Source organism: Conexibacter sp. W3-3-2, assembly GCF_009707605.1.
Taxonomy (GTDB): Bacteria; Actinomycetota; Thermoleophilia; order Solirubrobacterales; family Solirubrobacteraceae; genus Paraconexibacter; species Paraconexibacter algicola.
In genome coordinates, this window is the sequence record NZ_WLYW01000001.1 from 2469487 (window position 1) to 2694071 (window position 224585).

At 74.7% G+C, this 224585-nt stretch carries 215 protein-coding genes, 7 pseudogenes and 1 riboswitch (2 of these 223 only partly in view); of the genes and pseudogenes, 100 read left to right on the forward strand and 122 right to left on the reverse strand.

Annotation, left to right across the window (positions count from 1 at the left end):
- Nucleotides 1–172, reverse strand: the beginning of a protein-coding gene (locus GKE82_RS11965) for a hypothetical protein (RefSeq protein ID WP_154733441.1). Its footprint begins 542 nt before the window's first position; the window shows 172 of its 714 coding nt (coding positions 1–172); its start codon is at nucleotides 170–172; its stop codon lies beyond the left edge, outside the window.
- 65 nt (nucleotides 173–237) lie between these two features.
- On the opposite strand from GKE82_RS11965, the gene GKE82_RS11970 reads away from it, so the two are divergent.
- Genes GKE82_RS11970 through GKE82_RS11980 form a run of 3 tightly spaced genes read left to right on the forward strand, consistent with a single transcriptional unit; the run spans nucleotide 238 to nucleotide 3883 of the window.
- Nucleotides 238–2679 (forward strand): ATP-binding protein, encoded by a 2442-nt coding sequence (locus tag GKE82_RS11970; RefSeq protein WP_154733442.1) that lies wholly within the window; start codon nucleotides 238–240, stop codon nucleotides 2677–2679.
- A 12-nt stretch (nucleotides 2680–2691) separates the two neighbouring features.
- Nucleotides 2692–3429 carry an HD-GYP domain-containing protein gene (locus GKE82_RS11975; protein WP_107567127.1) on the forward strand — a complete coding sequence of 246 codons (738 nt, stop codon included), beginning with the start codon at nucleotides 2692–2694 and terminating at the stop codon, nucleotides 3427–3429.
- A gap of 7 nt (nucleotides 3430–3436) precedes the next feature.
- Nucleotides 3437–3883: a response regulator gene (locus GKE82_RS11980; protein ID WP_154733443.1), complete on the forward strand. Its 447-nt coding sequence runs from the start codon at nucleotides 3437–3439 to the stop codon at nucleotides 3881–3883.
- A gap of 145 nt (nucleotides 3884–4028) precedes the next feature.
- On the opposite strand, the gene GKE82_RS11985 is transcribed toward GKE82_RS11980, so the two are convergent.
- From GKE82_RS11985 to GKE82_RS12015, 7 genes and pseudogenes are all read right to left on the reverse strand, one after another.
- Complete coding sequence (locus tag GKE82_RS11985) at nucleotides 4029–5570, reverse strand: aldehyde dehydrogenase family protein (RefSeq protein ID WP_154733444.1); 1542 nt, start codon at nucleotides 5568–5570, stop codon at nucleotides 4029–4031.
- Between the two features lie 81 nt (nucleotides 5571–5651).
- On the reverse strand, nucleotides 5652–6032 hold the full coding sequence (locus GKE82_RS11990) for a YchJ family metal-binding protein (RefSeq protein ID WP_309233564.1): 381 nt from the start codon (nucleotides 6030–6032) through the stop codon (nucleotides 5652–5654).
- A gap of 1 nt (nucleotide 6033) precedes the next feature.
- A complete protein-coding gene (gene pdxY, locus GKE82_RS11995; RefSeq protein ID WP_154733445.1) occupies nucleotides 6034–6885 on the reverse strand; it encodes a pyridoxal kinase PdxY in 852 nt (283 codons plus the stop codon).
- Between the two features lie 78 nt (nucleotides 6886–6963).
- Nucleotides 6964–7407, reverse strand: a complete 444-nt coding sequence (locus GKE82_RS12000) for a peptidylprolyl isomerase (RefSeq protein ID WP_107567131.1) — start codon at nucleotides 7405–7407, stop codon at nucleotides 6964–6966.
- Nucleotides 7408–8628: 1221 nt separating this feature from the next.
- Nucleotides 8629–8859, reverse strand: coding sequence for a DbpA RNA binding domain-containing protein (locus tag GKE82_RS31415; protein WP_375337043.1), 231 nt, complete (start codon nucleotides 8857–8859; stop codon nucleotides 8629–8631).
- A 502-nt stretch (nucleotides 8860–9361) separates the two neighbouring features.
- Nucleotides 9362–10351, reverse strand: a pseudogene (locus GKE82_RS31420) (DEAD/DEAH box helicase); the annotation flags it as partial.
- Nucleotides 10352–10402: 51 nt separating this feature from the next.
- Nucleotides 10403–11356 carry a zinc-binding dehydrogenase gene (locus GKE82_RS12015; protein ID WP_154733446.1) on the reverse strand — a complete coding sequence of 318 codons (954 nt, stop codon included), beginning with the start codon at nucleotides 11354–11356 and terminating at the stop codon, nucleotides 10403–10405.
- Nucleotides 11357–11384: 28 nt separating this feature from the next.
- Here GKE82_RS12015 and GKE82_RS12020 point away from each other — a divergent pair, with 28 nt between their 5' ends.
- The 3 genes from GKE82_RS12020 to GKE82_RS12030 all read left to right on the forward strand — a co-directional run bounded on the left by GKE82_RS12020 (nucleotide 11385) and on the right by GKE82_RS12030 (nucleotide 13668).
- A complete protein-coding gene (locus tag GKE82_RS12020) occupies nucleotides 11385–12317 on the forward strand; it encodes a PfkB family carbohydrate kinase (RefSeq protein ID WP_154733447.1) in 933 nt (310 codons plus the stop codon).
- Nucleotides 12318–12431: 114 nt separating this feature from the next.
- Complete coding sequence (locus GKE82_RS12025) at nucleotides 12432–13130, forward strand: ferritin-like domain-containing protein (RefSeq protein WP_154733448.1); 699 nt, start codon at nucleotides 12432–12434, stop codon at nucleotides 13128–13130.
- Nucleotides 13131–13236: 106 nt separating this feature from the next.
- Nucleotides 13237–13668 carry a plastocyanin/azurin family copper-binding protein gene (locus GKE82_RS12030; RefSeq protein ID WP_196189189.1) on the forward strand — a complete coding sequence of 144 codons (432 nt, stop codon included), beginning with the start codon at nucleotides 13237–13239 and terminating at the stop codon, nucleotides 13666–13668.
- Here GKE82_RS12030 and GKE82_RS12035 read toward each other — a convergent pair.
- Nucleotides 13661–15172 (reverse strand): hypothetical protein, encoded by a 1512-nt coding sequence (locus tag GKE82_RS12035; protein WP_154733450.1) that lies wholly within the window; start codon nucleotides 15170–15172, stop codon nucleotides 13661–13663. The two genes, GKE82_RS12030 and GKE82_RS12035, sit on opposite strands and share 8 nt — an antisense overlap.
- Nucleotides 15173–15370: 198 nt before the next feature.
- Nucleotides 15371–15949, reverse strand: a complete 579-nt coding sequence (locus GKE82_RS12040; protein ID WP_107567139.1) for a TetR/AcrR family transcriptional regulator — start codon at nucleotides 15947–15949, stop codon at nucleotides 15371–15373.
- 224 nt (nucleotides 15950–16173) lie between these two features.
- On the opposite strand from GKE82_RS12040, the gene GKE82_RS12045 reads away from it, so the two are divergent.
- The 6 genes from GKE82_RS12045 to GKE82_RS12070 all read left to right on the forward strand — a co-directional run bounded on the left by GKE82_RS12045 (nucleotide 16174) and on the right by GKE82_RS12070 (nucleotide 19919).
- Nucleotides 16174–17472, forward strand: coding sequence for a S8 family peptidase (locus GKE82_RS12045; protein ID WP_107567140.1), 1299 nt, complete (start codon nucleotides 16174–16176; stop codon nucleotides 17470–17472).
- 77 nt (nucleotides 17473–17549) lie between these two features.
- Nucleotides 17550–17819, forward strand: coding sequence for a hypothetical protein (locus GKE82_RS12050; protein WP_107567141.1), 270 nt, complete (start codon nucleotides 17550–17552; stop codon nucleotides 17817–17819).
- 63 nt (nucleotides 17820–17882) lie between these two features.
- The gene (gene dcd / locus GKE82_RS12055) at nucleotides 17883–18470 is read left to right on the forward strand and encodes a dCTP deaminase (protein ID WP_107567142.1); all 588 of its coding nucleotides are present in this window, start codon (nucleotides 17883–17885) and stop codon (nucleotides 18468–18470) included.
- Nucleotides 18471–18481: 11 nt separating this feature from the next.
- Entirely contained in the window at nucleotides 18482–18706 is a 225-nt protein-coding gene (locus GKE82_RS12060) for a hypothetical protein (protein ID WP_107567143.1), read from the forward strand.
- The gene (locus tag GKE82_RS12065) at nucleotides 18703–19056 is read left to right on the forward strand and encodes a hypothetical protein (RefSeq protein ID WP_107567144.1); all 354 of its coding nucleotides are present in this window, start codon (nucleotides 18703–18705) and stop codon (nucleotides 19054–19056) included. Before GKE82_RS12060 ends, GKE82_RS12065 begins: the two co-directional genes overlap by 4 nt.
- A complete protein-coding gene (locus GKE82_RS12070) occupies nucleotides 19053–19919 on the forward strand; it encodes a bifunctional 2-polyprenyl-6-hydroxyphenol methylase/3-demethylubiquinol 3-O-methyltransferase UbiG (RefSeq protein WP_158276605.1) in 867 nt (288 codons plus the stop codon). The genes GKE82_RS12065 and GKE82_RS12070 overlap by 4 nt, the downstream gene beginning before the upstream one ends.
- 75 nt (nucleotides 19920–19994) lie before the next feature.
- Here GKE82_RS12070 and GKE82_RS12075 read toward each other — a convergent pair whose 3' ends face one another.
- Together GKE82_RS12075 and GKE82_RS30755 are read right to left on the reverse strand one after the other, a co-directional pair.
- Complete coding sequence (locus GKE82_RS12075) at nucleotides 19995–21266, reverse strand: hypothetical protein (RefSeq protein ID WP_154733451.1); 1272 nt, start codon at nucleotides 21264–21266, stop codon at nucleotides 19995–19997.
- 95 nt (nucleotides 21267–21361) lie between these two features.
- Nucleotides 21362–21949, reverse strand: coding sequence for an acyltransferase (locus tag GKE82_RS30755; protein ID WP_309233565.1), 588 nt, complete (start codon nucleotides 21947–21949; stop codon nucleotides 21362–21364).
- A 109-nt stretch (nucleotides 21950–22058) separates the two neighbouring features.
- Between GKE82_RS30755 and GKE82_RS12085 the strand changes: the two genes are divergently transcribed.
- The 5 genes from GKE82_RS12085 (at nucleotide 22059) to GKE82_RS12105 (ending at nucleotide 25189) form a co-directional block, all read left to right on the forward strand.
- Nucleotides 22059–23384 (forward strand): citrate synthase, encoded by a 1326-nt coding sequence (locus tag GKE82_RS12085; RefSeq protein ID WP_107567147.1) that lies wholly within the window; start codon nucleotides 22059–22061, stop codon nucleotides 23382–23384.
- A 4-nt stretch (nucleotides 23385–23388) separates the two neighbouring features.
- A complete protein-coding gene (locus GKE82_RS12090; protein ID WP_107567148.1) occupies nucleotides 23389–23841 on the forward strand; it encodes a DUF4334 domain-containing protein in 453 nt (150 codons plus the stop codon).
- A gap of 99 nt (nucleotides 23842–23940) precedes the next feature.
- Entirely contained in the window at nucleotides 23941–24486 is a 546-nt protein-coding gene (locus GKE82_RS12095; protein WP_154733452.1) for a GNAT family N-acetyltransferase, read from the forward strand.
- A gap of 24 nt (nucleotides 24487–24510) precedes the next feature.
- Nucleotides 24511–24852 (forward strand): hypothetical protein, encoded by a 342-nt coding sequence (locus GKE82_RS12100; protein WP_107567150.1) that lies wholly within the window; start codon nucleotides 24511–24513, stop codon nucleotides 24850–24852.
- Nucleotide 24853: 1 nt separating this feature from the next.
- On the forward strand, nucleotides 24854–25189 hold the full coding sequence (locus GKE82_RS12105; RefSeq protein ID WP_154733453.1) for a hypothetical protein: 336 nt from the start codon (nucleotides 24854–24856) through the stop codon (nucleotides 25187–25189).
- Between the two features lie 29 nt (nucleotides 25190–25218).
- Here GKE82_RS12105 and GKE82_RS12110 read toward each other — a convergent pair whose 3' ends face one another.
- The 6 genes from GKE82_RS12110 to GKE82_RS12135 all read right to left on the reverse strand — a co-directional run bounded on the left by GKE82_RS12110 (nucleotide 25219) and on the right by GKE82_RS12135 (nucleotide 31429).
- On the reverse strand, nucleotides 25219–26385 hold the full coding sequence (locus tag GKE82_RS12110) for an ABC transporter ATP-binding protein (protein WP_154733454.1): 1167 nt from the start codon (nucleotides 26383–26385) through the stop codon (nucleotides 25219–25221).
- A gap of 12 nt (nucleotides 26386–26397) precedes the next feature.
- Nucleotides 26398–27237 carry a carbohydrate ABC transporter permease gene (locus GKE82_RS12115; RefSeq protein ID WP_233243701.1) on the reverse strand — a complete coding sequence of 280 codons (840 nt, stop codon included), beginning with the start codon at nucleotides 27235–27237 and terminating at the stop codon, nucleotides 26398–26400.
- A gap of 2 nt (nucleotides 27238–27239) precedes the next feature.
- Complete coding sequence (locus GKE82_RS12120; RefSeq protein WP_107567153.1) at nucleotides 27240–28148, reverse strand: carbohydrate ABC transporter permease; 909 nt, start codon at nucleotides 28146–28148, stop codon at nucleotides 27240–27242.
- Nucleotides 28149–29393 (reverse strand): extracellular solute-binding protein, encoded by a 1245-nt coding sequence (locus GKE82_RS12125; protein ID WP_154733455.1) that lies wholly within the window; start codon nucleotides 29391–29393, stop codon nucleotides 28149–28151. It lies immediately after the preceding gene.
- A gap of 64 nt (nucleotides 29394–29457) precedes the next feature.
- On the reverse strand, nucleotides 29458–30132 hold the full coding sequence (locus tag GKE82_RS12130; RefSeq protein WP_107567155.1) for a M48 family metallopeptidase: 675 nt from the start codon (nucleotides 30130–30132) through the stop codon (nucleotides 29458–29460).
- 55 nt (nucleotides 30133–30187) lie between these two features.
- Nucleotides 30188–31429: a DUF445 domain-containing protein gene (locus GKE82_RS12135; RefSeq protein WP_199223841.1), complete on the reverse strand. Its 1242-nt coding sequence runs from the start codon at nucleotides 31427–31429 to the stop codon at nucleotides 30188–30190.
- 28 nt (nucleotides 31430–31457) lie between these two features.
- Between GKE82_RS12135 and GKE82_RS12140 the strand changes: the two genes are divergently transcribed.
- Nucleotides 31458–31745, forward strand: a complete 288-nt coding sequence (locus tag GKE82_RS12140) for a hypothetical protein (protein WP_107567156.1) — start codon at nucleotides 31458–31460, stop codon at nucleotides 31743–31745.
- A gap of 10 nt (nucleotides 31746–31755) precedes the next feature.
- Here GKE82_RS12140 and metF read toward each other — a convergent pair whose 3' ends face one another.
- Both metF and GKE82_RS12150 read right to left on the reverse strand, forming a co-directional pair.
- The gene (metF, locus tag GKE82_RS12145) at nucleotides 31756–32682 is read right to left on the reverse strand and encodes a methylenetetrahydrofolate reductase [NAD(P)H] (RefSeq protein ID WP_107567157.1); all 927 of its coding nucleotides are present in this window, start codon (nucleotides 32680–32682) and stop codon (nucleotides 31756–31758) included.
- Between the two features lie 27 nt (nucleotides 32683–32709).
- Entirely contained in the window at nucleotides 32710–33636 is a 927-nt protein-coding gene (locus GKE82_RS12150; RefSeq protein WP_309233566.1) for an MBL fold metallo-hydrolase, read from the reverse strand.
- Nucleotides 33637–33753: 117 nt separating this feature from the next.
- Between GKE82_RS12150 and GKE82_RS12155 the strand changes: the two genes are divergently transcribed.
- Together GKE82_RS12155 and GKE82_RS12160 are read left to right on the forward strand one after the other, a co-directional pair.
- On the forward strand, nucleotides 33754–34944 hold the full coding sequence (locus GKE82_RS12155) for an ester cyclase (protein ID WP_154733457.1): 1191 nt from the start codon (nucleotides 33754–33756) through the stop codon (nucleotides 34942–34944).
- Nucleotides 34944–35366: a hypothetical protein gene (locus tag GKE82_RS12160; protein WP_154733458.1), complete on the forward strand. Its 423-nt coding sequence runs from the start codon at nucleotides 34944–34946 to the stop codon at nucleotides 35364–35366. Before GKE82_RS12155 ends, GKE82_RS12160 begins: the two co-directional genes overlap by 1 nt.
- A 12-nt stretch (nucleotides 35367–35378) precedes the next feature.
- Here the strand turns inward: GKE82_RS12160 and GKE82_RS12165 are convergent, their stop codons facing one another.
- Together GKE82_RS12165 and GKE82_RS12170 are read right to left on the reverse strand one after the other, a co-directional pair.
- Nucleotides 35379–36569: a helix-turn-helix domain-containing protein gene (locus tag GKE82_RS12165; protein WP_154733459.1), complete on the reverse strand. Its 1191-nt coding sequence runs from the start codon at nucleotides 36567–36569 to the stop codon at nucleotides 35379–35381.
- A 9-nt stretch (nucleotides 36570–36578) separates the two neighbouring features.
- Nucleotides 36579–38297: an NAD(P)/FAD-dependent oxidoreductase gene (locus GKE82_RS12170; RefSeq protein ID WP_154733460.1), complete on the reverse strand. Its 1719-nt coding sequence runs from the start codon at nucleotides 38295–38297 to the stop codon at nucleotides 36579–36581.
- 219 nt (nucleotides 38298–38516) lie between these two features.
- Here GKE82_RS12170 and GKE82_RS31425 point away from each other — a divergent pair.
- From GKE82_RS31425 to GKE82_RS12200, 8 genes and pseudogenes are all read left to right on the forward strand, one after another.
- Nucleotides 38517–38930: pseudogene (locus GKE82_RS31425) on the forward strand (aminotransferase class V-fold PLP-dependent enzyme); the annotation flags it as partial.
- A 97-nt stretch (nucleotides 38931–39027) separates the two neighbouring features.
- Complete coding sequence (locus tag GKE82_RS28415) at nucleotides 39028–39555, forward strand: hypothetical protein (RefSeq protein ID WP_230316156.1); 528 nt, start codon at nucleotides 39028–39030, stop codon at nucleotides 39553–39555.
- Nucleotides 39552–40670, forward strand: a complete 1119-nt coding sequence (locus tag GKE82_RS28420) for an aminopeptidase (protein WP_309233567.1) — start codon at nucleotides 39552–39554, stop codon at nucleotides 40668–40670. Before GKE82_RS28415 ends, GKE82_RS28420 begins: the two co-directional genes overlap by 4 nt.
- On the forward strand, nucleotides 40667–41548 hold the full coding sequence (locus GKE82_RS12180) for an alpha/beta fold hydrolase (protein ID WP_309233568.1): 882 nt from the start codon (nucleotides 40667–40669) through the stop codon (nucleotides 41546–41548). Before GKE82_RS28420 ends, GKE82_RS12180 begins: the two co-directional genes overlap by 4 nt.
- Before the next feature lie 27 nt (nucleotides 41549–41575).
- Nucleotides 41576–42196, forward strand: coding sequence for a hypothetical protein (locus GKE82_RS12185; RefSeq protein ID WP_154733462.1), 621 nt, complete (start codon nucleotides 41576–41578; stop codon nucleotides 42194–42196).
- 117 nt (nucleotides 42197–42313) lie between these two features.
- Entirely contained in the window at nucleotides 42314–43951 is a 1638-nt protein-coding gene (locus GKE82_RS12190) for a hypothetical protein (RefSeq protein WP_154733463.1), read from the forward strand.
- Nucleotides 43952–44044: 93 nt separating this feature from the next.
- The gene (gene pyk / locus GKE82_RS12195; protein WP_154733464.1) at nucleotides 44045–45478 is read left to right on the forward strand and encodes a pyruvate kinase; all 1434 of its coding nucleotides are present in this window, start codon (nucleotides 44045–44047) and stop codon (nucleotides 45476–45478) included.
- Nucleotides 45475–46572: a L,D-transpeptidase family protein gene (locus GKE82_RS12200; RefSeq protein WP_196189190.1), complete on the forward strand. Its 1098-nt coding sequence runs from the start codon at nucleotides 45475–45477 to the stop codon at nucleotides 46570–46572. The genes pyk and GKE82_RS12200 overlap by 4 nt, the downstream gene beginning before the upstream one ends.
- Before the next feature lie 513 nt (nucleotides 46573–47085).
- Here GKE82_RS12200 and GKE82_RS28425 read toward each other — a convergent pair.
- The gene (locus tag GKE82_RS28425; protein WP_154733466.1) at nucleotides 47086–47748 is read right to left on the reverse strand and encodes a TVP38/TMEM64 family protein; all 663 of its coding nucleotides are present in this window, start codon (nucleotides 47746–47748) and stop codon (nucleotides 47086–47088) included.
- Nucleotides 47724–49118: an AarF/ABC1/UbiB kinase family protein gene (locus GKE82_RS12210; protein WP_154733467.1), complete on the reverse strand. Its 1395-nt coding sequence runs from the start codon at nucleotides 49116–49118 to the stop codon at nucleotides 47724–47726. The genes GKE82_RS28425 and GKE82_RS12210 overlap by 25 nt, the downstream gene beginning before the upstream one ends.
- 56 nt (nucleotides 49119–49174) lie before the next feature.
- Between GKE82_RS12210 and GKE82_RS12215 the strand changes: the two genes are divergently transcribed.
- Entirely contained in the window at nucleotides 49175–49315 is a 141-nt protein-coding gene (locus GKE82_RS12215; RefSeq protein ID WP_154733468.1) for a hypothetical protein, read from the forward strand.
- Nucleotides 49316–49433: 118 nt separating this feature from the next.
- On the opposite strand, the gene GKE82_RS12220 is transcribed toward GKE82_RS12215, so the two are convergent.
- Nucleotides 49434–50189: an MBL fold metallo-hydrolase gene (locus GKE82_RS12220; RefSeq protein ID WP_154733469.1), complete on the reverse strand. Its 756-nt coding sequence runs from the start codon at nucleotides 50187–50189 to the stop codon at nucleotides 49434–49436.
- 10 nt (nucleotides 50190–50199) lie between these two features.
- Nucleotides 50200–51093, reverse strand: a complete 894-nt coding sequence (locus GKE82_RS12225) for an MBL fold metallo-hydrolase (RefSeq protein ID WP_196189191.1) — start codon at nucleotides 51091–51093, stop codon at nucleotides 50200–50202.
- A gap of 22 nt (nucleotides 51094–51115) precedes the next feature.
- Here GKE82_RS12225 and GKE82_RS12230 point away from each other — a divergent pair, with 22 nt between their 5' ends.
- Both GKE82_RS12230 and GKE82_RS12235 read left to right on the forward strand, forming a co-directional pair.
- Nucleotides 51116–51493, forward strand: a complete 378-nt coding sequence (locus GKE82_RS12230) for a VOC family protein (protein ID WP_154733471.1) — start codon at nucleotides 51116–51118, stop codon at nucleotides 51491–51493.
- A gap of 41 nt (nucleotides 51494–51534) precedes the next feature.
- The gene (locus tag GKE82_RS12235; RefSeq protein ID WP_196189192.1) at nucleotides 51535–53079 is read left to right on the forward strand and encodes a Ppx/GppA phosphatase family protein; all 1545 of its coding nucleotides are present in this window, start codon (nucleotides 51535–51537) and stop codon (nucleotides 53077–53079) included.
- A 22-nt stretch (nucleotides 53080–53101) separates the two neighbouring features.
- Here GKE82_RS12235 and GKE82_RS12240 read toward each other — a convergent pair whose 3' ends face one another.
- On the reverse strand, nucleotides 53102–53509 hold the full coding sequence (locus tag GKE82_RS12240; RefSeq protein WP_199223844.1) for a hypothetical protein: 408 nt from the start codon (nucleotides 53507–53509) through the stop codon (nucleotides 53102–53104).
- 9 nt (nucleotides 53510–53518) lie between these two features.
- On the reverse strand, nucleotides 53519–54151 hold the full coding sequence (locus GKE82_RS12245; protein ID WP_154733473.1) for an alpha/beta family hydrolase: 633 nt from the start codon (nucleotides 54149–54151) through the stop codon (nucleotides 53519–53521).
- An 81-nt stretch (nucleotides 54152–54232) separates the two neighbouring features.
- On the opposite strand from GKE82_RS12245, the gene GKE82_RS12250 reads away from it, so the two are divergent.
- The 6 genes and pseudogenes from GKE82_RS12250 to GKE82_RS12275 all read left to right on the forward strand — a co-directional run bounded on the left by GKE82_RS12250 (nucleotide 54233) and on the right by GKE82_RS12275 (nucleotide 60129).
- Nucleotides 54233–56650, forward strand: a complete 2418-nt coding sequence (locus GKE82_RS12250; RefSeq protein WP_154733474.1) for a DUF4394 domain-containing protein — start codon at nucleotides 54233–54235, stop codon at nucleotides 56648–56650.
- Between the two features lie 164 nt (nucleotides 56651–56814).
- A pseudogene (locus GKE82_RS31430) lies at nucleotides 56815–56967 on the forward strand (PspC domain-containing protein); the annotation flags it as partial.
- A 437-nt stretch (nucleotides 56968–57404) separates the two neighbouring features.
- A complete protein-coding gene (locus GKE82_RS30760; protein ID WP_154733475.1) occupies nucleotides 57405–58016 on the forward strand; it encodes a LiaF domain-containing protein in 612 nt (203 codons plus the stop codon).
- Complete coding sequence (locus GKE82_RS12265; protein ID WP_154733476.1) at nucleotides 58013–58189, forward strand: hypothetical protein; 177 nt, start codon at nucleotides 58013–58015, stop codon at nucleotides 58187–58189. Before GKE82_RS30760 ends, GKE82_RS12265 begins: the two co-directional genes overlap by 4 nt.
- Before the next feature lie 9 nt (nucleotides 58190–58198).
- Nucleotides 58199–59500, forward strand: a complete 1302-nt coding sequence (locus GKE82_RS12270) for an ATP-binding protein (RefSeq protein WP_154733477.1) — start codon at nucleotides 58199–58201, stop codon at nucleotides 59498–59500.
- Nucleotides 59500–60129 (forward strand): response regulator transcription factor, encoded by a 630-nt coding sequence (locus GKE82_RS12275; protein ID WP_154733478.1) that lies wholly within the window; start codon nucleotides 59500–59502, stop codon nucleotides 60127–60129. Before GKE82_RS12270 ends, GKE82_RS12275 begins: the two co-directional genes overlap by 1 nt.
- Before the next feature lie 85 nt (nucleotides 60130–60214).
- Here the strand turns inward: GKE82_RS12275 and GKE82_RS12280 are convergent, their stop codons facing one another.
- From GKE82_RS12280 to GKE82_RS12290, 4 genes are read right to left on the reverse strand one after another with little or no spacing between them, the layout of a single operon-like run.
- Nucleotides 60215–61099: a ketopantoate reductase family protein gene (locus tag GKE82_RS12280; RefSeq protein ID WP_196189195.1), complete on the reverse strand. Its 885-nt coding sequence runs from the start codon at nucleotides 61097–61099 to the stop codon at nucleotides 60215–60217.
- On the reverse strand, nucleotides 61096–61419 hold the full coding sequence (locus GKE82_RS27080; protein ID WP_158276611.1) for a hypothetical protein: 324 nt from the start codon (nucleotides 61417–61419) through the stop codon (nucleotides 61096–61098). Before GKE82_RS27080 ends, GKE82_RS12280 begins: the two co-directional genes overlap by 4 nt.
- The gene (locus tag GKE82_RS12285; protein WP_154733481.1) at nucleotides 61416–62117 is read right to left on the reverse strand and encodes a hypothetical protein; all 702 of its coding nucleotides are present in this window, start codon (nucleotides 62115–62117) and stop codon (nucleotides 61416–61418) included. The genes GKE82_RS27080 and GKE82_RS12285 overlap by 4 nt, the downstream gene beginning before the upstream one ends.
- Before the next feature lie 10 nt (nucleotides 62118–62127).
- Entirely contained in the window at nucleotides 62128–63711 is a 1584-nt protein-coding gene (locus GKE82_RS12290) for an FAD-binding oxidoreductase (protein WP_154733483.1), read from the reverse strand.
- A gap of 42 nt (nucleotides 63712–63753) precedes the next feature.
- Here GKE82_RS12290 and GKE82_RS12295 point away from each other — a divergent pair, with 42 nt between their 5' ends.
- A complete protein-coding gene (locus GKE82_RS12295) occupies nucleotides 63754–64101 on the forward strand; it encodes a hypothetical protein (RefSeq protein WP_107567184.1) in 348 nt (115 codons plus the stop codon).
- Here GKE82_RS12295 and GKE82_RS12300 read toward each other — a convergent pair whose 3' ends face one another.
- The 5 genes from GKE82_RS12300 to GKE82_RS12320 are packed head-to-tail and all read right to left on the reverse strand — an operon-like array spanning nucleotide 64102 to nucleotide 66802.
- On the reverse strand, nucleotides 64102–64602 hold the full coding sequence (locus GKE82_RS12300) for a nuclear transport factor 2 family protein (RefSeq protein WP_154733484.1): 501 nt from the start codon (nucleotides 64600–64602) through the stop codon (nucleotides 64102–64104).
- 9 nt (nucleotides 64603–64611) lie between these two features.
- Nucleotides 64612–65115 carry a hypothetical protein gene (locus GKE82_RS12305; protein WP_107567186.1) on the reverse strand — a complete coding sequence of 168 codons (504 nt, stop codon included), beginning with the start codon at nucleotides 65113–65115 and terminating at the stop codon, nucleotides 64612–64614.
- Nucleotides 65112–65255 (reverse strand): hypothetical protein, encoded by a 144-nt coding sequence (locus tag GKE82_RS12310; protein ID WP_154733486.1) that lies wholly within the window; start codon nucleotides 65253–65255, stop codon nucleotides 65112–65114. Before GKE82_RS12310 ends, GKE82_RS12305 begins: the two co-directional genes overlap by 4 nt.
- Nucleotides 65256–65300: 45 nt before the next feature.
- On the reverse strand, nucleotides 65301–66446 hold the full coding sequence (locus GKE82_RS12315) for an acetyl-CoA acetyltransferase (RefSeq protein WP_309233569.1): 1146 nt from the start codon (nucleotides 66444–66446) through the stop codon (nucleotides 65301–65303).
- Complete coding sequence (locus GKE82_RS12320) at nucleotides 66443–66802, reverse strand: Zn-ribbon domain-containing OB-fold protein (RefSeq protein ID WP_154733487.1); 360 nt, start codon at nucleotides 66800–66802, stop codon at nucleotides 66443–66445. Before GKE82_RS12320 ends, GKE82_RS12315 begins: the two co-directional genes overlap by 4 nt.
- A 41-nt stretch (nucleotides 66803–66843) precedes the next feature.
- Here GKE82_RS12320 and GKE82_RS12325 point away from each other — a divergent pair, with 41 nt between their 5' ends.
- The 4 genes and pseudogenes from GKE82_RS12325 (at nucleotide 66844) to GKE82_RS12335 (ending at nucleotide 72220) form a co-directional block, all read left to right on the forward strand.
- A complete protein-coding gene (locus tag GKE82_RS12325; protein WP_107567188.1) occupies nucleotides 66844–67512 on the forward strand; it encodes an NUDIX hydrolase in 669 nt (222 codons plus the stop codon).
- 1 nt (nucleotide 67513) lies between these two features.
- Entirely contained in the window at nucleotides 67514–67801 is a 288-nt protein-coding gene (locus GKE82_RS12330; RefSeq protein ID WP_107567189.1) for a hypothetical protein, read from the forward strand.
- Nucleotides 67802–67875: 74 nt separating this feature from the next.
- Nucleotides 67876–67980, forward strand: a pseudogene (locus GKE82_RS28430) (biotin/lipoyl-containing protein); the annotation flags it as partial.
- 76 nt (nucleotides 67981–68056) lie between these two features.
- Entirely contained in the window at nucleotides 68057–72220 is a 4164-nt protein-coding gene (locus GKE82_RS12335) for a multifunctional oxoglutarate decarboxylase/oxoglutarate dehydrogenase thiamine pyrophosphate-binding subunit/dihydrolipoyllysine-residue succinyltransferase subunit (protein WP_309233570.1), read from the forward strand.
- Nucleotides 72221–72262: 42 nt separating this feature from the next.
- On the opposite strand, the gene GKE82_RS12340 is transcribed toward GKE82_RS12335, so the two are convergent.
- Together GKE82_RS12340 and GKE82_RS12345 are read right to left on the reverse strand one after the other, a co-directional pair.
- Nucleotides 72263–72442: a hypothetical protein gene (locus tag GKE82_RS12340; protein WP_107567191.1), complete on the reverse strand. Its 180-nt coding sequence runs from the start codon at nucleotides 72440–72442 to the stop codon at nucleotides 72263–72265.
- Complete coding sequence (locus GKE82_RS12345) at nucleotides 72439–73344, reverse strand: DUF1028 domain-containing protein (RefSeq protein ID WP_154733489.1); 906 nt, start codon at nucleotides 73342–73344, stop codon at nucleotides 72439–72441. Before GKE82_RS12345 ends, GKE82_RS12340 begins: the two co-directional genes overlap by 4 nt.
- Nucleotides 73345–73523: 179 nt before the next feature.
- Between GKE82_RS12345 and GKE82_RS28435 the strand changes: the two genes are divergently transcribed.
- Together GKE82_RS28435 and GKE82_RS12355 are read left to right on the forward strand one after the other, a co-directional pair.
- Nucleotides 73524–73655 carry a hypothetical protein gene (locus GKE82_RS28435; protein WP_309233571.1) on the forward strand — a complete coding sequence of 44 codons (132 nt, stop codon included), beginning with the start codon at nucleotides 73524–73526 and terminating at the stop codon, nucleotides 73653–73655.
- Nucleotides 73656–73676: 21 nt separating this feature from the next.
- The gene (locus GKE82_RS12355) at nucleotides 73677–74093 is read left to right on the forward strand and encodes a secondary thiamine-phosphate synthase enzyme YjbQ (protein WP_107567193.1); all 417 of its coding nucleotides are present in this window, start codon (nucleotides 73677–73679) and stop codon (nucleotides 74091–74093) included.
- Nucleotides 74094–74100: 7 nt separating this feature from the next.
- On the opposite strand, the gene GKE82_RS12360 is transcribed toward GKE82_RS12355, so the two are convergent.
- From GKE82_RS12360 to GKE82_RS12370, 3 genes are all read right to left on the reverse strand, one after another.
- Nucleotides 74101–74889, reverse strand: coding sequence for a peptidase E (locus tag GKE82_RS12360; RefSeq protein WP_154733491.1), 789 nt, complete (start codon nucleotides 74887–74889; stop codon nucleotides 74101–74103).
- A 45-nt stretch (nucleotides 74890–74934) separates the two neighbouring features.
- On the reverse strand, nucleotides 74935–75678 hold the full coding sequence (locus tag GKE82_RS12365; protein WP_309233572.1) for a peptidase E: 744 nt from the start codon (nucleotides 75676–75678) through the stop codon (nucleotides 74935–74937).
- A gap of 84 nt (nucleotides 75679–75762) precedes the next feature.
- Nucleotides 75763–76542, reverse strand: a complete 780-nt coding sequence (locus tag GKE82_RS12370; protein WP_154733492.1) for a crotonase/enoyl-CoA hydratase family protein — start codon at nucleotides 76540–76542, stop codon at nucleotides 75763–75765.
- 70 nt (nucleotides 76543–76612) lie between these two features.
- Between GKE82_RS12370 and GKE82_RS12375 the strand changes: the two genes are divergently transcribed.
- On the forward strand, nucleotides 76613–77290 hold the full coding sequence (locus GKE82_RS12375; protein WP_154733494.1) for an MBL fold metallo-hydrolase: 678 nt from the start codon (nucleotides 76613–76615) through the stop codon (nucleotides 77288–77290).
- A 10-nt stretch (nucleotides 77291–77300) separates the two neighbouring features.
- Here GKE82_RS12375 and GKE82_RS12380 read toward each other — a convergent pair whose 3' ends face one another.
- From GKE82_RS12380 to GKE82_RS12420, 9 genes are all read right to left on the reverse strand, one after another.
- Nucleotides 77301–78854 (reverse strand): M20/M25/M40 family metallo-hydrolase, encoded by a 1554-nt coding sequence (locus GKE82_RS12380; protein WP_154733495.1) that lies wholly within the window; start codon nucleotides 78852–78854, stop codon nucleotides 77301–77303.
- 109 nt (nucleotides 78855–78963) lie between these two features.
- Nucleotides 78964–79815 carry a hypothetical protein gene (locus GKE82_RS12385; RefSeq protein ID WP_154733496.1) on the reverse strand — a complete coding sequence of 284 codons (852 nt, stop codon included), beginning with the start codon at nucleotides 79813–79815 and terminating at the stop codon, nucleotides 78964–78966.
- A 59-nt stretch (nucleotides 79816–79874) separates the two neighbouring features.
- Complete coding sequence (nucS, locus tag GKE82_RS12390; RefSeq protein ID WP_107567200.1) at nucleotides 79875–80558, reverse strand: endonuclease NucS; 684 nt, start codon at nucleotides 80556–80558, stop codon at nucleotides 79875–79877.
- A gap of 27 nt (nucleotides 80559–80585) precedes the next feature.
- Nucleotides 80586–81977, reverse strand: coding sequence for a hypothetical protein (locus GKE82_RS12395; protein ID WP_154733497.1), 1392 nt, complete (start codon nucleotides 81975–81977; stop codon nucleotides 80586–80588).
- Nucleotides 81978–82283: 306 nt separating this feature from the next.
- Complete coding sequence (locus tag GKE82_RS12400; protein WP_154733498.1) at nucleotides 82284–84227, reverse strand: ATP-binding protein; 1944 nt, start codon at nucleotides 84225–84227, stop codon at nucleotides 82284–82286.
- Nucleotides 84228–84306: 79 nt separating this feature from the next.
- Nucleotides 84307–86058, reverse strand: coding sequence for an Ig-like domain-containing protein (locus GKE82_RS12405; protein WP_154733499.1), 1752 nt, complete (start codon nucleotides 86056–86058; stop codon nucleotides 84307–84309).
- Between the two features lie 58 nt (nucleotides 86059–86116).
- Nucleotides 86117–87889, reverse strand: a complete 1773-nt coding sequence (locus GKE82_RS12410; RefSeq protein WP_154733500.1) for an Ig-like domain-containing protein — start codon at nucleotides 87887–87889, stop codon at nucleotides 86117–86119.
- Between the two features lie 152 nt (nucleotides 87890–88041).
- A complete protein-coding gene (locus tag GKE82_RS30765; protein WP_309233573.1) occupies nucleotides 88042–89739 on the reverse strand; it encodes a thiamine pyrophosphate-binding protein in 1698 nt (565 codons plus the stop codon).
- A gap of 192 nt (nucleotides 89740–89931) precedes the next feature.
- The gene (locus GKE82_RS12420; RefSeq protein WP_107567205.1) at nucleotides 89932–91179 is read right to left on the reverse strand and encodes a tetratricopeptide repeat protein; all 1248 of its coding nucleotides are present in this window, start codon (nucleotides 91177–91179) and stop codon (nucleotides 89932–89934) included.
- Nucleotides 91180–91315: 136 nt separating this feature from the next.
- Between GKE82_RS12420 and GKE82_RS29910 the strand changes: the two genes are divergently transcribed.
- The 6 genes from GKE82_RS29910 (at nucleotide 91316) to GKE82_RS12445 (ending at nucleotide 96244) form a co-directional block, all read left to right on the forward strand.
- Entirely contained in the window at nucleotides 91316–91438 is a 123-nt protein-coding gene (locus GKE82_RS29910) for a hypothetical protein (protein WP_255450688.1), read from the forward strand.
- Nucleotides 91439–91448: 10 nt separating this feature from the next.
- Entirely contained in the window at nucleotides 91449–92357 is a 909-nt protein-coding gene (locus GKE82_RS12425; protein ID WP_154733501.1) for a hypothetical protein, read from the forward strand.
- A 116-nt stretch (nucleotides 92358–92473) separates the two neighbouring features.
- Nucleotides 92474–94129, forward strand: a complete 1656-nt coding sequence (gene ettA, locus GKE82_RS12430) for an energy-dependent translational throttle protein EttA (protein WP_107567207.1) — start codon at nucleotides 92474–92476, stop codon at nucleotides 94127–94129.
- A gap of 10 nt (nucleotides 94130–94139) precedes the next feature.
- Entirely contained in the window at nucleotides 94140–94970 is an 831-nt protein-coding gene (locus tag GKE82_RS12435) for an AraC family transcriptional regulator (RefSeq protein ID WP_154733502.1), read from the forward strand.
- Complete coding sequence (locus GKE82_RS12440; protein WP_107567209.1) at nucleotides 94967–95341, forward strand: glyoxalase/bleomycin resistance/extradiol dioxygenase family protein; 375 nt, start codon at nucleotides 94967–94969, stop codon at nucleotides 95339–95341. The genes GKE82_RS12435 and GKE82_RS12440 overlap by 4 nt, the downstream gene beginning before the upstream one ends.
- A gap of 36 nt (nucleotides 95342–95377) precedes the next feature.
- Nucleotides 95378–96244: a hypothetical protein gene (locus tag GKE82_RS12445; protein ID WP_154733503.1), complete on the forward strand. Its 867-nt coding sequence runs from the start codon at nucleotides 95378–95380 to the stop codon at nucleotides 96242–96244.
- A gap of 13 nt (nucleotides 96245–96257) precedes the next feature.
- Here the strand turns inward: GKE82_RS12445 and GKE82_RS12450 are convergent, their stop codons facing one another.
- From GKE82_RS12450 to GKE82_RS12460, 3 genes are all read right to left on the reverse strand, one after another.
- The gene (locus tag GKE82_RS12450; RefSeq protein WP_154733504.1) at nucleotides 96258–98783 is read right to left on the reverse strand and encodes a triacylglycerol lipase; all 2526 of its coding nucleotides are present in this window, start codon (nucleotides 98781–98783) and stop codon (nucleotides 96258–96260) included.
- A 47-nt stretch (nucleotides 98784–98830) separates the two neighbouring features.
- Entirely contained in the window at nucleotides 98831–103894 is a 5064-nt protein-coding gene (locus GKE82_RS12455) for an Ig-like domain-containing protein (protein ID WP_154733505.1), read from the reverse strand.
- Nucleotides 103895–103978: 84 nt separating this feature from the next.
- Nucleotides 103979–104458, reverse strand: coding sequence for a cupin domain-containing protein (locus GKE82_RS12460; protein WP_154733506.1), 480 nt, complete (start codon nucleotides 104456–104458; stop codon nucleotides 103979–103981).
- A gap of 129 nt (nucleotides 104459–104587) precedes the next feature.
- Between GKE82_RS12460 and GKE82_RS12465 the strand changes: the two genes are divergently transcribed.
- The gene (locus GKE82_RS12465) at nucleotides 104588–105121 is read left to right on the forward strand and encodes a PadR family transcriptional regulator (protein WP_154733507.1); all 534 of its coding nucleotides are present in this window, start codon (nucleotides 104588–104590) and stop codon (nucleotides 105119–105121) included.
- A 14-nt stretch (nucleotides 105122–105135) separates the two neighbouring features.
- Here GKE82_RS12465 and GKE82_RS12470 read toward each other — a convergent pair whose 3' ends face one another.
- The 4 genes from GKE82_RS12470 to GKE82_RS12485 all read right to left on the reverse strand — a co-directional run bounded on the left by GKE82_RS12470 (nucleotide 105136) and on the right by GKE82_RS12485 (nucleotide 109056).
- On the reverse strand, nucleotides 105136–105351 hold the full coding sequence (locus tag GKE82_RS12470; RefSeq protein WP_154733508.1) for a hypothetical protein: 216 nt from the start codon (nucleotides 105349–105351) through the stop codon (nucleotides 105136–105138).
- Nucleotides 105352–105450: 99 nt separating this feature from the next.
- Nucleotides 105451–107820, reverse strand: coding sequence for a LuxR family transcriptional regulator (locus tag GKE82_RS30770; protein ID WP_154733509.1), 2370 nt, complete (start codon nucleotides 107818–107820; stop codon nucleotides 105451–105453).
- 76 nt (nucleotides 107821–107896) lie between these two features.
- Nucleotides 107897–108274, reverse strand: coding sequence for an AAA family ATPase (locus tag GKE82_RS27090; protein ID WP_196189196.1), 378 nt, complete (start codon nucleotides 108272–108274; stop codon nucleotides 107897–107899).
- An 86-nt stretch (nucleotides 108275–108360) separates the two neighbouring features.
- Nucleotides 108361–109056 carry a haloacid dehalogenase-like hydrolase gene (locus tag GKE82_RS12485; RefSeq protein ID WP_154733511.1) on the reverse strand — a complete coding sequence of 232 codons (696 nt, stop codon included), beginning with the start codon at nucleotides 109054–109056 and terminating at the stop codon, nucleotides 108361–108363.
- An 82-nt stretch (nucleotides 109057–109138) separates the two neighbouring features.
- On the opposite strand from GKE82_RS12485, the gene GKE82_RS12490 reads away from it, so the two are divergent.
- Both GKE82_RS12490 and GKE82_RS12495 read left to right on the forward strand, forming a co-directional pair.
- Nucleotides 109139–110059: a hypothetical protein gene (locus tag GKE82_RS12490; protein WP_154733512.1), complete on the forward strand. Its 921-nt coding sequence runs from the start codon at nucleotides 109139–109141 to the stop codon at nucleotides 110057–110059.
- On the forward strand, nucleotides 110056–110727 hold the full coding sequence (locus GKE82_RS12495) for an SHOCT domain-containing protein (protein WP_154733513.1): 672 nt from the start codon (nucleotides 110056–110058) through the stop codon (nucleotides 110725–110727). The genes GKE82_RS12490 and GKE82_RS12495 overlap by 4 nt, the downstream gene beginning before the upstream one ends.
- 3 nt (nucleotides 110728–110730) lie before the next feature.
- On the opposite strand, the gene GKE82_RS12500 is transcribed toward GKE82_RS12495, so the two are convergent.
- From GKE82_RS12500 to GKE82_RS12530, 7 genes are all read right to left on the reverse strand, one after another.
- Complete coding sequence (locus tag GKE82_RS12500; RefSeq protein ID WP_107567218.1) at nucleotides 110731–111786, reverse strand: M20/M25/M40 family metallo-hydrolase; 1056 nt, start codon at nucleotides 111784–111786, stop codon at nucleotides 110731–110733.
- Nucleotides 111787–111819: 33 nt separating this feature from the next.
- Nucleotides 111820–112473 (reverse strand): transglutaminase family protein, encoded by a 654-nt coding sequence (locus tag GKE82_RS12505; protein WP_154733514.1) that lies wholly within the window; start codon nucleotides 112471–112473, stop codon nucleotides 111820–111822.
- Nucleotides 112474–112540: 67 nt separating this feature from the next.
- Nucleotides 112541–113509, reverse strand: a complete 969-nt coding sequence (locus tag GKE82_RS12510) for a ThuA domain-containing protein (RefSeq protein ID WP_154733515.1) — start codon at nucleotides 113507–113509, stop codon at nucleotides 112541–112543.
- Nucleotides 113509–115227 carry a GMC family oxidoreductase gene (locus GKE82_RS12515; RefSeq protein WP_154733516.1) on the reverse strand — a complete coding sequence of 573 codons (1719 nt, stop codon included), beginning with the start codon at nucleotides 115225–115227 and terminating at the stop codon, nucleotides 113509–113511. Before GKE82_RS12515 ends, GKE82_RS12510 begins: the two co-directional genes overlap by 1 nt.
- Complete coding sequence (locus GKE82_RS12520) at nucleotides 115217–116182, reverse strand: gluconate 2-dehydrogenase subunit 3 family protein (protein ID WP_154733517.1); 966 nt, start codon at nucleotides 116180–116182, stop codon at nucleotides 115217–115219. The genes GKE82_RS12515 and GKE82_RS12520 overlap by 11 nt, the downstream gene beginning before the upstream one ends.
- Nucleotides 116183–116253: 71 nt before the next feature.
- Complete coding sequence (locus tag GKE82_RS12525; protein WP_154733518.1) at nucleotides 116254–116964, reverse strand: anti-sigma factor; 711 nt, start codon at nucleotides 116962–116964, stop codon at nucleotides 116254–116256.
- Nucleotides 116961–117620 carry an RNA polymerase sigma factor gene (locus GKE82_RS12530; RefSeq protein ID WP_196189197.1) on the reverse strand — a complete coding sequence of 220 codons (660 nt, stop codon included), beginning with the start codon at nucleotides 117618–117620 and terminating at the stop codon, nucleotides 116961–116963. The genes GKE82_RS12525 and GKE82_RS12530 overlap by 4 nt, the downstream gene beginning before the upstream one ends.
- Before the next feature lie 140 nt (nucleotides 117621–117760).
- On the opposite strand from GKE82_RS12530, the gene GKE82_RS12535 reads away from it, so the two are divergent.
- Nucleotides 117761–118816, forward strand: a complete 1056-nt coding sequence (locus GKE82_RS12535; protein WP_154733520.1) for a hypothetical protein — start codon at nucleotides 117761–117763, stop codon at nucleotides 118814–118816.
- Nucleotides 118817–118886: 70 nt separating this feature from the next.
- Here the strand turns inward: GKE82_RS12535 and GKE82_RS12540 are convergent, their stop codons facing one another.
- From GKE82_RS12540 to GKE82_RS12575, 8 genes are all read right to left on the reverse strand, one after another.
- Nucleotides 118887–119270: a PepSY domain-containing protein gene (locus GKE82_RS12540; RefSeq protein WP_154733521.1), complete on the reverse strand. Its 384-nt coding sequence runs from the start codon at nucleotides 119268–119270 to the stop codon at nucleotides 118887–118889.
- A complete protein-coding gene (locus tag GKE82_RS12545) occupies nucleotides 119258–119644 on the reverse strand; it encodes a hypothetical protein (RefSeq protein ID WP_107567227.1) in 387 nt (128 codons plus the stop codon). Before GKE82_RS12545 ends, GKE82_RS12540 begins: the two co-directional genes overlap by 13 nt.
- A 46-nt stretch (nucleotides 119645–119690) precedes the next feature.
- Entirely contained in the window at nucleotides 119691–121121 is a 1431-nt protein-coding gene (locus tag GKE82_RS12550) for a HAMP domain-containing sensor histidine kinase (protein WP_154733522.1), read from the reverse strand.
- Nucleotides 121112–121780, reverse strand: a complete 669-nt coding sequence (locus tag GKE82_RS12555) for a response regulator transcription factor (protein WP_107567229.1) — start codon at nucleotides 121778–121780, stop codon at nucleotides 121112–121114. Before GKE82_RS12555 ends, GKE82_RS12550 begins: the two co-directional genes overlap by 10 nt.
- Nucleotides 121781–121858: 78 nt before the next feature.
- Nucleotides 121859–124603, reverse strand: coding sequence for an aconitate hydratase AcnA (gene acnA / locus GKE82_RS12560; protein ID WP_154733523.1), 2745 nt, complete (start codon nucleotides 124601–124603; stop codon nucleotides 121859–121861).
- A 42-nt stretch (nucleotides 124604–124645) separates the two neighbouring features.
- The gene (locus GKE82_RS12565; protein WP_154733524.1) at nucleotides 124646–125056 is read right to left on the reverse strand and encodes a PIN domain-containing protein; all 411 of its coding nucleotides are present in this window, start codon (nucleotides 125054–125056) and stop codon (nucleotides 124646–124648) included.
- Nucleotides 125053–125247 (reverse strand): CopG family transcriptional regulator, encoded by a 195-nt coding sequence (locus tag GKE82_RS12570; protein WP_107567232.1) that lies wholly within the window; start codon nucleotides 125245–125247, stop codon nucleotides 125053–125055. The genes GKE82_RS12565 and GKE82_RS12570 overlap by 4 nt, the downstream gene beginning before the upstream one ends.
- Before the next feature lie 75 nt (nucleotides 125248–125322).
- Nucleotides 125323–126357, reverse strand: a complete 1035-nt coding sequence (locus tag GKE82_RS12575; RefSeq protein WP_154733525.1) for a metal ABC transporter substrate-binding protein — start codon at nucleotides 126355–126357, stop codon at nucleotides 125323–125325.
- Nucleotides 126358–126414: 57 nt separating this feature from the next.
- Between GKE82_RS12575 and rpsR the strand changes: the two genes are divergently transcribed.
- From rpsR to GKE82_RS12595, 4 genes are all read left to right on the forward strand, one after another.
- Nucleotides 126415–126684, forward strand: coding sequence for a 30S ribosomal protein S18 (gene rpsR, locus GKE82_RS12580; protein ID WP_107567234.1), 270 nt, complete (start codon nucleotides 126415–126417; stop codon nucleotides 126682–126684).
- The gene (locus tag GKE82_RS12585; protein ID WP_154733526.1) at nucleotides 126681–127367 is read left to right on the forward strand and encodes a DUF1826 domain-containing protein; all 687 of its coding nucleotides are present in this window, start codon (nucleotides 126681–126683) and stop codon (nucleotides 127365–127367) included. The genes rpsR and GKE82_RS12585 overlap by 4 nt, the downstream gene beginning before the upstream one ends.
- Nucleotides 127364–127831 carry a Fur family transcriptional regulator gene (locus GKE82_RS12590; RefSeq protein WP_154733527.1) on the forward strand — a complete coding sequence of 156 codons (468 nt, stop codon included), beginning with the start codon at nucleotides 127364–127366 and terminating at the stop codon, nucleotides 127829–127831. Before GKE82_RS12585 ends, GKE82_RS12590 begins: the two co-directional genes overlap by 4 nt.
- A gap of 85 nt (nucleotides 127832–127916) precedes the next feature.
- Nucleotides 127917–128105, forward strand: coding sequence for a hypothetical protein (locus GKE82_RS12595; RefSeq protein ID WP_154733528.1), 189 nt, complete (start codon nucleotides 127917–127919; stop codon nucleotides 128103–128105).
- A 1-nt stretch (nucleotide 128106) separates the two neighbouring features.
- On the opposite strand, the pseudogene GKE82_RS31435 reads toward GKE82_RS12595, so the two are convergent.
- Nucleotides 128107–129494: pseudogene (locus tag GKE82_RS31435) on the reverse strand (flavin monoamine oxidase family protein).
- A gap of 107 nt (nucleotides 129495–129601) precedes the next feature.
- Between GKE82_RS31435 and GKE82_RS30775 the strand changes: the two are divergent.
- Complete coding sequence (locus tag GKE82_RS30775) at nucleotides 129602–130783, forward strand: helix-turn-helix domain-containing protein (RefSeq protein WP_154733529.1); 1182 nt, start codon at nucleotides 129602–129604, stop codon at nucleotides 130781–130783.
- Nucleotides 130784–130798: 15 nt separating this feature from the next.
- Here GKE82_RS30775 and GKE82_RS12610 read toward each other — a convergent pair whose 3' ends face one another.
- Both GKE82_RS12610 and zigA read right to left on the reverse strand, forming a co-directional pair.
- The gene (locus GKE82_RS12610; protein WP_154733530.1) at nucleotides 130799–132001 is read right to left on the reverse strand and encodes a GTP-binding protein; all 1203 of its coding nucleotides are present in this window, start codon (nucleotides 131999–132001) and stop codon (nucleotides 130799–130801) included.
- Nucleotides 131998–133233 carry a zinc metallochaperone GTPase ZigA gene (gene zigA / locus GKE82_RS12615; RefSeq protein WP_107567241.1) on the reverse strand — a complete coding sequence of 412 codons (1236 nt, stop codon included), beginning with the start codon at nucleotides 133231–133233 and terminating at the stop codon, nucleotides 131998–132000. Before zigA ends, GKE82_RS12610 begins: the two co-directional genes overlap by 4 nt.
- A gap of 61 nt (nucleotides 133234–133294) precedes the next feature.
- Here zigA and rpmG point away from each other — a divergent pair, with 61 nt between their 5' ends.
- The 4 genes from rpmG (at nucleotide 133295) to GKE82_RS12635 (ending at nucleotide 135506) form a co-directional block, all read left to right on the forward strand.
- Nucleotides 133295–133462, forward strand: coding sequence for a 50S ribosomal protein L33 (rpmG, locus tag GKE82_RS12620; RefSeq protein WP_107567242.1), 168 nt, complete (start codon nucleotides 133295–133297; stop codon nucleotides 133460–133462).
- Nucleotides 133463–133526: 64 nt separating this feature from the next.
- Nucleotides 133527–133850, forward strand: a complete 324-nt coding sequence (locus GKE82_RS12625) for a hypothetical protein (protein WP_154733531.1) — start codon at nucleotides 133527–133529, stop codon at nucleotides 133848–133850.
- A gap of 248 nt (nucleotides 133851–134098) precedes the next feature.
- Entirely contained in the window at nucleotides 134099–134857 is a 759-nt protein-coding gene (locus tag GKE82_RS12630) for a ferritin-like domain-containing protein (RefSeq protein WP_196189198.1), read from the forward strand.
- Nucleotides 134858–134870: 13 nt separating this feature from the next.
- On the forward strand, nucleotides 134871–135506 hold the full coding sequence (locus tag GKE82_RS12635) for a ferritin-like domain-containing protein (protein WP_154733533.1): 636 nt from the start codon (nucleotides 134871–134873) through the stop codon (nucleotides 135504–135506).
- A gap of 30 nt (nucleotides 135507–135536) precedes the next feature.
- Here GKE82_RS12635 and GKE82_RS30780 read toward each other — a convergent pair whose 3' ends face one another.
- From GKE82_RS30780 to GKE82_RS12660, 5 genes are read right to left on the reverse strand one after another with little or no spacing between them, the layout of a single operon-like run.
- Complete coding sequence (locus GKE82_RS30780; protein WP_309233574.1) at nucleotides 135537–136118, reverse strand: response regulator; 582 nt, start codon at nucleotides 136116–136118, stop codon at nucleotides 135537–135539.
- Between the two features lies 1 nt (nucleotide 136119).
- Nucleotides 136120–136383 carry a hypothetical protein gene (locus GKE82_RS12645; protein ID WP_154733534.1) on the reverse strand — a complete coding sequence of 88 codons (264 nt, stop codon included), beginning with the start codon at nucleotides 136381–136383 and terminating at the stop codon, nucleotides 136120–136122.
- Nucleotides 136384–136423: 40 nt separating this feature from the next.
- Nucleotides 136424–139864 (reverse strand): thiol reductant ABC exporter subunit CydD, encoded by a 3441-nt coding sequence (gene cydD, locus GKE82_RS12650; protein WP_154733535.1) that lies wholly within the window; start codon nucleotides 139862–139864, stop codon nucleotides 136424–136426.
- Complete coding sequence (locus GKE82_RS12655; protein ID WP_154733536.1) at nucleotides 139861–140862, reverse strand: cytochrome d ubiquinol oxidase subunit II; 1002 nt, start codon at nucleotides 140860–140862, stop codon at nucleotides 139861–139863. Before GKE82_RS12655 ends, cydD begins: the two co-directional genes overlap by 4 nt.
- 13 nt (nucleotides 140863–140875) lie before the next feature.
- Entirely contained in the window at nucleotides 140876–142294 is a 1419-nt protein-coding gene (locus tag GKE82_RS12660; RefSeq protein WP_196189199.1) for a cytochrome ubiquinol oxidase subunit I, read from the reverse strand.
- 98 nt (nucleotides 142295–142392) lie between these two features.
- Here GKE82_RS12660 and GKE82_RS30785 point away from each other — a divergent pair, with 98 nt between their 5' ends.
- Nucleotides 142393–143538 carry a sensor histidine kinase gene (locus GKE82_RS30785; RefSeq protein WP_154733538.1) on the forward strand — a complete coding sequence of 382 codons (1146 nt, stop codon included), beginning with the start codon at nucleotides 142393–142395 and terminating at the stop codon, nucleotides 143536–143538.
- Nucleotides 143539–144048: 510 nt separating this feature from the next.
- Here GKE82_RS30785 and GKE82_RS12670 read toward each other — a convergent pair.
- The 13 genes from GKE82_RS12670 to GKE82_RS12730 form a co-directional block, all read right to left on the reverse strand.
- Nucleotides 144049–144543, reverse strand: a complete 495-nt coding sequence (locus GKE82_RS12670; RefSeq protein WP_154733539.1) for a hypothetical protein — start codon at nucleotides 144541–144543, stop codon at nucleotides 144049–144051.
- 207 nt (nucleotides 144544–144750) lie between these two features.
- Entirely contained in the window at nucleotides 144751–145992 is a 1242-nt protein-coding gene (locus GKE82_RS12675) for a hypothetical protein (RefSeq protein ID WP_154733540.1), read from the reverse strand.
- A complete protein-coding gene (locus tag GKE82_RS12680) occupies nucleotides 145989–147284 on the reverse strand; it encodes a hypothetical protein (protein WP_154733541.1) in 1296 nt (431 codons plus the stop codon). The genes GKE82_RS12675 and GKE82_RS12680 overlap by 4 nt, the downstream gene beginning before the upstream one ends.
- Before the next feature lie 70 nt (nucleotides 147285–147354).
- Complete coding sequence (locus GKE82_RS12685) at nucleotides 147355–147696, reverse strand: hypothetical protein (protein WP_154733542.1); 342 nt, start codon at nucleotides 147694–147696, stop codon at nucleotides 147355–147357.
- 4 nt (nucleotides 147697–147700) lie between these two features.
- Nucleotides 147701–148387 (reverse strand): DUF1775 domain-containing protein, encoded by a 687-nt coding sequence (locus GKE82_RS12690; RefSeq protein WP_154733543.1) that lies wholly within the window; start codon nucleotides 148385–148387, stop codon nucleotides 147701–147703.
- The gene (locus GKE82_RS12695; RefSeq protein ID WP_154733544.1) at nucleotides 148387–148749 is read right to left on the reverse strand and encodes a copper resistance protein CopC; all 363 of its coding nucleotides are present in this window, start codon (nucleotides 148747–148749) and stop codon (nucleotides 148387–148389) included. Before GKE82_RS12695 ends, GKE82_RS12690 begins: the two co-directional genes overlap by 1 nt.
- Nucleotides 148746–149171: a vitamin K epoxide reductase family protein gene (locus GKE82_RS12700; protein ID WP_154733545.1), complete on the reverse strand. Its 426-nt coding sequence runs from the start codon at nucleotides 149169–149171 to the stop codon at nucleotides 148746–148748. Before GKE82_RS12700 ends, GKE82_RS12695 begins: the two co-directional genes overlap by 4 nt.
- The gene (locus GKE82_RS12705) at nucleotides 149168–149971 is read right to left on the reverse strand and encodes a thioredoxin domain-containing protein (protein ID WP_154733546.1); all 804 of its coding nucleotides are present in this window, start codon (nucleotides 149969–149971) and stop codon (nucleotides 149168–149170) included. Before GKE82_RS12705 ends, GKE82_RS12700 begins: the two co-directional genes overlap by 4 nt.
- Complete coding sequence (locus tag GKE82_RS12710) at nucleotides 149968–150651, reverse strand: YcnI family protein (RefSeq protein WP_154733547.1); 684 nt, start codon at nucleotides 150649–150651, stop codon at nucleotides 149968–149970. Before GKE82_RS12710 ends, GKE82_RS12705 begins: the two co-directional genes overlap by 4 nt.
- Entirely contained in the window at nucleotides 150648–151037 is a 390-nt protein-coding gene (locus tag GKE82_RS12715; RefSeq protein ID WP_154733548.1) for a hypothetical protein, read from the reverse strand. Before GKE82_RS12715 ends, GKE82_RS12710 begins: the two co-directional genes overlap by 4 nt.
- A 38-nt stretch (nucleotides 151038–151075) precedes the next feature.
- Nucleotides 151076–152446 carry a CopD family protein gene (locus tag GKE82_RS12720; RefSeq protein ID WP_154733549.1) on the reverse strand — a complete coding sequence of 457 codons (1371 nt, stop codon included), beginning with the start codon at nucleotides 152444–152446 and terminating at the stop codon, nucleotides 151076–151078.
- Complete coding sequence (locus GKE82_RS12725; protein WP_154733550.1) at nucleotides 152443–153123, reverse strand: hypothetical protein; 681 nt, start codon at nucleotides 153121–153123, stop codon at nucleotides 152443–152445. Before GKE82_RS12725 ends, GKE82_RS12720 begins: the two co-directional genes overlap by 4 nt.
- Nucleotides 153124–153208: 85 nt before the next feature.
- Entirely contained in the window at nucleotides 153209–153538 is a 330-nt protein-coding gene (locus GKE82_RS12730) for a hypothetical protein (RefSeq protein ID WP_230316161.1), read from the reverse strand.
- 115 nt (nucleotides 153539–153653) lie between these two features.
- Here GKE82_RS12730 and GKE82_RS12735 point away from each other — a divergent pair, with 115 nt between their 5' ends.
- The 4 genes from GKE82_RS12735 to GKE82_RS12750 all read left to right on the forward strand — a co-directional run bounded on the left by GKE82_RS12735 (nucleotide 153654) and on the right by GKE82_RS12750 (nucleotide 158716).
- The gene (locus tag GKE82_RS12735; RefSeq protein WP_107567261.1) at nucleotides 153654–154124 is read left to right on the forward strand and encodes a DUF427 domain-containing protein; all 471 of its coding nucleotides are present in this window, start codon (nucleotides 153654–153656) and stop codon (nucleotides 154122–154124) included.
- A gap of 25 nt (nucleotides 154125–154149) precedes the next feature.
- On the forward strand, nucleotides 154150–155634 hold the full coding sequence (locus GKE82_RS12740; protein ID WP_154733551.1) for a flavin monoamine oxidase family protein: 1485 nt from the start codon (nucleotides 154150–154152) through the stop codon (nucleotides 155632–155634).
- A 59-nt stretch (nucleotides 155635–155693) separates the two neighbouring features.
- Entirely contained in the window at nucleotides 155694–157589 is a 1896-nt protein-coding gene (ilvD, locus tag GKE82_RS12745) for a dihydroxy-acid dehydratase (protein WP_154733552.1), read from the forward strand.
- Nucleotides 157590–157843: 254 nt separating this feature from the next.
- Complete coding sequence (locus GKE82_RS12750; RefSeq protein WP_196189200.1) at nucleotides 157844–158716, forward strand: TerC/Alx family metal homeostasis membrane protein; 873 nt, start codon at nucleotides 157844–157846, stop codon at nucleotides 158714–158716.
- A gap of 382 nt (nucleotides 158717–159098) precedes the next feature.
- Here GKE82_RS12750 and GKE82_RS12755 read toward each other — a convergent pair whose 3' ends face one another.
- The gene (locus GKE82_RS12755) at nucleotides 159099–159968 is read right to left on the reverse strand and encodes a GNAT family N-acetyltransferase (RefSeq protein ID WP_154733554.1); all 870 of its coding nucleotides are present in this window, start codon (nucleotides 159966–159968) and stop codon (nucleotides 159099–159101) included.
- A gap of 24 nt (nucleotides 159969–159992) precedes the next feature.
- Between GKE82_RS12755 and GKE82_RS12760 the strand changes: the two genes are divergently transcribed.
- The 9 genes and pseudogenes from GKE82_RS12760 to GKE82_RS12800 all read left to right on the forward strand — a co-directional run.
- On the forward strand, nucleotides 159993–160292 hold the full coding sequence (locus tag GKE82_RS12760) for a DUF3817 domain-containing protein (protein ID WP_107567266.1): 300 nt from the start codon (nucleotides 159993–159995) through the stop codon (nucleotides 160290–160292).
- A 127-nt stretch (nucleotides 160293–160419) separates the two neighbouring features.
- On the forward strand, nucleotides 160420–161157 hold the full coding sequence (locus tag GKE82_RS12765) for a ferritin-like domain-containing protein (RefSeq protein ID WP_154733555.1): 738 nt from the start codon (nucleotides 160420–160422) through the stop codon (nucleotides 161155–161157).
- 17 nt (nucleotides 161158–161174) lie between these two features.
- Nucleotides 161175–161810 carry a ferritin-like domain-containing protein gene (locus GKE82_RS12770; protein ID WP_107567268.1) on the forward strand — a complete coding sequence of 212 codons (636 nt, stop codon included), beginning with the start codon at nucleotides 161175–161177 and terminating at the stop codon, nucleotides 161808–161810.
- A gap of 94 nt (nucleotides 161811–161904) precedes the next feature.
- On the forward strand, nucleotides 161905–162225 hold the full coding sequence (locus tag GKE82_RS12775; protein ID WP_107567269.1) for a hypothetical protein: 321 nt from the start codon (nucleotides 161905–161907) through the stop codon (nucleotides 162223–162225).
- 294 nt (nucleotides 162226–162519) lie between these two features.
- Complete coding sequence (locus GKE82_RS12780; protein WP_154733556.1) at nucleotides 162520–162894, forward strand: cytochrome c; 375 nt, start codon at nucleotides 162520–162522, stop codon at nucleotides 162892–162894.
- Between the two features lie 53 nt (nucleotides 162895–162947).
- Nucleotides 162948–163876: pseudogene (locus tag GKE82_RS12785) on the forward strand (metal ABC transporter solute-binding protein, Zn/Mn family).
- Nucleotides 163873–164643, forward strand: coding sequence for a metal ABC transporter ATP-binding protein (locus tag GKE82_RS12790; RefSeq protein WP_154733557.1), 771 nt, complete (start codon nucleotides 163873–163875; stop codon nucleotides 164641–164643). Before GKE82_RS12785 ends, GKE82_RS12790 begins: the two are co-directional and overlap by 4 nt.
- Nucleotides 164631–165881 carry an iron chelate uptake ABC transporter family permease subunit gene (locus GKE82_RS12795; protein WP_309233575.1) on the forward strand — a complete coding sequence of 417 codons (1251 nt, stop codon included), beginning with the start codon at nucleotides 164631–164633 and terminating at the stop codon, nucleotides 165879–165881. Before GKE82_RS12790 ends, GKE82_RS12795 begins: the two co-directional genes overlap by 13 nt.
- Nucleotides 165882–165952: 71 nt before the next feature.
- Nucleotides 165953–166633 (forward strand): annotated as a pseudogene (locus GKE82_RS12800) (metal ABC transporter permease); the annotation flags it as partial.
- 153 nt (nucleotides 166634–166786) lie between these two features.
- On the opposite strand, the gene GKE82_RS12805 reads toward GKE82_RS12800, so the two are convergent.
- Nucleotides 166787–168124: a hypothetical protein gene (locus tag GKE82_RS12805; protein ID WP_154733558.1), complete on the reverse strand. Its 1338-nt coding sequence runs from the start codon at nucleotides 168122–168124 to the stop codon at nucleotides 166787–166789.
- Nucleotides 168125–168187: 63 nt separating this feature from the next.
- Between GKE82_RS12805 and GKE82_RS27095 the strand changes: the two genes are divergently transcribed.
- A complete protein-coding gene (locus GKE82_RS27095; protein ID WP_196189428.1) occupies nucleotides 168188–168604 on the forward strand; it encodes a hypothetical protein in 417 nt (138 codons plus the stop codon).
- Here GKE82_RS27095 and GKE82_RS12810 read toward each other — a convergent pair.
- From GKE82_RS12810 to GKE82_RS12850, 9 genes are all read right to left on the reverse strand, one after another.
- Nucleotides 168601–169608, reverse strand: a complete 1008-nt coding sequence (locus GKE82_RS12810; protein ID WP_196189201.1) for an acyl-CoA dehydrogenase family protein — start codon at nucleotides 169606–169608, stop codon at nucleotides 168601–168603. The genes GKE82_RS27095 and GKE82_RS12810 overlap by 4 nt on opposite strands.
- Nucleotides 169609–169619: 11 nt before the next feature.
- Nucleotides 169620–170759 (reverse strand): acyl-CoA dehydrogenase family protein, encoded by a 1140-nt coding sequence (locus GKE82_RS12815; RefSeq protein ID WP_154733560.1) that lies wholly within the window; start codon nucleotides 170757–170759, stop codon nucleotides 169620–169622.
- 3 nt (nucleotides 170760–170762) lie between these two features.
- Nucleotides 170763–171446 carry a TetR/AcrR family transcriptional regulator gene (locus tag GKE82_RS12820; protein WP_196189202.1) on the reverse strand — a complete coding sequence of 228 codons (684 nt, stop codon included), beginning with the start codon at nucleotides 171444–171446 and terminating at the stop codon, nucleotides 170763–170765.
- A gap of 46 nt (nucleotides 171447–171492) precedes the next feature.
- Nucleotides 171493–174597 carry a hypothetical protein gene (locus GKE82_RS12825; protein WP_154733562.1) on the reverse strand — a complete coding sequence of 1035 codons (3105 nt, stop codon included), beginning with the start codon at nucleotides 174595–174597 and terminating at the stop codon, nucleotides 171493–171495.
- An 83-nt stretch (nucleotides 174598–174680) separates the two neighbouring features.
- Entirely contained in the window at nucleotides 174681–175415 is a 735-nt protein-coding gene (locus tag GKE82_RS12830) for a plastocyanin/azurin family copper-binding protein (RefSeq protein WP_154733563.1), read from the reverse strand.
- Nucleotides 175412–176455: a multicopper oxidase domain-containing protein gene (locus tag GKE82_RS30790; protein ID WP_107567280.1), complete on the reverse strand. Its 1044-nt coding sequence runs from the start codon at nucleotides 176453–176455 to the stop codon at nucleotides 175412–175414. Before GKE82_RS30790 ends, GKE82_RS12830 begins: the two co-directional genes overlap by 4 nt.
- Nucleotides 176456–176464: 9 nt before the next feature.
- A complete protein-coding gene (locus GKE82_RS12840) occupies nucleotides 176465–176929 on the reverse strand; it encodes a plastocyanin/azurin family copper-binding protein (RefSeq protein ID WP_154733564.1) in 465 nt (154 codons plus the stop codon).
- A gap of 6 nt (nucleotides 176930–176935) precedes the next feature.
- Nucleotides 176936–177568, reverse strand: coding sequence for a hypothetical protein (locus GKE82_RS12845; RefSeq protein WP_154733565.1), 633 nt, complete (start codon nucleotides 177566–177568; stop codon nucleotides 176936–176938).
- 59 nt (nucleotides 177569–177627) lie between these two features.
- Complete coding sequence (locus GKE82_RS12850) at nucleotides 177628–178275, reverse strand: pectinesterase family protein (RefSeq protein WP_154733566.1); 648 nt, start codon at nucleotides 178273–178275, stop codon at nucleotides 177628–177630.
- Nucleotides 178276–178372: 97 nt separating this feature from the next.
- Here GKE82_RS12850 and GKE82_RS12855 point away from each other — a divergent pair, with 97 nt between their 5' ends.
- The 4 genes from GKE82_RS12855 to GKE82_RS12870 all read left to right on the forward strand — a co-directional run bounded on the left by GKE82_RS12855 (nucleotide 178373) and on the right by GKE82_RS12870 (nucleotide 182199).
- Complete coding sequence (locus GKE82_RS12855) at nucleotides 178373–178729, forward strand: cupredoxin domain-containing protein (protein WP_196189203.1); 357 nt, start codon at nucleotides 178373–178375, stop codon at nucleotides 178727–178729.
- A gap of 104 nt (nucleotides 178730–178833) precedes the next feature.
- A complete protein-coding gene (locus GKE82_RS12860) occupies nucleotides 178834–179601 on the forward strand; it encodes a hypothetical protein (RefSeq protein ID WP_154733568.1) in 768 nt (255 codons plus the stop codon).
- Nucleotides 179602–179679: 78 nt separating this feature from the next.
- A complete protein-coding gene (locus tag GKE82_RS12865; protein ID WP_154733569.1) occupies nucleotides 179680–181002 on the forward strand; it encodes an RNA polymerase sigma factor in 1323 nt (440 codons plus the stop codon).
- Between the two features lie 79 nt (nucleotides 181003–181081).
- Nucleotides 181082–181159: riboswitch (cyclic di-GMP riboswitch) on the forward strand.
- A 14-nt stretch (nucleotides 181160–181173) separates the two neighbouring features.
- A complete protein-coding gene (locus tag GKE82_RS12870) occupies nucleotides 181174–182199 on the forward strand; it encodes a hypothetical protein (RefSeq protein WP_154733570.1) in 1026 nt (341 codons plus the stop codon).
- A 68-nt stretch (nucleotides 182200–182267) separates the two neighbouring features.
- On the opposite strand, the gene GKE82_RS12875 is transcribed toward GKE82_RS12870, so the two are convergent.
- Both GKE82_RS12875 and GKE82_RS12880 read right to left on the reverse strand, forming a co-directional pair.
- Nucleotides 182268–182693 (reverse strand): hypothetical protein, encoded by a 426-nt coding sequence (locus GKE82_RS12875; RefSeq protein ID WP_107567287.1) that lies wholly within the window; start codon nucleotides 182691–182693, stop codon nucleotides 182268–182270.
- Between the two features lie 17 nt (nucleotides 182694–182710).
- Nucleotides 182711–183958, reverse strand: a complete 1248-nt coding sequence (locus GKE82_RS12880; protein ID WP_154733571.1) for a DNA glycosylase AlkZ-like family protein — start codon at nucleotides 183956–183958, stop codon at nucleotides 182711–182713.
- Between the two features lie 12 nt (nucleotides 183959–183970).
- Between GKE82_RS12880 and GKE82_RS12885 the strand changes: the two genes are divergently transcribed.
- The 6 genes from GKE82_RS12885 to GKE82_RS12910 all read left to right on the forward strand — a co-directional run bounded on the left by GKE82_RS12885 (nucleotide 183971) and on the right by GKE82_RS12910 (nucleotide 190042).
- On the forward strand, nucleotides 183971–184699 hold the full coding sequence (locus tag GKE82_RS12885) for a DUF3159 domain-containing protein (protein ID WP_309233576.1): 729 nt from the start codon (nucleotides 183971–183973) through the stop codon (nucleotides 184697–184699).
- Nucleotides 184700–184701: 2 nt separating this feature from the next.
- Complete coding sequence (locus GKE82_RS12890; RefSeq protein WP_154733572.1) at nucleotides 184702–185034, forward strand: DUF952 domain-containing protein; 333 nt, start codon at nucleotides 184702–184704, stop codon at nucleotides 185032–185034.
- Nucleotides 185035–185067: 33 nt separating this feature from the next.
- A complete protein-coding gene (locus tag GKE82_RS12895) occupies nucleotides 185068–185598 on the forward strand; it encodes a glutathione peroxidase (protein ID WP_230316162.1) in 531 nt (176 codons plus the stop codon).
- A 111-nt stretch (nucleotides 185599–185709) separates the two neighbouring features.
- Nucleotides 185710–187941, forward strand: coding sequence for a CHASE domain-containing protein (locus GKE82_RS12900; RefSeq protein ID WP_154733573.1), 2232 nt, complete (start codon nucleotides 185710–185712; stop codon nucleotides 187939–187941).
- A gap of 51 nt (nucleotides 187942–187992) precedes the next feature.
- Nucleotides 187993–189312 carry a hypothetical protein gene (locus GKE82_RS12905; protein WP_154733574.1) on the forward strand — a complete coding sequence of 440 codons (1320 nt, stop codon included), beginning with the start codon at nucleotides 187993–187995 and terminating at the stop codon, nucleotides 189310–189312.
- 31 nt (nucleotides 189313–189343) lie between these two features.
- Entirely contained in the window at nucleotides 189344–190042 is a 699-nt protein-coding gene (locus tag GKE82_RS12910; protein ID WP_154733575.1) for a hypothetical protein, read from the forward strand.
- A gap of 18 nt (nucleotides 190043–190060) precedes the next feature.
- Here the strand turns inward: GKE82_RS12910 and GKE82_RS12915 are convergent, their stop codons facing one another.
- Genes GKE82_RS12915 through GKE82_RS12925 form a run of 3 tightly spaced genes read right to left on the reverse strand, consistent with a single transcriptional unit; the run spans nucleotide 190061 to nucleotide 191514 of the window.
- Complete coding sequence (locus GKE82_RS12915) at nucleotides 190061–190762, reverse strand: hypothetical protein (protein ID WP_154733576.1); 702 nt, start codon at nucleotides 190760–190762, stop codon at nucleotides 190061–190063.
- A gap of 15 nt (nucleotides 190763–190777) precedes the next feature.
- Nucleotides 190778–191278, reverse strand: coding sequence for an acyl-CoA thioesterase (locus GKE82_RS12920; protein WP_154733577.1), 501 nt, complete (start codon nucleotides 191276–191278; stop codon nucleotides 190778–190780).
- A 38-nt stretch (nucleotides 191279–191316) separates the two neighbouring features.
- Complete coding sequence (locus GKE82_RS12925; RefSeq protein ID WP_107567297.1) at nucleotides 191317–191514, reverse strand: hypothetical protein; 198 nt, start codon at nucleotides 191512–191514, stop codon at nucleotides 191317–191319.
- Nucleotides 191515–191617: 103 nt separating this feature from the next.
- Here GKE82_RS12925 and GKE82_RS12930 point away from each other — a divergent pair, with 103 nt between their 5' ends.
- From GKE82_RS12930 to GKE82_RS12955, 6 genes are all read left to right on the forward strand, one after another.
- Complete coding sequence (locus GKE82_RS12930) at nucleotides 191618–192007, forward strand: hypothetical protein (protein WP_154733578.1); 390 nt, start codon at nucleotides 191618–191620, stop codon at nucleotides 192005–192007.
- Nucleotides 192004–192888: a TIGR03620 family F420-dependent LLM class oxidoreductase gene (locus GKE82_RS12935; protein WP_309233577.1), complete on the forward strand. Its 885-nt coding sequence runs from the start codon at nucleotides 192004–192006 to the stop codon at nucleotides 192886–192888. Before GKE82_RS12930 ends, GKE82_RS12935 begins: the two co-directional genes overlap by 4 nt.
- Nucleotides 192889–193003: 115 nt before the next feature.
- Entirely contained in the window at nucleotides 193004–194344 is a 1341-nt protein-coding gene (locus GKE82_RS12940; protein ID WP_107567299.1) for a GDSL-type esterase/lipase family protein, read from the forward strand.
- Between the two features lie 5 nt (nucleotides 194345–194349).
- On the forward strand, nucleotides 194350–194730 hold the full coding sequence (locus tag GKE82_RS12945; RefSeq protein WP_154733579.1) for a hypothetical protein: 381 nt from the start codon (nucleotides 194350–194352) through the stop codon (nucleotides 194728–194730).
- A 29-nt stretch (nucleotides 194731–194759) separates the two neighbouring features.
- Nucleotides 194760–196157 carry an MBOAT family protein gene (locus GKE82_RS12950; RefSeq protein WP_154733580.1) on the forward strand — a complete coding sequence of 466 codons (1398 nt, stop codon included), beginning with the start codon at nucleotides 194760–194762 and terminating at the stop codon, nucleotides 196155–196157.
- Entirely contained in the window at nucleotides 196158–197216 is a 1059-nt protein-coding gene (locus GKE82_RS12955) for a DUF459 domain-containing protein (RefSeq protein ID WP_154733581.1), read from the forward strand. It begins immediately after the preceding gene.
- 69 nt (nucleotides 197217–197285) lie between these two features.
- Here GKE82_RS12955 and katG read toward each other — a convergent pair whose 3' ends face one another.
- Nucleotides 197286–199436 carry a catalase/peroxidase HPI gene (gene katG, locus GKE82_RS12960; protein WP_154735151.1) on the reverse strand — a complete coding sequence of 717 codons (2151 nt, stop codon included), beginning with the start codon at nucleotides 199434–199436 and terminating at the stop codon, nucleotides 197286–197288.
- A 51-nt stretch (nucleotides 199437–199487) separates the two neighbouring features.
- Nucleotides 199488–199919: a Fur family transcriptional regulator gene (locus GKE82_RS12965; RefSeq protein WP_309233579.1), complete on the reverse strand. Its 432-nt coding sequence runs from the start codon at nucleotides 199917–199919 to the stop codon at nucleotides 199488–199490.
- A 156-nt stretch (nucleotides 199920–200075) separates the two neighbouring features.
- On the opposite strand from GKE82_RS12965, the gene GKE82_RS12970 reads away from it, so the two are divergent.
- Entirely contained in the window at nucleotides 200076–201482 is a 1407-nt protein-coding gene (locus GKE82_RS12970) for an alkaline phosphatase PhoX (RefSeq protein WP_196189205.1), read from the forward strand.
- A gap of 46 nt (nucleotides 201483–201528) precedes the next feature.
- Here the strand turns inward: GKE82_RS12970 and GKE82_RS12975 are convergent, their stop codons facing one another.
- The 7 genes from GKE82_RS12975 to GKE82_RS13000 form a co-directional block, all read right to left on the reverse strand.
- On the reverse strand, nucleotides 201529–202683 hold the full coding sequence (locus GKE82_RS12975; RefSeq protein ID WP_154733583.1) for a hypothetical protein: 1155 nt from the start codon (nucleotides 202681–202683) through the stop codon (nucleotides 201529–201531).
- A gap of 33 nt (nucleotides 202684–202716) precedes the next feature.
- Nucleotides 202717–202905, reverse strand: a complete 189-nt coding sequence (locus GKE82_RS12980; protein WP_154733584.1) for a hypothetical protein — start codon at nucleotides 202903–202905, stop codon at nucleotides 202717–202719.
- A complete protein-coding gene (locus GKE82_RS12985) occupies nucleotides 202902–204272 on the reverse strand; it encodes a CotH kinase family protein (RefSeq protein ID WP_196189206.1) in 1371 nt (456 codons plus the stop codon). The genes GKE82_RS12980 and GKE82_RS12985 overlap by 4 nt, the downstream gene beginning before the upstream one ends.
- Nucleotides 204273–204304: 32 nt before the next feature.
- Nucleotides 204305–206563, reverse strand: coding sequence for a hypothetical protein (locus tag GKE82_RS27100; RefSeq protein WP_196189207.1), 2259 nt, complete (start codon nucleotides 206561–206563; stop codon nucleotides 204305–204307).
- Between the two features lie 155 nt (nucleotides 206564–206718).
- A complete protein-coding gene (locus GKE82_RS12990) occupies nucleotides 206719–208713 on the reverse strand; it encodes a hypothetical protein (protein WP_154733586.1) in 1995 nt (664 codons plus the stop codon).
- Between the two features lie 135 nt (nucleotides 208714–208848).
- Nucleotides 208849–216237, reverse strand: a complete 7389-nt coding sequence (locus GKE82_RS12995; RefSeq protein WP_154733587.1) for a hypothetical protein — start codon at nucleotides 216235–216237, stop codon at nucleotides 208849–208851.
- A 314-nt stretch (nucleotides 216238–216551) separates the two neighbouring features.
- Complete coding sequence (locus GKE82_RS13000; RefSeq protein ID WP_309233580.1) at nucleotides 216552–217010, reverse strand: VOC family protein; 459 nt, start codon at nucleotides 217008–217010, stop codon at nucleotides 216552–216554.
- A gap of 99 nt (nucleotides 217011–217109) precedes the next feature.
- Here GKE82_RS13000 and GKE82_RS13005 point away from each other — a divergent pair, with 99 nt between their 5' ends.
- A complete protein-coding gene (locus tag GKE82_RS13005; RefSeq protein WP_107567310.1) occupies nucleotides 217110–217643 on the forward strand; it encodes a CAP domain-containing protein in 534 nt (177 codons plus the stop codon).
- 30 nt (nucleotides 217644–217673) lie between these two features.
- Here the strand turns inward: GKE82_RS13005 and GKE82_RS13010 are convergent, their stop codons facing one another.
- On the reverse strand, nucleotides 217674–219503 hold the full coding sequence (locus GKE82_RS13010; protein ID WP_154733588.1) for a hypothetical protein: 1830 nt from the start codon (nucleotides 219501–219503) through the stop codon (nucleotides 217674–217676).
- A gap of 112 nt (nucleotides 219504–219615) precedes the next feature.
- On the reverse strand, nucleotides 219616–220041 hold the full coding sequence (locus GKE82_RS13015; RefSeq protein ID WP_154733589.1) for a hypothetical protein: 426 nt from the start codon (nucleotides 220039–220041) through the stop codon (nucleotides 219616–219618).
- Between the two features lie 123 nt (nucleotides 220042–220164).
- Between GKE82_RS13015 and GKE82_RS13020 the strand changes: the two genes are divergently transcribed.
- Together GKE82_RS13020 and GKE82_RS13025 are read left to right on the forward strand one after the other, a co-directional pair.
- Nucleotides 220165–220770 (forward strand): TetR/AcrR family transcriptional regulator, encoded by a 606-nt coding sequence (locus GKE82_RS13020; protein ID WP_154733590.1) that lies wholly within the window; start codon nucleotides 220165–220167, stop codon nucleotides 220768–220770.
- Nucleotides 220771–220857: 87 nt separating this feature from the next.
- Entirely contained in the window at nucleotides 220858–222504 is a 1647-nt protein-coding gene (locus tag GKE82_RS13025; protein WP_154733591.1) for a hypothetical protein, read from the forward strand.
- Nucleotides 222505–222578: 74 nt separating this feature from the next.
- Here GKE82_RS13025 and GKE82_RS13030 read toward each other — a convergent pair whose 3' ends face one another.
- Nucleotides 222579–223922, reverse strand: a complete 1344-nt coding sequence (locus GKE82_RS13030; protein WP_107567315.1) for an inositol-3-phosphate synthase — start codon at nucleotides 223920–223922, stop codon at nucleotides 222579–222581.
- A 71-nt stretch (nucleotides 223923–223993) separates the two neighbouring features.
- On the opposite strand from GKE82_RS13030, the gene GKE82_RS13035 reads away from it, so the two are divergent.
- On the forward strand, nucleotides 223994–224585 hold the 5' portion of the coding sequence (locus GKE82_RS13035; protein WP_196189208.1) for a LysR family transcriptional regulator. The gene runs 281 nt beyond the window's last position; the window shows 592 of its 873 coding nt (coding positions 1–592); the start codon lies at nucleotides 223994–223996; its stop codon lies off the right edge, out of view.

Here is a 224585-nt window from a genome sequence, read left to right on the forward strand (position 1 = left end):
CCGGGTCCTCGCCAGGGAGGGTCGGTCCGCCGACGAGCTGGCCGAGGCCGCCGAGGCCGCCGCCGCCGACGCCGGCGGCGACCGCGACCGCGACGAGCAGGCCCACGGGAACGAGCGCCGCCGCACCGGCGGTGCGCAGGATGGTGCGCAGCAGTGTCCCTCGACGACCCATCGCTCCCCACCGTAGTCGGTCGACGCCCGGCGGGCGAGCGCGTTCCGGCGTACGATCGCTCGCGCATGCGGCGTCTGTCGATCGCGCGGTCCCTCCAGCTGGCCCTCCTCGGGCTCACCGTCGCGCTGACCGCGATCGCCGCGCTCGGGGTCGGCGCCCTCTACCAGTCGCGCCAGGACTACGAGGACCGGCTCGCCGAGGGCCTGCAGCTGCAGGCCAGCGCGGGCCGGCTGCTGGCCGCCGGGGTCGTCGAGGAGGCGACGCTGCGGCTGCGCCGCGGTCCGGACGGGCTCACCGAGCGCCGCCGCGCCCGCGCCGCGTACCGCGCGGCGAACCGCGAGGCGCTCGCGCTCGCGCAGGGCGACGCGGCGAGCACCGAGGCGATCACCGCCGCGGCCGCCGGACAGCAGCTCCTGCGCCTGCGCCCGACCTCGGCGACCGCGCCGCTGGCCGCCCGCGAGCCGCTGGCCCGGCTCAGCCGCCGTCAGACGCAGCGGATCGCGGACGCCCGCGACGAGGCGCAGAGCGAGACACGCCGGGCCGTGATCGCGATCGTCAGCGGCGGCGGTCTGGCGTTCCTCGTGGCGCTCGTGCTGATCGCCGCGCTGGTCGCCGCCGTGCGCCGCCCGCTGGACGACCTCGTCGGCGCGAGCGCCCGGCTGGCCGGCGGCGAGGACGACGCGCGCGTGCGCGAGGACGGCCCGGACGAGCTGCGGCTGCTGGCCCGCTCGTTCAACCAGATGGCCGGGGACGTGCAGGACGCGGCGACGCGGCTGCGGCGCGAGCGCGACCGCCTCGACGTCACCGTCCGCAGCCTCGGTGACGCGCTCGTGCAGACCGACGCCGACGGCGTCGTGGTGAGCGCCAACCCGCGCGCGGGCGAGCTCGTCCCCGAGCTGGCGGTCGGCACCGTCCTCGACGCGGCGAGCGCGCCCGCCGAGCTCGCGCAGGCGCTCGAGGGCGAGGTCGTCGTCGAGCAGGACGAGACCCGCACGCTCGCGATCACCGCGGCGCGCCTGCCCGAGCAGGGCGGGGTCGTCTGGACGATCCGGGACGTGTCCGAGCGCGCCCGGCTGGAGCGGCTGAAGAGCGAGTTCGTCGCGACCGCGTCGCACGAGCTGCGCAGCCCGCTCACGTCGATCAAGGGCTTCGTCGAGCTGCTCGCCTCCGGCGAGGACCTGCAGCCGCGCCAGCGGGAGTTCCTCGACATCGTCCTCGTGTCGACGAACCGACTCGTCGACCTCGTCAACGACCTGCTCGACGTCGCTCGGGTCGAGGCCGGCCGGCTGGAGATCCACCGGCGTCCGACCGCGCTGCACGAGGTCGTGCAGGAGGTGACGACGCTGTTCGGTCCGCGGCTGGCGACGAAGCGCCAGCGCTTGTCGGTCGACGTCCCCGAGGACCTGCCGCGCGCGCACGCCGACCCGGCCCGCGTCCGGCAGATCCTCACGAACCTCCTCACCAACGCGCACCTGTACACGCAGGAGGGCGGCGCGATCTCGATCACGGGGCGGGCCGACGGGCGCTCCGCGGTGCGGTTCGACGTGGCCGACGACGGGCGCGGCATGAGCCGCGAGGAGATCGCCACCGTGTTCGACCGCTTCGTGCGCGTCGGCGGCGAGGGCGACCGCACGACCGGCTCCGGGCTCGGCCTGTCGATCGTCAAGTCGCTCGTCGACCTGCACGAGGGCCGGGTCGACGTCGAGAGCGCTCCCGGCGTCGGGACGACGTTCTCGGTGCGGCTGCCGGTGAGCAGCGCGGTCGGCACGACGGCCGCGGCGCGCGACGCGCTGCGCGGCAAGCGGGTGCTCGTCGTCGACGACGAGGAGGACGTGGCGCGCCTGGTCGCCGAGCGGCTCGTGGACTTCGGCGTCCAGACCGAGATCGCCCGTGACGGCGCCGGCGCGCTGGAGCGCCTGCGCGCGGAGCGGTTCGACGCGGTGACGCTCGACATCCTGATGCCGGGAATGAGCGGGTTCGAGGTGATGCGCGCGCTGCGCGCCGACCCGGACCTCGCGCGTCTTCCGGTGGTCGTGGTGTCGGTCTTCTCCGGTCGCGAGGCGCTCTCGGGCGAGTGGGTGGTCAGCAAGCCGATCGACCCGGGCGAGCTCGCCGACGCGCTCGGGGCCGCGGTGCTCGCCGACCGGGTGCGCGTGCTCGCCGTCGGGCGCCCGGAGATCCGCGACGAGCTCGACCGCGGCCTCACCGCGCTGGGGATCGAGCACGAGTGGGCGACCTCGCCGCAGGAGGCGACCGCGCGGTGCGCCCAGCGCTACTACGAGGTGGCGCTGGTGGACGCCGGGTTGCCCGACGCCGCGCAGGTGATCGCCGGCCTGGACCTGCGCGGGCGGCGGCTGCGCCGCTCGGTCGTGGTGTTCGGCAGCGCCGACGACGAGATCTCCGGGTACGCGCGCCTGGACGCAGAGCCGGTGCCGATCAGCGACGCGGGCGCGGTGGTGCTCGGGCTGCTCGATGCACCGGTCGGCAGCCGCGCGCAGGACGGATAGGCTCACAGCGGGATGGACGACACCCTCGACGAGCTCGCGACGCTGCGCCACCAGCTCCAGACGCACGAGCGGCTGGCGGCGGACAAGGAGCGCCAGCTGGAGCGCTACGCCGCCGACCTGCGCGAGACGTTCAAGCAGGAGCGTGCCCGCACCGAGCAGCTGCGCGCCTCCTACATGGCGACCGTGCGGGCGCTCGCCAACGCGGTCGAGCGCCGTGACGCGTACACGGGCAAGCACGCGGAGCGCGTCGCCGCCTACGGGCTGGAGTTCGCGCGCGCGGCGGGGCTGAAGCTCGCGGAGGACCCGGAGATCGAGTTCGGCTTCCTCCTGCACGACGTCGGGAAGGTCGGGGTGCCGGACGCGATCCTGTTCAAGCCCGCGCCGCTGGACGACGCCGAGCGGCGGCTGATGGAGCGCCACCCGGTGATCGGCGACGAGATCCTGCGGGAGATCGACTTCCTCGGCGTGGCGAAGGAGGTCGTGCGCTCCCACCACGAGCGCTGGGACGGCACCGGCTACCCGGACGGGCTGGCCGGGGAGGCGATCCCGCCCGCCGCACGCATCTTCGCGGTCGCGGACACGCTCGACGCGCTGACGACGGCGCGTCCGTATCGGCCGGGGCGCAGCTTCGCGGTCGCGCGCGAGATCATCGTGGCGGGCTCGGGCACGCAGTTCGACCCGGCCGCGGTCGAGGCGTACGGCCAGGTGTCCGACGAGCGGCTGCGCGAGATCCACGACGAGCTGAGCTGAGCGCCCCGTGCCGAAGACCGTCCTGATCGTCGACGACGACCCGTTCATCCGCAAGCTCATCGCGACGACGCTCGAGGACGTGGCGGGCTTCGAGCTGCACGAGGCCGCCGACGGCGAGGAGGCACTCGAGGTCGCGGACGCCACCACCCCGTCGATCGTGTTCCTCGACATCGACATGCCGCGACGCGACGGCATCAGCACGTGCGCGGAGCTGCGCCGCCGTCCGGCGGGCGCCGACGCGACGATCGTCATGCTGACCGCCGCCGCAGGCTCCGAGTACGAGGCGGGCTCGCGTGCGGCAGGCGCCGACCTCTTCCTCACCAAGCCGTTCAGCCCGCTCGACCTGTTGCGCCTCGTCGACGAGCTCGGCGCCTCCCTAGCCACCGGCGCCGGCCGACTGCCGCGCGCCACGAGCAGATCCTCTGCACGTCAGCTCATCGGACTGGTGAGCTGACGCGCACTCGGCGTCGACGACGCGCCCGCGGCGCGAAGGCTCCGGTGAGACGGCGCGGCCGTTTGCGCGCGCGGTCAGCTGCACCACGCCCGCACCCCGCGCAGCGGGAGGGGGCTTGCGCGCAAGCCCCCTCCACGCCGGACGCCTAGTCGCGCTTGCCGCGCCCGTAGAGGAGGTTGAACGTCTTGCCCAGGAGCCTCGTGACGCGGGAGTTGTACGGGTACATGTACAGCTCCTTCTTCATCGCGAAGCGGGTGACGACGATCGCCTGCTGCTGGCAGTACTTGCGGATGCCGCCGGCGCCGTGCCGGGTGCCGAGGCCCGACGCCTTCGCGCCGCCCATCGGCAGCTCCAGCGCCGTGTAGTTGACGAGTGAGTCGTTGATGCAGACGGCACCGGACTCGAGGCGGCGACCGACGGCCTCCGCGCGGTGCACGTCCTTGCCGTAGACCGAGGCGCCGAGGCCGTACGGGGAGTCGTTGGCCAGGCGGATGGCCTCCTCCGCGTCGGAGACCTTCATGATCGGCAGCGTCGGGCCGAACGTCTCCTCGGTCATGCACTCCATCGTGTGGTCGACGTCGACCAGGACGGTCGGCTCGAACCAGTAGCCGGCACCGGAGCCGCGCTTGCCGCCGACGAGCACCTTCGCGCCCTTGGCCTTCGCGTCCTCGACGTGCCGCTCGACGATGTCGACCTGCGGCGGGAAGGTCATCGAGCCGACGTCGGCCGTGCCCATCTCCCCGGAGCCCTGGCGCAGTGCGCGGGCCTTCTCGGTCACCTTCGCGACGAACGCGTCGTAGACGGGCTCCTCGACGTACACGCGCTCGACCGAGATGCAGGTCTGGCCGCCGTTGAACATGCCCCAGTAGATCGCGCTGTTGGCGGCCCGCTCGAGGTCGGCGTCGGCGAGGACGATCAGCGGGTCCTTGCCGCCGAGCTCCAGCGAGACCGGCGTCAGCGTCTCGGCCGCGCGCTGCATGACCTTCTTGCCGGTGGCGGTCGAGCCGGTGAACATGATCATGTCGACCTCGTCGGTCAGCGCAGCACCGGTGCCGCCACGGCCGGTGGCGACCTGGAAGACGTGCTCGGGGACGCCGCACTCGCGCAGCCCCTCGAGGAGCTTCAGCGACGTCAGCGGCGTGACCTCGGACGGCTTGAGGATGACCGCGTTGCCCGCGGCCAGCGCCGGGATGCAGTCGCCGAAGGAGTTCGTCAGCGGGTAGTTCCACGGGCCGATCACGCCGACGAGGCCGAGCGGCTTGTAGCGCGTGATGAGCTTCTTGCCCTTCACGAGGACGTTCGCGGACTTGACCTTCTCGTCGGCCAGGTAGACCGGGGCGTTGTCGGCCCAGAAGCCGAACGCGGCGGCGCCGTAGGAGATCTCGGCGAGCTGCGCGTCCTCGTAGGTCTTGCCGGTCTCCGAGCGGATGACCGCGATGATCTCGTCGCGGTTGTCCAGGACCCACTTCTGCATCCGCTTGAGGATGCGCCCGCGGCCCTCGAAGCCGAGCGCCTCCCACGCGGGCTGGACGGCGCGGGCCTTGCGCGCCATCTCCTTGACCTCGTCCGCCCCCATGTCGGGGACGTGCGCGATGACCTGGCCGGTCGCCGGGTTCTCGACCGGGATCTGCGACCCCTCGGGCGCGCTCCCGTTCGTCTCGACGACCTGCTCCTCGACGCTCGCCATCAGCCTCTCCCTCTCCAACGTGTTCGACAACGTGTCACGGACACCGTACCGCGTCCTGGCCACCCGGCCAGGGAGATCGCGTCAGGAGCGCGCGGAGAGGTAGTACCAGTGCCCGTCCTCGCGCACGAACGTGCTGTGCTCGTGGAGCGCCCCGTCGCGGTGGCGGGCGACGAACCGGACGGTGTCCTCGGTGGCGGCGAGGACCTCGAGCCCCAGCCAGGCGTCGCCGTCGTCGAGGACGAGCCGGACCGGTCGCGTCGACGGGTGCCAGGTGGCGAGCAGGTAGTCGACGTCCTCGACGACGTAGGCGCTGTAGCGGGAGCGCATCAGCCGCTCCGCGGTCGGCGCGGTCGGGCTGCCGGCGCGGCGGCCGCGGTGCAGCGGCCCGCAGCAGTCCGCGTACGGAGCGCCGCTGCCGCACGGGCAGCCGACCGGCGGTCGCGGGGCGCCGAGCAGCGGCACGTCAGGTCAGCGGCTCGGCCGCGAAGACGCGGTCGGGCGCGACGAGCTGGTCCTGCGCGGCGACGAGCAGGATCTCCCGCGAGCCGGCGTCCGCGGTCGCCTTCAGCACCCCGTAGGTGGCCGACGCGGCGTGCGCGAGCGCCTCCTGCGGGCTGCCGGTGCGGGCGAGCTGCACCGAGAAGAGCGCGGCGATCATGTCGCCCGCCCCGTTGACCGAGACGTCGAGCTTCGGGGTGCGCACCCGCCAGGTGGCGCCGTCCTGCGAGACGACGAGGTCGATCGCGTCCGGCGGCGTGTCCTCGAGGTGCACGGAGGTCGCGAGGATCGTCGACGGCCCGAGCGCGTGCACGGCGGCGAGCGCGTCGGCGAGCGCCGGCCGCGTGCGGCTCTCGATGCCGGAGAGGTAGTCGAGCTCGAAGTGGTTGGGGGTGACGACGTCGGCGCGCGGGACCGCCTGGTCGCGCATCAGCTCGGGGATCCCGGGACGGACGAAGACGCCACGCCCGACGTCCCCGATCACCGGGTCGCAGCAGTAGCGCGCCTGCGGGTTGGCGGCGCGGACGCGGTCGACCGCGGCGAGGATCGCGCTGCCCACGTCGGCGGAGCCCATGTAGCCCGACAGGACGCCGTCGCAGCTCGGCAGGACGCCGCGGGCGGTGATGCCGTCGAGCAGCTCGTCGACGAACGGGCCGTCGAAGACCCGGCCGGTCCAGTCCCCGTAGCCGGTGTGGTTGGAGAACTGGACCGTGTGGACCGGCCACACCTCGACGCCGAGGCGCTGCATGGCGAAGGTGGCGGAGGCGTTGCCGACGTGCCCGTAGGCGACGTGCGACTGGATCGACAGGACGTTCATCGGGGTCGATGCTACGCCGCGCGCGGTCCGGGGTCCGGCGCCCCGGGACGGACCCGGGGAGCCGGAGGTGGTCCGGCGTCAGTCGGTGATCGTGACCGTCTGGATGCCCATCGGCTCGACCGGGCGGTCGCGCGCGTCGGTCTGCGTGCCCTCGATCTTGTCGACGACGTCCATCCCGGACGTGACCTGGCCGAAGACCGTGTGCTTGCCGTCGAGCCACTCGGCGGCGCCGATGGTGACGATGAAGAACTGCGAGCCGTTGGTGTTCGGGCCGGCGTTCGCCATCGCGAGCGCACCGCGGACGACCTTGTGGTCGTTGAACTCGTCCTCGAACGTGTAGCCCGGGCCACCGGTGCCGGTGCCCTGCGGGCAGCCGCCCTGGATCATGAAGTCCTTGATCACCCGATGGAAGATCAGGCCGTCGTAGAAGCCCTTCCCGGCGAGGTCCTTGAAGTTCTGGACGGTCTTCGGCGCGTCCGCGTCGAAGAGCTCGAAGACGATCTCGCCCTCGGTGGTGCTCATGGTGGCAGTAGACATGCCACCGACCCTACTTGAGCAGGCTCAGCTCCTGGATGCGGACCGTCGGGGACTTCGTCGGCGGGGTCGTGATCCAGACGAGCACGTACCGGGCGTCGCGCACGCCGCGCAGCGAGATGCGCTCCTTGGCGTCGTCGGCGACGTTGCCGTCCTTCGTGCTCTCGTCGACCTTCGAGCGGTCGGCGTAGTGCTCCCAGCGGGTGTCGATGACGTCCTTGGGGATCTCGCTGCTCTTCGTGCCGTAGAGCTCGACGCGGTATCCGGGCGTGTCGGTGAGCAGCTCGATCGCGCGGACCTTCGTGGCCTTCTCGAGGTCGATGACGAGGCCGACGCCCATCGGCTTGGCCGGGTCGGCGGTCGAGACGCGGAAGGCGGTGTCGCGGTCGTTGTCGTAGGCGTCGACGGGATCGCCCTTGGCGGTGACGCGACCGTACGGGTCGTAGATCGAGACGGTGTCGGCGCCGAGCTCGATCGCCGTGAGGGACGGCGTCGTCTCCTTCGTGTCGTCCTCCTCCGTCGTCGTGTCCGTGCCGGAGTCGCTGCCACCGCCGGTGGAGTCGGAGCCGCCGGAGCTGCCGGTGTCCGTGTCGGTGTCGGTGTCCGTCGAGCCGCCGCCGCTGGGGGTGACGGGCGTGATCGGGGTCGACGGGACGATCGGGGTCACGGGCGTGGACGGGGCGGGCTTCGTCGCCTCGGGCAGCGTGACGGTCGGCAGGCCCGACGCCCCGGTCGGGGCGGCGGGCGCGCCCGCGGCGCCGGTCGGGGCCGGCGGCACGGAGGCGGGCGGGAGGTCGGGGACGGCCTGGGCGATCGGGCCGGCCGCGGCGGGGGCCGGGCCGCCCGCGTCGATCTTGGCGTCCTCGCTCAGCGCCGCGTAGCTGGCGGTGATCGCGCCGCCCGCGAGCAGCAGCGTCGCGCCGGCGACGCTGAGCATCGCGCGCAGCCCGGGACGGGTGCCGAGACGGCCCGGGGCGGCGGTCCCGCACTCCAGGCACCAGTCCTGCTCGGCGGCCATCGTCGAGCCACAGGTGTCGCACACGCGGGGCGCGACCTGCGGCGCCTCGCTCCCGGGCGGGAGCTGGCCGTCGGCCGCCGTGCCGGTGGCGTTCTCGTGCTCTCCGAGGACGGGCTGCATCGCACCCAGGGTCGCACATCGCGGCGCCGCGGGGCAACGAGCACCCCGCGCCGCCGGGCCGGTGCGGGCGCTCAGCCGCGGGCGCGCTGGAGGCGCAGCGGCGCCCCCGCGAGCTCGGTCCCGTCGATCTCGGCGAGCACGCGCTCCACCTCGGCGCCGGGGACCTTCAGCAGCGTGAAGCGCGTCAGGACGCGCACGTCCTGGACGACCTCGCCGTCGAGGCCGGTGACCTTCACGACGTGCTTGACGACCGCGGGCACGTCGACGCCGTCGGCGGTACCGAGCGCGGCGAGCAGCGTCACGGGGGGCTCGTCGCCGTGGGGCGTGAGCTTCGGCTTGGTGTGGCGACGCGGGCGCTTCTTCGGCGCGGGCTCGGGCTCCGGCTCCCGCGTCGGCCGCGGGCTCGTCGGCCGCGGGCGCCTCCTCGACGGCGACCTCCGCGGCCGCGACGGGCTCCCCGGCCGCCGCCGGCTCCTCGGCGGGCGCCTCCTCGGCGACGGGCTCCTCGGCGGGCGTCTCCTCCGCGGGCGTCTCGTCCTTCGTGGCCTTCGCGCGGCGCGTGCGGCGGCGCTTGGGCGCGGCGGGCGCCTCGTCGGCGGCCACCTCGACCGCCGGGGCCTCGCCCTCCGCCTCGGCGACGGGCGTGGCGTCGACCACCTCGGGCTCCGGCTCGTCGCCGTCGCGCACGACCCCGGGCGACCACTGGCCGATCTGGTGGTTGATGTGCGCCTCGATCTTCGCCATGTCCTCGGCCTGCTTGGGCTCGACGAACGTGACCGCCCGGCCGGTGCGCCCGGCGCGGCCGGTGCGGCCGATGCGGTGCACGTACACGTCGGGCTTCGGCACGTCGTAGTTGACGACGTGCGTGACGGTCGAGATGTCGAGGCCGCGGGCGGCGACGTCGGTGGCGACGAGGATCGGCACGCGGCCGCCCTTGAAGCCGAGCATGACGCCGTCGCGGCTGCCCTGGCTCATGTCGCCGTGCAGCGCCTTGACGTTCAGCCCCTTGTCGCGGAGCGTCTTGTAGAGCTGGTCGGCGCGGATCTTCGTGCGGACGAAGACGATCGCCTGGTCGGGCTTCTCGGACTTCAGGACCTCGACGAGCTTCGCCGGCTTGTCCTTCTGCCCGACGGTCGCCTGGAACTGCGCGACGGTGTCGACGGTCAGCGTGGCGGCCTGGACCTTCACGTGGACCGGGTCGTAGAGGTAGTTGTCCGCGAGCTTGCGGATCGGCGGCGCCATCGTCGCGCTGAACAGCGCGGTCTGGCGGCTGTTCGGGGTCAGCGACAGGATCTTCGCGACGTCGTCGAGGAAGCCGAGGTCGAGCATCTCGTCCGCCTCGTCCAGCACGACGAAGCGGCAGTCGTGCAGCACGAGCGAGTGCCGGCTGATGAGGTCGAGCACCCGGCCGACCGTGCCGACGACGACGTGGCCGCCGCCCTTCAGCTGCGCCTGCTGGGTCTTGATCGGCGCGCCGCCGAACACCGCGACGACGTCGACGCCGTGCGGGGCGCCGTAGCCGCGGATCGCCTGCGTGACCTGGATGCAGAGCTCGCGCGTGGGCGTCAGGACGAGCGCCTGCACCTCCTGCACGTCGGTGTCGATGTACTCGACGATGGGCAGGCCGAACGCCGCGGTCTTGCCGGAGCCGGTCTGCGCCTGGCCGATCACGTCCCGGCCCTGCAGCATCGCGGGGATGGCCTGCTCCTGGATCGGAGACGGCTTCTCGTAGCCGACGTCCTTGAGCGCCTTGAGGGTTGCCTCTTTGAGCCCGAGGTCGGCGAAGGTCGTCATCTCGCCTCCCAGCTTAGGGGCCGGGCGGCATTCCCGCCTGCGGGGTGGGCCTCAGCGTCGCGGGTCGAGCAGCAGCTTGCCCTGGGTGCGACGGCCCACGAGGTCCTCCTGGGCGCGCCGCGCGTCGCTCAGCGCGTACGTCTCGCCGACCACGACGCGCAGCCGTCCGGCGGCCGCGTGGGCGTACAGGTCGTCGAGGGCGCGCGCGACGAGACCGGGCTTGTCGTGGCAGTGCCCGAACCAGAAGCCGGTGACCGTGAGCGAGCGCCGCAGCAGCTTGCCGGTGCGGACCTCGTTCTGGTCCTTGGAGGCGATCCCGTAGGCGATCATCCGGCCGAACGGGGCGAGCGCGTCGAGGCACCGGTCGAACACCGCGCCGCCCGACATCTCGAACACGACGTCGACCGGCTCGCCGCCGTTGGCCTCCAGGATCCGCTCGGTCAGGCCCTCCGCGTCGGTGTCGGTCGCGGCGTCGGCACCGAGCTCCAGGCAGAGCCGGCGCTTGTCCTCGCTGGAGGCGGTGGCGATGACGCGCCCGGCGCCGAGCGGCCGGCCGAGCTGCACGGCGAGCGAGCCGACACCGCCGGCGCCGGAGATGACGACGACGCTCTCGCCCTCGCGCACGTGGCCCTGGTCGTACAGCAGCCAGGCGGTCAGGCCCTGGAGCAGCAGCGCGAGCGCGGTGCCGTCGTCGACGCCGTCGGGGATCGGGTAGCAGCGGTCCTTGCGCACCGCCGCGTACTGCGCGTAGCCGCCGGCGCCGCCGGTCATCGCGACGACCCGCTCACCGGTGTCCTGGCGGATGCCCGCGACCTCCGCCCCGGGGATCAGCGGCAGCGACGCCTCCTGCACGTAGGAGTTCTCGCGCGTGTGCGTGTCGGCGAAGTTCATGCCGATCGTCGTGACCTCGACGAGCACCTCGTCGGGGCCGGGCTCCGGGATCGGGAGGTCGACGACGTGGAGGACCTCGGGTCCTCCGAACTCGGTCTGCTGGACGGCGCGCATAGGGCGTGAACGGTAGCCTCGCCCGCCTATGAGCGTGACCGTGGTCGGATCCATCGCCTTCGACGGCGTCAAGACGCCGTTCGGGGAGCGCGAGCGCATGCTGGGCGGCGCCGCGACCCACTTCGCCCTCGCGGCGTCGTTCTTCGACGAGATCCGCGTGGTCGGGCCCGTCGGCGACGACTTCGACGACGCCGCGTGGAAGACCCTGCGCACGCGCGGGATCAACACCGACGACGTCGAGCACGTCGCGGGCGGCAAGACGTTCTTCTGGAAGGGCGTCTACGGGGACAACCTCAACTCGCGCGAGACGCTGGAGACCGACCTCAACGTCTTCGAGACGTTCGAGCCGAAGCTCTCCCCGGCCGCTCAGGAGGCCGACGTCCTGTTCCTCGCGAACATCCAGCCCGACCTCCAGTACGGCGTGCTGCAGCAGTGCACGAAGGCGCGCTTCACCGCGCTGGACTCGATGGACCTGTGGATCAACATCGCGCGCGAGTCGCTGGAGAAGACGATCAGGGCGGTCGACTGCCTGATCCTCAACGACGAGGAGCTCGAGCAGCTGACGGGCAGGCCGACCACCTACGGCGCCGCGCAGGAGATCCTCGGCTGGGGCCTGAAGGCGGTCGTCGGCAAGCAGGGCAAGTACGGCGCGGCGCTCTACACGGCCGACGGCGTGTTCGCGCTGCCCGCCTACCCGATGACCGACGTCGTCGACCCGACCGGTGCGGGCGACACGTTCGCCGGCGGCTTCGTCGGCTCGCTCGCGGCGACCGAGGGCGAGATCACCCACGACGTGCTCAAGCGCGCGATGGCGTACGGCACGGCGATCGCCTCGTTCAACGTCCAGGAGTTCGGGACCGAGCGTGTCGAGCGGCTCACCGGCGACGAGATCGCGGCGCGCGTCGCGGATCTCCAGGGCATGACGGCGTTCGACGCCACGCCCGTCGCCCTCCGCGGCTAAACCTCGATCGCGAGTTCGTTCGCGCCAGCTTGGGATCGTCGCTGAACCGGCGGCGGTCCCTCGTCGCACGCCCCTCCGCAGGTTCCACACACCATCAGACCTTCGGAGGGTCCGTTGACCGATCACCTCAAGGCCGTCGACCATCTGGTCGAGGACGCGCCCAACCTCGATCTCCGCAACTGGGACGGCACCAACCGCGCGCAGTTCCTCCGCCGTGCGGGTGGCGGCTTCGCCCTCGTCGCCGGCGGCTCGGTCCTGGCCTCGGCCACGCCGACCTACGCGCAGTCGTCCGGCCCGACCGCCAAGGAGATCCTCGACACGGCGTTCATCGCCGAGAACCTCGCGGTCTTCGTCTACACCGCGGGCGCCGGCCTGAAGTTCGCCAAGAGCAACTCGCGGACCGGCGTGAAGAAGGGCCAGAAGTTCTTCACGGGCCGCAACGCCGTGTACCTGAAGGCCGCGCTCAAGAACGAGCAGGACCACCGCGACTTCCTGGGCAACGCGCTCGGCTCGGCCAAGCCGACCGTCCCGCAGTTCCAGGTGCCCAAGTCGGCCGTCGCCTCGCCGCTGGCCGTCCTGAAGTTCGCGCTCGCGCTCGAGACCGCGTTCGTGTCGACCTACCTCGGCGCGATCAAGTCGGGCGCCCTCGACGCGGCCACCACCCTCGTCGCGGCGCAGGTCGCGGCCAACGAGGCCTCGCACCAGGGCTTCTTCTCCTTCGCCACCGGTGGCAAGGGCGTCACGAAGTCGCTGCCGGACACGGTCACGCTGGCGCAGGCCACCACGGCGCTCTCGCCGTACTTCAAGTCGTAGCACCGCAGTACCGGAACGGAACGGAACGGCGAGGCCGTCGCGCCCTGGGCGCGACGGCCTCCGTCGTTCCGTGATCCGGTGCGCCGTCGCGCACGCAGGGATGGACATGACCCGTCACGCACGTCACGCCCTCATCGCCGGCGCCGCGGCCGCCGCGCTCGTCCCGGCCGCCCTCGCGTCCGCGCAGGACGGACCGCCCACCCCGACCGCGTCGGCCGCCGCGACGAAGACGGTGACCATGCAGGGCGTCGCCTTCTCCCCGAAGACCGTGCGCATCTCCAAGGGCGGCAAGGTCCGCTTCCGCTGGGCGGACAACGGGATCGTCCACAACGTCACCCCGGTCGGCAGCAAGCGCTTCAAGCTCGTCGTCAACGGCAGGTCGCGCGCGACCGCGTCCAACCGCACCAAGGGCACCGCGACGACCGCGGCCATCACGAAGGCCGGCACCTACACCTACATCTGCACGATCCACGCCCAGTCCGAGCCCGACGGCTCGTTCGCGCCGGGCAGCATGGTCGGGCGGATCATCGTCAAGTAGCGACCCGCAGGCGCAGCCGCAGCGTCCGCTTGCTGCGCTGCCCGTCGGGCGCGGAGACCGCGACGGTGACCGACATCGTCGCGGTGCGCGCCCGCCGGATCCCCTGCCGCTGCGCCTTCGTCAGGCGGACCGCGACGACGCGCTGGCGTCCCGCCTGCAGCGAGAAGGTCGCCCGGCGCAGCGCGTAGGAGGTCAGGCGGCGCCCGGTGCGGCCCGTCCGCAGCACGCGCGCGCTGATCCCGGCGTCGCAGGCGACCTCGGGGCAGGCGAGCACCATCAGCGAGACGACGTCCCGGTTCGGGACCGTGATCGTGCCGGCGCCGCTGCGCGCGGCCCGGTCGACGTAGCCGACCCCGGGCGTGAGCGTCGGGGTGAGGCGGAAGACCTTGCGCCCGATCGCCTTGCGCGCGGCGGCCAGCAGCTCCGCGCCGGTCGGGACGGCCGTGGGCGTCGCGGCCGGGGTCGGGGTCGCGGCCGGGGTCGGCGTCGCGGCCGGCGGGGCGGGCTGGACGGCGGACGGCGCGGTGACGGTCACCGGCGCGGCGACCGCCTGCCCGTCGAGCGTCGCGGTGACCGTCGCGGTCCCCGGCTGCTCGCCGGAGACGAGCGCCGCGGCGGCCGCCCCCGCGCTGGTCGCCGCGGACGAGGGGGTGACCGTCCCGAGATCGGTCGTGAAGGCGATCGGGGTGCCGTCGGGGAACGCGGCCCCGAGGGCCGTGCCGCCCGCGTCGCGGACGACGTCGGCGGTGAGCGCCGCGCGGGCGCCGCCGGTGGCGATCGCTCCCGGGCCGGCGGCGAGCCGCAGGACCAGCGGCGAGGCCGCGTCGACCGACGGGTCGACCGTGCTGCAACCCGGGCTGCCCGGGCCGCCGTTGCAGCCCCACCAGACGCCGCGCGCGTCGACCGGCACGTCGGCGACCACCGCGGTGCCCGCGGTGCCGACGATGCGGTCGGCGCGCAGGGTCACGGTCGGTCGCGGGGCGCCGGTCGCGGTGTCGCGCACCTCGATCGCGCGTCCGCCGCCGGTGATCGCGGTGCCGGAGACCACGGCCTGGGTCGCCGCCGGACCGACGCCGGCCTCGGCGTCGAGCACCTGGATCCCGGCCCCGTTGTCGGCGAGACGGCCGTCGAGGACGTCGAGGCGGTCGGCTCCGGCCGCGCGGACGCCCACGGCGTGCCCGCTGACGGCGACGCCGACGAGCGCCGCGGAGGCGCCGACCACGCGCACACCGGCGTCCGTGACCGCCAGCGGATCGGCGGGCGGCGGGCACGCGGGTCCGCAGCTGCCGGTGACCGACACGCCGCGCAGCGTGGCGACCGCTCCGCCGTCGACGCGCACGCCGGTGGCGGCGCCGCTCGCGACCGCGACGCGGTCGAGCGTGACGTCGGCGCCGCTCACCCGCACCACCGGGGAGCCACCGGAGAGGGTGGCACCCGCCCCGGTGAGCGTGAGGTCCTTGCTGACGAGCACCGGGCCGGCGTGCTGGCCGGGGAGCAGCGTCACGGTGTCGCCCGGCGCGGAGGCGTCGACGGCCGCCTGGACGCTGTCGCCGGGGGGTGACGTCGCGGTTGGCCGCAGCCGCCGTCGCGGGGACGGCGGCACAGGTCAGCAGGGCGAGGAGGGCGGGAAGCGCACGCATCGCCGCGGATGATGGCGGAGCACGGTGCCCGGGGGCGCCGTGTCCCGCGGGACGGCGTCGGGCTAGACGCCCCGCATGATCGACATGACGATCCGCGCGGCCTTCTTCTGGCCGACGGTGCCGGCCGCGATCTCGGGCAGCATGCCGAAGACGAGGCCGCCGAACGCGGCGACGTGCATCGCGCCGGTGATGTCCTTGCGGAGCTCGCCGGCCTTCTGCGCGCGCTTGATCACGACCGCGATCGGGGCGTGGACGTCGGCGCGCTCGTCGTCGATGCCCGGGCCGAGCATCGTCGTGAAGCGGTAGATCCGGTACCGGTCGCCGACGTCGAAGAGCGCGAGCGCGATCTTCTCGAGCGCCGCCATCGGGGCGAGCGACTCGTCGGCGGCGAGCCGCTCGACCTCGACCTGGGTCTCGCGGAAGGCCTGGATGCGGACGGCGTGGATCAGCTCGTCGCGCGAGGCGAAGTGGCGGTGGACGGTCGCGCGGTGCAGGCCGCAGGCGACGGCGACGTCCTGCACCGAGGCCGACGGGTTCTCCGCGAGGACGCGGCTGGCGGCGTCGACGATGGCGCTGGCGTTGCGCACGGCGTCGGCACGGCGACCACGGCTGACGGCGGTGGCGCTGGCGATCTCGGACATCTGGTTGCTGACCTCGTTGCTCGAAGAAGTTGGGGAACGGTTGGAACCGCGACAAGGATACGCGTTCCAGGGGGTCGCGGACCACCCCGAAGAAGTGGGGATCTGCGTCCTACGTCACATGTCCATCCCACGGACGGGACGCTGGAGGGCCCGCGGCGCCCCCGCCGATCCCCGGAGCACGGCGACCACGGACGGTCGCCCATCGAACGCCAAGGAGGCACCCGATGCTCCGCCGCTCCCGCGTCGGTGCGCCGCTGCGCACCGTCCTGCACGTCCTCGTCACGCTCGTCGTCTGCGCGCTCGCCGCGACCCCGGCCCTCGCGGTCCGGCCCGACGACCCGCGCCTGGCCGACGTCTGGGCCTTCGACGGCGACGCGCCGATGGGCATCGACAGCGCCTGGGACCAGACCGTCGGCGGCGACGTGGTGGTGGCGATCCTCGACACCGGCATCGACCTCACGCACCCCGATCTGCGCGACAACCTCTGGACGAACCCCGGCGAGATCCCCGGCAACGGCCGCGACGACGACGGCAACGGCTACGTCGACGACGTCCACGGCGCCGACGTCGTGAGCGGGGACGGCGTCCCGCAGGACGACAACGGGCACGGGACACATGTCGCGGGCATCATCGCCGCGCGCGGCGGCAACGGGATCGGCACCGCCGGGGTCGCGTGGCGGGCGCGGATCATGCCCGTGAAGGTCCTCGACGGCGGTGCGGGCGGCGACACCGGCGGGGTCGCACGCGGCGTCGACTACGCGATCTCCAAGGGCGCGCGCATCATCAACCTCAGCCTCGCGGGCAACCAGCGCAGCCCGGTGCTCGACGACGCGCTGCAGCGCGCGCAGGACGCCGGGATCCTCGTGGTCGCGGCGGCCGGCAACCAGCACCGCGACCTGGCGATCCTGCCCTCCTGGCCCGCGGCCTCGCCGCTGGACAACGTCGTGTCGGTCGCGGCGACGACGGTCGAGGGACTGCTCGCGTCGATCTCGAGCTTCGGCTCGCCGGTCGACCTCGCCGCCCCCGGCGACCTCATCCTCTCCACGGCGCTGGGCGGCGACTACGAGTGGCGCACCGGCACCTCGATGGCCTCGCCGATGGTCGCGGGCGTCGCGACGCTCGTCGCCAGCGTCGCCCCGACGGCCGACTGGCGCACCCTGCGCGACGCGGTCGTCGGCGGCGCGCGGCGCACCGTCCTGCCGATCGGGGGCGGCACGCTCGACGCCGCCGGCGCGCTGCGGCGCGTGATCCCGGCCGACCGCTGGCGGGCCCCCGGGGCCGCGGCGCCGGCGCCGACCACGACCGGCGCGCGGACGACGCCGACCGCGACCGCCTCCGCGACGCAGGAGCGCGACCGGCAGGCCAAGGCGCTCGCCGCCGCGACCGCCGACGCGAAGGCCGAGGCGACCCACGAGCTGCGCCGCTCGCGGCTGCAGGCGCGCAGCGCGCGCCTGGCCCGCTCCTCGCGCGGCGCGCGGTCGCGGGCGCTGCTGCCCGGGGTCGTGCCGGTGCGCGCCGCCTGACCGGCGCGCGCCGTCGCCCCGCCCCCGGCGCGCCCGGTTTCCCCATCGATCGAGGGCACCCGGGTACCCTCGGACACGTGGGCTGGACGTTCTTCTTCCTCATGGTCGTGCTGAAGCTCCCGATCGCCGCGCTCTTCTGGATCGTCTGGCGGGCGATCAAGGACGTCGACGAGCCGGCCCCGGCGGACGGCGAGGACGGCGGCACGAAGACGCCCCCGCTGCCCGAGGGCCCCTCCTCCCGCCCGCGCCCGCCGCGCCGCGGTCCGCACGGCGACCCGCCGCTGCCCTCGCCCCCGCGCACCCGGACGCCCGCGGTCGCGCGGCGCCGTGTCGGCGGCCGCGGCTGAGCCCCGCAAACTGCGGACGTTTCGACGCCGCCCCGGTCCGCCCGGGGTGCGACACTTCAGCCGATGACCGCCTCCGTGCTCTCCGACGGGACGATCCGGCGCCTCGTGGACGAGGGCCACGTGCGCATCGACCCCTGGGACCCGACGATGGTGCAGCCCGCCAGCGTCGACCTGAAGCTCGGGAACACCTTCCGCGTCTTCCACAACTTCCGGGTCGCGGCGATCGACCTCGCGGAGCCGCCGACGAACCTCACCGAGCTCGTCACCTGCGAGGAGGGCGAGTCGTTCGTCATCCACCCGGGCGAGTTCGTCCTCGGCCGCACCGAGGAGTGGGTCGAGCTGCCCGCCGACCTCGTCGCCCGGATCGAGGGCAAGAGCTCGCTCGGCCGCCTCGGCCTTATCGTGCACGCGACCGCCGGGTTCGTCGATCCGGGCTGGAAGGGCACGCTGACGCTCGAGATCACGAACCTCACGCGGGTGCCGATCGTCCTGTGGCCGGGCAAGCCGATCGCGCAGCTGTCGTTCATGACGCTCGACCGGCCCGCCGAGCGCCCGTACGGCCACCCCGAGCTCGGCAGCCACTACCACGGCCAGGTCGACGCGACGGAGTCCCGCTACGAAGGCGGCCCCGCGCAGTCCTCGGTGGGTTAGGCTCGCCGCCCATGCACGCACTGCTCACCATCGCCACCACCGAGGGAGCAGAGGAGACGTCCAAGACGCTCTTCTACGTCCTGGGATCCGCCCTCGCCGTCTTCGCGGTGCTCCTCTCCGGTCTCGGCATGTCCCGTCCCGACTTCCCGGGCACCGACGGCGCCGCCCGCGCCACGATCGGCACGGCCGTCGTGCTCGTGGTCGCCGCGATGGCGGCCGTGATCATCACCGCGTGACCGGGCGCGACGACGGCCCGGCGATCAGCTTCAAGGTGCTCCGCCGGGGCACCGTCGTCCGCACGTCCGACGGCGTCGAGATCGGCAAGGTCCGCCGCGTCCTGGAGCTCGACCGCGAGAACCTGTTCGACGGGATCGAGGTCGACACCGCGGACCGCCGGATCTTCGTCGACGCGCCCGAGGTCGACCACATCGCCGAGCGCGCGGTGACGCTGTCGATCGACGCGGCGGAGGTCGCGGCGCTCCCGGACGCGCAGTCGCGCCTCAAGGCGCGCGTGGAGATGGCACCATCGGTCCGCCGCGCAAAGCGGTTCGGCCGCAAGATGAAGGATCGATGGGAGAAGCGATGAGCACCACCAACGGCACCACCGCGGCAGCGGCCCAGGCGACGCTCGCCGAGCGGGCCGCCGCCCTCAGCTGGTACCACACGCTGGATCTCCCGGGTGGGATCGAGACCGCCGGGCACTTCGACACGCGGCCGACGGTCGCGAAGGTCCCCCTCCCCGCCCGCCTGGACGGCAAGCGCTGTCTGGACGTCGGCACCTGGGACGGGTTCTGGGCGTTCGAGATGGAGCGCCGCGGCGCGGCGTCGGTGACGGCGATCGACCTCGACGACCCGTCGCGCTGGGACTGGCCGCCGGAGGCGCGCCTGCGCCTGGACCGGGACGCCGACCGGCTCGCCTACCTCGAGCAGTACAAGAAGGACGCGGCCGGGTTCCGGCTGGCGAAGGAGGCGCTGGACTCGAAGGTCGAGCGGATCGACTGCTCGGTCTACGACCTCGACCCCGCCGTCCACGGCACCTTCGACGTCGTCTTCCTCGGCTCGCTGCTGCTGCACCTGCGCGACCCGGTCAGCGCGCTCAGCGCCCTGCGCAGCGTCTGCTCCGGCGAGGCGATCATCGCGGACACGATCGAGCTGCTCCCGTCGCTGCTGCGCCCGCGCACGCCCAGCGCCCGGCTCGAGGGCCTGGACCAGTCGTGGTGGTGGCAGCCCAACGCGGCCGCGTTCCGCCGCATGGTGCGCTCGGCCGGGTTCGACATCGTCGAGCAGACCGGCATCTACTTCCTGCCGATCGGCGCCTCGCACCCCAAGCCGCCCGTCCTGTCGCGCGCGACCTGGCGCGAGCTGCTCACGGCCGGCGGCCGCGAGAAGGTGGTCATCCGCCTGAAGGGCATCCCGCACACCGCGGTGCGGGCGACGCCGCAGCGGTAGCGCCCGGGCCCGCCCGGTGACGGGCGGGGCCGCTCGTGGCCGCCCGGCGCCGGAGCGCCGGGCGACGCGCACCGGCTAGTAGCCGCGCCGCTGGATGCGCTCCTCGCGCTCCTTCTTGCGGCGCTCCTCGCGCTCCTTCTTCTCGGCCTCCTTGGCGGCGGCCGCGTCGACGATCTGCAGGCCGGCGAACGGGGAGTTCGACGGCTTCTCGTCGGCGAACGTGTAGGTCTCGGGCTCGGCGTTGTCGTCGCGGCGCGGACGGCGCGGACGGTCGAAGCCGTCGCCACGACCGCCGCGGTCGCCACCGGGACGGCCGCCGCCGCGGCCACCGCGGTCGCCGCCGGGCCCGCCGCGGCGCGGACCGCCGCGACCGCCGCGCCCCTGAGGCGCGGGCTGCAGGGCGGCGACCTCCGCGGCCTCCTCCTTGGAGAGGAGCGCGAAGCAGACGTCGAGGTTCTCGGCCGTGGCGAGCACCTGATAGGCGAGCGCCCGATCCAGGGCGCGGTGCGCGAGCGCACCGCCGCCGCGACGGCGCAGCTCCTTGCGCCAGTCCTCGGCCTCGCGGAGCATCTTCGCGAACGTGTCGCGCTCCTTCTGGTGCAGCGCGGTGACCGCGTCGCGGCAGGCGCGGCGGCCGCCGAACTGCTCGAGCAGCGTGCGGCCGGCGTCGCGCAGGTCGTCGAACGGCAGCGGGCCCTCGATCGGCTTCATGGGCGGGCGCTTCGGGCGCGGCCGCTTGCCACCGCCGGGCTGGCCGGGCTGCCCGGGCTGGCCCGGCTTGCGGGCGGCCTTGGCGGCCTTCTTGCCGGCGCCGCGCAGGCGCGGCTGCTCGCCGGGCCGCGCGACGGCGATCGGCCGCGTCGGGATCGACGGGTCGACCGACGAGGAGATCGCCTGGATCTCGGCGACGGACTGCCCGCGCTGCTCGCCGGCTGCGGGGGCGTCACCGGCGGGGGCGTCGCCCTCCGCCGCCGGGGCGGCCTGCTCGGGCGCGGGCGCCGGCTCCGGGGTCGGCTCGGGAGCCGGGGTGGGCTCGGGAGCGGGGGCGGGCTCGGGGGCCGGGGTGGGCTCCGGCACCGGGGCGGGGTCGGGCGTCGGCACCTCGGCCGGGGCGGGCTCCGGCACGCTCGGCACCGGCTCCGCGGGCGTCGCGGGCTCCGCGGGCGTGGCCGGGACGGGCGTCTCGGGGACCACCGGGGTCGGCGCCTCCGCGGGCGGCGCCGGCTCGGCCGGCTGCGGCACCTCGGCGGCGGGCGGCTGCGGCGCGGCGGCCGCGTCCGCCGACGGCGTCTCGCCGGCCGGCTCGTCGGGGGCGGGCGGGGTGGTCTGGGGATCCTCGACGCTCATGACGGCTCCGATGATCGCGGGTTCGCGCGCGCGGCGTCGAGCGACCGCCGATGCGCGACGTCCGCGCGCGCCCGCGCGACGTGGCGCGGGCGTCCTCAGACGGGCCGCGCCGGGCTGCCGCCGACGTGCGCGCCCGGCGGCACGTCCTTCGTCACCACCGAGCCCGGACGCACCACCGCGCCCGCCCCGATCGTCACGCCCGGGTTGACGATCACGCCGGTGCCGAGCGTCGCGCCGTCCTCGATCCGCACGGGCCGCGGCGCGGCCATCGGCTGCTGCGCGACCGGCGTGTCCGGGTCCCGGTAGTCGTGGTAGGTGTCGCCGATGAGGATCCGGTCGCCGCCGAGCACGTCGGCGCCGATCGTCACCTCCCCCAGGCAGGCGATCGTGAGGTCGCGCCCGAAGCGCGTGCGGTCCCCGATCGTCAGCCGCGGGTCGAACGCCTGCCGGGGCACCGCATCGCCCTGGGTGACCTGGACCGAGCGGTCCTGCGTCAGCGCGAACCACGTGTAGTCGCCCAGGTGCACGTCGGTCCCGATGAACACGCACTCCGGCTGCGTGACCGTGCGCGGCCAGCCGATCGTCGACCCGGCGCCGAACGCGCCGAACGGCGGGATCCGCCGGCGCCGCCGCCAGCGCTGCCGCCACGACAGGCCGCGGTCGCGCGCCGCGTGGTCGATCACCCCGCGCCGATCCGTAGAAGAGGGAGATTGAGCCGCCATCGCGCGGGAAGGCTATCCACGCCGACTAGTATGCGGCTGACCCCGAGAGAGACCCCGAAGGAGCACGTCAGTGAGCACCGAGACCCAGCAGGACGGCGCCGGCGTAGGCACCGGCCAGAACACGCTGAGCATCACGGACAACCGGACCGGCAAGACGTACGAGATCGAGATCACCGACGACACGGTCCGCGCGATCGACCTTCGGCAGATCAAGGTCAACGACGACGACTTCGGCATGATGACCTACGACCCGGCGTTCATGAACACCGCGTCGTGCCGGTCGTCGATCACCTACATCGACGGCGACAAGGGCATCCTCGAGTACCGCGGGTACCCGATCGAGCAGCTGGCGGAGAAGTCGACCTACCTCGAGGTCGCCTACCTGCTCATCCACGGCGAGCTGCCGAACCAGAAGCAGCTCGACGAGTGGACCTACCAGATCACGACGCACACGTTCGTCCACGAGAACCTCAAGCAGTTCTGCGAGGGCTTCCGCTACGACGCGCACCCGATGGGGATGCTGCTGGCGACGACCGGCGCGCTGTCGACGTTCTACCCGGACGCCAACAAGATCGACGACCCGGAGATCCGCTACAGCCACGTCGTCCGGCTGATCGCGAAGATGCCGACGCTCGCCGCGTTCGCCTACCGCCACGCGCGCGGCATGCCGTACGTCTACCCCGACAACGACCTGAACTACCCGGGCAACTTCCTCGGGATGCTGTTCAAGATGACCGAGCTGAAGTACCAGCCCGATCCGCGGATCGAGCGCGCGCTCGACATCCTCTTCATCCTGCACGCCGACCACGAGCAGAACTGCTCGACCAGCGCCGTCCGCGCGGTCGGCTCCTCGCAGGTCGACCCGTACTCGGCCGTCGCGGCCGGCGTCGCGGCGCTGTACGGCCCGCTGCACGGCGGCGCCAACGAGGCGGTGCTGCGGATGCTGCGCCGCATCGGCACGCTCGAGAACGTCCCGGCGTTCGTCGAGGGCGTCAAGAACGGCAACGAGCGCCTGATGGGCTTCGGCCACCGCGTCTACAAGAACTACGACCCGCGCGCCAAGATCATCAAGAAGGCGTGCGAGGACGTGTTCGAGGTCACGGGCACGAGCCCGCTCCTGGACATCGCGGTCGAGCTCGAGAAGATCGCGCTGGAGGACGAGTACTTCGTCTCCCGCAAGCTCTACCCGAACGTCGACTTCTACTCGGGCCTCATCTACGAGGCGCTCGGGATGCCGGTCGACATGTTCCCCGTGCTGTTCGCCATCCCGCGGACCAGCGGCTGGATCGCCCAGTGGCTGGAGATGACGCAGGACAAGGAGCAGAAGATCGCCCGCCCGCGGCAGATCTACACCGGCGGCCGCACGCTCGACTACGTGCCGATCGGCGACCGCTAGGCCGATGGCCCCCTCCGCCGCCCACGCCGACCGGTTCCGGGAGCTCGCCGCCGGCGGGACCCCCGTGCCGGTCGCGGACGCCCACGCCCTCTTCGACGCGCTCGACGCCGTCGACTGCGAGGAGATGCTGGGCGAGTGGGACGGCGGCGTGATCGTGACCGGCCACCCGGGCGAGCAGCAGCTCGGCGCGCTCGGGTGGGCCGGCAAGTCGTTCCGGGGTCGCGACGACGTCGACCCGATCGTCTGCCGGACCGCCGACGGCGGCCGGGAGGCGAACCCGATCCTCGGCGCGGCGACCTTGCGCGCGGTCGAGCACCGCGGCGTCGTCACCGCGACGATGGTCTACGACAAGCACCCGGTGTTCGACCACTTCCGCCGGGTGGACGAGCGGACCGTCCTCGGGCTGATGGACCGCAAGGGCGACGCGCCGCTCTTCTTCTGGCTCACGCGCGCCTGAAGCTGACGCCGGCGTCAGTCGGTGACCGCACGCACACACGTTCGCTCCGATCGGCGTACCGTTGAGTACGTGTTCGCGCAACTTCTTGGATATCGCTTCATGTCGCTCCGCGACGGTCGGCGCGTCCTCGTGCGGCCGGTCAGCCCCGACGACAAGGCCCTGATCGCCTGGGGCGTCTCGCAGCTGTCCCGCGAGTCGTCGTACCTGCGGTTCTTCTCCACCCGCAACAAGCTCTCCGCCGGGGAGCTGCGCTACCTCACCGAGGTCGACCACGTCGACCACGAGGCGCTCGTGGCCGTCCTCGCCGACGACCCGTCGAAGCTCGTCGGGGTCGCGCGGTTCGTCCGCCAGACCGACGACCCGGAGGCGGCCGAGGTCGCCATGACGATCGGCGACCCGTTCCAGGGCCAGGGCGTCGGCCGCGAGCTGCTCGAGCTCCTGATGGAGGCCGGGCGCGAGCGCGGCATCCGCCGCTTCGTGGCGATCATGCTCGCCGAGAACACCGGGGCGCAGCGCCTCTTCGGCAACGCCGGGCCGGTGCTCGAGATCCGCCGCGACGGCGGCGAGGTCCGCCTCGTGTTCGACCTCGGCACCGAGCGCACCCGCCCGCGCGCCGAGATCCCCGAGCTGCTCGCCGCCGCCTGAGCGGCCGCTAGGGTCGGCGTCCCCATGGATGCCCACCTGAAGCTGCTGGCCGAGGCCGGCCTGAAGATCGGCGAGGCGGAGGAGGCCCTCGACGAGGGCGTCTTCACCCACGCGCGCGACCTGCTCGACGAGGCCGAGGCGGCGCTCGCCGCCCTGCGCGCGGCGTGGCCGGACATGAGCGCGGCCGAGCGCCGGATCATCGGCGCGTCGGCCAAGCCCGTCGCCGACCGGGCCGCGGCAGCCGCCGCCCGGATCCCCCGGCGCCGGGCCCTGTCGGAGGGTGCGCCCGAGGTCGACCCCGACGAGGACGTCGAGCCCGGCGCGGCGCCCGTCGTCACCGACCAGCGGACCGACGGCGCCGGCTGACATGGCGCTGACCGTCGTCGTCCGCGTGCGCGGGAAGGTGCACAAGCACCCCTGCCCAGACCTCGACGAGGCGCTCGCGGTCCTCGAACGCGAGCTGCGCGCCACCGCCACCGCCGTCGGGCGCACTGGCGACACGACCGTGCTCGGCCGCGACTACGGGCCCGAGGCCCAGGTCGTCGTGCGCGGCGAGCTGCGCGGCGGTCCGCGCCACGCCGGCATCGACGTGCGCGGGGACGGCTCGGCGCAGGCCTGGACCGGCCGGGTGCGCAAGCAGCCCGTCGCGCCGCAGGGCCGCGAGGACGCCTACCGGGCGCTGCGTCGCGCGCTCGGCGCCTAGACGGCCGGGACGCCCGCCGTCCGGGACGATCAGCCCGTGATGCGCCGCCCCGTGTCCGGGTCGAACAGGTGCAGGCGCTCGACGTCCAGCCACAGCTCCAGCGGCCGTCCTTCGCGCGCCTCGGACTCGGGCGCCAGGCGCGCCGTGACCCGGCCCGTGTCGGCGGCCGACGGGATCTCGCCGAGGCCCGCGTCCGCCGCGACGTCGGCGAGCTCCTCGTTCTCCGCCCGGCCGCTCTCGTGGGTGAAGTACGCGTAGAGCTCCGAGCCCATCGACTCGACGAGCTCGATCGTCTCGGTGAACGTGAACGCGGCGCCCTCGTGATGCTCGCCGACGAGCGCCGCGTCCTCGAACGACTCCGGCCGGATCCCGACCAGGACGTGCCGGTCGCCGACGCCGCGCAGACGGTCCGGGAGCGGCACCTCCCCGAACGGCAGCGCCACGCGACCGTCCGTCACGTCCGCGGCGAAGAAGTTCATCGCCGGTGAGCCGATGAAGCCCGCCACGAACAGGTTCGCGGGCTCGTTGTAGAGCACCCGCGGCGCGTCCACCTGCTGGATCACGCCGGCGCGCATCACCGCGACGCGATCGCCCAGCGTCATCGCCTCGACCTGGTCGTGCGTGACGTACACCGTCGTGGTGCCCAGGCGCGCCTGGATCCGCGAGACCTCCGTGCGCATCTGCACCCGCAGCTTCGCGTCCAGGTTCGAGAGCGGCTCGTCCATCAGGAACGCCTTCGGCTCCCGGACGATCGCGCGACCCATCGCGACGCGCTGGCGCTGACCGCCGCTGAGCTGGGACGGCTTGCGGTCCAGGTGCGCGTCGAGGTCGAGGACCTTCGCGGCCTCGGTGACCTTCGCGTCGATCTCCTCCTTCGCCACCCCGGCGAGCTTCAGCGCGAACCCCATGTTGTCCCGCACCGTCATGTGCGGGTACAGCGCGTAGTTCTGGAAGACCATCGCGATGTCGCGGTCCTTCGGCGCCCGGCCGTTGACGACCTCGTCGCCGATCCGCAGCTCGCCGCTGGTGATGTCCTCGAGTCCCGCGATCATCCGCAGCGCCGTGGACTTGCCGCAGCCCGAGGGCCCGACGAGGATCACGAACTCCCCGTCGGCGATCTCCAGCGAGACCTCCTTGACGGCCTCGTAGCCGTCGTCGTAGACCTTGCTGACGCGGTCGAGCGTGATGCCGGCCATGTGTGCTGCCACCTACCCCTTGACGGCGCCGGACGTGAGCCCCGCCACGATCCGGCGCTGGAAGATCAGGACGAAGACGATGATCGGGATCGTCACCAGGATCGCGGCGGCGGCGATGTTGCCGGTCGGCGCGGTGAACTGGGACTCCCCGGTGAAGAACGCGATCGCCGCCGGGACCGTGCGTGACGCGTCCGACGAGGTCAGCGAGATCGAGAAGACGAAGTCGTTCCAGCAGAAGATGAAGACGAGGATCGCCGCCGTGAACATGCCGGGGGCGGCGAGCGGCACGATCACCTTGCGGAACGCCTGGAACGGCGTGGCACCGTCGACCTGGGCGGCCTCCTCGAGGTCGAACGGGATCTCGCGGAAGAACGCGACGAGGATGTAGATCGCCAGCGGCAGGGCGAACGTCAGGTACGGGATGATCAACCCGAGGTACGTGTCGTAGATGTGCAGCGCCCGCCACATGTCGAACAGCGGGCCGACCGTGGAGATCGGCGGGAACATCGCGATCGCCAGCGCGCCGGCGAGGATCGCGCGACGGCCCGGGAACTCCAGGCGCGCGATCGCGTAGGCGGTGAAGGACGCGAGCACGATCGCGATCGACGTGGCGATCAGCGCGATGAGGATCGAGTTGATCAGCGGCCGCAGCAGCGGCGAGTCGAGCCCGCCCTCGAACAGGGTCGTGTAGTTGTCCAGCGTCCACTGCGCCGGGACGAGCCGCCCGTCCCCGACCGTCGCGGGCGTCTTGAACGACAGCATCAGCAGCCACAGGACCGGGGTCAGCGCGCTGATCAGCACGGCCGCGAGGCCGACGGTCCAGAAGAGCTTCTCGCGACCGGTGGACCGCACGGCTAGACCTCCCGGCCCGGGGCCTGGGTGCCGAGGCCGCGCGTGAAGACGACCGCGATCGCCACGACGAGGACGAACAGCAGCACCGACACGGTCGAGCCCAGCCCGAGGTTCAACCGCGAGATGAGCTGGTTGTAGCCGAGGATCGACACGGACTCGGTGTCCTGCGCGCCGCGGGTCATCACGAAGATCGAGTCGAAGACCCGGAAGGCCTCCAGCGTGCGGAACAGCAGCGCGACGAGGATCGCCGGCCGCATCAGCGGCAGCGTGATCCGCGTGAACCGCTGCCACGCGTTCGCGCCGTCGACCTTCGCCGCCTCGTAGAGGCTCTCGTCGATCGTGGTGAGACCGGCGAGCAGCAGGAGCGCCATGAACGGCGTGGTCTTCCAGACCTCCGCCATGACGATCACGACCATCGAGGAGAACCGCTCCCCGAACCAGGCCTTGTCGTCGTCGACGAACGGCAGCCCGTTCACGAACCCCGCCGACGGGTCGAAGGCGTAGAACCACGCGAACGCGGCGACGACCGTGACGATGCCGTACGGGATCAGGACCGCGGTGCGCGCGACGCCGCGGCCGAAGATCGCCCGGTGCATGACCATCGCGAGCGCGAGGCCGAGCACGAGCTCGATCGCCACCGACACGACCGCGATCACGACCGTGTTGAACAGCGCGGTCCACCAGAGCTCCGAGGTGAGGACCGTGACGTAGTTGGCCAGGCCGACGAAGCCGCCCTCGCCCGGGAAGCGCAGGTCCTTCTCCTGGAGCGAGAGGACGACCGCGTAGCCGATCGGGTACGCGGTGACGAGCAGCATCACCGCCACCGCGGGGGCGCACAGCAGCAGGCCCAGCCGCCGCTCGGCGCGGGCGCGCTCGGACAGGACCGGCTTCGGGCCCGACGCGCGGGCCATCTACAGCAGCCCCTCGCGGTCGATCGCCTGCTGGACCTTCTCGCGCAGGTCGTCGTAGGCCTTGGCCGGGTCGAGCTTCGTCAGCGGGTGCAGCGCCCGCTGGATCGCCAGCGACACGTCCTGGTAGGCGGGCGACTCCGACGGGCGCGGCTCCGCGTCCTCGATCGACTCCCGGATCGTGCGGGCGAAGCCCGGGTAGGCGTCCTTCACCGTGCGACGGTCGAACAGGTCGGGGCGCACGGGCGGCAGGCCCTCGCGCTTGGTGACCTCGAGCTGGTTGCGCGACGAGACGAGGCATTCGATCGCGTCCCAGGCGCGGTCCGGGTCCTTCGCGTAGGACGACACGCCGAGGTTGAAGCCGCCCAGCGGCGGGTTGCTCGGCCGCGAGGGGTCGACGCGCGGGTACTTCGCCGCGGCCATCTGCTCGTACACGGCCGGGGCGTTGGCCTTCGCGGCCGGGTAGACGAACGGGTAGTTCAGCTCGAACGTCGCGGTGCCCGCCTCGAAGCTCTTGCTCGCCGAGTCCTCGTCGGAGGTGTCGATGTCGGCGGTGCCGTGGGTGCGGGCGAGGCGCGCGAGGATCTCCAGGGCGCGCACGGTCGGGGCGCGCCGCAGGCCGAGGCGGTCCGGACCGTCGAGGACGCGCGTGCCGGCGGAGTTGATCAGCGCGCTCGCCAGCACGACGAGGCCCTCGTAGCGGGAGCCCTGGATCGCGACGACCCCGTCGTCGCCGAGCCGGTCGGCCTCGTCGAGCAGCTCGTCCCAGGTGCGCGGCGCCCGGTCGACCCGGTCCTTGCGGTACCAGAGCAGCTGCGTGTTGGACCACAGCGGCGCCGCGTACAGGCGGTTCTCGAAGGTCGCCGTCCGGCGGACGCTGTCGAAGACGCCGCGGGTGAGCGTCGCGCGCCGGGCGGCGGGAACGGGGCGCAGCCAGCCGGCGTTCGCGAACTCGCCGGTCCAGACGACGTCGGCGCCGATGATGTCGATCGTGTCGTCCTCGGCGCCGAGGCGGCGGACGAGCTGCTCGCGCTGCTGGTCGGCCTGGCTGGGGAGGTACTCGAGTTGGATCCGGTAGCGGCCGTCGGACTGCCGGCTGCAGCGGTCGGCGAGCACGTCGAGCGCACCGCCGGGCTGCTTGGCGATGAACCAGGTCAGGGTGCGGGAGCCGGAGTCCTCGCCCGACCCGCACGCGGACAGCGCGACGGTGGCGAGCAGGACGAGGGTGAGTGCGGTGACCCGGCGCATGCCTGCGGGTCGGTACCCGGCGCATCGCGGCGGCGAACGCGGATCGCGCGCCGAGGCGCCCTGCCTACAGGTGCAGCCCGGCGCCGTTGGCCTTCAGCCAGCGCTGCGGCTCGCGGTAGCCCGGGCAGTGCCGGGCCACGAGCGCCCAGAACCGCGGGCCGTGGTTCATCTCGACCAGGTGGCACGCCTCGTGCCAGATCACGTAGTCGAGGACCGGTTCGGGCGCCAGCAGCAGCCGCCAGTTGAAGCTCAGCGCCCCGTCGGAGGTGCACGAGCCCCAGCGGGTCTTCTGGTCGCGGATCGTCAGCCGCGTGACGGTCCGCCCCAGGCGCGTGGCGGCCGCGTCGACGCGCGGCCCGATCTCGCCGCGGGCGGCGCGCCGGTACCAGCGCTCGAGCGCGTCGCGCTGCCCGGCCGCGGCGGGCGGGACGAGCAGCACGTCGCCGCGACGGTGCACGCGGGTGCGGCCCGGCTCCTCGCGCAGCCACAGGTCGAAGCCGAGGTAGGGGACGACGCCCGGCGGCCGCTCGAACCGCGCGAGCAGCGCGGCCTGCTCGGCCAGGCGCCGCTCGATCCACGGGCGCAGCTCGACGATCGCGCGCTCCGCCTCGGCCTCCCGCGCCCGGGCCGGGAGCACGACCTCGACGCCCTCCCGCGGGTCGACGGTCACCCGCACGCGCCGCGCCCGCGGCGAGCGACGGATCGTGTACGGGATGTCGTGCGAGGGCCGGGACGCCACGGGCCCGCAAGGGTACGACCCGGTGCCGACGGGCCCGCGCCGGTCGCGCGGGGGCTCAGAGCAGCTCGGACAGCGCGTGGATCAGCAGGCCGGCGAGGCCGCCGACGACGGTGCCGTTGATGCGGATGAACTGCAGGTCGCGGCCGACCATCAGCTCCAGGCGTCGCGCCGCCTCGTCGCCGTCCCACTGGTCGATCGTGTGCGTGATGACGGTGGTCAGCTCGGCCCCGTAGGTGTCGACGAGGGACGTGACGGCCTCTGCCGTGCGCTCGTCGACGCGGGCGCGCAGCGCATCGTCGGCCAGGAGCCGGGCGCCGAGGTCGGCGAGCAGGACGCTCGCGCGCTCCTGCAGGGCGCCGCGCTCGTCGCGCAGCGCGGCGGTCAGCGCCTCCCGCACGGAGAGCGTCAGCGACGTCGCCGCGTCGGCCGCGGCGCGGCCGGCGAGGATCCGGCGCTTGAGCTCGTCGGCCCGGGCGCGGGTGCGCGGATCGTGCTGCAGGTCGCGGGCGAGGCGGCGCAGCAGCTCGTCGGCGGCGGCACGCGCCCGGTGGTGCGGGTCGTCGCGGATCTCGGCGACGAACCGCACGAACTCGCGGTAGACGCGACGGGACACGCCGCGCTCGACGAACCGCGGCGACCACTCCGGCAGCCGGTCGGTGACGAGCTCGGTGACCGTGTCGGCGTTGTCGACGAGCCAGTCGTGCGTCTCGACGATCACGAGGTCGACGACGACCGTGTGGGCGCGGTCGTCCAGGACCCGCTCGAGCACGTGCCCGACGACCGGGGCCAGCGACTCGTTGGCCAGGCGCGGTAGCACCGCCTGCTCGACGATCGCGCGGACCTCGTCCTCCTGCAGGCCGTCGAGGCCCCGGGCGAGCGTCGGCGCGGCGCGGCGCACGACGCGCGCCGCGTTCTCCGGGCGGCCGATCCAGGTACCGGCGCGACGGGCGGGCTCCGCGTCGAGCACGCGGTCGCGGACGATCTCGGCGGTGAGGAAGTTCTCGGTCACGAACGACTCGAGGCTGCGGCCGAGCTGCTGCTTGCGCCGCGGGATCAGCGCCGTGTGCGGGATCGGCAGCCCGAGCGGGTGACGGAACAGCGCGGTCACCGCGAACCAGTCCGCGACGGCGCCGACCATCGACGCCTCGGCGGCGGCGTTGACGTAGCCGAGCGCGCCGTCCTGCCCGAAGGTCAGCGCGTAGACGGCGGCGGCGAGCAGCAGCAGGCCGAGCGCCACCGCCTGCATCCGTCGCAGGCCGCGCAGGCGGGATTCGTCGGTCTCGTGGAGGTCGTTCATGGGGGGCTCTGGAAGGTACGGTTCGGGGATGCCGGGCCCGCGCTCGATCGTCCGCCTCCCGCCGCAGGTGCGACCGCCGTTCCGGGTGTTCGTCAGCGGCGTGCCGCAGCGGGAGGGCGAGGACTATCTCGTCGAGGACGGGTTCCTGGTCTTCCCGGGGCGCGAGCTGCGCAAGGACCGGGTGAGCGGCTGGCGCTGGTTCCTCGGCGCGTGGGGCGTCGGGACCTACCGGCAGGACGACTCGGTGGACGTGCAGTACGAGCTCGACGGCCGACCGCTGGTCGCGGAGGGTCTGGAGATCGAGCTCGGGCCGTGAGCCGGCCGCCTCAGGCGGTCGCCTTCTCCGGCGGCACGGCGAGGCCGGTCGCGCGCTCCCACGGGCGCCAGAGCTTCAGGGCGCTGAGGATCGCGCGCGTCGCGGGCGAGCGGTTGAGCGTGTAGAAGTGGATGCCGGGGCAGCCGCCGGCGAGCAGGTCGGCGCACTGCAGCGTCGCGTAGGAGACGCCGAGCTCGGCGACCGCCTCCGGGTTCTCGCGGCGGGCGTCCAGCGCCTGCTCGAGGCCCGCGGGGAGCGCGCAGCCCGACAGCGTCGTCATCCGCTTGATGCCCTCGACGTTCGTGATCGGCATGATCCCGGCGATGATCGGGACGGTGATCCCGGCCGCGCGGGCGCGCTCGACGAAGTCGAAGTAGAAGCGGTTCTCGAAGAACAGCTGGGTGACGAGGAACGTCGCGCCCGCGTCGACCTTCTGCTTGAGGTACTCGAGGTCGGCCTCGGGCGAGACGGCGTCGATGTGCGTCTCCGGGAAGGCCGCACCGGCGATCGCGAACTCCGGGTACTCCGCGGCGAGCAGCTCGACGAGCTCGCGCGAGTACTCGAGGCCGCCGTCGGTCTTCGTCCAGCGCGTCTCGCCCGCGGGCGGGTCGCCGCGCAGGGCGAGGACGTTCTCGACGCCCGCGTCGCGCAGCTGGTCCAGCGCGCCGCGCAGGTCGTCGGTCGTGGCGTTGACGCAGGTGAAGTGCGCCATCGCCTCGAGGCCGAACTTCTCCTTGATCGTGGAGACGATCTCGATCGTCTTCTCGCGGGTGCTGCCGCCGGCGCCGTAGGTGACGCTGACGTACGCGGGCTCCAGCGGCTGCAGCTCGCGCAGCGCCGCGTAGAGGTTCTCCTCCCCCGCCTCGGTCTTCGGCGGGAAGAACTCGAAGGAGAACGTGGGGTCGCCGTTGCGGGCGAGAAGCTCGTCGATCCTCATCTCGCGGCGAACCTTAACACGGTCGTGTCAAGGTTGGGTAGGGGCGACCTCCCACCGCTCCGGAGCCCCCTGCTCGCCCGCGACCCGCGCCGCCCGGCCGAGCGCCTCGAGGTGCGTCAGGTACGACAGCGTCTCCGTCATCCGCCACGCCGCGTTGAGCGCGCTCGTCGCGTCCCCGTACACGCGCGGCAGCGCGTCGAACGCCGTGATCGGCCCGTGCTCCGAGAGCACGAGCTGCACCCGGTCCAGCCGCTCGTGCACGAGCTCGCGGTTGGCGTCGATGTGCGCCTGCACGTCGGTGAACGTCCGGCCGTGCCCCGGCAGGCACAGGCGCGCGTCGAGCCGCTCGACGACGTCCAGCGAGGACAGGAACTCCCCGACCGGGTCCGGCGAGTAGCCGTAGTCGTAGTAGAGCGACACCCGGCCGAGCAGGTGGTCGCCGCTGATCAGCAGCCGCCGGTCGCGCTGGTGCAGGCACACGTGCGAGGGCGCGTGCCCGGGCGTCTCGTGGACGGTCCAGGGCCCCAGGTCGGTCTCCACCACCACGCCCGGGACCAGGTCGCGGTCCGCCACCACGACCTCCTCGATCCCGTAGCCGCGCGTCTTCGCCTCCGCCGCGTACGTGCGCAGCGGCGCCTCCGGCACCCCGGACTGCAACGCCACCTCGATCCGGCGCTCGATCGCCGCGTCCGGATCCGACGCGTTGGCGGTCATGTGCTCCACCGCCGGGTGCATCCACAGCTCGCAGCCGCTGCGCGCCATGATCGCGGCGGCCTGCCCGTAGTGGTCGGAGTGCGCGTGCGTGCAGACCAGCAGGCGCACGTGCTCCAGCCGCAGGTTCACCTGCGCGAGCGCGCGCTCCAGGTGCGCCAGCGACCCCGGCTCGTGCATGCCGCAGTCGAACAGCACGATCCCGTCACCGCGGGCGACCGCCCAGGCGTTGACGTGCGGCACACCGGGCCACGGCAGGGGCAGACGCAGACGCCAGACGCCGGGCATGACGCGCTCGCCACGCCCCACCTCGCGCTTGTGGGAGGGGGGAGGACACCGCCGGGAGTCTAGGATTTCGCGATGGCCGCCACCCCGACGAAGGTCGCCGACGCGTACTTCGACGCGATCGCCCGACACGATCTCGAGGCCGCCGTCGCGCTCTGGGCGCCGGGCGGACGCGAGCACGTCCGCGGACAGGTCGACACCGTCGCGCCCGAGGGCGTCCGCGCCTTCCTCGGCGGGCTGCTCGCCGCCGTGCCCGACCTGCGGTTCGAGGTCGTCGCCAAGACCGTGCAGCGCGAGCGCGTCGCCGTGCGCTGGGTCGCGACCGGCACGTTCACCGGTCAGGCCTACCAGGGGATCGCCGCCACCGGCGCGCGCATCCGGCTCGAGGGGATCGACGAGCTGCAGGTCCGCGACGGGCTGATCGTCGAGAACAACGCGTACACCGACGGCATGACGTTCGCCCGGCAGATCGGCCTGCTGCCCGAGCCCGGCACCCCCGCCTACGGACGGCTCGCCGCCGCGGCCAACGCGCGGACCCGCGCGACCCGCCGCCTGGCCGGCAGCCGCCCGGAGGAGATCGCCGACGGCGTGTGGCTCGTGCGCGGCGGCATCCCGCGGTCGATGAACGTCTACCTCGTGCGCGACCCCGCCGACGGCCGGATCGTCGTCTTCGACGCCGGCATCCGCGCGATGACCGCCGCGGTCGCGCGGGCCGGCGCCGCGCTCGGCGGCATCAAGCAGGTCGTCCTCGGGCACGGCCATCAGGACCACCGCGGCGCCGCGCCCGGCCTGCGCGTCCCCGTGCTCTGCCACCCCGACGACGTCGCCATCGCGCAGGGCGACGGCGGCTTCTCGGGGTTCGACCTCTCGCTGCTGAAGCCGCCGGCGCGATGGCTGTACCCGCACCTGCTGAAGACGTGGGACGGCGGCCCCGTCGAGATCGCCGGGACCGTCCAGGAGGGCGACGCGGTCGCGGGCTTCGAGGTCGTCCACTGCCCCGGGCACGCCGACGGGCTCATCGCCCTCTGGCGGTCCTCCGACCGGCTCGCGCTCAGCAGCGACGTCTTCTACACCGCCAATCCCGAGACCGGGCAGCACGGCGCGCCGCGCGTGCCCCTGCGCGCGTTCAACCTCGACCACGAGCAGGCGCGCGCGTCGATCCGCAAGCTTGCCGCGCTCCGGCCCGCGGCCGCGTGGCCGGGCCACGCCGAGGGCATCAGCGGCGACGTGGAGTCCCAGCTCCTGCGAGCGGCGGAGACGACCTGATGGGCAAGCGCTCGCGCCGCCGCGGCGGCCCCGCCGACGACGGACCGTCCTCGTTCGCCGACCTCGGGATCGACCTCGACCTCGACCTCGACGCCGAGCCCGAGGTCACCCGGACGATCGGCGAGCACGGCGTCCTGACGCTGCGGCTCGGCATGTCCCCCGGCACCCGCAGCGAGTACGAGCAGCTGCTCAAGGGCTTCCGCTCCACCGCCGCCGCCACCCAGGAGGACCGCTGGGCGCGCGCCGTCGAGTTCCTGTTCGAGCGGCTCGTCGTCCGCTGGGAGGTCGCCGGCGTCGCCACGAGCGGGCAGAAGGACCTGCTGCGACGCCTGCGCGTCGCCACCCGCGACGAGCGCCACGCGATCCGCGACGGCCTGCGCCAGCACCTCGCCGAGCACCTGCCGGACGTCGCGGCGCCCTGAGCGGCGGCCGTCCTACGAGGCCGCGAGCGCGCGGTCGATCAGCAGCGCGGTCACCAGGTCGGTCCGGCGCTGCGCCAGCGGTGCGCCGAGCGCCTCCTGCGCCTGCGCGAGCCGGTGGCTGACGGTCTTCTCGTGCACCCCGAGCAGCGCCGCCGCGCCCGTCTTGCGCTCCCCCGCGTCGAAGTACGCCCGCAGCGTCTCGCGCAGCCGCACGGCCCGCGGCGTCGCGGCGCCCAGCTCCTCCCCGAGGACCGTGGCGACCAGGCGGCGCGCCGCGTCCTCGTCGGCCAGGAGCGCGGCGAGCACCGCCACGTCCGGGTAGGCGACCGCGGCGCCGCCCGGATGGATCCGCTCCAGGGCGCGCAGCGCGACCAGCGCGTCACGGGCACCGCCCACCAGCTCCCCGACGCCGGGACGGACGGTCGCGACCACGCACCAGGTCCCGGCCGGCACGGCGGCGAGCGCGGTCGCCGCCGCCCGGCGCGCGTCCGCGACGACGGCGAACCAGCTGACGTGCGCGCCGTCGACGAGGTCGAGCCCCATCCGCGGCGGGTCCGCGAGCGCCGCGGCGACCCGTCCGACCGCCGCCGCCGGGCCGCCCGTCGGCGCGCGGACCGCGACGACGACCTGCGCGCGGTCGAGCGGGTGGTCGAGCAGCGCGGGGTCCGCGGGCTCCCCGGCGAGCAGGGCGCGCAGCAGCGCCTCGCGCCGCCGTCCCGACACCGCCGCCTCCGCGGCGATCGCCGACCAGCGCCGCACGATCAGCTCGCTGATCCGGTCGACGTACCGGGCCAGGTGGTCCGCCGAGGCGCGGGCCAGCCGGTGATGGGCCGCCGCGTCGGCCCCGCTCGCGGCGATCCGGTCGAGCCACAGCAGCAGCAGCGCGGCGGCCCCGAGCCGGTAGGCGCGCAGCATCACCGGCAGCGCGTCCTCCTGCGCGGCGAGCCGGTCCAGCAGCTCCAGCGCGCCCTCGGGCACGTCGAGCCCGTCGGCCGGCATGCCGCCCGCCAGGGTCGTGACGATCGCCTGCACGTTCGCCCGCGAGGTGGAGCGCACCAGCTCCCGCAGCGCGCCGTCCGGGCCCGCCAGCTCGGGCTGGCGGTCGAGGATCGCGGCGGACACCGCGTCGGTGAGCGCCTCGAGGTCGGGCAGCGCGGCGAGCGCGAAGGCGCGCAGCGCCGCGTCGTCGAGGTCCTCGCCCATCGGCCGATGCTATGCGGCGGACACGACCTCCCCGTCACGGCGGGCGCGGCCCCGCTTGACGGCGTGCCGGCGGCAGACGAAGAACGGGTCCCAGTCGGGGCCGTGGTCGGGCAGCGCCGCGCGGTCCGCGATCACCTCGCCGCCGTGGAACGCCGCCATCAGGTCGCGGCCGACGATCGCCGACGCCGTGCCGACGCCGCCGCGCATCGTGAACGCGATCCCGTACAGGAACACGGTCGACGCACCCGCCAGGTACAGCCCGTCGATCTCGGTGCGGACCGGCAGCCGCCGCCCCGGCCCGATCTGCTCCTTGCTGTTGAGCGGCCCGTACGGCATCCGCGAGAGCGTGTACCGCTCGTGCGTCTGCGGCGTCGCGGACTCCTGCCAGACCACGTGCCCGCGCAGCTCCGGCAGGGCCTCCAGCGTGCGCTCGAGCATGACCGCCTCGACCTCGGCCTTGCGCTCCTGGTAGGCGGGCCGGTCCTCGTAGTCCTCGCCCGCGTACGGATCGCCGCCGCCCCAGAACGCCGGATCGTCCGGGACCGTCGTGAACGCCTCGATCGACGAGTGGCCCGGCGTGCCGAAGTGCCGCACGCCGCCGGTCTTGAGCGTCGGGGAGCTGATCGCCAGCCAGCCGTCCGGGTCCCACCGGCCACGGTCCATGAGGTCGAAGGTCGTCTGCTGGTCGTAGCGGCGGTGCAGGACGTAGTTCGTCGCCGGCCGCGTCGCCGACAGGTCGATGTCGGCCGCGAGGTACAGCGAGAAGATCGAGTGCGGCCGCTCGAACCGCCGGATCCGCCGCACCGTCCGGGCCTTCAGGTGCTCCGGGCCCACGAGGTCCAGGAACGTGCGGTGCGCGTCGGCGTTGCTGACGACGACGTCCGCGGCGATCCGCTCGCCCTCGTCGAGCGTCACCCCCGTCACGCGACCGGCGACGACGTCGATCGACCGCACGCGCGCCTTCGTCCGGACCGCGCCGCCGTGGCTGCGGATCACCTCCGTGAGGTTCGCGGCGAGCACCTGACCGCCCTGCGTCGGGAAGAACGCCCCCGCCTTGAAGTAGTGGCGCAGCAGCGCGGCGACGAGCAGGGCGGGCGTGCGGTCCGGCGGCGTGTTGTGCAGGTGCACCAGCGACACCAGCGCCGCCGACGCCTGCGGGCTCAGCCCGTTGCGGGCGAACAGCGCGGTGATCGGCTGCTCGAGTCCGCGCACGATCTGCGCGAGCTCGAGCGGGCGGCGCGCGAGCGGCAACATCGCGCCGACCGCGTGCGGCACGTCGTTGATGCGGTCGAACCCCTCCCCGATCAGGCGCAGGTGGGCGACGCAGCGGCGCAGCCCGTCGGCGTCCGCCGGGAACGCGGCGGCGAGGTTGTCGGCCAGGCCCTCCCACGAGGTCGGCACCCGGAACGCGTGCTCGGGCAGCTGGACCGTGTCCATCCCCGCGTCGTCCATCCGCGACCAGGCGATCCGGTCCTCCACCCCGAGACCGCGCAGGACCGTCGGGATGAGGCCGTCGGACCCCGGGACGCAGCCACCGACGTAGTGCACGCCGACGTCGAACTCCCAGGCCTTGCGGCGGCGGAACACCTGCGAGCAGCCGCCGAGCATCTCGTGCTGCTCGAGGACGAGGACCGAGCGGCCGCACGCGGCGAGGCACGCCGCCGTCGTCAGGCCACCGAGACCGGAGCCGACGACGATCACGTCGTGGCGGGGGACGGAGGAGCTCATGCCCGCATGCTCCCCGCGGCGCCGCGGCGACCGCAAGGGCGGGTTGGGAGCGCCGCAGGCTCCGCCCCGGACAACGCGGCCCCGTAGGGTTGCGCCATGCCCGTCACCGTCCCTGATCGCCTGCTGCTCGGCTCCGGCCCGTCGCCCGTCCCGCAGCAGATCCTCGACGCCCTCGCCCGGCCGACGATCGGGCACCTCGACCCGGCGTTCGGCGCCCTCATGGACGAGGTCGCCGACGGCCTGCGCACCGCGTTCCGGACCGCGAACCGCGTCGCGTTCCCGGTCAGCGCGACCGGCAGCGGCGGCATGGACCTCATGGTCGCCAACCTCGTGCAGCCCGGGGACCGCGTCGTCTGCGGCATCCACGGCCTGTTCGGGCAGCGGATGGCCGAGGCGCTCGGCCGGCAGGGCGCGCACGTCGTGCGGGTGGACGCCGAGTGGGGCCGGGCGATCGACCCGCAGGAGCTCGTCACCGCGATCCACGCGGGCGACACCGCCGCGGCGTTCGTCGTCCACGGCGAGACGTCCACGGGCGTCGCGCAGCCCCTCGACGGCATCGCCGACGCCTGCCGCGAGCATGACGCCCTGTTCCTCCTGGACTGCGTGACCTCGTTCACCGGGCACCCGCTCGACCTCGAGGCGAGCGGCGTCGACGCGGCGTTCAGCGGCAGCCAGAAGTGCCTCAACGCGCCCCCCCGGCCTCGCGCCGTTCACGCTCGGCGACCGGGCGATGCAGCGCGTCGACGGCGGCTCGCGCTCCTGGTACTTCGACCTCTCGCTGGTGCTCGGCTACTGGCGCGACGGCGGCGCCGCGGGCGGCGCGCGCGCCTACCACCACACCGCCCCGATCAACAGCGTCTACGCGCTGCACGAGGCGCTCGAGCTCGTCCACGACGAGGGCCTGCAGGCGCGCTGGGACCGGCACGCCACCGCGCACGCCGCGCTGCGCGACGCGCTCGCGGTGCTCGGGCTGCCGCGCCTGGCGCCCGAGGGCGAGCAGCTCCACCCGCTGCTCGCGGTCACGCCCCCGCCGGACGTCGACGAGGCAGCCGTCCGCGGCGCGCTGCTGCAGGACCACGGCATCGAGATCTCCGGTGGCCTCGGCCCGCTCGCCGGCCGGCTCTGGCGCGTCGGGGTCATGGGCGTCGGCGCGAACCCCGAGCCGCAGGAGCGGCTCGTCACCGCGCTCGCGACGCTGCTCGGGCGCGAGGCCGCCCCCGCGCTCGACACGCTCGCGGCGGGCTGGGCGGCCGCGTGAGCCACGAGGAGGACACCGCGACGGTCGCGGGCATCGTCGACCCGGCCGCGTTCGCCGACCTCATCGCGGGCTACTGCCTGGAGGTCGAGCCCCACCAGCAGGTCACCGTCCGCTCGACGACGCTCGCCGCCCCGCTGCTGCTGGAGCTGCAGCGCGCGATCCTGCAGCGCGAGGGCTGGCCGCTGCTGCGCGTCGAGCTCCCGGGACAGACCCGCGGGTACTACGAGCACGCCGCCGACTGGCAGCTCGACGACTTCCCGCAGCTCACCCTCACCGAGGCGAAGAAGCTCGACGCGACCGTGGCGATCCAGGCCCCCGACGACGTGCACGCCCTCCAGGGCCTCGACCCGCAGAAGCTCATGCGCGCCCGCCGCGCCCGCGGGCCCGTCTCCGAGGCGACGATGAAGAAGCGCTGGTGCACGAGCCTGTGGCCGACCGCGTCGCTGGCCGCGGGCGCCGGCATGAGCCTCACCGAGTTCGCGACGTTCGTGCGCGGCGCGCTGTTCCTCGACCGGCCCGCCGGACCGGTGGCGGCCTGGAACGAGCTCGGGCACTTCCAGGACCAACTCATCAGGCGCGTCGCGCCGGCGAGCGAGATCCGGATCGAGGCACCGGGCACCGACCTGCGGCTCAAGGTCAAGGGACGCGGCTGGGTGAACTCCGACGGCAAGCGCAACATGCCCTCCGGCGAGGTCTTCACCGGCCCGCACGAGCGCAGCGCCACCGGGCACATCCGCTTCGACGTGCCGTCGTCCCCCGCCGGGGTCGAGGTGTCCGGCGTCGAGCTCGAGTTCCGCGACGGCGAGGTCGTCAAGGCCCGCGCCGACGTCGGCGACGCGTACCTCCAGCAGGCGCTCGCGACCGACGACGGCGCCCGCCGCCTGGGCGAGCTCGGCATCGGCACGAACTTCGGGATCGACCGCCCCGTCGGCGTCATCCTCTTCGACGAGAAGATCGGCGGCACCGTGCACTGCGCGCTCGGACGCAGCTACGACGAGACCGGCGGCAAGAACCGCAGCGCGCTGCACTGGGACCTCATCTGCGACCTGCGCGGAGGCGGCCGCCTCACCGCCGACGGCGAGGTCTTCCAGGAGAACGGGAAGTTCGTGCTGTGAGTCGCCAGGACGTCTGGTTCACCAGCGGCGGCGAGCGGATCGCCGCCTGGTGGTACCCCGCCGCCGGCCGCGCCGACGGGGAGCGCGGTACCTGCGTCGTGATGGCCAACGGCTTCAGCATGACCCGCCACGACGGGCTGCCCGCCTACGCGCAGGCGCTCAGCGACGCGGGCGCCGGCGTGCTCGTCTTCGACCACCGCTTCCTCGGCGACAGCGGCGGCACGCCCCGCCAGCGGTTCCGGGCCGGCGAGCAGCTCGAGGACTGGCGCAACGCGCTCGCCTACGTGCGCGGCCGTGACGACGTCGACCCCGCGCGCGTCGTCGCCTGGGGCTTCAGCTTCTCCGGCGGGCACGTCACGAAGCTCCTGCAGCGCGACCACGGCCTCGCGGCCGGGCTCCTCGTCTGCCCGTTCGTCGACGGCCCCCGCCGGGTGCTGAGCGCCGGCCCGGGCGACATCGCCTGGCTGCTGCCGCGCGCGCTCGCCGACCTCGCCGGCCGCCACACGACGATCCCGGTGACCGCCCAGCCGGGCTCCCGCGCCGCGATGACGCTCCCCGGCGAGGCCGACGGCTTCGCCCGCGCCGTCCCGGCGGACTCGCCGTGGCGCAACGAGATCTCGCCCGGGCTGTTCGCCACGGTCGCGCTGCACGCCCCGTGGATCACCGCGGCGCGGATCCGCGTGCCGGTGTGGATCGCGCTCGGCGAGCGCGACGTCAGCGCCCCCGCGGCCGGGATCGAGGCGCTCGCCCGGCGCGCGCCGCACGCCGAGCTGCACCGCTACGACCACGACCACTTCGATCCGTTCGTCGGCGAGGAGCCCGCGCGGCTCGCCGCCGCCCAGATCGCGTTCCTGCGACAGCGGTCACTGTTGCACTAGAATCCCGTGGCGGATGGGACGCCACGGATGAGCGAGACCATGTACGGCCCCGGCGGGCGCATGTACGGCTTCCCGCCGGGCATGCGCGCCGTCCGCCACGACGACGACGTGCACGCGCTCGCCGGCGCACGGATCGACGACGTCGAGGGACGCCGGATCGGCACGATCGCCGCGATCCTCGTCTCCCGCCACGACGGGCACAACCGCTTCTTCCTCGTCCGTCGGCGCGGGCGCAGCGGCGGGCTGTGCGCCGTGCCCGTGCAGGGCGCGGTCGCCGGTGGCGGCCGGGTGTGGTGCCCCTACCCCGGCCGGCAGATCGACCGTGGGCCGCGGCTGCCCGAGCACGGCGTGCTCAGCCCCCGCGTCGACCGCGAGCTGCGCGGCCTCTTCGGCCTCCCCGCCCCCGCGACCGAGGCGCCCGCCTGGGAGCGCCGCGCGTCGGTCAGCCGCGCGCAGCGCGACCCCGCCCGTCCCGAGGCGATCCTCTGGATCCCCGGACCGCGCGCCGCGAACGACCGGCGCTCCGGGCTGGACCGGCGCACCGGCGAGCCCGCCCCGGGCGCGGCACCGACCGGCGACGGCGCGCTGCCCGTCGCGCTCGAGCGCCGACGCCAGGGCCGCCGGATCACCGACCTGCTGGACGGATAGCCCTTCAGACCGGGGACCCGCCTGCCGATATCCGTCCAGGGCCGTCCACCGCGCCGGAACCTCCCGCCCGTCGCGCGGTTGGCAGCTCCGAAACCCGGCAGTCATGGAGGCACTGCAATGGCCCGTCCCACGGCCCACCGACACCACCCCAGCCGTCGTCTCGCCCTCGCGCTCGTCGCGAGCGCCGGACTCGCCGCCGCCGCCCCGGCCGGCGCGCAGACCGCCACGAACCCGTTCAACTGCGACGCCAGCGCGCTGCGCGGCGTCGTCCTGGGCACCGCGTCGCTGGAGCCCGCCTCCGCCAACCGCGGCCAGGCGTCCTGCCAGAACGCCACCGGCGGCCTCACCGGGGTGCTGCCCGCGCCGCTCGCCGCGTCCGCGGTCGTCGCCCGCACGATCTCCGGCGGTCCCGCCGACCGCCCCGACCTGCGCACCGCCCTCGCCATCGGCGGCCTCGCCGACGTGAAGATCGGGGCGCTCGGCCTGCCGCTGCAGCTGCCGGTCGACACCGTCCTGGACTCCGTGCAGCCGCTGCTCGTGCCGCTGAACGGCCTGCTCGCGCCCGTCGCGTCGCTGCTCGGCGTCCCGAACCTCTCGCTGGACCTGCGGCCCGCGCTGGCCCAGCTGCTCCCCAACGGCGGGCTGCCCGACAGCATCGTCTCCGCCGACGCCGTGCTCGCCTACGCGGGCGCCCGCTGCACCGACGGGAAGGCCGTCCCGTTCTCGACCTCCTCGGTCACCGGGCTGAAGGTCCTCGGACAGCCGGTCGTCGTCGACTCCGCGCTGCAGGACACGCTGAACCTCATCGACACCGCCTCGATCGACCCGTCGCGGCTCGACCCGCTGGCGCTCCTGCCCACCGCCACGCTCGACACGCTCACCGGGACCCCGCTCGTCAGCGGGCTCGTGAACACCGCGCTGCGGCCGCTGATCCAGTCGCTGCTCGACGCGCTCCCGAACATCGAGGTGCCCGCCACCGTCGCCAACGTGAAGATCACCGCCGGCGGCCGCAGCGCGGAGGACGGCGTCCTCACCCAGCAGGCGCTGCGCGTCCAGATCAGCGTGCTGAACCAGGCGATCGCCGACGTGACGATCGGCGAAGCGCGCGTGAACACCGCGGGCGCCGACTGCACCCCGCCCGCCCCGGCGGTCACCCCGCCGACCACCACCGACCTCGCGCTGCAGTGCACCACGCGGCGGCTCGTGCTCGAGGACGTCATCGCGCGCGGCGACCGCGTCTCGCTCATCGGCGCGGCCGACCGGGCGCTCGCCGGGAAGACCGTGTCGATCCGCTTCCTCGCCACCGGCCGGATCGTGGCGCGGGTGCGGATCGCCCCCGACGGCAGCTTCCGCGCGACCGCGCCGCTGCCCTCCCGGAGCGTGCGCTCCGGCAACCGCGCGCGCTACCAGGCGGTCGTCGGACGCGAGAAGTCCCTCGACCTCAAGCTCGAGCGGCGGATGGTCGTCAGCGGGGTCTCCGTCCGCGACGGCAAGGTCACGATCGCCGGCCGCGTCACCCGCCCGCTCGCACGTCCGGCCGCGACGATCACCGTCACGCGCCGGGTGTCCTGCAAGAAGATGGCGGTCGTCGCGCGCGTGAAGCCCCGCTCCGACGGCAGCTTCCGCGTGACCGTGCCCGCCCCCGAGGGGCAGCTGGCCGCCGTGTACCGGCTCGGGACGCGCGTGCGCAAGACCGCGGGGAACGCCAAGACGTTCCCGACGTTCACGCTGCCGCGCGCCGTCGACCTCTCCTAGAGGGAAGCGCGACGGTCCCCCGGGCCGACCCGGGGGACCGTCGCGCGAGGTTCACGATCTGCGCCGTGCGCGCGAGTAGGGTGCGGTGCAGTCATGCGCAGAACGAAGATCGTCGCGACCATCGGCCCCGCCTCCCGGGATCCGGAGACCCTCGCCCGCATGGTCGACGCGGGGATGGACGTGGTGCGGCTGAACTTCAGCCACGGCTCCCACGACCAGCACCGCGAGACCGCGCAGATGGTCCGGGAGGCCGCCAACCGCGCCGGGCGCCCCGTCGCGATCCTCCAGGACCTCCCCGGCCCGAAGCTGCGGATCGGCCCGCTGGCCGACGACCGCGTCGACCTGAACCTCGGGGACGTCGTCACCTTCACCTGCGGGGAGGACGACCCGCCCCCCGGGACCGCGACGCGGATGAGCATCACCTGGGACGGCCTCGCCGACGCGATGGAGCCCGGGGACGTCCTCTACCTCGCCGACGGCACGGTGCGGCTGCGGACGCTCGCCTCCCGCCCCGGCGAGGTCGACGCCGAGGTCGAGATCGCCGGCAGCGTCGCCAGCCGGCAGGGGCTGAACATCCCCGGTCCGGTCGACCAGCTTCCCGCCGTCCCGGCGGAGGACCTCGAGCACCTCAAGGCCGGTCTGGCGATCGGCGTCGACCTCGTCGCGCTGTCGTTCGTGCGGCGCCCGGAGGACATCACGTCCGTGCGCGAGCACACGCGCGTGCCGCTGATCGCGAAGATCGAGAAGCCGCAGGCCGTCGCGCGCGCCGAGGAGATCCTGCGCGCCGCCGACTGCGTCATGGTCGCCCGCGGCGACCTCGGGATCGAGCTGCCGATCGAGGAGGTGCCGATGGTCCAGAAGCGCCTCCTGCGGCTCGCCGGGTCGCTGGCGCGCCCGGCGATCACCGCCACCCAGATGCTCGACTCGATGGTCCACTCCTCGCGCCCGACGCGCGCGGAGGTCACCGACGTCGCCAACGCGATCCTCGACGGCACCGACGCCGTGATGCTGTCGCAGGAGACCGCGGTCGGCGCGTACCCCGTCGGGGCGGTCGCGATGCTCGACGCGATCGCGCGGCAGACGGAGAAGGAGGCGCCCTACCGGCGCTGGAACGAGTCGCGCGTCGCCCGCGACGCCCGCGATCCCTCCTACACCGTGGCGCACTCCGCGTGCGAGGCGGCGCGGGACCTCGAGCTCGACGCGCTGGTCGTGCCGACGCTGTCGGGCCGCTCGGTGCGGCTCGTGAGCGCGCACCGCCCCAACGTGCCGATCTACGCGCTCTCCCCGGGCAAGGAGACCGTGCGCCGCTGCGGCCTCATGTGGGGCGTGCGGGCCGCGTCGCTGCGCCGCCACGAGGTCACCGAGGAGCTCATCGCCGACGCCGCCCGGCGGGTCGTGGAGCTCGGCTGGCTGCAGCCCGGCCAGCGCGTCGGGATCACCGCCGGGCTGCCGAGCGGCCGGCCGGGGTCGACCTCCCTGTTCCAGGTGCAGGTCCTGCCCCAGCCGGGCGAGACCTGGCCGTCGTGAACCGGGGACCGCGCACCGTCGCGACGGCGCTCGTGGCGCTCGCGACGCTCGGCGCGCTGCCCGCGGGTGCGGGGGCGTCGGAGCGCGCCCGGCTCTACTTCACCACCGGGGAGCAGTTCCGCACGGTCACCCGCACGCTGCCCGCCGGCGGCTCCACCGTGCTGCCGACGCTGCGTGCGCTGCTGCGCGGGCCGACGGCCGCCGAGCGCGCCCGCGGCATCGACACGCAGCTGCCCAAGGGCCTGCGGGTCTCGTCGCTGACGATCACCGGCAGCGGCCGGGTGCGGCTGTCGATGTCGCGCGAGCTGCTGCAAGGCGTGCCGGTCGCGGCCGCGGAGCGCACGCCCGACCAGACGTCCCTGCTGCGGGCCAGGCTCGGCCAGCTGCTGTACACCGTCACGCAGTTCGGGGACGTGACCGGGGCGCGCGTGCTCGTCGGCGACACCGTCGTCGAGGACGACCTCGACCGCCAGGACTACCAGCCGCCCCGGCCCACGTTCGGCACCACGCCCGGCCCGACGACCGCGCCCGCGCCGGCGGCCGGCCCGGTCGTCCCCGGCGTCCGCGAGATCCAGCAGCGACTCGCGGAGCTGCGCTTCCTCCCCGCCGACGCGGTCGACGGGATCGACGGCTACCGCACGCGGCAGGCGGTCACCGCGTTCCAGGCGTGGCACGGGCTGCAGCGCGACGGCGTCGTCGGCCCGATGACGCAGGCGAAGCTCGCCCAGGCGGGCGTGCCCCGTCCGCGGCTCGGCGGCCCGGCGCGGCGGATCGAGGTGTTCCGTGATCGCGGCGTGATCCTGCTGATCGAGGGCGGCCGGACCGTCCGCGCGATCCACGTGTCGACCGGCGCGGGCGCCAACGCCACCCCGACCGGGCGCTACACGGTGACCCGCAAGGAGCTGCGGTCGTGGTCGGTCCCCTACCGCGTGTACCTCCCGTACGCGTCGTACTTCAACCAGGGCATCGCCTTCCACGAGTGGTCCGACGTGCCGGCCTTCCCCGCCTCGCACGGCTGCGTGCGCGTCCCGGCCCCCGAGGCACCCGTCGTCTACGCGTTCGCGCGCACGGGCACCGCGGTCGTCGTCGCCTGACGCGCGGGCGCGGGCGGGGCGGGCGGGCGCGCGGGCCCGCAAGCGGGTTCTGGGTGATCCGGGACCCATATATGGCCTGCAGATCACCCAGAATCGCGCCCGGGGCGCCACGGGCGGCGGGAGCGCGGGCGCTCGCCCGGACGGGGCGCTTGGCACACGCACGCCGCGGGCGCCGCGCACGCGGCGCTGCGGGCAGAGACCGCCGCCCCCGCGACCAGGCCGTTCTGGGTGATCCGAGACCCATATGTGGCACCCAGACCACCCAGAACGCGCGGTGTGGGGTGGGACGGCTCGCCGGACTGCCAGCGCCTGGGCACGCGCGAACGCACCGGCCGACCGAGCCCCGCCGCGCCCGACCAGTCCGTACTGGGTGATCCGGGACCCAGATATGGCACCCAGATCACCCAAAACCCGTCCTGGGCGCCTCGGGCGCAGCGGGCGCGTGGGCGCCTCGGGCGCGTGGGCGCAGCGGGCGCGTGGGCGCCTCGGGCGCAGCGCCCGCGCCGGGCGCCGCTACGCGGCCTCGCGGCGGGCGAGCAGGAGACCGCCGACCGCCATGGCGACCAGGACCGCCACGGCGACGATCGCCTCGGGCGAGCCGAGGTCGTCGAGCGACCCGCCGAGCGCGGTGTAGGCGAACGCGCGCGGCGCGCAGCCCAGGGCGGTCGCGGCGACGAACGCGCGCAGCGTCACCGGCGCAAGGCCGGCCGCGTAGTTGACGAGGCTGTACGGCACGCCCGGCGCGATCCGCGCGTACAGCACCGACAGGAAGCCGCGGCGGCCGATCCACGCGCGCACGGCACCCAGGCGCGCCCAGCGCGCGGCGAGCTCGACGACCGCGTCGTGCGCCCACCAGCGCGCCAGCGAGAACGCGAGCGCGCCGCCGAGCACGAACGCGGTGATCGTGATCGGGGTGCCCAGCGCGGTGCCGAACAGCAGGCCGCTCGCGCCCGCCAGCAGCGGGCCGGGAAACAGGCAGACCGTGAGCAGCCCGCCCGCCACGACGAACGCGACCGGCGCCCACGCGCCCGTGCGGTCGACCTCGTCGCGCAGCCCGTCCGCCGAGGGGTCGAGCCCCAGCCCGACCGCGACGAGCAGTGCCGCGAGGACGGCCCCGAGCAGACCGACCCGCAGCAGCGGACGGGCGTCGCTCAGCCGTGCCGCTCGGCCAGCCACGCGGCCTCGAGCCGACCGAGCTCGGTGACCGGCTCGTCCCCGTACACCCACTCGCGCGCGATCCGGTGGAAGTTCGCCTTCGCCTCGAGCTGGCCGAGGACCGCGAGCGTCAGGTGCTCCAGGCGCCGCCCGAACAGGTACTCGGCCGGCATCGACTCGTGCCGGAAGCGCGCGAAGTGCTCGCCCATCGGCGTGGACACCCCGAGCACGACGTCGGAGGCCAGCTCGGGCGTCAGCTGCACCTCCTCGTCCTCCGTGTACCAGCCCGACGCCATGCTGACGAAGTCGAGCAGCCGCTCGACCTCCATCTCGCGCTCGCTGGAGAGGAACCCCTCGCGCACCCACAGCTCGCGCAGCTCCTCCCCGCGCCCCTCGTGCGCGAGCCGCTGCGACGCGGTCTCCACGTCGGCGACCGACCGGTCGATCGTCTTGAACAGCCCGAAGTCCAGGAAGCAGACGCGCCCGTCGGGCATCACGAGGAAGTTGCCCGGGTGCGGGTCGCCGCTGAACTGCAGGAACCGGTACATCGACCCGAAGTAGAAGCGGAAGACGATCTCGCCGAGCCGGTCGCGCTCCTCGTCGGTGCAGCGGGCCTTGAACGCCTCGAAGCCCTCCCCGTCGACGAACTCGGTGACGATCACGCGCTCGCGGCACAGGTCGGAGACCACGCCGGGGATGACGATGAACGGGTGGTCGCGGTAGATCCGCGCGAGCCGCTTCTGGTTGGACGCCTCGAGCTCGTAGTCGAGCTCCTCGACGACCCGCTCCCGGATCTCCTGCGTGAGCGCCTGCGTGTCGAGGCCGGGCATCAGCCGGCTGATCAGACGCATGATCATCCCGAGGTTCTGGAGGTCCGCCCGCACCGCGGCGTTCACGCCCGGGTACTGGACCTTCACCGCGACCTCGCGACCGTCCTCGCGCAGCCGCGCGCGGTACACCTGGCCGATCGACGCGGCGGCGATCGCCTCCTCGTCGAAGTCGCTGAAGACCGCGGAGAGCGATTCGCCGAGATCGGCCTCGATGACCTTGCGCATGTCCTTGAAGGCGACCTTCGGGGCCGCGTCGCGCAGGGCGGCGAGCTTCGCCTGGAACTCCTCGCGGTGCTCCTCGGGCACGATCCCGACGTCGAGGAACGAGAGCACCTGGCCGAGCTTCATCGCGGCGCCCTTCATGGTCCCCAGGACGGTGACGAGCTGCTCGGCGGCCTCGAACTGCCGGCGCTCCATCGCGCGCCGGGCGGCGTCGTCGGAGCGCACCGTGTTGGCCGCGCGCGTGCCCATCTGCTTCACCGACTGGGAGGCGGCCATCCGCCCGACCCGCGCGGCGCGCGCGTAGCGGTTGGTCGGGACCTTCTGCTCCTTCTCCGCCATGACCGGGAATCTACGCGACGGGTACGCCGGGCCCCCGGCCGGGAAGGACCTGCGACATGCTCCGCAGGTCGCGCCGTCTCGTCCCCGCGCTCCTCGTGCTCGTCGCCGCGCCCGCCCCGGCGCTCGCCGCGCGCCCGAACGCGTCGGGGCGCAGCGCGCGCGAACGGCGCGGACAGCAGGCCGGTGCCGCGCGCTGATCGGGGAGACGGCGGCGACCGCCCCGGTGCTGTTGCCCGACGGGCGCGTGCAGGCGGTCGCGGAGCCGGCGCGTCGCGGGGGCGGCAGCGCGATGGTGGAGCGCCGCCGCCCGCGCCGCTAGAGCTGCTCGATCTTCGAGCCCGGCACGATGTCGTCGCTGCCGTCGGGCCAGCGCACCCAGGCCTTGTGGCCGCCGTCGTAGTCGTCGCCGAGGTGGATCAGCGTGGCGTCCTCGTCGAGCGCCTTGCAGGGCGCGGAGCCCTCGGGGTCCAGGCCGCGCCAGATCCGCACGAAGCTGTTGTGCTCCCACTCGTCGGCGACCGTGGTCGGGTCGGTGTGCCCGGGGCGGATCACGGTCTCCGGCGGCAGCGCGAGCAGCACCTCCATGATCGAGTGCTTGATGTCCGCGAACGTGGTGTGCCCCGGGGCGCGGACGCCGCCGACGGAGTTCTTGAACAGGGTGTCACCGGTGAACACCTCGCCGCCGACGTGCAGCGACAGCATCCCGAGCGTGTGGCCGGGCGTGTGCAGCACGTCGATCTCGAGCTCGCCGATCGTGAGTCGCTGACCGGGCAGCACCTCGCCGGTGACGAGGGCCGCGTACTGGTCCTCCAGCAGCGCGGTCTCCGACGGGTTGGAGAGCACCTCGACGTCCGGGTAGGCGTCGACGACCGCCTGCAGGTCGCAGACGTGGTCGTAGTGGTGGTGGGTCAGCAGGACGTGGGTGACGGTGACGTCGAGCTCCTTGGCGCGCTCGATCAGCGGCGCGACGGGGCCTCCCGCGTCGACGAAGAAGGCGGTCCCGCCCTCCTTGTCGGCCACGAGGTACGTGTTGGTCACGAAGTCGGGGAGCAGGCTGCGTTCGGTGATCACGCCCCCAACCCTAGCCCGCCGGGTCGGCCGGCTCGGCGGGCACCGTCGCGTGGAGCAGCCCGTCGCGCTCACGCACGATCCCGCGCGCGGCGAGTCCCGCGACGAGCTCGTCGACCGCGCCCTCGACGGGCAGGCCGACGGTGGCGGCGACGTGCCGCGCCCACGGGAGCCGTGCGAGCGCCGCGGCGTCGCGCGGGGCGTGCACGAGCGTGTGGACGACGGCGCGGCGGCCGGCGTGCCGGGCGGCGGCGGGCAGGTCGTGCTCCCAGGCTGCGTAGCGGTCCAGGCTGCGGGCGATCGCGGCCGGCACGTCGGTCACCACCGGGCCGTGGCCGGGGACGACGATCCGCGGGTCGAGCGCGGCGACCCGGTGGACCGCGGCCGCCATCGCGGCGACGCCCCCGGGCTCGTGGAAGCGCGCCCACGCGACGTCCCCGTCCTGGACGAGGTCCCCGGTGAGCGCGATCCGGTCGACCGGCTCCCAGTAGACGACGGCACCGGGCGTCTGCCCGCCGACGTGCACGACGTGCAGCTCGCGGTCCCCGGCGGCGAGCACGTCCCCGTCGGCGAGCACGCGGTCGACCGGGAACGGGGGCACGTCGAAGGCCAGGAACGCGCGATCGCACCGGTGGTCCAGGTCGGCGGCGTGGAGCGCGACCGGCACCCCGTGCTCGCGCGCGAGCCGGCCGACCCCGCCGACGTGGTCGTCGTGGGCGTGGGTGAGGAGCACCGCGGTGAGGTCACCGGGCCGCAGACCCGCGTCGGCGAGCAGCCGGTCGATCGCGGCGCGGGACGCCACCCGGCCGGAGCCCGCGTCGACGAGCACGGGGGCGCGCCCGAGCACGAGCGCGACGGTCGCGCTCGGCGTGCGGCCGGGGAGCACGCGCAGCCAGGGAGGGAGCATCGGTGGAGGGTAGGGTCTGGTCATGCCCGCCCTTCTCCACACCTGCTACCGCATCGGCGACATCGATCGCTCGGTCGCGTTCTACGAGGCCCTCGGCTTCGAGGAGCTGCGCCGCATGCCGATCCGCGACGAGGCGATCAACGTCTTCATGGGCCTGCCGGGGGACGGCGCCCGGCTGGAGCTGACCTACAACTTCGGGGTCGAATCCTACGACCTCGGCACCGGCTACAACCACATCGCGATCACCAGCGAGGACCTCGACGCGACGCTGGCGGCGCTCGCCGAGAAGGGCATCGAGCCGGAGAAGCCGCCCTACAGCATCCGCGAGGGCGGCTCCCGGCTGTGCTTCGTGCGGGATCCGGACGGCTACCGGATCGAGCTCATCGAGACGTCCGGATAGCACACGGGACTCCCGCCGCCGGATGCGCGAGGATGCGGGCCGTGACGGAGGTCCCCGCATCCCCCGCCCGCCGTCGGCTCGCCGTCTGCGACCTCGGCTCCAACTCGTTCCGCCTGGTCGTCTTCACGGCGGTGGACGGCTGGTGGAGGCGCACCGACGAGATCTACCAGCCGGTCCGCATCGGCGAGGGGATGGCGGCGACCGGCGCGCTGGGCGCCGAGCCGATGAAGCGGGCGCTCGACACGATCACGGTCTTCTCGCACTTCTGCGCGGCGAGCGGCCTGCAGCCGGACGAGATCGACGCGGTGGCCACCAGCGCGATCCGCGACGCCACGAACCAGGCGGCGTTCCTGCAGCGGGCGCGCAAGAAGGGCGGCATGGACATCCGGGTCCTGTCGCGCGAGGAGGAGGCCCACTACGGCTACCTCGCCGCGGTGAACTCGACGACGCTCGCGGACGGCGCCGTCCTGGACATCGGCGGCGGCTCGATGCAGCTCGTCGGGGTCACCGGCCGCCACGCGACCGACCGCGCGTCCTGGCCGCTGGGCGCGGTGCGGATGACCGAGCGGTTCCTCGACCACGACGGTCCGGCGACGCCGAAGCAGCTCGACCGCCTGCGCGCGCACGTGGCCGCGGAGCTCGAGTCGCACCCGTGGATCGGGCGCAGCGGCAAGCGGCTCGTCGGGGTCGGCGGCACGGTCCGCAACCTCGCGGTCGCCGCGCAGCGGATGGCGGACATGCCCGCGGGGGGCGGCGTGCAGGGGTACGCGGTCGAGCGGGCGTGCGTCGACGAGCTGGTCGAGCGCGTCGCGGCGCTCCCGCGGTCCGAGCGCGGCAGCGTCCCGGGCGTGAAGCCGGCCCGGGCGGACGTCATCGTCGCGGGCCTCACGGTCATCCAGTCGGTCATGGAGATCGGGGGGTTCCCGGCGATCGAGGCGACCGAGGCCGGGCTGCGCGAGGGGGTCTTCTACTCCCGGTTCCTCGAGGACCGCGGGGACCCGCCGCTGTTCGAGGACGTGCGCTCGGCGAGCGTCCTGAACCTCGCCGCCCAGTACGGGGTCGAGCCCGCGCACACCGCCCACGTCGCCACCCTGGCCCTCGGGCTGTTCGACGACCTCGCCGCGGCGGGCCTGCACCCGGGCGATCCGATCGAGCGCGAGCTGCTGTGGGCGGCGAGCACGCTGCACGACATCGGCGTGGCGATCGACTACGACGACCACCACAAGCACACGCGCTACCTGATCCTCAACGCCGGCCTGCCCGGGTTCTCGCCGCGCGAGGTGGCGATCGTCGCCCAGGCGGCGCGCTACCACCGCAAGGGATCCCCGGACCCGGGCCCGCTGGCGCACCACTTCCGTGCGGGCGACGGGCGCGTGCTCGACCGCTGCGCGGTGCTGCTGCGGCTCGCGGAGGATCTCGAGCGCTCGCGCGACCAGGCCGTCCGGTCGGTCGGCGTGCGCGTCGACGACGAGCGGGTGGAGCTGACGCTCGACGCGCTCGAGGACGTCAGCGTCCCGCGCTGGGCGGCGCAGCGCGAGAACCCGCTGTTCACGCGCGCGTTCGACCGGCGGCTGGTCGTCGTCTGAGCGGCGCCGGGGCGCGCCGCGCTCAGGCGCGGCGCTGCAGCAGCCCGGCGGCGATCACGACGTCGTAGCCGGCGCAGAGCGCGGGGTACCAGGCCGGGATCAGGCTGTGCCCGCCACCGTCGTGGAGGGCGTCGAACGCGGCGTGGCTGGCCCAGCCGGCGGCGAGCAGCCGGGCGGCGCGGTCGCGGTCGGCACGGCTCGACGCGAGGACCCACGCGCTGTACGCGGCGAGCGCCGCGACCTCGCGGCGGGCGTGGTGGCCGTGCCGGTCACCGCTGCGGGCGGCCGGGTAGATCGCGGCGGCCACCGGGAGCCCGGCGCCGAGCAGGGCGAGGCGCCGGCGCGGCGCGTGCCGACGGACGAGGACCTCGGTCCCGACGGCGGACGCCACGCCGACGAGCAGGCCGGCCACGTGCTGGTCGATGCGCATGGCGCGAGCCTACGCGCCCGGGCCGACCGTGCGCGCGAGCCAGGCGGCCACGATCGCCGCGGTCCCGGCGACGTCGCGCTTGAGCCCGTGGTCCCCCGCCACCACCACGACCTCGCGCGCGCGGTCCGGGTCGGGCGCGGGGACGCCGAAGCGGTCGCTCTCCCCCTGCACGACGAGCACCGGGACGCCGGCCGCGTCGAGCTCCGGCTGGCGCGAGGGGGCCGGACCGCTGCGACGCGGCGGCGGCTGCAGCGGGAAGGCGAGGCACAGCACCGCGTCGGCGCCGACCGCGGTCGCGGTCCGGCACGCCACGCGCGCACCGGAGGACCGGCCGCCGCAGACCAGACGGGGCACGCCCGCCAGCGGCCCGGCGCGCAGCGTCTGCAGGACGGCGAGCCACGCGGCGTCGAGCGTGGGGGCGCGGGGCGCCGAGCGCTTCCCGGCGACGCGGTAGGGCTGCTCGACCAGCACGACCGAGCCCCCGTCCTCGACGACGCGCGCGGTGACCGCCTGCAGGTCCGGGGCGGTCACCGACCCCCCGGCCCCGTGGCCGAGGACGAGCGCGACCGGGGCGTCCGGGCGCAGCAGGCAGTGGGCGCGGGCCGGCCCGTGGGGGGTCGAAAGCGCCAGGACGTCGGTCATCCGGGCCGAGTGAACCAGAACCGGCGGCCGCGCGAAGAGCGATGCACAGCGATCCCCACCACCTTCGGGAGGACGAACCACATGCAGGGACGGACGCGGCTCATCGCCGCAGCAACCACGGTGGCCACGCTCGGGCTCAGCGCCCCGGCGATGGCGGACACCGCGTACGGGCTGCTCGCGAGCGGCACGAAGCTGACCACCTTCGACACGGCCACGCCCAACCAGCAGGCCACCGCGATCGACATCAGCGGCCTGGCCACCGGTGAGAAGGTCGTCGGCATCGACGTCCGGCCCGCCAACGGCGTGCTCTACGGCCTCGGGGTCTCGGGGACCCAGGGCCGCCTCCTGCGCATCAACCCGGCCACCGGGGCCGCCACGCTCGTCGGCGTGCTGAAGGACGGCACCGCCGCCGGCGCCGACATCGCCATCAGCGGCACGTCGTTCGACCTCGACTTCAACCCCGCCGCCGACCGGCTGCGGATCGTCAGCGACGCCGACCAGAACCTGCGCGTCAACCCGTCCAACGGCGTGACGGCCCAGGCGGTGCCCGGGACCCCGGGCGACGGGACGCTGGCGTTCGCCGCCGGAGACGCCAACGCGGGCGACAACCCGGACGTCGGGCACGCCGCGTACACGAACTCGTTCGCGGGCACGACGGCCACCACGCTGTTCAACCTCGACGCGGGCAACGACGCCCTCGTCACCCAGAACCCGCCGAACGCGGGCACGCTGAACACCGTCGGCGCGCTCGGCGTGGACATCACGAACGTCGGCGGCTTCGACATCGTCCCGGGCACCAACCGGGCGATCGCGCTGCTGAACACGCTCGGCGCCACGCCCGCACGGCGCTTCTACACGGTCGATCTCACGACCGGCGCGGCGACGGCGACCTCGGGCGCCCTCGGGCAGGCCGACCCGCTCGTCGACTTCGCGCTCGCCCCGAAGGACACGGTCACCTTCCTCGGTCTCGCGACGGACGCGAACGGCGGCCAGCAGCTGTTCCAGTTCCGCTCCGACGACCCGGGCACAGTCTCCGGCACGGTGCCGGTCACGGGTCTCCCCGCGGGTGAGCGCCTGGTCGGGATCGACACCCGTCCGCGCACCGGCCAGGTGTACGGCGTCAGCTCGACCGGCAAGATCTTCCTGATCGAGCCGAACTCCGGGGTCGCGACCGCCGCCCCGAACAACCAGATCCCGGTCGCCCTGGACGGGACGCGCTTCGGCGTCGACTTCAACCCCGCCGCCGACCGGCTGCGGATCGTCTCCGACAACCGCCAGAACCTGCGGATCAACGTCGACAACGCCGCGGCGGGCACCGCGATGAACGGCTCCCCGGACGCCGCCTTCACGGCCCCGACCCAGAAGATCACCGAGGTCGCGTACACGAACAACACGTCGGACACGGCGACCACGCAGATCCAGTACATCGACTCGACGACCAACGAGCTGCTGACCGCCGCCGACGCGAACAACCCCGGCGTCCCGACGCCGCTGGGCACCGCGGCCGCCGGCAACGTCGCCGGCGCGCTGCAGGTGGACGTCACCGACCGCGGGGGCTACGACATCGTCGGCCCGTTCAACCGCCGCGTCGGCGCGTTCGCGACGGCGGCCGAGCCGAACGTCTACCGGCTCTACACGATCGGCGCCGAGGGTGGCCTGAGCAGCGAGGCGAAGGCGATCCCGACCGGCACGATCGCGCAGCCGGCGGGCACGGTCGTCGACGGCCTGACGGCCTTCACGGGCTCGACCGTCCGCTTCGGCGCGGCCTCGACGGCCGTGGCGGAGAACGGCGGCACGGCGACCGTGACGATCGTCCGCGAGAACGGCGCCGACAGCGCCGCGACGGTCTCCTACACGACGGCCGACGGGACCGGGAAGGCGGGCACCGACTACACGGCGACCTCCGGCTCGGTGACGTTCCAGCCCGGTGAGACGGTGAAGACCGTGTCCGTCCCGGTGATCGACGACGCGGTCGCGGAGGGCACGAAGACGTTCGCCGTCGCGCTGACCGCCTCGACCGGCGGGGCGCGGATCAGCACCCCGGCGCTGACCGCGGTGTCGATCCTCGACGACGAGATCCCGGCCAGCGTCGGGACCGGTCCCGGCCAGACCGTGACCGTCACGGTCCCGGTGCTCGTCCCGGCGACCGCGCCGTTCGTGTTCGTCCGCGCGGCGACCGACGAGATCCGGCTCAGCACGCTGCGCAGCAAGGGCATCCTCGTGCGGCTGTACTGCACGCAGGCCTGCGAGGTCAGCGGCAACCTGACCGCGAGCTCGGCACTGGCCAAGCGGTCCGGCAAGAACATCGCGACGCTGAAGGCCACGAAGGTCTCCGCGGGCGCGACGAGGCTCGTGCGCCTGAAGCTCACGAGCAAGGCCCGCACCGCGCTCGGCCGCAAGAGCCTGCGCTCCGCGACCTTCAAGCTGCCGCTGAAGGTCAAGGACCCGTCGGGCAAGACGACGAACGTCACGGCACTGACCGTGCGCGCGTTCAAGTAGCCCCGGACCCCCCGTCCGGCAGGACCCCGGGGGTCGGCGTGCGCGCCGACCCCCGGGTCGTCCTCAGGGTCATTCCGGATGGTCGGCGACGGCCACGCCCGGCAGCATCCGGGCCATGATGGCGACCGATCCTCCCTCCCCCCTCCACGGCGCGGCCCCGGCTGGTGCGCCCCCGCCACGACCGGGTCCTGAGCGGCGTCTGCGCCGGCATGGCCCGCCACCTCGGCATCGACGTCGGCCTCGTCCGCGTCGCGACCGTGGTGCTGACCTTCCTCGGTGGCGCCGGCCTGCTGGCGTACCTGACGGTGCTGGTGCTCGTGCCCGAGGAGGGCCGCGACCAGCCGTTCGCGCGGTCCGGCCGCCTGGACGACGACGACCGCGCGCCGCTGATCCTCGGCGGGCTCGCGCTCGCCGCGGTGGTCTTCGGCGCGGGTCCGCTGCCGTGGGACTGGTGGGACGGCGGGCCGTGGCTGGCGATCCTCGCCGCCGGGGTGGCGCTCGTCGTCCTCAGCGTGCGCAACGACCGCCGCCGCGAGACCGTCGTGGCGGCCACGGCGACCGCTCCGGCGCCCACCGCGGACGACGAGGCCCCCACGACCGTCGCGCCCGGGCCACCGACCGCGGAGCAGCCCACGGCCGCCTCGGACGACGAGCCGACCGTCGTCCTCCCGCCGGACGGGCCCGACGGCGGCGGCCCGGGCGGGCCCGCCGCGCCACCCGACCCGTTCGGCCGCGCGGAGCCCCGCGGCGCGGCGTGCAGGCCCGCGTCGTGCTCGGGCTCGTCCTGCTCGCGCTCGGGGCGCTCGGCGCGCTGGTCTCCGTCGCGGGCGCGGACCTCGGCGGCGGGACCGCGGTGGCGATCGGCGTGCTCCTGCTCGGGGCGGGTGCCGTGGCCGCCGCGCCGTTCGGCGGCTCGCGCGCCCTGCTGCTCCTGGGCTTCGCGACCGCGTCGATCGGCGGCTTCCTCGCCGCGACCGACCTCGACCTGGAGGGCGGGATCGGCGAGCGCCGCGAGCGTCCCGCCACCGTCGCCGGTCTGCCCGCCGACGGGTACCGGCTGGGCGTCGGCGACCAGCGCATCGACCTGCGCGACGTGGTCTTCCCCGTCGGCACGACGACCGTGAAGGTCCGTCAGGGCGTCGGCGAGCTGCGCGTCCGCGTGCCCGCCGGGGTCGCCCTGGTGGCCCGGGGACGGGTCAGCGGCGGCGCGCTCGAGGTGCTCGGGCGCGAGGAGGACGGCAGCGACGCCGACCTCGAGGTGCAGAGCCCGGTGCGCAGCCTGCGCCGGGTCGTCGTCGACGCGAAGGTCACGTTCGGCGAGATCCGCATCCAGCAGGACGGCGTGACGGAGGGCCGCACGCGATGAGGCGCCTGGACCTCACCTCCCTCGTCGGCGGCGTCGCGCTGCTGGTCATCGGCCTCTTCCTGCTGCTCGACAGCACCGGCGAGGTCGACCTCACGCTCGGCTGGACGGCGTCGCTGGTGCTCGCGGGCGCGGGCGCCACGCTGCTGGTCGGCGGGCTGCGGGACGGGTCGTAGGATCCGGTCGTGGCGACCGCCGCCTCCGATCCCGCGACCTCGGCCCCGGCCCGGACGGGGCGCAGCCTGCGCGGCGCGCAGCGCACCGGCGACGGGGCCGTGCTGGCGGGCGTCTGCGCCGGCCTGGCGCGCGCCCTGGACCTCGACCCGCGGCTCGTCCGCGTCGTGGCGGTCGTGCTCGGGCTGTCCACGGGCGGCGCGGGGATCGGCGGGTACCTGTTGGCGTGGACGTTCATGCCCGGCGACGCGACCGCCTCCCCGAGCCCGCAGGCGCTGGGCTGGCGGGTCGCGGCCGGGGCGGGCATGCTCGCCGCGTCCGTCGTCCTCGCCCTGCAGGAGCTCGGCGCCGCCCCCGACGGCGCCCCGCTGCTGTGGCCCGTCGTGCTGACCGTCGCGGGCGTCGTGCTGCTCTGGCGCTCCGGACGGCCGCTCGCCGACCAGGCGCCCGCGCCCACCCCGCCGACCGACGAGGGGCGCTGGCGCGGGCCCGGCGGGGCCGGAGCGGCCTCGGGCCGTGCGCTGCTGCGCGAGCTGCCCGGGCTCGGCCCGCGCACGCTCGCGGGGATCGCCCTGATCGCCGCCGGGCTCGTCGCGCTGCTCGAGGCGACCAACGCGATCGGCACGCTGCGGGACCTCGTCGTCGCGGGCGCGATCGTCCTGGCGGGGGTCACGTTGATCTTCGGCAGCTCGTGGCTCGGGCTGCTCTCGACGCTGCGCGAGGAGCGCGCGCAGCGCATCCGCTCCGAGGAGCGCGCCGAGATGGCCGCGCACCTGCACGACTCGGTGCTGCAGACGCTCGCGCTGATCCAGCGGCGCGCCGGCGACGACCGGGAGGTCGCGACGCTCGCCCGCCGGCAGGAGCGCGAGCTGCGCGACTGGCTCTCGGGGCGCGGTCAGGAGGCCGGGGGCGCCACCACCCTCACGGGGGCCCTGCGCGCCGCCGCCGCCGACGTCGAGGAGCGGCACGCCGTGACCGTCGAGGTGGTGACCGTCGGCGACGTCGCGCTCGACGACCACGTCGCGGCGCTCGTGCGCGCGACGGGCGAGGCCGCGGTGAACGCCGCGAAGTTCGCGGGGACCGGCCGGGTGGACGTGTTCGCCGAGGTGGGCCCCGAGCGCGTCGAGGTGTTCGTCCGCGACCGCGGCGCGGGCTTCGACCCCGACACCGTCCCGGAGGACCGCCGCGGTCTGCGCGAGTCGATCGTCGGGCGGATGGCCCGCCACGGCGGCCGCGTTGTCGTCCGCTCCGCCCCCGGAGAGGGCACCGAGGTGGAGCTCGTCCTGGACCGTCCCGAGGCAGGGAGCCGCTGATGCTGCGCGTCGCGATCGTCGACGACCACGACCTCGTCCGCTCGGGCGTGCGCGCCGAGCTCGGCGACGCCGTCGAGGTCGTCGGGGACGCGGGGACGGTCGCCGCGGCGATCGAGCTGATCCGCGCCACCGCCCCGGACGTCGTCCTGCTGGACGTCCACATGCCCGACGGCGGCGGCGTGGCCGTCCTGCGCGGCGCGGGCGACACGGCCGGCACGCGGTTCCTGGCCCTGAGCGTCAGCGACGCCGCCGAGGACGTCATCGCCGTGGTCCGGGCGGGCGCGCGCGGCTACGTGACGAAGTCGATCGCGGGCGACGAGCTCGCCGACGCCGTGCGCCGCGTCGCCGACGGGGACGCCGTGTTCTCCCCGCGCCTGGCGGGCTACGTGCTGGACGCGTTCGCCGGGCGCGAGCCCGTCGCCGACCCCGAGCTCGACCTCCTCACCGACCGCGAGCGCGAGGTCCTGCGCCACATCGCCCGCGGCTACATGTACAAGGAGGTCGCCCACCGCCTCGGCATCTCGGTCAAGACGGTCGAGGCGCACGTCAGCGCGGTCCTGCGCAAGCTGCAGCTCTCCAGCCGCCACGAGCTCGCCCGCTGGGCCTCAGCCCGCCACCTCATCGACTAACCCCGCTCCGCCAGCGGTCGAACGGGGAGTTCTTCCGGCCAGAGGCGAAGAACTCCCTGTTCGACACCTGCGGGGCGGGGCGGCGTCAGGCGCGGGCGGCGATCCGGGCGTGGAGGTACTCCACCGCCGGGGTGGCGATGCCGTGCCGGGCGGCCGCGCGCAGCACCGCGCCCGGGATCGCGTCGAGCTCCGGCGCCCGCGCGGCCGCGACGTCGCGGGCCATCGAGCTGGACTGGTCGCCGCGCAGTGCGTCGACCTCGGCGATCGTCGTGTCCGTGTCGACGTCGGCGCCCTCGGCGCGGGCGACCGCGGCGGTCTCCGCGATCGCCGCGTGCAGGGCGGACAGGCGCGACGGGTCCTCGCGGATCTCCCCGAGCGTGGCGTCGAACGCGGTCGTCGCGCACGCGATCGCGTTGAGCCGGGCGAGCTTGCTCCACAGCACGTCCGCCTCGCTCGCGCCCGTGCGCGTCTCGATGCCGGCGCTGCGCAGCGCGCGCGCGAGCACGGCGACGGGCGGGATGTCGGTCTCGGGCCCCGCGATGTCGATCCGCACGGCGGCGCTGTCCTGGACGATGCGGCCGACCGCGGGACGGTCGCTCTGGACGCGGATGACCCCGGCGCGCGTGCGGGCGTCCCCGAACCGCGCGCGCAGCACCTCCATGTGGTCGAGGCCGTTGAGGAGCGGGACGACGAGCCGCGGCGCGCCGGGGTCGACCCGCTCCAGCGAGGCGCTCAGCGTGGTCGCCTTGCTGGCCACGAGCAGCGCGTCGACGGGCTCGTCGAGCGTCGTGGCGATGCGCGGCCAGGCGACGAAGTCCGCGTCGAGCGCGCGCGAGGTCACGTGCAGCCCGGTGCGCGCGAGCGTGTCGGCGGTCTCCTCGCGGCAGAGCAGGACGACGGGCTCGCCCGCGTGCGCGAGCGCCCCGGCCACGAGGCCGCCGACGCCGCCCGGTCCGAGGACCGCGATCAAGAGGCGGCGTAGGGGTCGTTCTCGCGCGTCGGCCCGACGGGCACGACGAGCGGCTCGGCGGGCGCGGTGATCGTCTCGGTCTGCTCGATCTCGAGCTCCGGCGGCTCCATGCCGTCGCAGACGAGACGGAACGACCCGGTCCCGACCTTGCCGTCGGCCTCGAGCACGAGACCGGCGATGGTGTCGCCCTCCTCCCACTGCATCCGCTCGATCTCGAACGGGTTCATCCGCACGGTGTGCGGCGGGAACGGGCAGCTCTTGTTGTGCTGGTCCTTGGCCTTGACGATGGCCTCGAAGTTCTTCGCCTCGGGGTTGCTCATCGCACCTCGTCCGATCGCATCGTCACCGACTTGTAGCGCACGTAGCTGTCGGTCGAGGCCTTGTAGCGGTAGAGCGCCTTGGACACGAAGCTCGGGCAGCAGCCCGCGTCGCGGGACGTGTACCAGGGCTGCAGGACCTGCAGCTCCTTGCCCTTGAAGTCCTTGCGGAGGTTCTCCGCCACGACGTCCCCGGTGCTGTGGTACTTCGCGCCCTTGGGCCGGACCGTCGCCGCCCGGAACGGGCCGAGGCTCAGCAGGCGCTTGACGCGCGGGCAGCCGTCGCCGCGGTCGCGGACGTCCCCGACGACGATCTGGCCGTTGCGGCCGCTCGCCCCGCTGGCGGCGGCGATGATGAACTCGCGGTCGGCGGGGTCGCCGTCGATCTCCAGGGACTGCGCGCCGCTGACGAAGTTCTCGGTCCGCACGAGCAGGGGCGTCGCCTTCTCGGCGCCGTCGCAGACGTTGACGAGCTCGACCATGATGTCGCGCACGCCGTCGGGATCGGCGCAGGGCGGCGGTGACGTCTCACCGTCGACGTAGCAGCGGACCGTGCGGACGCGGATCGTCTCGAGCTCCGGGTCGCGGTCGACGTTCAGCTGCAGCGGCTCGTCGAGCGGCAGCGGAGTGTCCTGGGCGTCCGCGGGCCCGACCGCGAACGCGGCGGCGGCGAGGACGGGCACGACGAGGAGGCGGCGCATGCCGGGCAGCCTACGCCTCCGCGGGCAGCAGCACCCCGGGATTCATCACGCCCGCCGGGTCGACCGCGGCCTTCGCGCCGCGCAGCGCGGCGGCGAACACGTCAGGTCGCTGCGTCTCGTAGTAGGGGCGGTGGTCGCGTCCGACCGCGTGGTGGTGGGTGATCGTGCCGCCGGCGGCGACGATCGCGCGGCTGGCCGCGTCCTTCATCGCCTGCCACTGGGCGACCTCGTCGCCGCGCCGGGCGGGCGCGATGACCGTGTAGTACGGCGCGGGGCCGTCGGGGTACACGTGGGTAAAGCGGCAGGTCACGCGGCACGGCTCGCCGAGCGCTGCGCGCGTGGCGCCGACCACCGTCTCGTGGAACGCGGGGAACCGGTCCCAGGTGATCGCCGTCTCGAACGTGTCCGCGAGCACCCCGACCTGCATGAGCGTGTCGCGCAGGTACGGCATCGCCAGGAACGCGTCGCGCCAGGCGGAGACCGCGCCGCCGGCGCGCGGCTCGTCCGGTGAGCCGCCGTGCTCCCGGCAGATCGCCAGCCCGCGGTCGAGCCGGTCGGCGACGTCGTGGTCGGTCGACTCGAACCCGAGGACGAGCAGCGCGGTCGTCCCGTCACCGGCCCCGGTCTGCTGCGCCTCCAGCGGGTCGACGAGGCGGCAGTTGGCGGGCAGCAGCCCGCTCTGGGACAGGGCGCGCACGGCGTCCGCCCCGGCGAGGAAGGTCGGGAACCGGACCGCGCGCGAGGCCCGGTGCTCGGGCCGCGGCTGCACGCGCACCCACGCCTCGGTGATCACGCCGAGCGTGCCCTCGCTGCCGAGCAGCAGCCGGTCGGGGGACGGTCCGGCCCCGGAGCCGGGCAGGCGCCGCGACGCCCACGCCCCGATCGGGGTGATCGCCCGGACGCTCTCGACGAGGTCGTCGACGTGCGTCCAGACCGTCGCGAAGTGCCCGCCGGCGCGCGTGGCGATCCAGCCGCCGAGGGTCGAGAGCTCGAACGACTGGGGGAAGAACCGCATGGTCATCCCGTGCGCCCGCAGCTGCTCCTCGAGGCGCGGGCCGCTCGCCCCGGCGCCGATGCGCGCCGCGCGCGAGACGTCGTCGAGCTCGTGCAGGGCGTCGAGCGCCCCGAGGTCGACGGACACGGCGCCCTCGAACCGCGGTCCGAGCTCGCGCGGCTCGACGCCGCCGCAGACGCTGGTGCCGCCGCCGTAGGGGATGACCGCGACGCGGGCGTCCGCCGCCCACGCCAGGACGGCCTCGAGCTCGTGCTCGTCGCGGGGACGGGCGACCGCGTCGACGGGATGCTCGAAGACGCCGCGGAAGGCGCGGACGGTGTCGAGGTAGGACTTCCCCTGGGCGTGGCGGATCCGCTGCTCGCCGTCGGTGGTGACGATCCCCCGCAGCGACGCGGGGACCGGGACGCGCGGCGCGGGGAGGGTCGCGAGGACGTCGGCGATCCGGGCGGGCTCCTCCACCTCGGCGCTGCCGAAGCCGAGCTGCTGCACGATCGCCGGGGCGGCGGCCCGCAGCGCCTCGACGGGCTGGTGCCCGTCGTCGTAGCCCCAGCCCCACCAGCTGCGTGTCCGCGTGCTCATGGGCTGACGCTATCCGGACGGGCCGCGCGTAGCCTGTGGAGGATGGCGGTGTGCCCGAACTGCAAGGAGCCGGTCAGTCAGTTCGCGGCGGGGTGCGCGGTGTGCGGCACCGACCTCGAGGCGCACCGTCGCGCCCGGGCGCAGCGCCGCGGGGTGCGGCTGCCGGGCCTGCCGCGCCTGGTCGAGGCGGACCTCGTCGTCGGGGTCGTGGCGCTGGCGATCCTCGGGCAGCCGCTGATCGGGATCGTCCTGGCGCTGCTGGCGCTCTACCGGCACCCGGACCTGATCTTCCCCGGCCCGCGGCGCACCGCGCTGATCGCGCTGTGCGGGATCGGGGTCGTGCTGCTGCTCGCCACCGGCGGCGTGGGGATCCTCTTCTACGGCGGCTGATCAGGCGCGGCCGGCGGGTGCGCGCAGCGGCATCCGCCCCTGGCGGAACGCGGCGAGCTGCCCGGCGGTGCGGCGGCGCACGAGCAGCCGCAGGACCGGCGAGTGGCCGAGCACCTTGCCGAGCGGTCCCATCGCCTGCGCGGCCCAGGCGTGCAGGTCGAAGCTGTCGCGGTGATCGGCGATCAGGCCGTCGCGGAACACGTACCGCGCACGGATCTCGTTGACCACCGGGCGGCCCTGGAAGTCGTAGCGGGCGATCCAGCGGGCGTGCCCGGTCTGCTCGTCGGCGTCGCGCTCGGGGACCTCGACCTCGATCCCGGAGGCGCGGGCGGTGAGCATCCGCCACATGTCCTGGGCGGCACCGTCGCGCAGCTCGCCGAACGCGGGGTCCTCGAACACGGCGTCCGGGGTGTAGCAGGCGGCCATCGCCTCGCCGTCCCCGGCGGCGAGCGCCGCGTACAGCCGGTCGATGACGGCGACGTGCTCCTGCGCGCTGGACATGGCGCGATCCTATGCGGCGCCGGGCAGCATGCGCGAGGGCAACGGCGCGCCGTGGCGCGCCGCCTCCTCGCGCAGCCCGTCCCACGGGACGAGCGGCACGTCGAGGTCCGCGGCGATCGCCTCGACGAGGCGGCGGCGCTCGGGCTCGTTGCGCGGCGGGTGCGCGAGCGCCTGGATCCGCGCGTGCTGCGCGCGCAGGCCCTCGCGGTGCGCCTCGATGCGCCCCCAGGCCGTGACGACGCCCTCGACCCAGTGCCACTCGCCGTACCAGCGCTGCGTGCCGGGCGCGTGGTAGGCGTAGACGCCGCACTGGCAGTCCGGGTGCGGCGACTCGTGCGGCGCGTCGAGCCAGCCGACGCCCCGGGTGAGCGTGCGGTTGGCGGGGTAGCAGACCGCGTGCATGTCGCGGCCGTCCCAGGTGCACGGGATGTACGGGGAGTGCAGCCGGTCCTTGACGATCCGCCAGGCGCGGAAGCCGACGACGGGCTCGATCAGGTCCGGGGCCGCGCTCACGTGCGGACGGGCTCCCGCTCGGGAGCCGGGGTCGGCGCGGGCCGCGGCGGGGCGGCGGGCTCGCGCGCGGGCGCCGGCGCCCGGTCGGGGACGACGACGGGCTCGACGACGATCGTGCGGGACGGACCGGTGAGCGACACCTCCCCTCGAGGGTAGCGCCCGGGCCGACCCCGCTCCCGCCAAGCTCAGGCCGTGGCGCCCGAGCCGAGCAGCACCGTGCACTGCGACGACCACGCACCGCCGTTGCCGTGGACGAGCGAGACGTCGCGGCCGACCTCGCGGACCTGGCGGACGCCCTCGACGAGCAGCGGCAGCCCGTTCATCCCGGGGTGCTGGAAGCTCAGGCCGCCGCCGGTGGTGTTCACGGGCAGCGCGCCGCCGGGGGCGATCGCGCCCCTCGCCACGAACGGGCCGCCCTCGCCCTTGGGGCAGAACCCGAGGTCCTCGAGGAACACGATCGGGGTGATCGTGAAGGCGTCGTAGAGCTGGGCGACCTGCACGTCGGCGGCGGTCAGGCCGGCCTCGGCGTACGCGCGGGCACCGGACTCCACCGCGGCGGTCGTGGTCAGCGAGGGCATCGAGGAGACGTGCCGGTGGGAGAGCGCCTCGCCGATCCCGAGGACGAGCACCTCGGGGACCGCCGGTCCGAGCAGCTCCCGCGCGCGCTCGCGGGCGACGACGACGATCGCGCCGCCGCCGTCGGTGACGAGGCAGCAGTCGCGCACCCCGAGCGGGTCGCAGACGCGGGGCGCCGCCAGCACGTCGGCGATCTCCAGCGGCGTGGTCGACCAGGCGGCCGGCGTGCCCTCCCAGGCGCGCGCCCAGGCGCGGGCGCTCACCGCGACCGCGGCGAGCTGCTCGGGCGTGGTCCCGTACTCGTGCATGTGCCGGGACGCGGCGAGCGCGTACGCGGCGATCGGCAGCGGCGGCCGGTAGGGCGCCTCGTAGGGGTCGACCTCCTGGACGGAGGCGGCGGCGCGGCCGACGAGCCGCTGCGTGGAGCCGTAGGCGATGAGCGCCACCTCGATCTGCCCGGCCGCGATGAGCGCGCGGGCGTGGTTGAGGTGCGCGATCGGGGACGAGCCGCCGACCTGCGTGGAGTCGCTGACCCGGGGGCGGATGCCGAGCTCCTCCGCGAGCGTGACGCTCGCCCACGGCAGCTGCGTCGACGCGGCGAACAGGCCGTCGACGTCCTGCACCCCCAGGCCGCACTGCCCCAGCGCGCGGCGCGCCGCCTGCGCGGCGAGCCCCGCGGGCGTGGTGCCCTCGGGCACCGCCCCCATGTCCGAGAGCGCGGCGCCCGCGATCGCGACCTGCGCGCGCAGGCTCACGACGCACCGGCGGGGTCGTCGCCGTCGGCGACCGGCCGGAAGACCGGAACGTCGTCCTCCCACTCGACCTGCACGCGGGCGCCGATCCGGACGGCCTCCGGCGCGACGCCGACGACGCGGCTCATCATCCGGAAGCCCTCGTCGAGGTCGACGAGCGAGACGTCGTAGGGCTCGCCGTCGCGCGGGCGCACGGTGCAGGTCGCGTGGACGCGGCCGCGCCCGGTGCTGATCGCCCACGCGCCCGCTCCGACGCGCGGGCGGAACACGGCGGTTCCGTCGGGGGCCACCTGGTACGCGAGGCGGCCCTCGCGTGCGTGCGCCAGCCAGGTCGCCGAGGGGGCGGGATCGAGCTCCATGACCGGGACTCTGACGGACGCGACCATCTAGGGTTTGGCCCATGGCACCGTCTCCCGGCATCATCGCGCGCGGACCCTGGGTGCCGTCGGCCGTCGAGGCCCGCTGGCTCGACGACCACTACGAGCCGCCCGCCGCGGCGACCGCCGCCGCCGACGCGGCGATCACCGCGCTGGCCGAGCGCGGCTCCCCCAGCCACGACGGTCTCGGCGCCCGCTTCGTGTCGCACCGCGAGGTCGACGGGCGGCTCGTGATCGAGATGCAGCCGGCCCGCTGGGGCCTGCGGCTCGTCGACGGGGACGCGTCGCAGTCGATGGCCGCGCTCTGCGTCACGCGCGCGCACGACGGGCGCTGGCTCGCCGGCCGCCGCGCGGCGTGGCTGTCCACCTGGGCGGGCCGCTGGGCGCTCGGCGCCGGCGGTGCCGTCGACGTGGGCGAGTCGCCCGCCGAGACGCTCACGCGCGAGCTGATGGAGGAGTGGCAGCTGACCGCCGATCGCGTCCAGGTCGACGCGCTCGTGCGCCTGCCCCACCAGATGATCATGGTCGTCGGCCAGGCCTGGCTGCCCGAGGGCGCCGACGAGCAGCTCGTCATGGACTCCGAGCACGACGCCTACGCGTGGTGGCCGGCGTCGGTCGACGACTGGCCGCCGGAGGCCGACGAGCCCCTGCGCCGCATGGCGGCGCTGCTGGCGTCCGCCGGGCCCGCGTGACGTGCTGACCCGTCCGCGCCTGAAGTGGGCGTCGTTCACCCACTCGACCGTCTACCTCGTGCTGCTGGTCGCCTGGGCGATCCCGGGACTGGCCGGCGTGGAGTTCGTCTTCGGCCTCGCGCACGGCCTCGGCTGGTTCGCGATGTGCGCCCTCGCGTTCGAGGGCGTGCGGCGCCGGCTGATCGACCTGCGGCTCGCCGTCGCCATCTCGGTGCTGGGCGCGATCGGGCCGTTCATCGGCTCGGCGGAGTTCATCCGCCAGGACCGCGCGCGGCGACCTGTGACCTGACCCACATGTGAACGTCCTGTCTTGGTGCAGGACGCCGTCCGACCGGGGCGCACCAGCGCGCTAGAGTCAGTCGCATGGCGGTCGAGTCGACGATTCAGGTGGTCGCGCCCGGTGCGGGCGAGTCCGTGACCGAGGGCGAGATCCTCGAATGGCACGTGCAGGAGGGGGACGTCGTCTCCGAGGGTGACACCCTCGTCGAGATCTCGACCGACAAGGTCGACGTCGAGGTCCCCCTCCCCCGCCTCCGGGAAGGTCGTGAAGCTGCACGTCGCCGAGGGCGAGACGATCACGGTCGGCCAGCTGCTCGCCGAGCTGTCCGCCGGGGACGGCGACGCGACGGGCGGCGGCGATCCCGCCGACGAGCTCGCGACCGCGGGCGTCCCCGACGAGGGCGACGGCTCGCAGTCCGCCGCCGACACCGAGGCCCAGACCGCCAGCGCGGGCCAGGTCATCGACATCGTCACCCCCGGGGCGGGCGAGTCCGTCACCGAGGGCGACATCCTCGAGTGGCACGTGCAGGTCGGCGACACCGTCGAGGAGGACCAGACGATCGTCGAGATCTCGACCGACAAGGTCGACGTCGAGCTGCCCGCCCCGGCCGCGGGCACGATCACCGAGCTGCTCGCGCAGGAGGGCGACACGGTCACCGTCGGCCAGGTCATCGCCCGCATGGAGACCGGTGCGGCGTCGTCGGCGTCCGCCCAGCCCGCCGCCCCCGCGGCCTCCGGCAACGGCGCGTCCGCCTCCGGCAACGGGAACGGGAACGGCAACGGCGCCGCGCCCGCGATCGCCGACGGCACGAAGATCTCCCCCGTCGCCAAGCGCGTCGCGGCCGCCGAGGGCGTCGACGTCGCCGGCCTGACCGGCACCGGCCCGGGCGGCCGCATCACGAAGGCCGACGTGCTCGCCGGCCCGTCGGCGGGCAACGGCGCCGCGTCGGGCGGCACGACCGCGACCGGCACGTCGAAGGCGATCAAGGGCGGCGCCGCGATGCTCGCCCGCTACATGGACGAGTCCCGCGCGATCCCGACCGCGACCTCGTTCCGCACGATCACCGTCACCCAGATGGACGGCCGGCGCAAGCAGCTGAAGGCCGCCGGGCAGAAGGTCTCCTTCACCCATCTGATCGCCTACGCGATCGCGCTCGCCGCCACGCAGGACATGCCGGTGATGGCGCACCACTTCGAGGAGGTCGACGGCAAGCCGCACCGCGTCGACGACGGCGCCGTGAACCTCGGCATCGCCGTCGACGTCGAGAAGAAGGACGGCAGCCGCACCCTGATGGTGCCGGTGATCCGCGACGCGGGCCGGCTGACCTTCCAGGGCTTCCTCGACGCGTTCGGCGACCTGATCTCCCGGGCGCGCGACAACAAGCTGACCGCCGACGACCTCGCGGGCGCCAACATCTCGCTGACGAACCCGGGCGGCATCGGCACGGTCGCGTCCGTGCCGCGCCTGATGGTCGGCCAGGGCACGATCATCGCGACCGGCTCGATCGCCTACCCCGTCGGCCTGGGCAACATCGGGGCCGCGATCGGCGCGGAGAAGGTCATGTCGATGACCTCGACCTACGACCACCGGATCATCCAGGGCGCCGAGTCCGGGCAGTTCCTCAAGACCGTGGAGGAGTACCTCCAGGGCGAGCACGGCTTCTACGAGAAGGTCTTCTCTGACCTCGGCGCGACCGCCGGGCCGGCGATCCCGCTGCCCGAGCCGACCGCCGCGCTCGCGCCGGCCGCCGCGGCCGCGCCGTCCGCCGTCGCCGCCGCCCCGTCGGAGGAGCTGCTGCAGGCCGTCCAGGCCGCGACCTCGCTGCTGAAGGCGCACCGCACGCACGGGCACCTCGCGGCGACGCTCGACCCGCTGGGCTCCGCGCCCGAGGGCGACCCCGCGCTCGACCCGGAGCCGCTGGGCCTCACCCCGGAGCTGCTCGCGCAGATCCCGGTGAAGATCCTGCGCACGAACGTGCCGGGCGCGACGCTCGCCGAGGCGCTGCCGCACCTGCGCCGCACGTACTGCGGCACGATCGCCTACGAGGTCGAGCACATCGCCTCGCACCGCCAGCGCACGTGGCTGCGCGAGAAGATCGAGTCGGGCGCGTTCCGCACGCCGCTGACCGGTGACGAGCAGAAGGCGCTGCTCAAGCGCCTCGTCGAGGTCGACGCGTTCGAGCGGTTCATGCACAAGGCGTACCTCGGTCAGAAGCAGTTCTCGATCGAGGGCCTCGACATGACGGTCCCGATGATCGACGAGATCATCCAGCTGTCGGCCTCGCACGGGGCCCGCGAGGTCGTCGTCGGCATGGCGCACCGTGGCCGCCTCAACGTGCTCGCGCACAACCTCGGCCGCCCCTACGAGACGATCTTCGCGGAGTTCGAGGGCGCCTCGACGCTCGAGGCGATCACGACGATCCCGCAGGGCGGCACCGGTGACGTGAAGTACCACCACGGCGCCCAGGGCAGCTACCAGCTGCCCGACGGCAACTCGATCCTCGTGAACCTCGAGAGCAACCCGTCGCACCTCGAGTTCGTCCACCCGGTCGTGCTCGGCGCCACGCGCGCCGCGCAGACGCAGCGTCAGGGCCCGCACGCCCAGCGTGACGTCGCCGAGGCCGTGCCGATCGTCCTGCACGGCGACGCCGCGTTCCCGGGCCAGGGCGTCGTGGCGGAGTCCCTGAACCTGCAGGCGCTCGACGGCTACCAGGTCGGCGGCACGATCCACATCGTCCAGAACAACCAGGTCGGCTTCACCACCGACCCGGAGGACTCGCGCTCCACGCGCTGGGCGTCGGACCTCGCGAAGGGCTTCGACGTCCCGATCATCCACGTCAACGCCGACGACGTCGCCGCGTGCATCGACGCGGTGCGGCTCGCGTTCGCGTTCCGCCACGAGTTCGGGCACGACGTGCTGATCGACCTGATCGGCTACCGCCGCTTCGGCCACAACGAGGCCGACGAGCCCGCGTACACGCAGCCCGAGATGACCGCGAAGATCAAGAAGCACCCGCGCGTCACCGAGCTGTTCTCCAAGGAGCTGATCGGCTCCGGCCTGTTCACGCAGGAGGAGTACGACGCGGGCGTGCAGCGGATCTGGGACGAGCTGACCGCGCTGCACCAGAACCTCAAGGCGCAGATCGCCGCCTCCGAGGAGGCCGGCACGGTCGAGCAGAAGACCGGCGAGTACCAGCTCGACCGCTCGCCCTCCCCGGAGGTCAAGACGGCCGTGAGCGCCGACCGGCTGCAGGTCCTCAACGAGGAGCTGCTCACGACGCCGGACGGGTTCACGGTCCACCCGAAGCTCGTCAAGCAGCTGGAGCGCAAGCGCAAGGCGCTGGGCGACGAGGGCGGCATCGACTGGGCGCACGCCGAGGCGCTGGCGTTCGCGTCGCTGCTGACCGAGGGCATCCCGATCCGCCTCACCGGCCAGGACGTGGAGCGCGGCACGTTCTCGCAGCGCCACCTCGTGCTGCACGACGCGAAGACCGGCCAGACCACGTCGCCGATCCAGAACCTGCCGGGCGCGCTCGCCCCGATCGAGCTGCACAACTCGCCGCTGAGCGAGACCGCCTGCCTGGGCTTCGAGTACGGCTACTCGCAGGAGGCGCCGGAGACGCTCGTGCTGTGGGAGGGCCAGTTCGGCGACTTCGCCAACGGCGCCCAGGTGATCATCGACCAGTTCATCGTGTCCGGCCTGGCGAAGTGGGGCCAGTCCTCGCGCCTGACGCTGCTGCTGCCGCACGGCTACGAGGGCTCCGGCCCGGAGCACTCCTCCGCGCGCCTGGAGCGGTTCCTGCAGCTCGCGGCGGAGGGCAACATCCGCGTGGCGAACCTGACGACCCCGGCGCAGTACTTCCACCTGCTGCGCCGCCAGGCCCGGATCGCCAAGCAGCGGCCGCTGGTCATCATGACCCCGAAGTCGCTGCTGCGCCTGCCGCAGGCCACGAACCGCATCCAGCACCTCGCGGACACGCAGTTCTTCCCGGTGCTCGGCGAGCCGCGCGTGCCGCACGAGAAGGTCACGCGGCTCGTGCTGTGCACCGGCAAGGTCTACTACGACCTCGTCGGTCACGAGTCCCGCAAGGACAACGAGGCGGTCGCGGTCGGCCGGATCGAGCTGCTCTACCCGTTCCCGGAGGGCCAGGTCCGCGAGCTGATCGACTCCTACCCGAACCTGCAGGAGGTCCTGTGGGTGCAGGAGGAGCCGCGCAACATGGGCGCCCGCGCGCACATGTTCCCGCGCCTCATGCAGATCCTGCCCGAGCACCTGTCGCTCGGGTACGTCGGCCGACCGGAGCGCGCGAGCCCGGGCGAGGGCTACCCGGCCGCGCACAACACCGAGCAGACGCGGATCATCCGCACCGCGCTCGACACGTCGGTGCCGGTCTCGCTGTACCCGAAGAAGACGCCGGGCGAGCGGTAGCCCGTCGGGGCCCGGGCGCCGCGCGTGCGGGGCGCCCCGGTCCTAGCGGACGACCAGCAGCACGACGACGAGCGCGATCACGAGGTCGACCGCGACGAGCCACGGCAGCCACCGTGGCACCCCGGTCCGTGGCCCGGCGCTCGACGACGTCGCGCCCGGCGCCACCTCGTCGGTGGGGCGGCCCTCGTCGGTCTCGCGGCCGAACGCGTCGCGCGGGCTCACGCGGTCAGCCCCAGGTCCCGCGCGACCGCGCCGGCGACCGGGCTGATCTCCGCGGTGAGCCGCGGGAGCAGCTCGGCCCAGCCGGGCTGCGCGGCGATCGCGCCGCGGACCTGCGCGAGCCCGGCGTCGCGGTCGCCCGCCGCGTAGGCGGCGAGGCCCGCCCAGAACAGCAGCTCGTGGTTGCCCGGCGCCAGCGCGGCGGCCGCGGCGTAGCGCACGCCCGCCTCGCTCAGCCGGCCCTCGCCGGTGAGGTCGTCCCCCTCGGTGGCGAGCGCGTACGCGTCCGCGAGGTCGAGCAGCCGCTCGAGCTCGTCCAGCGGCTCGGGGTGGTCGTCGACGCGCACGTCGGTGACGGTCCGCCACCGCTCCCCCGACGGCGGCGCGACCACCAGCGCGGCGGACTGGCGGCCGCGGACGTCGCCGCCGGCGCCCTCCGCGCCGCGCAGCGCCGCGAGCAGGCGCCGGGCGAGCGGCTCGTCGGGCCGCGTGGCCTCGAACGCGGCGCGCATCGCCGGCCACACCTCGGGCGAGGCCATCATGTTCGCCTGCACGCTGAAGCCCGCGCCGATGCTGTGACCGGCGAACGCGATGCAGCCGTCCCCGGTGTGCGTCGCGACGCTGCCGCGACCGTCGATGACGGCGACCTGGCGGAAGCGCCCGGCGGGGTCGGCCCGCAGCAGCGCGTCGAGCGCCTCGCGCGGCCCCTCCCCCGCCTCGAGCCGGTCGAGCAGCCGCGGTCCGAACGCCTTCTCGGCGACGGACTGCGTGCAGACCGCCCCGACCCCCGGGCGGACCCACGGGACGATCGGCCCGACCGCGAACCAGTGCGACTGCACGGCCGCTCCGAGCTCGCCGGTGTGGGCGTCGCGTGCGACGATCGAGTAGGTGCCCCGACGGATCACGGACGCGACGATACAAACGACGGCCGCGGAATCCTCCGACTGGCGGTCGAGGATCCTCGCGCGCGTGGAGCGCGTACCGCCCGGGTTCGTCACGACCTACGGGGACGTCTCCCCCCGGGGCGCCCCGGCAGGGCGGCGCCGCGCTGCGCGGCGCCGGCGACCGCGTGCCCTGGTGGCGGGTGGTCCGCGCCGACGGCTCGCTCGCGGTCGGGGACCGGCAGCGCGCGCTGCTGGAGGCCGAGGACGTGCCGTTCCTCCCGAGCGGACGGGTGGACCTGCGGGCCGCGCGGATCCCGCCCGAGGTGCTCTGAGGAAGGGCCTACAGTGCAGGCATGTGGCTCTCCCGCGACCTGCCGCTGGCCGCCCGGCCGCGCGGCGTCCACCTGATCACGCGGGAGGTCCTCGCCGCCGTCCCCGAGCTCGCCGACCTGCGGGTCGGCCTGCTGCACGTGCACATCGCGCACACCTCCGCGTCGCTGACGCTGAACGAGAACGCGTCCCCCGACGTGCGCCGCGACATCGAGACGTGGATGAACGCGGCGGTCCCCGAGCAGTTCGCGTGGACGCACACGCTGGAGGGGTCCGACGACATGCCCGCGCACGTCAAGGCGTCGCTCATGGGGCCGTCGCTGACCCTGCCGGTCCGCGACGGTGGGCTGGCGCTCGGCGTCTGGCAGGGGATCCACCTCTGCGAGCACCGCGACCGCGGCGGCTCGCGGACGCTCACGCTGACGCTCAACGGCGAGTGACCGCCGCTCAGGAGCGGCCCAGGCGCATCCGGTGCGCCTGGCGGAACTCGAGCACGTCCGGGGGCGTCGGGCGCTCCGTGCGGCCCGCGTGTGGCAGGAACGTCGGCAGCAGCGGCGTCCGGACGACCTCGCTGCCGTCCGCCGACGGCTCGACCTTCCACGCGCGGGCGTTCGGTCGCGAGCTGACCGCCCGCTCGAACGAGGTGCCGCGGAACAGCAGGCCGCAGCCGTCGTCGGCCGCGTACCCGGGGACGACGGCGCCGGTCCGGACCGCCTCGCAGTAGACCGGGAGCCGCTCCGGCTCGCCGTCGGCGTGCACGGTCAGCGACGCGGGCAGGAAGCCGAGGCCGTCGACGGGCTCGGGCACCCCGGTCGACTTCGTCACCCCGTGGGTGAACCAGCACATCGCGCCCGCGCTCAGCCCGGCGAGCACCACGCCGCGCTCCCACGCCTCGCGCAGGATCTGGTCGAGCCCGTACTCCCGCCAGATCGCGAGCATCAGCCGCATCGAGCCGCCGCCGACGTACACGATGTCCTGGCTGAGGACGAGGTCGCGCAGGTGCACCGGACCGGTGCCGCCGAGACGGAACAGCGAGAGGTGCGCGGGCTCGCACGGCCGGTCGCCGAAGCAGGCGTAGAAGGCGGCGATCTGCGCCTCCTGGTCCCCACCGGCCGTGGGCAGGTGCAGGACCTTCGGCTCGCGGCGCTGCGCGAGGCCGAGGATGAACTCGTCGAGGGCCGGGTTCTCCGGCTCCATCGTGAACCCACCGCCGCCCATGGCGAAGATCGTGCGCATGCGGTCCCCGAGCCTACCGGCCCTCGGGGGGTCTTCGCGCGCCGATCACGCGACGAGCGCCACCTTGGGTGCGCCCAGGTACCGCACGGGAAGCGCGGTCTCGACCGCCTCCCCGTCGACGGCCGTGACCTGCACGGCGCCCGCCTTCGGGCGCGAGCTGACGACCTCCACGAGCTCGTGCCCGATGAAGTGCAGCGCGGCGCCGTCGTCGGCCCCGTAGCCCGGGCCGACCTCGCCGGACGCGACCGCCTGGCGGAACTCGACCGCGCGCTCGGGCTCGGCGTCGTAGTGCACGCAGTTGGACCACGGCAGGAAGCCCATGCCGGCGACCCGCTCGGGCGGGCCGTGGAACGCGGTCTGCGCCTCGTGGAACCAGCACAGCGAGCCGGCGCTCAGGCCGCACATGACGACCCCCGAGCGCCAGGCGCGCTCGAGCATCCGGTCGACGCCGTGCGCCCGCCAGGCGCCCAGCAGCGACAGCACGCTGCCCCCGCCGACGTAGACGAGGTCCTGCTCCATGAGGTGCGCCTCGATGTCCCCCTCGACCGCGCCGGCACCCCGGTCACGGCGGAAGAGCGACAGGTGCGAGACCTCGGCGCGCGCCGCGAACTCGCGGTAGAACCGCACGACGTAGTGGTCGGCGTCACCCGAGGCGGTCGGGATGAAGCAGACCTTCGGGCGGGCGACGCCGGTCAGCTGGAGGACATGGTCGTCGAGCAGCGTGTTGCCGGCTTCCATCGAGAAGCCGCCACCGCCGAAGGCGACGATCTGCGGGGGACGAGTGACCACGGGCCCAGAGTAGGGCCGCGGTCGCCCGCCCGCCGAGATTTCAGCCTTGGGGCGAAGGCCCCTGGACCGCGTGGATAAGCGACCCTACTTCCCCTGCCAGACGGGGTCGCGCTTCTCCTTGAAGGCGATGGCGCCCTCCTTGGCGTCCTGCGACATCATCACCGGGCCCGCGAGCTCGCCCTGCTTCTCCCACATGTTCTCGAGCGTCCAGTCCTGCTGCTCCTGGACGATCTGCTTGGAGACGATCAGCGACAGCGGCCCGTTCTTGGCGATCGCGGCGGCGAGCTCGAGCGCGACGTCGACCGCCTGGCCCTTCTCCGCGATGCGGTTGACGACGCCGAACTCGTGGAACCGCTCGGCCGGGAGCGGGTCACCGGTGAGCGCGAGCTCCATGACCACGTGGTACGGCATGCGGCGCGGCATCCGCAGCAGCGCGCCGCCCGCGGCGATGAGCGAGCGCTTGCTCTCCGGGATGCCCAGCTTCGCGCCCGTGGCGGCGACGATCATGTCGCAGGAGAGCGCGATCTCCAGGCCGCCCGCGACCGCGAAGCCCTCGATCGCGGCGATCAGCGGCTTCTTGGCCGAGCGCTGCGTGATGCCCGCGAAGCCGCGGTCGGCGAACCAGGGACGCTCGCCCTTGGCGAACGCGCCGAGGTCCATGCCGGCGCAGAAGAAGCCGCCGGCGCCGGTGACGATGCCGACGGTCAGCTCGGCGTCGGCGTCGAGCTCGTCGAGGGCGTTCGCCATCCCCTCGGCGACCTGGCCGTTGACGGCGTTGCGCACCTCGGGCCGGTTGATGGTGATGAGGAGGACGGAGCCGCGGCGCTCGGTGAGGACCGCGGGGGCGGGATCGGACTCGGTCATGGCCTGACCCTATGCGACCCGCCGCGACGTTGGCACGGCGCACCCCCCGGACGTCCGTAGGATCGTCCGCATGGAGCAGATCGCCCCCGACGTCTTCCGCATCCCGCTGCTGCCGCGCGACGGCGTGAACGCCTACATCGTGGGCGACGTGCTCGTCGACGCGGGCATGAAGGGCAGCGCGAAGAAGATCCTCAAGGCGCTCGACGCGGCGGGCGTGACGCTGTCGGCGCACGTGATCACGCACGCCCACGGGGACCACGTCGGCGGCACCCCGACGATCGTGGACGCCACGGGCGTCCCGGTGAGCGTCGGCGCCGGCGACCGGGCGGCCGCGGAGGCGGGCGAGCCGGTGCTCTCCGCCAAGGCCCGCAGGCCCGGCCTGCACGGCATCCTGAAGTTCGCGGGCGGCTTCGACGGCTTCTCGGTCGACCACTCCCTGACGGAGGGCGACGACATCGGCTGCGGCTTCACGGTGCTCGAGACCCCCGGGCACTCCCCGGGGCACGTGTCGTTCTGGCGGGAGTCCGACGGCGTGCTGATCTGCGGCGACGTGGTCACCGCCATGCACCTGCTGACGACGAAGCCCGGCCTGCATCAGCCGCCCGCGCTGCTGACCCCGGATCCGGAGCGCAACCGCGAGAGCGAGCGGCGCCTGGCCGGGCTCGAGCCGCAGATCGTGCTGGCCGGCCACGGCCCGCCGGTCCGCGACGCCGCGCAGGCGATGCGGACCTTCGTGGCGGGCCTGTAGCCGGGACCGGCTAGCGGACGGCGTGCGGGCCGGCGAACTCCGGCGCGGCGCGACGCCCGCGCTTGAGCGCCTCGTTGTCGGTCAGCGGGGCACGGCGCTGCGCGAGGGTGACCGTCGCGTGCGCGGCCGCGTCGGCGAACTCCGAGAGCGCCTGCTGGTTGATCGCGCCAAGGGTGTCGCACGACGTGTGGTAGCAGGCGTCGTAGGGCTCGCCGGCGGTGCCGCCGAAGAGCGTGGCCTCCTCCGCGGTCTTGACGCCCTCGGCGCCGGCGAAGAGACCGCCGGCCGGGATGCCCGCGGCGATGAACGGGCCGTAGTCGGAGCGGCCGTCGAACGCGGTCGGGGCGCTCGCGAGGCCCTTCGACGCGAAGTGCTCGGTGAAGATCCCCTCGATGAGGTCCGAGCCGACCGGGCCGGCCCCGATGTCCGGGTTGTCCGAGCCGTCGCCGTCGTAGACGAAGCGGACGTAGTTCTGCGACGCGGTCATGTCGAAGTTGAGGTTCGCCATGATCTGGTCGCGCTGCTCCTGGGTGAGGCTCTCGACGTAGTGCGTCGAGCCGAGCAGGCCGGACTCCTCCGCGCCCCAGAAGGCGAACCGCAGCGCGTTGCGCGGCTTCTTCAGCGCCTTCGGGAGCTCCTCGGCGATCTCGAGGTCCTGCGCGGTGCCGGAGCCGTTGTCGTTGATCCCGGGACCGTCGACGACGGAGTCGAGGTGCGCGCCGACGACGACGGTACGGTCGGTGCGACCCGTCCTGGAGTCCGCGAGGACGTTGGCGGTCATGCGGGTCTCGCTCAGGGTCTGCGTCGTGATCCGCACGGTGGTCGTGCCCGCGGCCGCGAGGTCGACGAGCTCCTTGCCGTCGGCGTAGCTCGTGCCGATGACCGGGACGGTCAGGTCGGGACCGCCGAGGGTGCCGGTCAGCACCTCCTGGCGCCCCTCCTGGCCCTCGTTGAAGATCACGACGGCGCCGGCGCCCGCGGCCTGCGCGTTCTTGGCCTTGGTGGCGAAGTCGCAGGTGCCGCGCTGCACGAGCGCGACCGCGCCCTGCGGGAAGCCGGCGAAGTCCGCGGCCTCGCAGCCGGAGGTCGACGACGGGGTCGGGGCGGGCGGAACGGTCACGTCGACCGGGACGACCGTGCCGGTGACGTCGCCGCTGCCGGAGTACTCCATCGTGGCGAAGTCGGTCTCGGGCACGTAGGTGCGGGCGTCCGGCGCGGTGCGCGCGAACGACGCGGGCGCCGTCTCCTGGAAGTACGGGAACGAGAACGGCTGGACGGTGACCGCGTACCCGGCCGCCTTGAGCCGCTCGGAGACGTAGGCGACCGACCGGTCGTAGCCGACGGTGCCGGAGGCGCGGTTGCCGCCGTTGCGCTCCGCGATCGACTGGAGCTCGCGCAGGTGCCGGGTGATGCCCGTGGGCGTCACGGCGTCCTGCAGCTTGGCGGAGGCCTTCGCGGTGGCCTTGTCGGGGGTCGCGGCCTTCGGGGCGGCGAGGGCGGCGCCGGGGAGCGCCAGGGTGGCCGTCAGCGCGCAGCCGACGGTCGCGAGCGTGGCTCGCTGCATTCGTGGGTCCTCCTCCATCGGGGGTCCAGGGTGGGTGGCGTCGGGCGGACGCCGCCGAATACCCGATCCCTTATCCACGACGGCGGTCGCGGAAACTCGTGCTGGCGCGTCAGCGGTCGCCGGGGCCGGCGAAGCGGCAGCGCTCCGCGAGCCAGTCGAACACGACGGCCTTGCGCGGCTCGTCCATGCGCAGCTGCAGCGTGCCGGCGGGCCCGCTCGCCGGCGCCAGGCGCACGAGCAGGATCGTGCCGGCGCGGTCCTCGGCGACGACGTGGACGTCGCAGCGGTTGGGGACGAACCGCACGCGGGCGCGCAGCGGCGGCCCGCCGGGCGCGAGCGTCCGGCCGATCCGCTCGCTGCCCCCGACCGGCGCGAGCAGGGTCGTGCCGAGCACCCGGTCCACGCGCACCGGCGGACCGCCGGCGCGGGCCGCGAGCACGAGCTCGACGTCCAGGCGGGCGTCGGTGCCGCGCCCCGAGACCGTGACGCGGCCGAGCTCCGCGGTGCGCAGGTGGCTGCGGGCGCAGTCCCCGGCGAGGAGCCGACCGACCCCGTCGTAGCGGTCCCGCACGGGCGCCTGGGAGCGCTGCATCGGGCCGCCCTCGCGGTGGGCGCTCAGCACGACGCGCGCGCCGAGGCCCTCGCCGTCCCGCGCGCAGCGCCCGGTCCCGAGCGGCACCGTGAGGTTCGTCGCCGCCCCCGCGGCGACGAGCGCGGGACCGCGGTAGCGGGCGACCGTGCGCACGCGCGAGGAGCGCAGTTCGGCGGCGTCGACCGTCAGCAGGCCCGGGCCCGCGTTGCGCACCTGGATCTGCACGCGACGGCTGCCCTGGTCCTGGCGGGCCTGGTCGAGGAAGACGGTGACGCCCGGGGGCAGTGGGCCCGGCGGGTCGGCCCCGTCGGCGCCGCCGTCGCTCCCGCACGCCACGGCACCGAGGCCGAGGACGAGGACGACCACCACGCCGGCCGCCGCGCCGCGACGGTCGGAGGACCGGACCGGGACCCCCGGCGCCCGCACGGCTACACCGCGAACAGGGTCAGGTCGGGTTCCCGCTCCCCGCGCAGGACGGCCAGGTCGACCTCGACGCAGCGCAGCCCGCGGGACTCCGCGAGCGTGCGCGCCTGCGGCTTGATCTGCTGGGCGGCGAGCACGCCGCGGCAGCCGTCCATCGCCGGGTCGCGGCGGATGAAGTCGAGGTAGCGCGTGAGCTGCTCGACCGCCTCGATCGTCGCGACGCGCTTGATCTCCACGGCGATCCAGCCGTCCTCCTCGTCGCGGCACATGAGGTCGACGGGGCCGATGTCGGTCGGCCACTCGCGGCGCACCAGCCGGAACCCCTCCCCGCACCAGTGCGGCGCGGCCGCGAGCTCCTCCTGCAGGTGGCGCTCGACGCCGTCCTTCTCCAGCTCGGCCGCCTCGCCCATGTCGTGCGTGACGTCGCTGACCACCTCGACGATGCGGATGTCGAGCCGGTCCTCGGTCTTGCCGGCGAACTTCCGCACGACGAGGCGCTCCAGCGGCTCGCCGTCGAACTCGAGCACCGTCGGGGGCGTCATCCAGTTCTGCGGCTTGTAGCCGCCGGTGTCGGCGTGGACCATCACCGACCCGTCCTGCTTGATCATCAGCAGCCGCAGGGCCTCGGGCAGCACGGCGGTGAGCCGGCCGGTGTAGACCACCTCGCAGCGGGCGACGATCAGGCGCATGGTTCGGCACCGTACCGATCGGGTCGGTCAGTGCGTGTAGGCCTGGGACGCCGCGTTGACCCTCCGCGCCGCGGCACGGTCGTCGTACGCGCGCTGGCACATCTCCACGAGCTTGCCGACGATCGGATGCTCCCGCGGGAGACCGGACCAGACACACCAGAGCAGCATCTGCGGCGACGTGGTGTCCCACTCGATGAGCGTGTCCAGTCCGCAGCCCGCCGGCAGGCTCTTGTTCGCCTGTTCCCCAGGCTGGATCGGCGTCGTGGCGTAGAGGTTGAAAACATGCGCCGCGGTCGCGATCTCCTCTCGCGCCGCGGTCGGGAGGATCCGATTGTGATACTCCGCGAACTTGTTGGGCTGTGAGGTCCCGGTGAATCCGGCCCCATAGGCCGCCTTCTCCGCCAGTGCCGTCTTCAGGTACCCCGGGACATCCGTCGCATCCGCGATGAGCCCGACGAGCTGCTTGCTCAGCTCGCGACGCTGCGTCACGCGATCACGGATCTCCTCGTCGCTCGCCCGCCTCGGGACGCACAGCAGCGCCTCGGTGTTCGCGTAGGCGTCGCCCGCCGCCACGTGCATCAGCTCGTGCAGTCGAGCGGCCACCAGCTCGAGCGTCCCCTCGATGCCGAGCTGGCCGAAAGCCATCTCCGTGATCCTCCACCGCTTGCCGTTCAGCTCTCGCAGACCGGCCGACGCGGCCCCGGTCACGAACCAGGTGGCGTCGCGCCCCTGCAACCCCTCGCGAATCGTCTGCGTGAGGATCGTCGGCAGGCCCGGCCGTGACGCGATCGTCTCGAGGGTGGCCGTCGAGTCGGAGTGCAGCTCGCCGTGGGCTGCGACCTCGAGGTGCTCGTTCGCCGGGTTCGCCTGGGCGAAGTCCTGCCGCTCGAAGCGGAACAGCTCGTCCAGCTCGAAAGGCAGTGGCTTCAGCCCGTGATGGGCAGCGATCTCGTGGACCTCACGTGCCGCGCGCACCCGCGCGACCGACCCGGCGGGAAGCGTCGAGACCTTCTTCATCCCGCGGTACACCCGACGGTAGGCACCGGCCGACCTGACGAGTCCGCGGGCGTTCACGGCGCGGCGGCCGCGTGCCGACCCGGGCTTGCTCCCCCGGTCGCGCGAGGCGACTCCGAGCATCGCGGAAATGAGCCGCTCGAGGTCGCCGAGACGGAGGTCGATGTCGGTGTAGCCGCGCTTGCGGTAGTCGAGGAGGGCAGCGCGTCCGTCACGGACGTGGGCGTCCGCGACCTTGTCTCGGAAGACACCACCGACCTTCATCTGCGTGTCGTAGGCCACCGCGCCCTCGATGTCCTCATCCGCCATGGGCAGACGCGCGACCTCGTCGCGACCACGACCGAGATTGCCGATGTCGAGCGCCTTGCCCTGCGTCGGGGTCGCAACGATCGTCGGCGGCGGCACCCGGAGGTCGCGCTCGAGCTCTCGCTCCTCGCCGTCCGGAACCAGGAGGCCGGGCGGCGGGAGCTGCGGCGAGGACGGAACGCCCGGGGTCCCGGGCGGGAGAACACCTCGCTCGTTCGCCAGCTTCCGCAGCCGGCCACGCTGGTACCCGATCGGAGCCTTGACTCGACGGGGCGGTTCGGGGACGCGGTGGTCGGTCATGTCGTACCTCGCGCGGCGATGGGAGGGTCGACAGCCTTGCCGCCCTTGCGCGGCACCGACAGGGCCGTTCGGGACGTCGTTCGTGCACTGCGGTCCGACGACCGCTCAGCCATGGGCTTCCGCGCTCCCTGGGAGCAGCCGGTGGTACGCCCCGAAATCGGCGGCGAGGACGAGACGACCCAGCTTGCGGTGCTCCAGGGCGATCGCGCGCATGAGCCCGAGCGTCTCGACGCGCCGGCCCTCGTCTGCGGCGAAGAGCACGGCCGCGACCACGCAGTTGCGGATCGATCCGCCGGTGAGCTCGAAGCGCTCGGCGATCATCGCGACGTCCTCCGCGGGAAGATCGTCGATCCCCGCTCCGTCGAGCATCTGACTCCAGAGCCGCAGACGGGTCGCCGCATCGGGCTCCGGAAAGTCGACGAGGACGTCGACACGCCGCATGAACGCCGGGTCGACGTTGCTGAGGAAGTTCGTCGCGAGGATCACCACCCCGTCGAAGGTCTCGATCCGCTGCAGCAGGTACGCCGTTCCGAGATTGGCGTAGCGATCCGCGGCACCGCCGTCGCCCGCGTCGCCGCGCTTCCCGAAGACGACGTCGGCCTCGTCGAAGAACAACACGGAGTTCGTTCCGTCCGCGGCCGCGAAGAGCCGATCGAGCTGCTTCTCCATCTCGCCGACCCACCGGGAGTACAGCGTCGACAGATCGACCCGGAAGACGTCCCGGTCCGCCTCTCCGGCCGCGACCCGGGCGGCGAGGGTCTTCCCGGTGCCGGGCGGTCCGGCGAACAGGGCCGTGAGACCCCGACCCGCGAAGTAGCGATCGTACGCGGGTGTCGACCGGAGCCGGTCGTGATTGCGCAGGAACGCGTCGACCGCTCGAAGACCATCCTGTGTGCGCGGCGCGAGCACGATGTCCTCCCAGCGAGGCCCACGAGGGAGCGTCTCCGCGAGCGAGTCGAGTCCGCGGCTCGAGATGGCCGTCGCCGCCGATCGCAGCGCGCGCCCGGTGATCGGGGAGCCTTCGCGGGCGCCGGCGCGGGCGACCCGGACGGCCTGACGGATCTCGTCGTATGTCAGTCGCAGATGCGCGACCTCGCCGGCCGCCGTGGTCCCGCCTGTCGCGTCACACCACGCGCGGGTCGCTTCCTCGACGCCCATGGCCGGGATCGGGACTCGGACGACGGTCTGATCACCCAGAACCGCGGCGTCGTCGCCACCGCGCTCCCAGACCACGGGGCGCGGCGTGGCGTGGAGGATCTGACGGACCACGCTTTCGCGGCGATCCACCGGCAGCGCGCCGAGTCCCCGCACCACCGGGAGGCGACCCTCGAGCGCAGCGGCGATGCTGAAGTCGGCAAGGCCCTCGCCGTCCGCCAGGGTGTCGGCCACGGCGACGAGCGCTCCGCCGGGGGTCGCCGCCGCGCACAGCCGATCCGCCTCCGCGCCGCGAACCACCACGGTCGTGTCGTTCTCGCGCTCGGCCAGGAGGTCGCGCAGGTGCTCTGCCACCGCGGTCCGTCCGAACGCCGCTCCCGGAGGGTCAACCCGGACCAGCGCGGCACGACCGACCGGATCCGCGCTCGTCGAACCACGCACGGCGTCGCCGACGGCACGGGCGAGGACGATCGGACTCCCCGAGAACGTGTGCGCGGGCGGGATCCGCAGCGCGCCGGTCGCCCGCAGCGTGCCGGTGCCCGCCAGCGCTTCGCGACACGCAACGGGCGCATGACCGTCGGCCGCGGCGATCAGCTCGAGCGCCCAGGGCGTCGGCAGCGGACCGGCCGCCCCTTCGGCGAGCACCGCGACCGCCTCCCCCACCGGCGGCACGAGCTCGACCAGCACGCTCGTCGCCAGGATCGCGGTCTCCAGCTCGTCGAGGCCGAGACGGGTGGCGAGCGTGACCAACCGCGCCTCCTCCTCCGGACCGACGTGCGGAGTGAGCAGGCTCGGCGACGCGCCGAGCGGCGGCTCGAGGCCGCGGAGATCCAGGGCACGCAGGAGCACCTGGGCGGCGTTGTGCAATGGCGACGACGAGCCGTAGGGCGCCATCGCGGCGAACGTACCAGTGCCGGGTTCGTGGGCGACACCCGAATGGACCGTACTTTCGGGCCGTTCCCGGTACCCCCGCTCAGCGCGCGGTGAACGCGATCGGCTTCGCCGACGTCGTGCGGTAGGGCGGCTTGGCGTCGTGGGTCAGCACGAGCTTCCAGCGGCCCGGCTTGCGCAGCTGCTGCCTGAGCACCGCGACCTTGTTCACCGGCTTGGTCATCTTGTGCAGCGTCTTCCAGCGGCCAGGGATCGCCGCCTTGCGCACGCCCTTCTTCTTCGGCAGCGCCGGCGACCACCAGACCCACTCGGCCCGGACCTTGCCGGTCAGCGACGACCCGCCGGGCGCCTTGCCGAGCGACACGCGGAAGCTGCAGACGCGCGTGCGGGCGCAGCTGACGCGGCGGCCGACCTTGAAGCGCGCGACGAGGTTGCGGGCGAGCTGGTCCTCGGTGACCCGCTGCACCGGCACGTCGACGGTCCGGCGGTTGCCGTACAGGTCGATCGCCGTGACGTGCACGGTGTGCGGGCCGAGCGGCAGGTCGTCGGAGCCGAACCAGGGCGTGAGCTTCACCTCGACGCCGTTGCCGACCTCGGCGCCGGTGAAGTTGCGGATCTGGTTCGTGCCGTCGAACTGGAAGGTGATCCGTCCGACCTTCGCGGGGTCGGTCGCGCGGGCGCGCAGGTCCAGGCGGTCGCTGTAGCGCTCCCCCGGGCGGGGGCTGAGCACCTCGACGGCGGGCGGCTCGAAGTCCCCGCACGGCCCGGCCAGCGGGTCCACCCCGCGGGTGGCCTGCACGAACGCGTCGTAGGCGGGACGGCGCGAGCCGTCGGTGCGCAGCAGCCCGAAGCGGTGGTCGGGGGTGTCGCTCTGCCCGCGGTCCTGGACCTCGAACCAGTACGCGGTCTCGACGTAGGCGTCCTCCTTCAGGCAGTGGGCGGCCTCGCGCAGGTACTGCGCCTGCTGCGCCTCGGTCACGCCGCCGGGCTTCTGGCCGGCCTGCAGGCCCTGGTCGCACAGCGCCCTGGACGTCGACCAGCCGAGCTCGAGCAGGATCGGCTTGTCGTCCCCGTTGGCGAGCATCGTCTGGCGGACCTCGCGGTAGCCGAGGAACGTCACCTGCCCGATCCGCGCGGGGTCCTGCTGGTCGCGGTAGTACTCGTAGGGGGAGACGAGGTTGCAGGCCGTGTCGGCGTCGACGCCGATCGCGTCGAAGTGGCCCTTGGCGCCACGGTCGTAGGCGGCCTGCAGGAAGCGCCAGTTCCCGGCGGTGAGCGGCGTGAAGACGACCCGACCGGACGGGTCGGCGGCGCGGATCGCCGCCGCGGACTGCTTGAGGAGGTCGACGTAGCGGTCCGGGTCCGGGCCGCCCTTCCAGAAGACCGCCTCGTCGGCCTCGTTCCAGACCATGTAGGAGACGCCCAGGCCGCGGAACGCGGTCGCCAGGCGGCCCATCGCGAGCGCGAAGCCGGGCACGCTGTCGGGCGGCATGCGGTCGCGCGTGGCGGGATCCGGGTGCGTCCAGGCCTCGGCGCCGAAGAACACGACGGTCGTGGCGATCCCGCGGTCGCGCAGGCGCCGGATCGTCGTGACGTACTGCGCGATCTTGCCGTCGTCGAACCCGACCGCGGTCGGCTGCACGACGTCCCAGGTGATGAAGATCTTCGCCGTGCGCGCGCCCTGCGCGGCGAGCTGGTCGACCTCCGCCATCAGCGGGTTGGCGGGCTGCAGGTCGCCGGGCATCACGACCCCGAAGCTCGCCGCGCGGGCGGGCGTCGGGACCGCGACGAGCGCGAGCAGCAGGGCGGGGAGCAGCAGACGACGGGGGCGCATACGTCCCCCGTGATCGGCACCGGGCGCCGGCCGTGAAGCCGGCGGCCGGCCGCCTGGACTACTTGATGGTGAAGGGGATGTCCTTCGCGCTGTAGGTCTTGTACGGGGCGCTGGCCTGGTGGGTCAGGCGCAGCCGCCACTTCCCCTTGCGGGAGACCTTCTGCTTGAGCGTGAAGACCTTGTTCGCCGGCTTCGTCGCCTTGTGGATCGTCTTCCACTGGCCGGGGATCGCCTTCTTGCGCTTGCCCTTCTTCTTCGGCTTCGGCGGCGAGTACCACTGCCACTGCGCGAGGACCTTGCCGCTGACCGACGGGCCGTTGGCCGCCTTGCCCAGCGAGACGCGGAAGGAGCAGACCCGCCGCTTGCAGGTGACCTTCCGGCCGATCTTGAAGACCGCCTGGAGGTTCGCGGCGATCGCGCCCTCCGGGACCTTCTCGACGTTGATGACCTTCTCGGCGGTGTTGCCGAACGCGTCGATCGCGACGACCTTCACCGTGTGCTTGCCGAGCGCGAGCTCGCGCGACTTGAACCACGGCTCGAGGCCGACGATCTTGTCGTTGCCGACGTCGCCGCCGGTGAAGTTGCGGATCTCGTTGGCGCCGTCGTACTGGAAGGTGATGCGGCCGACCCCGGCCGCGTCGGAGGCCTTCGCGCGGATGTCGAAGCGGTCGGTGTACTGCTGGCCCTCGACCGGGCTGATGACGGTCAGGTCCGGCGCGCGGAAGTCGCCGCACTCCTGGCCGGCGAGGACGTTCGCCCCGCCCGCCGCGGCGACGAACGCATCATGGGCGGGCTTGTTGCGCCCGGCAGGGTCGATCAGGCCGAAGTTCTCGTCCGGGTGGGTGCGGTCCGTCCCGCGGTCCTGGAGCTCGAACCAGTAGGCGGTCTCGACGTAGTCGTCCTGCGACAGGCAGTTGACCGCCTCGCGCAGGAACTGGGCCTGCTGCGCCTCGGTGACGCCGCCGGGCTTCTTGCCCGCCTCGAGCCCCTGGTTGCAGTTCGTGTCGCCGATCGCGGTCGACCAGCCGATCTCCAGCAGGATCGGCTTCGGGTCGCCGTTGGCGAGCTGGGTCTTGCGGACCTCGCGGTAGCCGAGGAAGGTGATCTGGCCGAGCTTGCTGCCGTCCTGCTGGTCGCGGTAGTACGAGTACGGCGAGGCGATGTTGCAGGCGGTGTCGACGTCGACCGGGACGGCGTCGAAGAAGCCCTTGGCGCCGCGCTCGTAGGCGGCCTGGAGGAAGCGCCAGTTGCCCGCGGTGAGCGGCGTGATCCCGACGCGGACGGTGTCGTCGGCGCGCTTGATCGACTCGTAGGACCGCTTGAGCAGGTCGACGTACTTGTCCGGGTTCGCGCCACCGGCCCAGAAGACGCCCTCGTCGGCCTCGTTCCAGACGGTCATGGTCGTGCCGCCCGCGCCGAACTCCTTCATCTTCGCGGCGAACGCGCCCATGACCGCGGCGAAGCGGCCGTTGTCGGTCGGGGGCGTGCGGTCGCGCGTGGCGGCCGGCAGCTCCGGCTCGCCGCCGAAGAAGACGATCGTCGAGCTGATGCCGTTGGCCCGCAGGTGCTTCACGGTGTCCGCGTACTGGACGATCTTCGCGTCGTTGACGGTCGATCCGCCGGCGGGCCCGGCGATGACGTTCCAGGTGACGAAGAACTTCGCGGTCTTCGCGCCCTGCCTGCCGAGCTCGGTCGTCCGGGTGATCAGTGGGTTGTTCGTCTGCAGGTCACCGGGGATGACCAGGCCGAGCGAGGCGCCGTGCGCTGCGGGGGCGGCGGCGAGCAGCGTCAACGATGTGGCCAGCAGGGCGAGGGACGACGACAGGCGCATGCGAGTGGACCTCTTGGAGCAACGGACGGGACGGCTGGAACCCTGTGCGCGGGAGGGGCGAGCATAGCCGCGGAGGCGACGAACCGCGACACACGGGTCGTTTGTCCTATCGGCAGGTCGGCGGGAGTCCTGCAGTCCGGCGGTGTCCGCGGTCATGGCACCGCCCACGCCGGCGGGCCTTGACGGTGCCAGCGGGGCGAGGTGGTGGGCGGCGGCGCGAGCGCCGCGGCGGCGACCAGGACCGACGGCGCCGGGTCGGCGAGGTGCGCGGCGAGCGCCGCGCCGAACGCCTCCCCGAGTCCGTCGACGCGCTCCGCGCGCAGGCCGAACGCCTGCGCCAGCGCGACGTGGTCCGGACCCGCGAGGTCGACGCCGAAGCGCGGCGTGCCGGCCCGGTCCTGGTCGTGGCGGAGCATGCCGTAGCCGCCGTCGTCGACGACCACGAGCGTCAGCCCCAGCCGCTCCTGCTGCACGGTGGCGAGCTCCCCGCAGGCGAGGAGCAGTCCGCCGTCCCCGCAGAACGCGACGGTCGGGGTGCCGGTGGCGGCGGAGCCGATCGCCGCGGGCAGCGCGTACCCGAGCGTGCCCCATCCCATCGGGTACTGGAAGCGGCGGGGGCCGGGGACCTCGTGCAGGGCGGCGAGCCAGTACCCGGCCACGCACATGTCCGCGACGACGGTGGTGCCCGACGGGACCGTGCGGGCGACGACGTCGACGAAGGCCAGCTCGGCCGGGTGCTCGATCCGCAGGCGCCGCACGGCACCGGCCCGCAGCGCCGCGAGGTCCCCGTACCAGGCGCTCGCCGTCCCGCCGAAGAGCGCGTCGGAGTGGGTGTCGGCCGGCTGCGGCGGGGCGTGGCCCGCCTCGTCGAGCCCCTCGAGCAGTTCCTCGCAGCCGAGCACCGCGTCGGCGACGACGACCGCGTCGGCGCGGTAGTTCTTCGTCGCGTCCGCGGCGTCGACGTTGACCGCGACGAGCCGGGGCGGCTGCGGCAGGCGCCAGTTCATCGTGCTCATGCCGTCGAGGTCGCTGCCGACGGCGAGCACGAGGTCGGCCCGGTCCCACAGCTCGCCCGCCTCCGGGACGTGCGGCGGCAGGCCGACGAGGAACGGGTGCCCGGCCAGCAGCCCGCGCGCGGCGTAGGTCGTCAGGACCGGGGCGCCCAGGCGCTGCGCGAGCGCCGCGACGGTCGGTCCCGCGCCCGCGCGCAGCGCGCCGCCGCCGGCCCAGACGATCGGCCGCTGCGCGGCGAGCAGGTGCGGGAGCGCCTGGTCGACGTCCGGGGTCTCCGCGTACGCGGGCGCGCCCGCGACGGTCGGCTCGTCCCCGGTGACGGCCGCGGCGAGGACGTCGGTCGGGACCTCGAGCAGGACCGGCCGCTGGGGCGCGGCGAGCGCGGTCGCGAGCGCCTGCGCGGTCGCGTGCCCCAGGTCCGCCGGATCGGTGACGCGGACGGTCGCCTTCGTCACCGGCGCGAACATCGCGCGCTGGTCGGCCGACTCGTGCAGCGCGCCGCCGACGATGCCAGGTCGTTTCAGGGACGCGGGGACGTCGGTCGCGATCACGACCAGCGGCGTGCCGCTCGCCCACGCCTCCCCCACCGCGCCGAGCGTGTTCGCCGCACCGGGCCCGGTCGTGACGAGCGCGACGCCGACCTCGCCGGTCGCCCGCGCGTGACCGTCGGCGGCGTACGCGGCGGCCTGCTCGTGCCGGACGCCGATCGTGCGGATCGCGGCGCTCGTGCGCAGCGCCTCGAACGCGGCGAGGTTGTGCACGCCCGGCAGGCCGAACACGACGCGCACCCCCGCGCGCTCCAGCGCGCGGACGAGGAGATCGGCGGCGACGGGCACGGCGGCAGCCTACGCGGCCGGCCCGTCCCGGTGGACGTCGGCTCGCGGACCCCGCGAGCTGCGGTCCACCCTGCGCGCCGCCCGGGGCCGGTCCCGGCCGGCCCGTCCCGGTGGACGTGAGCTCGCGGACCCCGCGAGCTGCGGTCCACCCTGCGCGCCGCCCGGGGCCGGTCCCGGCCGGCCCCGCCCGGTCTACGCCGCGGGGAGGACCCGCGCCTCGACCTCGCGCAGGCGCTCGATCAGGTGCGCGATCTCGGCGTCGTCGGGGCCGAGCGTCAGGGCCTTGTCCGCCGCGGCGATCGCGTCGGAGACCCGGTCGGTGCGGGCGAGGGCGTGCGCGTAGCGCGACCAGGCCTCGTGCGAGTCGGGCGCCAGGAACGTCGCCTGCTCGGTCGCGGTGACCTCGCCGCCGAGGTCCCCGGCGAGGTGCAGGGCGGTCGCGAGGTCCAGGAGACCCTCCATGCTCGGGCCCAGCTCGCGCGCGTGCTCGAGCGCCGCGATCGCGCCGCCCCGATCCATCATCCGCAGCTTCACGCGGCCGATCCGCTCCCACGAGGACGCGTCGTCCGGGGCGCGCTCGGCGACGCGCTCGGCCGCCTCCAGCGCGAGGTCGAACGCCCGCATGTCCTCGTAGATGCGCGAGGCGAAGCGGTGCGGCGCCGGCCGCTCGCCCTCGACCCGCGCCCAGTCGCGCACGGAGCGCCCCGCCGCGTTGAGGTTGCCCGCCTGCCAGAACGCGAGCGTCATCAGGCGCAGCACCGACGGGTTCTTCGGGTCCGCGTCGCGCGCGTAGATGAGGCGCTGCGCCGCGAGCGCGTAGTCGTTGTCGTGCATCGCGTGCTGGGCGGCGACGAGGAACCGCTGGACGCGGTCGGCGCCCGGGTCGGGCTTGGAGAAGTCGACGAAGGTGAGCGAGTCCGCCGGCACCGTCCGCACGCCGATCTCGAACTTCAGGCGCGCCCACTGCTGCACGTCGTCGCCCGCACCGGTGAAGTAGATGCCGGTGACCGAGCCGACGCCCCACTCCGGGTAGGCGGCGCAGCGCGCGTAGCGGTGCACGACCGAGTGATCGGGGACGCGCGCGCCGAACGGGTCGTTCTGCGCGCGGTCGGCGGCCTGCTCGCGGGCGCGCTGCTCGGCCTCGTAGGCGCGCCGACCGGCCTCCTCGCGCGCGGCGCGGGCCGCGGCCGCGCTGACCTTGACGGCCGCGCGGGAGACCTGACCGCCGCGCGAGTCCTCGGCCAGGCGCTCGAGCTGGTCGGCCGCCTCGTTGATCGCCTTGAGGTGCCGCTCGTGCGCGAACTGCTTGCCGGGCGGCGCGAGATCCGGGTGCCAGATCTTCGCCAGCCGCCGTCGCGCGAGCTGCACCTCGCGCTTGCCGAACGGCGGCTCCAGCTCCAGCAGGAGAAGGGACTGCTCGATGTCGAGGACCTGCGCCACGACCACCCATGGTACCGCGGCCGACCCGCCGTCCCGACGGGCCGGGCGGGTTCGAACCCACCCGTCCGCGGAGCGTCGCGCCGGCCCGGCGCGCGCGATGGACGGTCCGCCGTCCGTCCGCTAGGTTCCAGGGCAGATGCCGTCCGTCGCCCGTCGCTCCCCGATCGCCCGCCCGGCCCTGCCGGCCGCCGCGGCGACCCGTGCGACGAACCCGACGACGAAGCAGAACCCGAAGACGAAGACGCGCTCCGCGGACTAGGCCTCACGAGATGCCACCGTCCGCGAAGCTCGCGGACGGGGCACGGACCGGCAGGTCGGCCTCCACCCGCGAGGAGATCCTCACCGCGATCCGCCGCTGGAACGACCTGTTCGGCGAGCCGCCCTGCACCGCCGACTGGAACCCGTCGGTCGCCCGCTGGCGCGCGCAGGAGTGGCGGATCGAGCGGTACGCCGCCGGGGACCCGGACACCGGGGCGCGCTGGCCGTCCCTGAACGCGGTCAAGCGCCGCTTCGACGGCAGCTTCGACGCAGCCGTGCGGGAGGCCGGGCTCGTGCCGCGACGGCCCGGGCCGCGGCGCCGCGCCCCCGGGACCGCCCGGCCCGACGTCCCGCCGCGCGAGCCGCTGCCCCCGGTCGCCCTCGACGACGCACTGCGCGCCGCGCACGCGCTCGTCGCCGCCGCGGACGCGCGCGCCGCGGAGGCGGAGCGACGAGCCGAGGACGCCCTGCGACGGGCGCGCGCCGAACGGGCCCGCGCCGACCGCGAGCAGGCCCGCGCGGCGGCGAGCCGGCTGCGCGCCCGGCGGTTGGCCGACCGCGCACGCCGGGCGATCGAGGCGCGTGACCGGGCGCGCGAGCGCGAGCTGCGCGTGGTCGCCGCCGCCCGCGCCGCCTGCGAGGACCGGCTCGCCGCCGCCCGGGCGGACGCCGACCAGCGGATCGCGGAGGCGCGCGCCCGGGAGCACGCCGCCTCGCGCCGGGCGGATCGCGCCGAGGGGGGGGCGGCGCGTCTCGTCGCCGCCACCGGCGACCCGACCGCGCCCGCCGGTCCCGCGGTCCTCGCGGCCGCCCTCACGCGCCTGGCGCGCGCCCGTGCCGCCGGGGGCGCACCGGGCGATCTGCGCGGCGCGCTGCGGGAGGTCTCGCTCGCGGCGTCCCGCTGGGCGCAGCGGCTCTGACCCGCGCGACGTGCCGGGATCTCCCTGCCTCGATCCACCCGGTCGGGAGGGGGCAGATGCCCGCGAGCGTGCGACGCCCGTGAGGATCCTGGCCGCCCCACGTATCCTGGGTGGAGATGAGCTCCCAGTACGTGTTCCAGATGATGGGCGTCACCAAGCGGTACCCGCCGGACAAGACGGTGCTGAACGAGGTGACGCTGGCGTTCTACCCGGGCGCCAAGATCGGCGTGCTCGGCTACAACGGCGCGGGCAAGTCCTCGCTGCTGAAGATCATGGCCGGCATCGACGACGACTACCGGGGCGAGGCGATCCTGGGCACGAACAAGACCGTCGGCCTGCTGGAGCAGGAGCCGCACCTGACCCCCGGCTCGACGGTCAAGGAGTGCGTCGAGGAGGGCGTCGCCGAGACGAAGGCTCTGCTGGAGCGCTTCAACGAGCTGGCCGCGAACTACTCCGACGAGACCGCGAAGGAGTTCGCGCGGCTGCAGGAGCAGATCGACGCGGCCGACGCCTGGAGCCTCGACACGCAGCTCGAGTACGCGATGGACGCGCTGCGCTGCCCGCCGCCGGAGACGATCGTGGACGGCCTGTCCGGTGGTGAGCGCCGCCGCGTCGCGCTCTGCCGGCTGCTGCTGCAGGCCCCCGACCTGCTGCTCCTCGACGAGCCGACCAACCACCTCGACGCCGAGTCCGTCTCGTGGCTGGAGCGCCACCTGCACGACTACAAGGGCGCCGTCGTCGCGGTCACCCACGACCGCTACTTCCTCGACAACGTCGCCGGCTGGATCCTCGAGCTCGAGCACGGCCGCGCGCACCCGCACGAGGGCAACTACACGAGCTGGCTCGAGGCGAAGGCCAAGCGGATGGAGATGGCCAAGCAGCAGGACAAGGCGCGAGAGCGCACCCTGAAGGCCGAGCTCGAGTGGGTCCGCACGAACCCGAAGGGCCGCCGGGTGAAGAACAAGGCGCGCCTGAACCGCTACGACGAGCTCGTCGAGGCGGAGAAGCTCGTGAAGTTCGACGAGGTCACGATCCACATCCCGGCCGGTCCCCGGCTGGGCGGGAACGTGATCGAGGCGAAGAACCTGACGAAGAGCTTCGGCGACAAGCTCCTGTTCGAGGACCTGAGCTTCACGCTGCCGCCCGCGGGCATCATCGGCGTGGTCGGCCCCAACGGCGCCGGCAAGACGACGCTGTTCAAGATGATCGCCGGGCAGGAGCAGCCCGACAGCGGCACGGTGAAGCTCGGCGACACGGTGCAGCTCTCCTACGTCGACCAGGCCCGTGACGCGCTGGACCCGGACAAGACCGTCTGGGAGGAGATCTCCGAGGGCTACGACTACATCAAGGTCGGCAAGCGCGAGATGCCCTCGCGCCAGTACGTCGCCGGCTTCAACTTCCGCAAGGGCGACCAGCAGCAGAAGGTCGGCACGCTCTCGGGCGGGCAGCGCAACCGCGTGCACCTCGCGAAGCTCCTGCGCAGCGGCGGCAACCTGCTGCTGCTCGACGAGCCGACCAACGACCTCGACCACGAGACGCTGCAGGCGCTCGAGAGCGCGCTCGTCGGCTTCCCGGGCTGCGCGGTGATCATCTCCCACGATCGGTTCTTCCTCGACCGGATCTGCACCCACGTGCTCGCGTTCGAGGGGAACTCGCAGGTCGAGTGGTTCGAGGGCAACTTCGAGGCCTACGACGAGTACCGTCGCGAGAAGCTCGGCGACGCGGCCGACCGGCCGCACCGCATCGGCTACAAGAAGCTGACGCGCAACTAGCGTCGCGCGCGTGCAGGTCGAGCTCGCCGCTCCGTCCTGCACGCTGCGCGGTCACGTGCTCGCCTACGCCGGGTTCGCGTCGCGCGACCCGGCGCCGGTGCGCCGCGCCGAGCTGCCGTTCGGCGGCGTCGCGGTGATCCTCGCGCTCGACGGCGGCTGGCTGATCGACGGGGAGGCGTTCGGCTCGTTCGCGGGCGGCCTGACCGAGGTGCCGGTGATGACGGAGAACGTCGGGGCCGCCGAGCTCGTGCAGATCGACCTCACGCCGCTGGGGGCGCGAGCGCTGCTCGGCGTTCCCGGTCGCGAGCTGACCGGTGCGGTCGTCGCGCTGGAGGACCTGCTCGGGCGCGAGCTGCCGCTGCTGGTCGAGCGCCTGGCGCTGACCGCGTCGTGGGCGGCGCGCTTCGCGCTGCTCGACGCGTTCGTCGCCCGGCGCGTCGCGGCGGCGACACCGGTCGGCGCGGACGTGGCGCGCGCCTTCGCGCGCCTGCACGAGACGCACGGCGCGCTGCGCGTCGACGCGCTCGCCCGCGAGCTGCACTGCAGCACCCGCCACCTGTCGCGGCGGTTCGGCGAGGCGGTCGGCCTGCCGCCGAAGGCGTACGCGCGGCTGCTGCGGTTCGAGCGCGCGGCCGCCCGGCTGCGCGCCGCGCCGTGCGACCTGGGCCGGGTCGCGGCGGAGTGCGGCTACGCCGACCAGGCGCACTTCAACCGCGACTTCCGCACGTACACCGGGACCACGCCGACCGCGCTGCTCGCGACGACGCCCCCACCGGTCCGCGACCTGCGGTCCGATCCGTCCAAGACCGTCGGGCCGCCGGCCCGTACGGTCGGCGCATGACCGTCTTCCCCTGTCTGAAGATCAGCTCCCGCGACCTGCTGCGGTTCTACCAGGAGGCGTTCGGGCTGCGGCTCGTCGCCGTCTTCCCGCCCGAGGGCGAGGAGGTCGACCACGCCCAGCTGCGGCTCGGCGACGGCGCGATCATGTGCGGCACGCGCGGCGCGACCGAGCAGCCGCTCGGTGCCACGCTCACCTACTGGGTGCTGCCCGACGCGGCGGCCGTCGACGCCCTCTACGCGCGGGCGATCGCCGCCGGCGCCACGAGCGTCCGGGAGCCGTACGTGCCCGACTACGGCGGTCGCGAGTGCGGGCTCGCCGACCCCGACGGCAACGGCTGGAGCTTCGGCACCTACGCGGGAGAGCCCGGCTGAGCGGACCGGGGTCCGGGCTGTGCAAGGCTGTCCGGCATGGCCCTCGCGCACCTGGAGATCACCGAGTACACCGACCCCGCCTGCCCGTTCGCGTTCAGCGCCGAGCCCTTCCGGCTGCGACTGCTGTGGGAGCTGGGCGAGCAGGTCCGCTGGACGTCGAAGCTCGTCGTCCTGAGCGAGTCCTCGCAGGAGTACCTCGACAAGGGTCTCGACGCGGCGTTCCTCGCCTCCTCGGGCGTGCAGCTCGGCGAGCGCTTCGGCATGCCGATCGACGGCACCGTCAAGGAGCGCCCGCCGGCGACGCGCCCCGCCTGCGAGGCGGTCGTCGCCGCGCGGCTCCACGCGCCGGAGCGCTACGAGCGGCTGCTGCGCGCGCTGCGCGTGCGGAACTTCTCCGGCGAGCTGCTGGACGAGTGGGACACGATCGCGGCCGCGGCCGCCGACGCGGACATCGACGCGCAGCAGCTGCGCGGCTGGGTCGGGCAGGAGGACGTGCAGGCCGCCGTCGAGCAGGACATGCACGACGCCCGCCACCCCAGCACCGCCGCGCTCGCCATGGACCACAAGCTGGCCGGCTGGGAGCGCGACGGCAGGAAGGGCCGCCGCTACACCTGCCCGAGCCTGACCTTCACGCGGCTGTCCGACGGCGCGACGATGGTCGCCCCCGGGTTCCACCCGTGGGAGGTCTACGACACGATCGTCGCCAACCTCACGCCGCTCGTCGACCGGCGCCCGGCCGACGACGTCGCCGAGGTCCTCACCTGGGCGGGCCACAAGCTCGCCACCCAGGAGGTCGCGCAGATCACCGGCCGCAGCCGCGACGAGGCGCGCGAGCAGCTGCAGGCCGCGGGCGCCGTCGAGGAGCCCGTCGGCACCGACTCCTACTGGACCCTGCCGGCCTGAGCGGCCGGCGCGCTCAGCGCAGCCGCAGCGGGCGGCGCGGCTCCGCGTTGCCCCAGCGGTCCACCGAGGCGAAGCTCGCCCGGCGGGCCTGCGCCGCGGTGAGCACGACCGGGCGCCGGTAGCGCCGACGGCGCTCGCCCACGAACACGTAGGTGCCGGTCACCAGCGACCGGTCGCGGGTCGTGAGGGTCACGCGCACCCGCCCGCCGGCGAGGCGCACGATCTGCGCTCGCGTGCGCGGGGCGTCTCGCTCCGCGCCCCGCGAGGGCCGGAGCACGCGGCCGCCGGCGCGCAGGGTCGTGGCCGCTCCCGCGTCGAGCACCGTCGCTCCGGTCAGGTCCCCGAAGGTGCGCACGGGGCCGTGGCGCGAGCCGTCGAGATCCTGCGTCGTCATCGCGTACGGCTTCCCGGAGCGGTCGGCCGGCACGGTGAGCTGCACCGGGCGGCGGTCGTCCACGACGATCGTGGTCTGCCCGCCCGCCTGCACGAGGTCGATGAGCCCGGCGGCCTGCGCCTGCGCGGGGGTCATCGCCGGACCGGTCGCCCGGCCGGTCGCCGCGGAGCGGGCGCGCACCCGCGCGGCGCCGATCCCGCTGCGCGCGGACGCCGCGGTCGCCACCGGGTCCGTCAGGTCGAAGCCGAGCGCCGTCGCGGCGTAGACGTTCACGACCGTGGCGGCGACCGGGCAGTCCCGGCCCTGCGGGTTCGGGCGCACCGGCTCGCCCATCGTCACGAACGGGTCGATCATCGCCGTGGTCTGCGGATCGGCGGTGAGCGGCACGTGCGAGATGCCGCAGACGTGGTGCAGCCGGTCGGCGGGCGCGTCGAACTCCGCGCTCTTCAGCGGCACCGTCTGGTCGCCCTCGCCGAAGGTCGCCTCGACGCGCTCGTCGGCGCCGTAGAGGAGCTTCACGTCGGTGATCGTCGCCATCCCGCGCCCGGCGACCACCTGGTAGTCGACGCCGTTGAGCGAGCCGAACCGGTCGTAGAGCTCGCGGTGGGCCTGCGCCTGCTGGCGCACGAGCAGCGCGTTGCCGCCGATCGCCGCGTAGAAGTCCGGCGCGCTGTCGGCGTCCATCCGGGTGCTGCTGAACGTCGGCACGTCGAGCCACGGCCCGTAGGCGGGGGACGGCGCGAGCGAGAACCCGCCGGAGAGGTTGCGCGCGAGGACCTTGAGGTCGTCGTTGTCGAGGAACACGTCCATCCCGAGGCCGCCGATCGGTGTCTCGACGCCGCCGACGAGCGGGAAGATCGACTTCGGCGAGCCCCACGTCGGGGTGCCGACGGTGACGAGGCGGCTGACCTTCGCCGCGCGGGCCGGGTCGGCGACGTACGCGCGGCTGAGCAGGCCGCCCTGGGAGTGGGCGACGAGGACGACCTTGCGCACCCGCGGGGCGTCGCACGGGGTCGGTCCCTGGCAGCGCAGCTCGTCGATCGCCCGGTCGAGGACGTGCACCTGGCTGCGCGGATCCTTGCGCCAGTCCCAGGCGATCGCCCGGAAGCGCTCGGCGCGCGCGAGCTTCGCGTAGTGGCTCACGGACGAGCCGTAGATGTCCTTGCCGGCCGCCTCGAGGATGAGCCCGCCGGTGGGCCCGGCCTGCTCGGAGCAGCGCGTGCCGCCCTGGGCGACCGTCATGTTCGAGCGGCCGTCCGGCCCGAGCTGCATGTCGAGCAGGTCGGCGCCCAGCCCGTCGAACCACGCCTTGTTGCCCGGGCAGCCGATCTCCGAGCCCAGGAAGCCGTGCACGAAGACGATGGCCGGCTCGCTGATCATCCGCTGGTCCAGCGTGCGGAACTCGCCGGCGCCGAGCGGCGGGACGGTCTCCTCGCACGACAGCGGGCGCTTGCAGTGGAAGCCCTGCGGGTTCTCGGAGCGCACGGTGAGCGCCCGCCCCAGGAGCGTCACCGGGACCTCGATGTCCCAGGCGCCGTGGAACGGGACGAGCGTGGTCGGCTCGCCGCGGTCGTAGCTGCGGCTGCGGTCGAGGTCCACGTAGAGGCGCAGGTTCAGGGCGCCGGGCTCGTCGCGGTCGCGGACCCCGTCGTCGTCGAGGTCCTCGTTGGCCTGCCCGCGCAGGACCGCGGGGATCGCGATGCCGAAGTCCTGGTCCTCGAGGTCCTCGCCGGGGACGAACGGGGCGCGCCGGGCGCACGGGTCGGGGACCGTGCAGGCGTTGGCGGCGGCGACCTGCACGCGCAGCGGCGGGCGGCTGCCGGCCGGGAACGCGCCGGGGTCGACCTCGAACGCGAAGCGTCCGTCGCCGTCCGTGCGGGCGCGGGGCTCGTCGGCGTCGGGGACCGCGTCCTCGTCGACGTCGACCCACACGAGCTCGCCGGGCCGGCCGAGGTCGATCTCCGCACGTGGAGCCCCGTCGGGGACGCGGTCCGTGAACACGGTGCCGCGGACCCAGCTGGTCTCGCGGTCCTCCAGGCACGGGTCCTGCGGGCTCTGCGCGCACGCGCCCGCGGGCATCGCCCAGGAGGCGAGCGCGACCGCGACGGTCACGCCGAGCAGGAACGACAGGAGGGAACGGGACATGGCGAGGCTCCGGGACGAGGGCTGGTTCGGGGTGGCGGGCTTCGTGGTCATCGCGCGGCCTGCCGCTTCACGCAGGTGCGGTAGGTGCGCGTGCTGCGCGTGACGCGGCCGGAGGCGCGCGTGATCACGACGGTCACGCGCACGGCGCCCTTCGGCAGGCCGCGCAGGTCGATCGGGACGCGGGTGGCGCGGCCGCGGCGCACGGTGACGACCTGGTCGTCGACGCGGACCACGACCGTGCGGTGCGCGCCCTCGCCGCGCCGCGGGGCGGGGATGTGCAGGGTGAGGCTGCGGCGGCTGACGCAGGTGCGGGCGCCGGCGGATCCGCCGCCGGGGGTCCCGCCCGGTGCGGCGGCGCCTCCGACGGCGGCGGGCTCGGCGGTGAGCGGCCGGCCGGGCGCGGGGGCCGCGTCCGCGGGCAGGTCCGCCGGGTCGCGGTCCTCGCGCGGCGGGACCGGCGCCGGGGTACCGGGGCGCTGCTGGTCGGCGGCGGGCGGCAGCACGCGCAGCCGGACGGTCGCGGCCGGGGAGGCGCCGTCGCCGTCGACGGCCCGGTAGGTGAACGCGTCGTCGCCGACGTGGTCCTCGGCCGGGACGTAGGCGACCGTGGCGTCGTCGCCGACGACGACGCGGCCGTGCCGCGGGGCCTGGACCAGCTCGACGCGCAGGCGGTCGCCCTCCGGGTCGCCGACCGGCAGCGTCACGTCGACGCCCGTGGCGAACGGGACGTCCTGCGCGACGTCGTCGGCGGTCGGGGCGCCGTTGGGCGCGGCGGGCGCGACGGGCAGGCTCGCCGAGGCGGAGCCGCCGTCGTCGTCGCGCACGGTGAGCGTCACGGTCGTGCCGGCGGCGAGCGCCGCGCGGGTCGCCAGGACCCGCACGGTCCCGCCGTCGACCTGGACCGCGGCGTCCTGCGGTCCCCGGCCGTCACCCCAGTCGACCGTGGCGGTGTGGGTGTCGCCGCGGCCCGGGTCGGTCAGGCGCGCGCTCACGCCCACCGTCCCGCCGGTCGCCAGGGTGGCGGTGACGTCGTGCAACGCGGGCGCGACGTTGCGGACCGTCACCGGCGCGTCGTCGGTCGCGCTGCGCCCGGCCGCGTCGGTGGCCAGCAGCGCGACGGTCGTGCGGGTGTCGTCGTCGAACGTGACGGTCGCCTCGTCGTCGTGGGCGCCATCGCCGTCCGTGTCCCAGCGGGTCGCGGTGAGCGGCCGGTCCCCGGCGGTGGTCCGCGACGCGTCGAGCGTCAGCGCCGCGCCCTCGTCGACGGTGTAGGGACCGCCGGCGTCGGCCTGCGGTCCGCGCGGGGACGCGGACTCGCCGCCGGTGCGCAGCGGCTGCACGTCGACGGAGACGTAGGACGCGTCGCTGCTCTGCTCCACGCCGTCGTGGTCGAGGTCCCCGTCGAGGACGAGCTGGGCGTCGGTGCCGTCGGGCCGGATCCGCCAGACGTCGAAGTTGTAGCCCTTGCGGCTGCGGCTCGAGCTCCAGTAGATCCACTCGCCGGTCGGCGACCACTCGGGCGACAGGTCGTAGCTCGTGGTGTCGACCGCGAGCCGCTGCACGGCGCCGGTCGCGACGGTGATGATCGCCAGCTCGTTGCCGGAGATGCCGACGAACCGCTTGGCGTCGGGGCTGAACGAGCCGCACTCGAACGATCCGTAGCCGGGCGGGACGGAGACGAGGCCCGTGCCGTCGGGCTTGCCGACGGCGTAGCCGCCCTGGTTGTAGAGGACCTTGGTGCCGTCGGCCGACAGGTCGCACGGCTCGGCGTAGCGGCCGGCGCGCGGCGCGAAGCTGCCGCTGCCGTCGTCGCGCGCGTCGAACCAGCCCTGGTACCCGCCGGCGTCGGTGGTGTGGTGCGTGGCGATCGTGTCCGGGCCGGTCCAGCGCGGCCACAGGTCGCCGCCCGGGGACAGGACGCGCCGGTCGCTGCCGTCGACGTCGACGACGTTCACGCGCTGGCGGGCGATCGCCGGATCGTTGGACCCGAACGCGATCCGCGTGCCGTCGGGGCTCCAGCGCGGGTACACGCCGCCGGCGGCCTGCGCGATGGGCGTGGCGGTCCCGCCGCCCGCCGAGGGCGCGGTCCACACGTCCCCGTCGCGGTGGTCGAAGGTGACCAGCGCCCCGTCCACGAGTCCACCGCGGACGGCGAACGGCGCGCTCGTGACCGTGGTGCGGTGCCAGCCGTCGGTGGTGGTGACGCGCACGCGGGCGGTGTCGCCGACGAACGCGTCGGGCATGGTGACCTCGATCTGCGGCTCGGCGAGGTCGGCGCCGACGGCGATCCAGTCGGCGCCGTCCTTGGAGATCTCCACGGTGCTGCGCAGCGGGTCGCCGTCGGCGTCGGTCGCGGTCCAGCGGATCGTCGTGCGCTGCCCGGCGCCGACCGTGGCGCCCGCGGCCGGGCTGACCACCGTCACCGCGGGCGCGGCGGCGCTCGCGGTCCGCGTCGCGAGCACCGCCGGCCCGCGGCGCAGCCGCAGTCGCGCGGCGCCGGCGACGAGCGGGACCCGCGCGCTGAACGCGGCGTCGGCGAGCGCGTCGTGCGGCGGCTCGGCGGTGCCGATCCCCACGGCGGCGTGCAGGCTCGCCGCCGCGAAGCGGTGGGTGGCGAGCACGGCCCCGTCGGCGTCCAGCAGCTCGAGCGCCAGCGGCCCGTCGGGGTCGGCGGTGTCGGGGGTGCCGGTGGCGGCGCCGACGTCGGTGAGCGTCGCCGCGTCCGCCCGGACGGTGCCGCGCACGTCGAGCACGGGGCCGGCGGCGGGGGCCGCTGCGATGCGGGCGCCCGTCCCGGCGCGCTCCTCGAGGCGGTCGAGCAGGCCGTCCCAGGAGGCGGGCGAGGTCCAGCGGGCCACGGGGTCGGCGAGCTCGTCCAGCGACGCGGTCGGGTGCATGGCGTCGACCCGCCCGGCGACGACCCGCTCCTGCGTCACCCGGTAGCCCGGTGCGGGCACGCGGTCGAGGTGGCCGTCGTCGGAGGCCTCCGCGCTGACCCAGCCGAGCTGGTGCGCGAGCTCGTGGGCGAGGACCCAGCCGGCGCTCGCGCGGGCGTCGAGGATCGCCGCACGGGTGCCCCCGCCGAACGGCGCGAGGCCGGCCGCCTGGGCGAGCGCGGGGACCTGCTGGCGTGCGAACCAGCCGTCCGGGACGACGGCGACGACGCGGTCGTGGGCGCCGTCGGCGGCAAGCCGGTCCAGCCGCGCGAAGGTCTGCGCGATCCCCGCGGAGTCGAGCGGGCCCGGGTGGGTCAGCTGCCCGATGCAGGGCGCGTCGACGCGCAGGCGGCGTGGGTCGATCGGCCACGCGGCCTCGAGATACTCGCGCGCGCTCTCCGCGAGGCGCTGGACACGACCGCAGACGACCGGGTCCTCGTCGGCGGCGTGCAGGCCGACGACGAGGATGCGCGGCGCCCGCCCCGCGACGACCGCGCGCGTCACCTCGCGGGCGTCGTCGGCGGTCTCCCCGCCGAGGCTCCCGTCGGGATCGACCTCGGCACGCACGCGGTAGCTGCCGGCCTCCGGGGCACCGGGGACCGTCAGGTGACGCACGACGGTGCGACCTCCGGGGAGGGCGACGTCCTCCTCGACGGTCCGCACGACGTCGCCGTCGGGACGCGTGTAGCGCGCGGTGACGCGGACGGGCACCGTGACGGTGCGCGGGAACGTCGCGCGCAGGCGCACGCGCACCGCGGTGGCGCGGCCCGCGACGAGGCGCTGCGGGTCCTCGGTGCCCTGGGTCACCGCGACGTCGAGGACCTCCGCGTTCGGCGTCCCGAGCGCGATCCCGCGATAGCGGATCGAGCGATCGGAGTAGAGGCCGCCACGGGTGCGCCACCAGACGGTGCCGGACGCCGGGGCGGGGTCGGCGTGGGCGACGGCGACCGGGAAGATCGCGGTGCCCGGCGCCTCATCGTCGGCGTCGCTGACGGTGTACGTCGCGCCCCCGTCGCGCGAGCTGGCGACGTACGGGTCGAGGTCCCGGTCCGGCTGCTGCGCGGTCCCGGCGCGGGGCGCGCCGTGCCAGGCGATCGACACGACGTCCCCCTCGACGTCGACGGTCGGCTGCGAGAACGCGTGCCAGGTGTAGAGGATCGGGGAGACCGGGACGACCGCGGCGAACCGCTGTCCGGCGTCGGAGCTGGCCGCGGCGTAGACGCTGCTGCGCCCGATCCAGGAGACGACCGCGCGGCCGCCGTCGAGGTCGAGGCCGAGCGGGTCGCCGCAGTGGTGGTCGGGGCAGCGCGTGCTCGCGTCCGCGAGCGTGCGGGAGCCGAAGGAGTGGCCGCCGTCGGCCGAGGCGAGGACGACGGCGTCCGGGCCGTGGACGAGCACGACGTGCCCGTCCTCCGCCGCGATGCGCGGGACGGAGAGGCCGGACGCGGGAAAGGTCAGCGGCTCGTCCAGGGTCCGGCCGTCGTCGACCGATCGCCGGTAGCGCAGCTCGTCCCCGGTCGACAGCCACGTGACGTGGACGCTCGTGCCGTCGACGGCGACGTCGTAGCGCTCGTCGACGCGGTCGCCGACCCGGCTGACGCGCGCCTGGCACGGGAAGGTGGCGCCACCGTCACGGGACCCCGCGGCCCGCAGGCGCGTCGGCTGTCCCGGCGCGGTCTGCGACCAGACGACGTAGACGCGCTCGCCGTCGGCGTCGATGCGCGGCTGGCCGAGGTGGTCGCGCGTGCGGGGCGTGACGTCGTGCGCCGGACCGAACGTGCGTCCGCCGTTGCGGCTGGTGGCCAGGACGATGCCCGCGTGCCCGTCGCCGGTCTCGACCCAGGCCACGTGCACGGTCGTGCCCGTGATCGCGACGACGGGGTCCTGGCCGGTCGGGATGCGGCCGGGACGGTCGAACGACCAGCGGGCCTCGGCGCTGCCGGCGGCCGGGTCGAGCCGGGCGGCGACGATCCGGGCGTTCTCCCGCCACGCGGCCGCCGTGGTCCCGTCACGGCTCTCGGCGTCCGGCCGGTAGGTGGAGGGCTGCTCGCCGGCGTCGAGGCGCAGGAGCTCGCCGAACGTGGGGGTGGGCGTCGCGGACGCCGCCGCGGGAGCAGTGAGGGCGGCGAGGAGGACGGCGGGCAGGATGCGGGCGATGGTGCGGGAGCGGGGCATGGTGGTCTCGGGTGCGCTTCAGCAGGGGCGGGAACGGTGGTGCCCGCCGCCACGGGTGGACGGCGGCGGGCGTCGCGGGCGAGGTCAGGCGACGGCCGGCGCGAGCTCGGCCGGGCGGGTGCCGGGAGGGCCGACGAACGTGATGCCGTGCTCGCCGGCGATCCGCGCGAGGCGCTCGACGTCGGGCGGGCCGTCGAGGACGGGCAGCGTGTCCGTCGCGGCCGGCTCGCCGAAGGCGCGGACGAAGCGCTCGAAGCCGGCCGGCACGGAGACGATGAGCATCCGGCAGGGTGCGGCGCTCGTGACCTCGATCGTGTGCGGCTCACCGGCCGGGGCGTGGAGGCTGTCGCCGGGCCGCAGGACGGTCGCGCCCTGCGGCCCGTGCACGGTGAGCTCGCCCTCGAGGACGTGGAAGCCCTCGGCCTCGCCGCGGTGGACGTGGGGCGGCGGCATGTGGCCGGCGGGGGCGAGGCACTCGACGAGGGCGTAGGCGTCACCGGTGTCCGTGCCGTCGACGTGGACGTGCATGAGGGCGTCGATGAACCAGTGGGACGAGGCGGGCATGGGGTCTCCTTCCGAGACGGGTCGTTGTGCTGACGTCGGTCCTGCGGGTGAAGAGTCCGAAACGGACTCTTCGGAACGAGAGGGCACGGTAGAGTCTGTTTCAGACCTTGTCAAGCCCAGGAGTGCCACGTGACGCTGAACCCGTTCTCCTACGTCGTCCTGACCCTCGTGGGCAGGGGCGGCGCCACCGCCCCGGAACTCGCCGAGATGATGGGTCGCGGCCGCATCTACTGGGCCGCGCCGCGCTCGCAGTGGTACGCCGAGCCCAAGAAGCTCGCGGCCGCGGGCTACCTGTCCGCCAAGGAGGAGGCCGGGCGCACCGGACCGCGCGTCCGGTACCGCCTGACCGCAAAGGGACGGCGCGCCGTCGCGGCCTGGGTGCGGACCCCCGTCGGCCTGCCCAAGATCCAGCACGAGGCGCTCGTCCGCGTCCTCGCCGTCGACCTCGCCGACGACCCGGCCGACGTCCTCGCCGGACTCGCACCGCTGCGCGAGGAGATCGAGGAGACCCGCGAGGCCGTCGCGCGCGCCCGCGAGATCGCCGCCGAGGTCGGCGACCGCGGGGAGCGCCTGCTCACGCAGCACCGCATGGCGGACGGGATCCTCGACGCGTTCGAGCGCTGGCTCGACGAGGTCGAGGAGCTGCTCGAGCGGGAGCGCTGAACGCCGGCCCGACATCACGAGCCACCCCCGTAGGGCATGGGCGGCTCGTCCGGGGCGCCCGCGACGTCGGCCGCGGACGGGACCGCGGCGAGCAGCGCGTCGAGCGTGGCGAGCAGCCCGAGCCAGCCGTGGAAGCTCCGCGGCGGCACGATGCCGTCGTCGGCGACGCCGGCGAGGTCGTCGTCCTCGACGTCGACGCTCAGACGGATCTCGCAGCTGCGGCGGGGCATGGCGACATCGTGCGCCGTGCACCCCCACCCCCACATCGGGGACACCCCCAGACGGGAACCCCAGTCCTTGCCCGGCGCCCACCCCGGGGCCGCGCGGCCTCAGCCGTCGGCCAGCGCCCCGACGAGCTCGCGCCGCGACCCGATCCCCAGCTTGCGGTACGTGCTCGACAGGTGGACCTCGACGGTCTTCTGCGTGACGTAGAGCTCCTGCGCGATGTCGCGGTTCGTGCGACCCGCCGCCGCGAGGTCCGCCACCCGGCGCTCGCTCGCCGTCAGCGACGCGACGCCGCTGAGCGCCGTGGCCCGCGGGCGGGCGCCGCTGGCCAGCAGCTCCGCCCGGGCCGCGTCGACGATCGGCGTCGCCCCGCGCGCCACCGCGAGCTCGTGGGCCTCGCGCAGCGGATCGCGGGCCTCGGCCGGGCGCCGCTCGCGGCGCAGCAGCGTCCCGAGGGCGAGCAGCGCGCGCGCGTGCTCGATGCGCTGCGTCGAGGTCGTCAGCAGCTCGACCGCCTCCCGCAGCAGCCCCTCGTCACGGCGCAGCTCGCCCAGCTGGCGCAGCGTCCGTCCGACGGTGCTCGGCGCCCCCCAGGCCCGGGCGATCGGCAGCTCCTCCTCGACGAGCGCGCGCGCCTCGTCGGTCCGACCGAGCTGCGCGAGCGCCTCGGCGCGCATCGACCGCCATGGGTTCCACGCCGGGTTCGTCAGCGCCTGCAGCATCTGCGCGTACCGGTCGATCGCCTCGAGCGCCTCCTCGCTGCGGCGGTCGGCGAGGAGCAGGCGGATCCGGGCGCCGTCGTGGAGCCGCATCGCGTCACCCCCGGGCGGCGCGCCGTGCGGTCGGTCGAGGACCCGCGCGGCCCCGGCGAGGTCGCCGAGCTCGCGCCGGACCTCGCTCATCATCGCGGCGACGTAGGCCACCGCCACGCCGTCGTCACCCCAGTCGCGGTTGCCCGCGTCGGCGCGCTCCAGCGACGCCTGCGCGTCGAGCAGGTCGCCCCGGCGCAGGAGCGTGTACCCGCGCCAGAGGTGCACGCCCAGGACGGCGAACTGGGAGCCGCGCCGGTGGGCGTCGGCCAGGGCCTCGTCAAAGACCGCGAGCGCCTCGTCGCGGTCGGCCTCCACCAGCGGGATCGCGGCCGCGATCGTCAGGAACGTGTCGTCCGCCGGGATCAGCACGCCGCCGTCGAGCGCCTCGAGCGCGACCGGGACGACGTCCTGCACGCCGAAGCCGGTGAAGCACCGCTCCAGGGCGGCGACCGCCAGCAGACGCTTCTCGCCGACGGTGGCGCCCATCGGACCGGGACGTGTCTCGAACGACGAGGGCGTCGGGACCGGCGGGCCGCCGAAGAACGCGACGATCCGCTCGAACGCCTCGAGGCTCGACCGCACGTCGACGTCGTCGGCGGGCACCTCCGCGAGCATCCGGCGGCAGAGCTGCTGCGCGTCGGCGGGCCGGTTGACGAGGATCAGCAGCCGGATCAGCGCCAGGGCGGTCTGCACGCGGACCAGCGGCTCGCGCAGCTCCTCGAGCGCGGCGGAGAGGTGCTCGACCGCCGCGAACCCGTCGCTGAGCGCCTCGGTGCGACCGAGGTCGAAGAGCAGCCGGCCACGACGGTCCGCGGCGGGCGGCTCGGCGAGGGCGCGGCGCAGGTGGGCGACCGCGCTCTCCGGCGCCCCGCGGGTCGCGGCGTCGAGGCCGGCCGCGTGCAGCTCGTCGGCCACCCAGTCGACCGCCCGCGGCGGGCTGAGCAGCAGCTGACCGGCGGTCTGGCGCGGGTCGGCGCCGTGGGCGCGCAGGATCTCCGCCGCGCGCGCGTGGCCGTCGGCGCGTTCTCCGGCGGGCAGCTCGAGGTACACGGCGTCGCGCACGAGCGGATGGACGAACCCCAGCGGCAGCTCGGGGCGCAGGATCTCGACGCGGGCGAGCGGACCGGTCGCGGCGGCGGCCCGCGCGCGGTCCAGGCCGGCAAGCTCGGCCGCGACCCCGAGGTCCGCCTCGTCCCCCAGCAGGGCGACGGCGCGGGCGAGCGCGAGGGCGTCCGCGTCCAGTCGCGCCAGCCGCAGCAGGACCGTGCGGCTCACCGCGCGCGGCCCGACCTCCAGCACCGCGCCGACCCGCTCGGCGGTCGGGGCGACCCGGTCGCTCTCCAGGGCGTGCAGGAGCTGGCGCAGCAGCAGCGGATTGCCGCCGCTGGCGTCGTGACAGGCGACGCAGAACGCGTCGTCGGCGTCGGCCCCCAGCCGCGCGCGCACCAGCCCGGCGGTGGCGGTCGGCGTCAGCGGTGCGAGCGTCAGCGTCTCGGTCTGCGGGGCGACGAGCAGCTCGGCGAGCAGGTGCGGATCGGTGCCCGTCTCCCCCGTGCGCAGCGTCCCGACGAGCAGCACCGGCAGGCCGTCCAGGCGGCGCGCGAGGTACACGAGGAACCGCAGCGACGCGGGGTCGCACCAGTGCAGGTCATCGACGAGCACGACGAGCGGTCCGTCGGAGGCGAGGTCGGCGGTCAGCCAGTAGAGGCCGTGCAGCGCGGCGAACGCCCCGGCCTCCTCAGTCGCCGCCGCCCCGGGGGCGAGGGAACACGGGCGCGGCGGTCGCCGCGGCGCCGTCGAGGCGGCGCTCCCGCACCGCCGGATCCGCCAGCAGGCCCTCGAACAGCTGCCGCACGACGCCGAACGGGAAGTCCTGCTCGAGGTCCCCGGCGCGGGCGCGCAACGTCGTGACCGACGCGTCGAGCTGGTCGCGCAGGGTCGCGAGCAGGGCGCTCTTGCCGATGCCCGCCGGCCCCTCCAGGACCATGAGGGCGCCGTCTCCGGTCCGCGCCCGCGCGCTCGCGGCCTCCAGCACGGCCAGATCGCGCTCACGGTCGACCAGCCCGTCGGGACGACGGATCTCGGGATCTGCGGCGCTGGTCGTGGGCTCGGTCACGCGGGAGTGGTTCGGGGGACCCGGAGCGCGAGGACGATACCCCGGCGCGCGGGCGCCGTCGATCCGCGGGACGGCCGGGCGCGCGCTCAGCCGTCGAGGCCGAGTGCGCGCAGCGCGCCGGGCAGCGCGGCCGCCCCGTCGACCACGACGTCCGCGGCCGCCAGGGCGGCGGCGTCGTAGGCCCCGGTGGTGACGGCGACGACGTGCACGCCGTCGGCGCGGGCGCAGGCGATGTCGCGCGGGGTGTCACCGAGCACGACCGTCTCGCCGGCCGGGTAGGCGCGGCCACCCACGCCCGTACCGGCCCGCAGGCGCGCGATGCCGGGCAGCCGGTCGCGGTCGTCGTGGTCGGACCCGAAGCCGCCCTGCCCGGCGGGGAACCGGTGGCCGATCCCGGCGGCGGCGAGCTTGCGGCGCGCGATCGGCTCGTGGTTGCCGGTGACGAGCGTGCAGAGCACGTCGTCGCGCTCGGCGAGCCCCGCGAGCAGCTCCGGCACCCCGGCGGCGACGTGGGCGGAGAGGTCGTCGGGGCACAGCCGCTCGTAGTGGCGGCAGGCGGCGTCGCGGACCAGGGCGGCGCCCGCGCGCGCCTGCGCGTCCGGCACGCCGGCGAGGCGCACGATGTCGGCGGCGATCGCCCCGTCGGTGCGACCGGCGGCGTCGACCCCGGCACGCGGGATCGCCACCCCGTGCACCTCGCGGATCGCCGCGTGGAGCGCGTCGCGGTGCGCGGCGGACGCGCCGATCAGCAGCGTGCCGTCGATGTCGAAGAGCAGGAGCATCGTCCGGGAGCCTGCCCGATCGCGTCTCGAACCGGTCCCACGCGCTTCGGTCCTGGCGCGCGGACGGGTACGGTGCGCCGCGATGGGGACCGACGCGTTCGGACGCAGCACCGACGAGCGGGACGCGGGCGCGGGCGCGCGTCCCGTCGACGGGCCGTCCGCCGCCCCGGACCGGACCGTGACCGTCGGGCCGTGGCTGATCGTCCTGCTGCTCGGCGCGATCAGCCTCGGCGGCAGCGCGCTCTTCCTCGTGCGGGCCGAGCGCGAGAACCGCGACGACCCGGTCCAGCAGGCGCAGCGGGGCGAGATCACCGACCGGTCCGCGCGGTCGCTGCTGCGGGCAGCCCCGCTGCGCGCCGCGTACGCCGCCGCCCTTCGGCGGGTGCGCGCGGGCGAGCTCGTGACCGGGCTGACCGTGACGCCCGTCGGGCTCACGCTCCAGGTGCGGGACGGGCGCGCGTTCCTGCGCCGCCTCGAGGTCGACGTCGTCGGGGGCGTCGAGGCCCGGGACGCGGGCCGCAGCGAGGCGGACGGCCTCCTCCCCTCCCGGGTCGACCTCCGCGGTGTGCCGGCCGCCGTTGCGCGCGTCCGCGCCCGGATCCCGGAGGCCGCCGCGCGCGTGACCGGCGTGGACCTCGGCCTGACGGTCACCGACGGGCGCGTCGCGCAGAGCGAGTGGCGGCTGGCGGTCGCCGACGTCCGCCCGCGCGACGAGACGTGGTTCGCGCGGCGCGACGGCCGGGTCGTGCGTCGCAGCGACGAGGACGCCGCGCTGACGCGACCGGAGCTTCGACCGCCGCCCGCCGCCACGCCGCGCCCGGCCACGGCACCGGCGGCGCGGCCCGGCCGTTCGTCCGCGGGCTCGGTGACCGTGTTCACCAACGGCCGGCGGGTCCGGCTCACGGGCGCGCGGGCGCGCCGGCTGCAGGTCTGCATCGAGGAGGCCCGCGCCCGCGGGACGGGCGACGCGGTCGGCCGCTGCCTGGAGGCGGCGGGCCTGTGAGCCGGCTGCTGCGCCTGCTCGGCGCCGTCGCGATCGTCGGCCTGTCGATCGTGCTCGCGACCGCGGCGATCTACGAGCTGATCCGCACGGGCACCTGCGGCGCGCCGCCCGGGGCGGTCGCGGTCCGCCCCTGTCCGGAGGGGACCGGCGGGCAGGTGCTCCAGCTGATCGGCTCGATCTTCGTGCTGCCCGCGGTCGGGATCGCGCTGGCACCGGTCGCGCGGCAGCTGCTCGCCGGGCTGTGGTGGTGCTACCTGTGGCTGGCGATGGGCGCTGCCGCGATGGTGGTCGCCTACGGTCCGGCGTCACCGCCCGGGTCCTCGGGTGACGCGCTCGGCGTCGGGATCACCTTCCTGGCGATCGGCGGGTTCTCGCTGCTGCTGATCCTCGGCCTGATGACGATCGCGCGGCGCGGGAGCGCCGACGCGGAGGAGGTGCTCGCGCGTGCCCGCGCCGAAGGGCGCCTCGGGCCGACGCGGTTCCCGGCCGACGGCGACGCCATGGCGACGCTCGCCGGGCAGCTCGGCGCGATCGCCCGGGCCCGCGAGGCGACCGACGACGACCCGGTCGCCGGCCGGCTGCGCAAGCTCGACGAGCTGCGCGCCGCGGGCCTGATCACCGACGCCGAGCACGCGGCCCGGCGCCGGGCGATCCTCGACGAGCTCTGAGGCCTACCGCGCGAACGACGCGTCGGGCGCGAGGCCCAGCGCGTAGGCGGCGATGATCTCGGCAGCCGCCTGCACGTCGGAGATCTGCACCATCTCCACCGGCGAGTGCATGTAGCGCAGCGGCAGCCCGATCAGGCCGGTCGGCACGCCCGCGCGCGAGAGGTGCACGGCGTCCGCGTCGGTGCCGGTGCGCCCGGCGGACGAGCTGACGGTGAACGGCAGCTCCTTGGCGAGCGCCGCGGCGTGGAGGCCCTCGAAGATCGCGGGGTTCAGGACCGAGCCGCGTTCGAGCACCGGGCCGGAGCCGAGCTCGTGCTTGCCGAGCTCCTTGACGTCGATGCCCGGCTGGTCGGTGGCGAACGTCACGTCGACGACGATCGCCGCGTCGGGCTCGAGCGCGTAGGCGGTCGTGCGGGAGCCGCCGAAGGTGATCTCCTCCTGGACGGCCGCGACCGCGACGACGTCCCCGGGGGCGCCGCCGGCCTCCGCGACGAGCCGCGCGGCCTCGTAGGCGACGTAGCAGCCCAGGCGGTTGTCCATCGAGCGGGAGATCGCGCGGTCGTTGGGCAGCTCGACCGGCTCGCCGGTGATGACCGCGACGTCGCCGATGCGGACGCGGCCGCGGGCCTCCTCGCCGTCCTTCGCCGCGATGTCGATGTGGAGGTCCTCGAGCTTGACGCCCTTGTCGCGCTGGTCGGGCTTGATCAGGTGGATCGGCTTCTTGCCGATGACGCCGGGCACGACCCCGTCCTTGGTGAGGACGTCGACGCGCTGACCGACGAGGTTCGGCGGGTCCCAGCCGCCGACGCCGATGACGTAGAGGAAGCCGTCGTCGTCGATGTGGGTGACGATCAGCCCGATCTCGTCGATGTGGCCGATGATCGCGAGCGACCGGCCGCCGGCCGTGCCGGGGACCTTCGCCCACACGGACCCCATGACGTCCGTGGTCACCTCCGCGAACTCGGCGGCGGCGTCGCGGAAGGCGGCGGCGGGCGCGGTCTCGTAGCCGGAGGGGCCGGCGGCGGTCAGCAGGCGGTGCAGGACGGGAGGGATGGCCATCGCCGCAATCTACTGGCGCGCCGTGGCGGGCCGTCAGTGCAGGCGTGCGCGCAGCCGGCTGACCTCGAGCTCGAGCACCCGGCGCGACTCGGTGTCGCAGGGCAGGTCGAGCCGCAGCTCGGCGGCGCGGATCGCGAGCGTCAGGTCGCCGCGCTCCATCGCCCCGGAGGCGAGCGCGGTGAGCATGCCGTAGGCGATCTGGTGCGGGCAGCGCCAGCGGGCCTCGTCGGGCAGCTCGTGCAGCGGGACGCGGCGGCCGCCCGCGGCGGGGTCGACGACGAGGCCGGCGCCGGGCCGGGCGTCGGCGACGAGCGGGCGCCCCTTCGCGCTCAGGGCCCCGAGCGGGACACCGGTGCGACGCCCGACGAGCAGCCACAGGGCGGCGATCGCGGTGGGGTGCCCCTGCCGGAAGGCGAGCACGCGGTCGAGCGCGACGGCGTCGACGTGGTCGGCGGCGATCGGCTCGAGGTCGCCCAGGACGGAGCGCAGGGCGTCGAGCTGCTCCTGCGGCGGCAGCCCTTCGAGCAGGCCTACGTCGAGCGCGAGCCGGTCGAGCGCGAGGAGGACGGCGTCGCGGTCGATGTGGCGGAACTCGGCGACCATCGCGACGAGGAACTCGTCGAGGGCCGGGCAGGAGCCGCAGGCGAGCCGGGCGTAGGGCGAGGAGGAGCGATCCGGATCGAGCATCGTAAGGTCACCCTAACAAATACCGACGGATCTGGTCGGATTTCTCGGTCGACCGCGGCGTCGGCCCTCAGCCCGCCGGCCGTCGCGGTGCCCGCGCCGCCGCGCGACGGCGACGCTCCGCCGCGGCCTGCCGTCGCCGCGCCGCCGCGCGCTGCGCCGCCGCCTGCCGCCGCGCCTGCGCGGCGACGGCCGCACGCCGCTGCGCGGGGCTCGTGCAGTCCGCCTCGACGCGCCGCGCCGCCGTCAGCACCCCGCCGAGCACGTGGCGGCGGAACCACGGCAGCGCGTACAGCTGCACCTCGTGGCCGAGCGCGGTGTAGAACGAGCGGCCCCGGCCGAGGTCCTGGCACCAGGCCATCGGGTGGTCGCCCATCCGGCCGCTGGCCGGCACCACGCCCGGACCGGGGATGTCCGTCGTGTTGGGATCCGGCAGGTAGGTGCGCTCGTCGATCGACAGCAGCACGCGGACGCGGTCCCGCGGGTTCAGGCGGAACGAGTAGAACTCGTCGAAGACCGCGAAGCGGGCGGGAAGGTGGCTGGTGGCGGGCTCCAGCGGCGCCTCGTTGACGTAGATCCCGAGCTGCTCGAGCGGATGGGCGAGGAACTCCCCGCCCACGAGCTCCCGGTACCACGGCCAGCCGTGCTCGGTGTCCGCCGCCGCGTGCAGGCCGAAGAACGCGCCGCCGCGCTCGACGAACCGCCGCAGCGCGTCCTGCGCGAGGTCGTCCAGGACGTCCCCGACCGTGTTGACGAACGCGACGACCTCCACGTCCGCGAGCCCCGCGTCGCTGATGTCCCGGAACTCCTCGGTGGTGCGCACGCGGAACCCGTGGCGGGCCCCGAGGTCGCGCAGCAGCGCGACGCCGAGCGGGATCGAGGCGTGGCGGTAGCCGTTGGTGCGCGTGAAGACGAGCACGTCGAACGGCTCGGCGGCCGCCCGCGCGCCCGCCGGCGGGGCGGGGGCCGCGGACGCGGCGGGCGCGCCGGCGAGCAGGACGGTGGCGGCGAGCAGGGCCGCCCGGAGCAGCGGGCGCATCAGGAGGCCTTTGCGGTCGTGGCCCCGGCGATCGCGAACGCGACACGCCGGGCGTTGGACATGATCGTGTTGGTCGGGTTGAAGCCCGGGAACGTCGGGAACGTCGACGCGTCGGCGACCCAGACGCCGTCGACCTCGTGCAGCCGGCCGGACGGGTCGCAGACGCTCGTGCGCGGATCGGTCCCCATCCGGGCGGTGCCCGCGAGGTGCGCGGTGGCGTACGGGCCGGACTGGACGAGCGGGAACGGGATGACCGCGGCCCCCAGCGATCCCGGCGCGGCGAGGTGCATCCGCTCCAGCCGCGCGCCGAGCAGCACCGCGGCGACCTTCTCGTGCGGGTGGGCGCTGTACGTGATCCGCGCCGCCGGGAAGCCGTGGTGGTCGCGCACGTCCGGGTCGAGGTCGATGCGGTTGTCGGCGAGCGGCAGGTCCTCCCCGACGAGCTGGGAGCCCGCGACGCGCTGGTGCAGCAGGCCGGCCCGCATGGCCTGCCGGTGCGCGGTCCCGAAGCCGAGGATCGGGGCGAGCAGCTTCGCCTCCGCGAACGCCGGGACGCCGCTGCCGACCTGGGCGAGGCCGCCCTTGATCCACGGCACCCCGAGCGCGCGCACCTCCGGCCCGGTGAACGGGCCCATCAGGTCGTCCATCTGCAGCGGGTTGCTCTGCCCGCGCAGCGGGTGCAGGTCGTCCGGGTAGAGCGCGGCGGCGAGCGTGAACGCGTGGAACATCATGTTGCGGCCGACCTGGTCGCTGCCGTTGCCCAGCCCGCGCTCGTGCGCACCCGACGCGCTCATCAGCAGCAGCCGCGCGGTGTTGATCGGGCTGCCCGCGAGCACGACGGTGTCGGCGGCGATGCGGCGGCGCCGGCCGCGGGCGTCGACGTAGCGCACGCCGGTCACCCGGCGCCCGTCGCGCGTGGTGTCGACGCGGTGCACGAACGCGCGTGCGAGCACCCGGACCCGGCCGGCGCGGACCGCCGGGTTCAGCCACGCGGTGATCGCGTCGCCGCGCGCGTCGATGGGGCAGCCGAAGCCGGAGCACAGCCCGCACGACGTGCAGGCGGGACGGCCGCGGAACGGCGCCGAGTTCACCGCGGCGGGCTGCGGATAGGCCTCGTAGCCGGAGAGTCGCGCAGCGGTCCGCAGCAGCTGCCCGGTGTGGGAGATCGGCAGCGGCGCCATCGCGAACTCGCTGCGCCGCGGCGCCTGCTCGCGGGTCCGGGCGGGCATCGCGGCGCGGCTGCCGCTGACCCCGACGCGGCGCTCGACGGCGTCGTAGTGCGGCTCCAGGTCCGCGTAGGTGATCGGCCAGTCGGCGACCTGCGCGCCGGGCTGCGGGCCGAGGTCGCTGAGGGTCGAGAAGTCCTGCTTCCAGAACCGCGGGAACTTCGCGTTGTAGTGGAGCGTGGTCCCGCCGACGGCGGCGCCGAGCTGGCCGAACGCCCCGACCGCGGTCCGCGCCCGGCCGGCCGCGGCGTCCTCCCGGGTGCGCTGCGTGTACGGCTCCAGCAGCGGGTCGGGGAACCCGAAGTGCCGCGCGGACTTGATCTCGTCGCTGCCGTAGCGGGTGCCGAGATCGCCGTCGGCGGCCCGGCCGAGCCCCGACCGCATGTGACGCCCGCGCTCCAGCACGGTGACCTCCCAGCCCCGCCTGGCGAGCTCGTACGCGACGACGCTGCCCGCCGCGCCGGAGCCGACGACGACCGCCTCACGCCCCACGACGGACCTCCTCCTGCAGCGCGGCGAGGCGGGCGCCGAGGCCGTCGAGGTCCCCGAGGGCCCCGAGGTCGGCGCGCAGGTCGCTGAGCCGCTCACCGGAGCGGGAGGTCAGGCCGTGCACGAGCTCGGAGGAGCCCGCGAGCGGGGCGAGGTCGAGCAGGCCGAGCAGGATCTCGGCGGGGACGGCGGCGAGGCCGGGCTCGGGTGGCGCCGCGATCTGCTCGGGCGTGTAGCCGCGCGGGAGGGTGTCGCCGTCGTAGCCGATCGCCCGCCAGCCGGCGAGGTCGCGGTTGCCGCCGTACTCGGGCGCCCCGTAGAGGAACTCGATCGCGTGCGGGAAGGCGACGTCGAGCAGCTCCTGCACGTCGGGGTCGCGGCTGGTGCGCAGCAGCGCGTCGGCCGCCGGGACGGGCAGTGCCGCGAAGTCGCCGCGGGCGGCGCGGTCCAGGGCGGCGAGCCCGTCGCGGTACACGGCCTGCCAGCCGCGCACCGGACCGGCCCACTCCAGGCGCGGCAGTCCGCGGGTGCCCTCGATGCGGATGCGCCAGGCGCGGCGCTCGTAGCGGTCGAGCTCGAGGAAGCGGACGAAGTCGTTGCGGGGCGCGCCGCCGCGGTCGGAGAAGCCGCCGCCCGCCCAGATCCGCGGCGGGGACACGGCGAACGCGCTGAGCAGCGCGTCGATCGCCTCGGGGCAGCCGGCGTCGGCGGCGCCCGGGAGGTCGTCGGTCGGGATCAGCACGGCGCACAGCGCGCGCAGCGTCCGCAGCTCCGCCGCGGTGAGGAACGCGGCGCGTCCGTCGGCGCGCAGGCCGACCGCGATCGCGTCCCCGGTCGTCGCCGTCGCCGATCCGGCGAGCAGCACGGCGACCGTCGCCGCGGTCCCGTCACGCAGCAGCACGCGGCGCGTCACGCCGCCCGTCAGCGGGGCCTGGGCCCCGGTCCCCTCGTCGTCCACGGTCCTCCCTCCGTTTTCCGGACGGTGGGGACGCTACCCGCCGCGGCGGGTCGCGCGCCACCCCGGGCGCGTCAGGAGAGCTCGCGCTGCGCGGACGAGCGCAGCACCGAGCGCGAGGAGTGCGCGGGGTTGCCGTCGTCCGGCTCGACCGACACGTCGATGAACGCGTAGCGGCTGGCGTCGACCCCGAGCGGGAAGTCGGCGTCCACGCGACCCTTGTCGTCGACCTTGAAGGTGCCGACGCTGACGAGGTCGTCGGCGGAGTTCAGGAGCCAGAGCTCGTAGTGCTCGCCGGCGCGGCTCGGGGCGAGGCCCGCGACGTCGAGGTGCATGCCGCCGCCGCGCATCGCGACGGTCGCGCGCTGCGGCCGGGCGGTGCCGTCGAGCGCCGCGAGGGTGACGGGCGCGCCCTCGGTCGCGGGCGTGTCGTCGCCGCCCCCGGCGACGAGCGTGCCGCCGAGCGCCCCGACCGCGACGAGCGCGATCGAGGAGGCGAGCGCCATCGCCGGGCGCAGCACGATGCCCCCGCCGGCGCGGCGGGTACGGCGGCGCCGCGCGGGCGCGACGGGCCGGGCGGCGCGCGCCGCCTCGAGGTCCAGCGGCGGCGGGTCGAGGTCCCCGGTGGAGCCGGTGACCGCGAGCGCGGCGCCGACGCGCCGCAGCCGCTCGAGCTCGGCCCGGAACGCCGGGTCCTCGCGGACCAGGCGCTCGGCCTCGGCGCGCTCCTGCGGGTCGAGGCCGCCGAGCAGCACGGCGGCGGGATCGACGGGCCAGCGCGTCATGCGGGGGCCTCGGATCCGGCGGGCTGCGCGGTGGCGACGACCGGCACGGGCGTGAGCTCGAGCGAGGCGTGCGCGGCCGCGGCGGCCGGCGCCGGGGCGAGCGCGTCGTCGGCGAGGTCGGCGAGGCGGCGCAGGCCGCGGACCATGCGCGTCTTGACGGTGCCCAGGGGCAGGCCGGTGCGCTCGGCGATCTCGCTCTGGCTGAGGTCGGCGTGGAAGCGCAGGCGCAGCAGCTCCGCCTCCTCCTGGGGCAGGCGCGCGAGGAGGTCGGCGACGGTCCAGCGCTCGACGAGGACGTCGGGATCGGTGCCGCGGTCGACGACGGTCTCGACCGGCATGTCCTGCGGGTCGGTGGGCTCGGGCACGCGGCGGCGCAGCTCGTCGATCGCCCGTGAGCGCGTGATCGTCATGACCCAGGCCAGCAGCGATCCGCGCTGCGCGTCGAACTGGTCGCCGCGGCGCCAGACCTCGGTGAGCACCTGCTGGAAGACGTCCTCGGCCCGTCCACGGTCCCCGAGCGTCTGCACGAGGTAGCCGAAGACGGTGCGGCCCACCGCCTCGTGCAGCGCTTCGAGCGCCTGCTCGTCTCCGCGACGCAGACCTTCTGCGATGCGGCGCTCACGGCGCTGGGGTGAGGACGTGGGGAGCCATCTCACTTCCGGGGTACGAGCCGGGACACGGAATTGGTCGTGGCGCGATGACGTTCCCCCGCCTTCCTGGCGCATCAACGCTCAACCGATCCTGCGTCGGCTGTCGGACCTCCCCCCAGATCCCACCCCGACTCAGGAGATCGAACATGTCTGTCACCCGTACCTCCACCCTCATCGCCGGCGCCCTCGCCGCCGGCCTGGCCCTCGCCCCCGCGGCCTCCGCGCAGTCGACGTCGAGCAAGCTCGACATCAGCGGCGGCGGCACCACCCTGAAGCTCGACTCCGGCACCGCCAAGGCGCTGAAGTCGCTCGGCGTCTCGGTCGCCCCGACCGGCCGCGCGACCGCCGGCAGCGCGGGCGTCCGCTTCCCGATCACGGGCGGCGAGCTCGACCCGGCCTCCGCGGCCGGCGTCATCCGTCACACCGGTGGTCTGCGCCTCTCGGCCGGCCGCACCCGCGTGACGCTCTCCGACTTCACCGTCGCGGTGAACAAGGCCCCGACGATGAGCGCTCGCGTCAACGGCGGCAAGCGCCTCGGCGCGCTCGTCCCGGTCGTCGGCAAGGCGCGCATCACGCGTTCCGGCCTCGGCGTCACCGTGTCGCGGATCGACATCCACCTGTCCACCAAGGGCGCCGCGGCGCTGAACAAGACCTTCGGCGTGAAGGCGTTCAAGCCGCGCCTGAAGCTCGGCACGGCGACGGTCGCCACCTCGCTCGCCGAGGTCCGCTTCACCGGCGGCCAGACCGCCCTCGCGCTCGATCCCGGCGCCGTCTCCGCGCTGACGAGCCTCGGCGTCGCGCCCGGCATCGTCGGCCCCGCGGTCGCCAACCCGGACGGCTCGCTCGGCTTCCCGATCACCGGCGGTGGGGTGAACGCCAAGACGCTGGCCGGCCAGATCCCGCACTCGGGCGGCATCTCGCTGACGAAGGGCGGCACGGTCGTGCGGCTGACCGACTTCAACATCGACACCCGCAAGGCGGAGCTGACGGCGGCGATCAACGGCGGCGCGCGCGCCGCGATCCTGTCGCTGGACCTCAGCGCTCCGAAGGTCGACGTCTCCGGCCGCACCGTGTCGGTCGGCAACGTGACCGGCAAGCTCACCCAGGGCGCCGCCGACGCGCTGAACGCGGCGTTCGGCACCACGGCGTTCACGGCCGGCCTGACGCTCGGCGTCGCGACGGTCAAGGGCGAGATCGCGTAGGGCGACAGACCCCTCCGATCCGCGAGCGGCGGGCCTCCGGGCCCGCCGCTCGTCGTTCCGGGGACCGGTGTCAGCGGTCCCCGTCGTCCAGCTCGGTCCCGACCACGCGGCGCCCGCCGTCGAGGAGGACCTCGACGAGCGCGCCGTCGGCGCGCTGGACCTCGACCTCGTAGCGGCCGTCGTCACGGTCGACGCTGACGGCACGCCCGCCGCCCAGGTGCGCGGTCGCGAGGCGGGCGACGGCCCGCGCCTCCCCGACCGGCACCCCGTCGTCGACCGTGAGGGTCGAGGCCGCGGGCGCGGCGGTCCCGGCCGCCGGGGCGGCGATCGTCACGACGCGGTCCGGGCGGTCGCGGTCGTCGTCCCCGTCGAGCAGGTCGGCGCCGGCGACCCCCGCGCCGACACCGCCGACGACCAGCGCGGCACCCGCCGCGAGCAGGCTCAGTCGTCCCATTCGACGCGCTCCGTGATCGTGCGGGTCGTGCAGCCGTCCGCGCCGCAGGCGCGCACGCGGAAGGTCACGCGGGCGCCGTCGCGGCGGTCCGCGGTCCGGGCGGTGACGGTGCGACGCCATTCGCGCGAGCCGTCGTCGTCGACCTCGACGAGCCGGGCGGCGAACGAGCGTCCGCCGTAGAGGAACGTCACGCGGGTGGCCCCGCGCGTCTCGGCCTCCAGGCGCAGCCCGGTGCGGTTCTGGGTCAGGTCGGCGTCGCCGTCGACGACGCGGCCGGGCGCGGCGGAGGCGGCGGAGCTGAAGCCGACGGCCGCGATCGTGGCGGCGAGCGCGGCGCCGGCGGTGAGGGTGAGGGGGCGAGGGGTGGTGGTCATGGGACGACGGTGCCGCAGGCCGGATGAAAGCTCCGTGAAAACTGCGTCAGGTGGCGCGCAGACGCAGGCGCACCTCGCCGCCGCCCTGCGGGGCGTCGTGCACGATCGCGGTGCCGCCGTGGGCCTCGGCGATCAGCGCGACGATCGCGAGCCCCAGCCCGGCGCCGCGGCCGCTGCGGCCCTCGTGGGCCCGCGAGAAGCGGTCGAACGCCCGCTCGCGGAACGCCGCCGGGAAGCCGTCGCCCGCGTCGCGGACGGCGAGCACGACCGCGTCCCCGTCGGCCCAGGCGTGCAGCGTCACCGGCTCGCGACCGTGACGCAGCGCGTTGTCGACGAGGTTGCCGAGCGCCTGGGCGAGCCGCAGCCGGTCACCGTCCAGGCGCAGGCCGTCCGGCGCCTGCACCGCGACGGTCGCGCGCGCGGCGAACCGCCGCGCCTGCTCGCGCAGGAGCTCCCCGGCGTCCAGCGGTTCGCGCTGCAGCTCCAGGCGCTGTTCGTCGGCGCGCGCGAGCAGCAGCAGGTCCTCGGCGATCCGGCCGAGCCGCCGTGTCTCGTCGGCGGCGACGGTGAGCGACGCGCGCAGCTCGGGGTCCGCGTCGCCGAGGGTCTGCAGCGCGAGCTCGAGCTCGCCGCCGATCACCGCCAGCGGGGTCCGCAGCTCGTGGCTGACGTCCGACACGAGCGCCCGCTCGTGCTCGGCGGCCCGCTGCAGGCGGTCGAGCATCTCGTTGAGCGAGCGGCCGAGCCGCGCCAGCTCGTCCCCGCCGGGCGGCACGGGCAGCCGCTCCCCCGACCCCGGGTCGGCGATCGCGGCGGCCCGCTGCCGCATCCGCTCGACCGGGCGCAGCGACGCGACGATCGCCCCGCCGCCCGCCAGCGCGACGAGCACGAGCGCGACCGGCAGGACGAGCAGCAGCGCGCTACGGACCTCGCGCAGCGCCTCGTCGTGGTCCTCGTAGGTGGAGCCGACGATCAGCGCGTAGCGCACGCCGCCCGCCCGGACCTGCCGGGCCAGGACGCGGGCGCGGTCGGTCTCGTAGGCCTCGACGCCGGTCTCCTCGAGCGCCTCGAGGTCGATCTCGTCGGCGCCGTCGTCGTCCCCGGCCACCACGACGTCGCGCAGGCGGATGTCGCGCCCCTCGACCGCCGCGCGTCGGCCGGCGGCGTCGAGCAGCGGTCGCAGCGGCAGGCCGGGCGAGGACGAGACGAGCCGCTCGCCGGGGCCGACCACCTGCGTGAAGGTCTCCCCCGGGTCGTCGAGCCCGACGGTCAGGCCGGGCGCCGGGCCGCCACGGTCCACGAGCAGCCGGCCGACCGCGGCGGTGCGGGTCTCGAGCGTCTCGTCGAGCGCGTCGGTGAGCCGCGCCTCGAGCGCCGCGTTCACCAGCACGCCGCCGATCGCGATCGCCGCGACGATCGCGGCGAGGTAGGCGAGCGTCACCCGGGTTCGCAGCCCGGCCCGGCGGATCAGTCGCACAGCCGGTACCCGTGCCCGCGCACGGTCTCCAGCGAGCGGGCGCCGAACGGCCGGTCGATCTTGTCGCGCAGCAGGCGCACGTACGCGTCGACGACGTTGGACCGGTTCTCGTAGGCCATGTCCCAGCCGGCCTCCAGCAGCTCCGCCCGCGTCAGCACCTCGCCGGGGCGGCGCAGGAACGCCTCCAGCAGCGTGAACTCCTTGGCGGAGAGCGCGAGCTCGGTGTCGCCGCGCCAGGCGCGCCGTGCCGCCGGGTCGAGCCGCAGCCCGGCGGCCTCGAGCACCGCGGGCCGCTCGCGGGCGCCGCGGCGGGCGAGGGCGCGCAGCCGCGCGGTCAGCTCCTCGAACGTGAACGGCTTCAGGACGTAGTCGTCGGCGCCGGTGTCGAGCCCGCGTACGCGGTCGGCGGTCGCGTCGCGCGCGGTGAGCATCAGGACCGGCGACCACACGTCGGCGGCGCGCAGGCGCGCGCAGACCGCGAACCCGTCGGTGTCCGGCAGGCCGACGTCGAGGACGATCGCGTCGTAGGTGGCGGACCGCGCCATCCAGTCCGCGTCGGCCCCGGTCGCCGCGAGGTCGATCGTCATCCCCGCCCGCTCCAGGCCCCGGCGGAGCATGTCGGCCATCCGCGGATCGTCCTCGACCACCAGCACGCGCATGACGGCAGTCTTCCCGGAGTGCGGATGAAGGGGACGTGAAAGCCGCGCGGGTGGCGGCTCCCACGTCCCGATCGGTCGTTACGCCGCCGCGATCTGCCGCAGGACGTAGAGGAGGATGCCGCCGTGGCGGAAGTAGTCCGCCTCCTTGGGCGTGTCGATGCGGACGACCGCGTCGAACTCGACGTCGCCCGCCTTGACCTTGACGGTCTTCGGCAGCTCGCCGGCGTTGAGCGCGTCGGCGTAGCCCGTGATGTCGAACGTCTCCTCGCCGGTCAGGCCGAGCGAGTCGGCGGTCTCACCGGCCGGGAACTGCAGCGGCAGGACGCCCATGCCGACGAGGTTCGAGCGGTGGATGCGCTCGAAGGACTCGGCGATGACGGCGCGGACGCCGAGCAGGTTGGTGCCCTTGGCGGCCCAGTCGCGGGAGGAGCCGGAGCCGTACTCCTTGCCGCCCAGGACGACGAGCGGGATGCCCGCCGCCTGGTACTTCTCCGACGCGTCGGCGATCGCGACGACCTCGCTCGCGTCACCGTCCGGCCCGAGGTACCGCGTGACACCGCCCTCGGTGCCCGGTGCGAGCAGGTTGCGCAGGCGGATGTTCGCGAACGTGCCGCGGATCATCACCTCGTGGTTGCCGCGCCGCGAGCCGAAGGAGTTGAAGTCCTTGGGCTCGACGCCGTTGGCCTCGAGGTAGCGCCCGGCGGGGCCGTCCTTCTTGATCGCGCCCGCGGGCGAGATGTGGTCGGTGGTCACCGAGTCGCCGAGCTTCGCGAGCACCTTCGCGCCCGTGATGTCGGTGACCGCCTCGGGCGTCTGCGGCATGCCGTCGAAGTACGGCGCCTTGCGCACGTAGGTGGAGTCGGCGTCCCAGGCGAAGCGGTCACCGGTCGGGACGTCGAGCGCGTTCCACTCGGGGCCGCCGTCGAAGACCTGGCCGTAGCTCTTGTGGAACATGTCCGACTGCACGGCCTCCTCGACGGTCTGCGCGACCTCGGCGGTCGAGGGCCAGATGTCCTTGAGGTAGACGTCGCTGCCGTCGTCGGCCTGCCCGATCGGGTCGTTCAGCAGGTCGACGTCCATCGACCCGGCGATCGCGTATGCGACGACGAGCGGCGGGGACGCGAGGTAGTTCATCTTCACGTCCGGGTTGATCCGGCCCTCGAAGTTGCGGTTGCCGGAGAGCACCGACACCGCGACGAGGTCGTTCTCCTGGATCGCCGCGCTGATCTCCGCGGGCAGCGGGCCGGAGTTGCCGATGCAGGTCGTGCAGCCGTAGCCGACGTTGTGGAAGCCCAGGCCCTCGAGGTCGTCGATCAGGCCCGCGCGCTCCAGGTACTCGGTGACGACCATCGAGCCTGGGGCCAGGGACGTCTTGACCCACGGCGCGGCCTTCAGGCCCTTGGCGACCGCGTTGCGGGCCAGCAGGCCGGCGGCGAGCATGACCGACGGGTTGGAGGTGTTCGTGCACGAGGTGATCGCGGCGATGACGACGGCGCCGTCCTTCAGGGCGCAGGTCTCGCCGGAGGCGAGCGCGACGTCGGTGGAGCGGCGGGTCGCGGTCGCCAGCGGCGCCTCGTCCTCGACCGCGCGCTCGCCCGGCTGGTCGGTGGGACCGTCACCCGGCATGTACGCCTTGATCGCCTCGTCGAACGCGGAGGCGGCGTCGCTGAGCGCGACGCGGTCCTGCGGACGCTTGGGGCCGGCGATCGAGGGGACGACGGTCGAGAGGTCGAGCTCGAGCGTGTCGGAGAAGGTCGGCTCCTCCGCGTGCTCGTCGTGCCACATGCCCTGCTCCTTGGCGTAGGCCTCGACGAGCTCGCAGAGGTCGTCCGGCCGGCCCGAGAAGCGCATGTAGCGGATCGTCTCGGCGTCGATCGGGAAGATCGCGCAGGTCGAGCCGAACTCGGGCGACATGTTGCCGATCGTCGCGCGGTCGGCCAGCGGGAGCGCGGTGACGCCCGCGCCGTAGAACTCGACGAACTTGCCGACGACGCCCTTCTCGCGGAGCATCTCGGTGATCGTCAGGACGAGGTCGGTGGCGGTCGCGCCCTCGGGCAGCTCGCCCTTGAGCTTGAAGCCGATGACCTGCGGGATGAGCATCGGGATCGGCTGGCCGAGCATCGCGGCCTCGGCCTCGATGCCGCCGACGCCCCAGCCGAGCACGCCGAGGCCGTTGATCATCGTCGTGTGCGAGTCGGTGCCGACGACGGTATCGGGGTAGGCGGTGCCGGTCTTGTCGTCGACGAAGACGGTGCGCGCCAGGTACTCGAGGTTGACCTGGTGGACGATGCCGGTGTCCGGCGGGACGACCTTGAAGGAGTCGAACGCCTGCTGGCCCCACTTGAGGAACTGGTAGCGCTCCTCGTTGCGCTGGAACTCGATCTCGGCGTTGCGGCGGAACGCGTCCTTGCTGCCGAAGACGTCGACCTGGACGGAGTGGTCGATGACGAGCTCGGCGGGGACGAGCGGCTCGATCTTCGACGGGTCGCCGCCGAGGTCGGCCATCGCGTCGCGCATCGCGGCGAGGTCGACGACCGCGGGGACGCCGGTGAAGTCCTGCATCACCACGCGCGCGGGGGTGAAGTTGATCTCCTTGGACGGGTCGGCCTTGGCGTCCCAGGTGGCGAGCGCCTCGATCGACTCCTTCGTCACGGCACCGTTGCCCTCGGTGCGCAGGAGGTTCTCGAGCAGGACCTTCAGCGAGTAGGGGAGCCGGGCGACGTCGTACTGGGACTGCAGGGCGTCGAGGCGGTAGATGGTCAGGTCGCGGCCGCCGACCGAGAGGGTCGCGCGGGCGTCGAAGGAGTTCGGGTTCTCGGACATGTCAGGTCCTCTGGTGGTCTTGGTGTGCGGTGTGCGGCGGGGTCATGCGTCGTCGGGCAGCAGGACGAGCTCGTCGCCCGACGTCGTCTTCACGGTGCGGAAGTCCGGGTTGAAGGTGGCGATGCGCGTCGTCCGCAGTCTCTCCGCGAGCGCGACGAGCGACGCATTGGTGAGGCCGAGCGCCGGGTGGGCGCGCGCGATGCGCAGGGACTCGGCGAGGGCGTCGGCCCACCAGCGGGTGGTGTAGGCGCCGACCTCGAGGTCGTGCCAGACCTTGGCCTGGGCGCGGGCGCCGCCGCCGTCGCGGACCGCGACCTCGAGCTCGGCGACCGCCAGCGGCGTGAGGACGAGCTCCTCGTCGGTGCGGGTGAGCCACGCGACGGCGCGCTGGTGCTGGGTGGCGCCCTTGTCGTAGGCGGCGAGGAGCAGGGAGCAGTCGGCGACGACGCTCACGCGCCCGCCCTGCGGCTGTCGAACACGCCGATCGACGGCTTGGGCCGGCGCGGACGCTCGACCGCGGCGGTGAGCGTGCGGCGGATGAACTCGGCCTTGGTGATGCCGTCCTCGCCGGCGCGCTCGGCGAGCCGCGCGTCGAGCTCGTCGCTGAGGTAGATCGAGGTCTTCTTCACCGGCTGGTCGGCCATCCGGTGACGTAGGGTATCACCCTACATTCGGACCGCGGGGGTCGGATTTGCCCCCGCGGCGCCCGATCGGCCGGGTCAGCTCGCGCAGCCGGTGCTGCGGCCGGTGAAGCCGCGGACGAGCGCGTCGGCGTTGGCCTGCTCGCTGCTCAGGTACGTCGCGCCGGCGGAGCCCTCGGGCCCGAGCGTGTCGGCGTAGAGCGTCCCGCCGACCTTCGCGCCGGTCCGCTGGCTGATCGCCTCGGCGAGCTTCGGGTTCAGCGAGCTCTCGGGGAAGATCGCGCGCACGCCCTCCGCCTCGATCGTGCGGGCGAGCGCGGTCAGCTCACCCGCGGAGGCCTGCGCCTGGGTGGTCGTCGCGGGGATGATGGCGCCGACGACCTCGATGTCGTAGCGGGCGGCGAGGTAGCCGAACGCGTCGTGGTCGGAGACGAGCTTGCGCTGCGCGGCGGGGACCGCGGAGAAGCAGCGCTGCAGCCGCTGGTCGAGCGCGCGGACCTTCGTCACGTAGGCGGCGGCGCGGGCGCGGTAGTCGGCGGCGCCCGCCGGGTCGACCTCGGCGAGCTTCGTGGCGATGCGCTGCGCGGCGTACTCGACGTTGCGCGGGTCGTGCCACCAGTGCGGGTCGACGTCGCCGTGCTCGTCGCCCTCCTCCTCGCTGTGCTTCTCGCCCTCCTCCTCGGCGTGCTCCTCGTCCTCGTGGCCACCCTCACGCTCGACGGGGCGCCCCTGCCCGACATCGAGCACGGCGTCCTCGATGCCCGCCTGCTTGGCGACGTCCCCCGACCAGGAGTCGAGGTCGTCACCGGAGACGAACATGACCTTCGCGCCCGTGGCCTCACGCAGGTCCTGGGGGCGCGGCTCGTAGTCGTGCGGGTCGGAGTTGGCCTGCAGCAGCTGGGTGACGTCGACGCGGTCGCCGCCGATCTCGCGCGCGAAGTCGCCGAGCTGGGTGGTCGTGGCGACGACCTTGATGGCCGCGTCGCCGCCGCCCGAGCCGGCGGTGCCCGGGTCGTCGTCACCGCACGCGGTGACGGTCAGCGCGGCGGTCAGCAGGCCGGCCGCGAGCAGGGAGCGCGAGAGCGCGGAGCGGGAGGTGGTCGGGCGCGTCATGGACCACAGGCTAGCGCAAATAAGAATGATTCTCTTTCTCTACGGTACGCTCCCGTCATGGCCCGACCCACCACCGACCGACCGCGCCGCGGCAAGCCGCGCAAGCGCATCCTGCTCCCCGAGCCGATCAGCTACCTGGACATCCAGACGCTGTCGCAGTTCCTCACCGAGCGGGGCAAGATCAAGGCCCGCACCCAGACCGGCCTCTCGCGCCGCCAGCAGCGCGAGGTCGCCCAGGCGATCAAGCGCGCCCGCGAGCTCGCGCTGCTGCCCTACGTGCGCCGCGACGCGCCCGAGCCGCGCCGCCGCGGGCGGGGCCCCGCGTGATCACCGCGACGGCGACCCGCACCGGCCTCGGCCAGGTCGTGCGCGCGACCGTCCCCAGCGACGCCGACGCGATCCTCGACCCCGCCGCCGCGCTCTGGCGTTGGGAGCGGCACCTGCCCGACGCGACCGCGCGCCAGGCGGCCACGCTCGCGCGCACGACGCGCCACGCCGTCCGCGGGGAGGTCCTCGTCGCCGACCGCGTCCCCGCGATCGAGGCGCTCCTCGACGAGCTCGCCCCGGGCCGCGCCGCGGACCGCCGCGCGCTCACCCACGACATCGCCGCGCTCGCGTTCCTGCTCGCCCGCGTCGGCGGCGCCACCCGCGTCGCGGTCCGCGTCGAGACCGACCCCTCGGCGGGCTGCCCGCTGCTGCACGTCGACTCGGTCGCGCTGCGGCTGCTGTGCACCTACGTCGGCCCGGGCACCGCGTGGCTCGCGGAGGCCGACGCCGTCCGCGAGGAGCTCGGCCTGCGCGGCCGCACCCCGGAGCAGGCGAACGCCGCGATCGCCCCCGACGCGAGCGCGATCCGGCACCTCGCTCCGGGCGAGGTCGGGATCCTCAAGGGCTCGACCTTCCCCGGCTGCCGCCACGGCCTCGTGCACCGCTCCCCCGTCGGCGACGACGACCGCCTCCTGGTCGCCGTCGACCTGCTCGACCCACCCGCCCTGCAGCTGCGGCGATGAGCACGGACGTCGCGCGGGACAACGGCGACTGGATCGAGGAGGCGCACCGCGCGCTGGCCGCCGGCGGCCACCGCACCGGCGGCGCCCGGACCGTCGTCGTCGAGCTGCTCGGCCGCGTCGGCGGTGGCGTCACGGCGCAGGAGCTCGCGATGCTCGCGCAGCAGGGTCCGCGGCCCGCGAGCCTCGCCAGCGTCTACCGGACGCTCGGCATCCTCGTCGACCTCGGCCGCCTGCACCCCGTCGACGTCGGCAACGGCATCGCCCGCTACGAGCTCGTGCTGCCCGACGGCCAGCACCGCCACCACGTCGTCTGCCGGCGCTGCGCCCGCACCGACGTGTTCGAGGACGAACCGCTCGAGGAGGCGATCCACGCCGTGGAGCAGCGCACCCCGTTCGTCGTCGAGACGCACGACGTCGTCCTGCGCGGCCTGTGCCCGGACTGCGCGCACGACGACGGCGACTGACGCGAACGAGTCTCGTCAGCAGCTGCTCGCCCGGATCGCCCTGTCGGCCTACGGTGGGGTCCTCCCCTTCGACCCAGGAGATCCCATGTCCGAGAGCACCTGCACCGACGCGCACGACTGCGGCGCCCACGCCGACGACCACGTCCACGGCGACGGCTGCGGGCACGAGGCCGTCCAGCACGGCGACCACGTCGACTACGTCGTCGACGGGCACCTGCACCACCCGCACGGCGACCACTGCGACGACCACGGCCCCGCCGCCGCGGCCGCCTGAGTCAGACGCTCTGCGCGGCGGGGACCGGCACCGCCGTCTCCGCCGCCAGCACCTCCCGCGCCGCGCGCTCCCCCGAGCGGACCGCGCCCTCCATGTAGCCGGCGAACGCCTCGGCCGTCTCGGTCCCGGCCCAGTGGATCCGGCCGCACGGTCGGCGCAGGTGCGGCCCGAGCGACGCGAGCGCGCCGGGCACGCAGAACCCCGCGTACCCACCGCGCGAGAACTCCTCCTCGGCCCAGACGCGCTCGACGTAGTCGAGCGGCCGGCCGGCGCGAGCCCCGAACAGCCGCACGAACGCCTCGAGCACCAGTGCACGCCGCGCGTCCGGCGCCAGCGCGCCCAGGCGCCGCGCAGCATCCCCCTCCAGGAACCCGAGCAGCACACCGGCCGCACCGTCACGCGGCGAGTTGTCGAACACGATCCGCACCGGGCCGGTCGTGCACGTCGCCTGCCCGGAGAGCCCGTCCGCCCGCCAGAACGGCGTCTCGTAGACCGCCATGCACTTCGCGACCGCTCCCATCACCGAGCGCTGCGCGAGCTGGTCACGACCACCCGGGAGCGCCGGGGCGTAGGCGAGGCGGGCCGCCAGCGTCGGGGGAGCGCGACGATCACCCGCCGCGCCCGGGCCTCCACGCCGTCGGCGCGGACGAGCACCCGGTCGCCGGAGACGGCGACCGCCCGCACCGGCGCGCCGAGCCGCACCCGGTCCGCGATCGTCTCCGCCGCGCGGATCGCCAGGAGCTGCGAGCCGCCGACCACGCGGTCCTGCTGGGCGCCGCCCTCGGTCCCCAGCATCGCCTCCAGACCACCGCTGGAGCGCACCGCGGCGAGGAACTGCAGCAGCGAGATCTCCTGCGGCTGCGCGCAGAACAGGCCCTCGCACGCGTGCGTGAAGAACGCCCGCCCCAGCCGCGTCCGAACGTTGCGGCGCAGCCACGACGCGAGCGTCGTGCCGTCCCACGCGGCGGCGCGCGGCGCCTCCCACGGCGTCGCGGCCGGGACGCGCCGGGCCATCCGCTCGAGCCGCAGCTGCGCGACGGCCACCTCCGCCAGGGCCACGGGACTCAGGCGCGGCAGCGCGCCGCCGTAGCGGCGCAGGACTCCGCGGTCCTCGAACAGCGCATCCCCGGTGTCGTGGGTCGGGAACGTGGCGAGCCCGAGCTCGCGGATCCATGCGTGGACGCGCGTATGCGTGGGCCCGACCCACTGGCCGCCCAGCTCCACCACGCCACGTCCGCCGCCGAGCTCGTGGTTCAGCAGGCGACCGCCGACCCGGTCGCGCGCCTCGAGCACGACCACCTCCCGGCCCGCGGCGGTCAGCTCCCGTGCGGCGGCGAGGCCCGCGAGCCCGGCTCCGACGACGACGATCTGGGTGTCGATCCGCTCCATGCGGGGAGGATCGCCGGACCGCTCCCGCACCCACCGCACGAGTTCCGCGCATCCGCCGGCCGTCGATGCGCGAATGTCGCAGAGGACCGGCCGGTACCGTTCCCGGTGTGGATCCGGGGGCGGTTCAGCGGGCGGTGGAGCGCGTGGCCGGAGCGCTCGTCGCTCGCGAAGGCGAGCTCGAGGCCACGATGCTCGCGCGGTTCGGGGCGCAGGCGCCCGAGGCGGGGACCACGACGGACCCCGACGTCGCCGCGGCGATGCGCGCGAGCAGCCGTGCCAACCTCCGTGCCGCGATCCGCCATGTCGTCGATGGCGGTCCGCCGCTCCCGCACGGCGCGCCGGTCGAGGCGCTGGAGGAGGCCCGCACCTGCGCGGGTGCGGGGATTCCCATCGCCCCTGGGCTGCAGACGTACCGGATCGGCCAGGCGGTCGTGCTCGATGCCGTCCTCGACGTGCTCGAGACGCTGGACGATCTCGACGCCGCCACGCGGGGCGCGGCGCTGCGCCGGTGCACCCGCCGCTCGTTCGCCTACGTCGACGCGATCGTCCCGCTCGTCATGGACGAGTACACGCGGGAGCGCGACCGCCTGCTGCGCGGGCGCGAGCAGCGGAGGGCCGGGCTCGTGCGCGACCTGCTCGACGGCGAGCCGGTCGACGCGGGCGAGCTCGGCTACGACCTGGCCGCCACGCACCGCGCCGTGATCGCGTGGGGCCCGCGCGCCGAGGCCGTCCTGCTCGCCCTCGCCGTCGAGCTCGAGCTGCGCGCGCTGACCGTCACGGCGACCGCCACGACCGTCTGGGGCTGGTTCGCGGGACCGGCCGTCGCGGACGACCGGCCCCTGCGCGCGATGGCGATCCCGGACGGGGTCGGCCTCGCCGTCGGGCGCCCGGGAGCCGGGGCCGACGGCTTCCGCGCGAGCCACCGCGAGGCGCGCGCCGCCCAGCGGATCGCGGCGGCGACCGGCGCCGACATGACCTTTCACGACGACGTCGCGCTGGAGGCCGTGCTGCTCGCCGACGAGTCCGCCGCCCGGGCGTTCGTGGAGGCGGAGCTCGGAGCGCTGGGCGGCGACCGCGACGGCGCGAAGCTCCGCGAGACGCTGGCGGCGTACGCGGCGGCCGGCTTCAACGCCTCCGCGGCCGCGGCGACGCTGGGCGTGAACGACCGGACGGTCGCCTACCGGCTGCGCACGGTCGAGGAGCGCCTGGGCCGCCCGGTGCGCTCCCGTCTGCCGGAGCTGCTCGCGGCCATCCGCGTCGAACGGGTGCTCGGACCGCCGTCGGGGTGACGCCCCATGCGCCGCTCAGGCCGCGGCGTGCTCCGCGGTCCAGCGGGGCAGCGGGTCGGGCAGGTCGCTCCACGCGCGCGGGCCGGCCGCGAACGTCCCGTCGTCGACGAGGGCGCCGTCGAGCGTCGCCCGGATCGCCGCCTCGTCCATCTCGCGGCCGATGAACACGAGCTCCTGCCGGCGGTCGCCGTGGGGCTCCTGCCAGTAGCGCTCGTGGATACGGCGCATCTGCTCGGAGACCGGCCAGCGCGACTGCGGCACCGACGCCCACCAGACGCCGACGGGCCGGCTGCTCACCACCCCGCCCGCCTGCGACAGCTCGCCGACGTGGTCGTTGCGCGTCGCGAGCCAGAAGTACCCCTTCGCGCGCAGCACGCCGGGGAAGCGGGTCGCGAGCAGCGGCGCGAGGCGCCGCGGGTCGAACGGGCGACGGGCCTCGTAGACGAACGACCGGATCCCGTACTCCTCGGTCTCGGGCTGCTCCTCGCCGCGCATGACCTGCAGCCAGCCGGGCGCCTGCGCCGCGTGGGCGAAGTCGAAGAGCCCGGTGCCGAGCACCTGCGCCGGGTCGACGCGGCCGTGCGTCGCGCGGACGCGGCGGGCGCGCGGGTTCAGCGCGACGATCTCCTGCTCGAGCAGCTCGAGCTCGCGCGCGTCGGCAAGGTCGGTCTTGTTCAGGACGATCACGTCGGCGAACTCCACCTGGTCGACGAGCAGGTCGGCGACCGTGCGGTCGTCGCCGTCCCCGGCGACCTCGCCGCGCTGGGCGAGGTGCTCGTGCTCGGCCATGTCGCGCCGGAAGGCGCCGGCGTCGACGACGGTGACCATCGTGTCGAGCTGCGCGACGTCGGCCAGCGAGGTGCCGTCCTCGAAGCGGAACGTGAACGTCTCGGCGACCGGGAGCGGCTCGCTGATGCCGGTGGACTCGATGATCAGGTGGTCGAAGCGGTCCTCGCGGGCCAGCCGCCCGACCTCCTGGAGCAGGTCCTCGCGCAGCGTGCAGCAGATGCAGCCGTTGCTGAGCTCGACGAGCTGCTCCTGCGCGTGGTCGATCTCGACCTTCCCCTCGATCAGCGAGGCGTCGACGTTCACCTCGCTCATGTCGTTGACGATCACCGCGACGCGCAGCCCGTCGCGGTTGTGCAGCAGGTGCTCCAGCAACGTGGTCTTGCCGGCGCCGAGGAAGCCGGAGAGGACGGTGACGGGCAGGCGGCTCATCGCAGCGCCTCCCGGGCGTCGTCGGCCTCGTCGAGCTCGTCGGCGAACAGCCACGGCTCGAACGGGTCGGGCAGCGACTCCCAGCCACCCTCCCCGAGCTCCATCTCGGCGTCGGTGAGCAGGCAGTCGTCGAGGTCGGCGCGGATGGCGTCCTCGTCCATGTCGGCGCCGATGAAGACGATCTCCTGGCGGCGGTCGCCCCAGGGCTCCTCCCAGAACGGGTCGATCATCACGGCCTTCAGCTCGTCCTCGGGCCACTCGTGGCGCGGGACGGTGGCCCACCAGCCGCCGGCGGGCTGGAGCGTCAGGACGCGGCCCGCCTGCGCCCAGCCGCCCGCGATCACCGGGCGGCTCGCGAGCCAGAAGAAGCCCTTGGCGCGCAGGACGCCCGGCCACTCGCCGTTGGCGCGCTCCCAGATGCGGGTCGGGTCGAACGGGCGGCGGGCGCGGTAGACGAACGAGCTGATGCCGTACTCCTCGGTCTCGGGCTGCTCCTCACCGCGGAGGGTCGCGAGCCAGCCGGGCGCCTCGGCGGCGCGGTCGAAGTCGAACAGCGCGGTGTCGAGGACGAGTCCGAGGTCGACCTCGCCGCGGACGGCGCGGACGATGCGGGCGGCCGGGTTGAGCGTCCGGACGATCGCCTCGGTGCGGTCGAGGGTCTCGGCGTCGACGAGGTCGGCCTTGTTGAGCACGACGACGTTGGCGAACTCGACCTGCTCGACGAGGAGGTCGACGATCGCGCGGTCGTCCTCGTCGCTGAGCCCCAGGCCGCGCGAGGCGAGGTCGTCGACGCCGTCGCACTGGTCCAGGAAGGTGGAGCTGTCGACGACGGTGACCATCGTGTCGAGCCGCGCGATGTCGGAGAGCGTGCGGCCGGTCTCGTCGGCGAACGTGAAGGTCTCGGCGACCGGGAGCGGCTCGCTGATGCCGGTCGACTCGATCAGCAGCTGGTCGAAGCGGCCCTCGCGGGCCAGGCGCGCGACCTCGACGAGGAGGTCCTCGCGCAGCGTGCAGCAGATGCAGCCGTTGCTCATCTCCACGAGCTGCTCCTGGACGTGGTCGATGCGGGCGTCGCCGTCGCGGACGAGCTGCGCGTCGACGTTCACCTCGCTCATGTCGTTGACGATGACCGCGACGCGGCGGCCCTCGCGGTTGCGGAGCACGTGCTCGAGCAGCGTGGTCTTGCCGGCGCCGAGGAAGCCGGACAGGACGGTGACGGGGAGCCTGGTCATGCCGCCGATTATATAGGATTCGTTCTCATTCTCATGTAGACCGCGTTGCGAGGAGCGACCGATGGCGAAGAAGGGCGACACCCGCGTCACGATCCGGCTGGAGTCGACGGCCGGGACCGGCACGACCTACTGGACGACGAAGTCGAAGCGAAACACCCCCGGCCGGCTCGAGCTGCGCAAGTACGACAAGCGGATCCGCCAGACCGTCCTGTTCCGCGAGTCACGGTAGCGCTTCCGCGCCAAAATGCGACGGCTGGACGTCCGCCCCGTGAGGGCGGTCGTAGTTGCGGTCAATGGCCGAGCAGCCCACACGACGCGCGCCGCGCCCGGGAGCCCTGCTCTTCGCGGCCCTCGGCGCGCTCGTCGTGCTCGCGGCGCTCGCCGCCGGCGGGCTGCTGTTCCTCGTCCCGCTCGCAGTGCTGCTCGCGCCGCTGCTGCTCGGCCGATACGTCGGCGAGGAGCGCCTCGCGCGGCTGCTCACGCGCCTGCGGCCCCGCCGCGTCCCGCGCGTCCGCCCCGCCACGCCCGCGACGCACGGCGTGGACCTCGGCTTCCGCGCCCACGGCCTGCTCGCCGCCTTCCGGCTGGCCGAGCGCGGGCCGCCCACGTTCGCCTGACCGCGACCCAGCTGCACGCCCTCCGCGCGTGCCGGCCTATGTGGTGTGGGCCTGCACGCGAGCCAGGGCGTGTCGGTGGCGACGGTCCGCCGAACCCGGTCGTGGCGTCTCCCGCGCTGCACCCGACATCCGCTTCGGCGGCGCCCGCCGCCCCGATCGGCCGGGGCGTCCCTCCCCCCATCCAGGGCGGGACGCCCCGCGCCACCCCCATGTCGTTCCAACCCAGCAGGACACCTGAGGAGGTACCGATGGACCCGGACCAGCCGGTGATGGACCAGCAGGACACGAGCACCCGCATCGTGCGCGGGAGCGCCCTGGACGAGCTCCAGCGCGACCCCTCGTCGCGGGCCACCTTCCTGCGGATGATGGGTGGCGGCGGTGCCGCGCTCGCGCTCGGCACCCTGCTCGCCGCGTGCGGTGACGACGACGAGGACTCCGGCTCGACCGCGAGCACCCCCGCCGAGACCACGACCGCGGGCGCCGACACCGGTGACGCTGCGGGCGACATCGAGATCGTCAACTACGCGCTAACGCTCGAGTACCTGGAGACCGACTTCTACAACCAGGTCATCGCGGCGGACATCATCAAGGACAAGGCCGTGCTCGAGATCGCCAAGAAGTTCGGCGAGAGCGAGCAGGCGCACGTCGACGCGCTGAAGACCGCCGTCGAGGGCCTGGGCGGCACCGCCGTCGAGGCGCCGAAGACGAACTTCGACGACGTCCTCGGTGGCGGCCTCGAGAAGGTCCTGCAGGCTGCGGCCGACGTCGAGAACCTCGGCGCCGCCGCGTACCTCGGCCAGGCCGGGGCGATCAAGAACAAGGACATCCTCGCCGCCGCGCTGTCGATCCACAGCGTCGAGGCCCGCCACGCGGCGGCCCTCAACCAGCTGATCGGCCGTGGCTTCACCGCCGACGGCGGGCAGGGATCGATCCCCAACGGCGCGTTCGCCAAGCCGATGGACAAGGCCGCCGTGCTCGAGGCCGTCAAGCCCTTCCTCGCCGCGTAAGGAGACCGTGAACATGAGCCAGAACATCCAGGTCCCCGAGCTCGCGCAGATCAAGGTCCACGGTCACACCCGTGCCGCCTTCCTGACGCGTGCCTCCCTCTCCGCCGGTGCCGTCTTCGGCCTCGCGGCGGTCTCGCCGATCACGCGGGCGGCCATCGCGCAGTCCGGCGGTGGCGACCTCGACATCGCCAACTACGCGCTCACCCTCGAGTACCTCGAGGCCGCGTTCTACGCCCAGGCGCTGAAGGAGGTCTCCGGCCTCTCCAGCGACAACAAGAAGCTCGCGACCGAGCTGCGCGACAACGAGGACGCCCACGTGGACGCCCTCAAGGCGATGATCAGCGACGCCGGCGGCACGCCCGTCGACGTGCCGACCGTCGACTTCGGCGACTCGTTCAAGGACGAGGCCACGTTCCTGAAGACCGCCAACGTCTTCGAGGACCTCGGCGTCAGCGCCTACAACGGCGCCGGCCCGCTCATCGAGAGCACCGACATCCTCGTCGCGGCCGGCACGATCGTGCAGGTCGAGGCGCGGCACGCGGCGCTCGTGCGCCTCGCCCGCAGCAAGCCGCCGGCGCCGCAGGCGTTCGACAAGGCCTCGACGATGGACGAGGTCCTCGCCGCGGCCAAGCCGTTCATCAAGAGCTAGATCGCAGCACCCCGGACCGCTGCGCCCCGCTCAGGTGGGGCGCAGCAGGTCCTCCCGCGCGACGACGTCGCGGGCGACGTCGACGAGCTTGGCGTTGCGCTTGCGCGCGGTCTGCTGCAGCCGGCGGAACGCGTCGGGCTCGGGCAGGCCGAGCGCCTCCATCAGGATCGCCTTCGCGTGCTCCACGACCTTGCGGTCCTCCAGCGCGTGCCGGGCGGTGCTCACCTCGTCCTCCAGCGCGACGAGCTCGGCGTGCCGGCTCGCCGCCAGCAGGATGCTCGCCTCGAGCTGACGGTCGTCGACCGGCTTGACGAGGTACGCGTTGACGCCGTGGGCGACGCACCGCTCCAGCAGGTCCGGGGCCGGGACCCCGGTGATGATCACGACGGGCCGGCGCAGCCCCATCTCGGTCAGCCGCTGCGCGGCGCCCAGCCCGTCCAGGTGCGGCATGTGGACGTCGAAGAGGTAGAGGTCGGGCTCCTGCTCCTGCGCGAGCTCGACCGCCTGCACGCCGTCGGCCGCCGGGCCGATCACCTCGTGCCCGAGCGCGGCGAGCCGCGCGCCCAGGCCGAGCGCGATGACGGGATCGTCCTCGGCGACGAGGATCCGCACGTCAGCCGCCCCGGTCGGGGGTCGCGGTGCGGGCCCGGACGACCGAGCCCGGGACGAGCGTGGGCACCGGCAGCCCCTCCTGCGCGAGCGCCGCGGTCCAGCGGTCCAGCCGCACCGGTCCGTCGAAGACGACGTGCAGCGTGTCGGGCCGGGAGGTCGGCAGGACGTCCCGGACCTCACGGCAGAGGAACAGCTGCCAGCGGATCTCGCCGCGGCGGGCGCGGGCGGGGAAGGCGTCGGGGAAGCGGAGCAGGCAGAGGGTCATGACCGGTCCTCGGGCAGGGGGCAGCGGCGACGGGAGGCGGTCATGGCCTCGGGGCGGTACCGGCCGTGGGCACCAGCTCGATTCTAGCCGTCCCGTCGCGCGGGGCCCGGGCGTCGGCGAGGACGCCGCCGCGCAGCTCCAGCACCCGGTCGAAGCCGTCGAGACCGGTCGGATCGTGGGTGACGACCACCAGCGTGCGTCCGCGCGCCGCCCGCCGCGCGTCGGCGAGCACGGTCGCCGCGGTGGCGTGGTCGAGCATCGCGGTCGGCTCGTCGAGCACGAGGACGTCCGCGCCGCTGAGCAGCGTGCGGGCCAGCGCGATGCGGCGCCGCTGACCGCCGGAGACCGCCGAGCCGTCCTCCCCGACGAGCGTGTCGAGGCCGTCGGGCAGCGTGGCGAGCCACGCGGCCAGGCCCGCGTCGGCGAGCGCGGCGCGGACCTCGTCGTCGGTGGCCTGCGGGCGGCCGATCCGGACGTTCGCGGCGATCGTCCCGGCCAGCAGGTGCGCGTCCTGCCCGCCGAGCCGCACCCGGTCGCGCAGCGCCGCGGGGTCGGCGTCGCGCAGGTCGACGCCGCCGAGGCGGACCGTCCCGGCGTCCGGGTCGAGCTGGCGGGTGAGGAGCGCGGCGAGCGTCGACTTGCCGGTGCCGCTCGGGCCGACGATCGCGACGTGCTCGCCCGGCCGGACCGTCAGGTCGACGCCGCGCAGGACGGCGGGCGTGCCCGGGCCGCCCGGCCGGTGGGTGACCGACCGCAGGCGCAGCGCGGCGGGCCGCGCCGGCAGCGGCCGCGGACGGGCGGGAGCGGGGGTCGCCTGCGGCCCGTCGGTCGCCGCGGCCAGCCGGCGCTCCGCCGCGCGGACGGCGGCGAGCCGCTCCTCGGCCTCGGGCAGCGCCCGCGTCTCCTCCATCGTCGCGAGCCCGAGCAGGACCAGAGCGCCGAGCCAGACGGGGTCCAGGCCCGCCGACGACGCGACCGCCAGGACGGCCAGCGTGCCGAGCCCGGCCACCGCCGAGGCGAGCCCCGCGCCCGTGGCGATCGCGGCGGCGACCTGCCGCTCGGCCCGCGCCACCCGGCCCGCGGCGTCCGCGAGCTCGGCGCGGACGCGCGGCCCGGCGCCTGCGACGGCGAGCTGCGGGCCGTGCTCGAGCGCCTCGTCGAGCGTGGTCGCGTAGCCGTCGCGCGACCGGCCGGCGCCGTCCAGCGCGGCGCGGACGAGACGGCGCACGAGGCCCGGGACCGCCACCAGCGCCAGCGCGCACGCGGCCAGCAGGACCGCGCCGGCGGTCGGCAGCAGCACCGTCGCGCCCGCGACGCCGAGGACGACCGCGACGGCCGTCGCCACGCGCGGCACGAGGACGCGCAGGTCGCGGTCCGGCAGGCGGTCGACGTCGGCGGTGAAGCGCGTCAGCGCGTCGCTGGCCCCGGGCCTCCCGGGCAGGCCGACGCGGTGGGCCAGGCGCTCGAACAATGTCGCGCGCTCGCGGGAGGCGCGGTGCAGCGCGAGGTCGTGGGAGGCGAGCCGCTCGAAGTAGCGGGCCAGCGCCCGGGTCGTGCCGAGGGCCCGGACCACGACGATCGCGGTCAGCAGCGCGAGCACCGGCGGGCGCTCCGCCGCCCGGACGATCAGCCAGCCGGACGTCGCCAGCAGCCCGAGGCCCGCGGCACTGCCGAGCAGCACGAGCGCGAGCGCCCGGCGGCGCGACGCGGGGCGCGGGACGGCGGGCCCGGGCGATGCGGCCGTGGTCTCGGGGACGGGATTGCCGCCGCCCGGGGTGGCCGGCGGCGACGCCGCGTGCCCCGAGGGCACGGCCGGCGTCGCGGGTCGGTCCGGCGCCGCGGGCGGCGCGACGGCGAGCCGCTGCGCGCAGGCGTCGGCGAGGAGCGGGTCGTGGGTGGCGACCACGAGCGTGCGGCCCTCCGCGGCGGCGACGATGCCGCCGACGACACGGCGGGCCGTGGCCCGGTCCAGGTGCGCGGTCGGCTCGTCCAGCAGCAGCACCGGCGCGCGCGACACGAGCACCGCGGCGAGCGCGAGCCGCTGCTGCTCGCCGAGGCTCAGCGGTCGGCCGCCACGCCCGACGGGCGTGTCGAGCCCGCCGGGCAGCGCCCGCACGAGGCCGTCCGCCGCCGCACGCTCCAGCGCGGTCCAGAGCTCCGCCTCGGGCGCTTCGGGGGCGCGCGTGCGCAGCAGGTCGCGGACGGTGCCCGCGGGCAGGCCGGGCAGCTGGTCGAGCCAGGCGACGTGCGACCACCACGCGTCGCGGTCGAGCTCCCGCAGGTCGATCCCCGCGGCACGCACGGTCCCCGCGGCCGGCGCCACCACCCCGGCGAGCAGCGCCAGCGCCGTCGACTTGCCCGCCCCGGACGGCCCGACGATCGCCAGCGAGCCGCCCGCCGGGACGCGGACGTCGAGCGCCGCGAGCCCCTCCCCCTCGCGGGCGCCGCCGCGGACGGTCGCGCGCTCGAGCGTGAGCGCGGACGGTCCCGCCGGGACGGGCCGGGTGCCGGCGGGGGGCAGCGGGCCGTCGTCGTCCAGCACCGCGAGCAGCCGCTTGGCCGCCTCGACCCCGTCCTCGGCGGTGTGGAAGCGCGCCCCGGCCGCGCGCAGCGGCGCGTACACCTCGGGGGCCAGCAGCAGCACGAACAGCCCGATCGCGAGATCCAGCGAGCCGGACGCCAGCAGCACGCCGGTCGTGGCGGCCGCCACGGCGGTGCCGAGCATCGCCAGCAGCTCGAGCACCAGCGCGGACAGCATCGCGACGCGCAGCGCGCCGAGCGACTCGACCCGCAGGCGCTCCCCGACCTGCTCGAGCACCGCGGCCTGCGCGTCGGCGCGGCCGTGCGCGCGCAACGTCGGCAGGCCGCGCACGACCTCGAAGAAGTGGGCCGACAGCGTCGCGAGCGCGTCCTGCCGCTCGCGCGCGTGGTCGGCCGAGCGCCGCCCGACGAGGATCAGCAGCAGCACCGCGGCGGGCAGCGTCAGCAGCAGCAGGACGCCGACGACCGGGACGCGGACCGCGATCGCCACGGCCATCGCCAGCGGCACGATGCTCGCCAGCACGGCCTGCGGCAGCGCGCGGGCGAACAGCTCGGCGAGCGCGTCGACCCCCTGCACCGCACCGCCGACGAGCTCGCCGCGCCGCGCCGACGTCAGTCCGCGACCGCTGCCCGCCAGGGCGCGCTCGGCCAGGCCGGCGCGCAGGTCCGCCTGCACACGGGCCGCGGCCGCCCGGCCCAGCAGCTCACCGGCGGCGACCGACGCGGCCCGCAGCAGCACGAGCCCGGCGAGCACGAGCGCGGCGGACAGGCCGAGCGCCCGGTCGGAGAACGCCGCCGCGTCGACCGCGTCGGCGATCCCCCAGGCGAGGCCGATCGTCGCCGCGGCGCCCAGGCAGCCCGCCAGCACCGCCCCGACGAGCAGCCGGCGCGCCGCCGGGGTGCGGCCGAGCAGCAGGCGGCCGATCTCGCGCCCGGTCATCGCAGCCCCTCGAAGAGGCCCTCGCCCAGCCCGCGACGCGGCCCGGTGCTGCGCCGTCGCCCGGCGAGGTGCAAGACCCAGAGCAGGACGGGCAGCAGCGCGACCGTGATCGCCGTCATCCACGCCAGCGTGTAACCGCCCGACGCGCTGGTGGCGAGGTCGACGCCGCCCGCACCGGCGATCACGCGCGAGCCCAGCGCGGCGACGAGCGCGCCGAGCAGCCCGCCGACCGCGACGCCCGCCGCGTGGTGCGCGACACGGGCCCGGCCCTGCCTGCCCGCGACCGTCAGGGTCGCCAGGGCGGCCCCCGCGACGACGAGCAGGGCGACCGCGAGCGGCCCGGCGGTCACGCCGTCCGCCGCCCCCTGCGCGACGCCGACCGTCGCGGCGACGCCGAGGACCGCGGCGAGCGGTGCGGCCCAGCGCAGGCGACGGGTCGCGGCAACCGCCAGCGCCCCGCTGGTGCGGTGCGCCAGCAGCGCGGCGCCCATCGCGTGGCAGAGGGCCAGCAGCGCGAGCCCGGCGAGGACCGTGCTCCACGACAGCACGTCCACGCCGCCCCGCGCGAGCGACCCGTCGGCCGCCGCCGCCCACGCCACGCCCCACCCGACCGGCAGGACGGCGGAGCAGGCGATCACCGCGCGCGTCCACCGCTCCCGGCCGATCGGCGAGTGGTGGTCGGCGAACTCGATCCCCGCGTGCCGCACGATCAGGGCGAGGATCAGCACCACGAGCGGCAGGTACAGGCCCTCGGTGAAGCCCGCGTACCAGGCCGGGAAGGCGCCGAACATCGCGCCTATCGCGCAGATCAGCCAGACGTCGTTGGCCTGCCAGGTCGGGCCGATCGCCCGCAGCGCCGCCTGGCGGTTCACCGTGCGGGCGGCGCCGCTGCCCAGGCGCAGCAGCATCGTCACGCCGAGCTCCGCGCCGCCGAGCACGAGGTACAGGGTCCAGATGCCCGTCACGAGGACGAGCCAGATGGTCTCCAGGGAGGTCATCGTCGTGCTCCTCTCAGTAGCTCAGGGCCAGCGCCTGGGTCGGCGCGGTCCTCGGGGTGTCCGGTCCGTCGTGGTCGTCGGCGGCGGCTGGCGGCAGGCCGTGCCCGAGCTCGCGCCGCAGCACGGTCGCGGCGCACGCGAACACGACGCCGTAGATCGTCAGGAAGGCGACGAGCGAGATCCCGACCGTCGTCGCCGACACGGTCGAGAGCGCGTCCTCGGTGCGCAGCAGGCCCTGCACCGCCCAGGGCTGTCGGCCGCCCTCGCGCAGGATCCAGCCGCCCGCCTGCGCCACCACGGGGATCGCGATCGCCAGCGGCGCCAGCCGCAGGAACAGCGGGGTCGTCGTCAGCTTGCGGCGGCGCGACAGCAGCGTCGCCCAGGCGAACAGCCCGATCAGCAGCATGCCGCTGCCGACCATCGCGCGGAAGCTCCAGTACATGAGCCCCACGACCGGCGTGTAGTCCCCGGGCCCGTAGCGGGCCTCCGCCTCCGCCTGCGCCTGGTCGATGCCCTTGACCTCGGCGAGCGGGTCGAACTTCTCCAGGAACGAGAGCAGGTACGGGATGCGGATGTCGATCACCGGCGGGCCGGGATCGGTGGACAGGCCGCCGATCGCGAAGATCGACAGGCCGGCGCCCTTCTCCGTGGAGTAGAGCGCCTCGGCGGCCGCCATCTTCAGCGGCTGGCGCTCCATCGCGACGACCGCCTGGAAGTGCCCGGCGCCGGCGGAGCCGAGCGCGAGCAGCAGGCCGAGGATCGCCGCCGGCCGGGTGACCAGCGCGAACACGTCCGCGTCCCGGCCGCGGGCGATGTGCCAGACCGCGATGCCCAGGACCACGACCGCGCCGGTCACCAGCGCGGACAGCAGGACGTGCGACGTGGTGAGGATCGTGTCGACGTTCACGAGCACCGACCACAGGTCGGTGAGCTCGGCGCGCCCGTCCACGATCCGGTACCCGGTCGGTGCCTGCATCCACGAGTTCGCGACGAGGATCGCGTACGCGGACAGCATCGCCGCGGCGGCCACCACCCCCAGGCAGGCGGCGTGGACCTTCGGGTTCAGGCGTCCCCAGCCGAAGATCCAGAAGCCGAGGAACAGCGACTCGACGAAGAACGCGGCGAGACCCTCGAGCGCCAGCGGCGCGCCGAACACGTCACCGACGTAGCGCGAGAAGCCCGCCCAGTTCATGCCGAACTGGAACGTCTGGACGATGCCGGTGACGACGCCGACCGCGAACGCGATGAGCATCGCGCGCCCGTAGAACTTCGTCAGGCGCAGCCACCGCTCATCACCGGTGCGCAGCCACTGCAGCTGCATGCCGAGCACCGCGCAGACGAGGCCGATCGACACGCCGACGACGGCGAAGTGCATGAGGGTCGTGAGGCCGAACTGCCAGCGGGCGAGGTCCAGCGAGGTGACGTCGGGCATGGTGATCTCCGGTGTCCGTGCCCCGGGAGGGGCGAGGTCAGGAGGGCGATCACGGCCCGGTGCCGCCGACATGGGCGACGTCTCCTACTGTAGCGCGCGTGGCCTCCGTCCCCAGCCCCGATCCGGCCGTCGCGGACCGCGAGGCGCTCCGTGCCGCGCTCCGCGCCGGACTGCTGCTCGGGTGGACGTCGGTGGTCGGGATCGCGGTCGTGCTCGTGTTCGGTCCGGAGGTCCGCTCGCCCACCGCGGTCGCGGTCCTGACCGGGGTCGGGGCGCTCGCCCACACGTTCCTTGCGACGCTCGACTGGCCGCAGCTGCTGCGCACGCGACGCGGCCGGCTGCTGCTCGACGCGTGGGGCGCCGGGGTGCTCGTCGCGGTCTGCGCGCTCGCGATCTTCGCGGGCGGCCAGTCGCGCCTGGACCTGCTGCTGCTGCTCGTCGTGCCGTTCCTGGCGATCACCCACCAGGAGCGGCCGGGGCAGCTCGCCGGCTGGCTCGTCGCCGCGGGGGCGGCGTTCCTCGCCGCGGTGCTCGCGCCCGACGACCGGCTGGAGACCGGCGAGGTGCTGCTGCACCTCGTGCTGCTCGTCGGCGCGACGCTGCTGGGGCTCAGCCTGACCCGGGCGCTCGAGCGGCAGGCGCTCGGCCGCGCGGAGGCGGCGCGGCGGGCGGCGCTCGAGGGCGCGCTGCTCGCCGAGGCGCACCATCGCGTCAAGAACTCGCTGCAGGTCGTGTCCGACCTGCTGCTGCTCGGCCGTCCGGCCGACCCGACCGCCGCCGCGGTGCTCGACCGGGCCGCGGGGCGGATCCGCTCGATCGCCGCGGTCCACCGGGCGCTCGAGAGCCGGGCGGGCGCCCCGGTCGCCGCCCCGGAGCTCGTCACGGCGCTCGTCGAGGCGATCGCCCCCGACGTCCCGGTCCGCGTCCACGTCGCCGAGCAGCTCACGCTCAGCGCCGACCGCGCCCAGTCCCTGGGGGTCGTGGTCAACGAGCTGCTGACCAACGCGCTGGAGCACGGCAGCCCGCCCTACGCCCTGGAGCTCGTGCCGCACGGCGACGAGATCGCGCTGCTCGTGCAGGACGCCGGGGACGGCCCCGACGTCGCCGGGGCCGACGCGGGCCCCGCCGACGGGCTCGGCCTCGTCCTCGTACGCCAGATCGTCGGGGCCGGGCTGAACGGGCGGATCGAGACGCGGGGCGGCGCGGTGCGCGTGACGTTCCCGGCGGCCGCCCCCGGCGCCTGAGCCACCGCGCGCCGCGCGCGTCGTGCGCCGCGACGGGTCGCCCGACGGCCCCGCCGAGCACGACGCACCGACACCGTCGAGGGCCCGATCCGTCGCGCACACCCCCGCGCGTTCTGGGTGATCCGGCGCCCAGATATGGGCCGCAGATCACCCAGAACCGCCGTGTCCGCCGCGCTCGAGCGCGTACTGGGTGATCGCGAGGCCATATCTGGACTCCAGATCACCCAGAACCACCGCGGTCGCCGATCGCGCGCGATCGACCGACCCCGCCCGCGGGACGCGCCGCGCCCGCGGACGCGCGGGCGCTGGTCGTGGCGCTGGCGAAGAGCGGGCGCGGGCAGAGCGGGCATCTTCCGCGCTCGGCCGCGCACGCCCACTCCGTTCTGGGTGATCCGGCACCCAGATATGGGCCGCAGATCACCCAGAACGCGCTTGCGGGCGCGGCGCGGGAGGCGCCGCGCCTGCCCGGGCAGCGCGCCCGGGCAGCGCGCCACTCGGGCGCGCCCGCGCTCAGGCGGGCGCGCCGCGCGGGCTGCGCGGCGGGGTGGATCCGGCGCACGCGCCGGCGTCCAGGCGCCGGCCGGCATCCTGGCCGCGGGCGCTGTTGTCGTTCAGGAGGACGTGGACGGACAGGATCGCCCGCGTGTCCTCGCGGTGTGCGGCGCGGAGCATGCGGCCGAGGAGGCGCTCCTGGCGCTCCAGGAACGCGACGTAGGCGCGACGGGCGGGTAGCCGCGCGTCCGGGGTGGCGATGATGGTCAGGCGGCGCGCAGCCTCGTGGGTCGCGGCGATCGCGGTCGGGGCCGCGGCGCGGATGTCGGACGGGTCGCGCAGCGGCGGCAGCGCGGCGAGCCGGTCGTGCGTGCGCTCGCAGATCGCGGACGCCCCGTCGACGAAGCGGTCGTCCGCGTCGGGCGCGGAGCGGTCGACGGCCACGGGGACGGCGATCGCGACGAGCGCGGAGCCGGTCAGGGTGAGCAGGCGCAGCTCGGGAAAGCGGGGCATGGGGTCGGTCCTTCGACGCGGGACGGGCGCGGCGCGACGTCGGGCGTCCCCGGGCCGCGACACGCGGTCGCACCCCGAGGGCGCCGTCCGGACGGCCGGTGGGAGTCGGGGCGTCGCGCGCCCTGCCGAGCGCGCGACGCCCCCCGGCGGGATCCGTCGCCGACCGCCACACCACGAGGCGGCCGGCGCGGAGGTCTGCGGGTGGGGCTAGAGCGTCGCCTCCTGCTGGGCGACGCGGTCGCCGCTCAGGGCCTGCACGGTGACGCCGAGCTTGCCCTTGGCCGCGCGCAGCGCCTTGGCGCCGGCGGTCGTGGCCTTCACCGTCACGCGGCCGGTGGCGTCCGAGCCGATCGTGCCCGTGCCGCTGGCGATGACGCGGCTCTTGAGCTTCAGCGCGCGGGCGCGCGTCTCGGTGACGAGCACGCGGACCGTGACGGGCTCACCGGCGGGGCCGTTGACCGTGGCGGTCATGCCGTCGCTCGCCATCTCGCTCGCGGTCGGCAGCGACGCGACGGCGACCTGCAGGCGCGTGAGCTTCAGGCGCAGCGCCGTGGCGTCCGCCTTCGCGCTCGTGGCCGCGGCGTCGCTGGCCGCCGCGCCCTTCTCGGCGGTGACGCGCGCCGCGTCGGCCGCCTTGACCGCCGCCTCGGCGGTGGCGATGCGGCTCTCCGCCGCCGACTTCGCGGCGATCGCGTCGGCGAGGTCCGCCTCGGCCTTGGCCTTCGCGGCGTCCGCCGCGGTCTTCGCGCCGTTGGCGGTGTCGAGCGCGCCCTGGAGCGTCAGCTTGTCCGCGTTGAGCTGCCCGATCTGCGTGTTCAGCGGCGCGACGATGTCCGCGGCGTAGCCGGCGTTCAGGCTGGCGGTGGTCGTCTGGATCGTGTCGGCGGGGAAGAACGTGCCGCCGATGCCCTCGCAGGCGGCCTTCAGCTGATCGGTGGTCATCGTCGCGGTCAGCGTCTTGCCGGTGATCGTGTTGATGCGCGGCAGCCACAGCGCCGGGTCGTCCTCGAGGCCGGCGCTGGTCGCCTGCCACGGGATGTAGCCGTAGAACGGGTCGTTGCCCTGCCACGAGAGGACGGCGGAGAGCGCGTTGAGCTCCGGCGTGCTGCAGGTGGCGTGCGGCTGCGCGGCGGTGCCGCCCTCGGACAGCCAGCGGGCCTTGTCCGACGCGAAGCTCGTGCGGTAGGCGGACGGCAGCTTCTTGTAGTCGAGCATGCCGGCGACGCCCGGCCGGTTGTTCGTCTCGCGCAGGACGTACGTGTAGCCGTGGTTGGTCACGGCGTAGCGGGTCTGCGTCTGCAGGTCGTTCTGCGTCGCGTTCGCGGGCAGCGGCGTCGGGGCGACCTTGGCCGTGTCGGTGTACACGCTGCCGTGCGCGCCGGCGGTGGCCGGGACGGCGAGGGCGGCGGCCGCCACCGCGGCGGACGCGAGGTGCTTCTTGGACTTCATCGGATGACTCCCGTGTTCGATGTGGCCCGCTCGGCGCGGTCGCCGGCGGGGGTGAAGATGGCCTGGTAGCGGCCACGCTTGGGGTTGGCGAGACGGATGCGGAAGCGGCCGCTGGTCGAGACGGTCGCCCGGCCCGACGGCGTGATCGCCGTCGTCCGCAGCAGCTGGATCCGGCCGGGGAGGCCGGGCTTGACGACACCGGTGACGAGCACCGCGCCGGAGCGCAGGCGCTTCGTGGTGATGCGCACGAGCGGACGGACGAGCACGCTGCGCGTCTGCGAGCCGAACCCGTCGACCACGGCCCGCAGGCCGGTGGACTCGGGGATCCGGACCAGGCCGCTGAACGAGCCGTCCGCCGTCGTCACGAGGTTGGGGACCTTCACCCGGGAGACCGTCGACCGGATGGTCACGATCATCCCGGCGCGGGCGGGGACCACCCGGCCGCTGATCCGCACGCGCCCGTCGCCCGTGACCCGGGCGGGGGCGGTGAGCTGCACGGCGGTGACTCCGGCGGTCCCGGTCCCGAGGCCGCCGGCGGGGCCGGCGGTGCCGCCCGTCCCGTCCGCCCCGGTGCCGGTCCCGGCACCCGAGCCGGTCCCGGTTCCGGCACCGGTGCCGGTCCCCGCGCCGCTCCCGGTGCCGCCGCCGGTGCCCGTCCCGCCACCGGTGCCGGCGCCGCCGCCGGTCCCGCCGAAGCAGGACGCGACGACGAGATCGGCGCCGTAGGCGGGCTCGGTCGGCGTGACGCCGCCCGGCGCCCGGTCGACGTAGTGGGTGACGCCGGGGGCGTCCTCCCCGTCGGCCGTGAGCACGAACGGCTCGGCGATCACGGCACCGCTGACGGCCCCGGTCGCGGCGGGCACGTCGATCGTCATCGTGCCGCCCGGACCCTGGGTCACCGACCCGGTCGTCGGGCCGGCCGACACGAACCGCCCGCCGGACCACGTCCCGTGGTCGTAGACGGGCGGCGCGTTGCGCGGGGCGACGCCCCGCACGTAGCGGACGGTCCCGCCGACGCGGAAGAGCATCGCGAAGGTCGCCGAGGACGAGTCCTCGTGCGCGGGCTCCCACGCGGCGCTCTTGACCTGGATGACGGCCTGGAGCTGCCCCGCCGCCTGGCCGAACCAGGCCGCGGTGACGTCGGTGTTGATGTGGTGGCCGTCGCCGGTGGCGTCGGTGATCTGGGCGCTGCCACCGCACGGGGCGGGCGCCGCCGCGCCCGCGGAGGCGGGTGCGGCGAGGCCGGCCGCGAGCAGCAGGACAGCCGCAGCGGACGAGCGAGGGATGCTCACAGGGAGCTCCCTCCTTTCGGATGAGGATGGACGGATCGGGCGCGGCACCCGGTCGGGCGCCGCGGACGGTCTAGGAGGCGACGACGGTCGCGGGCGCCGCGGGAGGCGGACGCACGGCGAGCGCGGCGGCGATGAGCCGGCCGACACGTCGGAGGTAGACGGCGCGGTACGCCCGCGGGCGGGCGGGACGCCGTCGGCGCGCGCGCGGCGCGAACCGCGCGCGCAGGCGGTCCAGCAGCTCCTCCCCGGGCATCGCGCCCGCGAGGAGGGTGCCGAACAGCAGCAGGGTGGGAGCGAGCGCGAGCAGCACGCCCGGCGCGACCACGACCGCGAACGCCGCGAGCGCGGCGAGCAGCACGAGCAGGCCCGCGAGGGCCCGCGTGCGACGGGTCGTGGCCGGGCGGACGCGCATCGGGCTAGGCGGTGGCGCGACCCCGGGTGACGGTCACGCCGAGCGCGGCCAGGCCGGCGACGAGCCCGGCGATCGCGAGGCCGAGCGTCAGGCCGTCGCGGCCGCCGTCGTCCCCGGCGTCGGGCGACGCGGCACCGGCCGCGTCCTGGGTCGTGTCGGCCTGCGGCGCGGCGGCGCCGCCGGTCCCGGCGTCCGGCGAGGCGGCCTGGGCGCCCTCGCCGCCGGCGTTCTGGCGCGGCGCGTCGGCGGACACCGTGGTCGTGCTGGCGGGCGACTCGCTGCCCTCCGCCCCGATCCAGCGGACGACGTCGCCGTCGTCGTAGGTCTGGATCGACTTCCACTCGATCGTGCCGGGCGCGTCCGGCGTGGAGGCGAGGAAGCGCAGCGCGACGAGCCCGTCGGCGGCGGCCTTCCCCTTCCAGGTGACGGTCTCCAGCGCCCCGTTGGAGGCGCGCTGCACGGTGCGCTTCCAGCCGGGCTGGTCCTCGAAGGAGAACGGCAGGACGCCCTCGGGGATCTGCAGCTTGACCTCGGTGGTGCCGGTGTCGTCGCGCTCGCCGGGGACGAGCACGGTGAACAGGACCGGGTCGGCGGGCGCGACGGTCTTCGGGAGGACCTCCACGTGCGCGGCGGCCGGCGCGGCGGTGGCGCCGAGCGCGAGCGCGGGCAGGAGCAGCGTGCGGCGGAGCATCAGCGGACGCGGAAGGTCCAGCTGCCGGTCTCGCGGTGACCGTCGATGTAGGTGGCACGCCAGCTCACCTTGTAGGTGCCCTTCGCGAGGCGCTTGGAGGACTTGCCGATGATGCGCTTGACGTTGCGCGGGTCGTTCTTGCCGCGCAGCACGGTGCGCGAGCCACGCGTGACGGTGAAGCTGCCGCCGCTCTTGATCTGCTGCGTGAAGCTGATGTAGACGGTCTTCGGGCCGCTGGAGAGGCTCGCGCCGGGCTTGGGCAGGCGCTTGTCGACCTCGGCGTGGCCGAGCGCGGTGGTGGAGAACGTCAGGGCGCCGAGCGTGCCGAGGACGGCGGCGCGACGGAGGGTCGTGCGGGTCATGCGGTGGTCTCCTGGGACGGTGCGCGCAGGAAGCGCGTCGTGGTCAGTGCGGCGAGCAGCGTCATGCAGACGGCGCTCGCGACGCACCACTGGCAGATGGCGTCGATCTCGGCGATCTCGACGTAGGTGAGGTACATGCTGAAGCCGAAGCCGACCCAGGCGAGGCCGACCGCGGCGAGCAGGCCGGTGTCGCCCGGGACGAGCAGCAGCACCGCGAGGATGCTCACGTAGCCGATCAGGCCGAGCACCGCCACGGGGATCCCGGCGAAGGTCGCCCAGTCGGACGCCTGGACCTTCGAGCAGCCGTGCGAGATCCCGCAGGCGGGGTCGATCCCGGCGTAGTGCGCGTACGTGAGGTACACGGCGACGCCGAGACCGAGGACCGTGACGGCGAGGGTGGCTGTCCGCAGCCGGTCGCTCACGTGCCCGCGAGCTCCTGGACCTTGTCGCGGATCTGGCTGCCGTCGAGCGAGCTGAGCTCGAGCTTCTCGAGCTTGCCGCCGGTCTTCCCGATGAGGAAGGACGGGGTGCTGGAGATGCCGTTCTGGTCGGCGAGCTGCTGGGCCTGGTTGATCGCCTCGGTGCCCGCGGAGCCCTCGCCGTCGGCGATCGCCTTGTCGACGTCGAGGCCGGGGATCCCGCTGAGGGTCGTGCGGACGAATGCGTCGTCGGCGTAGCCGGAGTTCTCGCGGCCCTGGTTGATGAAGAACAGGTCGAGCGCCTGCCAGAGCTTGCCCTGGGCGCCGGCGCCGGCGACGGCGCGCGCGAGGGTCTGGCTGTCGTCGCCGATGAACGCCATCGAGCGGAACTCGACGCGCAGCGTGCCGGCGCGGACCTCGCGCTCGACGAGCGTCGGGAGGCCGTCGCGGGCGAACTCGGCGCAGAACGGGCACTGCATGTCGGCGAACTCGACGAGCGTGACGGGCGCGTCGGCCTGTCCGAGGACGATGCCGGCCTGCGGGATGCCGGCGAACCGCTGGGTGACCTCGGTCTGCCCGGCGACGGTCTCGCCCGCCTTCTTGGTGGGGCCGTCGTCGGTGCCGCCGGCGCTGATCGCGATGAACACGGCGACGATCGCGGCGGCGACGGCGAGCACGCCGCCGAGCTGGGCGAGGCGCCGCTTGCGGGCGGCGGCAGCCTCCGCGGCGGCGGCGGCCGCGTCCCGCTCGGCGCGACGGGCGGCCTTCTGCTCCGCGCGGGTGACCTTCGGCTCGGTGCTCATGCGCCGCTCCCGGCCCGGCGCGCGGTCGCGAGGCCCGCGGCACCGACGAGCAGGCCGAGGCCGCCGACGATCAGCGCGGCGATCGCAAGGCCGTCGCCGCCGTCGTCCCCACCACCGGTGGTGGCGGAGGCGAGCGCGGGCTCGGCCGTGGCGGACTCGGAGGTCTCGGTGCTCTTGGCCGCGCCGTCGTCGGAGTGGCCGCTCGCCCCGTGCCCGTCACCGCTGGCGGCGCCGACCATGACGGTCGGGGCGGGCTTGTCGGACGCCTCGTCGCCGATCCAGCGGACGGTCTCGCCGTCCTCGTAGGTCTGCAGCGCCTTGAAGGTCAGCGGCCCCTCGGTGTCGGGGAGCTTGATGCTGATCGGGAAGTCCTGGAACTCGCCCGGGCCGATCCGGGTGTCGCCGGAGGCGGTCCAGGTGATCGTCCTGACCGCACCGCCGCTGGTGGCGACCTCCGCCTTCCAGCCGGGCACGGGCTGGGTGCTGGCGGACTCGAAGCCGGCGGGGAACTGGACGACGACCTTCGTGGTGCCCGAGTCCTCCTTCTCGTTGGGGACGCGGACGTTCTCGACGACGTAGGCGCCGGCGGCGCCCTCGGCGGGCTGGAGGGTGACGTGCGCGGCGGCGACGCCGGGGAGCGCCAGGACCGCCACGGCGGTGAGGGTGGGGAGCAGCTTCATCGGATGGGGACCTTGATCGTGGTGGCGTACTCGTCGAACTCGCTGACGCGGTCGACGATCCGGATCTCCCACTCCCCCGCGAGCGTCAGCTGGAACGCGTCGGCGGTGAAGTGGCCGGGACCCGACTTGCGCAGGGCGATGTCGAGCGGGCCGACGTTCGCGGACTTCAGGGTGGCCTGCGCGGTGATGGACTTGGTGTCGTCGAACGGCTCGCCGGTCTTGGCGTCGAACAGGTAGATGTGCATCGTGTTCGAGCCGACGGTGGCGGGCTCGACGGTCGTGTTGAGGTCGAGCGGCCCGACGCGCTGCTCGATGTTCACGGCCTTGGGGGTCGTGTAGGAGGCGGGCGGCGAGTAGCCGACGAGCGCGCCGGTGGTGGCGAGCACGGCGACGATGAGGCCGACCTCGGCACGCAGCGTGTTCTTCAGCGTCGTGCCGGCCTGCCCGGGGGTGCCGCCGGTGGCGGCGATCTCGCGCAGCTTGGGAGCGTGCGCTGCCGGTTCAGGGCGCCGAGGCCGATCAGCACGAGCAGCAGCAGCGCCTTGATGAGGACGGCGCGGCCGAAGCCGGTGTCGAGCAGCTGGGAGAAGCTCGTGAGGTGGAGGACCGCCTGCACGGTGCCGGTGACGGCGAGCACGGCGACGGCGGCGAGCGCGACCGGGGAGAAGCGCAGCAGCACGGCGGAGAGGAGCCGGGCGCGGTCCCCGCCGTCGAGCTTGCCGGTGGCGGCGGGGACGAGCGCGACGAGCGCGATCAGGCCGCCGAGCCAGAGGCTCATCGCGGCGACGTGCGCGACGTCGGTCGGGAGCAGCACCGCGACCGGGTCGCTCGTCCCGGCGTGGCCGGAGAGGGCGGGGGCGAAGGCGAGCGCGGTGACGGGCGCGACGAGCAGCGCGAGCCGCAGCCCGCCGGGACGGTCGAGCACGCGACCGTCGGCACCGAGCGACACGGGGCGCAGGACGGGCACGGTCCGCGGGGTGACGAGCAGGACGCCGCCGAGGACGAGCCAGACCACGAGCTTCAGGCCCCAGACGGTGCCGAAGCGCGTGTCGAGGACCTCGCGGACGGTGGAGGCCTGCAGCGCGTCGAAGAACCCTTGGCCGGAGACGATCGACCCCTGGATGAGGATGCCGAGCAGCGCGGTGGCGAGCCCGAGGTTCACGGCGCCGAGCAGCATCGTGCTGCCGCGCTTGGCGTACGCCTCGCTGGCCGCGGCCCAGCGCTCGTCCCCGCCCGCGACGCCGCGCAGGCCCGGGAGCCAGCAGAGCAGCAGGAAGCCGACGCCGCCGAGCGCGAGCGCGATCGCGAGGTAGTCGAGCGCCTTCACCCCCGCGAAGACGGTGGTCGTGGTCGCTCCCGCGGAGGTGCCCTCGACGAGGTCGGCGACCGCGAGGGCCCCGGACTTCGACGGCTCACCGAGGTGGAAGACGAAGCCACCGTTGATCACGTGGCCGTCGGCGGACACGAGCCGGTAGGTGGCCGTGTAGGAGCCCTTCGCGAGGCCGGGCTTGAGCTTGACCCCGATCTTCTTGGTGTCACCGCCGGGCCGCAGGATCTCCTGCTCGTCGACGCGCTTGGCGCTGGTGTCGAAGACGCGGACCGCGCCGAAGGACGCCTCGACGGGCTCGTTGAAGCGGAAGACGACCTCGGACGGCTGCCCGTCCTTGAAGACCTCGTCGCGGAACGGCTGGTTGCCGACGAGGAAGGCGTGGGCGGACGCCCCGGCGGGCGCGAGCGCGAGGAACGCGACGAGCGCGACGCCCGCGAGGGCCAGGATGCGGCGCAGATGGCTCACCAGGACTCCTTCGCGGGCGCGGCGGCGCCGTCCTGCTCCTCGGCGGCGCGCCGGCGCCGGACCGTGACGACGAAGACGCCGCTGAGCGCCAGCAGCACGACGAACACGGCGATCGCGGCGGTCGGCGCGCCCCCGTCGTCAGTGGGGGTCCAGTTGAGGACGCCCGCGATGGTGGCGGGCTGCCCGGCGACCTGGAGGTCGACGGTCCAGTCGAAGACCTTCGTCTTGACGGCCGTGTCCTTCACCTGCGGCGGGGTGCCACCGCCCATCCAGTGGATGCGGTGGTCGTGCCAGGCGAAGCGGCCGGTCTTGTCGAGGACCTTCCAGCGCGGCTCGGCCTTCGGGTCGACGCCCGCGGGGACGGGCACGTTGCCGTCGCGCTCCTCGTTGATGTACGTCGACTTGGAGTTCTCGTTCACCGCCACGGTCCCGTCGGCGTCGATGCGCGCGTACGGCTCGTCCTCGTAGCCGAGCACGACGATGTCGCGGTCGCTGCGGTTCGTCAGCTCGAGGCTGTCCTCGCGGTTGAGGATCTGCGTGGTGACGCCCGTGGGCAGACCGGTCGAGCCGGTGATGAGGGACTGGTAGTTGGGGTCGCCCTTGTGGGCGGCGGCGGTGGACACGCAGGCCGCGAGGGCGGCGAGCGCGACCACGACGATGGTGCGGACGCGGTTCATGGAACCGGGACCTCCAGGGTCGGGTCGTTCAGCGGGACACGGCGGACGGTGCGCGACGGGCACACGTCCGGGAGCACGGGGGCTCCTAGCGGGCCGGCGCGAGCGCGGGCGGTCCGCGCTCGGCGAGCGCGGACGCGACGAGCCGCCCGCGGCGGGCGAACGCCCGCGGGGCGCGCGGCAGGCGCGCGGTGAGCCGGAGTGCGGCGCGGCGACGGGCCGGCGCGAACGCGGCGACGACGGCCGCGAGGCGCTTCTCCCCGAGGTAGCGACCCGCCAGCAGCGGGAGCAGCAGCACGAGGACGGGCGCCAGCTCCAGGAGCCAGCTGTCGATTCCCCCGACGGTGGTGAGCAGCGCTGCGAGCACGCCGACGGCGGCCACGAGGGCGACCGGCAGGAGGTCTCGGCGCTGGGTCATCACGGTCAGGGTAGCGCCCGACCTCACAGGGCGCGAGGGCGGACGTCGCTCAGGGATACGGCCCGACGGCCCGATCGGATGCGTCCCGGTTCGGCCGCTGCTCCGTATCCCGGTCATGGAGAACGTCTGGGACTATCCCCGCCCGCCCGCGCTCGTGCCGTGCACGCGCCGCGTGCGGATCGAGCTCGGCGGCGCCGTGATCGCCGACTCCACCCGCGCGCTGCGGATCCTCGAGACGAGTCACCCGCCGACGATCTACGTACCGCCCGGGGACTTCGCGCCGGGCGCCCTGCGGGCCGCGGACGCGCGCTCGACGTTCTGCGAGTGGAAGGGCCGCGCGACCTACTGGGACGTCGTCGGCGCCGACGGCGTGACCGTCGCGCAGGCGGCCGGCTGGTCCTACCCGGACCCGGTGCCGGCGTACGCGGAGCTCCGCGACCACGTCGCGGTGTACCCGGGCCGCATGGAGCGGTGCCGGCTGGACGAGGAGACCGTCCGGGCGCAGGAGGGCGACTTCTACGGCGGCTGGATCACCGACGACATCACCGGGCGGATGAAGGGCGGGCCGGGCACCTGGGGCTGGTAGGCGCCCCGGTGCCAGAATCCGGAGCATGAGCTCCGACGTCACCCGCCGCGGCCTGCTGGGCGCCGGCGCCGCGGCCGCCGGGTCCGCCGCCCTGCTCCCCGACCGGGCGGCCGCGGCCCGCACCCGCCGCCGCTCGGCGGACGTCGTCGTGGTCGGGGCCGGCCTCGCCGGGCTGATGGCCGCCCGCGAGGTCGCGGCCGCCGGGCGCAGCGTCCTCGTGCTGGAGGCACGCGACCGGGTCGGCGGCCGCACGCTGAACCGCGAGCTGACCACCGCACGCGGCACGGTCGTGGAGATCGGCGGCCAGTGGGTCGGCCCGACCCAGGACGTGCTCCTCGGTCTCGCCCGCACGCTCGGGGTGGAGACGTTCAAGACCTACGACCGGGGCGACTACCTCTTCCACCGCGAGGGCCGCACCACCCGGTACAGCGCCTCCACGCCGCTGGGGGCGATCCCGCCGGACCTCGGTGCGGTGGAGGCGTTCGCCGCGATCGGCCAGCTCGACGCGATGGCGGCGACGCTGCCGCTCGACGCGCCCTGGACCGCGCCGCGGGCCGAGGAGTGGGACTCCCAGACCTTCGAGACCTGGAAGCGCGCGAACACCGCGACCGCGGGCGCCCGGCTGCTGCTCGACCTCGCGATCGAGGCGGTCTGGGCGGCGCAGCCGCGCGACGTCTCGCTCCTGCACGTCCTCACGTACATCCGCGGGGCGGGCAACGAGACGACCCCCGGGTCACTGAACCGGCTGATCAGCACCGCGGGCGGCGCGCAGGAGTCGCGCTTCGTCGGCGGCTCGCAGCGCGTGTCGCTGGAGCTGGCCCGTGCGCTCGGGCGCCGCCGGATCCTGCTCTCCGCGCCGGTCCGGCGGATCCGCCAGCTCCGCGGCGGGGTCGAGGTGCACGCCGACCGCGTCGGGACCGTCCGCGCCCGCCAGGTCATCGTCACCGCGCCGCCCGCGGTCAGCGCGTTCATCGACTACGACCCGATCCTCCCCGCCGACCGCGCGCAGCTGCTGCAGCGGTTCCCGCAGGGCAACGCGATCAAGTGCATGGCCGTGTACGACGAGCCGTTCTGGCGGGCCGACGGGCTCGCCGGCCAGGTGACGAGCGACGGCGCCCCGGTGCGGATCACGTTCGACAACTCGCCGCCCGACGGCAGTCCGGGCGTGCTGCTGGGCTTCATCGAAGGGCACCTCGCCCGTGTCTGGAGCCGTCGCCCGGCCGCCGACCGGCGCGCCGCGGTGCTCGAGAGCTTCCGGACCTACTTCGGGCCGCGGGCCGCGTCGCCGCGCGAGTACGTCGAGATGGACTGGTCGGCCGAGCGCTGGACCGGCGGCTGCTACGTCGGCTTCACGCCGCCGGGCGTGCTGCTCGACTACGGCCAGGCGATCCGCCGCCCGTTCGGCCGGATCCACTGGGCCGGGGCCGAGACCGCGACGATCTGGAACGGCTACATGGACGGCGCGCTGCGCAGCGGCCGGCGCGCCGCCGCGGAGGCGCTCGCCGGCTGACCGCCCGGCGGTCGACGACACGGCCCGGGCGCACTGGCGTCCTGTGGGACACTGGACCCATGCCCGCGTACCGCTCCCGCACCGTCACCCACGGACGCAACATGGCCGGCGCCCGCGCCCTGTACCGCGCGACCGGCGTCGCCAAGGGCGACCTCGGCCGCAAGCCGATCATCGCGGTCGCCAACTCCTACACGCAGTTCGTCCCCGGGCACACGCACCTCGCCCCGGTCGGGCAGATCGTCGCGGAGGCGATCAGCGAGGCGGGCGGCATCCCGCGCGAGTTCAACACGATCGCGGTCGACGACGGCATCGCGATGGGCCACGGCGGCATGCTCTACTCGCTCCCCTCCCGCGACCTGATCGCCGACAGCGTCGAGTACATGGTCAACGCGCACTGCGCGGACGCCCTGATCTGCATCTCCAACTGCGACAAGATCACGCCCGGGATGCTCAACGCCGCGCTGCGGCTGAACATCCCGACCGTGTTCGTGTCCGGCGGCCCGATGGAGGGCGGCACCGCGGTCCTCGTCGACGGCACGGTGCGCAAGCGCGTGAACCTCATCACCGCGATCGCGGACGCCGTCGCGGGCGACGTCTCCGACGAGGACATCGAGATCATCGAGGAGGCCGCGTGCCCGACCTGCGGGTCGTGCTCGGGCATGTTCACGGCGAACTCGATGAACTGCCTGACCGAGGCGCTCGGCCTCGCGCTGCCGGGCAACGGGTCGATCCTCGCGACGCACACGGCCCGCAAGGAGCTCTACCAGCGCGCCGCGCGCTGCGTCGTGGAGATCACGCGCCGCTACTACGAGGAGGACGACGAGTCCGTCCTGCCCCGCGCGGTCGCCACCCGCGAGGCGTTCGAGAACGCGATGGCGCTCGACGTCGCGATGGGCGGCTCGACGAACACCGTCCTGCACATCCTCGCCGCCGCCCAGGAGGCGGAGCTCGACTTCACGATGAAGGACATCGACGCGGTGTCGCGGCGCGTGCCGTGCCTGTGCAAGCCCGCGCCGAACGGCCCGTGGCTGATGGAGGACGTGCACCGCGCCGGCGGCATCGCCGCGATCCTCGGCGAGCTGTGGCGCGGCGGGCTGCTCAACGAGGACGTGCACACGGTGCACGCCGGGACGATCGGCGAGTGGCTGCTGCCGTGGGACATCCGCTCGGGCGAGGCGACACCGGAGGCGATCGAGATGTTCCACGCCGCGCCCGGCTGCGTGCGGTCGGCGACCGCGTTCTCGCAGAGCGAGCGGTGGGAGTCGCTGGACACCGACGCCGCGGAGGGCTGCATCCACGACGTGGAGCACGCGCTCTCCCAGGACGGCGGCCTGGCGATCCTCTACGGCAACCTCGCGGTCCGCGGCTGCGTCGTGAAGACCGCGGGCGTCGACGAGTCGATCCTGACGTTCAGCGGTCCGGCGGTCGTGGTCGAGTCGCAGGACGACGCGGTCGACGCGATCCTCGGCGGCAAGGTCAAGGAGGGCGACGTGGTCGTCATCCGCTACGAGGGTCCGCGCGGCGGCCCGGGCATGCAGGAGATGCTCTACCCGACCTCCTACCTGAAGGGCCTCGGGCTCGGCGCGAAGTGCGCGCTGATCACCGACGGGCGCTTCTCGGGCGGCACGTCGGGCCTGTCGATCGGGCACGTCTCGCCGGAGGCGGCGGCCGGGGGCACGATCGCGCTCGTGCAGGACGGCGACACGATCGCCATCGACATCCACACGCGGTCGATCGAGCTGCAGGTGTCCGACGCGGAGCTCGCGGAGCGCCGCGAGGCGCTCGAGTCCGGCGCGGGGTACGTCCCGGCGGCGCGCGACCGGGTGGTCTCGCCCGCGCTGCGCGCGTACGCGGCGATGGCGACCTCCGCGGACACCGGCGCGATCCGCGACGTCAACGCGGTCGAGCGGGCGGTCGCGGCGGCCGCGGACTCGCGCACGCACTCCCAGGCCTGATCCGTGGCGGCGGGACCGGCCTCGCGCCGGTCCCCTGCTACGCTTTCCGGAACGTCGAAGGGCAGTACCCCTACGGCGCGCATCGTCAGCACGGTGACCTCATGTCACCCGGTGCGCGCGGTCTCCGGAGCCACGCTCGGAGGCGGGGAGACCTTCGCGGAAGGACCAACCGTCTACCGCGAAGGAGCACACCGTGCCTGATCTGCTGTCCTCGTCCACCGGCCCCTGGGTCGGCCTCGTCCCTCGCCATCGCCGTGCTGCTCGCGATCGACCTGTTCGTCGCCCGCGGCCGCAACGGCGAGATGACCCTGCGCTTCGCGACCGTCGCGAGCATCGTCTGGGTCGGCGTGTCGTTCGCGTTCTTCGGCGTGCTGCTCGCGTTCGGCGACAGCGAGGACGCGGGCGCGTACCTCGCCGGCTACCTCGTCGAGAAGTCGCTGTCGCTGGACAACGTCTTCGTCTTCCTGCTCGTCTTCACCGCGTTCCAGGTGCCGATGGCCGAGCGCCACCGGCTGCTGACCTACGGCATCGTCGGCGCGCTCGTCCTGCGGCTCGTGTTCATCCTCGTCGGCGCGGCCGCGCTGTCGACGTTCAGCTGGCTGAACTACGTGTTCGCGGCGTTCCTCGTCTACACGGGCTACAAGATGTTCAAGCACCGCAACGACCACGAGGGCGAGCAGCAGCTGGTCGACAAGCTCTCCGCGCGCCTGCCGATCACCGAGGACGCCCCGGACGGCAAGCTCGTCGTGCGGCGGGACGGCAAGACCCTGCTGACCGTCGGCGGTGCGGCCCTCGCGGCGATCGCGGTCGTGGACCTGATCTTCGCGATCGACTCGGTGCCCGCGATCCTCGCGATCACCACGGACTCGTTCATCGTGTTCGCGGCCAACGCGTTCGCGCTGCTCGGCCTGCGCCCGCTGTTCTTCCTCGTCGCCGACCTCGTCGAGCGCCTCTACTACCTGAAGACCGCGCTCGCCGCCCTGCTCGTGTTCATCGGCGCGAAGATGGCGATCGCCCAGATCGCCGGCAAGATCGGGCCCGAGATCAGCCTGCCGATCATCGCCGCCATCCTCGGCGTCGGCGTCGTCGCCTCGCTCGTGCGCGACCGGCGCATGGTCGCCGCCTGAGCCACCGGACGGGCCGGGCGCGGCACCCGCCGCGCCCGTGCCGCGGGTCGAGTGGACGCCAGATCCTTCCCGGAAGGACCAGGCGTCCACGGGGTTCGGGATCCGCGCCTGACCGGCGCGGGCGTGACCGGGCGGCGCGGGAGTGACCGGCGCCGCCGGACCGGGCGGCGCGGGTCCGGCCGGTGCGGGCGCGGCCGGTGCGGGCGCGGCCGGTCGGGCGCGGCCGGCGCGGGCGTGGCCGGGCGGCGCGGCGGACCGGGGTCCGCCCGGTCTGGAACGGCGGGGCGGGATCGATCGGGGCGCACGCCGCCCGCCCGCCCGCCCGCCGTGGACCGGAGATCCTTCCCGGAAGGATCTGGCGTCCACTCGACGGCCCGCGCGGCTACAGGGCGCGGCGCAGGCGGACGACCGGCAGGCCGCCGGGACCGGGGCGGCCGTCGTCGGCCGGGTCCGGGGCGAAGCCGCGTCGCGCGTAGAAGGCGCGGGCCTGCGTGGCGTCACGCGCCACGTACAGCTGCAGCGCGCGGCGACCGTCGGCGCGGGTCGTCTCGACGACGGCGTCCAGGAGGGCGTCGGCGAGGCCGGTGCCGTGCAGGCCCGGGTCGACGAAGAGCTGCCAGACGTGGCCCAGCTGCTCGTCCTCGGTGGCGATCGCCCCCGCGCTGCCGCGCACGTACCCGTCCCCGTCCTCGGCCAGCAGCCAGCGCGTGCCCGGACGGTCGAGCCGGTCGGCTTGGGGCTCGGGGACCCCCGGGTCCCAGCCATCGGGGGCGACGGGCAGGTAGCCGAGGAAGCCCTCCCACACGAGCCGGGCGACGCCGTCCGCGTCGGCGGCCGCCACCGGCCGGATCCGCGTCGCCGGGACGCGCACCTCGTGCCCCGCCGCGGTGAGCGCGGCGCGGACGCGACCGGCCTGCCCGGCGGGCACGAGCACGTAGTCGGTGTCGAACGTCGCCATCGCGAAGACGCTGATCCGCGCCTGCGCGATCGGGCGGGCGACCGACGCGATCACCCCGGTCTCGCCCGTCAGGTCGAACGGCCCCTCGAGCTTCAGCGCGGTCCAGGGACGGTCGACCCGCTCGGCGTCCGCCGGGATCGCGTGCGCGCGGGCGACGAGCGAGACCTCGTCCATCGTCCGCGTGACCGACCACAGCCCCGCCAGGGTCGCGGAGGGGCCCGCGGGCAGGGCGGCATCGACGGGAAACCGGGCGATCGCGTACGCGCCGGGGAGCGGGGTGAGCGTCTGCGCCATCGCCTCCACCCTACGATGGAGGCCATGCCCGATCGCGCCGTGGTCCTCAAGAAGCTCGACGTCGTCCGCTGGGTCGCCCTCGCGGACTTCCTGCTCCTCCTCGTGCTGCTCTACGCGAGCGTCATCGCCGACAGCGACTCGGCCGTCTCGATCCTCGGCCCGATCCACGGCATCGGCTTCCTCGTGCAGCTCTACCTCGTCGCCGTCGGGGCGGGCGAGAAGCTCTGGGGCTGGTGGTTCCTCGGCGCGGTCGTCATCACCGGCGGGCCGCTCGGCGCCCTGCTCGGCGACCTGAAGATCCGCCGGGACCTCGCCGCCGCCTGACCCCCACCGGGGAGCGGCCCGGTGCCAGAAGGTCATCCGATCTGCGCAGCCCGTCGCAGACCCGGGTAGCGGGGACCTCGGAGACACCCGACCCGAGGAGGCACCGATGGACCCGGACCGACCGGCCATGCCGCGCATCGAACGCGGAAGCGCCCTGGACGAGCTGCAGCGCGACCCGTCGTCGCGCGCGACGTTCCTGCGGATGATGGGTGGTGGCGGCGCCGCGCTGGCGCTCGGCACGCTCCTCGCCGCGTGCGGCGACGACGACGACGGAGGCGACGGCGCCTCCACCAGCACCACCGGCACCACCGCGGACGGCAGCGCCACGCCCGACGCCGCCGCCGGCAACGACGCGTCGAGCGACATCGAGATCGTCAACTACGCGCTCACGCTCGAGTACCTCGAGGCGGACTTCTACCGCCAGGTCATCGACGCGGACATCATCAAGGACAAGGCGGTCCTCGACATCGCCAAGAAGTTCGGCGAGAGCGAGCAGGCGCACGTCGACGCGCTGAAGACCGCGGTCGAGGGTCTCGGCGGCACGCCCGCCGAGCAGCCGAAGACCGCGTTCGAGGACGTCCTGGGCGGGGGTCTGGAGAAAGTCCTGCAGACCGCCGCGGACGTCGAGAACCTCGGCGCCGCCGCGTACCTCGGTCAGGCCGGGGCGATCAAGAACAAGGAGATCCTCGCCGCCGCGCTGTCGATCCACAGCGTCGAAGCCCGGCACGCCGCCGCGCTCAACCAGCTGATCGGCCGTGGCTTCACCGCCGACGGCGGGCAGGGGTCGATCCCCGACGGCGCGTTCGCCAAGCCCTTGGACATGGCCGCGGTCCTCGAGGCCGTCAAGCCCTTCATCGCCGCGTGAGCAGAGGAGACGACCAGATGAGCACCCAGATCCAGATCCCCGAGCTCGCCCGGATCGAGGTCCGCGGCCACACTCGCGCGGCCTTCCTGACCCGCGCGTCGCTGACCGCGGGCGCGGTCTTCGGCATGGCGGCGGTGACCCCGTTCACGCGGGCCGCGATCGCGCAGTCCGGCGGTGGCGACCTCGACATCGCCAACTACGCGCTCACCCTCGAGTACCTCGAGGCCGCGTTCTACGCCCAGGCGCTGAAGGAGGTCTCCGGCCTCAGCGGCGACACGAAGAAGCTCGCGACCGAGCTGCGGGACAACGAGGACGAGCACGTCGGCGCCCTGAAGTCGATGATCGAGGACGCCGGCGGCACGCCCGTCGACGTGCCGACCGTCGACTTCGGCGACTCGTTCAAGGACGAGGCGACGTTCCTGAAGACCGCCAACGTCTTCGAGGACCTCGGCGTCAGCGCCTACAACGGCGCCGGCCCGATGATCGAGAGCACCGACATCCTCGGGGCCGCCGGCAGCATCGTGCAGGTCGAGGCGCGACACGCCGCGCTGATCCGCCTGGCGCGCGACCGGCCGCCGGCGCCGCAGGCGTTCGACAAGGCCTCGACGATGGACGAGGTCCTCGCCGCCGCCAAGCCGTTCATCAAGGGCTAGGGACCGAGCCGTTCCTGCGGGTCCGGGTCGACCGGGCCCGCAGGTGCAGCGTCGACGCTTGTCGCCGCACGGCGCCTCCCCTACAGTGTTCGCGATGACGCCCGTCGGCCACCCCGATCGCTCGTCCGCGCTGCTGCGCGGGGCGCTCGTGGTGCTCGCGTGCCTCGCCGTCGTCCTCGCGGGCGGCGGCCTGTTCCTGCTCCCGCTGGCGCTGCTCGTGGCGCCGCTGCTCCTCGGCCGCTACGTCGGCGAGGAGCGGATCGAGCGGCTCGCCGCCGCCATGCGACCGGCCCCGGCCCGTCGGATCCGCGGCGCCGTCGCCGCTCCCGTGCTGCCGCGGGTGCGCGGCTTCCGCTGGCGCGACGCGCTCCTCGCGAGCCGCCTCGCCGAGCGCGGCCCGCCCGCGCTCGCCTAGCAGCACCCGACGCGCGGTGGCCCGAGACCACCGCGCGCGCTCCCGGTGCTGCTTCCAGTCGTGCCGGCCCCGTCGCGGAGGGCTATGTGGTGTGGACCACCGCGAGCGGCAACCGGCACCGACGTCGTCCGACCGATTCGTCGCCCGAACGCACGGTGAAGCGTCAGGGCACCATCCATAGGCGATCGGCCGACCGGCGTCAACCGCCCCTCGGGCCGCCGTGCGCGTTCTCCGGATCGCGCACGGCCCCGAGGCGTGCGTTCGTCCCCCTCCCCTGCCCGCCGGAGTCCCGCCATGTCGCGCCGTCCCCTCGCCCTCGCGCTCTGCGCCGCCGCCCTCGCCGTGACCGCCGCCGGATGCGGCGACGACGAGGAGCCGAGCGCCGGGACCGCCGGCACGACCAGCACCGCCTCCGGCGCGTCCGGTCCGGCCGCCGCCGACGGGGCGAAGCTCTTCGCCCAGGCCAACTGCGGGTCCTGCCACACGCTCGCGCGCGCCGGAACGGACGGCGGCTTCGGCCCGAACCTCGACGAGACGCGCCTGGACGTCGCGGCGATCGAGCGGCAGATCCGCGTCGGGGGTGGCGGCATGCCGCCGTTCCAGGGCACCCTCAGCCCGACGGACATCGCGGCGATCGCCCAGTACGTGGCCGGAGGCGGCGACGGCTGACACGTCGCGAAGTCCTGAGTTTGGCATGCCAAACTCTCTGATATGGTCGAGGCATGACGCCTCGACGCCTGCTGCTGCTCGCCCTCGTCGCGCTCGCCCTGCCCGGCTGCTCCTCCAGCGCCGAGAGCGGCGACATCGCCGACCGCAAGGTCCGCGTCACCACCACCACGAACTTCATCACCGACACGGTCCGCCAGATCGGCGGCGACCGGGTCGCGGTCACCGGCCTGATGGGCCCGGGCGTCGACCCGCACCTCTACAAGGCCAGCGCCGGCGACGTGCGGACGCTCCGCGACGCCGACGTGATCGCCTACGGCGGCCTCGAGCTCGAGGGCAAGATGGCGGACCTGCTCGACGAGCTCGCCGAGCGCCAGACCACGGTGGCGGTCACGAAGGACATCCCGCGCGGCCGGCTGCTCGAGCCGCCGGGTGACGCCGCCGAGCAGGTCGACCCGCACGTGTGGTTCGACGCGACGAACTGGATGATCGTCGCGCGCACGATCGCCGCCACGCTGAAGGAGAAGGACCCCGGCAGCGCGGCGCTCTACGACCGCAACCTCGCCGCCTACGAGCGCGAGCTGCAGCAGACCGACCGCTACGTGCAGCGGCGCATCGCGAGCATCCCCGGGAGCGGCGGATCCTCGTCACCTCGCACGACGCGTTCGCGTACTTCGGCCGCCGCTACGGCCTCGAGGTCGCCGCGATCCAGGGCATCTCCACCGCCGCCGAGGCCACCACCGGGGACGTCCAGCGCGTCGCCCGGCTGATCGCCGACCGCGACGTCCCCGCCGTGTTCGTCGAGTCGAGCGTGCCGCGGCAGACCATCGACGCCGTCCTCGCCGCCGCCCGCCGTCTCGGCGCCGACGCGCGTGTGGGCACCGAGCTCTTCACCGACGCCGCCGGCGACGACGGCACCCCCGAGGGCACCTACGTCGGGATGCTGCGCGCCAACGCCGACCGGATCGCGCAGGGCCTGCGATGAGCGACACGAGCGACCGCCGCGCCGCCGCGCTCGAGCTGCGCCGCCTGACCGTCTCCTACGCCTCGCGGCCCGTCCTGTGGGACGTCGACGTCGCGTTCCCCGCCGGGGCGCTCAGCGCCATCGTCGGCCCGAACGGCGCCGGCAAGTCGACGCTGCTGAAGGCGGCGCTCGGGCTGATCCCCGCCGACGCCGGGCAGACGCTCGTCGACGGGCTGCCGATCGCCCGGGCCCGCGACCGCGTCGCCTACGTCCCGCAGCGCGACGCCGTCGACTGGGACTTCCCGATCACCGTCCGCGAGGTGGTCGAGATGGGCCGCTACGCATCGACCGGGTGGCTGCGCCGCGTGGCCCGGCGCGAGACGCCGCTGATCGACGAGTGCCTCGACCGCGTCGGCATGCGCGCCTACGCCGACCGGCAGATCGGCGCGCTCTCCGGCGGCCAGCGCCAGCGGGTGTTCATCGCCCGGGCGCTCGCGCAGCAGACCCCGGTGATGCTGATGGACGAGCCGTTCGCCGGGGTCGACGCGCGGACCGAGGCGAGCATCCTCGGCCTGCTGCGGGAGCTGCGCGACGACGGCCGCTCGATCGTCGTCGTGCACCACGACCTCGGCACCGTGCGGGCGAGCTTCGACTTCGCGCTGCTCCTGAACGTGCGGGCGATCGCCGCCGGGCCGGTCGCGCAGGCGCTGACCGACGAGCAGCTCGCGCGCGCCTACGGCGCGGCCGCGGTCACCGACGGGGAGCAGGACGCGTCGTGGGTCCGCTGATCGACCTCCTGCCGCTCGACTACCCCGACGCGGTCGTCGCGATCGGCGCCGCGCTGCTGGGCATCACCGCCGGGGCGCTCGGCGTCTTCGCGGTCCTGCGCGAGCGCAGCCTCGTCGGGGACGCGCTCGCCCACGCCGCGCTGCCGGGGGTCTGCGTCGCGTTCCTCGTCACCGGTGCGAAGGACGCAGGGACGCTCGTGGTCGGGGCCGCGTTCGCCGGGCTCGTCGGGGCCCTGGCGATGGTCGCGATCGAGCGATCCGGCCGGATCCGGCCCGACGCGGCGATCGGCGTCGTGCTGTCGAGCTTCTTCTCGCTCGGGATCGTGCTCCTGACGTTCATCGCCAGCTCCGAGAGCGCCAACCAGGCGGGCCTGGAGAAGTACCTCTTCGGGCAGGCCGCCGGGCTGCTCGAGCGCGACCTCTGGATCATGGCCGGCCTCGCCGCCGCCTCGCTGCTCGTCGTCGCGCTCGCCTTCCGGCCGCTGAAGACCACCCTGTTCGACCCCGCGTTCGCGGCCTCGACCGGGCTGCCCGCCCGCGCGCTCGAGACGCTGATGACGGGCCTGCTGGTCGTCGCGGTCGTCGTCGGCCTGCGGACCGTGGGCGCGATCCTCATGGTCGCGATGCTCACCGCCCCGGCGGTCGCCGCCCGGCAGCTCACGGGCCGGCTGGCGCTGATGATCCCCGTGGCGGCGCTGATCGGCGGTGCGGTCGGGGTGACCGGGGCGCTGCTGGCCTCGGGGACCGACCTGCCGACCGGGCCGGTCATCGTGCTCGTCGCGGTCGGGGTCGTCGTCGCGTGCGTGCTGCTCGCTCCCGGCCGCGGGGTGCTCTGGCGCGCGCGGCGGCTGCGCGCCGAGCGCCGACGGCGGCTCGCCGAGGGCGTCCTCGTCGACCTCGAGACCGCGCTGCACGCCGGGCCGCCGCCGACCGCGCAGGAGCTCGCCGACGTCTCGGGCCGGCGCCCGGGGGCCGTGCGCCGCGGCCTACGCGACCTCGAGCGCACCGGCATGCTCGCCGACGACGCCGGGCGCCTGCGGCTGACCGACGCGGGCGCTGCGGCCGCGCACGCGATGCTCGAGCGGCGCGCGCTGTTCGGCGCCTGGCTCGAGCACGGGCACCGCCTCGACGTGCCCGACGCGCGCGAGCCGGACCCGACCGACCTGCGCGCCAGCCTCGGTGACGACCTCGCCGACCGGCTCCACGCGCTCGTGCGGCAGCAGGAGGCCCGGTCGTGAACGACGATCTCACCATCGTGCTGACCGCGGGCCTCGTCGCCACCGCGGCCGGCCTGCTCGGACCGTTCCTCGTGCTGCGCCGCGTCGCGCTGATGTCCGACGCGGTCTCCCACGCCGTCCTGCCCGGGATCGTCGTGGCGTTCCTCGTCTTCCAGTCGCGCGCGCCGCTGCCGGTGATCGCGGGCGCCGCGGTGTTCGCGATCGTCTGCGTGCTCGCGGTCGACGCGCTGCGCGGCAGCGGCCTCGTGAAGAGCGACGCGGCGATCGCGCTGGTCTTCCCCGCCCTGTTCTCGCTCGGGGTCATCGGCATCACGCGGTGGGCCAGCGGCGCCCATCTCGACCTCGACTCGACGATCTACGGGGAGATCGCGTTCGCCCCGTTCGACGTCGTCGCGTTCGGCGGCGTCGAGGTCGCCCGGTCGATCGTGCTGCTCGGCGGCGTCGTGCTGTTCAACCTGCTGCTCGTCGCCGCGCTGTGGAAGGAGCTGAAGGTCACGACCTTCGACCCGGGCTTCGCGCGCACGATCGGCGTGTCCCCCACCGCGATCTCCCGGATCCTGCTGATCGCCGTCGCGATCACGGCGGTCACCGCGTTCGAGTCGGTCGGCGCGATCCTCGTCGTGTCGCTGCTGATCGTGCCCGCGGCGGCCGCGTCGCTGCTGACCCAGCGCCTGTGGGTGATGATCGCGGTGACCGTCACGATCGGGTGGGTCAGCGCGATCGGCGGGTACTCGAGCGCGATCGCGCTCGACGCGTCGATCGCCGGCTGCATGGGCCTCGTCGCGTTCGCGTGCTTCCTGCTGGGGTTGCTGCTCTCCCCGCAGCACGGCGTGCTGGCGCGGCGGGTGCGCGCACGGCGGCGCGGCCGGCGGATCGCCGCCGAGCTCGCGCAGCGCCCGGCCCAGCTACCGCGCGACGACCGTGGTGGTGGGCAGGCGCCGCGGGCCGACCGGGCCGCGGAACGTGCCGCTGACCGTGAACTCGGTGCGGTCGTTCGCGCGCACCGCGGCGCGCGCGTCGCCCGGGATCCGCACGTAGATCGTGCGCCGTCCGATGTAGTCGAGCTTCACCGACCGGGTCGCGATCACGCGGCCGGCGTAGCGGACGGTCAGCGAGCAGCGGCCCTTGTCGTTGCCGCCGCAGGTGACCGGGATGCCGCGGGCGAGCGCGCCGCTGCGCGTCGTGCCGACGGCGGGCGGTCGCGTGAGCGTCCGCTTGTCGACCCCGGTGATGACGCGGATCGCGTTGTTCGCGCGGTCGGACACGTAGACCGTCGAGCCGTCCCCGGGGACCGCGATGCCGCGCGGGTTGTCGAAGCGCGCCTGGCGGGCGGGACCGTCGTCGAAGCCCTGGTTGCCGCCGGCGACCGTCGCGACGACCCCCTCGGGCGACACGACGCGGATGCGGTGCGTGCCGAGGTCGGCGATCCAGACGTAGCCGTCACGGTCGACGTCGATGGCCGCGGGGCGACCGAACGTCGCGTAGCCCGGCGGGCCGTCGCGCACGCCGTAGTTGCCGTTCCCGGCGAAGGTGTGGTGGCGGCCGGAGCGCGTGACGCGCCGGATCCGCTGCTTGCCGTAGTCGGTGACGTAGAGCGACCCGTCGGGGCCGACGTCCACGCCCCACGGCTCGCTGAGGCCGCGGGTGACGACGGTGCGGCTGCGGGTCGTCGGGTCGACCTTGCGCACCCAGCCGGCGTTGGCCTCCGCGACGTAGACCTTGCCCTGCCGGTCGACCGCGGTGTCGCGCGGGAGCGCGTAGAACTGGCCCGGGGTGAGGTCGGTCGTCTCGCCGCCGTTGGAGCGGACCTTGCGCAGCCGCCCGTTCTGGGTGTCGGCGACGTACACGTCGCCGTCCGGTCCGACGTCGAGGCCGCCGGGCCCGTTGAACGACGCGGCGGTGCCGACCCCGTTCTCGGCGTTGCCCTCGCCGGAGCCCGCGAGGGTCTGCACGTCCCCGGACGGCGACACGCGGCGGATGCGGTGCGACTGCGAGTCGGCGACGAGGATGTTGCCGCCGCCGTCGACGGCGATGCCGCCGGGGGCGTTGAACTTCGCCGCGGTGCCGAAGCCGTCCTGCCAGCCGCCCGCGCGGTCCCCGGCGAGCAGCCGGACGACCGCGGGGTTCTCCTGCTGCGGTCCCTGCGCGGGCGCGCTCGCCGGCCCGGTCCCGGCCAGCAGGACGGCGGGTGCGGCCGCCAGCACGGCCGCGGTCCGGCGCAGGATCGGGGAGGACACGGGCATCCACGACCATCGTCGCAGAGCGGCTCCGTCGATGGACCCGCCATCCCGGGTAGGCTCGCGACGATGCCCCACCGTGAGCGGACCGTCGGGGCCGTCCTCGCGGCCGCGATCCTCGTCTCGATCGTCCACTACGTGGACAACGTCGCGGCCTACGACGCCTACCCGGAGTCGGAGACGCTCCCCAACCCGTCCGCCGCGCTGATCGCCGCCTCGTGGTTCGGGTTCACGGCGCTCGCGATCGCCGCCCTCGCGCTGCTGCGACGGGGCCGCGAACGCGCGGCCGCGTTCTGCCTGGCCGGCTACTCCGGCAGCGGGCTGGTCGGGATCCTCCACTACGGGGTCGGCGGGACCGGCGACTTTCCGTGGTGGCGCCACGCCCACATCGTGGCGGACATCGGCCTCGGCGCGGTGGTGCTGCTGCTCGCCGTGCGCACGGCCCTTCGTGCGCGGCCGGGCGGGCCGGCCGCGCACACCGGCTAGACCACCGCCTCCACGCGCCGGGCGGCCAGCCGCGCCAGCCGCGCGCGCATCGCGCCGCCCCCGCCGAGGTAGGCGGCCCCGAGCTGGGCGCGCTTGTAGAACCAGTGGACGTCGGCCTCCCAGGTGAAGCCGATGCCGCCGTGCGCCTGGATCGCGCTCGCGGTCGTCTCGCGCGCCCCGTCGGAGGCGGCGGCCTTCGCCAGCGCCGCGCCCTCCGCGAGCCGCTCGGGGTCCGCGTCGGCCGCCCAGGCCGCGAAGTACGTCGCGGCGCGGGCGCTCTCGGTGTGCAGGAGCATCTGCGCGCAGCGGTGCTGGACCGCCTGGAACGAGCCGACCGGCACGCCGAACTGCTTGCGGTCCTGGACGTAGGCGACGGTCATCTCCAGCGCGCGGGCGCTAACCCCGACGAGCTCGGCGGCGACCGCGACGCGTGCGCGGTCGAGCGCCGCCTCGACGTCGCCCGGCAGCGGGCTGCCCGCGCCCGCCGCTGCGGAGACCCGCGCGTAGCGGCGGGTCGGGTCGATCGCGTCGACGGGCTCGACGGTCGCCTCGTCGCGCTCTTTCAGCCGGATGCCGTCGCCGTCGGCGAGCAGCAGGACCGCGGCCCGGTCGGCGTCCGGCACGAGCGCGTCGGCGGTCCCGACCGTGCCGGTGACCTCGCCGCTCGCCAGGCGCGGCAGCCAGGCGGCGCGCTGCTCGTCGTCGCCCGCGGCCTGCAGGACGAGCCCGCACAGCGCGGTCGCCAGGAACGGGGAGCCGGCGAGCGCGTGGCCGCCCTCCTCGAGCAGGGTGCACAGCTCGACGACGCCGAGCCCGCCGCCCCCGTGCTGCTCGTCGATCGCGATGCCGGGCCAGCCGAGCTCGACGAGCTCGGTCCACAGGCCGTCGTCGTAGGTGCGCGACTCGGCGGCCGCGCGGACGCGCTCGAGCGTCGAGCGCTTGGCGAGGAGATCGTGCGCGGTGCGCTTGATCTCGTGCTGGTCCTCGGAGAAGTCGAAGTTCACGGTGGTGGCTCCTAGGCGGCGCGCGGGAGGCGCAGGACGCGCTCGGCGACGATGTTCTTGAGGATCTCGGTGGTGCCGCCCTCGATCGAGTTGCCGCGCGAGCGCAGCAGCTCGTAGGCCCAGGGCGTGCCGGCGACGAGGGCGTCCGCGCCGACGACGTCGGCGGCGGTCTGCGCGAGCAGCTGGTTGGTCTCCGACCACAGCCACTTGGTCAGCGACCCCTCCGGCCCGGGCTGGCCGTACTTCTCGATCGTGCTGAGCCCGCGGTAGGCGAGCAGCCGGAGGTTCTCGGTGCGCAGGTGCAGGTCGCCGAGGCGGTCGGCGACGACCGGATCGTCGATCCGGCCGTTCTGCACCGCGGCGGTGACGAGGTCGTCGAGCACGTTGCGCATCCGGACCTGCAGGAAGAAGCCCAGGCCGGCGCGCTCGTTCATCAGCGTGGTCAGCGCGACCTTCCAGCCGTTGCCCTCACCGCCGAGGAGGTTCTCGTGCGGGATCCGCGCCTCCTCGATGAACAGCTCGTTGAACTCCGCCTCGCCGGTGATCTGGACGAGCGGCCGGACCTGGATCTCGGCCTGCTCCATGTCCATCAGGAAGTAGCTGAGCCCCTTGTGCTTGGGTACGTCCTGGTCGGTGCGCGCGACGAGCATGCACCACTTCGAGTGCTGGGCACCGGAGGTCCAGACCTTCTGGCCGGTGACGACCCACTCGTCCCCGTCGCGGACGGCCTTCGTCTTCAGCGACGCGAGGTCGGACCCGGCCTCGGGCTCGGAGAAGCCCTGGCACCAGATCTCCTCGGCGCTGAGGATCGGGGTGAGGTAGCGATCCTGCTGCTCCTCCGTGCCCCAGGCCATGATCGTCGGACCGGCGAGCAGCAGCCCGAGGACGTTCGCGGCCAGTGGCGCACGCGCACGGCCGAGCTCCTCGAAGTAGATCGCGGACTGCGTGAGCGTCGCGTCGCGGCCGCCGTAGCGGGAGGGCCAGTGCACCGCCGCCCAGCCGCCGTCGTAGAGCGTGCGCTGCCAGTCGCGACGGAACGCGTACTGCTCGTCCTCGTCGCCGTGGGGCATCTCGCCCGGGTGGTGGTCGGCCAGCCAGCTGCGCAGCTCGTCGCGGAACGCGAGCTCGGCCTCGGAGAAGGTCAGGTCCATCGGTCAGGCCCTCCTGCTTGCGGGATCGGTGGAGGCCGCGCCCTCCATGAGCGCGGCGGCGGTGCGGACGAAGCTCTCGGTGTGGCCCGGGAGGCGCTCGACGCCCTCGGCGTGCACCCGGGCGCAGATGAGCTGGTCGAGGCCGGCGCTGACGACGAACAGCTCGTCGGCGGTGAGCGCACGCAGCGACGGGTCGAGCTTGCGGGCCAGGCGGAACGCGCGCTGGTACTCGGTCGCGAACCGGCGCAGCACGCCGTCCCGCGCGATCTGCGCGGCCGGGCCGGCGGCGTGGATCTCCAGAAGGTAGGTCCGCGCGAACTGCGGCTCGTGGGCGAGCGTGCCGAGGTACGCCGTCATGCCGCCGCGCAGGGCGCCCCGCCAGTCCGTGCTGTCGGCACCCGCGCGGGCGCCCTCGCGGACGCGGGCGAGGAGGACGTCGGTCCCGTGGGCGTAGGCCTCGAGGAAGCACTGCTCCTTCGCTGCGAACAGCCCGTAGAACGTGCCGCGGCTCACGCGCGCGGCGCGGACGACGTCGGCGACGGTCGCGGCGGCGTAGCCCTTCTCGGCGACGACGCGGCTGATCGCGTCGAGGATCCGGGCCCGCTGGGCGTCCTCGACGGTCGGGCCGGCGCCCCCGAGCAGCGGCTCGAGGTCCGGGTGCGTCCCGACGAGACTCCCCTGCTCCACGCCGCGTACCCTAGGAGTACACGACGTGGAACGCAAGGGTACGGGGTCAGCCTCCGCGGGCCGACATCATCGAGGTGCCCCGCGCGAGCGGGCTGAACCCGCCACCGTCGTTGCTGATGATGCCGCCGCCGTTGTCGCTCACCAGGCGGCTCGTCGGGACGAACGTGGTCCCGTCGTTGGCGATCAGCCCGCCGCCGTCGTTGCTGATGATGCCCCCACCGTCGTTGCTGATGATCGCGCCGCTGTGGTTGCTGACGATCCCGCCGCCGTGATCGGAGATCAGGCCGGCGCCGTCGTTGGCGATCAGCCGCTGGGTGCCCATCGGCTGGCCGTCGGGCGCGATCACCGTCCCGTTGTCGTTGATCAGCACCCCGTCACCACGACCGATCGACACGCCCTCGGCGCGGCCGACGACGACACCCGAGGCGTTGACGCCGGGGAGCCGCGCGAGCCCCGTCTGCGCCGGCCGCAGCGCGGGCGTCACGACCCCGCCCGACGCGGTCGCGATCGCGGGCCGGAAGCCGGCGTCGCGACTCGCGGCGACCAGGCCCGCGGTCGTCTCGGGCGGCACGCCCAGGAGCAGCCCGTACAGGCGGGCGATGTCGGCGCGCTCGGTCTCGCTGAGCCGGTTGGCCTGCGCGATCTGCGTCGCCAGGGCGTTGGCGAGCGCGGCCAGCGACTGGCGCAGGACGGTCAGCGTCACCGCCTGGGCGGCCGAGAGCTGCGCGGCGCTCGCCGCGCGCACGAAGCCGCTGCCCCGCCGGATGTAGCGGCTGCCGCCGACCGACGTGAACGCCTGCCGGCGCACGACCGACCCGAGGGACATCAGGTACTCCTGACGGACCTCCTCGCGCGTCGGCGCGTTGTAGCGCCCGCGGCTCACGTACACGTCGTAGCTCCCGGCGCGGCGCGGCACGAAGTCGAGCACCGCGACGCCGCGCAGGTTGGCCCGCGCCCGGGCGGCCACCTCGCCGTCCGGGCCGAACACCTCGACGAGCGCGTTGTCGGCGACCGCCCCGGTGGCGGTCTCCCGCACGGCCACGGTCAGCTCGTTCCCGACGTTGCGCGTCAGCTTCGCATCGGCACCGAGCGGGACCCGGTTGCTCCGCGTGATCCCGTCACCCTCGGAGTAGGTGACCATGAAGTCCGTGTCCGAGCGTGGTCGGGTGACGGTCAGGATCGCCTCGTAGCGCAGCGGCTTGCGGCTGGTCCGCGCGAACCGCACCGCGGTGACGGTCGTGCGCGTCGCCCGGGCGGAGAACGCGAAGTTCACCTCGACGTCGCAGGCGAACCGGTCGAGCAGCTCGTTCGCGGCCCCCTCGACCCGGGCGCCGGGTGCGAACTCCGCGCCCTTGAGCGCCTCGGCGAGCGTCAGCGGGTCGCGGCCCTGCCGCGTCACGACGGCGTCGGGCGCGCAGCGCGGCCGGCCCTTGACGTCGAGCACCGGGTCCCACGCCGCGAGCTCCACGATGACCGGGGTCAGCGCGGACCCGCGGACGGTCGTCCCGGCGGCGGGCACCTGCCGCACCGCGCGGCCGGGCCGGGCCTGAGCGGAGATCCGCTGGGCGGCCGCCTTCGTCAGCCGGGCGACCCGCAGCGTGACCGGGAGGCCCTCGGCGTTCAGCCGCGCCGACAGCGCCGCGGTGCCGAGGCCGGCGTAGGGGGCGCGCAGCAGGTCGGGCATCTTCCGCTCCACGCCGGTGTTGAGCAGCTGCAGGCTCACGGCTCCCGGAGCGGGACCGCCACCACCGGCGGGCGGCGTCGTGCCCCCGCCGCCACCGGCGGGCGGCGCCACGAGGTCGGGGCCGAGGCCGACCAGGGCGAAGCGGACCTTGCCGTTGCGCACGACACGGGCACCCGCCACGGCCACGCCGTCCGAGGTGAGGGCGACGGGCGGCCCGCCGAGCTGCGGGCCGGAGCTGCCGAGCGGCAGGACGGTCGCACCCTCCTCGACGGCGGAGAGGGCCACCACGCCCGCGGGGTCCAGCCCCCCGTCGAGCGAGCCGTCGGCGTTGTACCGCGCGGCCGCCAGGTAGGGGACGAGGCCGCTCGTGAACTCGCCGACGACGACGAGGTCCTCCCCGTCGAAGGCCAGGCCCGCCCAGCTGCTGGCCGCGTCGACCGGGACGCCGCTGATCGGGGAGGGCATCAGCACGACGCCGTCACCGTCGAAGCCGGTGACCGGGGCGCCGGTCGCGTCGAGTCGCGCGACGAACCCCGCGCCGCCGTTCACCGCGGAGCCGGACACGGCGACGCCACCGCCGGGCGCGACCGCGATGCGGTCGGTGAGGACCTGCCCCAGCCCGGGCACCGCCGCGGTGAACTGGGCGGCGAGGCCGGAGCTCAGGGCCAGCACGTCCGCGGTCCGCGCGGCGTCGTCCTGGAGGTTGCCCAGCACGTAGATACGGCCCGTGCCGAGGTCGGTGACGAGGTCGGTGACCCGTGGTGTCGGGTCGGCGACCGTCGTCTCGACCGGCGCCCCGCTGACCCCGGCCTCGCTGATCGTGCGCGCGGCGACGCGGCCGGTCCCGCCGAGGTCGAACGCGACCGCGGTCACGACGCCGCCACCGGGAGCGAGGTCGATCCCCGCCGTGCTCGCCGGGTCGAGCCCGGTGGACACGTACGCCTGGGTGGACACGCCGTCCCCGTCGAACGTCGTGTCGACCTCGCCCGCGGCGGTCAGGCGGACGACGACGTCGTGGTACTGGCCGGCGTCGGCGTACGCGACCTGCACGTAGGTCCGCCCGCCGTCGTCCACGACGAGGCCGCCCCACTCGACGGAGAACGGGTCGGGGATGTCGTCGACGGCCGTGCCGCCGAGCAGGTCCGCGTCGATCGTGGCCACGCCGTCGCCGCTGAAGCTCGGATCGAGCGCCCCCGTCCGCGTGTGCCGCGTGACGGCGATGCCGAAGCCCTCCTCGAACCCGCCGGAGACCAGGCGGCCGTCGGGGTCGACGTCGAGGTCCTTCAGCGCCCCGACGTTGTTCGCCTGACCGACGTCGGTGACCGTGACGCCGACGCCGGTCGTCCCGAACCCGTTGGACAGGAAGCCCGGCGGCGCCGCGACGGCGCTCGAGGCGGTGACGGCGAACGCCGCAGCGGCCGCTGCGGCCACGCGCCGCGCGCGTGCCCCCGACGATGTGATCCCCATCGGTCGAAGGTAGATGATGGCGCGCCACCACCGCAACGATGGCCGCGTTTCCGGCCGATCGAACCCCCGCCAACCGGACCGGCTCAGCGCACGGTGAACGGCACGACGACGTCGCCGCTGCGGTTGTTGTCCGCGTCGGCGGCGACGAGCAGCGCGCGGTAGCGCCCGGGCTTCAGCCGCGCCTTGCGCAGGACGCCGCTGAACGCGTAGTCGTTGTAGCCGACGAAGCCGTCGAAGGTCCGGGTGCCGGCCAGGCGCCAGCGCCCCCGGACGAGCTTCTCGACGTCCAGGACGATGCGGGCGCGCTCGTCGAGCTCGAACCGCAGCGTGCCGCGCGCCCGGCGCAGGACCGGGCCGCGCGCCCACCGCGCCTGCGTGAGCTCGGGGGCGCGCCGGTCGACGTTGACGACCGGCACCGGGTCCGGCGACGGCGCCTCCGGCCGCCCCGGGTTCGGGCTGACCGTCACGCGACCGCGGACGATCCCGTGGAGCTTGCAGACGAAGTCGTACACGCCCGGACGGGTGAACTGCCCGGTGAACGTGAAGCCCGGCGGGTGGTCCGGCGCCGCGGTCCCGGGGTCGGAGTCGATCCCCGACGTGTTGCCGGCGACCGGGCCGACCGAGTGCTGCGTGTCGGGCCCGACCCAGTGCCAGGTGACCTTCTCGTTCAGGTCGATCTGGACGTCCTGGACGCTCCACTGGAAGTTGCCGATCGCGATGTTGCGGTTCGCCGCGTCGGCCGGCAGCGCCGCCCCCAGGAGGACGGCGGTGCCGGCGGCGAGCGGCAGGACACGGCGGACGGTGCGCACGGCGATCACGGCTCGACGATGTACCAGCCGCTCATCCCCTCGTGGAGATGGCTGAAGACGTGGCAGTGGTAGAACCAGCGGCCCGGGTTGTCCTCGGTGAACTCGACGGTCAGCGAGTCCGCCGGGCCGAGCGTCTCGTTGTCGACGACCTTGCCCGCCGCGTTCTTCCAGCGGTGCCCGTGCAGGTGGTACGTGTGGAAGTTCACGTCCATCGCGGTGATGTGCTGCGCCACGCGCTGCCCGACCTTCGCGCGCAGCGTCGGCGTGTTGCCCGTGTAGGCGCGGCCGTTGATGCACTGGAAGCCGCGGGCCAGGCCCGAGGTGGCGGTCGTGATCTGGTGGAACACGAGGTAGTGGTCGACGTCCGGCCGGGGCGCGCCCTTCTTGCGGACGTTGATGAAGCCGAACAGGCCCTTGTAGAGCGGCATCGGGTCCATCGGGCCGTGGTCGTGGTACGGCCACACGCCCTCGGTGCCCTCCTTGCAGTCCCAGACGTACTGGAACGTCTTGCCGGGCTGCACGAACCCGCCGGGATCGGTGAACTGCCCCTTGTAGGCGCCGTCCATCTCGGGCGTGTACTGCACGCCGTGCGGGTGCATCGTCACCGGGATCTTCAGGTCGTTGCGGAAGTTGACGACGAGCGTGTCGCCGGTCTCCGCCTCGAGCACGGGGCCGGGCATCGACACCGGGCCTTTCGGAGCGCCGAAGTTCTCCGTGTACTCCCGGTAGAACCAGCCGGTGAACTTCGTGCTCCCGGTGATCTTCTTGTTCATCATCTCGTCGCGCTTGGTCGGCACGATGTTCCATCGGGCCTTCGTCGCGACGATCCAGTACTCCCGCCGGGTCCCGCCCGGCGCCGGGGTCGGCGTCTGGGCGGGGGTGAGCGGGTTCTGCCGCGCGGAGGCGCGGACCTTCGGCGGGACCTCGATCCCGGCCGAGAGCTTCTCCAGGTCGGGCTCGGGCCCGTCGGAGGCGATCTGCTGCCCGGCGAGGGTGCAGACGAACGCGCCCGCACCCGCTCCGAGGAACGCTCGGCGATCGAGGTTCACGCCGCCCTCCTAGGAGGCCTTCTTGACGACGAGCTTCATCTTCATCGTGCCGGAGTGGAACGTGCAGTAGATCTTGTACGTCCCGGGCTTGCTGATGACCTTCTTCAGCGACTTGCCCTTGATGTCCTTGTTCTTGGACTTCGGCCCGATCGTCACGGTGGCACCGGTCGCGAACGGCTCGGACTGCCACTGGATCTTGCCGCCCTTGGAGTAGGCGAAGTCGTGGGTGTCCCCGATGTCGTCGGGCCACACGAACTTCACGCTGTCGCCGGCGTTGATCGTCAGCACCGGGTCACCGGCACCGTCCTTCTTGGACTTCTTCTTCGCGCCGCCCGCCGGGATGAACTCCTCGGCGCCGTGCTGGATGGAGTACGTCTTGGGTGCCGCGGCCAGGGCCGGCGCGCCGAGCGCCAGCCCCGTGATCGCGACGAGCGCCAGGGACGCGGTCCGCTTCGTGCGCTGCTCGTTGCTCATGCGGGTTCAGCCTCCCTGCCCGTCGATGGGCGTGCGGTCGGCGCGCGGCGGGTGCGGATGCTTCTTCCACGACTCCTCCTGCGCCTCGGTCTTGGTCAGGTAGTCGGCCACCTCGGCGACCTGGGCGAGGTCGGTGGCGTTCTGCGGGTTGTTGCAGCCCGGGTACAGCAGCGGCTGCGGCAGCGCCCCCGCGTCGTAGGTGGTCCCCGCCGACTGGTTCTCCCAGCAGTTCCCGCTCCCGGCGCCGTCGTTCCAGACGTCGGTGCCGTTGGCGTCGTCGTAGGCGGCGCCCATGACGTTGAAGCGGACCTTGTTGTTGCGGTTCGTCGCCGGCGCGTAGGTCGGGTCGGACACCGTCATGATGCCCCACTTGAAGTTGCCGAAGACGAGGTTCGCGCGGACGTCCCAGTTCGTGGTGCCGAGCAGGACGATGCCCACGCCGGTCGGGTACTGGAACGAGCCGGTCGCGGCCGGCAGCGGCTTGACCTTCGAGCCGGCCTTGAAGTAGTTGAAGTTGTTCCAGTAGACGAGGTTGTCGGTGACCTTGCCGTCCTGGGCCGGCGGGAACTTCTCCGAGCCGAGCGTGTTCGGGGCCACGCCCGCACCGTTGTTGTAGAACTCGGAGAACTGGATCGTCACGTACTTCGAGTTCGTGCCGGAGTAGCCGAGGACGTTCTCGTAGCCCTCGACGTGGCTGATCAGCGACGGCTTGGGCTTCTCCTGGAACGGGGTCTGCCCGATGTAGAAGGCGGAGTCGCCGTGGCCGTAGCCCTTGAGTAGGTCATGCGGCCGCCGATGCAGTTGAACGCGTAGAGGCCGTAGGCGCGGTTGAAGCCGGCGATCAGGCGGTCCATCACGTAGCCGTCGCAGTTGCGGACGAAGAAGCCGTTGGCCGGGAAGTTCTGCGCGGTCATGTTGCGCATCTCGACGTTGTCGGCGCCGTCGACGAAGATGCCGTTCTGGGCGGGGTTGCCGTCGGGGCGCTTGGCGCCCTTGCCCTCGAGGACGACCTCCTCGGGCTTCGTGCCGAGGCCGATGATCTTCAGGTTGTCCTTGGTGTCCTTGACGTCGACACCCTCGGTGTAGGTGCCCGGCTTGATCTTCACCGTGGCGCCCGCGGGGGCGGCGTCGACGGCCTTCTGGATCGAGCTGAACGGGCAACCGCGGCGGCAGACGGTGAAGTTCGTGACCTTCTTGGTCGCCTTCTTCTTCGTCGCCTTCTTCTTGGCCGGCTTCTTCGTGGCGGCCGACGAGGCCGTCGGACCGGCGGCGGTGGCGGCGGCGACGGGCCCGACGGGCACGATCGCCAGCGCGGCCAGCGCGGCGGTCAGGGTGATGCGCTTCATGTGGTGTGGCTCCCTGGTGCGATGAACGCGGTGAACGGTCGCGTACAGTAGTGGAAAGCTGGACGTCTGTCCAAGGTTTCTGTCCTACGATTCGACCGTGTTCGTGCTGCAACGTCGCGCCCTGCTCGTTCTTGCGCTCCCGGCCCTCGTCGCGGCGGGCTGCGGGGACGACGAACCGACCCCGGCGGGCACCACGGTCGACGTGGTCTTCGCGGCCGACGGCCTGCAGGTCACGCCGACGACCGTGCCCTCCGGCGAGGACGTGACCCTGCGCGTCTCCGCGCAGGACGGCCGCCCGCACGGCGTGACGCTCGACGGCGCCCCCACCACGGTGCGCGTGGTCGTGAAGCCCGGCGAGACCCGCCAGACGCCCGCCGGCGAGCTGCCCGACGGCACCTACCGCGTCGCGCCCGACGGCGCGACCGAGCCGGTGCCCGTGACCGTCGGGCCCTGAGCGACCGCCGCGACCGAGCGGCGCGGTGACGGATCTCCCCCTCCGGGACACGGACGCGACCGTACCGGCGTCACGCGTCGCGTGCGCGAGGCATACTGCCCACCGTGTCGTCCATCCGTCGCGTCCCGATCGTCGCGCTCGCCTGCGCCGTCGCCCTCGGCGCCGCCGGCTGCGGCGCCTCGGAGAAGCCGGAGCGCATCGCCCGGTTCACGATCGAGGCGCCCGAGCTCTCCCCGATCAGCCTGCCGACCTCGAGCCCGAGCGACGCCCCGGACGCGCCCGCACCCGCGTCGGCGACCGGGACGACCGCGGCGCCGCGCGGGGACGGCGGCAGCGACGGCACGCGCGTCGCCGAGGGCGCCCCGACCGACGCGGAGATCGCCGCCGAGCTGCGCCAGGCGTTCAAGACGCCCGAGGGCGAGCTGGCCGACCCGGACCGCAGCATCGTCGACACCGCGACCCTCGCCTCCGGCGGCATCGCGACCGTGCCGCCGAGCGCCCCGCCGGAGGTCGCCGCGATCATCCGCGCGGCCAACCAGGTCGCCACCAAGCCGTACATCTACGGCGGCGGGCACGGCCGGCTCGCCGGCGAGACCTGGGTCGACAGCGGCTACGACTGCTCCGGCTCGATCTCGTTCGCGTTCGCGTCCGCCGGGCTGATCGACGCCCCGATGGTCAGCGGCGCACTCGCGAAGTGGGGCAAGCCGGGCCCGGGCAAGTGGATCACGATCTACGCCAACGGCGAGCACGCCTGGATGACCGTCGGCGGCCTGCGGTTCGACACCAGCGGCCTGCGCGAGCGCGGCTCCCGCTGGCAGACCGCCAGCCGCAGCACCGCCGGATTCACCGTCCGGCACCCGCCCGGCCTGTAGAGGTCCCCATCGGGCATCCGCCGGGCCGCGCGCCAACGCGCTGAAGTTCGGGCCCTCCCGTGCCGATAGCGCGGGACGATGGCGCTCGCTCCCACACGTCCCGACGGCTTCGAGACCCCCGGACGCTCCCGGCCGGACCGGCCCCCGCGCCGCTGGCGCGCAGCCTCCGACGAGTTCCTCGTCCGGGCCGCCGCCCGCGGCCACGAGGGCGCGCTCGCCGCCATCCACGACCGCTACCGCGCGCCGCTGGAGCGGTACTGCCGCACGATCGTGCTGCAGCACCACGACGCCGAGGACGCCGCCCAGTCCGCGCTGGCGGCCGCGCTGCGCGCCCTCGCCGACGGGCGCGCCCGCCCGCACGCCCTGCGCGCCTGGCTCTACCGGATCGCCCACCGCGAGGCGCTCGCCGTCCTGCGCCGGCGCCCGCCGGCCACCGCGGGGGACGACACGGTCCTCGCGCTGCTGCCGTCGCCGCGGCCCGACCGCGTCGACACGCGCGCCGACCTCGCCGAGCTGCTCGGCGACCTGCGCGCCCTGCCCGAGCGCAGCCGCAGCGCCCTGGTGCTGCACGAGCTCGCCGGGCTGTCGTTCGACGAGATCGGCGAGACGCTCGACATCTCCTCCGCCGCCGCGCGGCAGGCCGCCTACGAGGCCCGCACGAAGCTGCGCGCCGGGCGTGCCGAGCTCGCCGCGCTGTTCCCGCTCGGGCCCGCGCTCGCGCTGGCGGGCAGCGCCGCGGGCGCCGGGGCGGCGGGCGCCGCCGGGGCGGCGACGGCCACGGGCGGGGCCGGCGCCGCCGGCCTGCTCGGCGGGATCTTCGGCGGGGCGGGCGTCGCGGCGAAGTGCGCCGCCGTCTGCGCGACCATCGGCGTCGTCGGCGCCGGGTCCTACTCCGTCACGCACCCGCCCGCCCCCGAGCGCGACCGCGACCGCCCCGCCGTCGTCGAGCGCGCCGAGTCCCGGCCCGCCGCGGACGACCGGGCCGCTGCGAGCCCGGACCCCGATCCGGTGGCCGCCGCTCGCGAGGCCGACGCCGCGCAGCGCGCCGCGGCACAGCGCCGCGCCGACGCGCGCGCCGCGCGCCGCGAGCGCGCCCGCCGCGCCGCCGCCCGCGACGCCCGCGCCCAGGCCCGCGCCCGGACGCTCGAGCAGGCCCGTGACGACCGCCACCGGCAGGCCGCGAGCACTCCCGCCACCCCGGCGGCGGCACCCGAGCCCGAGCCCGACGTCAGCGGCGTCGACGTCGAGGAGAGCCCGACGGGCGGGGCGGCCGATCCCGCCGCCACGGCGACGACCCCCGCTCCCGCGACCACGGCGGCGACCGCCCCGGGGAACGCGGTCGGCTCCGGTGAGGTCACCGGCGAGGCCAGCGAGGACGTCGTCGCCATCACCGTCGAGTAACGCCGACGCGCCACCTTCGCGGCGGGGCCTGACATTCGCCCCGCCACCCCCCTCTGCAGTGGTGAGGCACATCACGCGCCTCGGTCCAAGGCACACCCGTCGTGAGACGGGGTCGCAAAACCAGGGGCCTCCGCCCGGAGGTCGCCCAGTCGCCCGAGAAGGAGCACCCAGATGACCCGCATGTCCCGCCTCGCCGCCACGGCCCTCGCCGCCGTCGCGATCGTCCCGGCGACCGCCCAGGTCGCCAACGCCGACGTCAAGGCCACCGCCAGCGCGAGCGCCACGATCGACGTCGCCAGCCACCTCAAGAAGGCCAGCACCGCCACCGCGAAGCTGTCCGCCCACATCGAGGCCGGCCGCGACGGCGCCGCGCTCAAGGTCCTCAAGGTCGTCCGCCGCGAGACCACCACCGCCGCCCGCGACGCCCGCCGCCTCGCCCTGCGCGTCACCGGTGATGCGTCGGCCGAGCGCGCGATCTGGGCCCTCACCGCCGCCGGTGCCGCCCAGTCGCAGGCCGCCGGCGCCTACGTCGACCTGCTCGTCGACACCGACGGACGCCTCCAGCTCTCCCTCGCCGGCGCGCTGCCGTCGAGCGTCGCCAGCCGCGACGCGGTCGTCCAGTCGCTGACGACCCTCCTCGACAAGCTCAAGGACCCGGAGCTCCAGGCGCTCGCGTCCCAGGCGCTCGCCGCGCTCGCCGCGCAGACCCCGTCGACGCTCGACGAGCTCGCCGACATCCCGGTCGACCAGATGCCCGTCCGCGTCGCGAACATCGTCAAGACGGTCATGGACACGACCACCCAGGCGATCGACCTGCTCACGCAGCGCATGTCCGCGCTGATCCCGACGCTGCCGACCGCGGCGCAGGCCCCGATGACCCAGGCGCTCGCCTCCGTCGGCCAGATCCTGAAGACCGTCACCGACGGCGTGGCGCAGATGTCCACGAGCATCGCCGGCTCGATCCAGCAGATCATCACCGCGCTGAAGCCGGCCGCGGCGGCCGCCCCGAACGCCGGCGGCGAGATCGACGCGGACGTCGAGACCGCTGCGCAGCTCGACGGCTCGGTCAACGTCTCGATGCCGAGCCTCGGCAGCCTGATCCCGAACCTCAGCGGCGTCGTCCCGGGCTTCGGGAGCTTCATCAACAACCTGCTGGGCAACCTGCCGTTCGTCGGCGCGCTGCTCGGCGGCCGCTAGGACCCGGCGGCACCGTCACGGCCCGGTCGCGCCCCGCGCGACCGGGCCGTCGTCGTTCGCGGGCGCCCTCAGCGGATGCGGAACGACCGGATCGCGCCCTCGACGTTGCAGTCGCTCTGCGCGGCGCAGTCGATCCGGTAGGCCTGCCAGTAGTAGCGGCCCGGCTTGTTGAGGAAGTAGTCCTCCAGGGCGCTGTAGGTCTCGGTCTTCTTCGAGAACGTCGAGCCCTTCTTCCCCATCTTGCGGAAGTAGAGGTCGTCCTTGGCGGCGAGCGTGCCGTCCTTGCCCTTCTTCTTGGACTTGGAGACCTTCAGGAAGACGGCGCCCTGCCCCCGCGAGCGGACCTTGAAGGTGAACGCCTTCCCGGCGGTGAGGCTCTTGCCGTTGGACGGGGCCAGCGGCGTCGGCCCGCCGGTGGCGGCGGTCGCGGACGTCCCGGTCGCCACGAGGGCGGTCGCGGCGGCCACGGCGAGGATGCGTGCGGGGCGGCTCATGGTGAGAACCGTAACCCTCAGGCGACCCGTTCGATGCGCACGTCGCGCGCGCCGCGCAGGCGCGCGAGCGCGTTGAGCGCCTCCTGCGCCGCGCCCCGGGCGCCGCGATCCTCCAGGTGGAGCGTGTGGACCCGCAGCACCCCGCTCTCGCGGTCGTGGGCGGCGTCGGCGCGGGCGACGAGCCGCTCGCCGTCGAGGATCGGCAGCACGTAGTAGCCCCAGCGGCGCTTCGGGGGCGGCACGTAGATCTCCAGCCGGTGGTCGAAGCCGAACAGCGTCGCGGTGCGCGCGCGGTCGCAGAGGACGTTGTCGAACGGGGAGAGCGCCAGCCGGCGCGTGCCGGGCTCGAGGGCGGAGGCGGTCGCGAGATCCTCGCGACGCGCGTACCACGGGCCGCGCAGCAGCTCGCCGTCGTCGCCGCGGACCGCCACCGCGGTGAGCGGACCGCGCGGCCCGCTCAGCGCGGCGAGCGTGCCGGGCAGGTCGTCGTAGCGGTTGCGGGTGAAGTGCGCGCGGACGTCGGGGCCGCGCGCGACGCCGAGCATGCCGACGGCACGCTCGACCGCCCGACGGGTGATGCGCGACGACGGGATCGGCGCGACGTCGGTCAGGTCGTCGGGCAGGCACCGCTCCAGCAGGTCCCAGCGCCGCGCGCTCGTCGCGGTCGGGGACGGGCCGCGGTCGGCGACCCCGACCTTCCCGGTCAGCCACAGCAGGTCGAGCATCCGCGCCACCGTCTGGCGGCCGGAGACCTCGTCGGTCCAGTGCCCGTGACGCCACGGCGCCGCCGAGCGGTCCTCGAGCGCCGCGGCCGGCAGCGGGCCCGCCTGCCGCAGCGTCCGGACCACGGAGCGGGCGAACGCGGCGTTCTCGGCGAGGAAGGCGCGGGCGCGCGCGGCGCGCGGCGAGGACTGCGCCAGCCACCGGCGCATGCGGTGACGGTGGAACGGCAGGTCCCCGGTCCAGCACAGCGACGCCTCGTGGCACCAGTACTCGAAGAGCGCGCGCCGCCCGTACGCCGCCTCGTGCAGCGCCGCCTCGTCGATCGCCCCGAGCCGCGCGTGGAGCACGAGCAGCGGCGAGCGCGCGACGGTCGAGACCGGGTCCAGCTGCAGGCACCCGATGCGCTGCACCACGCGGGCGATCCGCGCGGCGCCGTCCCCGTCCCGCGGGCCCCAGCCTGCGGGGGTCTGCGCCCCCAGACCCTGGGCGTGCAGCGCCATCCGCCGGGCGAGGGCGGCGGGGATCTCGGGGATCTGCGCCATGATGCCCCCATCGTGCCCGACCCGCCCGACGCCCAGACCCGTCCCTCCGAGGCGCCGCCCTCCGCACTCGCCGACGCGATCGGCGGGCCGCTCGGCATCGCCGAGTCGGCGCTGCCCGCCGCCGCGTTCGTCGCGGCGTCGACCGCGTCGGGCGGGGACACGACGCTCGCGGCGATCGTCGCCGTCGCGCTCGCGCTCGTCCTCGCGCTCGCCCGGATCGTGCGCGGGCAGACCGTCCAGTACGCGCTCAGCGGCCTGATCGGCGTCGGGTTCGCGGCGTTCATCGCGGCGCGCACCGGCAAGGCGGAGAACTTCTTCCTCCCGGGCCTGCTCGCCAACGCGGGCTACGCGGCCGCGTTCGCGGTGTCGATCACGCTCCGCCGCCCGCTCGCGGGCTACGTCGCCGTGGCGGTCGCGGGCGGCAACCCGCTCGCCGCCTGGCGGGAGGACCCCGCGTACCTGCGCGTCGCGACGCGCGCCTCCTGGGTGTTCGTCGGCGTGTTCGTCGGCCGGCTCGCGGTACAGCTGCCGCTGTACCTCGCCGACGCGCTCGTCGCGCTCGGCGTCGCGCGCGTGGCGATGGGCCTGCCGCTGTTCGCGCTCGGCGGCTGGCTCGCGTGGCTGCTGATGCGCGGCGTGCCGATCCCGGCGGTCGCGCGGCCCGACGCGGACGGCGACGCGACCTCCGACGACGACGGGCCGCCCGCCGCTCCCGGCCGGCTCGCCGGGGAGGCCGACTGACCATGGACGACCTCCTGCACGTCACGAGCGCCGACGCCTGGGACGCCGCCGGCACGACCGGCGAGTACGCGATCCCGCCGCAGCCCGACGGCTCCCCGGCGCCGTTCATCCACCTCTGCCGCCCCGAGCAGCTCGCCGGGGTCGTCGCGCGCTTCTACCCGCCGCCGCACGACCACCTCGTCGTGCTGACCGTGCGCCCCGCCGGACTGCCGATCGTCGACGAGCCCGCGCCGGACGCAGACGGGCTCTTCCCGCACCTGTACGGGCCGCTGCCGGTCTCCGCCGTCGTGGCGGTCCGGGCGCTCGCCGGGGCGCTGCACGATCCCGCGGGGTGAACCGCCCGCGGGGGCATCGCGTAACGTCCTCACATGGCCTTCGACACGCTGAAGATGTACTTCAAGCGCTCCAAGACGCTGGACGCGCCGACCGACGTCTACGCCCACGAGGTGGAGCTGCTCGAGGGTGGGACGCTCGACCTGTCCACCCTGCGCGGCAAGCCGACCCTGATCGTCAACACGGCGAGCAAGTGCGGCTACACCCCGCAGTTCGAGGGGCTGCAGGAGCTCTACGCCACCTACCAGGACCAGGGCCTCCAGATCCTCGGCTGCCCGTCGGCCGACTTCGCCGGCCAGGAGCACGACGACGCCGTCGCCACCGGCGAGGTCTGCCGCCGCAACTACGGCGTCACCTTCCCCGTCACCGCGAAGATGAGCGTCCGCGCCGACCCGCACCCGCTGTGGGAGGACCTCAACCGCCAGCCGGGCTCCAAGCCGCCGGTCTGGAACTTCACGAAGTACCTCGTCGACGGCGACGGCAAGCTCGTCGCGCGCTGGGCGACGAAGGTCAAGCCCGACGATCCGGAGATCAAGTCCGCGATCGAGCGCGCGCTCGCGAAGTAGCCCGCCGCACCCCCGGGGCGCCGTGTCACCCGTCGACGAGACAGGTGGCGCAGGCGCCCTGCGACGTCTACCGTAGGGCCCTCGGGGCCGCGGGGAAGGGGACCGGCGAGGGTGCAGGAGCTCGGAAAGCAACGACCGCACACGGGCGGCCAGCCCGTCAGGGCGTTGGTCGCGCTCGTGCTGGTCCTCGCCTCGCTGCTCGCCGCGTGGCTCACGCACCGGGCGGTGGACACGCACCAGCGCACCCGCTTCGACGCCGAGGCCGAGCGGATCGACGTCGCGCTGGAGCAGCGCATGACCGCCTACGTGCAGGTGCTGCGCGGGGGCATCGGCCTGTTCCGCGCGTCCAACGAGGTGACGCGGACCGACTGGCGGCGCTACGTCGACACGCTCGCACTCGACGAGCGCTACCCGGGCTTCAAGTCGCTGAGCTTCGCCCGGGCGGTCCCGGACGCGGAGCTGTCCGCGTTCCTCGCGCGCGTGCGCGCTGAGCCCGCCCCGGCAGGGCTGGTGGTGCTGCGCACGATGCGCGACTACCGCCTGCAGGTGCCCGCCGACGCGGCGGGCGTCACCCCGATCCACTCGCCGATCGAGTGGGTCGCGCCGTTCACCGCCGAGAACCAGGTGGTGCTCGGCGTCGACATGATGCGCGAGCCGCGACGGCGGACCGCCATGCTCGAGGCCGGCCGCACGAGCCAGGCGGTGCTGAGTCCCCGCCTGCAGCTCTCCGGCAGCGCCAACGCGGAGGCGGGCTTCATCGCCTACGTCGCCGTGCGGCGCCGCGGCGAGCTCGACGGGTGGCTGACGGCGGCGTTCCGGGCCGAGCAGTTCATGCGCGGCCTGCTCGGGCCGACGCGGAGCCCGTTGGCGTTCGAGGTGCGCGACGGCGGCGGCGCCCTGCTGCACTCCACCGCGGGCGTCCGGCCCGACGGTGCACCGCGGCCGCTCGGCGATCCCGACGTCGCGTACGAGCGGCGCGCCCGCGTCGCGATGCCCGGGCGCACCTGGGAGGTCCGCTACGTGGCGGAGACCGGCTTCGTCCCGGTCGGCAGCCGCCTCGCCCCGTGGCTCGTGCTCCTCGCCGGGCTGCTGACCAGCGCGGCGTTCGTCGTCGTCGGCCGGATCGCCGAGCGCTGGCGCCGGCTGGCCGGTCGGCTCGCCGCGCAGGCGGAGGACCTGCGCCGGGCCCGCGCCGATGCGGAGGCGGCGACGGACGCGAAGGCCGCGTTCCTGGCCACCATGTCCCACGAGATCCGCACGCCGATGAACGCGGTCGTCGGCATGAGCGCACTCCTGGCCGACGGTCTCACAGACGAGCACCAGCGCGGGCAGGCCGAGGTGATCCGCAGCAGCGGCGACCACCTGCTGCGGGTGATCGACGACATCCTCGAGGTGTCGAAGCTCGAGGCGGGAAAGGTCGTGCTCGAGGAGCTGGCGTTCTCCCCGCGTGACTGCGCCACCGGGGTCGTCGCGCTGCTGCGGGCGGACGCGGAGCGGGCCGACGTGACGCTCGCGGTCGAGGTCGCGCCCGGGGTGCCGGACCACGTCACCGGCGACCCCGGTCGGCTCCGTCAGGTCCTCCTGAACCTCGTCGCCAACGCGGTGCGGTTCACGCCGGCCGGTGGACGGGTGACGCTCACGATCGACCCGGCGGACACGGCGGGCGGGCCCCGCCTGCGGTTCGCGGTGCGCGACACCGGACCGGGGATCGACGCGGCGGTCCACGAGCGGCTGTTCGCCGCCTTCGAGCAGGCGGACCCGTCCACGACGCGCACGCACGGTGGCACCGGCCTCGGGCTCACGATCTCGCAGGAGCTCGTCGGGCTCATGGGCGGCCGGATCGCGATCGACAGCGCGCCGGGGCGCGGCGCGACGTTCCGCTTCGCGATCCCGCTGCCCGCCGCCGCGCCGCCGCCGCCCCTCGCCGCCCAGCACCCGGCGCCGGGGGCGGTCGCGTCGCTGCGCGTGCTCGTCGCCGAGGACAGCGCCGTCAACCAGACGGTGGCCCGGACGCTGCTGGAGCGCCTGGGCCACGAGGTCGAGATCGTCGGCGACGGCGCCGCCGCCCTGGAGGCCGTCGAGCGCCACCCCTTCGACGTCGTCCTGCTCGATCTCCGCATGCCCGTCCTCGACGGACTCGCGGTCGCTCGTGCGATCCGCGCGCGGATCGACCGCGAGGCGGGGCCGTGGCTGGTGGCCATGACCGCCGACGTGCTCCCCGAGCATCGCGAGCAGGCGCGCGCCGCCGGCATGCACGACTTCCTCGCCAAGCCCGTGACGCTCCCGGCGCTCGACGCGACGTTGCGTCGCGTCCCGGCCCGTGCGCGTGTGAGAGGTTCGTGAGAGCGCGCGCGACACCGCGTATCCCTGCGACGGCTGTCGCGTTCCAGGGGCATGTCCGCACGCATCCCCGCCCTCTCCACCGCGGCCCTCGCGGCCGCCCTGCTCGTCCCGGCCGCGGCCCAGGCCGCGCCGCCGTGGACCGCCCCCACCCAGCTCACCGCCAGCGCCGGCCTCGACCCGTCGCTCGCCTTCGACGGTGACGGCAACGGCGTCGCCAGCGTCCGGGTCGGCGCCATGGGCCGCGAGGCCTTCGGCGTGCGCGCCGACGGCACGAAGACCTGGAGCCGCGCCGCCTCGACGCTCGGCGCCGGCCCGATCCCCTCCGGCTCCGGCAGGACCATCTCGCTGCGCCTGCAGAAGGCCGGCGGCGCCGACCGCGTCCTCGTCGGCTGGTCGGAGGGCACGACCTCCGGCACCATCGGCACGCTGCGCCCGCTGCGCACCGTGCCGCTGCGGACCTCGGAGTACGCCCTCGCCGCCGCGACCTCCGGCGACGCGGCGATCGCGTTCGTCGAGGAGCTCGGCGGTGGCCGCTCGCGCCTCTGGTTCACCACGCGCAGGGCGGGCGGCACGTTCCAGACCCCGCGCATCATCCGCGGGACCGGCTCGCAGCGCTCCGTCTGGGTCTCGGTCAACGACCGTGGCCGCTACGTCGTCGCCTGGTCGCAGAACGGCACGGGCGACCCGCGTGTCGAGGCCCGGATGGGTCGGACCTCCGGTCGCGGGAACGGGCTGCTGAACGCCGGCCCCTCGCTCGGCGTCGCCCGCGTCTCGACGCTCGTGACCGGCACGGGGCGCACCACGGTCGCCTGGGCGACCGAGGACGGCGGCGAGGAGCAGAACGAGCCGACCGAGATCCGGGCCGCGGTGGCCCCGTCGACGAGCTTCGTCCTGCGGCCCTCCACGCAGATCGACCGCGCCGCCGACGGCGCCCTCGAGGGTGACGTCCCGAGCCCGTCCCTGGCCGCGGGCGCCAGCGGCACCACCACGATCGCGTACACGCTCAGCGGCCGCTTCGTCGACAACGACGCCCGGACCCCGGTGCGCGTCTCGCGCCAGGACGCGCGCGCGGTCTTCGGTGCGCCCGTGGAGCTGACCGCCGACGGCACGCATGGGGAGATCACCGCGTCCCCGGACGGGACCGTCACCGTGCCCTACGTCCTCGGCGCACAGCTGCCGTTCACCGACCTGCCGCTCCAGGTCGCCCGCCGCACCTCCGTGGAGTCGGCGTTCGGCGCGCCCGAGGCGGTCACCACCGACGCGAGCCCGTTCGTCGTCTCGGCCTCCGCGCCCGGTACCAGCGGCGCCCCGCAGATCCTCTACGTCCGCGGCGCGGCCAAGGACGTCGCGCTGACGCGGCGCGCAGGTTAGGACCGGCGCCCGACGCGGTATGTGCCAGGGCGTGTCCGACACGCCCTGGCTTCCGCTGTCCCGCACCCAGGCCGCCTCGCTGCTGGAGGCCCTGAGCGCCGCCGCGCAGGACGGCGCCGACGACGGCGGCGGGGCCGAGCGCCTGCCCCGGATCCCCGAGAAGGTCCTCGTCGCCCTCGTGCGGTGCCTGCGGGCCGAGCGCCGGCACGACCTGTCCGCGGCCCCGTCGGCCGGGCGGGTCGCGCGGCGACGGGCCCGGCGGACCGCGGCCCTCGGAGGCCTGGCGGGCGCGTTCGGCGCGCTCCCCGCCGACGCCCTCGGGCTCGTCGAGGAGGCCCGGGTCGCGATCGACGCCGCCGAGCAGGCCCCGGGCGGCCCGACCGACGCGGCGATCGCGGGCGACCTGCTCGTCCTCTGGGAGCTCGTCGAGGACGCGGCGGTCGCGACCGCGATGTGCGACGGCAGCTCCGACGGGTCGCTGCTGGACCACCTCCACGGCGACACCGAGGCCCGCGTGCGCGAGGCCATCCCCGACCGCTGGACCCCGGTCGCGACGTTGCGGTTCCTCTGGCGGATGCGCGAGCTCGGCGATGCCCGCGACGCCCTCACCGGCGGCACGTTCCGGGCGATCCCGGTGCTCGGCGCCGTGCCCGCCGCGTTCGGCGCGCACCGCGACATGCGCGAGTTCCAGCGCGTCGTCGCCGCCTACTACGCGCCGCAGGCGGCGTAGGCGAGCCGTCGTCCCGGGTCAGCCCGGGCTGGTCCCGGTGCCGACGTCGGGGGCGATCTCGCCCGTCGCGCGCCGCACGATCACCTTGGTCGCGTACGGCGCGGCGAACGCCACGACCTCGTCGAACTGCGCCTGCCCGGCCGACCGGGCGACCTCGACGACGACCGCCTCTCGGCCGGTCGCACGGTCCAGGACGACGCCGAAGGACTGCACCGCGGACGCGACCGGGCTCGCGGGGAGGCGCCGCTCGACGTCGGCGAACGTGTCGAGGATCTCCCGGTGGCTGTGGGGGACCGCGTACAGCCGCAGCCGGCTGCGCAGCAGCGCCCGCTCCGCCTTCGTGACCGCGACGCGGGACAGCGCGCGGCGCGCCGCGCCCGTCGCGGCCGCCGTGTCGATCGCGCCCACCCGCAGCTGCGCCGTGGAGGTCAGGTACACCGCGCCGACGAGGAACGGCGGCATCGCCCGCTGGATCCGGTCGGTGCGCCCGAGCACGAGGAACCGCGTCATCTCGCGCTGCGCCGCCACGCGCCGGGACACCCGCTCGGTGCGGGCGACCTGCGCCACCCGCGCCCGCCACGCCGTCGCGCAGCGCGCCTTGGCGATGGGCGCGGCGGCCTCGGGGCGGTCGCACGGGGAGGGGACCGCCGCGGCCGGGGCGGCGCCGGCGGGGGACGCGACCGCAAACGACGCAAGCGCAGCACACAGGATCTTGGTCACTCGCACGGGCGGACTCTACGCGCCCCCACCCCCGTCCGCCACCTCCCCGTCCTCGGACGTCGGGGCCTGGAACGCCTCGCGCTCCGCGAGCCGGTTGCTGCGGCGCGCCTGCGCCTCGCGGCCGCGGCGCAGCGCGACCGGATCGTCGGTCGGCGGCAGCGGCGGCACCGGCATCGGCCCGCCCGCGTCGTTGATCGCCACCATCGTCAGGTAGGCCGTGGAGGTGTGGCGCACCTCACCGGTGCGGACGTTCTCGGCGGTGACGCGCACCCCGACCTCCATCGAGGTGCGCCAGACCGCGTTGACGGTGGCGTCGAGCGTCACCACCTCGCCGATGTCGACGCGCGAGACGAACGACATGCGGTCCATCCCGGCGGTCACGCAGCGCATGCGGCAGTGCCGGAAGGCGGCGAGGCCGGCGGCCTCGTCGCACAGCTTCATGATCGTTCCCCCGTGCACGAACCCGCCGCCGTTGGCGTCCTGCGGGCCCATCCACTCCACCAGCGTCGCGCGCATGCCCGGGAGCCTCGCACGCCGCGCGGGCGGACCGGCCGTCAGGCGGCGTCGACGCGCCGCTCGGGCAGCACCTGCCCGGCCGCGTCGAGCGCGAGGACCTCGGCGACGTGGCCGTCGCGCCGGGCCTCGACGATCACACCCCAGACGACGCGATGCGCGCGCACCTCGGCGCCCGGGTGGCGCCAGCGCAGCTGCGCGATCGCCCGCGCCTGCGTGGGGGTGAGCTCGACGTCCATGCCACCACTATCGGCAGGAACGCTGAACGGCTGGACAACGCCGGCTCAAGAGTTCATGAGGATTGCTCGCCGGCCGGCGGGGCCGGTGCGGCATGATGGGCCCGTGAGCCCCGAGCGATCCCGTCCCTGGCCCGTCGCCGCGTTCTTCGTGCTGACCGGCGTGCTGCACCTGACCGTCGCCCGGCGGTTCTTCGAGTCGATCGTGCCGCCGTGGGTCCCCGGCGGACCCAAGCGCGTCAACGAGGCGGCCGGCGTGGCCGAGATCGCGGGTGGCGTCCTGGCGGTCGTGCCGGGCGCCGAGCGGCACGCGCGCACCTACCTCACCGCGCTGCTGCTCGCCGTCTACCCGGCGAACATCCACATGGCGGTGCGCCCCCAGGACATCCCGGGCGCGCGCGGCGTCCCGCGGGCGCTGCTGTGGGCGCGCCTGCCGCTGCAGGTGCTCCCGATCCTCTGGGTGCACCGCACCGTCCGCGGCCGGCACGAGTCGTGAGCGCGCTCGCGGAGCGCCTGCGCGTCCCGGGCGTCTGGACCTTCACCGACGCGCTCGGGGCCCGCGAGGCGGCCGACGTCGCCCGCCGGATCGAGGCGCTCGGCTACTCGGCGCTCTGGCACCCGGAGACCGTCGGGCGCGAGCCCTTCTCGCACCTCGCCCACCTCGCGGGCGCCACCGACACGCTGCTGCTCGCGACCGGGATCGCGAACCTCTACAACCGCCACCCGGGCGCGATGAAGCAGGCCGCGATGACGCTCGCCGAGCAGTCCGACGGGCGCTTCCTCAACGGCATCGGCGTCTCGCACCGGCCGCTCGTGGAGGGCCTGCGCGGCCTGAGCTACGACAAGCCGCTCACCGCGATGCGCACGTACCTCGACGCGATGGACGCCTCCCCCTACGCGGGCCCGCAGCCCGCGGAGCCCGCGCCCGTCGTGCTCGCGGCGCTCGGCCCCAAGATGCTCGCCCTCGCGGCGGAGCGGGCCGCCGGCGCGCACCCGTACTTCACGACGCCCGAGCACACCCGCCGCGCCCGCGAGATCCTCGGGCCGGACAAGCTGCTGTGCGTCGAGCAGAAGGTCATCCTCAGCACCGACGAGGCCGCCGCCCGCGCCGCCGCGCACCAGCAGACCGAGCGCTACGGCGCGCTGCCGAACTACCGCAACAACTGGAAGCGGCTCGGCTACACCGAGGAGCAGATCGCCGCCAACGACCCGGCGTTCGTGGACGACCTGATCGTCTGGGGGGACGTCGGCACGATCCGCGCCCGGATCGACGAGCACTACGCGGCCGGGGCGACGCACGTCTGCATCCAGCCGATCTCGCTCGAGGGCCGTCCGACCCCGGATCTCGACGTGCTCGAGGCGCTCGCCCCCGCCTGACACCCCGGAAACCCGTCCGACCCTGGACAGACGTACGAGTCGCACGGAGGCCGCCGCAGGCACTACCCTCCCTGCTTCTCAGCAGGTCCACAGGGGAACATCGGGAGGGCAGGACATGCTCGGCGGAGCACGCAGCGGGGGCTGCGACCATCGTGCAGGACGGACGCGCGCGCTCGGCGCGCTGACCGCGGTGACGGTCGCGCTCGGCGTCGGCCTCGGCGCGGCGACGATCGCCCCGGCGGCCGACGAGCCGACGCAGCAGCCGGCGACGCAGAGCCTCCTGGGCATCAACGTCTCGCGCGGACACGTCCAGATGCTGATGCTCGCGCCCGTCGACTCGACGGTGACGTTCTTCGAGGAGATCGACGGTGCCCGCACCGAGCTCGGCACCTCGACCGCGGTCCCGCCCGCGACCGGCGGCCCCGACGGCGCCGCCCCCGTCCCCGTCGCGATCCCGTGGCGCTGCGACCGCACCACCCGCCGCTTCCACGCCGTCGCCCGGACCACCGACGGCCGCACGATCGAGGCCAGCAACGAGGCGCTCACCCCGAGCTGCCGCGACCGCGTCGCGATCGTCGCCCCCAAGCAGGTGCAGCCGGGAAGCGCCGCGACGATCCAGCTGAAGGACCGCTGGCAGCTCGGCGACCTGCCCGTCCGCGTCTGCGTCGGCCGCAAGCCCACCGGGCGGCGCTGCACCTCGCTGCGCTTCGAGCCCGGCCAGCGGCTGCTCTCGTTCCGCCGCAACGTCGGCGCCGGGATCGGCGACTTCACGATCGACCTGTACGTCAGCGGCTTCCGCACCCAGCAGCGGATCGGCGTCGGCCGCGCCGCCACGAAGGCCGCGCGCCAGGGCATGCTGATCACGGGCGACTCGATGATGCAGGGCATCGACGCGCTGCTCGCCGACCGGCTCGAGAAGGACTACCGGATCATCCGCCAGACGCGACCCGGCACCGGGATCAGCAAGGACCTCGGGAAGAAGTGGACGGTGCTCGCCCGCGAGCAGGCCGCCCGCCACAAGCCCGCCGTCACCGTCGTGCTGCTCGGCGGCAACGACGGGTTCCCGATGAAGAACGAGTCGGGCGTCGAGATCAAGTGCTGCAGCGAGGCGTGGCGCCAGGAGTACCTGCGCCGCCTCGAGGAGATGGCCACCGCCTACGCCCGCAACGGGCGCGGCACCGTCCTGTGGTCGCTGCTGCCGCCCACCCGCCGCGAGGACCTCACCGCGCCGATCAGCGCCGTCAACGACGCGATCCGCCGCCTCGCCGCCCGCATGCCCGCCGTCCGCCTCGTGCCGCTGGACAAGGTCTTCGGCCCCGGCTACCGCGACACGATCGACGGCGAGAAGGTCCGTGATCCCGACGGGCTGCACTTCTCGCTCGCCGGCCAGCGGCTCGCCACCCAGGCGATCCTGTCCGTCCTGCGCACCCCCGCCACCACCCCGACCGGAAGGTGACCCCGATGTCCCACCGTCTGCCCCTCGGACTGCTCGCCGCCGCCATCGGCGGCCTGTCCCTGGTCCCCGCCTCGGCGTCCGCCGCGACCTGCTCGCTGAGCGCCGACGACAAGTACCACAAGGCCAACAACGCCAAGCCGACCTACACCCGCTCGCTGAAGGCGACCGGTGGCGCGTCCTGCGCGACCGCGAAGAAGATGATCGGCGCCTACTACAAGTGCCGCGTCTCGGGCGGCAAGGGCAAGAAGGGCCGCTGCTCCAAGAAGGTCCTCGGCTACTCGTGCAGCGAGAAGCGCAGCAACGTCATCGCCACGCAGTTCGACGCGACCGCCACCTGCCGCAAGGGCAAGGCGCGGATCGTCACCGCGTACACGCAGTTCACCTGAGCCCGCGGGCGTAGAGCGGTCCGGCGTCCATGGTCTTCCCGACGATCACGTTCGCGATCTTCTTCGCGGTCGTGCTCCCGGCGTCCTGGGCGCTGATGCGGCACATGGGGGCGTGGAAGGCGTTCCTGCTCCTGGCGAGCTACCTCTTCTACGCCACCGCGGACTGGCGCTTCGCGTTCCTGCTCGGCGCCATCACCGTCGGCAACCACGTCTTCGCGAAGGCGATCCACGGCTCCGACGACGCGCGGCGGCGGCTGCTGCTCGTGCGCGTCGCGGTCGTGCTGGACCTCGCCGTCCTCGGCGTCTTCAAGTACTACGGGTTCTTCGTCGAGCAGGCGGCGGGCGCCCTGGACGGCATCGGGCTCGGCGCGCCGTTCCCGGTCCTGGCGGTCGCGCTGCCGATCGGCATCTCGTTCATCACGTTCCACGCGATCAGCTACGTCGTGGACGTGCACCGCCGTCAGCTCGAGCCGCCGACGCTCACCGACCTGGCGCTGTACATCAGCTTCTTCCCGCACCTCGTCGCCGGTCCGATCGTCCGCGCCTCGGAGTTCCTGCCGCAGCTGAAGGAGAAGCGCGACCCGTCGCAGGTCGCGGTCGGCGCCGCGGTCTGCCTGATCGCGCTGGGCCTGTTCAAGAAGATCGCGGTCGCCGACGTGCTCGCCCGCGAGGTCGTCGACCCGGTCTTCACGGTGCCGGAGGCGTACGCGTCCCCGGACGTGATCCTCGCGCTCTACGCCTACGCGGTGCAGATCTACTGCGACTTCTCCGGCTACACCGACATGGCGATCGGCATCGCGCTGCTGATGGGCCTGACGTTCCCGCAGAACTTCGACCGACCGTTCCGCTCGCGCAGCCTCGCGGAGTTCTGGCGGCGCTGGCACATCACGCTCGGCCGCTTCCTGCGCGACTACGTGTTCATCCCGCTCGGCGGCAGCCGCAAGGGACCCGCGCGCGCCGCGGTGAACCTGTGGCTGACGATGCTGCTGGCCGGGATCTGGCACGGCCCGACCTGGGGGTTCGTGATCTTCGGCGCCATGCACGGCACCTGGATGGTCGGCGAGCGGATCGCGGCCGCGAAGACCGCGTGGCGGCCGCCCGGCTGGGTCAGCACCGTGGTGATCGTGAGCTTCTTCGCGCTCTCCGCCGTGCCGTTCCGCTCCCCCGACTTCGACCTCGGCAGCGCCCTGATCGAGGGGATCCTGTCCCCCGGCGCCGCGACGCTGTGGACGCCGACCGCGGTGCTGCTGACGTTCGGCGTGATCTTCAGCCACCAGCTGCCCGCCGCCCCGCTGCGGGCGATCAAGCTCCGCATCGCCACCCTGCCGGTCCCGGCGCTCAGCGCCGGTCTCGCGGTCTCGATCCTCGCGGTCGCGGCCACCATCCCGTCCCAGGGCGTCCCGCCCTTCATCTACTTCCAGTTCTAGATGAGCGCTCCTGACACCACCCCGCCCCGGTCGGAGATCCCCCCGGCCGCCCACGTCCCCACCGCCGACGACCACCTCCGCGGTGGCGCCCGCATGACCGCGAAGGCCGCCATCACGATGGTGCTGCTGACGTTCGCGCTGCTCGTCGTCGCCGACGGCGACGGCATTCGCCACCAGGGCGAGCGCATGGACGACGGCACCGAGAAGGACGTCGTGCTCGCAGTCGGCCGGCCCGCGGGCTGGATCGCCGACCAGCTGCCCGTCGCCCCGGTGGTCGACCAGATGCTCGGCTGGCTGTCCCCCGACGAGGACCTCGGCAACGACGACGGCACGTTCTCCGCGAGCGGCGGGACGGGCGGCGGCGCGGTGTCGCCGGGCGCCTTCGACCCGGCGGCGCTCGGCCTGCCGGCGGCCAAGCCGCGCAAGCTCCGCTCGCTGCTGGTGACCGGCGACTCGATGTCCCAGCCGATGGACGGGGAGCTCGCCCGCGCGCTCACCCCGATCGGGGTGCGCACCAAGCGCGACCCGAAGTTCGGCACCGGCATCTCGAAGACCGACCTCCTGGACTGGGGGGCGTACTCGGGCGTGCAGGCGCGGCGCGACGAGCCGGACGCGACCGTCGTGCTGCTGGGCGCCAACGAGGGCTTCCCGATGACCACGAAGGCCGGGACGGTCGAGTGCTGCGACCTCGACTGGGCCGCCGAGTACGCGACCCGCGTGCGGGCGATGATGGCCACGTACACGCGCGGCGGGGCGGGACGCGTCTACTGGCTGCTGATCCCGAACTCCAACGACGCGGCGCGCAACCGGATCATCAAGGTCGTCAACACGACGATCAAGCTCGCGGCGGCTCCGTACGGGGAGCAGGTCCGCGTCGTCGACATCGCCTCCGTGTTCACCCCGGGCGGCCGGTTCCGCTCGGCGATGGACGTCGACGGGCGCCCGCAGGTCGTCCGCGACCCCGACGGGGCGCACCTCAACGACGTCGGCGGGCGCGTCGCGGCGGACACGGTCCGCGAGGTGCTCGCGAAGGACTTCGACCTGGGCGGGGCCGCCTGAGCGCGTCCCCGCGACGACGACGGGGCCCGCCCGCACCGGGCGGACGGGCCCCGCGTCACGACCGGCGCGCTAGCGCAGGTCGTAGCGGTCGAGGTCCATGACCTTCGCCCAGGCGGCGACGAAGGCGTGGACGAACTTCTCCGCGGCGTCGTCGCTGGCGTACACCTCGGCGAGCGCACGCAGCTCCGAGTTCGAGCCGAAGACGAGGTCGGCGCGCGTGCCGGTCCACCTGCCGTCGGCCGTCTCGAAGGTGCCGTCGTCCTTCGTCGTCCAGCGCGTGCCGAGGTCGAGGAGGTTCACGAAGAAGTCGTTCGTGAGGACCCCGACCCGGTCGGTCAGGACGCCGTGCTTCGTGTTGCCCGCGTTGGCGCCGAGGACGCGCAGGCCACCGACCAGCACGGTCAGCTCGGGCGCGCTCAGCGTCAGCAGGTTGGCACGGTCGATCAGCGCGTACTCGGCCGGCAGGCGACCGCCGACGTCGTAGTTGCGGAAGCCGTCGCGCTTGGGCTCCAGCGGCGCGAACGAGTCCGCGTCGGTCTGCTCGGGCGTCGCGTCGCCGCGACCCGTGGTGACGGGGACGGTCACGTCGTAGCCCGCGTCCTTGGCCGCCTTCTCGACCGCGGCGCTGCCGCCGATGACGATCAGGTCGGCCAGCGAGACCGGCTTGCCGAACGCCTGCTGCACGGCGGTGAGCCCGTCGAGGACCTTCGCGAGCTCGGCCGGGTCGTTGACCTCCCAGCCGGCCTGCGGCTCGAGCCGCACGCGCGCGCCGTTGGCGCCACCGCGCTTGTCGCTGCCGCGGAACGTCGACGCCGACGCCCAGGCCGCCTTGACGAGCTCGGTGACGGTCAGGCCGCTCTCGAGCACCTTGGCCTTCAGCTCGGCGACGTCCGCGTCGGAGAGCGACGGGCCGGCCGGGACCGGGTCCTGCCAGATGAGCTCCTCCTGCGGGACCTCGGAGCCGAGGTAGCGGGCGCGCGGCCCCATGTCGCGGTGGGTCAGCTTGAACCACGCGCGGGCGAACGCGTCGGCGAACTCGTCCGGGTTCTCGTGGAAGCGGCGCGAGATCTTCTCGTAGGCCGGGTCGAAGCGCAGCGACAGGTCGGTCGTGAGCATCGTCGGCTTGCGCGGGGGCGAGTCGGGCGTCGGACCGGGGATGATCGCCTCGGCGTCCTTGGCGACCCACTGGGCGGCGCCGGCGGGGGACTTGTCGAGCTCCCACTCGTAGCCGAACAGGTGGTCGAAGTAGTCGTTGGACCACTGCACCGGGGTCGTGGTCCAGGTGACCTCGAGCCCGGAGGTGATGGTGTCGGCGCCCTTGCCGGAGCCGTAGCTGTTGGTCCAGCCAAAGCCCTGCTCGACGAGCTCGGCGCCCTCGGGCTCCGGGCCGACGTACTGGTCGGGGTCGGCGGCGCCGTGGGTCTTGCCGAAGGTGTGGCCGCCGGCGATGAGCGCGACGGTCTCCTCGTCGTTCATCGCCATGCGCGCGAACGTCTCACGGATGTCGTGGGCGGCGGCGACCGGGTCGGGGTTGCCGTTGGGGCCCTCGGGGTTGACGTAGATGAGGCCCATCTGGACGGCGCCGAGCGGCTCCTCGAGCACGCGGCCCGGCTTGTAGCGCTTGTCGCCGAGCCACTCCGTCTCCGGCCCCCAGTAGACGTCCTCGTCGGGCTCCCAGACGTCGGGGCGACCGCCGGCGAAGCCGAACGTGTCGAAGCCCATCGACTCGAGCGCGACGTTGCCGGCGAGGACCATGAGGTCGGCCCAGGAGAGCGACTGGCCGTACTTCGCCTTGACCGGCCAGAGGAGCCGGCGGGCCTTGTCGAGGTTGCCGTTGTCGGGCCAGGAGTTCAGCGGCGCGAACCGCTGCATGCCGGCGCCGGCGCCGCCGCGGCCGTCGCTGATCCGGTAGGTGCCGGCCGCGTGCCAGGCCATGCGGACCATGAAGCCGCCGTAGTGACCGAAGTCGGCGGGCCACCAGTCCTGCGAGGTCGTGATGACGTCCTCGATGTCCTTCTTGACGGCGGCGAGGTCGAGGCCGTTGAAGGCGGCGGCGTAGTCGAAGTCCTCGCCGTTGGGGTTCCCGACCGCGGGGTTCTTGGCCAGGATCCGCAGGTTGAGGCGGTTGGGCCACCAGCCGGCGTTGCTGCTGCCGCTCTCGGTGGGGTGCAGCGCGGAGCTCGGGTCGAACGGGCAACCGGCGGCGCCCGGCTCGTTCATCTCTCCGACTTCGGCGTCAGGCTTGTCAGACACAGGGAACCCTTTCGGGGATCAGGGGGTTGTCTCGGAACGGCAGTCGGGGCACAGGCCCCGGAAGACGACCTCGGCCTCGTCGATGACGAAGCCGTGGTCGTCGGACGCGACCAGGCACGGCGCGTGACCGACGGCGCACTCGACGTCGGCGATCGCTCCGCAGGATCGACAGACCACGTGGTGGTGGTTGTCACCGACCCGTGACTCGTAGCGGGCGACCGAGCCCGGAGGCTGGATGCGGCGCACGAGCTGCGCGTCGGTGAGCGCCTGCAGCACGTCGTAGACGGCCTGCTGGGAGACGTCGCGCAGGTCCCGGCGGACGTGGCCGATGATCGAGGCCGTGTCCGCGTGCGGGTGGTCGTGCACCGCGCCGAGGACCGCGATCCGGGGTCGCGTCACGCGCAGGGAGGCCCCGCGGAGAAGCTGCTCGAGATCGGCGGTCGCCGGCACTCCGACGAGTATGCCACTCATTCTGGAACAAGTCCAGTTTAGATCGGCGGAGGCGCGCCAGCCCGGCGCGGGATTCACACGACGGTCACAGGACGGTCACTCATGTGCGACACGGTGCGCAGGTCCCAACCCCACCCCACGGAGTCCGCACACACCATGGCACCCGTTCCCCCCACCGCCGTCGAGCCGGACGAGCCCACCGGCCTCTCCCGCCGCGAGATGCTCTCGCGCAGCGCCCAGGGCGGCCTCGGCCTCGCCCTCTCCGGCAGCCTCGGCCTGCTCTTCGGCGGCCCCGCCGCCGCCCACGGCCGCCCCGCCGGCTACGGCCCGCTGATCCCCGACCCCGCCGGGATCCTCTCGCTCCCGCAGGGCTTCCACTACTCGGTCATCGCCGAGTCCGGCGTCACCCGCCTGGAGACCGGCGAGCCCACCCCCGCCGACCCGGACGGCAGCGCCGCGTTCCCGCTGCGCCGCGGCGGCACCGCGCTGATCGTCAACCACGAGATCTCCGGCAGCGACGCGCCGACCGTCCCCACCGTCCCCGACCACACGTTCAACCCGGCCGCCGGCGGCGGCACCACCACGATCGAGGTCGACGCGCGCGGTCGCCGCGTCCGCGAGTACGTGTCGCTCGCGGGCACCGTCAACAACTGCGCCGGCGGTCGCTCGCCGTGGGGCACCTGGCTGACCTGCGAGGAGACGGAGGCGACCGTCGCCGGCGTCCAGCACGGCTGGGTCTTCGAGGTCGACCCGTACGACCAGCGCGCCAACCGCGCCCCGAAGCCGATCAAGGCGCTCGGCCGGTTCTCCCACGAGTCGGTCGCCGTCGACCCGCTGCGCGGCGTCATCTACGAGACCGAGGACGCCGGGACCCCCAACGGCCTGTTCTACCGCTGGACCCCGCCGCGCGGCCTGCGCCGGCTCGGCCGCGGCGTCCTGCGCACGCTGCCCGACGACGCGGGCACGCTCGAGGCGCTGCGCGCCCTGCGCCCCGACGGGACCTTCGTGCCGGACCTCTCCCCCGCCCGCGAGGTCGGGACGCGGTACCGCACCCGCTGGGTCACCGTCCCCGACCGGTTCGCGGCGACCACCCCCACGCGCAAGCAGGCCTACGCCGAGGATCCGACCCGCTCGCGCAAGCTCGAGGGCATGTGGTGGGGCGATGGCGGCTGCTACTTCGTCTGCTCGTTCGCCCGCACCGCCGACGGCAGCGCCGGGGTCCACGACGGGCAGGTCTGGTTCCTCGACCCGCGCGCGCAGACGATCGAGCTGAAGATCCACTTCGAGTACACGCCCGACCAGGACAACGACCCGGACGGGCCCGACAACATCACCGTCAGCCCCTACGGCGGGCTGGTCATCGCCGAGGACGGGGAGGGCGCCAGCCACCTCGTCGGCTCGACCGCCTCCGGGGAGACGTTCTTCCTCGCGCGCAACGAGCTGGCGGGCGAGTCGGAGTTCACCGGCCCGACGTTCTCGGCCGACCGCCGCACCCTGTTCGCCAACGTGCAGTCCCCCGGGCACGTGTTCGCGATCACCGGGCCGTTCCGCCGCCAGCGGTAGGCCCCCCGGCCCGTCCGGTGCGCGCCGCGCACCGGACGGCCGACGGTCAGCCCGCGGCCGGGCCGCAGGTCGCGAACGTGCGGGTCGTGCGCAGCAGCCGGCCGTCCGCGGTCCGCCCGCGGACGCGGACCACGGCGACCCCGGGCGGCCGGCCGCGCAGGTCGACGCGCACGCGCGCGGGCGCCCGACCGGTGGCCGCGACGCGCACCCCGTCGATCGTCGCCACGACGCCACGGACCGGCGTGCGCCGCGAGCCGAGCGTCACGGTCAGCACGCGGCGCGAGGCGCAGGTCGCCCGGACCGGGGCCGCCGGGGCGCTGCCGACGCTCCAGGCGCGCGTCGCCGGGGACGGGTCCGGACGGCCGAACCCGTCGACGGCGCGGACCGCGAAGACGTGGTCCCCGACGCCCACCCCGGTGAGCGTGAGCCCGGAGGCGGCACAGGCGCTGAAGGCCCCGCCGTCGACCGCGCACTCGAACCGCGGCGCCGGATCGTCGGGGGACGAGTAGGAGAACCGGGCGGTCGGATCGGTCAGCCGGCCGAAGGGCCCCGCGTCGATGCGGGTGTCGGGCGGCGTGGCGTCCGAGCTCCAGGTCACGACGGCGGGCGTCGGGTCGGGGTTGCCCGCCAGGTCGACCGCGCGCACGAGGACCTGGTGGGTGCCGTCGGCGAGCCCGCTCAGGGCGAGCTCCGCCCCGCACGGGTTCAGCGCCCCCCCGTCCACCGCGCAGCGGTACCCGGCGACGGGCTCGTCGGAGGAGAACGTCAGTCGCGCCTCGCCGCTCGGGCTGCGCGCGGGCGGCGCACCGGCGATCGTCGTCTGCGGCGCGGTGGCGTCGAGCACGAGCGAGACCGTCGCGGGGGTCGGGTCGACGGTGACGCCGTCCGAGGCGATCGCGGCGATCCGGAGCTCGAAGGGGCCGTCGGGCAGCCCGAACGCTCCCGCGGAGATCGGGGAGTCGCAGCCGAGGTCGCCGGATCCGACGACGGTGCAGACGAACCCGCCGCCGCCGTCGCCGACGGCGCGGAAGACGATCGGGGTCGACGCGTTCACCCGGGTACCGGACGCGGGCGAGTCGATCACGGTGTCCGGCGGGTCGACGAGGCCCTGCGCGAGCGCGCCCGGGGCGGCGACGAGCCAGGCGAGCGCGGCGATCAGCGCCACGAGGACGCGGCGGCGGGCGGGACGGTGCTGCGGCATGACGACGGCTCCCTTCTCGTGGACGGCGCGGGGTCATCGGACGGGGACCCGGACGGTGGCGGTGAGGGCGCGGCGCGGGGCCGCGGACAGACGGGCGCGGACGAGCAGCGGGCGGGCCTCGCGGCGGGCGCTCGTGAGCGCGCCGGCCGCGATCCGGCAGGTGAGGACGGCCGGGCGGTCCGCGGCGAGCGGGCGGGTGCGGCGGCAGCCGGGCGCCGTCACGGTGACGGTCCCGGCGTGCGGGGCGCGGACGGTGACGCGCAGCCGCCCGCGGTCGCCGAGCGTCGCGCGGGCGCGTAGCGGTGCGGGCGCGACAGGGGCGGCCGGCGCGGTGGTCGGGCCGGGCGCGGTCGTGGAGGTGGTCGTGCCGAGGTCGAGCACGGCGGGCGCGACCGCCGCGGCGGGCGGGTCGGACGGGACGGGTCCCGGCGTCCGCTCGGCGAGCCCCGGCCCGGCCGGGGGGTCCGCAGGTCCGCGTCGGCGGGGCGCTCGCGCGCGAACCGCACGGTCGCCTCGACCGCGGCGGCGATCTCCGCGAGGCTGTGCTCGCGGCGCGGGTCGCGCTCCTGCCACGGGGCGAGGAGCGCAGCGGTGCGCTGCGCGAGCTCGTCCAGGGCGGCGGTCGCGAGCGTCGTGCGCACGTCGTGGACGGCGTCGGCGTAGGCGCGCAGGCAGGCCGGGTCGCTCTGGCAGCCGGCGGCGAGCGCGCCGCCCGCCGCGGCGCCGTAGGGGATCCGCTCGCGGAACGCCTGGTCCATGCCCCACGGCAGCAGCGAGAAGACGCCGTCGGGGCCCGCGTGGAAGAAGACGTTGGACGGCGTCTCCCCGGCCAGCCCGGCGTAGCCGTCGAACTGGCCGACGTACCGCTCGGTCGCCAGGTAGCGGACGAGCGCGGGGACGTCGAGCGCGGGCGCCACCCGGCGCGCCCAGCCCTCGCCCGGCGTCGCCGCGAGGGCGGCGAGCCGCTCGAGGTCGGTGCGATCGTCGGGACCCTGGTCGAGCTCGAACGCGTCGGTCATCCCCGGGACCGCGTCGGCCGGCGGGGAGGGCGGTCCCTCCGCCTCGTACAGGTGGGTGGTCGCCGGGAAGTACCGGGCCAGGAGCGCGGGCTCGTAGGTCTCGACGTTGGCGTAGAGGCCGTAGGGCTCGCCGTCGAGCCGCACGAACGCGTAGCCGACCCGCGGGGCGGGCAGGCCGACCGCCGCGAACGCCGTGTACGCGAGCAGCTCGTGGACCATCGACGGGTCCTGGACCATGTTGTTCAGCGTCAGGGTCCGCACGCCGTCCGGGCGGTGCCCGCTGTCGAAGCGCAGCTTGAAGGCGGCCTTGCCGTCGAGGTCGCGGAAGGAGGTCGAGCCCTTCAGCCGGATCCGGCCCGGGGCCGCGGCGACCGTGCGGCCCGGGGTGCGGACGGCGATGGTCGCGGGCGCGTAGGTCATGGGTGCGCGCCGCAGCGCGTCACGGCTGCCCGCGGCGAGCGTCACGTCGATCTCGGCGACGGCCGCCGGGTCGTAGAGCCAGGCAGCGGGGAGCGCCGCGGCGTGCGCGGTGGCTCCCGGTGCGGCCGCCGCGCAGAGCGCGGCGGCCATCGTGGGGAGGATCGCCGGGAACCGGCGACCCCTCATCGCGTGACGACCCGGGGCAGCGACGCGACGACGCGCCCGGCGGCATTGCGGGCGGACAGCCGGACCTCGACGGCCGAGCCGGTGACGGGCAGCGGCGCGCGCAACGTCACGGTGCCGTCGGCGGCCGCGCGCCCGGTGCTGCGCAGCAGCACACCGCCACATCCCGGGGTGCGCACGCGCAGCCGCACGGTGCGGGCCCGCCGGGCCAGTGCGCGACCGATCGAGCCCTGCACGACGATCTCGGTCCCCTGGACCGTCGCGCCGGTGAGCCGCAGCGGCGCGGTCGGCGGCACCGCGTCGGAGCGCTGCCCGCTGACGCGGGCGCGGTCCGCTCCCCGCAGCCCGGCGCCGGGCCGCGCGATCGTGACGGTCGCGTTCCCGGCGGCGTCCAGGGTCGTGCTGCCGAGGCGCTCGAGGCCGCGGTGGACCGCGGCGGGCAGCCCGCCGAGGCTCGTGCCGGCGGCGATCGTGTAGCGGACGGTGCGGCGCGTCGGCCGGGTGACGCCGAGCAGGACGCGCGGCGGGGTCGTGCAGGCGGTGGAGGCGCCCCGCACGGTGGTGACGCGGTAGCCGCAGGTCACCGACGTGGCGTTGCCCGCGACGTCCCGAGCGGTCAGGACGACGGTCCGCTCGCCCGGGCCGCGGGTGTCGGCGGGCGCCTCCACGGCGCTCTCGGCGATCCCGGACCCGGTGTCGCCCGCGGTGCCGCGGACGATCCCGGCGCTGCCGACGGCGAACTCCGGCGTCCCGGCGGGGCAGGCGACGGCCGGCGCGGTCGCGTCGACGCGCACGGTGCGGCGCAGGACGCCCGAGGCCTGGCCGAGCGCGTCCTGCGCGGCGACCTCGACGACGCGGACCCCGTCGGCGAGCGTCCCGGACGGGGACAGCGAGCAGCCGTCGGGGAGGGTCGCCGCACTCGGCGAGGGCACGGGCGCGTCGATCGCGCAGCGCACCCGCGCACCGGCGGGCGCCGGGCTCGTGGCGACGGCGGCGGTCGGGGGCGTGCGGTACCAGCCCTCGCCCCCGTCGGGAGCGGCCGGGGTCAGGCGCAGCTCGGGCTCCAGCGACACGAGCAGCCGGGCGGTGAGGACGCGGCCGATCTCGAAGGGGGGCTCGTCGATCGTCGCGATCGTCCGGTCGTCGACCTGCGCGAGCCCGGCCGCGATGTTCGGGGGCAGGGCGGCGAGCCCGACGGTCAGCGGCTCGAGGAACCAGCCCGGGTCCTGGCGGTCGACGGCGACCGGTCGCCGGACCGGCCCGTCGTCGCCGCTGAACTGGCGGGCGACGAGCACGCGGCGACCGTCGGTGGCGGCCGCCGACTGGACGCCGGGGGTCAGCCCGTCGGTGCGCGCGGCGCTCACCGTGCGGGTGACCGCCAGCTCCCCGGCCCAGCCGCCGGCCGGGCGGGGCAGGACGTACGCGTCGACGTCCACGCCGGGGGCGCGCCGGTCGATCGACGGGACGACGATCGCCTCGTCCGCGACGACGGGGTCGCCGACCAGCCCGCCGACGGTGGCGGTCGCGGCCGGGGCCGTCGGATCGAGCGCGGCCCAGCCGGTCGCGGGGCGCTCGTAGACGATGACCGTGCCGAGGTTCCCCGCCGTGAGCACGATCAGCGCGCCGCGGGCGCCGACCGCGCCCGTCGGCGGCAGCGTGCTCACGGGTCGGTCGGGGAGGACCGTCGTCGCCGGCTGGCCCTCGCCGAAGCCCGTCGGGCCGGGCTCCCAGACGGTCACGGGCCCGCCGCGCCGCGAGCGCCCGGGCGCGACCCCGGGCCCGGCGACGAGCGCGGACCCGGCGAACGCGAGCACGTCCGCGTTGGCGGGGCGCGCGAGCGTCACAGGCCCGCTCCAGCCGGCGGCGCCGCGCTGCCAGACCAGGACGTCACGGCCGGCGGTCACCGCCACGACGCCGTCCCGGGCGGCGATCGCGTTCGGGCTCTGGGCCGACCCGCCGGCGCTGTCCGGGATCGTGAGCGTGGTGTCGGGTCGGCGCTCGGCGAGCGTGGCCGGCCAGCCCGCCGCCGGGCGGTCGTAGAGATCGACGACACCCGGGAACACGTCGTCGGCGGTGGAGCGCGGACCGCGGGCGACGGCGACGAGGCGGTCGCTGCCCGCCAGGAGCGCGGTGCGCCCGTCGAGGTCGGTGACCGATGGGACGAGCGGGGCCGCGGGCACGAGCGGGCCGGTGGCGGCGTGCCCGACCGTCGGGAACGCGACGAGCGCGAGCAGCGCCGCCGAGAGCTGGCGAATCATGGTGTCCCCCTACTGACCGTGATCGCGTCCCGGACCCTGCGCCCGGACCGCACGCCGGGCGCTTGGTCCCCCGGCGTGCGTTGAATGCTACGTGGCGCGCAGGCGCCACGCCACCCTGGTGGGCGCGCGGGCGCTCGCGCGGACCGGCGTCCGGCTCAGCGGAAGGTGAGCGCCTTCGTCGTCGTGGTGCCGATGGTGGCCCCGCGCGCGTCGACCGCCGCGGCGGAGAGCCGCAGCTTCAGCGCGCGCCCGCGCCGGACGGCCTTCAGCCGGCGCGTGCCCGCCTTGGTGGGTCGCAGCGTCACCCGGACCGTGCCGGCCCCGGTGCGGCGGCCGCTGCCGGTCGCGACGACCGTGCGGCCGGCCGTCAGGCGCAGCCGCACCGAGCAGGTCGCGGTGCAGCGCACGGTCGCCCGCCACCGCTTCGCGCGGAGGGTCCTCAGCACCGCCTTGGGCGTCGTGACCCGGCCGAGCGGCGAGCGCACGAGCGGGGCCGTCCCGCCGCCCGGCGTGGTGCCGCCGCCCGGCGTCGTGCCGCCACCCGGCGTGGTTCCGCCGCCCGGCGTCGGCACGGCGGCGGTGCGGACGGTGAACGGCGCCGAGAACTCGCTGTCGGACGCCGAGACGCCCAGCCGGTAGACGGTGTCGGGCCGGGCGCCGTCGACCCGCAGGGTGCCCGTCAGCGGTCCGGCCGCGTCGGGCAGGCCGTGGCGGTCGATCGTGCGAACCTCGGCGTCGTCGAGGAGCCGCAGGTCGATCTCGGGGATCTGCGCGCTCGGGTTCGAGGTCAGGGTGTAGGGCACCTCGATCGTCGTGGCGGTGACCGTGGGCGCTCCCAGCGTGAGGGCCGGCGCGAGCGGCGGCGTCGGCCGCGTGAACGAGGCGACCGGCGTCGAGAGCACGTCCCCGTCCTCGGTCCGCAGCACGGCGCGGTAGTAGATGGCGGCGCCGTTGGGCGCGTAGGCGAAGGCACCGTCGGAGGCGAAGGCGTACAGCGCGTCGTCGTAGTCGCGGCCGACGATCCGCCTGGCCGTGACCGTCCCCAGCGCGGGGGTGGTGCCGTACTCCAGCCAGGTCTCGCCGACCAGCCCGTTGGTGTCGACGCTCCAGGTCGGGATGCCGATCCCCTGGACGTCGCGCAGCGCCAGGCGCGGCGTGCCGCACGGTCTGCTGGAGGCAGGGAGCTGCGCGGTCGCCGGGGACGGGTCGACGTTCAGGGCCCGGTCGACCGCCTGCACGGTCAGCGTGCGCGTCCGCGCGCAGAGGTTGGCGACGAACGCGCCGGTCGCCGCGCACGTCGACGGGGTCAGGCTGCCGATCCCGCAGCGGAAGCTCGCGTCCTCGTCGGCCGCGAGGCTCAGCAGCGGCGTGGCGGGATCGGTGGCGTTCACGCCCGGGGTCGCGGTCTGCGGCGGGGTGCGGTCGACGAGGAACGGCAGCACGAAGGGCGAGGGGTCGCTGAGGCCCTCGGCGGTCGACGTGGCGCTGACCGTGTGGGCGCCCTCGGACAGCGCGGCCAGGGACCGGGCCTGCAGGCACGGCTGTGGAGCCCCGCCGTCGACGCTGCAGCTGCCCGCGAGATCGGTGCCGCGGGCCAGCGCGACCCGGGCCGCGACCCGCGGCGCGACGAGGCCGCCGACGCCGGGGAGGATGTCGGCCGTGGTCGCGCCCCCGCGGTAGAGCTCGCCGCTGAAGCCGCCGGGCGCCGTCGAGATCTGCCCGTCCTCGACCACGATCGTGTACTCGCGGCCGGGGACCGCGCGCCAGGTCTTCACGGTGGACGGACGCGCCCCCGGGCAGGCGTTCGTCGCCGACGCGGCGAACCCGCGCGGCGTGGCGTTCTCGTCGTAGACGTTCAGCAGCGGGCGCTCCGTGCCGGTGATCGGCCCGCACAGCTCCACCGAGGTCACGCCCGCACCCGCGGGAGCGATCCACCGGTACCAGACGTCCCGTCCACCGAGCACGACACCCTCCGGCGAGTCGCTCGCGTCGGTGAGCGTCCCGGAGAAGGCACCGCCCCCCGCCGCGATCGACTCCGCGTTCAGATACTGGTCGTTCGGTGGCGCGGCAGCCTGCGCCAGGGGCGCCGCGGCGACCAGCCCGAGTCCCGTCGCGATGAGCGTGGCGATCGTCCGTGCGCGCGTCCCCATGGGCGCGCAGGGTACGCCACGGCGCCCCGGCCGTCGATCTCGGATCGGTCGCAGATCGGGCTCGCGACGCACGACGGCCCCGGGGCGCCGAGGCGCTCCGGGGCCGTCGCGGGCGGGCGGGGCCCGGGACCGGACTCAGCTGCTGCAGACCGGCAGCAGCGCGAAGTTCAGCCCGAACACGTTCAGCACGTTGATGTTGCCCAGACCCGTCGAGATCAGCAGCTCGCGCCGTCCGCCGCAGGCCAGCGAGCCCGTGGAGGTCGAGGCGGGCGCCGTCACGATCGAGCCGTCGCCGCGCGCCCACACGAAGCGGGCCGAGGCGGTCGCCTTCGACGCCTGCGTGCCGACGTTGAACGAGTTCACCAGCGGCGGGTAGGAGATCCCGTCCATCACGAACGGCTGCGCCACCCCGCCCGCGTTGCGCGAGTCGAAGAACATGTAGAGCAGCGGCAGGTTCTGCCCGAACGAGCTGATCGTCGTGTTCGCCGGCCCGGTCCCGAGGTCCAGGCTGAACGTCTTGAACGTCAGGCCGCCCGCGTTCGTGTCCGGGTCACCGAACTTGATCTCCGGGTCGGTCGGCGTGAGCTTCAGCTTCGCGCGGAAGGTCGTGAAGTCCGTCGCCGCCGTGCCAGTGCCGAGCGACCCCTGGTCGTCGAAGTTCAGCGACGCCGAGGCCTTGTACGGCCGGCCGTTGCCGTTGGCGTTGTAGCGGTTGCCGATCTTGTCCTGCGGCGGGCCGCTGCACGGGTTGAAGATGTTGCCGCCCGAGCACCCGCGCGGCCCCGAGGTCGTGTTCCCCGGGACGTTGGGGTTCGGCCGGCGGCACCCGTTGCCCGGGTCGAGGCACGCGGTGAGCTTCGGCGCGACGTTGTCGAACGCGAGCTTCGCCGACGGGATCGACCCGAGGTTGGTCGCGAACAGCTCCAGGCGCGCGAGCTTCTGCGAGTTGTCGAAGTTGATCGACGACGGCACCGACGGGTCGTTGGAGAGGTTCACGAACAGCTTCGTCGAGGCCCCCGGGCGGTTGATCAGGCCGTCCACGTCGGACACGGTGGTCCCCGCGGGGATCGCCGCGTCGATCGTGATCGGCCGCGCCTTCGCCGGGTCCTGCTGCAGCTGCAGCGCGACCGGCTCGAGGTTGACGTCGATGACCTTCGCCCCCGTGAGCCGCAGGGCGATCCCGAAGTTCGCCGGATCGGTCGCGAACTTCAGCAGGTCGTTGCTGGCCGTGGCCTGCGTGACCGTGCCGGGGATCGGCGACGCCGGGTCGATGAACTGCGGCAGCGTGCCGGAGCCCCCGTGGGCGGCCAGGCGGATCTGCCCGATCGGGTCCGGCTGCCCGGCCCCGTTGAGCCCGGCGATCGTCGCGAGCGAGCCCTCCTCGGGGATCGTGATCGTCGTGCTCAGCGGCAGGTCGTGCAGCGCCGCCTGGACCACGGACGCCCCGGGCAGCAGCTCCAGGCCGCTGGTGTCGAGCGTCACGAGGCCGATGCGGGCGTTGCCGAGGACCTGCAGCCGCGTGCCGTTCGGCCCGTTGGCGCCCGGGTTGTCCCCGAGCTCGAGCGTCAGGTCCGACGGGAGGCTGTCGACGAGCGCCTTGACACTGACCGGCGCGCCGCCCTCCTCGAGCGGCACCTCGGCGTCGATGTCGAGCTTCTTGCCGCCGTTGGTGAGGCCGCGCAGCTTGACCGGGTCGAGGTCCAGCGTGATCGACCGGACGCCGGACAGCCGCGTGCGGATGTCGAAGCCGGAGGTCTGGCTGAACTTCAGGAGGTCGTTGAGCGTGCCCGCGCCGCCCGCGGCCGCGTCGTAGTCGTCGGCCGGCAGGTTCGCCGTGCCGCTGCCCGCGGCGAGCCGCAGCTGGCCGATCGGGGTGAGCTGGCCCTGCGCGTCCCGCGCGGTGACCCGGGCGAGGTCGCCCTGGTCGGGCAGCGTCACGTCGACGTCGACCGGCAGGTTCTCGATCTCCGCCTCGACGGCGTCGGCGCCCTCCAGCAGCTCGAGGCCGCGGGTGGAGAGCTTGACGAGGTCGATCGGCTCGCTGCCCTTGAGCATGAGCTTCGACCCGTTGACGGTGTCGCCCTCGAGGTTGTCCCCGAGGCCGAGCTCGACGACGGCGGGCAGCCGGTCGATCGTGCCGGCGACCTCGAGGTCACGGCGCGGCGTGCCGTCCTCCGCGGTCTGCGGGAGCTTGGCGTCGACCGTGAACACGCGGCCGGCCTGCATCTCGGTCTTCAGCACGAGCGGCGCGAGGTTGACCTCGAGGCGCTTGAGCTGGAAGACGCGCAGGGCGAGCGCGAGCTGCTCCTGGGTCGGGTCCTCGGCCTTCTCCTCGTCGGTGAGGGTGGCGTCGATGATCGCCCCGGCGGTGCCCGCGGGCAGCACCGGGTAGGAGCGGTTGCGGCTGCGCGCACGGATGTTCACGGAGCCGATCGGCTGGTCGGCCGTCAGCTTGATGCCCGAGAGGTCGGTCGCCTCCGGGTCCGCCTCGTTGGCCGTCCCGAGACCGAGCGTGAACGCCTGCGGGACGTCGCGCAGGTCGACCTCGATGCCGGTGGCACCGAGGAAGAGCGGCTCGCGCCCGTCGATGTCGGCGAAGATCTGCCCGATCGGGGCGGAGCCCGTGTACCGGACCTCCCCGGCCTGCAGGTCGAGGTCGAGCGTCAGCTCCTGCGGCAGGTCGAGGATCTTCGCCTGGGCCGCGAACGCCTCGGTCGAGACGTCGGCGACGAACGGGCCGCCGGCGGTCTTGGACTTCAGGCTGATCGCCTCGTCGAACTGCACGCTGAGCTCGCGGAGCTCGAGCACGCGGATGCCGACGCGGAACGGCTCGCCCGGCTTGGAGCGCAGGACCGCGCCCTGGGCCGGCTGGCCCTCCGAGGTCGGGTAGGTGAACTGGCCGGCCTCGTCGGAGGCGGCGAGCTCGATCTTGCCGACCGGGGTGCCGTCGGCGTCCGGGTCGTTCGGGTCGATCGCCTTGACGGTCGCGCGCCCGTTGGCCTGCGAGAACGACAGGGCCACGTCGGACGGCAGGCGCTCGATGTCGCCCTGGATGTAGCGGCCGCCGCCGAGGATCGGCTCGTCGGACTCGGCGGACAGCGTCAGGCGCTGGATGCCGACCGGGTCGCCGTTCTCGTCCCGGCCCTTGAACGTCAGGGCGTTCGGGTTGTCGCTGGAGCCGTCGAGGTCGACGGCGAGCTCCGCCGAGGCGGGCAGGTCGGCGATGTCGGCGACCGCGGTGAGCAGGCCGTCGACGTCGACGTCGGCGACGAAGCGGCTGCCGGCGGTGCGGTCGATCTGCAGGCCGATGCCGCTGCCGGTGTCGAGGCCGACCGCGAGCTTCTTCAGCCCGGCGACCTTGACCGCGATGCCGTACTCGTCGGCGGTGTCGTGGTAGCGGACGCCCTGCTCGGTGAGCGGGAACGGCGCGTCCACGTCGTCGGCGACGTGCAGCTCGAGGTCGCCGAGCGCCTGGCCGTCCGGGATCGCGACCGTGGCGCCGTTGCCGGCGGAGTCGAGGCCGACGGTGAGGTCGGACGGGACGTCGGTGAGGCGACCCTGGAGCTTGCGCGCCCGGTCGAAGATCGGCTGGTCGGAGCGGGCCGAGAAGGAGATCTCGTCCACGCCGACGGGCTCGTCGTCGTCGTTGCGGCCCGCGTAGGTGAACCGCGCGTTCTGCAGGTCGAACCCGAGCGAGGTGCGGGCGGGCAGCTTGTCGATGCGCGCCGTGGCCGTCAGGTCGTCGGTGGTGGCGTCGATCGAGAACGGCGTGCTGCGCAGCCGCGCGTCGATGTCGACGTCCTGGCCGTCGAGCTGCAGCCCGATGCGGCGGAGGTCGAGGAGGCGGGCGGCGAGCACGAACGGCTGGCCGGCCTTGTCCTGGTAGATCGCGCCCTGCTCGCCGTCGGCGATCGCCGGGGCGGCCTGGTCCTCGGGGAGGTCGGTCGCGAGGATCGACACCTCCTCGATCGGGGAGTCCGCGTCGACCGTCGCCGACGGGGCGGCGGGGTCGATCGTGATCGAGGCCCGCTTGGCGAGCTTGCGGATCGTGCCCTCGACGCGGGTGGCGCGCCCGAGCAGCGTGCCGGTGCGGGCGATCGCCTTGAGGGTGATCTCGTCGATGACGTCGCTGTTGTCGAACTGCAGCGCGCCGCCGTCGAGGTCGAGCGTGGCGTCGAGCGCGGACGGCAGGTCGGCGATGCGGGCGTCCGCGTCGAGGTCCGCGGTGCGGGCCTTGATCGTGAACGGGCCGCTCGCGGTGCGGGTCACGAGCGTGACGGTGTCGTCGAGGAGCGCCACGACCTTCTTCAGGCCGCGGACGCGAGCGCCGACCGCGTAGCGGGCGGGCGTGTCGAGCAGGACGGCGCCCTGGTCGTCGTCGGCCGGGAGGGCGTCGGCGAGGCCGGCGACCGTGTCGGCGGCGGCGACCTCGACGAGGCCGATCGGCTCGTTGGCCTCGACGCGGGCGCCGTTGCCGGCCTGCGCGAGGTCGACGACGGTCAGCGGCGCGAGGCCCTCGACGCGGGCGCGGACCGCGGTCGCGCGGCCGAGCAGCGGCCGGGTGGAGACCGCGTCGAGCAGGACCCGGTCGATGCCCTCGCCGTGGCCGTCGACGGTGAGCTTGCCGGCGGGCAGGTCGAGGGTCGCGTCGAGCTCCTTCGGGAGGTCCTCGATGCGGCCGGTGGCGTTCAGCTCGTCGGTGCGGAAGCGGACCGAGAACGGGCCGCCCTCCGTCTTGGTGCCGACGCGCACGACGTCCCCGGCGACGCGGGCCGCGACCTTCTCGAACTCGCGGATGCGGGCGGCGATCGTGAACTCGGTGGCGGTGTCGACGACCTTGGCGCCCTGCTCGTCACCGGCCGGGAGGTCGGCGGCGCGGTCGGGCGGTGTCGCGGAGACGATCACCTCGGCGGAGCCGATCGGCTCGTTGGCCTCGAGGCGGGCGCCCTCGCCGTCCTGCGCGATGTCGAGCACGAGGTCGGCGGGGATCCGCTTGACGGTGGCGTCGAGGTACCTCGCCCGGCCGAGGAGGGCCTGGCGGGCCGCGAGGGCGACGTCGAGGCGCTCGATCGTCGCGGGCGAGTCGTCGGCGTCGCGACCGACCACGGTGACCTTGCCGTTCGGCAGGTCGAGGGTCGTGTCGAGCTTCGCCGGCAGGTCGCGGACCTGGGCGGTGCCGGTGAGGTCGTCGGTGTCGACCGAGAGGTCGAACGGGCCGCCGCGCGTGTGCGTCTTCAGCCGCACGAGGTCCTGGCCGAGCGCGGCGCTGACGGACTTCAGGCCGAGGATGCGGGCGCCGACGGCGAAGGTGCCGCCCGTGCGGTCGACCAGGGTCGCGCCCTGGCGGTCGTCGGCGGGCAGGTCGCCGCCGGAGCGGAAGTCGATCGCGCGGTTCGCGGCGACGAGCTCGATCGAGCCGATCGCGTTGGAGGCGTCGACGGACAGGTCGTCCCCGTCGGTGTCGAACCGCAGGTCCAGGGAGGCGGGGATGTCCTTGACGCGCCCCTGGATCCGGGTGGCGCGGGCGATGAGCGCGCTGCCGGGCCGCGGGTCGGCGGCCGTCAGGTCGAGCTGCCCGATGCCGCGGGGGCTGCCGTCGGCGGCCTTGCCCTCGAAGGTCAGGCGGCCACCGTCGAGGTCGAACCCGAGGTCGACGTCGGCGGGCAGGTCGCGGATGTCGCCCGCGACGTCCAGCGCGTCGGTGCGCAGGGCGACCGAGAACGGGCCGCCCGCCGTGACGGCGGAGAGGCGGGGCGCCCCGGTGGTGTCGAAGGCGACCTTGCGGATCCCGTCGACGCGGGCGGAGACGAGGTACTCGCCGCCGGGCAGGTCGCGGTAGATGGCGCCCTGGCCGCCGCCGGCCGGGAGGGTCTCGGGGCCGTTGGAGGCGATGATCTCGGCGCGGCCGAGCGCACGGTCGAGCGTGATGCCGCCCTTGCCGTTCGCGGTCTCGATGCGCGCGTCGAGGCTCGACGGGAGGTCGACGAGCGTGCCCTTGAGCTTCGTGGCGCGGCCGAAGAACGGGGTCGTGGAGACGGCGTCGAGCTCGATCCGGCCGATCCCGGTGCCGTGGCCGTCGTAGGTGAGGCGGCCGTTGTCGAGGTCGAGGCTGGCGTCGAACCAGGCGGGCACGTTCTTGACGCGGGCGTCGATGCGCTGGCGGGTGTCGACGATGCGGGCGAGCAGCGGCGTGGACGCGAGCTTCGCGGACACGGTCGGCGTGCCGCTCAGGCGGGCGGTCGCGGACTGCAGGCCGGGGATCTTCGCGCTGACGGAGCGCAGCGTGCCGTCGTCGTCGCTGTAGACGTAGGCGGGCTCGGTGTCGGGGAGGAACTTCGGCTCGCCGTTGGCCTGCCCGAGCTTCGCGAGGCCGAGCGGGCCGCCGGTGGTGGCGACCTGGACGTCGTCGCCCGCGACCGTCGCGGTGAGCCCGGTCGGCACGTCGGCGAGGTTGAGCTTCGTCTTCTGGCGCAGGACGCCGTTCTCGGTGCGCTGCAGGGTCGCGTCGATGGTGGCGACGCGCGCCGAGGCCGAGTAGGTGGCGCGGGTGCCGCCGGCGGTGCTGGCGGCGATGCTGAGCGTGCCGGGGAGGTTCGTGATCTGCGCGTCGAACGCGTCGGTGGTGGTGCCGTCGACGACGCGGCCGGCCACGGTGGTGGGGCCGGGGCGGTTGGTCGTCAGGGTCGCGGCGAGGTCGGAGCCGGCGCGCGCGACGATGGTGGCGGTGTCGGGCGAGGCGCCGTAGTCGATCGAGACCTCGGTGGGGTTGACGCGGGCGCTCGAGGTGCCGTCGAAGAGCCCGGCGATGAGCTTGATGCGGTTGCGCCGCAGCGTCTGGCTGAGGGTGACGCGGAAGTCGCCGCCCGGGCGGGTGATCGTGTCGAGCGGGGTCTCGAGCGTGAAGCCGCCGGGCGCCTGGTCGGCGGTGGCGTCGTAGCCGAAGGAGAGGTTGCGGCGGCCGAGGATGCGGGTGGAGGTGTCGGAGACGACGACCTCGACGGACACCGGGAGGTTCGCGGCCGACTTGAGCAGGTCGCGGTTGACCTTGAGGCCGATCGTGTTCAGGGAGGTGAGGGTGAGCGTCGCGTTGAGGTCGGCGAGCGCCTCGTCGTCGACGTTCAGGGCGGCGGGGACGCCGATCAGCGCGGGGGTCGAGCGGGTGAGGATCGTGCCGTTGGGGCGCTTGTAGCGCGTGACGACCTCGTAGTGCAGCAGCGAGGAGGCGCAGGTCAGAGAGGTGAGCCCGGAGCCGATGGCGCCGAGGCCGTTGCCGAGCCCGGGGACGGTCGCGAGCTGCTGGCTGAGCGAGCTGACGGTCGGGCAGACGACGCCGTTGACGAGGGTCGTGGTGGCCCCGAGGGTCTGGGAGACCAGGCCGGAGGTGGCGGTCGTGGTCTGGTTGACGGTCTGGTTCGTCGTGGTGACGACCGGGCCGAGCAGCCCGCCGAGCAGGCCGGCGTTGGCCGCGGGCGCAGCGGCGAGCGGCGCGGCGACGGCGACGGATGCGACCAGCGCGGCGCGCACGCCGCGAGTGGACCCGAGCATTGGAACCTCTTCCCCTGATGGCGTTCCGACCGCGCTCCCGGCACGGCCGACCCCTATGGACAGCCAGGCCCACCCGCAGGGGTCGGCCCGGACGTGGCGCACGGTAGTGCACCGTCTTGTCGCAGGTCAAGAGACCGTTTGCCGGTGCTACACCCGGTTTTCCGGTGCTTTTGATGAACGCCCGCGTCTTTCTGAGGGATTGCGCATGAAATAGCGGTTTTCACACAAAAGCTGGCGCGTTGAAGCGCTATCTGCGGACCGTTCCTCGGCGCCCGCGCGCCCCTCGCCGGGGCTCAGGACCAGGTCTGGAGCTCGAGGATGTTGCCCTCGGGGTCGCGGGCGTAGACGACGGTGAGCTCCCCCACCCCGGGGATCGTGGTGTGGGCGACGCGGCCCAGCTCGCCGCCTCCCGCCCGCAGCAGCGCGGCGAGCGTGCCGGGCACGTCCTCGACGCGGAACGCCAGGTGGCCGAACCCGAGCCGGTCGGCGACCGGGTCGGTCTGCTCCACGGGGTCGTCGTACTGGAAGAGCTCGAGCGTCGGCCAGGTCTGCGGGTCGGCCTCGGGCGGCCCGGGGAGCCGCAGGTGCGCCCCGCGCAGGCGCGCGCCCGCCGCCAGTCCCGCCGAGTCCTCGAGCCACGCGCCGCGCAGGTCCCGCTCGGGGAGCAGCAGCTCGCAGCCGAAGACGGAGACGTAGAAGTCCGCGAGGGCGCGCCAGTCCCGCGCGACCAGGTTCGTGTGGACGTAGCGCACGCCCGCAGGCTAGCGGCGAGATCCCGCTGACGGCCCGGCCGAACCGGCGGTCCGGCCCGGGGGTCGCTGCTACGGTCGCGGTCCCCGAAGGAGGCACCGATGCTCAAGCAGGCCGTCGCCGTTCCCACCACCGTCGCCGTCCTCGCGCTCACGGCGTCCGCGACCGGCGCCCCGCCCGCCGAGCTCACCGCGCCGGCCGCGACCGCGGCACCGACGGCGAGCGCCACGGCGAGCTCCCGCGCCGCGAACGAGCGGGCGATCCGCACGTGCGTGAACCGCGAGCGCGAGAAGCGCGGCCTCGCGCCGCTGCGGGTCAACCCGTCGCTCGCGCGGGCCGCGCGCGATCACGCGGAGAACATGCGCCGTCAGGGGTTCTTCGACCACACCGACCCGGAGGGCCGTGGTCCCTCGGAGCGGGTGGAGCGCCTGACGGGCGTGTTCTCCGGTGTCGGGGAGAACATCGGCGGCGGCTACGCGACCGGGGCGGCGGCATGCCGCGCGTGGATGCGCAGCAGCGGCCACCGGGCGAACATCCTGCGGTCCTCGTACGCGCGGATCGGCACCGGCTACGCGCGCGGCGGCCGGCTGCGGCACTACTGGGTGCAGGTCTTCGCGACCGCGCCGCGCGGCTGAGCGCGCCGCGGCCGGGCGACCGGGTCCGGCTCAGGCGATCCGGACCTCGCGACGCCCGTCGAGCTCGACCTCGAGCAGCGCGCTGCCGTCGGCGGCGGCGGTGAGCTCGTCCACGAGGCCACCGCGGACGGTGTACTGCCGGCCGGGCACGAGCTGCTCCAGCCGCAGCGTCGTGCGGACGGGTCCGGCACCGGGCCGCAGGACGAGGTCGAGCGCGTGGCCGTCGGTGACGGCGCGGGCGACCTGCACCTCCGGGTAGGCGGCCTCGGCGAGGCGGGGACCGGTCGTCCAGGTCTCGGGCACGCCGTGGGCGATGAGGTCGCGCAGGCCGCTGCGCCGCCCGAACCGGGCCAGGTTCGCGTAGCAGTTGGCCAGCGGCGAGGCACCGTCGTAGCGGCGGGCGCCGTGGTGGTCGGCGGTGGGGGTGCCGGCGGCGAGCGCCGTCTCGGCGGCGCGGGCGACGTCCTCGTCGCCGAGCTCGCGCGCGGCGAGCGTGGTGGCGACGTGGCCGAAGGTCTCGGAGCCGAGCTTGTAGTTCCCGGGGTCCAGGCGGTCGGACACGGCGCGCGGCGTGTGCAGGACGCCGTCGCGCAGCGTCAGCGTGTTCTCGCGCAGCAGCCACCAGGTCCGGTGGGCGATCTCCGGGAGGGTCGGGTTGAGCCAGAACGAGGTGCCGAGCTGCAGCGCCGCTCCGGTCCAGAAGTTCCAGGACAGGCCGAGGTGCGCGGAGCGCACGCCGATCATGCGGCCGTCCGGGCGCAGGAAGTCCGACTCGTAGGCGGCACGCAGGCGGGGCTCGGTGGCGGCGAAGTGGTCGGTGCCGTGCAGCCGGTCGTGGCTGAGCAGCGTGTTCATCCCGAAGGAGTTGCAGACCGGGTAGATCCAGTTCGGCTCGCAGGCGAAGAGCGCGTAGGGCGAGGCGTCGACGTTGCGGCGGATCTGGTCGGCGAGCCCGCCGAAGTCGTAGGCGTAGGCCTCGTCCTGCGACCAGCGGAAGGTCAGGGCGCCGGGCCGGCTGTAGCGGTCGTCGTTCAGCGTTGCGTAGGCCCCGACCATGATCCCGTGCCAGCCCGAGAGCATGATGTTCTCGTGGGTGTCGAGCGGATCGCGGTTGAGCGACAGGTTCCCCCACGCGTTCTCGATCGCCCAGTAGCCCCAGACGCGCCGGTCCAGCATCTTCTCGATCGCGTTGCGCTGGCCCTCGGCGAGGTAGCCGCCGAACGCGGGCGTGCGGGTCAGCTGGGCCATCGCGAGGCTGTTGGACAGCGCGGTGAGCTGGTACCGCAGCGCCGCCTCGCGGAACTGGTCGATGTGCGTGAAGCCGTCGAAGCGGTCGAGCGGCTGCAGGGCGAGGTCGAGGCTGTAGCGCAGGTGCGCGAGGTCGTCCTCGGAGTGCTCGACGACGGGCAGGTGCGCCTCGACGGTCGGCGGACCGGTGACGGTGAAGCGCTCGTGCGCGAGGCGATCGTTGGCCACGCGGCGGCGGGCGAGCTGGCGGCGGTGGCGGACCTCGACGACGAGCCGCGCGAGCAGGGCGAGCGCGGGGACGGCCAGCGCGACGGCGATCACCGCGCCGGTGCCGGGAGCGGCGTCGTCGGCGCGCCAGGCGGCGAGCCCGGCGGTGAGCGCGAGGACGATCGGGGGCAGCACGACGGGGCCGGCCGCCCACCAGATCGACAGCGACGAGACGAACGCGAGGGTCGCGACGAGACCGAGGATCGGCGAGCCCTGGGCCCACAGCCCGCCGCCCGGGGCGACGATGCCGAGCCCCAGCGCCTGCAGCGCCGCGGACGCCCCGAGGACCGCGGGCAGGACGCCGAGGACCCAGACGGCGGCGTAGACCGCGAGCGCCCGGCGCATCCGGGCGGCGCTGACGGGTCCGAGCGCGCCCGCCGGCGGGGGATCAGCGCGGTGACGGCACGGTCCCCCGGCCGGTCCTGGGTCACGGGCTGGGGACGGACGAGCAGATCGGTCATGCGAGGGGCCTGAGGGTGTCGGGGACGGGGCGGCGCGGCGCCGGGGCGTAGGCGTCGCGGACCAGGAGCGCGAGGCCCGCGACGACGAGCACGGGACCGGGCGCGTGCAGGAGCTGCGAGTGCTCGACGACGTGGAGCACGTGCGCGAGGAGCTCGGTGACGAGCAGCCAGGCGATCCCGGCGGCGATGAGCGCCGACGGCAGCGTCGGGCGGCGGAGTCGGCGCGCCCGACGGGGCGCGGCGGCCTTGGGTCGTGGCGCGACGGCCGGCCGCTCGGACGCGACGACCGGGTCGGTGCCCGGCACCGGCCGGCGGGCGGGCGGCGCGAGCAGCTCGGCGGTGGCGAAGCGCCCGGGCATGAGCCGGGCGAGCGCGGGGCGCAGGGCGCCCAGGACGAGTGCGATGGCGATGCAGCAACCCATGGTGGTGTGGCGCCGGACCAGAAGTGAGACGGGACCGTGTCAGGTCCGGCGTGCCCGGACGGTACGAGTTGACACGACGCCGTGTCAAGTCGGTGGCGGCGTCGGACCGCGCGCGCTGCGAGGATGACCGCGTGCCCCCCCGTCCGGCCCTACCGCGGCGTCAGCGCCAGCGAGCGCACCGCGCTACGCCGCCGGCAGCTCCTCGCCGCCGGCCTCGTGGTCGTCGGACGGGACGGCGTGGCCGGCACGACGGTCGGCGCGGTGTGCACCGAGGCCGGCCTGACGAAGCGCTACTTCTACGAGGCGTTCAGCGAGCGCGAGGCGCTGCTGACGACGCTGCTGGACGATTTCCACCGCACGCTGCTCGCGGACATCGTGGCCGCGCTCGACGGGATCCCGGCCGACCCGGTGGCGCGCACGCGCGTGGCGATCGACCGTCTCGTCTCGTCGCTCGAGGACCCCGCGACGGCCCGGCTCTACGTCGAGGCGGTCGCCGTCCCCGCCCTCGAGGCCCTGCGTGAGCAGGCCTACGAGGACTTCGCCGATCTCGTGCTGCGGCACGTGCTGGGCCTGCGCCGCCCCGGCCGCAAGGACCGCGTGACCGCGCTCGTGCTCGTCACCGGCATCACGCAGGCGGTGATCACGTGGCTGCGCGGCAGCACCGGGCTGGAACGACGCACGCTCGTCGCGCACCTCACCGCGATGTCGGTGCGCGCCGCGGCGCGCTGACGGTCGCGCTGGCGCGCCGGCGCCCGCTGCGCCACCATGTCGCGGCGCGGGTCGTCCGACCCCGCTCCACACGATCACCGGGGACCCATGACCGCACCGCGCCTCCTGCTGCCGGCGTGTCTCGCCGCGCTCGCCCTCCTGCCCGCGTCGGCGTCGGCGACGACGTTCTGCGTGCCGACCTTCAGCGCCGCGTGCCCGGACGACGGGACGACCGTCGCCCAGGCCAGCCTCGAGACCGCGATGAGCACGAGCGGCAGCGACGGGACCGCCGACACGATCGTCCTGGGCCCCGGGGTCTTCTCGACGACCTCGACGTTCACGCCGACCGGCACGGACGCGCTGACCGTCGTGGGGCAGGGCGCCGGCGCGAGCTTCCTGACCAGCAGCTCGGGCGCCAACGTGTTCGTCGTGTCGCTCACGGGCCGCGGACCGACGCTGCTGCGCGACCTCTCGATCGTCGTCGGCGAGAGCTTCCCCACCGACAACGGGAGCGCGCTCAACGCCGACGCCGGGACGATCCTGCGGGACGTCGAGGTCGAGCTGCGCAACCCGCCGTCGCCCGGCGGCACGGGCTCCTACGGCCTGACGTTCAACGGGGGCATCAGCAGCCTCGAGCGCGTCCGCATCGCCCCGTCGGGCAGCGGCGCGCTCGCGACCGCGCTGGACGTCGGATCGGCCACCCCCACCGGCCTGACGGCGACGCAGCTGACGATCGCGCAGCCGCGGGTCACGGCGATCCGCGCCGAGAGCGGCTCACCGGTGACCGCGTCCCGTGTCGTCGTCCTCGGGGCGCGCTCGACCGCGGTGCTCGCCCGGCCCGCCACGGTGACGCTGACGAACCTCCTGCTGACGATGGCCGCGGACACCCCGCCCGTCGCCGCCACGTCGCCGAGCGCGACCGCGTCGTCCGTGACGCTCGACCACGCGACGATCGTATCGTCCGCCCCCGGGGCGACCACCCCGCCGGTGGGGGCGACGGCCCAGTCGACCGGTGGCGCGACCGTCACGGTGACGAACTCGATCGTGTCCGGGTTCGCGGGCGCCGGGCAGCGCTCGGCCACCGGCGTCGGGCCGGCGCGGATCGCCCTGAGCGCCAGCCACGTGCCCGGCGTCGTCGGCGCGGCCGGCCCGGGCAGCACGTCGGCCACCGACATGGTGCTGAGCGCCCCCACGTTCGCGGACCCCGCGGGGTTCGACTTCTCGCTCGCCGCCGGATCCGCGGGCGTCGACGCGGGCACGCCGGGGACCGCGTCGCCGACCGTGGACCTGAACGGGAACCCGCGGGTCGTCGACGGGAACGGCGACGGGACCGCGATCCGTGACATCGGCGCCTACGAGCGCCCGGCGCCGCCGCCCGCCCCCGCGCCCCAGCCGTCGCCCACCCCCGCGCCGGGGACGGGGACGGGGACGCCCGGGACGGGCACGGTGCCGGGTCCGGGCGGCGGCACGATGGCCGGGCCCGCCGACACGACCGCCCCGGAGACGTTCCGTCGCGGTGGCCCCGGGTCGCGCCTGCGCCGCGGGATCGCGACGTTCCGCTTCGGCGCCAGCGAGCGCGGCGTCCGCTTCCAGTGCCGCCTGGACGGCGGCCGCGTGCGGACGTGCACGAGCCCGCTGACCCTCCGGCGCCTGCGTGCCGGCCGGCACGTGCTGCGCGTCCGCGCGATCGACGCCGCGGGCAACGCGGACCGCACCCCGCTCGTGCTGCGGTTCACGGTGCCGCGGCGCCGCTGAGGCGAGCAGGCGGAAACGGCGGAGGCCCCGCGCGTGCGGGGCCTCCGGGTCCTGCCGATGCGGTCCGTGGGGACCTACGAGATGCCGGCGAGCTCGTCCTCGGCGTAGTCCTGGCCGAGGTGCGTGATGACCTCTTCGCCCATCATCCAGCGCAGCGTGTTCTTCAGCTTGGTCAGCTGGATGAACAGGTCGTGCTCGGGGTACAGGCCGGGCGCCACCTGCGGGGACTTGTAGTAGAAGCTCAGCCACTCCTGGATGCCGCCCATGCCGGCCCGCTGGGCGAGGTCCATGAACAGGCAGAGGTCGAGCGCCAGCGGCGCCGCCAGGATCGAGTCGCGGCAGAGGAAGTCGACCTTCATCTGCATCGGGTAGCCGAGCCACCCGAAGAGGTCGATGTTGTCCCAGCCCTCCTTCGCGTCACCGCGCGGCGGGTAGTAGTTGATGCGGACCTTGTGGTAGACGTCGCCGTAGAGCTGCGGGAAGCGCTCCGGCTCCAGGACGTCCTCGAGCACGCCGAGCTTCGACGTCTCCTTGGTCTTGAAGTTCTCGGGGTCGTCGAGGACCTCGCCGTCCCGGTTGCCGAGGATGTTCGTCGAGTACCAGCCGTTGAGGCCGAGCATGCGGGCCTTGAGCATCGGCGCCAGCACGGTCTTCAGGAGGGTCTGGCCCGTCTTGTAGTCCTTGCCGGAGATCGCGACGCCCTGCTGCTCGGCGAGCGTGCGCAGCGCCGACGTGTCGACGGCGAGGTTCGGCGCGCCGTTGGCGTAGGGGACGCCCTCGAGCAGCGCCGCGTAGGCGTAGAGCATCGACGGGGCGATCGACGGATCCTCGGCGTCGATGGCGGCCTCGAAGGCGTCGAGGCTGGCGTGGGCGGCACCGGGCTCGATGTAGACCTCGGTCGAGCCGGACCAGATCATCACCAGGCGGGCGCAGCCGTGCTCCTCGCGGAAGCTGCGGATGTCCTTGCGGATCTGCTCGAGCATGCCGCGCTTGGAGGTGTCCGCCATGACGTTCTCGGGCTCGAGGCGCTTGACGTAGGCGCCGTCGAAGGCGGCGGGCATCGGCTTGATCGCGCGCAGCGCGTCCTCGATCGGGGCGAGGTGCTCGTGGCGGTCCAGGACGCCGGCGTTGACGGCGGCCTCGTAGGCGTCGGCCTTGTAGGGGTCCCAGGCGCCGAAGACGATGTCCTCGAGGGCGGCGAGCGGGACGAAGTCCTTGATCAGCGGCACGTTGTCGTCGGTGCGCTTGCCCAGGCGGATGGTGCCCATCTGGGTGAGCGAGCCGACGGGCTCGCCGAGACCGCGCTTGGCGAGCTCGACGCCGGCGATCAGCGTGGTGGTGACGGCACCGAGGCCGACGTTGAGGATCCCGAGCTTGCCCTCAGCGGGCGCGACGGTCGGAGCAGGCGTGTCAGGCATATGCCCAACGTAAGCCATTCCGCACGGACAGTTACGTTCGTGAAGAAAGTCCGTTGTATGGTCTCCGAGCGGTGAACGATCAGATCCTGCCCAACCTCACGGTCCAGCAGCTCGAGTACCTCGTCGCCGCGGCCCGCGAGCCGACGTTCGCCAGCGCGGCCCGCGCCGTCGGGGTCTCCCCCTCCGCGCTCTCGCAGGGCCTCGCCGAGCTCGAGCGCCGCGTCGGCGTGCGGATCTTCCGGCCCGTCGGCCGCGGGCGCGCGCTCACCGAGGACGCCGACGTCGTGCTCCGCTACGCCGAGCGCGTGCTCGCCGAGACCGGGGAGCTCGCCCGCTGGACCGCGCAGCGGCGCTCCGGGCACGCCGGCCCGCTGCGCGTCGGGATGATCGACGTGGCCGCGGTCGACCACTTCCCCGCCGCGCTGCGCACGTTCCGGGCCGACCGGCCGGACGTCGACCTGCGCCTCACCGTCGCGCCGTCCGCCGCCCTGCTCGACCAGCTCCACCGCGGCAGCCTCGACCTCGTCGTCTGCGTCGTGCCCGACGACGACACCGGTCTCGCGGTGACGCGGCTGCGGGAGGAGCCGCTGGCGGTCTACGCCCCGCCCGGCACCCGGATCGGCCGACCCGCCACCTGGGGTCCGTGGGTGACGTTCCCGCCGG

Coding starts and splice junctions, on each gene's coding strand:
- ettA (WP_107567207.1), top strand. CDS start 92,474: ATGAGCTCCCAGTACGTGTTCCAGATGATGGGCGTCACCAAGCGGTAC.
- GKE82_RS12840 (WP_154733564.1), bottom strand. CDS start 176,929: ATGAGCAACGAGCAGCGCACGAAGCGGACCGCGTCCCTGGCGCTCGTC.
- GKE82_RS13010 (WP_154733588.1), bottom strand. CDS start 219,503: ATGCGCCGGGCGCTCGCGGTCTACGCCGCCGTCTGGGTCCTCGGCGTC.
- GKE82_RS13030 (WP_107567315.1), bottom strand. CDS start 223,922: ATGCCTGACACGCCTGCTCCGACCGTCGCGCCCGCTGAGGGCAAGCTC.
- GKE82_RS12370 (WP_154733492.1), bottom strand. CDS start 76,542: ATGACCGAGTCCGATCCCGCCCCCGCGGTCCTCACCGAGCGCCGCGGC.
- GKE82_RS11970 (WP_154733442.1), top strand. CDS start 238: ATGCGGCGTCTGTCGATCGCGCGGTCCCTCCAGCTGGCCCTCCTCGGG.
- GKE82_RS12110 (WP_154733454.1), bottom strand. CDS start 26,385: ATGGCCGGCATCACGCTCGACCGCGTCAGCAAGGTCTACGACGACGGC.
- GKE82_RS12815 (WP_154733560.1), bottom strand. CDS start 170,759: ATGGACCTGACCTTCTCCGAGGCCGAGCTCGCGTTCCGCGACGAGCTG.
- GKE82_RS12660 (WP_196189199.1), bottom strand. CDS start 142,294: ATGCCCGACGTCACCTCGCTGGACCTCGCCCGCTGGCAGTTCGGCCTC.
- GKE82_RS12275 (WP_154733478.1), top strand. CDS start 59,500: ATGCTGCGCGTCGCGATCGTCGACGACCACGACCTCGTCCGCTCGGGC.
- GKE82_RS12690 (WP_154733543.1), bottom strand. CDS start 148,387: ATGCTCCGCCGCACGCTGCTCCTGCCCGCGCTCGCGCTCGGCGCCACC.
- GKE82_RS12360 (WP_154733491.1), bottom strand. CDS start 74,889: ATGCGCACGATCTTCGCCATGGGCGGCGGTGGGTTCACGATGGAGCCG.
- metF (WP_107567157.1), bottom strand. CDS start 32,682: ATGAGGATCGACGAGCTTCTCGCCCGCAACGGCGACCCCACGTTCTCC.
- GKE82_RS12950 (WP_154733580.1), top strand. CDS start 194,760: ATGGTCTTCCCGACGATCACGTTCGCGATCTTCTTCGCGGTCGTGCTC.
- GKE82_RS12000 (WP_107567131.1), bottom strand. CDS start 7,407: ATGAGCACCACCGAGGGCGAGATCGTCTTCGAGCTCTTCGACGCGGAC.
- GKE82_RS12250 (WP_154733474.1), top strand. CDS start 54,233: ATGCAGGGACGGACGCGGCTCATCGCCGCAGCAACCACGGTGGCCACG.
- GKE82_RS12625 (WP_154733531.1), top strand. CDS start 133,527: ATGGCCGAGCAGCCCACACGACGCGCGCCGCGCCCGGGAGCCCTGCTC.
- GKE82_RS12765 (WP_154733555.1), top strand. CDS start 160,420: ATGCCGCGCATCGAACGCGGAAGCGCCCTGGACGAGCTGCAGCGCGAC.
- rpsR (WP_107567234.1), top strand. CDS start 126,415: ATGGCCCGACCCACCACCGACCGACCGCGCCGCGGCAAGCCGCGCAAG.
- GKE82_RS12575 (WP_154733525.1), bottom strand. CDS start 126,357: ATGACGCGCCCGACCACCTCCCGCTCCGCGCTCTCGCGCTCCCTGCTC.
- GKE82_RS12105 (WP_154733453.1), top strand. CDS start 24,854: ATGGCGCTGACCGTCGTCGTCCGCGTGCGCGGGAAGGTGCACAAGCAC.
- GKE82_RS12460 (WP_154733506.1), bottom strand. CDS start 104,458: ATGCCCGCCTCGTCCCACTGGTTCATCGACGCCCTCATGCACGTCCAC.
- cydD (WP_154733535.1), bottom strand. CDS start 139,864: ATGACCGGGCGCGAGATCGGCCGCCTGCTGCTCGGCCGCACCCCGGCG.
- GKE82_RS12670 (WP_154733539.1), bottom strand. CDS start 144,543: ATGCCCCGCTTTCCCGAGCTGCGCCTGCTCACCCTGACCGGCTCCGCG.
- GKE82_RS12945 (WP_154733579.1), top strand. CDS start 194,350: ATGTCCCACCGTCTGCCCCTCGGACTGCTCGCCGCCGCCATCGGCGGC.
- GKE82_RS12265 (WP_154733476.1), top strand. CDS start 58,013: ATGAGGCGCCTGGACCTCACCTCCCTCGTCGGCGGCGTCGCGCTGCTG.
- GKE82_RS12425 (WP_154733501.1), top strand. CDS start 91,449: ATGCCACCGTCCGCGAAGCTCGCGGACGGGGCACGGACCGGCAGGTCG.
- GKE82_RS12320 (WP_154733487.1), bottom strand. CDS start 66,802: ATGGAGCTCGATCCCGCCCCCTCGGCGACCTGGCTGGCGCACGCACGC.
- GKE82_RS12400 (WP_154733498.1), bottom strand. CDS start 84,227: ATGGCGCCCTACGGCTCGTCGTCGCCATTGCACAACGCCGCCCAGGTG.
- GKE82_RS12245 (WP_154733473.1), bottom strand. CDS start 54,151: ATGACCGACGTCCTGGCGCTTTCGACCCCCCACGGGCCGGCCCGCGCC.
- GKE82_RS12325 (WP_107567188.1), top strand. CDS start 66,844: ATGGCACCGTCTCCCGGCATCATCGCGCGCGGACCCTGGGTGCCGTCG.
- GKE82_RS12450 (WP_154733504.1), bottom strand. CDS start 98,783: ATGTCCCGTTCCCTCCTGTCGTTCCTGCTCGGCGTGACCGTCGCGGTC.
- GKE82_RS12635 (WP_154733533.1), top strand. CDS start 134,871: ATGAGCCAGAACATCCAGGTCCCCGAGCTCGCGCAGATCAAGGTCCAC.
- GKE82_RS12290 (WP_154733483.1), bottom strand. CDS start 63,711: ATGAGCACGCGGACACGCAGCTGGTGGGGCTGGGGCTACGACGACGGG.
- GKE82_RS12120 (WP_107567153.1), bottom strand. CDS start 28,148: ATGGCCCGCGCGTCGGGCCCGAAGCCGGTCCTGTCCGAGCGCGCCCGC.
- GKE82_RS12075 (WP_154733451.1), bottom strand. CDS start 21,266: ATGAGCGTCGAGGATCCCCAGACCACCCCGCCCGCCCCCGACGAGCCG.
- GKE82_RS12225 (WP_196189191.1), bottom strand. CDS start 51,093: ATGCTCCCTCCCTGGCTGCGCGTGCTCCCCGGCCGCACGCCGAGCGCG.
- GKE82_RS12655 (WP_154733536.1), bottom strand. CDS start 140,862: ATGACCTCCCTGGAGACCATCTGGCTCGTCCTCGTGACGGGCATCTGG.
- GKE82_RS12140 (WP_107567156.1), top strand. CDS start 31,458: ATGCCGGGCCCGCGCTCGATCGTCCGCCTCCCGCCGCAGGTGCGACCG.
- GKE82_RS12825 (WP_154733562.1), bottom strand. CDS start 174,597: ATGGGGATCACATCGTCGGGGGCACGCGCGCGGCGCGTGGCCGCAGCG.
- acnA (WP_154733523.1), bottom strand. CDS start 124,603: ATGTCCGAGAACCCGAACTCCTTCGACGCCCGCGCGACCCTCTCGGTC.
- GKE82_RS12705 (WP_154733546.1), bottom strand. CDS start 149,971: ATGAGCACCGAGCCGAAGGTCACCCGCGCGGAGCAGAAGGCCGCCCGT.
- GKE82_RS12590 (WP_154733527.1), top strand. CDS start 127,364: ATGAGCACGGACGTCGCGCGGGACAACGGCGACTGGATCGAGGAGGCG.
- GKE82_RS12505 (WP_154733514.1), bottom strand. CDS start 112,473: ATGCTCGATCCGGATCGCTCCTCCTCGCCCTACGCCCGGCTCGCCTGC.
- GKE82_RS13015 (WP_154733589.1), bottom strand. CDS start 220,041: ATGGGTTGCTGCATCGCCATCGCACTCGTCCTGGGCGCCCTGCGCCCC.
- GKE82_RS12455 (WP_154733505.1), bottom strand. CDS start 103,894: ATGCCCCGCTCCCGCACCATCGCCCGCATCCTGCCCGCCGTCCTCCTC.
- zigA (WP_107567241.1), bottom strand. CDS start 133,233: ATGACCAGGCTCCCCGTCACCGTCCTGTCCGGCTTCCTCGGCGCCGGC.
- GKE82_RS12985 (WP_196189206.1), bottom strand. CDS start 204,272: ATGGCCGCCGCGCTCTGCGCGGCGGCCGCACCGGGAGCCACCGCGCAC.
- GKE82_RS12940 (WP_107567299.1), top strand. CDS start 193,004: ATGCTCGGCGGAGCACGCAGCGGGGGCTGCGACCATCGTGCAGGACGG.
- GKE82_RS12060 (WP_107567143.1), top strand. CDS start 18,482: ATGCACGCACTGCTCACCATCGCCACCACCGAGGGAGCAGAGGAGACG.
- GKE82_RS12355 (WP_107567193.1), top strand. CDS start 73,677: ATGTGGCTCTCCCGCGACCTGCCGCTGGCCGCCCGGCCGCGCGGCGTC.
- GKE82_RS12135 (WP_199223841.1), bottom strand. CDS start 31,429: ATGAACGACCTCCACGAGACCGACGAATCCCGCCTGCGCGGCCTGCGA.
- GKE82_RS12540 (WP_154733521.1), bottom strand. CDS start 119,270: ATGGGACGACTGAGCCTGCTCGCGGCGGGTGCCGCGCTGGTCGTCGGC.
- GKE82_RS12190 (WP_154733463.1), top strand. CDS start 42,314: ATGGCCCGTCCCACGGCCCACCGACACCACCCCAGCCGTCGTCTCGCC.
- GKE82_RS12230 (WP_154733471.1), top strand. CDS start 51,116: ATGCCCGCCCTTCTCCACACCTGCTACCGCATCGGCGACATCGATCGC.
- GKE82_RS12760 (WP_107567266.1), top strand. CDS start 159,993: ATGCCCGATCGCGCCGTGGTCCTCAAGAAGCTCGACGTCGTCCGCTGG.
- GKE82_RS12445 (WP_154733503.1), top strand. CDS start 95,378: ATGGCCCTCGCGCACCTGGAGATCACCGAGTACACCGACCCCGCCTGC.
- GKE82_RS12675 (WP_154733540.1), bottom strand. CDS start 145,992: ATGAAGTCCAAGAAGCACCTCGCGTCCGCCGCGGTGGCGGCCGCCGCC.
- GKE82_RS12295 (WP_107567184.1), top strand. CDS start 63,754: ATGGCGGTGTGCCCGAACTGCAAGGAGCCGGTCAGTCAGTTCGCGGCG.
- GKE82_RS12865 (WP_154733569.1), top strand. CDS start 179,680: ATGGCGCTCGCTCCCACACGTCCCGACGGCTTCGAGACCCCCGGACGC.
- GKE82_RS11975 (WP_107567127.1), top strand. CDS start 2,692: ATGGACGACACCCTCGACGAGCTCGCGACGCTGCGCCACCAGCTCCAG.
- GKE82_RS12100 (WP_107567150.1), top strand. CDS start 24,511: ATGGATGCCCACCTGAAGCTGCTGGCCGAGGCCGGCCTGAAGATCGGC.
- GKE82_RS12925 (WP_107567297.1), bottom strand. CDS start 191,514: ATGGACGTCGAGCTCACCCCCACGCAGGCGCGGGCGATCGCGCAGCTG.
- GKE82_RS12285 (WP_154733481.1), bottom strand. CDS start 62,117: ATGCGCCGCCTCCTCGTCGTGCCCGTCCTCGCCGCCGCCGCGTTCGCG.
- nucS (WP_107567200.1), bottom strand. CDS start 80,558: ATGCGCCTGATCGTCGCCCGCTGCGAGGTGGTCTACACCGGCCGGCTC.
- GKE82_RS12215 (WP_154733468.1), top strand. CDS start 49,175: ATGCTCCGCAGGTCGCGCCGTCTCGTCCCCGCGCTCCTCGTGCTCGTC.
- GKE82_RS12040 (WP_107567139.1), bottom strand. CDS start 15,949: ATGTCCGAGATCGCCAGCGCCACCGCCGTCAGCCGTGGTCGCCGTGCC.
- GKE82_RS12485 (WP_154733511.1), bottom strand. CDS start 109,056: ATGCTCCTGCTCTTCGACATCGACGGCACGCTGCTGATCGGCGCGTCC.
- dcd (WP_107567142.1), top strand. CDS start 17,883: ATGACCGCCTCCGTGCTCTCCGACGGGACGATCCGGCGCCTCGTGGAC.
- GKE82_RS12525 (WP_154733518.1), bottom strand. CDS start 116,964: ATGACGCGCTGGCCCGTCGATCCCGCCGCCGTGCTGCTCGGCGGCCTC.
- GKE82_RS12780 (WP_154733556.1), top strand. CDS start 162,520: ATGTCGCGCCGTCCCCTCGCCCTCGCGCTCTGCGCCGCCGCCCTCGCC.
- GKE82_RS28415 (WP_230316156.1), top strand. CDS start 39,028: ATGCAGCGCGTCGACGGCGGCTCGCGCTCCTGGTACTTCGACCTCTCG.
- GKE82_RS12755 (WP_154733554.1), bottom strand. CDS start 159,968: ATGGCGCAGACGCTCACCCCGCTCCCCGGCGCGTACGCGATCGCCCGG.
- GKE82_RS12030 (WP_196189189.1), top strand. CDS start 13,237: ATGACCCGTCACGCACGTCACGCCCTCATCGCCGGCGCCGCGGCCGCC.
- GKE82_RS12735 (WP_107567261.1), top strand. CDS start 153,654: ATGGAGAACGTCTGGGACTATCCCCGCCCGCCCGCGCTCGTGCCGTGC.
- GKE82_RS12160 (WP_154733458.1), top strand. CDS start 34,944: ATGGGCAAGCGCTCGCGCCGCCGCGGCGGCCCCGCCGACGACGGACCG.
- GKE82_RS12045 (WP_107567140.1), top strand. CDS start 16,174: ATGCTCCGCCGCTCCCGCGTCGGTGCGCCGCTGCGCACCGTCCTGCAC.
- GKE82_RS12775 (WP_107567269.1), top strand. CDS start 161,905: ATGACGCCCGTCGGCCACCCCGATCGCTCGTCCGCGCTGCTGCGCGGG.
- GKE82_RS12500 (WP_107567218.1), bottom strand. CDS start 111,786: ATGGCCATCCCTCCCGTCCTGCACCGCCTGCTGACCGCCGCCGGCCCC.
- GKE82_RS11985 (WP_154733444.1), bottom strand. CDS start 5,570: ATGGCGAGCGTCGAGGAGCAGGTCGTCGAGACGAACGGGAGCGCGCCC.
- rpmG (WP_107567242.1), top strand. CDS start 133,295: ATGGCGAAGAAGGGCGACACCCGCGTCACGATCCGGCTGGAGTCGACG.
- GKE82_RS12725 (WP_154733550.1), bottom strand. CDS start 153,123: ATGAACCGCGTCCGCACCATCGTCGTGGTCGCGCTCGCCGCCCTCGCG.
- GKE82_RS12990 (WP_154733586.1), bottom strand. CDS start 208,713: ATGGGGACGCGCGCACGGACGATCGCCACGCTCATCGCGACGGGACTC.
- GKE82_RS12710 (WP_154733547.1), bottom strand. CDS start 150,651: ATGAAGCTGCTCCCCACCCTCACCGCCGTGGCGGTCCTGGCGCTCCCC.
- GKE82_RS13025 (WP_154733591.1), top strand. CDS start 220,858: ATGACCGCACCGCGCCTCCTGCTGCCGGCGTGTCTCGCCGCGCTCGCC.
- GKE82_RS12210 (WP_154733467.1), bottom strand. CDS start 49,118: ATGGCGGAGAAGGAGCAGAAGGTCCCGACCAACCGCTACGCGCGCGCC.
- GKE82_RS27100 (WP_196189207.1), bottom strand. CDS start 206,563: ATGATTCGCCAGCTCTCGGCGGCGCTGCTCGCGCTCGTCGCGTTCCCG.
- GKE82_RS12955 (WP_154733581.1), top strand. CDS start 196,158: ATGAGCGCTCCTGACACCACCCCGCCCCGGTCGGAGATCCCCCCGGCC.
- GKE82_RS12770 (WP_107567268.1), top strand. CDS start 161,175: ATGAGCACCCAGATCCAGATCCCCGAGCTCGCCCGGATCGAGGTCCGC.
- katG (WP_154735151.1), bottom strand. CDS start 199,436: ATGAACGAGCCGGGCGCCGCCGGTTGCCCGTTCGACCCGAGCTCCGCG.
- GKE82_RS12185 (WP_154733462.1), top strand. CDS start 41,576: ATGAGCGAGACCATGTACGGCCCCGGCGGGCGCATGTACGGCTTCCCG.
- GKE82_RS12970 (WP_196189205.1), top strand. CDS start 200,076: ATGGCACCCGTTCCCCCCACCGCCGTCGAGCCGGACGAGCCCACCGGC.
- GKE82_RS12875 (WP_107567287.1), bottom strand. CDS start 182,693: ATGAGCCGCCCCGCACGCATCCTCGCCGTGGCCGCCGCGACCGCCCTC.
- GKE82_RS12685 (WP_154733542.1), bottom strand. CDS start 147,696: ATGCGCGTCCGCCCGGCCACGACCCGTCGCACGCGGGCCCTCGCGGGC.
- pdxY (WP_154733445.1), bottom strand. CDS start 6,885: ATGAACGTCCTGTCGATCCAGTCGCACGTCGCCTACGGGCACGTCGGC.
- GKE82_RS12630 (WP_196189198.1), top strand. CDS start 134,099: ATGGACCCGGACCAGCCGGTGATGGACCAGCAGGACACGAGCACCCGC.
- GKE82_RS12015 (WP_154733446.1), bottom strand. CDS start 11,356: ATGCGCGCCGTCCAGCAGACCGAGTTCGGAGGACCCGAGGTCCTCCAC.
- GKE82_RS12440 (WP_107567209.1), top strand. CDS start 94,967: ATGACCGTCTTCCCCTGTCTGAAGATCAGCTCCCGCGACCTGCTGCGG.
- GKE82_RS12020 (WP_154733447.1), top strand. CDS start 11,385: ATGAGCGTGACCGTGGTCGGATCCATCGCCTTCGACGGCGTCAAGACG.
- ilvD (WP_154733552.1), top strand. CDS start 155,694: ATGCCCGCGTACCGCTCCCGCACCGTCACCCACGGACGCAACATGGCC.
- GKE82_RS12095 (WP_154733452.1), top strand. CDS start 23,941: ATGTCGCTCCGCGACGGTCGGCGCGTCCTCGTGCGGCCGGTCAGCCCC.
- GKE82_RS12170 (WP_154733460.1), bottom strand. CDS start 38,297: ATGAGCTCCTCCGTCCCCCGCCACGACGTGATCGTCGTCGGCTCCGGT.
- GKE82_RS27080 (WP_158276611.1), bottom strand. CDS start 61,419: ATGAGCAACCCCGAGGCGAAGAACTTCGAGGCCATCGTCAAGGCCAAG.
- GKE82_RS27095 (WP_196189428.1), top strand. CDS start 168,188: ATGCCCCACCGTGAGCGGACCGTCGGGGCCGTCCTCGCGGCCGCGATC.
- GKE82_RS12790 (WP_154733557.1), top strand. CDS start 163,873: ATGAGCGACACGAGCGACCGCCGCGCCGCCGCGCTCGAGCTGCGCCGC.
- GKE82_RS12975 (WP_154733583.1), bottom strand. CDS start 202,683: ATGCCGCAGCACCGTCCCGCCCGCCGCCGCGTCCTCGTGGCGCTGATC.
- GKE82_RS12730 (WP_230316161.1), bottom strand. CDS start 153,538: ATGACCCAGCGCCGAGACCTCCTGCCGGTCGCCCTCGTGGCCGCCGTC.
- GKE82_RS12570 (WP_107567232.1), bottom strand. CDS start 125,247: ATGGCCGACCAGCCGGTGAAGAAGACCTCGATCTACCTCAGCGACGAG.
- GKE82_RS12380 (WP_154733495.1), bottom strand. CDS start 78,854: ATGCAGCGAGCCACGCTCGCGACCGTCGGCTGCGCGCTGACGGCCACC.
- GKE82_RS12405 (WP_154733499.1), bottom strand. CDS start 86,058: ATGCGCCCCCGTCGTCTGCTGCTCCCCGCCCTGCTGCTCGCGCTCGTC.
- GKE82_RS12595 (WP_154733528.1), top strand. CDS start 127,917: ATGTCCGAGAGCACCTGCACCGACGCGCACGACTGCGGCGCCCACGCC.
- GKE82_RS12155 (WP_154733457.1), top strand. CDS start 33,754: ATGGCCGCCACCCCGACGAAGGTCGCCGACGCGTACTTCGACGCGATC.
- GKE82_RS12555 (WP_107567229.1), bottom strand. CDS start 121,780: ATGCGCGTGCTGGTGGTCGAGGACGATCCGCGGATGGCCGACATGCTC.
- GKE82_RS12090 (WP_107567148.1), top strand. CDS start 23,389: ATGGCCCCCTCCGCCGCCCACGCCGACCGGTTCCGGGAGCTCGCCGCC.
- GKE82_RS13020 (WP_154733590.1), top strand. CDS start 220,165: ATGACCGCGTGCCCCCCCGTCCGGCCCTACCGCGGCGTCAGCGCCAGC.
- GKE82_RS12850 (WP_154733566.1), bottom strand. CDS start 178,275: ATGAAGCGCATCACCCTGACCGCCGCGCTGGCCGCGCTGGCGATCGTG.
- GKE82_RS12610 (WP_154733530.1), bottom strand. CDS start 132,001: ATGAGCCGCCTGCCCGTCACCGTCCTCTCCGGCTTCCTCGGCGCCGGC.
- GKE82_RS12535 (WP_154733520.1), top strand. CDS start 117,761: ATGTCTGTCACCCGTACCTCCACCCTCATCGCCGGCGCCCTCGCCGCC.
- GKE82_RS12410 (WP_154733500.1), bottom strand. CDS start 87,889: ATGCGCCTGTCGTCGTCCCTCGCCCTGCTGGCCACATCGTTGACGCTG.
- GKE82_RS12695 (WP_154733544.1), bottom strand. CDS start 148,749: ATGACCCGCACGACCCTCCGTCGCGCCGCCGTCCTCGGCACGCTCGGC.
- GKE82_RS12490 (WP_154733512.1), top strand. CDS start 109,139: ATGGGGACCGACGCGTTCGGACGCAGCACCGACGAGCGGGACGCGGGC.
- GKE82_RS12805 (WP_154733558.1), bottom strand. CDS start 168,124: ATGCCCGTGTCCTCCCCGATCCTGCGCCGGACCGCGGCCGTGCTGGCG.
- GKE82_RS12890 (WP_154733572.1), top strand. CDS start 184,702: ATGGACGACCTCCTGCACGTCACGAGCGCCGACGCCTGGGACGCCGCC.
- GKE82_RS12880 (WP_154733571.1), bottom strand. CDS start 183,958: ATGGCGCAGATCCCCGAGATCCCCGCCGCCCTCGCCCGGCGGATGGCG.
- GKE82_RS12895 (WP_230316162.1), top strand. CDS start 185,068: ATGGCCTTCGACACGCTGAAGATGTACTTCAAGCGCTCCAAGACGCTG.
- GKE82_RS12645 (WP_154733534.1), bottom strand. CDS start 136,383: ATGACCCTCTGCCTGCTCCGCTTCCCCGACGCCTTCCCCGCCCGCGCC.
- GKE82_RS12545 (WP_107567227.1), bottom strand. CDS start 119,644: ATGACCACCACCCCTCGCCCCCTCACCCTCACCGCCGGCGCCGCGCTC.
- GKE82_RS12375 (WP_154733494.1), top strand. CDS start 76,613: ATGGAGCAGATCGCCCCCGACGTCTTCCGCATCCCGCTGCTGCCGCGC.
- GKE82_RS12300 (WP_154733484.1), bottom strand. CDS start 64,602: ATGTCCAGCGCGCAGGAGCACGTCGCCGTCATCGACCGGCTGTACGCG.
- GKE82_RS12240 (WP_199223844.1), bottom strand. CDS start 53,509: ATGCGCATCGACCAGCACGTGGCCGGCCTGCTCGTCGGCGTGGCGTCC.
- GKE82_RS12905 (WP_154733574.1), top strand. CDS start 187,993: ATGTCCGCACGCATCCCCGCCCTCTCCACCGCGGCCCTCGCGGCCGCC.
- pyk (WP_154733464.1), top strand. CDS start 44,045: ATGCGCAGAACGAAGATCGTCGCGACCATCGGCCCCGCCTCCCGGGAT.
- GKE82_RS13005 (WP_107567310.1), top strand. CDS start 217,110: ATGCTCAAGCAGGCCGTCGCCGTTCCCACCACCGTCGCCGTCCTCGCG.
- GKE82_RS12070 (WP_158276605.1), top strand. CDS start 19,053: ATGAGCACCACCAACGGCACCACCGCGGCAGCGGCCCAGGCGACGCTC.
- GKE82_RS12125 (WP_154733455.1), bottom strand. CDS start 29,393: ATGCGCCGGGTCACCGCACTCACCCTCGTCCTGCTCGCCACCGTCGCG.
- GKE82_RS12870 (WP_154733570.1), top strand. CDS start 181,174: ATGACCCGCATGTCCCGCCTCGCCGCCACGGCCCTCGCCGCCGTCGCG.
- GKE82_RS12165 (WP_154733459.1), bottom strand. CDS start 36,569: ATGGGCGAGGACCTCGACGACGCGGCGCTGCGCGCCTTCGCGCTCGCC.
- GKE82_RS12920 (WP_154733577.1), bottom strand. CDS start 191,278: ATGCGCGCGACGCTGGTGGAGTGGATGGGCCCGCAGGACGCCAACGGC.
- GKE82_RS29910 (WP_255450688.1), top strand. CDS start 91,316: ATGCCGTCCGTCGCCCGTCGCTCCCCGATCGCCCGCCCGGCCCTGCCG.
- GKE82_RS12740 (WP_154733551.1), top strand. CDS start 154,150: ATGAGCTCCGACGTCACCCGCCGCGGCCTGCTGGGCGCCGGCGCCGCG.
- GKE82_RS12470 (WP_154733508.1), bottom strand. CDS start 105,351: ATGCCCCGCCGCAGCTGCGAGATCCGTCTGAGCGTCGACGTCGAGGAC.
- GKE82_RS12510 (WP_154733515.1), bottom strand. CDS start 113,509: ATGCGCCCGCTGCTCCGGGCGGCCCTGCTCGCCGCCACCGTCCTGCTC.